The following is a 230,686-nucleotide window of genomic DNA, read 5'->3' on the forward strand; positions in this document are numbered from 1 at the left end:
GCTGGCGTGGGACGACGAGCCCTATCTGGTGCCGCTCTCCTTCGGCTACGACGGCCGGCGCCTCTACTTCCACACGGCCCTGAGCGGGCGCAAACTGGACTTCGTGGCGCACAATCCGCGGGTCTGCTTCGAGGTGGAGGAGGAGCCGCGCGTGGTGGAGCACCCCGAGCGTGGCTGCGCCTGGGGCGTCGCCTACGCCAGCGTGATCGGTTACGGCCGGCTGGTGGAGCTGCTGGACGAGGCGGGGCGCAAACAGGGTCTGGACGAGATCATGCGGCACTATTCCGGCCGCGCGGACTGGCCCTATGCCCCGGCCGTGCTGGCGCGCACCCGCGTCTGGGCGCTGGAGATCGAATCCCTGACGGGCAAGCGGGCGCCGGGCAAGCCGGAAGAGGACTGAAGCCTTGGCCGGGACGCAGCCCCTTCCTTAGCTTGCAACGCAATTCCAGCCAGGCTGTGTGGACCACTGCATGACCCTCGCCTCCGCCCCCTCCACCCCCGCTCCGCCGAACGCCGGCGGCCGCTGGCGCGCCGTGGTCCGCGCGCTGCACCACCGCAACTACCGGCTCTTCTTCATGGGACAGGGACTCTCGCTGGTGGGCACCTGGATGCAGCGCGTGGCGCTCTCCTGGCTGGTCTACCGGTTGACGGACTCGCCCTTCCTGCTGGGCTTGGTGGGCTTCGCCGGGCAGGTCCCCAGCTTCCTGCTGGCCCCGCTGGCCGGCGTGTTCGCCGACCGCGTGGACCGGCACCGGATCCTGGTGGTCACCCAGGCGCTCTCCATGCTGCAGGCCCTGCTGCTGGCCGTCCTGGTGCTGGGCGGCTGGATCCAGATCTGGCACGTGCTGGCCCTGAGCATGTTGCTGGGCGCCATCAACGGCTTCGACATGCCCGTGCGCCAGACCTTCCTGATCGAACTGCTCGACGACCGCCGCGACCTGGGCAACGCCATCGCGCTCAACTCCAGCATGTTCAACGGCGCGCGGCTGCTGGGGCCGCCGCTGGCTGGCCTGCTCATCGCCCTCACCGGCGAGGGCGTCTGCTTCCTGCTCAACGGGATCAGCTACGTGGCCGTGCTGGGCTCGCTCTTCGCCATGCGCCTCAAGCCGCGGCATGTGGCGGATCCGCGCCGGCCGGAGCGTCAGGGCCTGGCCGCCGGCTTGGCGGAGGGCTGGCGCTACGTGCGGGGCAATCCGCCCATCTGGGCCATCCTGATGCTGCTGACCGTGTTCAACTTCGTGGTGATGCCCTACACCGTGCTGTTGCCGGTCTTCGCGCGCGACGTGCTGCGGGGCGGCCCGGACACCCTGGGTCTGCTGATGGGCGGCGCGGGCCTGGGCGCACTGGGCGGCGCGCTCTACCTGGCCTCCCGGCGCAGCGTGCTGGGCACCGGGCGCCTGATCACCCTGGCGGCGGGCGTGTTCTGCCTGGCGCTGATCGCCTTCAGCCTGACCACCCGCCCGCTGCTGGCCATGGCGCTGATGGTGCCGGTGGGCTTCGGGCAGATGGTCCAGATGGCGGGCAGCAACACGCTGCTCCAGTCGCTGGTGGACGACCCCATGCGCGGCCGGGTGATGAGTTTCTACACCATGGCCTTCATGGGAACCTTCCCCCTGGGCAGCCTGATGCTGGGTTTCGTGGCCGAGCGCTGGGGCGCCGGCCTGGCGGTGGGCGGCGGCGCGCTGGCCTACCTGATCTGCGCGGCCATCGCCCTGCCGCGCCTGCCCCGGCTGCGCGCGCTGGCGCACGCCGTCTACCGGCAGCGGGGGATCCTGCCCCAGGAGTCCGCCGGCGTGGCCTGAGTCCGCGCCGCCGAATGCGTGCGGCGGTCCCGGGCGGCAGTGCGATATTCCAGCCAAAGGAACAGGAGATCACCCCATGTTGCACCGCGCCTTCCTGCCGCTTACGCTGTCGATTCTGCTGCTGATGGCGGCCTGCAGCACCGTGCCGCTGACGGGACGCCGCCAGCTCTCGCTGATGCCGGCCTCCCAGATGCAGGCCATGAGCTATCAGGAGTACGACGGCTTCCTCAAAGAGAACAAGCTGAGCACCGACGCCGCCAAATCGGCCATGGTCAAGCGCGTGGGTCAGCGCATCCAGCTCTCCGTCGAGCAGTACATGCGGGAGAAGGGTCTGGGCGCGCAGCTCGCCGGCTACGCCTGGGAATTCAACCTGGTGGAGAGCGACGAGGTGAACGCCTGGTGCATGCCCGGCGGCAAGGTGGTGGTCTACACGGGCCTGCTGCCCGTGGCCCAGGACGAGACCGGCCTGGCCGTGGTGATGGGGCACGAGATCGCCCACGCCATCGCCCGGCACGGCGACGAGCGCATGAGCCAGAACATGCTGCAGCAGTTCGGCGGCCTGGCGCTTTCCACCTACCTGGAGACGAAACCCGCCGAAACCCAGCAACTGTGGATGACCGCCTACGGCGTAGGCAGCACGGTGGGCGTGATGCTGCCCTACAGCCGCACCCACGAGAGCGAGGCCGACCACATGGGCCTGATCTTCATGGCCATGGCCGGCTACGATCCGGCGGCCTCGCTGACTTTTTGGGAGCGCATGGCCGCGGGCAAGTCGGGCGCGCCGCTGGAGCTGCTCAGCACGCACCCCTCCGACCAGACGCGCATTGCCAACCTGCGCAAGCTGCTGCCCGAGGCGCGCAAGCGCTACCATCCGCAGGGCTGAGGTCGACGGGAAACTCGAAAGGGCGCACCATGGACGGGATGGCGGAAGCCTTCTGGCTGGGTCTGCAGCGCAGCGACCGCTTCATCACGGTCTTCACCAGCCGGCTGGTGGAGGAGGACTGGCGGCGGGTGCCGCCGGGCTTTCCCAATTGCGCCCTCTGGACCCTCGGCCACCTGGCCTGGTACCGCGGCCTGTTCCTGGATCTGCTGACCGGCCGGCCGCGCCAGGGCGAGGACTGGAGCGCCTGGTTTGCCAAGGGCTGCACGCCACCCGCGCCGGATGATCTGCCGGATCTGGCCACCTGCCGGACGCGGTTGGAAGCGGGGTTGGAGGACTGGCGCATCTACCTGGAGCGCGCCACCGACGCGGAACTGCGCGCCCCGCTGCCCGAACCATCGGTCTTTTTCGCTTCGCGCGCCGAACTGCTGGCGCACTTGACGCACCACGAGGCCCATCACACCGGCTGTCTCTCCATGCTCAGCCGGGCTCTGGGCCGGGAGAAGGTGCTCTAGGAATCTGGCTGGGGTGACGAGAACCGCCAAGGATGCACGTCCGACGGACTCCGGGGGACCGGCGCGGACCTGACAGCCCAAGCGGGCCCAGCTTGAACCCAAGCCCGCGATTTCCTTCCTTCCAAAGGGTGAATTCGCATGGACACAGGTCGGGGGAACCGGGCGTGAAGCCGCACATCCTGTTGGTTGAAGATGAAGACGCGGTCCGCGAGATCAGCACGCAGATGCTGACCATGCTGGGCTATCAGGTGACTTCGGTCGTGGACGGACCCGAGGCCATCGGCGTGTTCACCCGCGAACCGGACCTGTTCGACCTGTTGATGCTGGACATGAACCTGCCCGGCATGTCGGGCCGCCAGCTGCTGCAGGAGCTGCGCAAGCTGCGCCCGAACGTGCGCGCCATCTACTGCAGCGGGGATCCCGAGCCCGACTCGTCACCCGGGGACCCGCCCCATCTCTACAAGCCCTACCGCTTGATGGAATTGAAGTCCTGCATCGAGTCCCAATTGTCCTCCTCCAGGTAGGACCGGAAGGGGCGAGGAGACCGTGTCGCATCCCGTCAGCCCGCCCACTCACCCTGCGGCTCCCGCCCGCCTCTCCCTGGCCGGCGACAGTCTCGAACAATTGCGCGCCCGGCTGATGACCGACGGCCAGGCCTCCTTCCGCGCCGACCAGGTCTTCAACTGGATCCATGCCCGGCGCACCTTCGACTTTGACGAAATGACCAACCTGGCCAAGAGCCTGCGCCTCCACTTGAACGAGCGCTACAGCGTGGTGGACCTGGATGTGCGGCGCCGCGTGCGCAGCCAGACCTCCAACTGCGAGAAGTTCCTCTTTGGCTTGGCGGACGGCGCCCGCATCGAGGCCGTCTGGATGGGCTTCGAGAAGCGCAGCACGCTCTGCGTCTCCACCCAGGTGGGCTGCGCCCTGGACTGCGCGTTCTGCGCCACGGCCACCATGGGCTTCCGCCGCCACCTGAGCGCCGCGGAGATCGTCCAGCAGGTGCTGTGGGTCACGGCCCAGCCGGGGCTTGAGCTCAGCAACGTGGTGTTCATGGGCATGGGCGAGCCGCTGCACAACTACGAGAACGTGGCCGCGGCCCTGCGGCTGCTGCACGACGACCGCGGGCTGGCCCTCAGCCGCCGCCGGATGACGGTCTCCACCGCCGGCCTGGTGCCCCAGATCCGCCGCCTGACCGAGGACGATCTGCCCTGCAAGCTGGCGGTCTCGCTCAACGCCGTCACCAACGAGAAGCGCTCGGCCCTGATGCCCATCAACCGCAAGTATCCGCTGGATCCGCTCTTCGCCGCCTGCAAGGAATGGACGGAGGCCACGGGTCAGCGGGTGACCTTCGAGTACATCCTGATGGAGGGTGTCAACGACGGCCCGGACGATATCCGCGGACTGCGCGCGCGCCTCTCGCGCCTGCCCTCCAAGCTCAACCTGATCTACTACAACCCCACCGAGCGCGGCTTCCAGAGCAGCGGGCAGCCGGTCTACCAGCGCTTCTTCGACGAATTGCAGAACGCGCCCTTCACCGTCACGCTGCGCCAGAACATGGGCACGGACATCGATGCCGCCTGCGGCCAGCTGCTGGTCAAGGAGGAGCGGGCGGAGGCGGCAGAATGACGCGCACTCCCACCCCCGAGCCCAGCGGACGCCCGCCGCGGCAGGTCGTGGAGCAGCCGGACCTCTCGGTGATCGTCGTGCACTACAACACCGAGGAGCTGACCCGCGCCTGCCTGAATTCCATCCGTGCGGAGGCCCGCGACCTGGCCTGCGAGGTCTTCCTGGTGGACAACGGCTCCAGCGACGGCTCCGGCGAGCGGCTGGCCGCGGCCAACGACTGGCTGCACTTCCTCCGGCTGGAGCGGGGCGTAGGCTTCGGCGCCGCCAATAACGTGGCCGCCCGGCTGGCCCGCGGCCGCCACGTGCTCTTCCTCAATTCCGACACGGAGGTGCAGAACGACGCGCTGCGGCGCGTGGTGGCCTTCCTGGACGAACATCCCCGCGCGGCCCTGGCCGGCTGCCGCCTGCTCAAGGGCGACGGCACCCTGGACAGCGCCTGCCGCCGCTCCTTCCCCACGCCCAGCGTGTCGCTCTGGAAGATGCTGGGCCTGAACCGGCTCTTTCCCCGCAGCCGGCGCTTCGCCGCCTACGACCTGCGCTATCTGCCCCAGGACGAGCGCTATCAGGTGGACAGCCTGGTGGGCGCCTTCCTGATGGCGCGCCGCGCGGACCTGCCCGCCGGTCCCTTCGACGAGGACTACTTCTTCTACGGGGAGGACATCGACCTCTGCTACCTGGTCAAGCAGCGGGGCCGCGAGGTCTGGTACCTGGGCGACATCAGCATGCTGCACCGCAAGGGCGGCACCACCAACAAGCGCGAGCCGTGGGTGATCTTCCACTTCCACGACTCCATGCGCATCTTCTACAACAAGCACTACCGCGGGCGCTACACGCTGCCGCTGACGATCCTGGTCTTCACCGGCATCTATCTGCGCATGGCCGTGTTCCTGCTGATGAACCTCTTCAAGACGCGCCGCAGCTGATGGCCCGCTACCTGCTCCGCGCCGGCCTGGTCCTGCTGGATCTCAGCTGCCTCTGCCTGGCCTTCTGGCTGGGCTGGTGGACGCGTTTCAACCTGCTGCCGCCGCTCCTGCCCGGGCTGGTGAGCGTGCAGCAGCCCTGGAGCCTCTACCTGGAGATCCTGCCGCCGACCTTTCTCCTGCTGGTGATCTTCGCCACGCGCTCGGGGCTCTACCGCTTCACCGACACGGACCGCCGCCGCCAGGTCTACGGCTCGCTGCAGGCCGCGGCCTGGTTGCTGCCCGTGGTGCTGGCCTACCTGGTGCTGTTCCGGCTGGACTACGAATTCAGCCGCTTGGGGACCCTGTTCGCCATGGGCTGGCTGCTGCTCCTGCTGCCCGCGGCGCGTTCGCTGGTATTCGCGCTCATCGAGGGTCTGGGCGTGCTGCGCGCCCCCACGCTGTTCATCGGAAGCCAGGAGCGCGTGGAGGCCTATCTGGAGGCCGTGGGCCGGCGGCGCTACCAGCGGCGCAACATCCTGCTGGGGCGCTTTTCGCCCAGCGAGCTCTTCGACGAGAGCGGCCAGGACTTCACGCCCGCGCGCAATGCGGAGGTGGAGCGCCTGCTGGGCGAGGGTCGGCTGCAGAAGGTGGTGGTGTTCCTGGAGGGCCTGCCGCGGCGGCGGGTGACCACCGTGCTGCGGAAATTCGAGATCCGCGTGAAGACCATCAAACTGGTGCCCGACGCGGCCAGCATGGCCTTCATGGGCGCGCGCATCGTCCGGCCCGACGCCCGGCCGCTGCTCAGCCTGCGGCAGAACCTCTGGCGGCCCGCCGTGCGGGCCCTGAAACGCACGCTGGACCTGGCCGTGGCCTTGGCGGCGCTGCCCGCCGTGCTGCTGGTCATCCTGCTGGCCGCGCCCTGCCTGGGCTTCCGGCCCCTGATGCGCATCCGGCGATACGATCTGGCCCGGCGGCCCATCCACCTGCTGCAGCTGCGCGTGGACTACGAGCAGGGCGGCTGGCTGTTCCAGTCCGGCCTCTATAAGCTGCCCGAACTGCTGGGTGTGCTGCTGGGCCGGCAGAGTCTGGTGGGGCCGGCGCCGCTCATCGAGCGCGAGTTCGATCTCTACGGCGGAAACGGCGCGGCCTTCGCCCACATCCGGCCTGGCCTGACCGGCCTCTGGCAGGTGACCGACTACGGCTACTTCGAGCCCGGCCAGCGCCTGGCTCTGGACATGTACTACACCATGAACTGGAGCCCGCAGCTGGATCTGCGCATCCTGCTGGAATCCGCCGGCAAGGCCCTGCGCAGCCTGCGGCGGCCGCGGGTGGGCGGGCTGCGCTCCTGACTCCACGTGCCGGAGAAATTCCCATGCGACGAGAAGCTTCCTTCGCCTGGCTCTGCGCGCTGCCCGGCGTGCGCCGCGCCCAGCTGGCCGCCGACGGCCGTGCGGGGCTGGAGGGCCTGTCCGGCGACGGCCCCTGCCTGCGCACCGACAGCCGGCACTGCCGGCCGGGCGACCTGTTCGTGGCGCTGCGCGGCACGGGCCGGGACGGCCACGACTTCGTGCCCGGGCTGCTGGGGCAGGGCGTGACCTGCGTGGTGGAGCGCGCCTGGCAGCTGGAGCAGCCGGAGGCGCTGCGCGCGCTGCCCGGACAAATCCTGGTGGAGGACACGCGCGACTGGCTGCCCCGCGCGGCGGCCCGCATCGCCGGGCTGGAAGGCGACGAGCTGCGCGTCCACGGCATCACGGGCACCAACGGCAAGACCAGCACGGCCTGGATCCTGCAGCAACTGCTGCGCCTGGAGGATCCGCGCGCCGGACTGGTGGGCACCATCTGCAGCCGGCTGGGGGACGACGAGCCGCGGCCTTCCGCGCTGACCACGCCGGACTCCCCCTGGCTGGCGGCCTTTGCCCGCGGCCTGTTGGACCAGGGCGGCCGGCATCTGGTGATGGAGGTCTCCAGCCACGCCATCCACCAGCGGCGCGAGGCCGTCTTCGGCTTCCAGAGCGCCGTGTTCCTCAACCTGAGCCCCGAGCACCTGGACTACCACGCAGGCATGGAGGACTACTTCCGCGTCAAGTCCTCCTTCCTGCGCCGCCCGGAACCCGCCCTGCGGCTGGTGAACGTGGACGACCCCTGGGGCGCGCGGCTGGCGGAGGGCCTGGACCCGCTGCCCGTCAGCACGCTGGGGCACGGGCCCGAGGCGGAGTGGCGGATCACGGATCCTTGTCTCACGCCGGAGGGCCAGACTTTCACGCTCAGCCGGGGCGGGGAGCGCCACGCGCTGGCGATTCCCATCCACGGCGACTTCCAGGTGGGCAACGCGGCGGCGGCCTGGATCACGGCCCGCTGCCTGGGTCTGCCCGCCCGCGAGCTGACGGAGGCCCTGGCGCGCATCGAACCCGTGCCCGGGCGGATGGAGCCCGTCCGGTTGCCCGGCGGGCCGCGCGTGCTCATCGACTACGCCCACTCGCCCGACGGCTACGAGAAGGCCCTGGCCGCCGTGGCGAAGTTGCCGCGCCGGCGCCTGCACGTGCTGTTCGGCTGCGGCGGCGAGCGCGACCGCGGCAAGCGGCCGGTCATGCTGGAGATCGTGCTGCGCCACGCGGAGCGGGTCTGGCTGAGCCTGGACAATCCGCGCCGGGAGGATCCGGAGCAGATCTTCGCCGACATCCTGGCCCGCCAGGGCGGGGATCCGCGCATCACGCGCATCGACGACCGCGCCGCGGCCATCCGCGCCATGCTGGCCGACGCCGGGCCGGAGGATCTGCTGCTGCTACTGGGCAAGGGCCATGAGCGCTACCAGCTGCTGGGAATGGACAAGCTGCCCTTCGACGAGCGCGCCGTGCTGCGCGGGGCCTGGGAGACGCGCGCATGACTCGATCCATCCACGAGGTGCCCCGCGGCGGACATCTGCTGATCATCGGCGCGGCCCGCAGCGGGCTGGCGGCGGCGCGCCTGGGCGTGGCCCGCGGCTATCGGGTCAGCCTGCGCGACGACCACCTGGCGCCGCAGGAACTGGCGGAGCGGCTGGACGGGTTGCCCGTGGAGATCGTGCGCGAATCCGGCCTGCCCGTCGGCGTGGACCTGCTGGTGCCCAGCCCGGTGATTCCGCCCCGCCATCCGCTGGTGGCCCGGGCCCTGGAGCTGGGGATCCCGGTCCACAGCGAGCCCGATTTCGCCCGGGCCTGGTTCCGCGGTTCCGTGCTGGCCGTGAGCGGCTCCAACGGCAAGACCACCACGACGCTGCTTGCCGAGGCCGTGCTGCGGGCCTGCGGACTCTCCGCCACGGCCTGCGGCAACGTGGGCCATCCCTTCAGCCTGGTGGCGCTGCGGGCGGATCAGCCCGCCTGGGCCGTGCTGGAGATCTCCAGCTACCAGCTGGAACTCAGCCGCTGCCTGCGGGCCCGTTGCGGCCTGCTGCTCAACATCAGCGAGGATCACCTGGCCCGCCACGGCGACATGGAGGGCTACCTGGAGGCCAAGTGGCGGCTCACGGCGCAGCTCACGCCGGACGGCTGCCTGGTTTACAACGGGGGCGATCCCCTGCTGGCGCCGCGGGCCCGCGGCCTGGGCTGCCGGGTGCGCGCCTTCCGCGCAGGGCCGGGTCCGGCGGAGGCCCGGGTGGACGGGGCCGGGCTCTGGCTGGCGGAGCAGGCCGGCGGACCCTTCATCCGGGCCGGCGAGCCGCGACTGATCGGCGCGCACAACCTGGAGAACCTGGCGGCCGTGCTGCTGGCGGCCCGGGACCTGGAGCTGGACCTGACCGCCGTGCGGCGTGCCATGTTGGACTTCGCCCCGGTGGAGCACCGCATCGAGACGGTGGCCGAGCGCGCCGGCGTGCGCTGGATCAACGACAGCAAGGCCACCAACGTGGACTCCACGGCCAAGGCTCTGGCGGGCTTCCCTCCCGGCGGCGTGATCCTGCTGGCTGGCGGCGAGGCCAAGACCGACGACTACCGCGCGGTGGAGGAGCTGGTGCTGCGCCACGTGCGCGAGCTGGTGGTTTACGGGCGCGACGGCGCTCTCATCGGCGACTGGTTCCAGGGCAAACTGCCCGTCCATCGCGTCGCAGGCCTGGAGGGCGCCGTGGCGCTGGCTGCCGGGCTGGCCCACCCGGGGGACGTGGTGCTGCTCAGTCCCATGTGCGCCTCCTTCGACCAGTTCGCCAACTTCGAGGAGCGCGGCCTGCGCTTCCGGGACTGGGTGCGCGCGCTGCCCGAGGGCGGCCCCGTCCAGCGTCCCTGACGGCCTCCCGCCCGGACCGAACTTGACTCCCCCCGCGCCATTGCGTAGCATGGAGTCCATGCTACTCTGGCGCCATGATTCTCACGTTTCATGACCAGGGCACCGAGGATGTCTTCTACGGGCGGGACAGCGTCCTCGCGCGGCGGGCCTGCCCACGTCAGCTGGTGGCGGCTGCCCGCAGGCGGCTGGAGCAGATTGACTCCGTCCGCTTCATCGAGGAATTGCGCATTCCGCCCGGCAATCGCCTTGAGCCGTTGGCGGGGAATCGCAGCGGCCAGCACAGCATCCGCATCAACCGGCGCTTCCGCATCTGTTTCACGTGGGGATCGTCCGGCCCGCTGGATGTGGAGATCGTCGACTACCACCGGTAGGAGAAGGGATCATGATTCGCATACCGACCCATCGGCCCCCGACCCATCCCGGCGAGATGCTGCTGCTGGAGTTCCTGCAACCGATGGGACTTTCGCAGAAGCGGCTGGCTGAGGGCATCCAGGTCCCTTATCAGCGCGTCAACGAGTTGATCCGCGGCAAACGGGGGCTAACTCCCAGCACGGCCCTGCGTTTGTCGAAGTTCTTCGGAAACACGCCCGACTTCTGGCTCAACCTGCAACTGCGGTGGGACCTGTTCCATGCCCTGCGGGCGGAGCAGGAGCAACTGCGGCAGATTCGGCGCTTTCGCTTCACCTCAAGCGCGGCCTGACCCATGCCTTCCACCAAACCCATCGGCATCTTCGATTCCGGCGTGGGCGGCCTGACCGTCGTGGCCCGCGTGCTGGAACTGCTACCCCGCGAGGACATCATTTATTTCGGCGACACGGCCCGCGTGCCCTACGGCATCCGCAGCCCGCGGGTGATCCGCGAATTCAGTCGCGAGATCGCCGCCTGGCTGGTGGCCCGCGGCGTGAAGGCGCTGGTGGTGGCCTGCAACACGGCCAGCGCCGTGGCCCTGCCCGCGCTGCGCGAACTGGTGGACATCCCGGTGATCGGCGTGGTGGAGGCCGGCGCCCGGCAGGCCATGGAAGCCACCCGCACGGGCGAGGTGGCCGTGATCGGCACCGCCTCCACGGTCAACAGCCGCGCCTATCCCGACGCCGTGTCCCGGCTGGACGCCCAGGTGCGCACCCTCTCCCGGGCCTGCCCGCTCTTCGTGCCCATGGTGGAGGACGGCATCGTGGAGGGTCCGGTGGCCGAGGCCGTCATCCGGCACTATCTGGCCGACATTCGCCAGTCGCGCATCGACACGCTGGTGCTGGGCTGCACGCACTATCCCCTGCTGCAGGGCGAGATGCGCCGCGCCCTGGGTCCCGAGCTGCGCATCGTGGACGCCGCCGAGGGCACGGCCGTGGAGTTGTCGGAAATCCTCACCCGGCTGGATCTGGCCACGCCCAACTTGGAGACGGGCCGCCGGCGCTACGTCTTCAGCGACCGCACCGACGCCTTCCAGGCCCTGGCCCGCCGCATCCTGCCCGGCTTCATGGGGGACATGGAGACCGTGGACGTGGAAGGGGGCGAGTTCCGCGACGCGCTGCGCCTGCTGGAGTCTCAAGCAGGCCAGGCGTAGCCAATTCCCTTCCCCCGCCCCCGGCGGGAGAAGGCGCCGCGCAGCGGCGGGGGATGGGGGCACTCGCTGCTTTCAAGCATGCCAGCGAGGCGGGGATTGACCATCAGGAGCTCTCATGACGGATGCCCAGCGCCTCAACTTCTCCTTCGTGCTGCCCGGCCGGCTGGCCGGACTGGCCTGGCCCTTTCCCCGGCGGGAGGCCCTGGACAGCGGCGCCTTCCTGCGCTCCCAGGGCATCGGCCTGCTGGTCAACCTGAGCGGGGAGGCCTACGACCCGCAGCAGCGCGCCAGCCTGGCTGGCATCGAGCTGCTGGACTTGCCCGTGGACGACTTTTGCCCGCCGGAGCCGGCGCAGGCTGATCACTTGTGGGCGCGGCTGGGCGCGCTGGCGCCCGGCCGAGCTCTGGCCCTGCACTGCGCGGCGGGGATGGGCAGGACGGGCACGCTGCTGGCCTGCCTGCTGGGTCGCGAACTGGGGCTGGACGGCCCCTCCGCCGTGGCCCGGGTGCGTCAGCTGCGGCCGGGCAGCGTGGAAACTGTCGCCCAGGAGGAGCTGGTGGAGCGCTGGCTCCAGCGCGGTACGGAATAACCCGACACCAACCCCTCGCCCCGACATTTTTCTGCCTCGTCCACGATCCTCTTCCAACGTGGACATTTCTGGCGGAGGCTCTCCGCCCGCTGCCACAGCGGCCTGCAACCCCGTCTACCTCCCTGGACCCGCTCTCGCGCTCGCTGGAGGCCCTGCCGGGCTCTCAAGCTTTTTTTGATTCTCCCGACAACACAACTGTCCAGCGACGCAGGGGGACGATGAGACCTCAGGCGCAACGGACGCCACGTGTATCCAGGAACGACAGACGGCAAAAGAGTGATCGCGGACTTTGTTCGTTAGCAGGTCGCAATCCAAGGGGGATTGACTGATGAGTCTGAGAATCAACCAAAACTCGTTGTCCATTGGCGTCCATCGCCAGTTGGGCATCACGCAGAACGCCCTTGATCAGGCGGTCACCCGGCTCTCATCCGGCCTGCGCGTCAACTATGCGTGGGACGATCCGGCGGGACTGGCTGTGTCGGAGCGGATGCGGGCACAGATCTCCAGCATGACGGAGGCGGAGCGCAATGCGAACTACGCCATCAACATGCTGGCCACCGCCGAAGGAGCCCTGGCGACCATCGACGAGAAGCTGATCCGCATGCGGTCCCTGGCCGTGGAAGCCTCGAACGGCACCATGAGCAGCCTGGACCGGAGCTACCTGGACACGGAGTTCCAGCAGCTCAAGAGCGAGATCACGCGCATCGCCGCGGTCACCAACTACAACGGCCTTCACCTGATCGACGGCACCTATTCCGAGGGAGCCTCGGGAACGGGCGCCCAGGGCATCAAGCTGCACATCGGCACCTACAACGTGTCCGGTGAGGACTATTACTACCTGCATCTGGCCGACATGACCGCCTCCGGTCTGGGCCTCATGCCGGTGAATCTGTTGAACACGGCTGCCGCCCAAAGCGCCATCGACACCATGGACACGGTCATCGACACCAAGGACACCGAACGCACACGCATCGGCTCCTATGTCTCCCGCTTGCAGGCCACGGTGCAAAACCTGCAGGTCTCCAAGGAGAACGCCACGGCATCGGAGAGCATGATCCGGGATGCGGACATGGCGGAGGAAATGTCGGCCTTCACCCGGGCCCAGATCCTCATGCAGTCCGGCATCTCCATGCAGGCGCAAGCCAACCAGATGCCCTCCATGGTGGCCCAGCTGCTGCAAGGCTGATCGATCAGTTTCGGCAGAACAAGGAGCCGGCGTTCCCTGGAACGCCGGTTTTCCTTTGTCAGACCGGTTGACGCGCCCGCTTCCGAGCGACCCGCTCCCCGCCGCCCCGCCCTGCCGATTCCGCCCGGATTTCCACTTATTGGAGCCCGCGGCGGGCCGTTTCCCCGGCACCGCCGCCCGATTCCCGCCCGGGCAGGCCCACACGAGCCGGGCCGCCCGGGAAGCCGCCGCGACTTGAGCAACGGAAGAATCCATGTGCCCTGATCCCACGACCCCCGACCGCTCCAATGACCCGCGCCCGCGTCCCGGCGGGGAATCCGGCGACCGTTCCGGTGACCGTTCGCGCACCCGCCGGCGCTCCAGCCGCGGCGGGCGGGGCCGCTCCGGCGCCCCGGGCGCCACGCCCGCACCAGCGCAGGGCGCTCCGGCCGGCACGCCCGGCGGCCCGCCAGCCGGATCCGCCGGCGGCGGAGGCGGACGCCCGCCCCAGGGCGGCGGCAAGCCCGGCGGTCAGGGAGCTCCGCGCAACCAACAATCCGGCTCGGGCGGTGGTGGCGGCGACAACCGCAACCGCTCCCAGGGCGGGCGGCGTCCCGGCGAGGGCGGCGAGCGTCCCGCGGGCGAGCGCCCGGGCGGCGGTCGCGCGCCGGGCCAGGGCGGGCGGGGCGGCCAACCGGCCGAGGGAGGCCGCGGCCAGGCTCCCTCCCAGGCCCAACAGCAAGAGGCGGCCCGCGCCCGGCGCCGCGAAACGGAGCGCGAAATCGAGGCGGCTCCCAGCCTGCAGGACTGGAGCATCGAGCACCTGGGCTACGTGGCCTGGATGGCTCACGCCCAGATCCTGCCCACGGCCACGCCCCAGCGCGCCGTGCGCAGCTACATCGTGGACATCCACGCCGGCGAGGACGCGGTGAACCCGCGCCTCTGGCCGGCCATCGCGCCTTTCCTCAAGCTGGAAGTGGTGGGCCCCACCGCCGAAGCCGGCGCCCGTGCCCTGGGGGAGGCCTTCCGCCAGTTGGCCACGGAGCTGGAGTTGGCGCCTGCCGCGGACTATCTGCGCGACAACCCGCCCCCCGAGGTCACGGTCTCCAGCCCTGTGCAGGCGGCCCTGGACACGGCCCTGCCCCTGGACCTGGACCATCCCCAGGAAGACATCGACATCATGAACGAGGGCCGCAAAGGCGCGCCGCTGCGGCGTCCCGAGTAGCGGCGGTTCCGCTGGCTGCCGAGGTTTACCACAGAGTCACAAACGCACAGAGGCCAGATTGGTCTTGGCCTGGCTTGTGCGTGACACATTCGAGGATCTGCTTGGGCACGAAGTCTCGAAGCGGATGCTGGGGTGGTCGAAGTGGCTCTTAAACACAGAGTCACAGAGTCACAGAGTCACAGGGGCCAGATAGGTCTTGACCTGGGTTGCGCGTGACACATCCCAGGATCTGCTTGGGCACGAAGACTCAAAGGCTCGAAGACGTGATGGTCACGCGAGGTGAAGCCCGCAGGGCTGAACCAGAAATTGGGTGAAGCGCGCAGCGCGAACCAACTACACGGTTGCAGGAAGCCCAAACGCCGGCTAGCGGAAGGCCACCGCGAGGTGGCCTGACTCTAGCCGTTGAGAAAGAGCGCCTCTTTGGCGCCTAACCGGCCGTTCCACCTTTCTGGCGCAAGCAGAAAGGTGGAAAACAAGGCTCCCGGCATGTTGCCGGGATGACCGGCGAGGTCATGGGATCCCCCGGTCAAGCCGGGGGATGACGGGCTGGGGGATGACGAACTGGCGCCGGGGCGACGACTGGCGCGCGGGATGACGGGCGCCACGCTTGTCCGTCTTTCACTTCGTGGCGAGAAGGGGCCGCCCGGTGCTGAACCCATTCACGGCTTGACAGGTGCAGGAGCCGGTTTTTCAACACTTGCTGACGTCTTTACTTGATCTGTCGCGGCGCTGACGCTTCCCGGCCCGGGTCCATCCAACCCCGACCAGCTTCCCAACAACCAGGTCCTCTGGCAACCAACTCCCTAGTGGAACAACGGCACACCCCTTGCATTGGCCGTCCTTCCGCCCGGCGAGTGACGACCGGCGCGGACGCGGCTGTTTGATCCTCAACACATGGAGTGCCTCATGTCCCCTCGATCCGCTCTTGTGGTGGCCCGCCTCTTCCTCTGCGCTCTGCTGCTGGCGGGCGCCGGCGCGGCGCGGGCGCAGGGGGCCTGCGCCGAGTTGCCGCTCCTGGGCTGCGACGCTTACGTCACGGGCAGCACCGTGGGCCAGCCCAACCAGCTGGGCGGGCCGGCCGGCGAGGTCCTCTACCGCGTGGAGACCACCGACGAGCGGTTCTATGGTTTCAGCCTGGCGGCGCAGATGAATCTGGCCCCGGGCCTGACTCTCTACGCAGGCTGCGCGCTGGAGCCCGGCGCCCAGATCGTGGCCACGGGCACGCCCTACTACGACACGCTTTCGGAGCTGACGGTCCTGCTGCCCGCCAATTCCACCTTCACGCTGCTGGTGGAGGGCGCGTCGGCCGAGGGCAACTTCGACCTCAGCGTTTGGTGCCTGACCTGCGATCCGGGACCCTGCGAAGGCGCCACGGAGAGCGAGCCCAACCCGGGTCCCCAGGGCGGCCTGTTTGACGACGTGAGTTGCGACGTGCCCATCTGCGGCAGCCTGGACGCGGTCGCCGGCCAGCCGGACGAGGACTGGTTCGTGCTGGAGCTGACGGAGGACGCGGCCATCTACGCCAGCCTGCTGCCCGGTGGCTTCGATCCCCTGCTGGAGCTCTTCAGCGGCCTGGGCGGTGAGCTGCTGCAGTCCAGCGATTTCTCGGGCATCTGCTACAGCGAGGGCGTCGAGACGGCCTGCCTGCCAGCGGGCACCTACACGCTGCGCGTGGCCGCCTCGGGCGGACTCCCGCTGGAGGGCGCGGCCTATCAGCTCTTCCTGGGCTGCAGTCCCTGCACCTGGGTGGATCCGCTCTCCAACTGCCATTCCTTCCAGTTCAGCGGGGAGCCGACCCAGTTCCCCGCCGCGGAGGACGCCTCCAACCAGGGCAGCTTCCTGTTGGCCGAGCACTTCGGCCACGGCGGCACGATCACGGGCCTGGACGTGGCGGGCATCCAGGCCAACTCCGCCAACCTGGCCTGCACGGATCCCCAGTTCCGCGTCACCTTCTACGCGGACGGCTGGGAACCCGGCGCGGAGCTGGGCTCCTGGCTGGTGACGGGCACGCCCACCCCGACGGGCGACACCTTCTTCTTCGGCATCCCGGTGGTCAGCTGGCACCTGCCCCTGCCGGCACCCCATTTCCAGGACAGCGGCTACTTCGCCGTGCAGGGCGCGGGCGACCCGGACTGCGTGTTCGGTTGGGGGCGCAGCCCGGGCGCGGATGGTTTCCACTGGGTCCAGGGCGAAGTCTGGGAGTGGAGCGAGCAGGACCTCAACTTCTGCCTGCAATTGGCCTCCCCGACTTGCGAGGCCCCCGGCGGGCTGGCCGTGCAGATGCAGGGCCTGGACACGCAGCTGAGCTGGAGCGCCGTGCCCGGTGCCAGCCAGTACCAGGTCTGGTTCTCCGACAGCGGTTACGGACCCTGGGCGCCGCTGGGCCAAAGCGCCGGCACCTCCTACCTGGACGCCGGAGCCGAGAGTGCGGGCCGCCGCTTTTACCAGGTGACCAGCCTCTGCGACTGAGCGGGCCAAGCGGGCCAGGCGGGCAGGATCGACTCAGAACCATGAGTCGCTGAAACGAAAAATCAACCCGTGCGGGAGCTCTCCCGCACGGGTTTTCCCATTCACTGATTCCGCCCGTGAACGTCGCGGCCGCCGTCGCCGGCTCCCCACCACAGAGTCACAGAGTCTCAGAGGCCAGATGGGTCTTGGCCTGGGTTGCGCGTGACGCGTCCGATGATCTGCTTGGGCACGAAGACTTGAAGGCTCGAAGCGGATGCTGGGGTGGTAGTCTTGGCTCTTCAACACAGAGTCACAGAGTCACAGAGGCACAGTGAGATCGTGAGAGAGTGAAGGTCAAGGGTTGCGAGAGGTGAAGCCCGCAGGGCTGAACCAGAACCAGGTGGTGACGGCGTCAGCCGGAACCAACTACATGGTTGCAGGAAGGCCGAGCTGCCGCCAGCGGAAGCCCGCCGGGAGGCGGGCTGACTCTGGCGGGTGAGAAAGAGCGCCTCTTTGGCGCCACCTTTCTGGCGCAAGCAGAAAGGTGGCAAACATGGGTCCCGGCCAAGTCGGGGTCGAGCGGTGCCAAGCCGGTGCCAGGCCGGTGCCAAGCCGGTGCCAGGCCGGTGCCAGGCCGGTGCCAGGTCGGTGCCAGGCCGGTGCCAGAGCAGTGTCCATTTCTGGCGCCAGCAGAAAGGTGAAAGACAAAGCTCCCGGCAAGAGATGGGGTTGCGGTGAACCCCCATCCTAACCTTCCCCCTTGCAGGGGGAAGGGATCAGGCAGCTACTGCGAAGTAGATTTCCAGTATCTCTTCGCGGGACTCGCGCAGGCGCAGCCAGCCGGAGACGCCGCGGTAGTAGGCTGTCGGGCCAGGCCGGCGCGCACTCTCCAGCGGGTCCTGGTTCCAGTGTTCGATGTTCCACCAGTCCGGATCACGCGGGTCTGTGGCCTGCTCCCACTTGCGGCGCATGAAGTCCAACTGTAGGGCCACCTGGCCGCAGAATTCCGCCCCGCCGCCCTCGTAGCCCAGGCGGCGCAGATCCACGCCACGAATCTGCCACAGGCCCCAGGCCCGGGACTGGAACTCCAGTTCGGCTCCGGTCACGCCCTGGGCGGCCAGGGCGGCGCGCAGGCGCGGATCCAGGCGGGAGGCGTGGGCCCGGCCGCTGGATTCCTGCATCATCAGCGCCCATTCCAGGCGCGACAGTCTGAGCTTCACTTCCGACACGCTGAACTCCCTTCCTTGCCCGATTTCCAATCCTGACCCGCGGGGCCGCGCGGCCTCCGGTCCTCCGACCGGGTCGCCGAGCCGCCCGCGAGCGGTTTCAGTCATCAATCTCGGGCCCTCATGTTATCGGCGGATTGGGACAGCCGGTGAATCGCGGTTTCTGCAGAACTCGCAGGCTGGAATTTTTGCCAAGAAATCATTGACACCAGCAAATATTTGCTTATATTGCTGTCCGGTTATATGATGAACTCAAGCCAAGTGGATGGAGGACAAATGCTTCGGTGGAAGGGAGCGAGCCCCGGACGGCTGCTTGCACTGCTGCTGGCAGGGTCCTGGGGATGGATGGCCGGCCCCGCGCTGGCCGCCGAAGGCAGCCTGAGTCTGGAACAGGCCCTGCGGTTGGGCCGCGAGCATTCACCGGCCGTGCAGGCCGCCGACGCCCGGGCGCGCGGCGCCGCCCAGCTGCGCTGGGAAGGGCTGGGCTATCTGCTGCCCAAAGTGGATCTGCAGGAAGTGGCCATCCGCAGCGAGCAGCCGGGCGAGGTCTTCGGCCTGATGATGAACCGGCGCGAGGCGGTGATGGACCTGATCGCCGCCAACAGCCTGATGTTCAGCCAGGGCCAGCCCTACGTCGCCGATCTGGTCAACCCGGATCCCATGAACACCTACATCACGCGTGTCACGGCGGAGATGCCGCTGTTCGCCGGCGGGCAGATCGTCAACCGCGTGCGCCAGGCCGACCTGATGGCCGACGCCCAGGAGTTGAAGAGCGAGCGCGAGCGCCGGCAGGTGGACTTCGACGTGGCCACGGCCTGGACCAACCTGGCCAAGGCCCGCGAGTACCGCGACCTGCTGGAACGCGCCCGCGCCACCACCAAGGCCCACGTGGAGATGGCCCGCGACTATCAGGACGTGGGCTTTCTGGTAGCCAGCGACGTGTTGCGCGCCGAGGTCCAGCTCTCCCAGATGAACGAACTGGTGCTGCGGGCGGAGAACGGCGCCGCGCTGGCCCAGGCGGCGCTCAACTTCCAGCTCGGGCTGGACCTGCGCACCATGCACAAGCTTGAAGCCACGCCCGCGCAGCCGGAAACCGGCGACGAACTGGGCGCCTGGACGGAGCAGGCGCTCGGCAGCCGGCCGGATCTGGCCGCAGCGCGCAAGCAGCTCAAGGCCGGCGAGCTGGAGGAGTGGGTGGCGGGCGCCGCCTTCCTGCCCACCCTGGGCGTGCAGGCCGGCTACGACTGGTACGACGACACGGCCTTCGGCACCGCCGAGGGCAGCTACTCGGTCAAGGCCGCCCTCACCTTCAACGTGTTCCGCGGCGGCAGCGACCGCGCCCGCTTCGCCCGCGCCCGGCAGGAGTACCGCGCCGGTAGTCAGGACGTGGCGCGCTTCCAGGAGGGCGTGCGGCTGGAACTGCAGCAGCACTGGGGCGACCTGCAGACCGCGCGGCTTAGCCAGCAGGCGGCGGCCCAGGCCCTGACGGCCGGGCGCGAGAATCTGCGCGTGGTGGAGGACCGCTTCCGCGAAGGTGTCTCACGCATGATCGACCTGCTGGATGCCGAGACCGCCCTGCGCGAGGCCGAAGTGCGCGAACTGGTGGCCCGCTACGACGGCCACATGGCGGGCTTCCGCCTGCGTCACGCCGCCGGCCAGGAAATCGTCAAGCTCGAAGAGGAGATGTCCAAATGAAGACGCTGCGGAATCTGTCCGTCGCCGCGCTGGCGGCCCTAACCGTGCTGCTGATCGGCTGCGGCAAGGAGCACGAAAAATCGGTGACGCCCGCCCTGGCGCCGGTCAAGGCCGGACTGGTCACGGTGGAGGCCTTAAGCGCGCCCCGGCCCATCGAGCTGCAGGGCGTGGTGATGCCCGAGCAGGAGACCTTCCTCTCCAGCCGCGCCATGGGTCCGGTGGTCAAGGTGCTGGCCTCCGCCGGCGACCGCGTGCGCAAGGGCGACCTGCTGCTGGACATCCAGCAGGACTTGAGCCACGGCCAGCTGGCCCAGGCCCAGGGCGCCCAGGCCCAGGCCCAGGCCGCGCTCTCGCTGGCGCAGCGCAACTTCGAGCGCTTCCAGAAACTTCACGAGAAGGCCTCCTGCTCCGAGCTGGAGCTGGACATGGCCCGTATGCAATACGAGCAAGCCAAAGGCGCCGTGGCCCAGGCCCAGGGCGCCGTGGCGGCCGCGGGCAGCGTGGCCGAGGAGAGCGCCGTGCGCGCCCCCTTCGACGCTGTGGTGGTGGAGCGGATGGTCAACCTGGGCGACCTCTGCGCCCCGGGCCGGCCGCTGCTGCGCCTGCAGTCCCAGTCCGGCCGCCGGCTGGTGCTCTCCGTCCGCGAGGCCGACGCGCCCCACGTGAAAGTGGGCATGGCCCTGCCCGTGACCCTGGACAGCCGGCCCGACCTGGGCGTGATCCAGGGCCGCGTGGTGGAGATCGTCCCCGCCGCCGACATGGCCACCCACACGCTCAGCGTCCGCGTCGAGCTGGCCTCCAGCCAGGTGATGAGCGGCCTGAGCGGCAAGGCCGTCCTGCCCGGCGCTGCCCGGCAGTCCCTGCTGGTGCCCGCCGCGGCGATCCTCCAGACCGGCGGCCTGAGCCTGGCCGTGGTGGTGGACGACCAGGGCCTGGCGCGCACCCGGGCAGTCACTGTGGGCGCGACCCAGGGCGAGCGGCTGGAAGTGCTGAGCGGACTGAACGCCGGCGACCGGCTGGTGAGCCCGCTGCGCGCGCCCATCACCGACGGCACGCCCATCCAGGCCAACTAAGGAGCGGGGCATGAGCGAGCACAATCCCAACCTGCCGGACGAGGAGCAGCGGGTGGCCGGTCCCGGAGCCGAGGGCTCCGCGCCAGAGGTCCCCTCCATGTCTGAGCTGCAGCGCGAGGCGCTGCGCGTGAAGATGAACCGGCGCAGCATCGGCATCTCCGGCCGGATCGCCGGCGCCTTCCTGGACTCGAAACTGACGCCCCTGCTGGTGGTGGCCGCCCTGCTGCTGGGCTTCTTCGCCGTGGCCGTGACGCCGCGCGAGGAGGAGCCGCAGATCAAGGTCCCGATGGTGGACGTGATGCTGGGCTTCCCGGGCGCCAGCGCCAAGGAAGTCGAGCAGCGGGTGATGACGCCCGCCGAGAAACTGATCTACGAGATCGAAAACGTGGAATACGTCTACTCCACGTCCATGCCCTCCGGCGGCATGGTGGTCGTGCGCTTCAAGGTGGGCACCGATCCCGACCAGGCCGTGCTGCGCGTGCACGCCAAGTTGATGGGCGCCATGGATCGCATGCCGGCGGGCACGCTGCCGCCGCTGGTCAAGCTGGTCACCATCGACGACGTGCCGGCCGCGGCCTACACGCTCTGGGGTCCGGGCAAATCCCCGGGCGAGCTGCGCAGCGTGGCCGACGAGCTCAGCGCCCTGCTGACCCGGCACGACCGCGTGGCCCAGACCACGGTGCTGGGTGGCCAGCAGCGCGTGGTCAGGATCACCTTCGACAAGAACCGGCTCAGCTCATTCAACGCCAGCCTCCTGCAGGCCTGGCAGGCGCTGCAGGGCGCCAACTGGAGCCTGCCCGCCGGCAACATGGCCAGCCTGGACCGCGAGCTGGAGGTGCAGGTGGGCGACTTCCTGCACACGGCCGACGAGGTCCGCGACGTGGTGGTGGGCGTCTACCAGGGCCGGCCGGTCTACGTGCGCGACGTGGCCGAGGTGACGGACGGTCCCGAGGATCCCGTCCAGTACGTCTGGATGGGCACCGGCCCGGCCGCCGGCGAGAAGGGCGTGCAGCCGGGGATGGACACGCCCGCGGTGACCATCGCCGTCTCCAAGAAGCCCGGCACCAACGCCGTGGCGCTGGTGGCCGACCTGGACCGCCTGATCGAGGGCCAGAAGGGCCGCGTGATCCCGGGCGACGTGATCATCACCAAGACCCGCGACTACGGCGCCACGGCCGGCGAGAAGTCCAACGAGCTGATCTTCCACGTCCTGCTGGCCACGATTTCCGTGGTGCTCCTGATGGGCCTGATGCTGGGCAGGAAAGAGGCCGTGGTGGTGCTGGTGGCCGTGCCGGTGACGCTGGCGCTGACGCTCGCGGCCAGCTATTTCTTCGGCTACACGCTGAACCGTGTCACGCTCTTCGCGCTGATCTTCTCCATCGGCATCCTGGTGGACGACGCCATCGTGGTGGTGGAGAACGTCCACCGGCACTACCAGCTCAAGTGGACGGGCGCGCGCCACGCGACGATCTTTGGGGTGGACGAGGTGGGCAACCCCACCATCCTGGCGACCTTCACGGTGATCGCCGCGCTGATGCCGCTGGCCTTCGTGAGCGGCCTGATGGGGCCCTACATGCGGCCCATCCCGGTCAACGCCTCGGCGGCCATGTTCTTCAGCCTGGTGGTGGCCTTCGTGGTCTCCCCCTGGCTGACCTACCGGCTGTTCAACCGCAACGCGGCCAAGGACGGCGCGGGCGTCCAGCATCAGCCGCACGACGAGACCGAGCAGGAGAGCCGCTTCCACCGGGCCTACGCCGACCTGATGCGGCCGCTGCTGCGCAAGCCCAAGGTGCGCTGGCTGGCCCTGGGCGGCGTGGTGACCCTGCTGCTGCTCTCCATGGCCCTGGTGCCCATGCGGGCCGTGCTGGTGAAGATGATGCCCTACGACAACAAGAGTGAGCTGCAGATCGTCATCGACGCCCCCGAGGGCTTCACGCTGGAGCGCACCAACGCCGCGGCGCGCGACATGGCCCAACTGTTGAACTCGCTGCCCGAAGTCACCGACTACCAGGTGTACGTGGGCACCAGCGCGCCCTTCAACTTCAACGGACTGGTCCGCCACTACTACCTGCGGCGGGCCGCCAACCAGGCGGACATCCAGGTCAACCTGGTGGACAAGCACCTGCGCGACCAGCCCAGCCACGAGTTCGCCAAGGCCGTGCGCGAGCTGCTCAAGCCCGTGGCCGAGCGCCACGGCGTGAACCTGAAGGTGGCCGAGGTGCCGCCCGGACCGCCCGTGCTCTCCACCATGGTGGCCGAGGTCTACGGACCCGACGACCGGCAGCGCGTGGAAGTGGCGCGCCAGGTGCGCGACATCATGCAGGCCACGGAGGGCATCGTCGACGTGGACTGGATGGTGGAGGAGAACGCCCCGCGGGCCGAGCTGGTCATCGACCGCGAGAAGGCCATGCGCAGCGGGGTCACGGCGGAGATGATCTCCCGCACTCTGCGCGTGGCCCTGGCCGGCGCGGACGCCGGGTTGCTGCACGTGGAGCGCGAGCGCGGCGCCGTGCCGCTGCGCCTGCAGCTGGACCGCGGCCAGCGCAGCCGCGTGGAGGACCTGCTGGACCTGACCATCCACGCCGCCGACGGGCGGATGGTGCCCCTGGCCGAGCTGGTGCGCGTGGAGGAGCGGCAGCGCGAGAGCTGGCTGTATCACAAGAACCTCCAGCCCGTCACCTACGTGCTGGGCGAGGTGGCCGGCAGCGCCGAGTCGCCGGTCTACGGCATCCTCAACATGAACTCCCGCGTGGAGGCCATCACGGCCCACGACGGCACGCCGCTGGAGGTGATGAGCACGCACATGCCGGAGAACAGCCAGCGCTACGCGCTCAAGTGGGACGGCGAGTGGCACATCACCTACGAGGTCTTCCGCGACATGGGCATCGCCTTCGCCGTTGTGATGGTGCTGATCTACGTGTTGGTGGTGGGGTGGTTCGGCTCCTTCATCACGCCGCTGATCATCATGGCGCCCATCCCGCTCACGCTGATCGGCATCCTGCCCGGCCACGCCGTGCTGGGCGTCTTCTTCACGGCCACCTCGATGATCGGCTTCATCGCGCTGGCGGGGATCATCGTGCGCAATTCCATCCTGCTGGTGGACTTCATCAACCTGGAGCTGCGCAGCGGCGAGGAGCTGGAGAACGCCGTGATGAAGGCGGGCGCCGTGCGCTTCCGGCCCATCCTGCTGACGGCCCTGGCGCTGGTGGTGGGCGCGGGCGTGATCTACCTCGACCCGATCTTCCAGGGCCTGGCGGTCTCGCTGATCGCCGGCGTGCTGGTGTCCACGGCGCTCACCCTCGTGGTGATCCCGCTGCTCTACTACATGTACCTGAAGGCGGCGGGCACCGCCGTCGTCATGGACCAGGAGTGAACCACACAGGCCTGGCCGCGCCGGCCGGGTCCCGCTGAAGGAGATGAACATGAACATGCACGCCGTACTACGCGGAATGGCCGGTTTCTTCACCCTGCTCTCGCTGGCACTGGCCCACTGGGTCCACCCGGGCTGGCTCTGGTTCACGGCCTTCGTGGGGCTGAACCAGCTGCAGAGCGCGTTCTCGGGCTGGTGCCCGGCCATGTGGATGCTGAAGAAGGCCGGAGTCAAGGAGTAGGAGCGCGCCATGAAGATGCTGATGGCCATCGTCGACAACCGACGCAAGGAAGAGTTCGAACTGGTGCTCCAAAAGGAGGGCGTCCAGGGCTGGACCGAGATCCCCCACGTGCGCGGGATGGGCAGCACGGGTCCGCGGCTGGAGTCCGCGGCCTGGCCGGAGAGCAGCGCGATCATCCAGGTGCTGGTGCCCGACGAGCGCATCGACGCGCTGGTCCAGATGCTGCAGCGCTACTGCAGCCAGTGCCGCGAGCACATCAAACTGCTCCACTGGGATGTTACTGTGGTGATGTAGGTCTCGCCAGGACCGGAAGGGAGCGTGACATGGAACGGGAGGAACGGGCCCAGTTCTTCACCCTCATCGCCGAGGTGTTGAAGGCCATGGCCGATCCGCTGCGCCTGCAGGTGCTGAGCCTGCTGATGGACGGGGAGCGCTGCGTGGGCGAGCTGGTGCGGGAGACGGCGGGCAGCCAGGCCAACGTCTCCAAGCACCTGGGCGTGCTGCGCCAGGCCGGCCTGGTCCGCTGCCGGCGCGAGGGGCACAGCATCATCTACGCCATCGACGATCCCGGCCTGTTCGAGATCTGCGGCGTGGTGGGGCGGACCATCGAACGGCGTCTCTCCGACGAGCAGCGGCTGCTCGCGCAGTCCCGGCGCCTGCTGGTCAACGAAACGGCGAATGGAGCGGCGTGAGATGGAATCTCGCCAGACGACAAGAAAGTGGAAGGGGCCGATGAAAGATCTCCTGCAGATCCTGGCCTTCGTGGGCGTGTGGATCCTTCTCCAGCGGGTCATCCTGCCCCGCCTGGGCATCGGGACGTGAATGTCCGGCCCGGCGGGCGGGTCCTGCCAAGTGAATCCCAAGGATGAGGCCAAGGACAAGTGAAACCGGCCCCCGCGACTACCAGCGGGGGCTTTTCTTTTGGGTGCGCCGTCAGGCGGGCTGACCGACGTCCACCCCGTCCCAGACAAGGGGCCGGCGAAAGCGTGGCCCGCTGCCTACCTTGTGTGGGAGTTCAGCTAGCGGCAAGGAACACAAGGCATGAAGCGTGGTGACTGGATTCTCGGAGTGGGCGCGGTGCTGCTGCTGCTCTGGCTGGCCGCGGGCGCCGGACGGCCCTGGTGCCTGGACGACGGCCTGCGGCTGCTGGCGGCCTCCGGCCCGGAGCTGGGTCGCGTGGCCGAGCTGGACGCGGTGCTGAACACGGGTGCCGTGCAGCCTTCCTCTCCGCTCAAGGCGCCGCTCTACCCCGTGCTGGAGCCCTTCGTCCAGTGGCGCGGGCAGGGGCCGCTGTTGGTCTTTCCGCCCCTCTACCTGGCCCTGCTCTGGCTGTTCAGCCGGCTGGGGGAGCTGGGTCCCGCCCTGCTGGCCTTGCTCTCGGCCCTGGGATTGGCCTGGGCCGCGCAGCGCCTCGCGCAGGCCACGGCGCCGGACGGGAGCGCCTCCGCCGGACGCAACCCGTGGCTGACGGCCCTGCTGGCCTCGCCCGTACTCTTCTATCTGGGCACTTCCTGGGAGTTCACCCTGGCCAGCCTGCTGGTCCTGCTGCTCCTGCGGGAACGGCGCCGGCCCTGGCCCCGCTGGGTCTCACTGGCCTACGGCCTGCTGCCCTGGCTGCGGCCGGAGCTGCTGCTGATCTGGGCCGGCGGGCTGTTCCTGCTCCGCGGCTGGACGCGCCGGCTGCTCTCCCTGGCGGGCTGCGCCGCGGGGCTGCTGATGCATCACGCCCTGACGGGCAGCTGGCTCTGGCTGCAAGTGCGCGCCAACTTCGCCGCTGGCGGCTGGCACCCGTTGCAGAACCTGGCCTCCTTCCTGCTGCCGCTCCCGGGCGGCGTCTGGGCCTGGCTGGGCGTGGGCCTGCTGCTCGGCCTGGCGGCCGCCCGGCGCTGGCCGCGCCTGGAGCTGCCCGCCCTGCTGGCCTGGCTGGGCGCGGGCCTCGCCTTCACCTTCCAGCAGGCCACGGCCGGCGACCAGCTCCTGCCCAGCTGGGGACTGCTGCTGGCCGCGCCGCTGGCCGTGGCCGCGCTGCTGCGGGCCCTCCGCCCGGACTGGCGCCGGGGCCTCGAGCCGGAGCTGGCGCTGCTGGCCGGCTTCCTGCTGGTCGTCGTCCTGCTCAGTCCGGTCAACCAGGGCTTCCACTGGGGACCACGCCTGCTCCTGCCGGCCGTGCTCCCGCTGGGGCTGTGGTTTCTGCAGCGCGAGCCCGTCGGCTGGCCGCGCCGCCTGCTGCTGGGACTGGGATTGGGCGCGCAGCTCGCGGCGCTGCTGCTGCTGGCCGGGCGGCGGGACCTGGTGCAGCGCCAGGACCAGCAGTTGATGGTGCTGCGGGCGCCCGTGCTGGCCACCACGGAGCCCTATCTGCTGGGCGACCACCCCTGGCTGGCCCGCGAGCGCACCCTCTACCGACCCTTCGGCGAGAAGGCGGCCCGGACCATGCTCCAGGAGCTGCGCGCCCAGGGCGTGCGCGAACTGGACCTGGCCGTGCGGCCCGGCCATCCGCTGCCCATTCTGCTGGTGCGCCATCTGGGACTGGTGCCGCGGGCGGCCCCGCTGGAGGTGGCGGGTTCCCGGCTGGGCTCGGCGCTGGTCCTGCACCAGTTGCGCCTGCCCTGAGGCCCCCGGGTTCGTGAGACAAAAGCCCCCCGCGGCCAGTCCGCGGGGGGCTTTCTCGTGTCCGATTCGCCGGGTCGCGACTTACTTCAGCAGGACCATCTTGCGGGTCTGGCTGCCGAACTCGCTCTGCAGCGTGTAGAGGTAGACGCCGCTGGCCAGGTTGGAGCCGTCGAAGGTGACGCTGTTCTGACCGCGGGGCGCCAGGCCCAGGTCGACACTCTGCACCAGCGCGCCGGTCAGGGTGTGGACCAGCAGCGTGGCCGCGCCCGTCTCAGGCATGCTGAAGGAGATGGTCGTGGCCGGGTTGAAGGGGTTGGGCGTGTTCTGCGCCAGGGCGAAGCCCGCCGGGGTCTCGTCCGCGCCCACGTCGCAACGCTCCCACAGCTTGGTGGCGCGGTTGCTCAGCTCCCACTCATTGGCGCTGTTGAGGAAGTTGCCGACGATGACGTCCGTGCCTTCGACACAGCTGGTGTAGGTCAGGGAAATCTGGCCCGCGCCGTCGGTCAGGCCCTGGTAGGAGGCGGGGGCGCCGGGACCGGACACCACCCAGATGGCCGCCGGCGTGTTCGCCACGGCCTCGCCGTTGTCGTTCTGGACGGTCAGGGTGACGGTGTGCGGCTCGCACAGGCAGTTGACGGCCTGGGCCGGCGTCAGCACGGCGCCTTCGTCCACCACCGCGGCGAAGTCCAGCAGCAGGTGGGAGACGAAGATGTTGTCCGTCAGGTCGGGGTTGACCGTGTTCACGATGACCTGCGTGTCGCCGTCAACCACGAAGCCGGCGATGTCGTAGAGCTCGTCGTCGTAGAAAGTGGCCTCGCCCACGCAGGCGAAGTTCGGATCGGCCGGATTGCTGCGGCTGTCGCCGATGCCGCCCACCGTCATCAGCGCGCCGTCGGCGTAGTCGCCGTCGTCGTTGCCGCCGGCGGAGGAGGTCAGGCGCAGGCCGTTGACGTCCACGAAGCTGGTCTGGCAGCTATTGGCCTGGTAGCTGTAGCTGATGGCCAGGCCCATCTCGATCACCGTGTTGGCGTCCACGTCCACGGGCTGGCCGAAGCCGATGTTGAACTGGTCGCCGCCGGAGGCCTGCGCACCGAAGGCGATCACGGCCGTGCGCGTGATGGCGGTGGCCGGATCGTCGAAGATCACGTAGAGGGCCACGCCGTCGATGGCGTAGGTGTCACACTCGCCCAGCTCCAGATCGATGATGCCCGCCGCCTCCGGATTCACCGACGCGGCGACGATGCCCGTGACGTCGCTCCAGAAATTCTGGAAGGGATAGGGCGTGGAGGCGTAGGCGCTCCAGTTGACGGCCGAGCCTTCCAGCGTGACACAGCCGTCGGGGATGATGTAACCCCAACCGCCCGTGCTGGCGGCCGCCAGATAGGCCCCGCGCACGGTGGCGCCGGCGCTGGGCTTGTCCACCTGGATCAGGCCGGAGGAGGCCATGGTGCCCAGTCCGTCGGAGGAGAGGGTGATCTGTCCGGTTTCGGTGATGACCACCGTGCTGAGATCGCGGTCCGCGCCGGCCTGGGCGGTGCCGCTGGTTCCGGGCACGGTGGCCTGGGCGACCAGGGTCGTCGTCAGGGCCAGAGCTAAAGTCAACGTCGTCCTCATGGAGAGGCTCCTTTCTTGGGTTGTCGGCCCGGGACGAAACAGGCACAGCCCGTCGTCCGGGGTTCGACCGCGCGTGACAAATGTGTGTTCGTGGTAAGCTGTGCCAGACGGCTGCTTCTCGACTGGGTCCGCACATGCACGGTTCGTGCCAAGAGGCGGACTAGGTCGGGATGATTAGCGAACCAATTACAAAACAAGGGGATCGCCCTGGACGACCCCCTTGACTGAACCTGTTTTATGCCCGGACCGTGTTCGCTCTGTTCAACTTTGGACAGTCCGACCGCAGGCTACGCCCGGGCGAACCAGGGCGCGCTGCGCTTGCAGACCTCCACCAGCAGGAGCATGACGGGCACCTCGATCAGCACGCCCACCACGGTGGCCAGCGCGGCGCCCGAGGAGAGGCCGAAGAGCATCACGGCGGTGGCGATGGCCACCTCGAAGTGGTTGCTGGCGCCGATGAGCGCCGCCGGGGCGGCGTCCGCGTAGGGCAGCCGCAGCCAGCGGGCCAGCCCATAGCCCAGCGCGAAGATCAGCACGGTCTGCAGGAACAGTGGCACGGCGATCCAGAGGATGGTGAGCGGGTGGGCGGCGATCACCTCGCCCTTGAAGGAAAACAACAGCACCAGCGTGGCCAGCAGGGCCGTGATGGTGACAGGGGTCAGGAAGGGCAGGAAGCGCTGCTGGAACCAGGCCTCGCCCTTGGCCGCCAGGATCCAGCGCCGCGAGAGCCAGCCCGCCGCCAGGGGCAGCGCCACGTAGACCAGAATGGAGAGCAGCAGGGCCTGCCAGGGCACGGGCAGCCGGCCCACGCCCAGCAGGAAGCCGCCCAGCGCGCCGTAGAGCACGAGCATGGTCAGCGAATTCACGGCCACCATCACCAGGGTCAGGCCGTCGTTGCCGCGGGCCAGGTAGCCCCAGACCAGCACCATGGCCGTGCAGGGCGCCACGCCCAGCAAAATGGCCCCGGCCAGGTAGCTGCGCCAGAGCGGGATCTCCAGCATCTTCAGCCCCTCGTGCAGCACCACGCGCCCGGCGCCGTGCAGGGCGCCCACAGGCAGATCCAGCCCCAGGGGCAGCTTGACCAGGTCGGTAGCCTCGGCGCCGATGTAGCCGCGGAACAGCACGCCCAGGAAGAGGCTGGCGATGGCCGTCATGGTGAAGGGCTTGACGGCCCAGTTGACGAACAGCGTGAGCAGGACGGGCTTGGTGCTGCGACCGGCCTTTAGCACGGCGCCGAAGTCGATCTTCACCATGATCGGGTACATCATCAGGAAGAGGCAGATGGCGATGGGCACCGAGATCACCGGCGCTCCGCCCACCGAGATGGACAGGCTGTCCAGGCTGCGCGCCAGGTCCGGTGCGGCCTTGCCCAACAGGATGCCCGCAGCGATGCAGAGCAGGACCCAGAGGGTCAGCCAGCGCTCGAACAGGCTGCTCATGTGGCGGGACTCCGTCGGGAGCACGGTCTTGGTCATGGTCGATTCTCCTGCGTGAGACAAGCGCTGCGGGACTACTGGCGCCGGGCCTCGATGGTGGCCGATGCGACGTAGGCCTCGGCCCCGCTGCCCGGGAACCACTCCTGGATGAAGGCACGGCTCTCCTCCTTCACCCGGACCTGCACGTCGCGGAAGCCCACCGCACGCAGCAACTCCTCCACTTCCCCCACCTGCGCCGCGCCCGCCACGCAGCCGCCGTAGGCGTCCAGGTCGTGCCGCAGGGCCTCGGGCAGGGCCTGCAGCGCCACCACGTCGGAGATCGCCAGCCGGCCGCCGGGCTTCAGCACGCGGTGGGCCTCGCGGAAGACCTGGCCCTTGTCCGGCGAGAGGTTGATCACGCAATTGGAGAGGATCACGTCCACACTGCCGTCGGCCACGGGCAGGTGCTCGATCTCGCCCAGGCGGAAGTCCACGTTGGCGTAGCCGCCCTCTTCCGCGTTGGCCCGCGCCCGGCTGAGCATGTCCGGTGTCATGTCCACGCCGATCACCCTGCCCTCCGCCCCCACTTGGCGCGCCGCCAGGAAGCAGTCGAAACCCGCGCCGCTGCCCAGGTCGAGCACGGTCTCGCCCGGCTGGAGCGCGGCGATGGCCTGCGGGTTGCCGCAGCCCAGCCCCAGGTTGGAGCCCGCGGGCACGGCCTCCAGCTCGGCGCTGGAGTAGCCCAAGTGGGCGCTGGTGGCGGCCATTTCGTCGACACTGCAACAGGAGCTGCCTCCGCCGCAGCAGGAGCCGCCCTGCAGCGTGGCGATCTTCGCGTAGCGCTCGCGCACGGCGCCGCGCACCTGGTCCTCGTTCATGTCCTTCATGCTTCCTCCGAAATGAGTTGACGGGCGCGTCCGGCGCCCCGATTTGGTTGTGTCACGGCCGGCCGCTCCGGCTCACTCTCCCAGCGAGCCCGGCAGCCCGGCCACGAACTCGCGGATCTCGTCCCGCACGCGGCGGTAGACCGCCAGCCGCGCTTCTTCGTCCGGTAGCTCGGCCGCCAGCCGGGGCGGATCGTCGAAGCCGCGGTGGACCACCCGGGCCGTGCCCGGAAAGAGCGGGCAACTCTCGTGGGCGTGACCGCAGACGGTCACCACGAGGTCGAAGTCCAGCCCGGGCAGCTGGTCCAGCCGCCGTGAGGGCTGGCCGCCGATGTTCACGCCGGCCTCGGCCATCACCCGGACGGCCAGGGGATTCAGCCCGTGGGCCTCGAGACCCGCGGAGCAGACCTCGAACTGATCGGACTTGAGCGCCCGGGCCCAGCCTTCAGCCATCTGGCTGCGGCAGGAGTTCCCGGTGCAGAGGAAGAGCAGGCGGGTTTTCGTCATGGAGTCTCCCGGTTGCGTTTTCATCAACAGCAGCGGACCTGACGCTGGCGGCTGGAGATCTCCTCCGGTCGGCAGCAGAGGATGGCCGTCAGGCTGGCGCGGTCCGCGGCCAACTCGGCGGATTCCGTCAGGCGGGCGCGCAGCCAGTCCGCCAGCGGCGAAGCTTCGCGCAGCAGCGCTCCGCGGCGGAAGTAGCTCCAGCGCCCCTGCTTGCGGCCCTCGATCAGGCCCGCTGCGGCCAGCTGGGCCAGGTGCCGGCTGGTGGTGGCCCCGCTGATCCCCAGCAGGTCGATGAGCTGGCAGGCGCAGAGTTCCTCCGTCTGGAGCAGAGCCGCCAGGATGCGCAGCCGGTTGCCGTCGGCCAGGGCTTTCAGGATGTCCAGGGTCTGGTTCATGGTTCGTTTCGTTGATTAGCTAAATGACGAAACGAAGAAGACGCTTGGAGGCGGGGTTGTCAAGGGCGGGTGGAAACTTCTTCATGATTTCGCTGGAGGCTCGGTCACAGAGCGAACAACACCTCTGGGCTCTCACCCCCATCCCAACCTTCCCCTGCAACGCGGGGGAAGGGGCCGCGCAGAGCGGGCTCCCTTTCGAAGGGGCGTCACCTTCCCCCGCAAGGCGGGGGAAGGACGGGATGGGGGTGTCTCTCTGGTCAGCGATCGAATACCCCGGCGGCCCCATGCAAGAGGCAACCCAGAGCACTTAGGCTTTCCTCGCTCAGAGCCAAATGCGGGTGACGGAGAACCACAGGCCGATCCCGATGAACAGGATGCCCGTGGCCCGGCGCGCCCAGAGTTCGAAGACCGTCACGCGCTGGAAGGCCTGGCCCAGCCGGTTGGCGCCCAGGGCGATGAGCGTGGCGAAGCCCAGCACGGGCAGGCCCGTGGCCAGTCCGTAGACGGCTGGGAGCAAAAGGCCGGATTCGTGGCGCAGGGCCAGGGGCAGCAGGCTGCCGAAGAAGAGCGCGGCCGAGGTGGGGCAGAACGAGAGGGCGAAGACCAGGCCCAGCAGGGCGGAGCCCCAGACGCCCATCCGCTGGACGCGCTGTTGCAGGCCGCTGCCCGCCCGGCCGCCGAAGGCGCCGAAGGTGATCCACTCCAGCAGGACCAGCCCCACCACGATCAGCAGCGGGCCCAGCAGCAGATTGAGCTGCTTCTGCAGCACCTGGGAGAGGCCCGGCGCGGCCAGCAGACCCTTCACCAGGACGATGCCTAGCGCGGCGTAGGCCACGGTCCGGCCTAGGGCGTAGAGCAGGCCGGCCAGGAAAGCCCGGCGCGGGTCGCCCAGGTGACGCGCCACGAAGGAGACGGCCGCGACGTTGGTGGCCAGCGGGCAGGGGCTGATGGACGTGAGCAGGCCCAGCCAGACGGCCGAGCCCAGGGCCAGGGTCAGCGACTCCATCAAGCCTTGCCCTCCAGCAATCCGCGCAGGTCCTTCTGGAACTGCAGCAGGAAGGCGTCGTGGTCCTTGACCAGCTCCCAGACCCAGTCCAGCCGGCGCCAGGCGGTCTCCTTGCCGTTCTCCAGCCGCGAGAGCACGATGCTGCGCGTGGTCAGCTGGTAGTCCTCGACGAAGTGCTCGTGCTTGGGATCGTCCACGTTCACCAGCCGCCATTCCACCTGGCCGCTGGCGGTCTCGCGCGCGAAGTGCTCGTCCAGGGCCTCCCGGGCCGTGTCCTCGATGGTGCGGCAGGTCTTGCAGCGCACGGCGCCGTGGAAGTAATAGACGATGACTCGGGCCGGATTCGCCGCGGTTGCGGGAGCCACGCTCGGCGGAGACTCCGGGCTCTGTGCCGGGGCCGACGGCGGGGCGACGGCCGGGTTCGGCTTCCCGGCGGGAGCCGTGGCGGGGATTGCGGTTGCCGGTGACACCGCCTCGCCAGGCGCCTCCGGAACCGCGGCAGCCGTCGCCATCGGTTGCTCAGGCTGGGTGTCCGCGAGCTGTTCGGTCGCGGTGGGGTTTTCCGCTGCGGCCTCAGTCCGGGGCAGCCAGTGGGTCACGGCCACCTTGCCCAGGCTGGCCAGCACGAAGCCCAGCAGGGCCAGTAGAATCCAGGTCTTGCGGGTCATGGGTCCTCCCCGAATCTCAGCCCAGCAGGGCCTTCAAGTCCGCCACGTCCGGCACTTTTCCCACCAGCCGAACCTGCCCGTCCACCACCAGGGCCGGCGTCATCATCACGCCAAAGGCCAGGATCTGGTTGATGTCGGTGACCTTCTCCAATTGGTAGTCCAGACCCAACTCCCGGGCCGCGCTCTCCGCGCGCTCGGCCAGTTGCTTGCACTTGGGGCAGCCCGTGCCCAGGATTTGCAGCAGCATCACGACTCCTTGCAACATTCGGGGCGCGCTCAGGCCGCCCATAGTCCGTAGAGCAGGCCGGTCAGCGTGGACATCACCACCACCAGCACGATGTAGACCAGGGCCTTCTTCCAGCCCAGCACGCTGCGGATGACCAGCATGCTCGGCAGGCTGAGGGCCGGACCCGCCAAGAGCAGCGCCAGCGCCGGCCCCTGACCCATTCCGCTGCCCAGCAGGCCCTGCAGGATGGGGATTTCTGTCAGCGTGGCGAAGTACATGAAGGCCCCGGCCACGGCGGAGAACAGGTTGGCGCCCAGGGAATTGCCCCCCACCGCGCCGGCCACCCAGGCGTTGGGAATCAGACCCTCGTGGCCCGGCCGCCCCAGCAGCAGGCCCGCCACGAACACGCCCCCCAGCAGCAGGGGCATGATCTGCTTGGCGAAACCCCACGAGGCCTCGAACCAGTCGGCGGCCTCACCCTTGCTGCTGGCCGTGGCCAGGGACAGGCCCAGCAGCCCGACGCTGAAGGGCAGGAGCGGCTGACCCGGCGCCGCCAGCGCGCTGCCGCCCACTGCTACGGCGGCCAGGAGGATCTTCCAGGGGCGGATCCCGAACCAGAGCGCCAGCTGGAGGCCCAGCCCGGCGGCGAACAGGCTGGTCAAGGTCCACCTGGCCCGTCCGATGGCCGACCAGAGTCCCACGCCCTCGGCTTGGCTCCAGGTGGCGAACACCAGGATGGCGGAGAGCGTGAAGAAGAAGAGCGCGTTCTGCCAGAGCGGACGGGACGGACTCTCTTGCGGCAGCTGCAGGGCGGCGGCCACGCGCTGCTCCTCGTCCTTGCGAAAGATGAGGTGCATGAGCAGGCCGATCACCAGGCTGAACACGATGGCCCCCACGGCCCGGGCGACGCCCAGCTGCAGGCCCAGCACGCGGGCCGTCATGACGATGGCCAGCACGTTGATGGCCGGTCCCGAGTAGAGGAAGGCCGTGGCCGGCCCCAGGCCCGCGCCCATCCGGTGGATGCCGGCGAAGAGCGGCAGCACGGTGCAGGAGCAGACCGCCAGCACGGTGCCCGAAACGGAGGCCACGCCGTAGGCCAGCCAGCGGTTGGCCTGCGGCCCCAGGTAGCGCATCACCGAGCCCTGGCTGACGAAGACCGAGATCGCCCCGGCGATGAAGAAGGCCGGCACCAGGCAGAGCAGCACGTGCTCCCGGGCGTACCACTTCACCAGTTCCAGCGCCTCCACCAGCGCGCCGTCGAAGCGCGCCTGACCCACGGGCAGGTAGAAGCAGCCCAGGAACAGCGCCGCCAGCAACAGCAGGTTCCGACCCTCAGCGCGCCAATTCACGGGAGCCTCCGTTCGGTGTGCCCGCGCGTAGAGCGTCCAGGGACACCAGACGCGTGCCGTGGGCCTGGACCACGTCCTCGATGCAGTGCAGGAAGCCCAACAGGCAGGGGGTCTGCAGGCGATAGAAGACCTGCTTGCCCTGGCGGCGGTCCGCCAGGATGCCGACGCTTTTGAGTTGACTCAGGTGCCGGGACATGCCCGGTACGTCGGTGTCCGCCGCGGCCGCCAGCTCGCAAACGCAGCGCTCGCCGCCGGCCAGCAGTTCCACCATCTGCAGGCGCGTGGGATGGGCCAGGGCCTTCAACACCCCGCTCATCGCCTGGCCGCGCAGCCGCGCCGTCTCGTCCATGGGAGCCTCACTTGTTCATTTGGCAAAAAATGAAAGTGTTGAATTCGTGACAAGCAAGCCGCTGGAGATGAACTTCCACCGCGTGCAGGGTCGTCAGGGGCTTGGTTCAGGAATTGCGCTGGATGCGAGTCGGCCCGTTGTGGACCGGGTGCTGCGCGGCGGGGAAGTGGGCCCAGAGGGACTTGAACCCCCGACCAAATGATTATGAGTCATCCGCTCTAACCGACTGAGCTATGGGCCCGGCGGCAGCGGAGCGGGCGTTCAGCCCGGCTGCCGCGGCGGGAAAAAGTACGCAGGAACGGGCGGCGGGGAAACCGGCCGGTCAAAAAATGCGCCCGGGCGGACAGGATCGGGGAGGGGTTCCGCCGGGCTTGCGGGCCTTCGACTTCACGGCCCAGCCCGTGCGGCGGAGACGGCCCATTCGGACTCCGTCGAGCCCGCGCGCCCGCAGCCTTCCGCGCGCCGGGGGGTGCCGGGCCCGACTTCAGACGAGGGCCGAGGCAGCTTTACGGTCTTAAGGAAATACTTGTCATACAACATGTTCGAGTATTGACGGCCTTGTCCAGCTTCCTTTGGACTTTCTCTCCAAACTGCCGTCCCACCCCTTGCGATGTCCAGGTTGACATGCTACTCTTGCGGCTCATTTTTCAAGCCAAGTTCGACCAACATGCGAGGTGCTGAATGACCTGCAAGTCCTGCGGACGGGAGATCAAGGAAAGCGATAACAAGTACAGGTCTGTGCAGCGTGGGTTGGAAGGCGATTATCATTGGACGTGCTTCATCAAGGTGTGCCGGGAAGTCAATCGAATCGGCAGTCAGATCCTGGAGAACAACATCCAGTCCACCGGCAACCTGCACGTAAACACACCCATCGAGATGTTCTGATTCCAAAGGGGGGCGCGGCCCCCCTTTTCATGTCCCCCATTCCATCATGAGCGCTGCGGCGACGAATCCCACCCTGCTTCACCCACTCGAGCCCGGCTGCGCCGGGGAGCCCGCGGCCCGGGCGGCCTGCGCGGCCCTGTGTTCCCACTACGAGAATTTCAGCCTGGCCTCCCTCTTCCTGCCCGGGCGGCTGCGGCCCGCGTTGCAGTCCATCTACGCCTTCGCCCGCTTCTCGGACGACATGGCCGACGAGCCGCTGGACAATCTGGCCGGCGCGGAGCTGCGCGCGGCCCGGCGCTCCCGGCTGACGCACTGGCTGGCCCTGCTGGACGGATTGCCGGGCACTGCCGTGCGCCACCCCATCCTGTTCGCCCTGAACCAGGACGCGGCGCGGCACGGCCTGCCGCTGGAGGAGTGCCGCCGCTTGCTGCTGGCCTTCCTGGCGGACCAGGAGCCGCCGGACTATCCCGACGATCAGGCGGTGCTGGACTACTGCCGCAACAGCGCGGCACCGGTGGGACGCCTGCTGCTGGCCCTGAACGGGCTGCGGCCGGAGGGACCGGACTATCGCCGGCTGGCGCCGCTGTCCGACGCGGTCTGCGCCGGCCTGCAGCTGGCCAACTTCTGGCAGGACCTCTCTCGCGATCTGCCGGCGGGCCGGCTCTTCGTGCCGCGCAGCCGCCTGGCGCGCCACGGTCTGCCCGCGGATCCCGCGCGTCTGCAGGCCACCGGAGCGGAGGCCGCCCCGCTGCTGGCCGAGCTGGCGGACTGGGCGCTGGAGCTGCTGGCGGCCGCCGGACCGCTCACCCGCGAGCTGCCCGGGCGCTTCGCCCTGGAAGTGCGCATGTTCGCCGGTGGCGGCGCCTGCGTGGCCTGGCGCAGCGCGGCCCTGGGCGCGCGCCTGCTCCACGTGCGTCCGCAGGTCGGCCGTGGCGCCAAACTGGCCATCGCCCTGGGCGCTCTCTGGCCGGGGTCGCCCTCCCGCCGGAGCCAAAGCGCCATCTTGCGTCCATGACGGAAACCCGACCTCCCCGCCAGCTCGAACTGCCCGCCGCGGACCTGCGTCAGGCCCACGCCTTTTGCACGCTGTTCGCCAAGGTCAACGCGCGGCACTTCTACTACGCCTTCCGCTTCATGCCCGGCCGCCAGCGGCGAGCCATCCACGCGGTCTACGCCTTTTGCCAGAAGGCCGACCAGTTGATGGACCTGGAGCCCGATCCGCACGAAAAGCGCCTGCGTCTGCAGGAGCGCCGCCAGGAACTGGACTGGCTGGAGGGCCTGCTGGCCGGCCGGAGCCAGAAGCTGCCTGCGGACCCGATCCTCTTGGCGCTGCTGGACACGCTGGGCCGCACGCCCATTCCGCTGGAGCTGTTCCGCGCCCTGTTGGACGGGCTGGAGATGGACCTGGAGCCGCGGCCCTACGCCACGCAGGAGGAGTTGGAGCGCTACTGCTGGCACGTGGCCTCCACCGTGGGGCGGATGGTCATCGTGATTCTCGGCAGCCGCGATCCCGCCGGCCCGGCCTTCGCCGACCGCCTGGGCGTGGCCATGCAACTGACCAACATGGCGCGCGACGTGCTGGAGGACAGCCGGGAGGGCCGCGTCTACCTGCCGCTGGACCTGCTGGCCCGCCACGGCCTGAGCGTGGCCGACGTCCATGCCCACCGCTTCACGCCCGCCCTGCAGGCCGCCCTGCGCGAATTCTGCGGCCTGGCCGAGCAGCGCTACGATGAGGCGCTGGCCCTGCTGCCCGCCGGCGAGCGCGGCCGGCTCAAGACGGCCCTGGTGATGGCCGGACTCTACCGGCCCATCCTGGCCGAGCTGCGCCAGCGCGACTACAACGTCTTCCTGGGCAAGGTGGGCTATCCCATCTGGCGCAAACTGCTCATCGCCGTGCGGATCCTGCTCTCGTGACCACTCTGCGCGCGGACGTGGCCATCGCCGGAGCCGGGCTGGCGGGACTGGGCCTGGCCCTGGATCTGGCCCAGCGGGGCCGCCGCGTGATCCTGCTCGAGCGGCGTCGACAGCCCGGCGGGGCGGTCTTCAGCCTGCCCGGCGCGGACGGCGCGGACAACTCCATCCACCTCTTCCTGGCCGCCTTCACGCGCTGCCGCGCCCGCCTGGCGCAGCTGGGCTCCCGTCCCCTCCGCGAGCTGGACGACACCTGCCACGTGGCGCTGGACGGACACCGGTTCCGACTGCCCCTGGGCGCGGGCCGCCTGCCCACGCTGGCCGGGCTGGTCCGCCTGCGGCATCCGCTGGGGAGCGGGCTGGAGCTGGCGACGGGCCTGGCGCGCCTGGGGATTTCGCGGCCCCGGCCCGGCGAGACGGCGGGCGCCTGGCTGGAGCGGCGCGGTCTGCCGCGCCGGCGGCTGGCCGGTCTGTTCTGGCGGGAATGGGGACTGTCGGTCTTCAACGCCCCGCTGGAGCTGGTGGACGCGGGCCTGTTCCGTCGCACCCTGCTGAGCTTGTTCCGCGATCCGCGAAGCCATCGGCCCCTGCTGGCGGACTGTCCACTGGTGGACTTGTGGGTCAAGCCCTTCGAGCAGGCGCTGGAGCGCGCAGGCGTCCGCCTGCTCACCGGCACGGCGCTGCACGGCGTGGCGCGGGACGCGGGCGGCATCCGGGCTCTGCTGGCGGAGGGCCTGCGGGTGGAAGCGCCGCAGGTGGTCTGGGCCGGTCCGCCGGAAGGCCTGGCGCAGGTGGAGGGTCTGGCAGACTGCCGGCCCGCGCTGCCGCCGCGCCGGGAGGGACGGCACATCGTCAACCTGCGGCTGCCCTGTGTCCCCGGCCTGCGCCTGGACCGGCTCACCGGCTGGTTCGGACAACCCTTCCAATGGGTCTTTGCCGGGGGCGACGGCTGGCTGACCCTGGTGGGCAGCGGCTGGACGGACGCGGACCTGGCGCAGCGCGCCGAGCTGCTGCCGCGGCTCCCGGGCTGGCTGGCCGCCCACGGGCTGACGGCCGGAGGACCGCCCCGCTGGATCGTCCAGCGCCACGCCACGGCCTTGCAGTCGCCGGACTTCGAGGCCGCCCGTCCGCCGGCTCGTCCGCTGGACCAAGCCGCGCCCGGCAACCTGTATTTCTGCGGTGCCTGGCTAGACACAGGCCTGCCCCTCAGCATGGAGTCCGCGCTGGCCAGCGCCGAGCTTACTTTGCAAGCCTTGCAGTTTGATTGAAACGCCAGCGACACCACCTTGTCAGTGGGGGATCCCGGAGGTACAACATGAAACGCCTACTCTTCTTGCTCGCGACCCTGCTGCTGGTGTTTTCGGTGCAGGCCGCGGATTACGCCTTTCTGGGAATCGTGCCGGAGAAGTCGGTGAAGGTCAAGGAAGCCGGGTTCTCCGGCACCGGTTTGCTGCTGCGGCAGGTGGTGGCCAAGGGTCCGGCGGCGGAAGCCGGCTTGCGGGCCGGCGACGTGCTGATCACCTTCAACGGCAAACCCGTCGAAGACGGCGACGACTTGACCTTTTTCCTGCGCCAAGCCCGGCCCGGCGAGAAAGCCACACTGGAATGGGTACGCAATCAGACGCGTCAGAAGGGCGTTGTGCGGCTGGGATCCCGCAACGAGCCCGACCTGAAGCGCAGCGTGACCGTGGACGTGGGCAGCGGACTGGCTAACACGGCCTTCCTGGGCATCGGGACCCTGGCCGTCAATGACAATCTGCTGCAGCACTTCGGCGTCAAGGACGGCCACGGCATCCTGATCGACGCCATCGTGAAAGGTTCGCCGGCGGAGAAGGCCGGGCTGCGGGTGGGCGACGTCCTGGTGGACCTGGACGGCCACGCGGTGGACAGCCCGGGTCGCCTGCGCCGCCTGATGGAGGACTACCGGCCCGGCACCAAGGTGCGGCTGCGGCTGGTGCGCGACCGGCAGATTCTGAGCGTGGACATCGTGTTTGGGGATCGGGACAGTTCGGAACTGGGCGAGCCCGACGAGGAGCTGCCCCGGATTCCCGAGTATCCGGGCATGCCGCACCTGCCGGGTCTGCCGCAAGTGCAGGAACTGAAGAACGTGGGCACCTTCCCGGGTCGTGCGGCCATCGATTCGACCCTGAACCTGATGCGGCGCCTGGTGGGGGCGCCCCTGGCCATGCTGGAGAGATGATGCGAGTTCGGTTGACCCTTTTCCCTGCGCCCGGAGCCTTGCTGCGGGCGTTTCTGTTGTCCCTGCTGACCGCCGCGGTGGGCGGCGCCCAGTCGGCCCCCAGCCTGGACGCCACGCGCACCTGGAGTTTCCAGGATCTTTACGAGCTGGGCCAGCAGCGCAACTCGGACCTGCTGCAGAGCCACCTGGCGGTGGACGGACTGCGCTGGGAACGACTGGCGGCCTACGGCGCCCTGCTGCCGAAAGTGACGGCCGGCCTGGATTTCGGCCGCTCGGAGCGCACGCTGACGACCTACGAGGATCCCAACGGCGAGATCCGCGAGCAGCCCGAGCAGACCATTCGCGCCACCAGCAGCAACCTCAGCGTGGGCCTCAGCCAGCGCCTGTTCGCTGGCTTCGCCAACACCGCGGGCCTGCGGCGCGCCCTGCTGGCGGAAGCGGACGTGACCGGCGCCGACCGGCAGCAGCTCAAGGTGCTCCGCCACGATCTGCGCAAGGCCGCCCACGCCGTGCTGGCCGCCCGCGGGCAGCTGGAGACGGAGCAGACCCTGCTGGAGGAGCGCGGCCGCCAGCTCGAGCTGGCGCGCGTGCGCCTGCAGGTGGGCAAGGGCACCGACCTGGACGTGCTGCAGATGGAGATCGACGTGGGTCGCCAGCAGGTCAGCGTGGAGGCCGCCAACCGCAGCCTGCACAGCGCCTGGGACAAGCTCGCCCTGCTGCTGGGCGCCGAACCGGGCCCGCCCGGCCAGCTGGACATGGAGTTCACGGTCTTCGAGCCCGCCTGGCAGGAAGAGGAACTGGTGACGCAGGCCCTGGCGAACCGCGAGGATCTGGCCAGCGGCCGGCGCGTCCAGGAACAGCGGCACCTGCAGACAGTGGAGGCCCGCGCGGGCTTCCTGCCCACGCTGGACCTGCGCCTGAGCCATTCGCGCAGCGAGCAGCGCTCGGGCTACGAGGCCTGGGAGCCCTATCCCGCCAACTACGGCAACAGCGCGTCCCTCTCGCTGGCGCTGCCCGTCTTCCAGGGCTTCTCCACCACCAACGCCTGGCAGAGCAGCCGCATCCAGGAGCGCCGTCAGGCCCTGGTCCTGGACCAACTGGAGCGCCAGGTGCGCGCCGAGATTCGCGAGGCCCTGGCCAGCGTGAAGTCCGCCTGGGCGCAGAGTCGCTACACCGAATCCAACCTGGAACTCTCCCGCCGCAGCCTGGGCCTGGAGCGCGAACGCTACCGGCTGGGCCTCTCCAGCCTGCTGCAGGTGCAGAGCGCCGAGGCCACCTGGCGCCAGGCGGAAAACGAGAACCTGACCCAGCGCCTGACCTTCCGCGACCGGCTGGCGGAACTCGAACTGGCCGTGGGCGCGACCCTCGGCACGCCGTGAGGGATTTCAGCCCGTGAAATCTTCCTGCCGGGGCCGCCTGCACACAGCCCCGGCAGGGCCTTTTTCCTACCTTCCGCGGCCACGGAATCAAGTCAGCGGTCCCGCCATGCCGGTTTGCCTGGCCATCGACACCAGTACGCGACACACCGGGCTTGCCCTGCAGGCCGGGGGTGCGCTGGAGCTGCGCCGTTTCGCCCCGCAGCGCAACGCCGGGGAATTGCTGCTGCCCGCCATCCACGAGCTGCTGGCCGGCTGCGGCCTGGCTGCTCAGGATTTGGACGTGATCGTGCTGGCCAACGGGCCGGGCTCCTTCACCGGCCTGCGCATCGGGTTGGCCACGGCCAAGGGTCTGGCCTTCGGCGGCCGGGCCGCGCTGGTGCCCGTCTCCACGCTGGAGGTCCTGGCCTGGCAGGCTCCCACGCGGCAGGGACACGTCTTTCCCCTGATGGACGCCCGGCGCGGCGAGGTGTTCAGCGCCTGCTGGCGCCGGCAGGGCGAGAGCCTGCTGCCTGTGGACGAGGTGCGACGCGTGCCCATCCCCGACCTGCTGGCCTCCCTGCCTGACGACGCCCTGCTGCTGGGTCCCAGCCTGCTGGAGCAGCGCGCGGCCTTCCTCGATGCGGAGCGGCATCCGCAACTGGCCGAGGATCCGGATTGCCAGCTGGCCCTGCCCTGGCTGCTGCGGCTGGGTGAGCGGCGCTGGGAACGCCAGGGCGGCGAGGATCCGGACAGCCTGGAGCCCGATTACCTGTTCGACTTTCAGCCCACTCCCGGAAAGGTCCGCGCATGAATGAGGTGCTGAGCATCGTGCTGCCCGGCTGGCGGGATCTGCTGGACATCGCCATCGTGGGCGTGCTGTTCTACCAGGTCTGGCGCCTGATGCGCGGCACGCGCGCCGTGCCCATGTTCCTGGGCCTGCTGCTGATCCTCTTCACCTATGTGGTGGTGCAGGTGATGGAGTTGGACCTGATCTCCCTGATCTTCAAGGAATTTGCCACGGTCTGGGCTGTGGCCATCGTCATTCTCTTCCAGCCCGAGCTGCGCCGCTTCCTGATCCACTTCGGCAACAGTCCGCTGCTCAGCCGCCTCTTTCCCATGCGCCCCACCCTGGTGGTGGAGGAAATCGCCAAGGCGGCGGGCGACCTGAGCCGCCGCCAGTACGGCGGCTTGTTCGTGATCACGCGGGAAGTGGGCATCCGGGCCGTGATGGAGACCGGCGTCCGCCTGCAGGCGGAGGTTTCCAAGGAGCTGCTGATCTCGATCTTCTTCCCGCGCACGCCCCTGCACGACGGGGCGGCGGTGATCACGGGCAGCCTGCTGCAGGCGGCCAAGTGCATTCTGCCCCTCAGCACCGCGCCCATGGAGGGCCTGGGCAACCTGGGCACCCGGCATCGCGCCGCCTTGGGGATTTCAGAGGAATCCGATGCGGTGGTGGTGGTGGTGTCGGAGGAGACCGGCCAGATCCGCTTGGCCATTGGCGGCAAGTTGACCCTGATCCGCGACGAGGTTCACCTGGCGGAGGCCCTGCGGCGCGCCTTCAGCAAGGATGCCCGCCCGAGCGACCTGCCGGAGGAGTCCGCCTCCGCCGCCTGAGTTCCGCCGGGTTCAGGTCCGGGCCGGGCGCGGCAGGGTGAAGGGCTCCTGCGCCCAATCACCCCGCACCATCAACCAGGACGGTCCGTCGTGTTCGAAGAGCCGGGGGACAGCTTGTGCCTGGGGGCAGATGCGGTCGGGGGCGAAGGCCAGCTCCACCTGGCGGCAGGTGCCGGGCAAACGGGGCCAGAGCTGCTCCCAATCCGGCAGCCGCGGGGCCACCACGTCGAAGAGGCGCAGCAGCTCGCCCTCCACTTCCAGACAGAGCAGACAATCCAACTCCTCGCAGTACCAGAGCGGGCGGCGTCCCTCGTTGAACAGGAAGACGGCCTGCTCCGGGCCCACGCCCACCACCTGCGAGACCGGCTCGCGCGTCTCCAATAGCCGGTGCAGGCGGGCCAGATCCGCCGCGTTGGCGAGGTCCAGCCGCCGCAGCGTGCCGGTGGGCGTTCGGGGCGGACAGGGCGGCAGGAAGGCGCACTCCTCCACGTGGCGAAAACCGAAGGGTGTGAAGTACTCGGGGTGCTCCGTGGTCAGCACCAGGGTGGGGTAGCGCGTGTCCGCGTACGCCAGCAGTTCCGCCATCAGCGTGCCGTAGAGCCCCTGGCGGCGCCGCGTCGGGTCGGTGGCCACGGCGTGGACGCTGCCCGCCCGGACGGGACGGCCCGCCAGCACCAGGGGCAGCTCGATCAGGCCCACGTGGGCGAGGATCCGGTCGTTCTCCCACTGCACGAATGGCGTCGAGGCGTCCTCCCAGGCCGCGCCCAGGGCGCGGATGGCGCGGGCCCCGCCGGCGATGCCGGGAAAGACCTGGTCCAACAGGGCGAACAGGGCCGGGGCGAGTTGCGGGTCGGAGGAGAAGTCGGCGCGCACGGGGCTCCTAGAAATTGAAGTGCAGGCCCAGGGCGAACACCCACTGGCTGTCGTCCAGACCTGTGCTTTTCAGATAGTAGCGGAACAGCGGGCAGAACGACAGGTTGGCGCGGGGCTGGATCAGGAGTCCCACCTCCGGCGTCAGGCCCGCGAACAAGTCGGTGATCCGCGAGCTCTCCTCCCCGTCCTCGTCCACGGCGCCGTCGTTGTCGTTGTCCACGTCGTCCTCCTCCGCCGGAAAACTCTCCCCGGCCGCCGCCAGCGTGACGCCCAGGCCGGCGAAGGGCACCAGCCACTGGCGGCGCATGGGGAACAGGTGCCGCCGCAGGCTGAGGAAGCCTTCCATCATCAGGTCCTCATGCAGCTCGGCGCCCAGCAGGCCCACGCCCAGGGTCAGCGAGCCCGTCTCCCCGGCCGCGTGCAGACCCAGCCGCAGCCCCAGGTAGCCGGGATCGTCGGCCACGGCCAATTCCGCCAAGAGGCCGGGCACGAACCCGGCCTCCGCCGGGGCCTCCTCCGGGAGGGTTGATTCAGGCGGCGTGCGGGTGGACGCGAGCGCGGGACTGGCCGGCCCGGACAGAAGAAAGAGCAGGAGCAGGCCCGACAGGCCGGCGGCTGGGGCGGCCCGCCGTATCACAACCAGTGCCGGAACCAGAACCCGACCAGCAGGGCGCAGCTGACGGAGAGCAGCGTGCCGATGAGCACGTACTCGGCGAAGTTGCGCTCGTCCAAGTCCTTGAAGCGGGCGAAGCCCTTGGCCGCCAGCAACAGGCCCAGCCCCTCCAACTGCCCGTGCAGGGCCAGCAGGCAGACGATCCCGCGCTCCAGCAGGCCGATCACCCGGCCCCGGGCCGGCTCGTGGGGGCTGGCATGTGGGGAGAGCGGCCCGGGAATCAGGGCGTAGCGCTTGAGAATCAACGTGATCAGGTTGTTCAGCTCCACGCTGGAAATCCAGAGCGCGGCCAGCCAGACCAGCAGCCGGTGGCCGAGGTCGGCGGGCAGGCGGGCCAGCAGCGTGTTGCCGGCCAGGAAGGCGTCCAGCGCCTTGGGCGGTTCCGGTCGCAGCTCCAGGCCGGGCAGGCCCAGCACGAGCAGCAGGGTGACCAGGGTCAGCAGCAGGGAGAGCAGGCGGGCCCGCTGGAGCGGCGGCCAGCGGCGCAGCAGCAGCAGGTGCAGACCCTGGAGCGCCAGGACGGCGGCCAGCGGCGCCAGCAGACTGGGGGGGCGCCAGAGCAGGCAGACCAGGATGATCGGAGCGAGCAGGGCGGGGAGCAGGGTCCGCCAGGCTGCAGCCTGGCGGTCCGCCCAGTTCCGGCTGATCAGCACGCCGCAGAGCACGAGCAGGAAGGGATCGGGGCTCATGTGGCTTCCCGCCCTTCTCCGGCCTCCCGGCCCAGCCGCCCGTCCAGTTCCTGGCCCGCCAGCTTGAGCAGCGTGCGCGCCTCCTGCAGGTGCCGGCCGGCGATGTGCTTGTAGACGCCGCGCGGCGTCATGCCCAGCAGGGCGGCCATCTCATCCACGGAGCGCCCGTCCAGCAGGTGGCGGAACAGGCGCAGGGTGACGGGTTTCCAGCCTTCCATCGTGCCGGCCAGCAGGCCCAGGGCGGCGTTGACCAGGCCCGGATCGGCGCCCTCCGCCCAGCCCACCTGGATCACGTTGCGCGATTGGGTCTTGAGTTCGCCCAGCAGCTCGCGGGCCCGCAGGAAGGCCGGGCCGTCCATTTCCAGCGCGGCCACAGGATTGATCTCCGTGCTGAGCGGGCCCGCCGCCAGCGCGAAGCGCGCCCGCACCGGGGCCAACTCCGCCAGGATCCGCAGGCAATCGGGGAGGATCCGCCGGAAGTCCGCGTGGACGGCCTGGAATTCGTCCCCCAGGGTGAGCGTGTAGGGCGAGAGCAGGCTCTCCGCGGACTGGACGGACAGTGCCTGCAAGGTTGCGGAGAGCCGCTTCTGGAACTGGGCCCGCTCCGGGATGTCGCGGGAGCGCACCAGATCGGCGATCAACACCACGGGATTCATGTCTGACTGTACCAAATCAGTTCATTGATGACAAGATGAACGCAAAACGTTCACAAGATCAAAAGTGAACCGGATCAGTTCTTTGGTGCATTGCGGAACAGGGCCATGGCCGTGCCGATCAGGCCCCCGACTTCCGTCATGTTGCCCGGCACGATCATGGTGTTGGTCTTCTGCGCCAGCTGGGCGTAGGCCTCCACCGCCTTCTCGGCCACCTTGAGCTGGACGGCCTGCTCGCCGCCCGGCTGCCGGATGGCCTCGGCGATCTTGCGGATGGCGTCCGCCGTGGCGTCGGCCACCGCCGTGATGGCGGCGGCTTCGCCCTGGGCCTTGTTGATCTCGGCCTGCTTCTCGCCCTCGGAACGGGCGATGAAGGCCTCGCGCTCACCCGTGGCGATGTTGATCTGCTCCTGCCGGCGGCCCTCGGAGGCGGCGATGAGCGCGCGCTTCTCACGTTCGGCCGTGATCTGGGCCTGCATGGAGCGCAGGATCGCCTCCGGCGGCTCGAGGTCCTTGATCTCATAGCGCAGCACTTTGACGCCCCAGTTGAGCGCCGCCTCGTCCAGCGCCTGCACCACCGAGGCGTTGATCAGGTCGCGCTCCTCGAAGGTCTTGTCCAGTTCCATCTTGCCGATGACGCTGCGCAGCGAGGTCTGGGCCAGCTGGGTGATGGCCATGACGTAGTTGCTGGCGCCGTAACTGGCGCGCATGGGATCGGTCACCTGGAAGTAGAGGATGCCGTCCACGCGCAGCTGGGTGTTGTCCCGCGTGATGCAGACCTGGCTGGGCACGTCCAGCGGAATCTCCTTGAGCGAGTGCCGGTAGGCCACGCGGTCCACGAAGGGCATCAGGAAGCTGAGCCCCGGCGACAGCACCTGATGGAACTTGCCCAGCCGTTCCACCACGAAGGCGTTCTGCTGGGGCACCACCTTGACGGCGCCGATGATGAAGAAGGCCGCGATGGCCAGGAGGAGCAGGGCGATGGTTTCCATGGCTTCCCCGGTTTAGCGATCCAGCAGCAGGCAGCTGCCGTCCACCTTGCGAACGACGTGGACGCCCGGCTCCGGCGCGCCCTGTCCCTGCCAGCGGGCGGCCCAGCTGGCTCCCCGGTACTGCACGCGGGCCGTGCCGTCGGCCTCCCACCGGTCCACCTGGATCCGGGCGCCGATGTCGAGGATCATGTTGCGGTTTTCCTGGGAGGGTGGCTCGACGGGCTGCTGGCGCCGCCAGATGTACCAGCCCGTGACGGCGCCGCCTCCCACCAGTGCGGCCGTGATCATTTGGGCCGACAAACCCAGGCCCGCGTGGGCGGCCAGGGCGCCGGCGGCCACCCCCAGGGCCAGCATGAGCAGAAAAAAGGTGCCGGTGGTCAGCTCCGCCGCCACCAGCAAGGCCGTGACAATCCACCAGGCCGTGGGTCCGCTCCAATTCATGCTTGCTCCCGGCGCTGTGTTGGGTGTGCGTTCGGGCCGCTCCCGCCGCGGGGAAGGCGATTCCCGGCGGGCGGGGCGGGGAACTCGCACCCAGCGTACACCTTCCGGAGTGGGATGTCAAGGGAGGGAGCGGCGGGGCGGCGTGGTGGGGATCCAGTCGATGACGCTCCCGCCCCCGTCCTCGATGAAGGGCGTGAACAGCCAGTTGCGGCCGGAGTGGCGGATGACCCGGAACTCGCGCACCTGGAATTTCCGCCCGGTGTGCAGATCCTCGCGCCAGGCGCTGAGCCGTGGCACGGGCACGAAGAGGTAGAGCTGGCGCAGCACGTCCTCCCGGCACTCGTCGGGGATGACGTACTCCTCGATGGCGTGGTCGCCCAGCAGCAGCGGCTTGGTGGGGTAGGGCAGGCGCTCCACGTGGGGATCGGATTTCATCGGGTCCTCCCGGGTTGATCCGCCCTCCAACGCCGGGACGGGCGCCGGGTGCCGGCTCCGGGGCGGAAAATCCGCCGCGCCGCCAAACCTGTCCAGTTTCACGGACAAGAGCGGGTTCCGGGACTTCCATTTGCTGGCGATCCTCAGGCGGGAAAAGCGGATCCGCCATTGCTCCGCGGCCCCGCCTTCCCGACCTTGGGTCATATCAACCGACAGGATCGCCCCTTCGTGAAGCGCGGCAAGCGAGCCATCTTCGGCTGGGTCATGTACGACTTCGCCAACAGCGCCTACGCCGTGGTCATCCTGGCGGTGATCTTCAATGCCTACTTCGCCCAGGAAGTGGCCGGCGGCGCGGCGGGCACCCACTTCGAACTGCTGGGCCTCGAGCTCACCATCCCGGGCGCCAGCCTGTTCAGCTTCGTCAACGCGCTGGCCATGGGCCTGGTGGGGCTGGCCTCCCCCGTGCTGGGCGCGCTGGCGGATTACTCCGGCCGCAAGCGGCGCTACCTGGCCTGGGCCTGGCTGACCGGCGTGGTCAGCACGGCGGCGCTGGCCTGGGTGGGGGCGGGGGATTTCTGGCTGGGCAGCACGCTGTTCGTGATCAGCAGCATGGGCTTCAGCGCCGGTTCGGTCTTCTACGACGCTTTTCTGCCGGAACTGGGCGCCGACAGCCAGGCCGGGCGAATCTCCGGGGCGGGCTACGCCGCGGGCTACCTGGGCGGCGGCCTGCTGCTGGTGGTGATCCTGCTGCTCAAGCGCCACCTGCCGGGTTTCGAATACACGCACAGCTTCCCGCTAACGGCGCTCTGGTGGCTGGTGTTCGCGCTGCCCACCATGCTCTGGCTGCGCGACCGGCCCGTGGACATCCCGGCCGGGCGGTTGGGCGGTTATTTGAAAATCGCCCTGCGGCGGGTGCGGCGCAGCCTTTCGCACTTCCGCGAGCTGTCCGTGCTGGAGCGCTTCCTGCTGGCGAACCTGATCTACTCCACCGGCATCGAGAGCGTGATCCGGCTGGCCTCGATCTTCGGGGCCCAGGAGCTGGGCATGCCCCAGGGCGAACTGGTGCTCTTCTTCCTGGTGATCCAGGGCACCGCGCTGGTGGGGGCCATGCTCTTCGGCTGGGCGGCCGACCGCTTCACCCAGCGCGGCGCTCTGCTGGCCACGCTGGGGATCTGGATCGTCACCCTGCTCTGGGCCTGGCAGCTGGGATTGTTCGGGGAGGCCCGGCGCGAATACTGGCTGATCGGCGTGCTGGCCGGCACGGCCATGGGCGGCAGCCAGGGCGTGAGCCGCGCGCTGCAGAGCCTGCTGCTGCCCACCGGGCTGGAGAGCGAGTTCTTCGGCTTCTTCACGTTGAGCGGCCGGCTGGCCAACATCCTGGGAATGCTGAGTTTCGGCGTGGTCACCTGGATCACCGGGGACATGCGGCTGGGGATCGTCAGCCTGCTCTTCTTCTTCGTGGCCGGGCTGATCCTGCTGCTGCGCGTGGACGTTCAGGAGGGCATCCGCCAGGCCGAGCGCTTCCGGCGCATGATGGCCAGTTCGGCGCCCCGGGGCGAGGAATGAGGCCGCCGGAACTGCTCACGCCCCGTCTGCGCCTGCGGGAGCTGGGCGCACAGGACGCGGACGGAATCTATCGGCTCTACTCCGAGCCGGAGACCATGCGCTATTGGTCCTGTCCGCCCTATCGCGCGCTTCGGCAGGCCGAGGAATTGCTGGCCTCCATCGCCCGGGGCCAGGCGGCGGGCGAGTTGCTGGAGTGGGGCGTGACGGGGCGGGCCGACGGCCGCCTGCTGGGCACCGTGACCCTGCACCAGCTGGACGCCGCCAACCGGCGGGCGGAACTGGGCTATCTGCTGGGGCGGGAGTCCTGGGGCCACGGCTTCATGGCGGAAGCGCTGGCGGCCGTGCTGGAGCTGGCCTTCGTGCCCCCGGAGCGGGCCGGCCTGAATCTGTGGCGCGTGGAGGCGGACACGGATCCGCGCAACGCGGCGTCGGTGCGGTTGCTGGAACGGCTGGGATTCCGCCGCGAGGGCCTGCTGCGCGAGCGCTGGTGCGTGGCGGGGGAATGGTCGGACAGCGCCATGTACGGCCTGCTGGCCAAGGAATGGACGGCAAGCCGGGCGGGGATCCAATCGGACCCACGCCGGAAAGCGGGTGACGAATGAGTGAGCAACCCACGGTTGCTGCCGTGCTGGCGGCGCTGGAAGCGCGGGGCATCCGCCTGCCGGCCGGTCCCGTGCGCCTGGACGGGTACGGGGACTCCGCCGCCCTCAGCCAGGAACTGCTGGCGCTGATCCGCCAGGGCGTCAAGCGGGCCGGCACGGGTCTGCTCTGGGCCATGGAGGCAGACGGTGAGACACCCTCCCGCGTCGGCGACATCGAGATCGTGCTGGATCACGAGCAGCAGCCCGCGCTGCTGACCCGGATCAGCTGGGTCCAAACCCTGCCCTTCTCGGAGGTGACGGCGGACTACGCCGCCCGCGAGGGCGAGGGCGACGGCTCGCTCGAATACTGGCGGCGGGCGCACTGGGCCTTCTTCTCCCGCGAGTGCGCGCGCATTGGTCGCGAGCCGGACGAGAGCATGCCCGTGGTCTGCTGCCTGTTCGAACTGCTGGAGGATCTGGCCGCGCCGGAAATGCCTGCCGCACCCACGGCCGACGGAGCGGGTGGCTGATGGCGCAGAACACCTGGACTACCCGCCGGCGTGACAAGCGCAAGCGCGACGAGCAGGACCGGCATGAGGAGCGCCGGGAGCAGCGCCGCGCCTCGCTGATGGAGCAGGGCCACGAACTGGGCCTGGAGGAATCCGAGGAGCAGAGCGACCAGGCCCTCCAGCGCACGGTCAAGGATCGCTCCCGCCGCACGGCGGGCGTCGCCGGCGCGCTGGTGGAGGGGCTGGTGGTCCACTACCGGCGCAACCAGTTCGACCTGGTGCTGGCCGACGGCTCGGCGCTGCGGGCCGCCAGTCGCTCCACCACCCGCACGCCCCACGGCGACGCCACGCTGATCACCGTGGGCGACCGCGTGCTGGTGAACCCCGGCCGGGGCGTGATCGAGGAGGTGCTGCAGCGCCGCAACCGCATCTCCCGGGCCTCCAAGATCCACCGCCAGGTGGAGCAGGTGCTGGTGGCCAACGTGGACCAGCTGCTGGTGGTGGCCTCCGTCCAGGACCCCTACCTGAAGCCCGGCCTCATCGACCGCTATCTGCTGGCCGCCCAGCGCTTCGACATCGAGGCCGTGGTCTGCCTGAACAAGGTGGACCTGGCGCCCCGCGAACTCTGGGAGGAGGTGGCGGACTCCTACCGCGACTCCGGCCTGCGCGTGCTGGAGTGCTCGGCGACCACGGGCCAGGGCCTGGACGAGCTGCGCGAGGCCCTGCGCGACCGGATCAGCGTGCTCTCCGGCCAGTCCGGCGTGGGCAAGAGTTCGCTGCTGAACGCGCTGGATCCCGACCTGAAGCTGCCCGTGGGCGAGATCATGCGCCAGGCCCGCAAGGGCCGCCACACCACCACGCATTCGCGCCTGATCCCCTTCCGCTTCGGCGGCTACGTGGCGGACACGCCGGGCATCAAGGAATTCACCCTCTGGCGGATGACTCCCCAGGAGGTGGCGGAATTGTACCCGGACCTTCGAGAATGGGCGGCGAAATGCCGATTCAATGACTGCACGCACACGCACGAGCCGGACTGCGCGGTGGCCGAGGCGGTGGAGGAGGGGCAGATCCCCCTGCTGCGCTACCGGACCTACCTGCAGATCCTGGAATCATTGCTTGAGGAGCAGGGATGAATCATCACGTGTACATCGTGGACGACGAGCGCGAGGTGCGCCTCACGCTGGGCGAGTTCCTGGGTGGCCTGGGGCTGGAGGTGCACACCTTCGCCACCGGTCGCGAGGCTGTGGAGGCGGCGCTGGCCGAGGCCCCGGACCTGGTGCTGCTGGACGTGAACCTGCCGGACATCTCCGGGCTGCAGGTGCTGGGTCAGCTGCACGCGGCGCATCCCGACCTGCCCTGCGTGATGATCACCGGGGAGTTCACCAGCAAGACCGTTGTGGAGGCCATGAAACTGGGGGCCTCGGAGTTCCTGATCAAGCCCATCAACCTGGAGCAGCTGCGCCTGGTGCTGGAGAAGGTCCAGCGCGAGACGCGGGAGCGCCTGCAGATGGAGGTCCTACAGCAGCAGCAGGGCAACGGCCGCTTCTCCACCATCATGAGCGAGTCCGTCGCCATGAAACGCGCGCTCTCGGCCACCAGCAAGGTGGCCGCCTCCAGCGCCAACACCGTGCTGATCCGCGGCGAGACCGGCACGGGCAAGGAACTCTTCGCCCGGGCCCTGCACTTCGAGTCGCCCCGGGCGGACCAGCCCTTCATCGAGGTCAACTGCTCGGCCATTCCGCCCCAGCTGCTGGAGAGCGAGCTCTTCGGCCACGAGAAGGGCTCGTTCACCGACGCCAAGGAGCGCAAGATCGGCCTGATCGAGCGCGCCCACGGCGGGACCTTCTTCCTGGACGAGATTGGCGACATGGACTTCAACCTCCAGGCCAAGATCCTGCGCGTGCTGGAGGAGCGGGCCGTGCGCCGGGTGGGCGGCGACCGGATGATCCCCGTGGACATCCGCTTCGTGGCGGCCACCCACAAGAACCTGGATGAGATGATCCAGCAGCACGTCTTCCGCGAGGACCTCTACTTCCGGCTGAGCGTGATCGTGCTGGACCTGCCGCCGCTGCGCGAGCGCGGCGAGGACGTGATCCTGCTGGCGAACTATTTCCTCAAGCGCTTCTGCCGCGAGCACGCCCACGTCATCAAGGGCTTCACGCCCAACGCGCTGGAGGCCATCCGCAGCTACGGCTGGCCCGGCAACGTGCGCGAGCTGCGCAACGCCGTGGAGCGCGCCGTGCTCATCGAGGCCGACGACTGGGTGGACGTGGACCACCTGGGTCTCTGGCGGCGGCGCGCCAACCGCGAGCAGGGCCAGGAGGGCCAGCGCCAGCGCATCGGCTACGACTTTGAGATCCCCGAGGACGGCTTCTCGCTGGAGGAGTTCGAGAAGGTGATTCTGGCCCGCGCCATGAAGAAGTCGCGCTACAACGTCTCCCGCGCCGCCCGCATGCTGGGCCTCTCCCGGGAGACCATGCGCTACCGCATCAAGAAACACGAGCTGCAACTGGACTGAGGAGCCCGCGCCCCATGCCCGCCCTGCTTGCCCGCCTCCTGCTGCTCTGCGCCGACCTGCTGCTGCTGGCCGGCTCGCTGAGCCTGGGCGCCCTGCTGGTCCAGGGCGGTGACCCGGGCGACCTGGCCCCGGGCTTGTTCGGCGGCGGCACCCTGCGGGTCTTCCTCTTCGCCTGTGTCCTGTGGGCGGTGCTGGCCTGGCAGGAGAGCTTGTTCCGGCTGGAGGTCCAGGATCCCTGGGACACATTCTTCGCCGCGCTGCGGGCCCTGGGACGGAGCGCCCTGCTGCTGGCCCTGCCGCTCTTCCTCCTCCGGCTGGAGTTTCCGCCGGGCGGAATGCTGGCGGGGCTGGGCCTGGCGCTCCTGCTGTTGCCGCTGTTCCGTGCCCTGGTGCAGGGCCTGCTCATCGGGCGGCTGGCGCGCCTGCGCCGCACGCTGCTGGTGGGCAGCCCCGCCGGTCTGCGGCTCTTTTTCAGCCTGCACCGCTGGGAGCGCACGGCCAACGCCCTGGGCACGCTGGGCGTGCTGCTGCACTCCCCCCGGCCGGATGAAGCGGCGTCCGACGGCGCGGACTTCCCGCTGCCCGTGCTGGGCGGCCTGGACGACCTGGCGCGGGTGGTGAAGGCCCAACAGGTGCAGCAGCTGCTGATCTGCGCGCCGCGGCTCTCCCGCGACGACTTGAGCGAGATCCTGCAGCGCGCCGTGGGCTGCGTGCCCCAGCTCTACATCCTGCCGGACATCGCGGTGCTGGACATCGCCGAGGTGGAGATCAGCCGGGTGGGCGGTCAGCCCGTCCTGCTCTTCAACCAGGGCCTGCGCAGCGCTTTCAGTGCGGCGCTCAAGCGCACGGTGGACATCGTGGGCGCGGCCGGCGGCCTGCTGGTGCTGAGCCCGCTGCTGCTGGGAGTCTGGCTGGCCGTCAAGCTCAGCAGCCCGGGTCCGGGCATCTATCGCCACCGGCGCTTCGGCGTCGGGAGGAAGTACATCTACCTCAACAAATTCCGCACCATGGTGACCAACGCCGACGAAGTGCTGGAGCACCTGCTGGCCACGGATCCCCAGGCCCGCGCGGAGTGGGCCGCCCAGTGCAAGCTCAAGAACGATCCACGGATCACGCGGGTGGGCCGGATCCTGCGCAAGTTCTCCCTGGACGAGCTGCCGCAGATCGCCAACGTGCTGATGGGCGACATGTCGCTGGTGGGGCCGCGGCCGATCAGCGAGGTGGAGTACGACAAGTACACGGTCTGGCAGGACAACCGGATGAGCGTGCGCCCGGGCCTGACGGGGCTCTGGCAGGTGAGCGGGCGCGCCGATCTGGACTTCGAGGAGCGCATCCAGCTGGACATGTATTACATCCGCAACTGGTCCATTTGGCTCGACTTCCGGATCATCCTCAAGACCCTGACCGTGCTGGTCTCCAAGGAAGGCGCCTACTGATCCGCTACCCGTCCAGGCGGATGGGCAGCACGAAGACCGGGATCCCCTGGTAGTACAGGCGCTTCTGGATGGCGAACACCGTGTAGTTGTGCAGCCAGCCCGAGAACACGGTTTCGTTGGGGAAGACGATCTGCCCGCCGAAGAAGATCGCGCCCGGATACTGGCGCGCCAGCCCCTCCGCCACCCGCGTGACCTCGCGCGTGATCTCCGTTCCGATCAGCGGCAGACCCTGGGCGAAGTGGCCCTGGCGGTTCATGTAGCGCACGTAGCGCTCCAGATCCGTCTGGATGCGCTGCTCCAGTTCGGCGATGTCCGCCTCGCTCTTGAAGACCGAGGTGTCGATGAGTCCGACTTCGATGAAGACGAAGTTGCGGAAGACGTGGCGGAAGGTGCGCAGGGCCGTGAACAGCGTGTGCAGGCCCAGGCCGTTGAACCCGCTGACCAGGAAGACGGCGGTCTTGCCGGCGGGATCATAGGCGGGCGCCACGGCGGGCGGCGGCGTGACGGGATCCAGCTCCACGGCCGAGACCAGCCCGTCCAGCCGGCCCAGCAGGGCCTCCACCTTGCGATAGTGCCGGCGGATCAGGGAGGCCAGCAGCACCAGGCTGCCCGTGATCAGCAGCGTGATCCAGCCGCCCTCGTGGAACTTCAGCACCGTCACGGCCACCAGGATCAGCGAGGTCAGCAGCAGGCCCGTGCCGCTGATCAACAGCTTGTCCAGCCAGCGCCGCCCGGCGCGCCGCTCGGCCAGCCAGTGCCGCACCATGCCCAGCTGCGACATGCTGAAGGTGATGAACACGTTGATGCTGTAGAGCACCACCAGGAAGCGCACGGAGCCGCGGGTGGCCAGCATGGTCAGAAGCGCCGCGCCGCCCATGATCAGCACGCCGTTCTGGGTGACGAAGCGGTCGCTCAGGCTGGCGAAGCGCGTGGGCAGCCAGCGCCCCGCGGCCATGTTGGCCAGCACGTTGGAGCCGTCCAGGAAGCCCGTCTGGGCCGCCACCAGCAGCAGCACGGCCTCCGAGAGCAGGGTGACCAGCACGAAGGCGTGGCCCGCCCCGCCCCAATCCGCGGTCATCCGCGAGAGCAGCGTGGCGTTGAGGGTCCGGCCCGGCTCGTGTCCCACCTGGAACAGCACGTAGGCCACCATCAGGCCCATGGCGGTCAGCGCCAGCGAGACGGCCATGTAGCGCATGGTGCGCTTGGCCGTCTGGACCTTGGGTTCGCGCAGGATGCGCATGCTGTTGGAGACGGCCTCGATGCCCGTGTAAGTGCCGGCGCCCAGGCTGTAGGCCCGCAGCAGCAGCAGCAGCAGTCCGAAGGTGCCGAGTTCCAGGTGCGAATTGCGGATTTCCGCCACGCTGGCCGTCGCCATTTCCGGCAGCAACCCGGCGTGGCTGGCGATGCCGTAGATGATGACGAAGGCGTGGGTGGCCAGGAAGAGCAGGAAGATCGGCACCAGCGGCAGGACGCTCTCCTTGATGCCGCGCAGGTTGAGCACCACCAGCAGCGTCACCATCAGGGCCGCGAAGGCCAGTTTCCAGTGCAGCAGAGCCGCCGGCAGGAAGCTGAAGAGCGCGTCGGCGCCGCTGGCGATGGAGATGGTGATGGTCAGCACGTAGTCGATGAGCAGGGCGCTGCCCGAGACCATGCCCGCGGTGGGCGAGAGCAGCTGGGTGGCCACGGTGTAGCCGCCGCCGCCGCTGGGGAAGAGTTCGACGATCTGCGAATAGCTGGCGGCGATCACGGTCACGGTCACGCCGATGGCCAGGGCGATGAGCAGGGCCAGGTGGTAGTGGCGACCCAGCGCCAGGAAGGCCTCCTCCGGGCCGTAGCACGAGGAGCTGAGTCCGTCGGCCCCCAGGCCTACCCAGGCGAAGAAGGCCACCAGACTCAGGTGGTGGAAGAGGTTCTGGGTGTGGGGATCCTTGGGCGCTCCGAGCACCCACTCGCGCAGGCGTCGGCCGGGGCTTGTCTCACTCATGGGAGTCCTGTTGTCTCATCCCGCGCTCCCGGTTGACCTCGACGGTTTCCGTCCGCCCAAACGGGGCACAACCTAACCGGAGCCCCGGCCGGGCACAAGCCGCGGGCCGGCGAATTGCGCCAACCTGATGGAATCCTGATGCCGCCGGCCCCATTCCTGATGCAATTCTGAGATCGCGCTCGCCGCCGTCCTGACACCTTCCTGATGCCCGGCGCCGCAATGCTGGCAGCATCCTGAGCTCCGGGCCTCCATCTTGCGCCCCGCTTGCGACCCATCGCAGGCAAGGGAGGCGAAATGAACGACCTGTGGATGCTGCTTTTCCTGCTGGCCTGCCTGCTGGGCGCCGCGGGGCTGGTGTGGTTGATCCGGCACCTCGAGCGCGAGGAGGCCGGGGCATGAACGCGCTCAGCTGGCTTGGACTGATCCTGGCGCTGGGCCTGTTGCTCTACCTGGCGGCGGCCCTGCTCAAACCCGGCTGGTTCGAATGAACGGCGCGGCGCTGGAACTGGCCCTGCTGCTGGCCGTGCTGACCCTGCTGGCCCTGCCGCTGGGGCGCTGGATCGCCCGCGTGCTGGAGGGCGACCTGGGTCGGGTCGGGCGCTGGCTGGGACCGCTGGAGCGGGGCCTGTACCGGGTCTGCGGCGTGCGGGCCGACGAGGAAATGTCCTGGTCCCGCTACGCCGGGGCGCTGCTGCTCTTCCACGGCGCCGGCCTGCTGCTGCTCTATCTGTTGCAGCGGGCCCAGGGACTGCTGCCGCTCAATCCGGCGGGACTGCCGGGCGTGGCGCCGGACCTGGCGCTCAACACGGCCATGAGTTTTGTCACCAACACCAACTGGCAGTCCTACGGCGGCGAGACCACCCTCGGCCACCTCGTGCAGGCCGGCGGCCTGACGGTGCAGAACTTCCTCTCGGCCGCCGCCGGGCTGGCGGTGGCGGCGGCCCTGGCCCGCGGGTTCACCCGGGCCGGCGTGCGCGCGTTGGGCAACGTCTGGGTGGACCTGACGCGCGCCACGCTCTACATCCTGTTGCCGCTCTCCCTGCTGCTGTCCGGCTTGCTGCTCGGCCAGGGCGTGGCCCAGCGCTGGTCGGCGGCGCTGGAGATCTCCCCGCTGCAGTTCGTGGCGGAGGGGAGCGGGCCGGAGCTGCAGCGCGTGGCGCAGGGCCCCGTCGCCTCGCAGGTCGCCATCAAGCAACTGGGCAGCAACGGCGGGGGCTTCTTCAACACCAACTCGGCCCACCCGCTGGAGAACCCCTCGCCGCTCAGCAACTCGCTGGAGTGGCTGGCCATCCTGCTGCTGCCCGTGGCCTGCCTCTTCGCCTTCGGACACTGGCTCAGGCAGCGGGCCCACGCCTGGACCCTCTACGCCGCCGTCCTGCTGGTCTTCCTGCCGCTGCTCGGACTGATCGCGAGCCAGGAGACGGCCCCCAATCCGGCCTTCGCCGGCCTGGGCCTGGACGAGCGCGCCGGCCTTCTGGAGGGCAAGGAACTGCGGTTCGGGGCGCTGGAATCCGCGCTCTGGGCCGGTGCCACCACGGCCACCAGCAACGGCTCGGTCAACTCCATGCACGACAGTTTCTCGCCGCTGGGCGGTCTGTCCCTGCTAGTGCTGATGCAGGTGGGCGAAGTGGCTCCTGGCGGGGCGGGCTCCGGCCTCTACGGCCTGCTGGCCTTCGCCGTGGTGGCGGTCTTCCTGGCCGGGTTGATGGTGGGCCGCACGCCCGAGTTGCTGGGCAAGCGTCTCGGCGCCTTCGAGATTCGCATGGCCGCGCTGATGATCCTGCTGCCCTCGCTGGCCCTGCTGGCTGGCACGGCCCTGGCCTGTCTCTTGCCCGCCGCCCGCGGCGCGGTGGCGAATCCCGGTCCCCACGGCTTCAGCGAGATCCTCTACGCCTTCAGTTCGGCGGCCAACAACAACGGCTCGGCCTTCGCCGGACTGGCGGCCAACCAGCTGTTCTACAACCTGGCCCTGGCAGCCTGCATGGCTGTGGGCCGATTTGGCGTGATGATTCCGGCCCTGGCCCTGGCCGGTTCGCTGGCCGCGCGCTCCCGCACGCCGGAGACAGAGGGTACCCTGCCCGCCAGCGGCCCGCTCTTCGCCCTGCTCCTGGCGGGCACCATCCTGCTGGTGGGCGCCCTGACCTTCCTGCCCGCCCTGACGCTGGGCCCCATTGTGGAGCACATCCAATGGCTCGCCTGACATCCGCCGCGCCGGCGTCCCGGGGCCTGCTGGGCGACCGGGCGCTGCTCAACCGCGCCCTGTGGGACGCGGTCCTGCGGCTCTCCCCGCTGCGCGTGTGGCGCAATCCGGTCATGTTCACCGTCTGGATCTGCGCGGTCTACACCACCCTGCTGGGCCTGCACGGCCTGGCAGTTGGAGGGGCGGATCCACCTGCGTTCACGCTGTCCATCGCGCTCTGGCTCTGGTTCACCGTGCTCTTCGCCAATTTCGCCGAAGCGCTGGCCGAGGGTCGGGGCAAGGCCCAGGCCGAGGCCCTGCGCCGCACGCGGCAGGACACCCAGGCGATTCGGTTGGCTGAGGCGCGCCGGGATGCCGAGCGCCAGGAGTTGTCCTCCGCCCAGCTGCGGCGCGGCGACTTCGTCTGGGTCGAGGCCGGCCAGCTCATCCCGGGCGACGGGGACGTGGTGGAAGGCATCGCCTCCGTGGACGAAAGCGCCGTCACCGGCGAGAGCGCGCCCGTCATCCGCGAGAGCGGCGGCGACCGCACGGCCGTCACCGGCGGCACGCGCGTCCTCTCGGATTGGCTGATCGTGCGGATCACCTCCGAGGCCGGCGAGACCTTTCTGGACCGGATGATCGCCCTGGTGGAGGGCGCCAAGCGCCGCCGCACGCCCAACGAGATCGCGCTGGGCATCCTGCTGGCGGCCCTCTCCATCATCTTCCTATTGGCCGTGTGCACGCTGCCCGCCTTGACGGCCTTCGCCGCGGGCGGATCCCCGGCCGGCGTGAGCCCCGTGCTGCTCACGGCCCTGCTGGTCTGCCTGATTCCCACCACCATCGGCGGCCTGCTCTCCGCCATCGGGATCGCCGGGATGGACCGCATGTTCCAGGCCCGCGTGCTGGCCACCTCGGGTCGCGCGGTGGAGGCCGCCGGCGACGTCAGCGTGCTCCTCCTGGACAAGACCGGCACCATCACCGTCGGCAACCGCCAGGCGGTGGCCTTCCGGCCGGCCTATGGAGTCTGGGAGGAGGAATTGGCCGAGGCGGCCCAACTGGCTTCGCTCTCCGACGAGACCCCGGAGGGCCGCAGCATTGTCATCCTGGCCAAGGAGCGCTGCGAGCTGCGCGGTCGCAGCCTGGGCGAGCCGGGGCTGCGCTTCATTCCCTTCACGGCCCAGACCCGCATGAGCGGCGTGGACCTGGGCGAGCGGCGCATCCGCAAAGGTGCCGTGGAGGCCGTGAGCGAGTATCTGCGCGAACTGGGAGCCGAGGTGCCGGCCGAGCTGCTGCGCCAGGGCGGCGAGATCGCCGCCGCGGGCGGGACGCCCCTGCTGGTCTGCGACGGGGTTCGCGCGCTGGGCCTGGTGGAATTGAAGGACGTGCTCAAGGGCGGCATCCGCGAACGCTTCGCCGAGTTGCGCCGGATGGGCATCCGCACGGTGATGGTGACGGGCGACAATCCGCGCACCGCAGCGGCCATCGCCGCCGAGGCCGGGGTGGACGACTACCTGGCGGAGGCCACGCCGGAGCGCAAACTGGCGCTGATCCGCGAACACCAGGCCGGCGGCCGGCTGGTGGCCATGACCGGCGACGGCAGCAACGATGCGCCGGCCCTGGCCCAGGCCGACGTGGCCGTGGCCATGAACACGGGCACCCAGGCCGCCCGGGAGGCCGGCAACATGGTGGACCTGGACTCGGACCCCACCAAGCTGCTGGAGGTGGTGACCATCGGCAAGCAGCTGCTGATGACCCGCGGCGCGCTGACCACCTTCAGCGTGGCCAACGACGTCTCCAAGTACTTCGCCATCCTGCCGGCCCTCTTCGTGGGCATCCATCCGCAGCTGGCCCTGCTCAACGTGATGGGGTTGTCCTCGCCACGCTCGGCCGTCCTCTCCGCCGTGATTTTCAACGCGCTGATCGTCGTGGCCCTCATCCCGCTGGCGCTGAGAGGCGTGACCGTGCGTCCGGCGCCGGCGCGCGTGCTGCTGCGGCGCAACCTGCTGGTGTACGGGCTGGGCGGCGTGCTGCTGCCCTTCCCGGCCATCAAGCTCATCGACTGGGCGCTGGCGGCCCTGGGAGTTGCCTGATGAAGCGCGATCTGCGGGCGACCCTGGCCCTGCTGGGGCTGCTGAGCGTGCTGTGCGGCGTGGTCTATCCGTTGCTGGTCTCCGGCGGCGCCTGGCTGCTGAAGGCCTGGCAGCCGGACCAAAAGGCCGTGATCTGGCAGGGCCGGAGCGTGGGCCTGGCGGCCGTGGGGCAGGAGTTCAGCGGCCCCGGCTGGTTCTGGGGCCGACCCTCCGCCACGGCGGCGACGCCCTACGACGCCTCCGCCTCGTCCGGCAGCAACCTGGGACCCGCCAATCCCGGCTTGCGGGAGCGCGTCGCGGAGCGCTGCGCGGCCCTGCGCGCCCTGGACCCGGACAACCGCGAACCCATCCCCGTGGATCTGGTGACCGCCTCGGGCAGCGGACTGGATCCCCACATTTCACCGGAAGGCGCCCGCTGGCAGGCGGCCCGCGTGGCGCGGGCGCGCGGCCTGCCCGTGGCCGTGGTGGATTCGCTCGTGGCCGCCGGCACCGAGACGCCGGTCCTGGGCCTCCTGGGCCGGCCGCGCGTGAACGTGCTGCGTTTGAACGCGTCCGTGCACGACATTGCAGCCAGAATCCCCTCCAGCCAGTGAGGCTCCGATGGTCGACCACCGTCCGGATCCCGACGCCCTGTTGGGCTGGGTGCAGAGCCAGCAGGAGCGCAGCGGTCCCCGCCTGAAGATTTTCTTTGGCTACGCCCCGGGCGTGGGCAAGACCTACGCCATGCTGGAGAGCGCCCGGCGCCTGCGCCGGGACGGCCGGGACGTGGTGGCCGGCTGCGTGGTCACCCACGGCCGCGCGGAGACCGCCGAGTTGCTGGAGGGCCTGGAGAGCCTGCCCGCGCGCCAACTGGAGCATCGCGGCACGCGGTTGGAGGAGTTCGACCTGGACGCGGCGCTGGCCCGCCGGCCGGAGATCCTGCTGCTGGACGAGCTGGCCCACACCAACGCCCCGGGCAGCGCGCACCCCAAACGCTGGCACGACGTGCTGGACCTGCTGGATGCGGGGATCGAGGTCCACACCACGCTCAACGTCCAGCACGTGGACAGCCTCAACCACGTCATCGCCCAGATCACCGGCGTGCGGGTGCGCGAGACCGTGCCCGACGCGCTGCTGGAGCGCGCCGACGAGCTGGAGCTGGTGGACCTCTCCCCGGACGAGCTGCTGGTGCGGCTGCGCGAGGGCCGCGTCTACGTTCCGGAGCAGGCGCAACGGGCCCTGGAGCAGTTCTTCCGTCGGGGCAATCTGCTGGCCCTGCGCGAGCTGACGCTGCGGCGGGCGGCCGAGCGCGTGGACCAGGACATGGAGGCCTGGCGCCGGGAGCGGAACATCCAGGCCACCTGGCCCGCCACCGAGCGGGTGCTGGCCTGCGTGGGCCCGGCGCCCTCGTCGGCCCAGGTCGTGCGGGCGGCCCGGCGCCTGGCCTCGCGGCTGGGCGCCCCGTGGTACGCCGTCTACGCCGGCGAGACGGACTCGCTGTCGCCCGGCGACCTGTCCCGCACCCGGCTGGAAGATCACCTGGCGCTGGCCGAATCCCTGGGGGCCGAGGTGTCGCGCCTGTCGGGCGTGCACAGCGGCGCGGAGATCCTGCGCTTCGCCCGGAGCCGCAACGTCACGCGCATCGTGCTCGGGCGGCCGGGTGGCTCGCGGATCCTGCGCTCCCCCCTGCGCGAGTTGATCCGCGGGGCGGGGGAGATCGAGTTGCACCTGATACCGGCGGAAAGCGCCCGGACCGGAAACGTCGGTTGGCAGCGGGCGCAGCAGGGCGCGCGGCGGCTGCTGAGACTGGTCCTGTTCGCGCTGCCGCTGGTGCATCCGGAGAAGATCGACCTGCGGGGCGTCGGGCGCACGCTGCTGATCCTGGCCGCGGCCACTCTGCTGGGTCTGGCGGGCGGCAGCTGGCTGGCCCTGCCCGACGTGGCCCTGATCTACCTGTTCGCCGTGGTCCTCTGCGCCATCCTGTTCGGACGCGGAGCCTCGCTGGCGGCCTCGCTGCTGGCCGTGGCCGGCTACAATTACTTCTTCATCCCGCCGGTCCACACCTTTCACATCGACAGCTCGCGCCACCTGCTCACTTTCAGCGTGCTGTTCGCCACCGGAATTCTCGGCAGCCTGCTCGTCGAGCGCCTCCGCCGGCGGGAACAGGACGCCGTGGCGCGCGAAGAGCGCACGGCCGCGTTCTACGCCCTGTCGCGGGACCTGGCGGGCGTGACGGAGGTGGGACGCTGCGCCCAGGTGATGGCGCGCCACGCCGCGGAGTGCTTCGGCGGGCAGGCGGTCGTGTTGATGGCCAACGCGGCCGGCCAGCTGGAACCGCTGGGCCGCAGCGCGGAGGATCTCAGCCTGAGCGAGCAGGAGGAGGGCTTGGCCGACTGGACGCACCAGCACGGTCGGCCCGCCGGCTCGGGCACGGATACGCTGCCGGGCCTGCCCTGTCTCTGCCACCCCTTGCGCCGCGGGGAGCGGGTGTTCGCCGTGTTGCTGCTCCGGCAGGGCGCCTGGGACAGCCTGGACCGGGAGGGCCGGCGCTTCCTCGCGGCCTGGGTTCGGCAGGCCGGCCTGCTGCTGGAGCGCGCCCTGCTGGCCCAGGAGGCTCGCGAGGCCGGTGTGCGCGCGCAGACGGAGGAGCTGCGCAGCTCGCTGCTCAGCGCCGTGTCACACGATCTGCGCACGCCGCTGGCGGTCATCACCGCGGCCGCCACCACGCTGCGCGAGAACGGTGGGCGGCTGGAGCCCGCCACGGGGCGGGAGCTGCTGGAGACGATCTGCGGCGAATCCCTGCGGATGGAGCGGTTGGTGGGGAACCTGCTGGACATGATGCGACTGGAGTCCGGCGGGCTGGTGCCCAAGCGGGAGTGGGCGGCGCTGGAGGAGATCCTGGGCAGCGTGCTGGACCGGCTGGACGCGCGCCTGGCCGGCCGGCAGCTGGACCGGCAGGTGCCGGAGGATCTGCCCCTGATCCAGGTGGATCCGGTCCTCGTGGAGCAGGTGTTGTGGAATCTGCTGGACAACGCCTGCCGCTACACGCCGGCGGGCTCCCCGCTGGAGATCCAGGCCCGCAGTCGCGGTGACGCGCTGGAAATCAGCGTGCTGGACCGCGGGCCCGGGTTGCCGACGGATCAGCCCGCCCGGGTGTTTGACAAGTTCTGGCGCGGCGTGAGCCAACCCGGCGGGACCGGGCTCGGCCTGTCCATCTGCCGGGGCATCGTCCAGGCCCACGGCGGCACGCTGCGCGCGGCCAATCGGCCGGGTGGCGGGGCGGAGTTCACGCTGACGTTGCCCGTGGGGGAGCCGCCGGCCGGCGCCGCGCAGGACGAACAGGAGGAGGAATCCGCATGAGCCCTGGAGCCGCCCTGATCCTCGTGGTCGAGGACGATCCGCAGATGCAGCGCCTGCTGGGCACGGCCCTGGAAGTGCAGGACTTCCGCGTGGTCGCCGCCGGCAACGTGCGCGACGCCCTGGTGGCGGCCACCACGCACAATCCGGAGCTGATCCTGCTGGACCTGGGCCTGCCCGACGGCGACGGCCTGGACCTGATCGGGCGGATCCGCGAATGGAGCCAGGTGCCCATCCTGGTGATTTCGGCCCGGGGCCGGGAGGCCGACAAGGTGCTGGCCCTGGACGGGGGCGCGGACGACTACCTCACCAAACCCTTCGGCGTGGGCGAACTGCTGGCCCGCATGCGCGTGGCCCTGCGCCGGCACGCCCGGGTGGAGGAGAGCGGCGCTTCCGTGCTCGAAGTCGAGCATCTGCGCCTGGATCTGGCCCGGCGCGAAGTGCGCGTGAACGGGCAAGCAGTCCACTTGACGCCGCTGGAATACAAACTGCTGACGCTGCTGGCGCGCTTTCCGGGCCGCGTGCTGACCCATCGCCAGATTCTCAAGGACGTCTGGGGCGCCGCGTACATGGACCAGACCCAGTATCTCCGCGTCCTGATGGCGCAGTTGCGGCGCAAGGTGGAGGCCGATCCGGCCCGGCCCCGCTTGCTGCTGACGGAGACGGGAGTGGGCTATCGCTTCCGGGACATGGAGGAGTCAGCCGAGCCCACCGGATAGAGCCGCCACTGTGTTGCTGCTTGGTAGCGGGGGGATGGGTCTCACGGGAAGACACGAAGAAATCAGATGGTATTTAACCACAAAAACACAAAATCACAAAAGAAGAATTCATCAAACCGCAAGATGGAGGCGCAATTTTACGAGATCTAATTATTGATTTTAATTGACAGCGAATTGAAATCAGATAACAGGAATTGGCCGTTATACTCAACTTTTACTTCTTGTATGTAAACTGGTTAAAGTTTCATATTATTTAATTAGAATCAAATACAATCTTCCTGAAATTCAGACTGGATGATAAACTGCCTGTAGTGTGTGCATTGAATCGTTTGCAATCAGAAACTATTTGTGTCATTTGTGTTTTTGTGGATAAAATCCTCTTCATGCAAGCTCCGCCGGCAGAGAGGCCACGGCGCGGTAGCTCTCGTGGATCTCGCCCGAGAAACTGATCTCGCCGTCCTGCCGGGAAACGATCAGGTCGCCGCCCAGCATGCGAACGGTGACGGGGAATTGCAGCGGCGCGCTCTCTTCGAGAGTCAGGCAGCAGGCCACGGCGCCCGTGCCGCAACCCCAGGTCTCGTCCTCCACGCCCTTCTCCCAGGCCCGCAGGTGCAGGTGCTGGTTCGTCAGCCGCTGCACGAACATCACGTTGGTGCCCTCAGGGGCGTAGGCGGCGTGATAGCGCAACCAGGGACCCACCGTTTCGATGGGATAACTGGCCAGCTCCGTCTCCACTTCAACCACCAAATGGGGCACGCCCACCCGCAAGAAGCCGGCGATGTGGGCGCCGCGCAGTTCATCCACCAGCCGGGGATCAGCGGCCAGCTCCGGCTCGCCCAGCCCGCGGGCTTCCGGCGGACTCAGCCACAGGCGGCTCTGCCGGCCCGACTCCAGCCGCGCGCGCTGGAGACCGGCCCGCGTGCTGAAGCGCAGCTCCTCGCCGCCGATGCCCAGCCCCGCGGCGAAGAAGGCGCAGGCCCGCGCGCCGTTGCCGCACATCCGCGCCTCGCTGCCGTCCGGGTTGAAGATCCGCATGCGGAAGTCGGCGGCGGGATCCTCCTCCACCAGCAGCAGGCCGTCCGCCCCGGCGCCGCGGCGACGGTCGCACAGGTAGCGGATCAACTCCGTCTCGCCACCTGACAGGCGGCGATCGCGGTTGTCCAACGCCACGAAATCGTTGCCGCAGGCGCTCAGCTTGTTGAAGGACAGGTTCATTTGATCCTCGTCATGGACTTGAGCCTGTCATCCCAGCGCAAGCTGGGATCCCAGGCGGAAAGGAACTCTCCAGGCGCCTCACGGCGCCTGGTCCCTTCCTGTGCGGTCGCCACGTCGCAAGGGTGCTGCCTGGGGACGGCCGGACAGGATCCCAGCGTTCGCTGGGATGACCGGTGGAAATGAACCCTGCTGGCGCCTCACGGCGCCTGGTCCCTTTATGTGCGGTCGCCACGTCGCAAGAGTACTGCCCGTGGACGGCCGGACAGGATCCCAGCGTTCGCTGGGATGACAGGCTTGGCTCCCATTCAATTCCGCCTTGCGCCGGGGTGACAAGCTCCCCCAATGTCGACGCGTGCCCCTGCTGACACCTCAGCGCGCCAAGATTCGCGCCAGCTCCCCGTGCAGCTTGTACAAATCCCCCGCGCCCACCGTGGCCACGATCTCGTCCGGGGCCAGCGAGCGCTCCAGCTCGGCGAACAACTCGGCCGGCGTGTCCAGCGCCAGGCTGCGCGGCGCCGTCAGCCAGGGCAGGATGCTGCGGTGGCTGATCCCGTCCTCGGGAAGCTCGCGCGCGGCGAACACCGGCCAGAGGATCGCGCGGTCCGCGGCGCTCAGCGCTTCCCCCGTGGCCTGGGCGAAGGCTCGCACCCGGCTGAAGGTGTGCGGTTGGTGGATCAGCGTGACGGGTCCGCGGCTGATCTCGCGCAGGCCCTTCAGGAAGGCCGCGATCTCGCTGGGGTGGTGGGCGTAGTCGTCGTAGAGGCGGCGCGAGCCGCTCACGGCCACCAGCTGGAAGCGGCGCTGCAGGCCGCTGAAATCCGCCAGCGCGGCGGCGGCGGCCGCGGGATCGACGTGGCCGCCCCACTCGCCGAAGAGCAGCCAACCCAGCGCCGTGGCCGCGTTGAGCCGGTTGTGCGCGCCGGGCAGACCCAGCCGCACGGGCAGGCGCAGACCCTGGGAGCCGCCATCCGGGGCCGTGCGGGAGACCAGATCAAAACAATTGCCCGCCCCGCCCCGGGGAATCACCCGCAGGTCGCAGTCGCGTTCCTCGCCCACGGTCAGCCGGCGCCGCCGGCCCTTAAGCACGCAGGCCGGCACCCAGGGCTCGCCGCCCAGCGCGCTGCCGCCCAGCTGCTGGATCACCGGAGCGTCGCCGCGGATCTGCTCCGCCAGCTGGTCGAAGGCCTCCTCCATCAGGGCGCGGGTGAGATAGATGTCCGCGTGGTCCCAGTCCACGGCGCCCAGCAGGAGGTGGGTGGGATGCAGTTCCAGGAAGGAGCGGTCAAACTCGTCGGCCTCGCAGACCCGCACCTGTCCCGCGCCCAGCCGGGCGGAGGGCAGCGAGTCGTGCTGGCCGCCGATGAACCAGCCGGCCCCGGGCACGCAGGCCTCCAGCAGGCGGGCGGTCATGGCCGTGATGGTGGTCTTGCCGTGGGTGCCGGCCACGGCCACGGAGACCGGGGTCTCGCAGAGCCGCCCCAGCAGCTCGGCGCGCCGCAGGATGGGAATGCCCCGCCGCGTGGCCTCTGCCAGTTCGGGGTGGGCGAGCGGGATGGCCGCGGTGCGGATCACCAGATCCGTCTCCTCGGGCAGCCCCCCCTGCTGGGCGCGGACGGGAATGCCCAGGGCGCGCAGCTCGGCCACCAGCGGCGTCTCGTCGCGGTCGCTGCCGCTGACCTGATGACCAGCCTCGTGCAGCACGCGGGCCAGGCCGCTCATTCCCGCTCCGCCGATGCCGGAGAAGTGGATGCGTCGGGGAAGGGCGGGCAGCAGACTCACGGGCCTCTCCTTGGATTGCGGTGACCGTCACGGCGGGCGGAAGATAGGGCTTCGGGCCAAGAGGGCGGACCGGACCCGTCCGGCGGGCTGGACGAGCCGGGCACGGGCGGGCGGAATGGCCCGGGAAGCGGGAAACCCGGCGCCCCATTCGGGCGTGTGGCGCGCTTTGGAGGGCCCGCCATGGCGACGGAACTGGATTGGCTGCGCGACACGCCCCCGCTTCTGCTGGAATGGCTCTTCCTGCGACAGGGGCCCGGCCTGCTGCAGTGCGGCCTGTGGCAGCCGTTGGACCGCCTGCGGCGGGCGGAGGAGGAGGACGGCCCGGAATTCCTGCCGCCGGATTCCGAGGAGATCCTGCTGCTCCAGGTCCTGCGCGCGCTCTGCGCCGGGCGGCCGGAGGCGCTGGAACGCTACGTGGACAGCCTGGAGGGCGAGCCCGCGGACTCCTTGCACTGGCTGGCCCGGGAGCTGGCCCGCTGGCGCGCCCTGGCCCGGCGGCCGCCCGGGGAAGCCCTGCAGGAGCTGCTGGCGGAGCTGCCCGTCAGCCGGGACGACCTGCTGCTGCGCGGCGCCGTGCAGGCCTGGAACCTGCTGGGGGCGGGCCGGTCGCGCGAGGCCGGGGAGCGCTTGGGCGGCTTGCTGCGGGAAGCCCGGCGGCGGGGCGCGGCGCGGCTGGAGGAGCTGCTGGGCCGCTGGCTGGCCCGGCTGGAGGAGTCCCGCCCGGAGGGCCGGCGCGGGGGAGCCCGGGCGCCAGGATTGCGGGAGGCCCGCCGCGAGGCCTGCTTCCTGGCCTGTCACCGCTACGGCCGGATGGTGGGCCGCTCCGCGGCGTTCCAGGAGCTGCGGCGTCAGCTGGAACAAGCCGCCGGCGACGGGCTGCCCCTGCTGCTGGTGGGCGAGACGGGCACGGGCAAGGAACTGGCGGTGGACTATCTGCACCAACTGGCCTTTCCGGCCGGTGCGCCGCTGGTGGCCGTGAACTGCGCGGGGCTGAGCGACAACCTGGCCGAGGCCGAGCTGTTCGGTTCCGTGCGCGGGGCTTTCACCGGGGCCGTGGATCGCGAGGGCCTGGCGGTCCGGGCCGACGGCGGCCTGCTCTTCCTGGACGAGTTCGGCGCCCTGCCCACGCCGGTCCAGGCCCGCCTGTTGCGCTTCCTGGAGAGCGGCGTCTTCCGGCCCGTGGGCGAGGCCCGGGAGCGCCAGGTGCGCGTGCGGGTGGCGGCCGCCACCTGCGAGATCGGCCGCTTGGGGGGCGCCTTTCGGCAGGATCTGCTGCATCGCGTGGCCGGCCGGGTGATCGAGGTGCCGCCCTTGTCCCGCCGCCTGGACGACCTGCCCCTGCTCTGTCGGGCCTTCCTGCTGGAGGCCGGGGTGCCCCAACCCGCCCGCCACCCGCTCTGCTCACCGGCCTCCCAGACCCGCCTGCGCCGGGCGGCCTGGCCGGGCAACCTGCGCCAGCTCCGGCACCTGATTCAGCGGCTGGCGCCGTTGACGGCCAAACAGATCCTGGCGGAGCTGGCCGTGCTGCCGGAGGACGCCCCGCCCGCCCCGCCGCCCGTCGTCGCCGGGGGAGACGCGGCGCCCGAGCTGCCCCTGCGCGAGGCCGTGGCCTGCTTCGAGTGGACGCGCATCCAGGCGGCGCTGGCGGGTTGCGGACAGGACAAACGCCTGGCCGCCCAGCGCTTGGGGATCAGCCTGCCCACGCTCTACGCCCGGCTCAAACGCGGGCCCGGACCGGTCGCCGCGCGAGCGGGCGCGGCGCTCGCCAGCCCGGACGCTCCGGATCCGCCCCATCCGCGGGACGAGCCCGTGGCGCCTTCGATCAGTTCGAATTACTGAACAGACTCAAGGAATCCCTTGCTCCCCAAGCGCTTCAATTCTACCTTGCAGCCCGTCGGACAGGGCCCCGCGACAGCCGCGCGACCTTGCCCGGACGGTCTGCCGGGCCCCGCAGCGCCTGCAACGAAAAAGGGTCGAATTCCATCGTGCACACCCCTGCCACCGCTCCATCCCCCTTGCTGCGCTTTCTGCTGCTCATGGCGGCCCGCAAGCGACTCGTCATCTCGATGGTCCTGATCACGGCGGTGCTCACGGCCGTGTACAGCCTGCTCATGAACAAGACCTACGAGTCCCGCGCTGTGATTTCGCCGCCCTCGGGCGGCACGGGCATGCTGGCCGGCCTGTTGGGCGGCCTGCCCATGGGCGACATGCTGGGGGACTTGACCGGCCAGGGCCTGGAAGGCGCCGGCGGCGAGTACTTCGTGGCCCTGCTGGGCAGCCGCCAGGTCCACGAGGAGCTGATCCGCACCTTCGACCTGCGTGCGCACTATAAAATGAAGCGCGCCAAGATCGAGGACATCCTCAAGGTGGTGGGGCGCAAGGTCATGGCGGAGCTGGACTTCGAGAGCGGCATGATCGTGCTGACGGTCCACGACAAGGACCCTGTCCTGGCCTTCAAGATGGCCCAATGGCTGATCCAGCGGCTGGAGTCGCTGAACCTGGAGCTGAAAACCCGCAAGGCGCGCAACAATCGCAGCTTCGCGGAGATGGAAGTGCGGCTGATCCGCGCCGAGGTGGATTCGCTGGAGCGGGCCATGCTGGTCTTCCAGAAGTCCAGCCGCGTGCTGGAGCCCGAAGTCCAGGGCCAGGCCATTTTGGGCAAGTACGCCGAGATCAAGGCCCGCGAAGCCATCCTGGAGCTGGAGCTGCGGATGGCCCGCCAGAATTATGGCCCCGCCCATCCCGAGGTGCAGCAGGCCGAGCAGGCCCTCTCCACCATCCGTTCCCAGTTGAAGGAATCCTGGGAGCGCGGCGACAGCGACCTCTTCCTGGCCATCAACGAACTGCCCAGCGCCACGATGGAGTTTCTGCGCTTCAAGCGCGAGCTGGAGATTGCCAACAAGAAGCTGCTCTTCATGCTGCCCCAGCTGGAGCAGGCCAAGCTGGACGAGGTGAACGACAACCCCGTGCTGGAGGTGCTGGATCCGCCCGTGCTGGCGGAGAAGAAGCTCAAGCCGCGGCGCTCGATCATGGTGCTGGCCGCCGCCCTGGTGGCGTTGTTGCTGTCCGGCGTGCTGGTGCTGTTCCTGGACCGCCGCGAGCAGGATCCGGAGTTCGCCGCCCACCTGGATGAACTGGCCCGCAGCCTCTGGTCCCGCAGGAAGGGCGCATGAAAATCGTGCTGTTGTTCGTTCCCCTGCTGGCCGCCCTGCTGGCCGGCTGTCGTCCCGAGGCCCAACTGGCGCGTTTGGAGCGGCGCTACCTGCCCGAAACCGAGTACCGGATCCAGGTGCTGATGAGCAGCCGGCGTTCGCTGTTCCGCGGACCCACGGGCGGGGAGCTGAGCCCCGCCATGGAGGACTATTTCCAGGAATTGAACACCACCCAGCGCCTGCGGCTGGGGCCGGTGTCGGACGGCGTCGCCCGGCTGGAAATGGACATGCTGGACTACCGGATCAAGGAACCCGGGCTGGCGCTGAAGCTGGATCTGGAAGGTTGCGTGGCCCGGGCGGACTACGACACCAGCTCGCTGGCTCTGCGCTGGCTGGGGCTGGCGGACACCACCTGGCAGGGCGGCCGGGCGCCGGCCGACTCAGGCTGGGCCTTGGAAGTGCTGGGGCGCGACGACGCGGCGGCTTACCTGGCGTCCTCCATGGAGCTGCTGGCAGCCTCGCTGGCGGACAGCACGCGGGAACTGCTTCCCGGTCAAGGATATCAGGAGAGCCAGCACCAGAGCACCACCATCGGCGCGCACGACGTGGCCTGGACCGAGATTCGCCGCGTGACCCTGCGCTCGCTGGAGCAGGACGTGGCCAAACTCGACGTTGTGGTGGAACTGGTGCCCGATCCCCAGGCCGACGGCTTGCGGATCATGCTGGAGGGCGGCGGGCGGGGCCGGATGGAGTTCGATCTGCGGCGCCGCTGCACGCTCCTGCACCAGCTTGACACCCAGATGAGCATCGAGATCGACGACGGCGCAGTCACCTGGCTGGCCCGCTCCGAGACCGGCCTGGACATCCGCACGACCATCCAGCCCTGGAGCGCCGGTAAAGAATGAATTCGCCCGGCCGATAGGAGTGAACCAGATTTCAAGAGGTCGGGCATGGATTGGCAGCAGATCCAGCAGAGTTTTCGTGGCTCCTTCGAGGGCGCGCTCTGGGCCTTCGTCCTGCTGATCCTGCTGGGCATCAGCCTGCCCATCCTTTCCCACATCTGGACCGAACGCTTCCAGCGCTTCCGCAAACTGCGGCGCATCCAGCGCCAGCTCAGCGCCAAGGGCATCAATCCCCAGGAGTGGCGCCTGCTGGAGAGCGCCATCCGCAGCACCTGCCCGGACAACCCCGACCGTCTGCTGGACAGCGTCAGCTTGTTCCACACCTGGGTGGACGGCCTGCCCGACATCGACTCCGCCGAGCCCGAGCTGCTGCAAACCCTGCAGCGCATCAAAGAGATGGCCTACCCGGAGAGTGGCCACGTCTTCGTGCCGCACAGCACGCGCGACCTGAGCCCGGGCGTCAGCCTGAACCTGGTCTTCCACAAGGGTGGCCAGGAGGTGATTCCCTGCATCGTGGTGGAAGTGGGCATGGATGGCCTGCGGCTCAGCCCGCGGGGCTCCCACAGCAGCAAGGGCGCGCCGGGCGAGCAGCTCTCGCTCTTCTATCCGCGCCCGGAGGCCATGTATCACGCCGTCGTCCGCCTCAAGGAGTCCCCGGGCGGCGAACTGCGGGTCACCCACGCCCAGCAGGGGCAGTTCCGCGTCCGCCAGCTGCGCGAGTTCTGGCGAGTGGACGTGGACATGGAAGTGGCCTTCATCGTCATGCAGGAGCCGGGCAAGGTCTACGAGAGCGAGGCCGGCTGGCGGCCGGATCAGCGCCCCGGGCACCTGATCAACCTGTCCGGCAACGGCGCGGCCCTGATCACGCACAACCCGCCGCCCCGGGGTTCGCACATCGCCTTCACGCTCAACCTGCCCTCCAAGACCCTGCACGACCTGCAGGCGGAGGTCCTGCACATCACGGTCAACCGCGAGATCTCGCGCCTGCACCTGGTGTTCCGCAACCTGGACCCGGGCGACCAGGAATTGATCATCCGCAATCTCTTCCTGCTCTACCGCGAGCAGGCCGGCTTCGAGCCGGTGGCCGACAGCGGTCCCGTGCTCTTCCAGACGCGGAGCTGAGCGGCTGTTCGTTGCGCCCGCCGCCCTCGTCGCCGGGCCGCCCGGCGGTCCCGCTCCGGTTTCTGACTCCCTTCCTTAACTCAGTGTCAAGTCGCGGCCCGCGCTCGCTCCGGCAGCCCGGTTCTCGACCGGGTTCCCGCCCGCCGGCCAAATAAGCTCGCTTCCTGATATCATCAGTAATTAGAATAAAACAGAATCAAGTTTCTCTTTTTTGCATCCGTGTTATCGTGTTTGCGCTTGGCACGCTTTTGGCTGGAGCCTGGCCCGACGGACGGAAGTCGGTTAAGTCGTTGAAATTCAACGTCTTTGACTTGGTTTCGCCCTGAGCCCCATTCTTGCTTTCACTTGGGGCTTTTGGTAGGTTGGGCCTTGCTTGTCACTCATCTCACAACCCAAGCCTCTGGAGTGCAGAATGAAGGGTTGGTCCCACATTCATCTCCGCCCGCCGAAATGGCTGGCAGTCATGCTGTTTTCCATCCTCGCCGCTCAGCTGGTCTTTGCCGGCAACACGGGCAAGATCAAGGGCCGGGTGGTGGACTCCGAATCCGGCGAAGGTCTCGCCGGCGCCAACGTGACGGTGTTGGATTCCCAACCCAAGCGCGGCGCCGCCACGGACATCGACGGCAACTTCCTGATTCCCCAGGTGGCCATCGGCCGCTACACCGTGGAGATCAGCTACGCCGGCTACCACACCATCAAGGTCACCGAGGCCGGGGTCAGCAATGACCTGACGACGGACCTCAAGACCATCAAGCTGACGCCAGCCAACATCAAGTTGGAAGACGTGGTGGTGAAGGCGGACCGGAAGCGCATCGACACGGGCAAGGCCGGCCAGACCCTGACGAAGACGTCGGAGGACATCGAGAAAACCTCCGTCACCAACGCCACGGATCTGGTTGCCACCATGCCGGGCTTCAAGGTCGACGACGAGGGCGCCCTGCACGCCCGCGGCGGCCGGGCCGACGAGACCAAATTCGTCATCAACGGCATCGACGCGCGCGATCCGCTGGTGGGCGGCCAGAGCTTCGTCAACCTGGACGTGGCCAACATCGAGAACCTGGACGTGCTCTCCGGCGGCTTCGGCCCCGAATACGGGCAGGCCCAGGCCGCGGTGATCAAGGTCAGCACCCGGGAAGGCGACAAGGACGAATACCACGGCAAGGTGGAATGGCTGACCGACCAGCCCTTCGACAAGTTCTCCTTCAATTCCGACCAGTTCTCCATGAACTGGGGCGGGCCGCTGCCCTTCCAGAGCGCGTTGGAGAAGAACAAGCGCTCCACCTTCTTCTTCAGCGGCCGGGCCTACCTGACCGACACCTACCTGCCCTTCCAGGTGGACCGTGGCAGCTGGGATTACACCAATCTGGGCCTGGACCTGCCGGAACGCCAGAAGAACGAGTACCAGGCCAGCCTGAACCTGGCCTTCCCGCTCTCGGGCGCCAGCAAGCTGAAGCTATTTGGCGAGCGCTACTACCGCCGCTGGGACCTCTACCCCGAAGGCGAAGGCGCGGCCAGCGGCAACTACGGCTACGGCTACCTCTACAACGTGCGCAACCGGCCCCGGGCGGAGACCAACAAGAACGCCCTCTCGCTGACCTACACCAACGCCCTGGGCACCAATTCCAGCATCGAGGCCGTGCTCTACCGCAGCGAGACCCGCACACTGATCACCCCCGGCGAGCGCGAGCCCGACGACTTCATGCTCGAGTTCTCGGCCCAGGAGCGCGCCCAGGAGGACGACAAGTCGGCCTTCCTCGGCTACCAGGACCTGGACGGCAACGGCTACTTCGACGGCTACGTGGACGCCAACAACAACGGCGCCTACGACGGCTTCACCTATGACTCCAACGGCAACCCGATTTTCTCGGAGGGTTACGAGGACGTCAACCGCAACGGTCGCTGGGACCGCGGCGAGGACTGGGTGGACCTGAACAGCAACGGCCAGTACGATTCCGCCGAGCCCTACGTCAACATTCCGGACCCGGCCTCGGGCGTGAACAATCCCAACTACGATCCCTGGGATCCCTTCACCGACATGAACGGCAACGGCCGTTGGGACGACGCCGAGCCCCAGACCCCCGAGCAGGACATCAACCACAACGGCCGCTGGGACGGCGAGCGCTTCCAGGACGTCAACAACGACGGCTATTGGAACGGCTGGCGCGAGACCTTCACGGACGGCAACGGCAACAACGCCTACGATGACGGCGAAACCTTCGTCGACTCCAACGGCAACGGCCTGTTCGACAGCGCCGAAGGCTACGACGACATCAACGCCGACGGCCGCATGAACTTCAAGGACGTGCGGGACGACGACGAGGACCTGGGCGAGCCCTTCGTGGACGGCGACTTCTTCTTCGACACGGGCGAGCCCTTCATCGACGAACCCGATCCGGTCACCGGCGCCTACAACGGCGAGTGGGACTCGGGCGAGATCTATTTCGACCTGCCCAGCACCGTGGGCAACAACGGCAGCGGCTATCTCAACTGGCTGGCCAACGGCGCCCAGGGCCCCCCGCCCCAGCCCACGTTGAACGGCCACTACGACGGGCCCAACTGGCTCTTCGACGAGTACGAGCTGTTCACGCGCTTCGCGGACTTCATGACCGATCCCTTCGCGGGCTACCACAGCCAGTTCGGCAACATCCGCGACATCGCGGAGACCCCGGCCGAGCTGATCGAGAACGCCCACTTCCAGGGCAGCGTGGTGGACGTGAGCCGGCCCGTGATCTACAGCGGTTACGACCTGGCCCAGCACGGCTCCGACTGGCCCATCGACAAGGCCCTCTACCTGATCGGCGCCGCCGGCCGGACCTGGACCGAGCGCTCCTCGGCGCCGGAGCTGGAAGTGGCCATGACCGACACCTACTTCGATCCTCCCAACCGCCGCTGGGACGAGTGGGAGCCCTTCACCGACTACAACGCCAACGGCCAGCAGGACGGCGGCACCCAGCGCAACTCCAACCTGCTCTCGGACTGGGGCTACGCCTACAACCAGCCCGGCTACTTCGACTTCTTCCTGAACCCGGAGACCTACGACACCCAGGCCCTCTGGCAGGAACGCAAGTCCATCACCTACTCGCTGAAGACCGAGTACCAGGTCCAGCTGAACCAGTATCACGACGCCCTGGCGGGCATCGAGATGATGTACCGCGACATGGAGATGCAGTCCATCGAGGAACCGCAGATCCCCTACGACGGCCTGATCGCGCTGCCCGACGGTTCGCCTTATCCGGACCGCGGCAACTTCCGCGACTTCTATCACCGCAAACCGCTGGAAGGCGCCGTCTACCTGCGCGACAAAATGGAGTTCGAGGGACTGAACGTGCTGATCGGGCTGCGCTACGACTTCCTGGTCCATGAGGAGAGTTTCGTCAGCGAGAGCCGCGACAACGCCAACGCGGGCAACCCGGGCGCCATCGAGGCCAACCCCTCCACCAGCCGCTTCAGCCCGCGCCTGGGCATCAGCCATCCCATCACCGACCAGGCCAAGCTCTATTTCAACTACGGGCACTTCTACCAGGCGCCCAGCTACCAGTACTACTACCGGGAAGCCACCGGCGCGCGCGCCAACAGCATCATCGTGGGCAACCCGAACCTGAAGTACGAGAAGACGGTGGAGTACCAGTTCGGCGTGGAGGCCCGCTTCGCGGAAATCGGCACCACGATCAACGTGCAGGGCTACTACCGCGACATCTTCGACCAGGTGACCTCCACCAGCGTGGAAGTGGCCCCGGGCTACACCATCGACATGTTCACCAACGGCGACTACGGCCGCAGCCGGGGCGTCAACCTGAGCGTGGAGAAGGCCGCGGCGCACAGTTCGGTGAGTTTCAACTACGAACTCTCCTTCGCCTACGGCAAGGCCAGCGCGGCCCGCGAGGCGGCGGAAGCCCGCGTGGCCGGCGTGCCGGTCAACCGGGAAGAGCATCCGCTGGACTGGGACCAGACCCACTCGGTGAACACCTACTGGTCGCTCTACTACGACGACGGCGACCATCCGGTGCTGTTCGGCTTCACGCTGCCCGACGACTGGCTGCTGACCATCAGCAACACCTACGGCTCGGGCCAGCCCTACACGCCCAGCCGCTACACCCAGCACGTGGACAACGACGCCAAGATCAACATCAACTCCGAGCGCATGCCCTGGACGGAAGACACGGACCTGAAGTTCGAGAAGTACTTCCGGCTGGGCGGCCAGAAGCGTCACCAGGTCGTCACCGGCTTCGAGATCCGCAACGTGTTCAACAAGCGGAACCAGCGGAGCATCTACTCGGCCACCGGCACGACCTATCTGGCCATGCACCCGTCGAATCCGGACTACTCGATTTACTACCCGAACAAGGCCATGTACGACGCCAACCCGCGCATGTACAGCGAGGGTCGCAACGTGCTGCTGCGTTTCGGTTACAAGTTCTAGCGAGCCGAACATGAAAAAACTACTGCCTTGGCTGCTGGCGGCACTGACCCTGCTTCTGACGGCCTGCGACAGCGACGACGGGTCGGGCACCCAGGAAGAGCAGCGCCTGACGCGCGCCTTCACCACCCAGATCCCCGCCGGACCGGTGAGCGGAACCTGGACCACCGCGGGCTCGCCCTACTACGTGGCCGGCGATGTGACCGTCGCGGCGGGCCAGACCCTGACCATCGAACCGGGCGTGGACGTGTGGATGCACGACCGCAGCAGCCTCTATGTGGAAGGAACCCTGACGGCGCGCGGCCAGCTGGGTCAGCCCATCCGCTTCCTGGGCTACGTGGCCGACGAGGACTTCGGCCTCTGGCAGGGCATCGTCTTCCGGCCGGGCTCGGACGCCTCGCAGCTGAGCTACTGCATGGTGGCCTTCGGCGCCAAGTTCAACAACACGGATCCCGAGAAGAACGCGGGCATCGTCTGCAACAACGCCAGCCCCACCATCGAGCACTGCCTGGTCTGGATGAACCAGTACAACGGCATCACGCTGATGGGCTCGTCTCTGCCGCGTCTGCGTTCCAACATCGTCTACGAGAACGACGGCTCGGGCATCGCCTTCGACACCAGCCACGTGGGCAACACCACGCGCGTCACCAACTGGATGACGGACAGCCTGATCGCCCGCAACAACATCTCGGCCAACAGCTCGCTGCCCATCCGCTTCACGCGGGAGTTCGCCTTCATCCAGTGGTTTGACGGCGACAGCGCCCAGGTGGACCTGAACTCGCCGGGCGTGGACGTGATCGCCCTGGACGAGAACGGCGACGATATCTACCGGGTCAACGAGAACAACGACCGGGTGGACATCTACGGCAACACCATCCAGGACGCCATGTTCGACGAGCTGTCGGCGGACTTCCAGGCCTTCAACCCCTGCAGCCCCTGCATCCAGTCGGGTTACGAAGCCTACGACGCGCTGGGTCTGGACCGCTCGGACATGGGCCTGATCGTCTACGCCGAGGCGGCGAACGAAATCCGCAAGCGGCTGAAGAACCCCAACCTCAGCGCCGCCACCTACACGGTCACCTGCGACGCCTTCAGCCACGACCCCGTGACGATGACGGGCTCGCACATCCAGTTCGCCGGCTACTACGGCATCCGGCTGGACGGCGGCGTCAACGCCACCAACGCGGTCTTCGAGCCCACGCCGGAACGCGCCGGGACGGGTGCGGCCTGGAAGAGTCTGGTGATCAACGGCAACGCCGGCGGCACGGCCCTGATTGAGGGCTGCCAGTTCACCAACGGCTCGGAGAGCAGCTTCAGCGGGCAGGACTGGATCACGGCCGGCGGCATGTTGGAACTGCGCAACGGCGCGGTGGCCGAAGTCAAGAATTCGGGCTTCAGCGGAGCCACCAACTACGGCGTCTCGGCCCACGGGGCCGGCTCCATGGCCTGGGTGGACGACTGCGACTTCACGGGCACGGGCCTCTCCGCCGTCTACTTCGCCAACCAGGCCCGCGGCCGCGTCTCCAACTGCGACATCCGCGGCTGCCAGTCCTACGGCGTGTTCATCTACAACACGACCTACGACTGCCAGATCGAGAACAGCCTGATCGCCGCCGGGTCGCTCTACGGCATCAAGTTGCATGCGGCCCCCCACGTGCAGATCCTGCAGAACACCATCGTGGACAACGCCTACGGCGGCATCAAGCTGGACACCAACAGCGATCCGCTGATCCGCTACAACCTGATCGCGGGCAACGACTACAGCGTCAGCCCCGTGGCCACGGGCATCGTGGGCACCCAGATCAACCCGGATCCCAGCCTGCCCTACCAGGACACCAACAACCCGGACGTGAACGTCAACTGGTTCAGCGACAACGGCGGCGACGACGAAGCCGCCATGCCCGACAACTGGACCGTGGGCGCCTGCAACAACTTCACCCAGGTGAACCTGCCCGCCGACTGGACCTTCAGCCAGACCATCGCGAACTGCGAGGCCGGCGGCACGGCCCAGGCCATCGGCTGGGGTCAGGGTCAGGTGAGCAACCCTGGTCCCTACCTCAACAGCGTGGGCGACCTGGTCATGAACGAGGATGAGAGCATCGAGCTCTACCTGGGCGCGATCAGTTTCGGCGGGGACAACGACTTCACCTACGAAGCGCTGGTGGACACCACGGCCATCACCCTGACCTTGACGGGCGGCCATCTGGTGATCCACCCGACGGCCAACTGGTTCAACGTGAACGCCGAGACGGGCGACAGCGGACCGGCCACGCTGACGGTGCGCGCCACCAATTCCGAGGGCAGCGACAGCGAGACCGTCAGCCTGTCCGTGCGCGCCGTCAACGACGCACCGGTGCTGGCGCCCATCGCGACGCAGACCCTGGCCGTGGGCGGCACCCTGGTGCTGACCCTCGCCGCCACGGACGTGGAAGACGACGACCTGACCTACACCGCCGAACTGGTGGTCGTGACGGGTGAGGATTCCGGCCACAGCCTGACGCTGTCCGGCACCACCCTGACCCTCGAGCCCGAAGCAACCTTCACGGGTGAGCTGGCGGTGAACATCACGGTGGTGGACGGCGGCGACCTGCGCGAACTGCGCCGGGAGACGCGCGGCAGTTTCCGGGTTCTGGTCCAGTAGCAGATGAGTAGCGGGCTCGGGCGGCTGGCTGCCCCCGGGACTCCTTCGGAGGATGCACAATGATGAAACGAGCGCTGCTCCTGGGGTTGGTGGTCACGGCGGGCCTGAGTTCCCTCCTGCTGGCCAAGACGCTGGACCCCGGGCCGCAAGCCGTGCGCAAGGATGATGCGCAGCGCACGGCGGACTTCTGCCTGCCCCTGCTGGACAACCGTGTCCACCGCTTCGGCAAGGTCTGGGTCAACATGACCAACCAGGGCTGGTTCGGCAACGACGCCCAGGACGCCACCGGCACCCTGGACGATCCCTGCCTGCCGGGTGTCTGGGCCCCGCAGCTGGAGTACCCGGGCGGCTCGGGCCAGCAGTACCTCTACCAGGGCTCCATCTGGATCGGCGCTCTGATCGTGGACGACACGGGGCTCGAGACGGCGCGCGTCTCCTTCGGCAGCGAAGGCTGGCAGCCCAACTGCAACGAGCTCTATCCCACCTGCGGAGTCGAGGCGCGCATCGAGGAGAAATCCACGCGCAAGAACGGCTTCAACTGCACGGACATGAGCGAGATCTACGACAGTCTGTCCGTCTCCGAGCAGGACTTCATCAGCTTCTACGCGGACACCCTGGAGAACTACCCCACGGTGGTGGGCAGCAGCCAGGGCTACGACGAAGAGGATCGCAACCACATCAGCCTGGGCATTGAAGTCGAGCAGATGAGCCACTCCTGGTCCTACTCCTACGCCCAGGACTTCGTGATCGTGGACTTCAAGTTCACCAACGTGGGCTCCAAGTTCCTCAAGAACCTCTACGTCGGCCTCTACATGGACGCGGACATCGGCCACAAGGACGAGGCCCAGCACCATCAGGACGACTTCTGCGGCTTCCGGCCCTTCGCCGTCGACAGCGTCACCGGCCAGGCCGTGCAGATCAACGCGGCCTACATCGCCGACAACGACGGCCGCGACCGCACGGACATCGTGGGCACGAACTTCACCTGCCCGCACGTGGTGGGAACGCGCGTGCTGCGGGCGCCGAACCCCATGCTGCAGACCACCTTCAACTGGTGGAACAGCAACAGCACGGCCAGCCAGGACTACGGTCCGGCCTGGGAGTACTGGGGCGAGCACCCGGAGTGCCTGATCGCCGGCGAGAGCATGACCTGGTGCTCCACCTTCGGCACGCCGCTGGCGGACGTCAACAAGTACCAGGTGATGGCCAACGGCGAGTTCGACCCGGACATGTATTCCATCAATCCGGCCGACGAGCCGGACGGTCAGCAGAACCCCCACGCCAACGTCTGCGTCACGGGTGACACGCTGAGCTGGCTGATGCCCGGTCCCAACGAGACCGTCCACGTGGCGGGCGACGACACGCGCTACCTGCTCTCCTGGGGTCCGCTGGGCGTCTACGACTACACGGACGGCAACGGCGTCAACGTCTACCGCCTGAATCCGGGCGAGAGTTTTGTGATGACCGTGGCCTTCGTGGCCGGCGAGAACCTGCACAACCGCAGCAATCCCCAGACCGGGATCACGGGCCTGGATTCGGACGGCTTCCCGATGGGCTCGCTGGACGCCACCAAGTTCGACTGGACCGACTTCGACTTCAACGCCATCTGGGCCCAGCGCGTCTACGACAACGAGATGTACGACACGCCCATCTACGACACCAACGGCGACGGCTACCTGGACCTGGGCGACGGCTACGGCGGCGAGGACGTGGGCGTGGACGGCCTCTGGGCCCCGGCCGTGGGCGACACCGTGCGCTACTTCGGCACCACGGTGCGGAACCCGCTGACCAACGAACCCATCATCTACATGGGCCCCGACGCCGACGGCACCGAGGGCAACGGGCTGGTGGATTCCACCGCCACCCAGGCCCTGTTCGGCGGCGAATTCCACGAGAACCGCTTCCTCTGGGACTTCCTCTCCAAGGTCGGCTGCCAGGAGATGCGCGAAGACTCCTTCCTGGTCTACGCCGGACCCAAGTTCTCCACCCACGGCAGCGGCGTGGACGACTGGTACCTGGGCCACATGAACGCCAACGTGGTGCGCGCCGGCGACCAGTCCCTGCCCGTGCTGGACCTGGGCGACGGCATCCCCGACTTCCAGGGCCCGCCGCCTCCCCCCTGTCCGGACATGCGCATCGAGACCGGCGCCGACTTCGTCGAGCTGATCTGGTCCCGCGCCGCCATGGACGATTCCTACCAGGATCCCTTCAGCCACGTGCAGGACTTCGAGGGCTTCCGGATCTGGGCGAACAACACCAGCATGGACAACGACTTCTCCCTGCTGGACGAGTTCGACAACGTCAACTTCGCCTACTACGACGCGGACAACTCCCTGCGCACGCTGCCCGACGTCGGCCCGCTGCAGAGCCTGCCCATGCGCGAGACCAACCGCGGCTGGGAACGCCAGCAGGTGGGGCGCAACTCGGGCTTCCGCGAGATCGCCGTTCCCGTGGGCGAGCTGCAGGAGAGCATCCTGCTGGACATCAACGAGGACCTCTGGGTCAGCATGGGCACGGGCTTCAACGACATCATCGGCGCCTACACCACGGCCGTGGCCGTGCGCAGCGTCGACGGCCTCCATCGCTACTACCTGCTGGACGGCACGGAAGTCTTCAACAATCTGGGTAGCGCCGTTGACCCGGCCACGGGCCTGATCTTCACCGGCGAGGCCGGCGCGGGCGTCCCCGTGTTGGGCGAGCGCTTCGAAGACCTGGCCGACAACCAGGGCGCGTACAACAACACTTGGGACCACGCCGGCTACGACGTGGAATTCCACTACAACATCCCCCAGGTCCACAGCCTCTTCCCGCGCTACTACAGCGTGACGGCCTTCGACTTCGGCGACTACCAGACCGGCACGGAACCCCTGGAGACCGCGCAGAGCTGCAACAGCCTGCGGCAGGCTCCCAGCGGAGTGTCCGGCCAGGGCGTGCGCGTGGTGCCCAATCCCTATCGCGCGGACGTGGACTACACCAAGGCCTACCAGTTCGGCAATTCCGAGCAGGGTTTGCAGTGGGAAAACCAGGACGACGGCACCCTGCAGTGGTATCCGCAGAGCGACCGCCGGATCGAGTTCATGAATCTGCCGGAAATCTGCGTCATCCGCATCTACACGGTGGCCGGTGACCTGGTGCAGATGCTGCCCCACAACCTGGATGGCGACGGTTCCCGCTGGGACTCCCAGTTCAGCGAGTCCTGGGACCTGAACACGCGCAACTTCCAGCAGGTGGCCAGCGGTCTGTACTACTTCAGCGTGGAAGACAAGACCCCGGCCGGCGACGGTGAGATCTCCACCGGCAAGTTTGTGATCATCAAGTAGAGCGCACAAGGAGACCAACCATGAGGTATTGGAAGCTTGTCCTGGCCCTGGTCCTGGCCCTGGCGCTGCAACAGACGGCCCTGGCCCAGGTGAAGGCCGGAACCGCGGGCGCCCAGTTCCTGAAACTGAGCCCCTCGGCCCGCGGCCTGTCCATGGCGGACGCCCTGCTGCCCCTGGCCGACGACGTGAGTGCCCTGTATTACAACCCGGGTGGACTGGTGCAATTGAGCGAGGGCTGGCACTACAGCGCCACGCACTACGCCCTGCCCGTCGACGTGTCGCAGAACTGGATTGGCGGCGCCTATTCCTCCCCTGAGACGGGGACGGCCTTCGGCGTCGCCCTGACCTGGCTGCGCTCCGGCATGATGGACGTCAACACCCCCGAGCTGCCCAACGGCACGGGCCAGCAGTTCGATTGGCAGGATCTGGCCCTGGGCGCCTCCTACGCCAAGCGCCTGACCAACAAGTTCTCCGTCGGCGTGACGGGCAAGTTCGTGCGGGAAAGCACCTACGAATACAGCGCCAACGGCTGGGCGGCCGACCTGGGCACTTATTACGACACCGGCTGGCGAAGCATGAAGATGGCCATGAGCATCACGAACTTCGGGCCGGACATGACCTTCATCGACAAACCCTACCCCCTGCCCATCATGTTCAAGTTCGGCGTGTCCATGGACCTGATGGGCAAGAAGGACGCCGAGCACTTCCTGCACGGGGCCTTTGAATTCGGCCATCCCAGCGACAACGTGGAACAGATCGACGTGGGCCTCGAATACGCCTACAAGAATCAGTTCTTCCTGCGACTGGGCAAGAAGATGAACGGCGTGAAGCAGACGGAGTGGGAAGAGTACGATCCGGAGGTGGGCTACGAGTATCCGCTGCTCTCCACGGACGGCCTCTGCCTGGGTGCGGGCTTCAAGTGGCAGAAGGAGAACTGGGGCAACTGGACGCTGGATTACGCCTTCGCCCCGTCCCGCTACCTGGAAACCCGCAACATGATCACCCTTTCCTGGACGCGATAGGAGACCCGACAGATGAAGTTTTCTCGTCCCACCACCCTGTCGGCCTTGGCCTTGCTGCTGATCCTGGCGATCGGCTGCAGCAAGATCGACGGCAGCCTCTCGGGAAACCAGGCGCCCAGCGTGTCCTTCGTGAACAACCAGCAGGATGCGGACAGCGCCCGCACCACCTATGAGATCCCGAACTACACCTTCATTTTCCCCGATTCCCTCCAGGGCTTCCAGGAAGCCGAGGGCGCCCAGCTGCCGAGCGAGCTGGACGTGGAGGCCAAGTTCGAGCTGATCCGCTACCAGTACTTCTTTGTGCGCGAAATCCGCTCCATCAAGGAAGTCAACCCGCTGGACCCCGACGATTGGCGCTGGGTGCCGGCCTCCTGCTACCGCATCGACCCGAACATCGCGCGCTACGTCTGGATCCAGCACACGACGGAGTTCCAGTGGAAGCTGGGCTACAACTACGTCATCGACGGCAGCTTCGAGTACTATCCGGTCTACAGCTTCGCCCCGCTCATCTTCTGGCGCGGCTCCGACCCGGACGGCTTCGTCACGGCCTACCGCTATCTGGATTATCCCTACGAGACCGATGACGCGCTGGCGGCCTTCATCACCCGCGTGAACAACAACGACGCCGCGCTGGAAGACACCACCGAGGCCATCCACTGGGTGACCACCACCAACACCCAGGCCGTGGTCAACCTGACCACCGGGCTGGGGCGGATCCAGAAGCACGTAGTCTTCCTGCAGGCCATCGACAACGACGGCGAAGTCTCCGAGCCGGCCATGCGGGTCTTCAACCGCAGCAACCGCGCCCCCAACACGCCCACGCTGGCCTACTACAAGGACGGCTACACGCTGGTCAGCCAGCCGGGCGAGCACGAGCGCCACGTCATCAACTGGACCGACATCGAGACCGACCCGGTGACCATCCAGTACCTGCAGGAGCACGTCAGCCCCTACTACGAAATCCCCATCGCCACGGAACAGCTGGAGAACTGGAAGGGCCTGCGCTTCCTGGTGTCCGGCGACGACCCGGACGACCAGGCCCTGGTCACCATCCCGCTGCAGTTCCGCTTCCTGCTGCACCGCATTCCCGACTCCCTGGTGCCGGGCTACATGAACGCGGGCTCCACGGCCACCGACGACGGGCTGGAGCTGGTGAACGCCGACAGCACGCGCGTGGAACTGACCGAGGACAACACGGGCAGCTTCGAGCTGCACGCTTTCGACGAGGACGGCTGGTCGCTGCACAACGAAGTCGAGCTGTTCAACCTGCCCACAGGTTACTACCAGTTGACCGTGTTCAGCCGGGACGACGGCTACGAGAGCTGCACGGAGCCGGCCTGGATGCGCTTCAAGGTGCAGGAGCTGACCCTGGCCAAGGACGTCCTGGTGCTGGACTTCACGCCTCCGGACGCCGCCAACCCGCTGGCCACCCTGGGCTTCGCCAGCAACGAAGAATACATGGCCTACTATCAGGATCTGATCGCCGGCGCCCTGCCCGACGTGAAGGCCGCCACCCAGGGCGTGGCGGGCTATCAAGTGGTCTGGCGGCACGAAGTGGGCGACGGTCAGGACTTCAACTGTCGCTACTGGAAGATGGGCCTGGATGCGGAGTATCCCGTCCAGCTGCCCTTCGCCGTGATCAGCCAGTACAAGACCATCATCTGCCTGGACGACAAGTGGGCCACCAGTGAGGGCCAGGGCAACCCGGGCGAGCGCGGTTCGTGGATCAGTAAGACGGCCAAGGGCTTCCTCATGGACTATCTGGACATGGGCGGCTCGCTGTTCTGGACCGGCTGGTCCAGCCTCTTCGGCACATTCAGCTACGCGCGCAACGACGCCTCCACCACCACGGAGGCGGCCATCGCCGACCAGGCCGGCGACTTCCTCTCCGGCTACCTGGGCATCCTGGGTGTCTACGGGGACGACAACAACACCTTCTCCACGGACGGCCGCCTGGACGGCTGCCTCTCCGGCCTGCCCGAAGGCGACGGCCTGCAGCCCTTGTACATGGACAAGGACCGGATCGACATCATCCGCGCCAACAGCGGCGGAGCGACCGGGTACAACGCCTTCTACATCCCCGGCCCAGCCTACCGGCCCTATCTGCCGGACAGCGCCCTGGCCTACGTGGAAGCTTACGCCCTGAACGAGGGGCTGGGCACGGTGGCGGCCTACACCTACGACTCCTTCACCGCCGGGCTGCCCGAGCGCCAGGAGTTCAACATCTTCCGCGTGGCGCGGCAGTCCGACCTGCCGGCGATCTTCTACCAGGACAACGAGAGCACGGGCGAGAACGCCCGCTATCCGGCCTACTCCACGGATCCCGACGCCACGGGTTGCTGGCTCTACATTCCCAACGTGGCCCGCTACTACTGGAGCATGTCCATCACCGCCGCCCTGGACGCCTGGAACATGAGCCGGCCGGACCACATGTGGGCCAATCCGATCATCACCACCACGGGCGTGGTCAACAGCCGCGAGATGGTCTTCATCCGCGTGGACCATCAACGCATCGACAACCCGGCGGACTACTGGGTGCGTGGCGACACGGTCAACGTCGACCTGACCTGGCAGCCCACGTTGATCAAGCACCGCAAGCCGGTTCTCCTCTACACCGAGAACACCACCTTCAGCGGCGGCGCGGGCTTCGGAACCGGCACGGGCTACACCAACTTCCGCACCGCCTTCAACTCCCTGCCCCTCCACATGCTGGAGCAAGGCGAGTATCCCAGCTACGCGCTGGGTGCCCCGACCACGGGTAGCGGCGCGCGCTCGGTCATGAGCGGGATCCTCTACCAGTTCTATGCGCCCAAGCTGCAGGATCTGGAGTGATCCTCCTTCCCTGACGAATCGCAGCCCCTCGCCGCACCGCGGCGGGGGGCTTTTTCATGAACCGGGCCACCCGGCCCGCAGATTGTCCAACCCGCCGGGCAGGGTCGTGGCGACCGTGCCGTGAGGCCGGTGCGCGGATTGACTGCGAGCGGGCCGATCCTTACCTTGGGTGCGCAAATCCATGATAATCAAGCGAATCACGTGAGCGCCGACACTCCCAACGATTCCCCTGGACCCTCCCGCCGCCCGCGCCCGCCCCGGCGCCGGCCCCGCCGAAGTGCCAAGGATGGCGGCCATCGGCCGGAGGGCAACGGCACGCCCACCCCGGCTCCCGGCGCGCGGGCGGACAACCTGCGCCCGGGCGATTCCCGTCGCGGTTCGTCTGAAGGCGCTCCGCGCTCTCCGCGTGGGGAAGGTGGCGACACGCGCCACGACCGCCGCCCGGGTCCGCGCAAGCGCGAAGGCAAGGCGCTGGAGGGCGGGCGGACCCATCCCCAGCCCCAGGATCGCCCGGACAGCCGGCCCACGGCCCAGGCCCACAGTCGGCAAGAGCGCCTGGACGCCGAACTGCGCACCGTGCCCGACCTAGGTCCCGTCCTGCCGGCGCCGGCGGAACAGCCCACGCAGCTCCCGCACGCCCCGCTGCGCTTCCGTCGCCCGATCTTCTGGGTCGCGCTGGCCTTGGCCCTGCTGCTGCTGGGCCTGGGCAAGGGCTGGGCCTGGCTGGCCCGGGATCCGGGCTGGGCGGGCGAGCGCGTGGTGGCCAAGCTGCTGGTCCGGCCGGGCATGACCCTGCGTCAGGTGGCCGACGAACTGCACGGCCTGCACCTGTTGGACAAACCCGTCCGCCTGCTGTTCGCGGCCCGCCTGCTGGGGGGGGATCGCGCCATCCAGGTGGGCGCCTTCATCCTGGACAGCGGGATGTCGCCCAAGGCCATGCTCCGTCAGCTGCTGGTCTTCTCCGTGCCCATGCTCAAGGTGCGCATCCCCGAAGGCGGCCGCACCGCCGACGTGGTGGGCCTGTTGGCCCGGGAGGCCGGGCGCGACAGCCTGCTGATGATGCAGCTGGTGCGTGACACGAGTTTCGTGCGCCTGCTGGGTCTCAAGGTGCCGGACCTGGACGGCCTGCTCTTCCCCGACACCTACTTCCTGAGCCCGGCGGACGACGAGCGCGCCATCCTCTTCAAGGCCGTCGCGCGTTTCCAGAAAGTGCTGGACGACCTAGCGGGTCCGGGCGCCCAGGACAGCCTGGATCTGCGGCGCATCGCCACGCTAGCCTCCATCGTCCAGGCGGAGTATCAACTCTCGGGCGAGGCCGACACCATCGCGGCCGTCTACCTCAACCGCCTGAAGGTGGACATGAAGCTGCAGGCCGACCCCACGGTGCAGTACCTGCTGCCCAAGAGCCGGCGCCTGTACCTGAAGGACCTGACCATCGACTCGCCCTACAACACCTACCGCTACACGGGCCTGCCGCCCGGACCCATCGGCAGTCCGGGCAAGGTGGCCCTGGCGGCCGTGCTGAATCCCGCGCGCTGCGACTACCTCTACTTTGTCTCACGCGGCGACGGCAGCCACGATTTCTCCGTCAGTTACGGCGAGCACCTGCGCGCCCGACAGGCCCTGGACGCCCTGCGCGCGCGGCTGGACGCCGGCGAACTGGCCGACAGCGCCAGCCAGCTGGAATCGGCGGCCCGGCTGGAACAGGCGGCCGCGGCGCGGGACAGCGGTCTGGGACGGCGCACTCCCTGAGGGCGGGCGGTCCGGCGAACACGAACATGGTGGGCGACCCGCGGGTCGCCCGTTTCATCCAACAGGAACGTGAACCCCATGGATTTGAGCGGACTGAACCCGGCCCAGCAGGCGGCCGTCCAAGCCACGGACGGCCCGGTGTTGATCCTGGCGGGAGCGGGCAGCGGCAAGACGCGCGTCCTCACCAGCCGCATTGCCTGGCTGCTGGACAAGCGCCTGGCCCGGCCCTGGGAGATCCTGGCCCTCACCTTCACCAACAAGGCCGCCAAGGAGATGTCCGAGCGCATCGCCCACCTGGTGGACGGCTCGGTGCGCGACATGTGGGTGGGCACTTTCCACTCGATCTTCGCCCGCATCCTGCGGCGCGAAGCCGAGGCGCTGGGCTACGGGCGCAACTTCACCATCTATGATTCCGACGACCAGCTCAAGGTGGTGCAGGACTGCATGGAGCGCCTCTCGCTGAAGAACGGGCAGCTGAACCCCAAGCGCGTGCGCGGCGCCATCTCCAACGCCAAGAACGCCATGCTGGACCCCGAGACCTTCGCCACCAGCGACAGTGGCTTCATCCACGAGAAGCTGAGCGACATCTACCGCGACTACGCCATCCAGCTCAAGCAGTCCAACGCGATGGACTTCGACGACCTGCTGCTCAAGCCCATCGACCTGTTCCGGGCCCACCCGGAGCGGCTCAAGGTCTACCAGGAGCGCTTCCGCTTCCTGCTCATCGACGAGTACCAGGACACCAACCAGGCCCAGTTCGAAGTGGCGCGCCTGCTGGCCCAGGAGCACGCCAACATCTGCGTGGTGGGCGACGACGACCAATCCATCTACGGCTGGCGCGGGGCGGACCTGCGCAACATCCTCGACTTCGAGCGCACCTGGCCGGGCACGCGGATCTTCAAGCTCGAGCAGAACTACCGCTCCACCGAGGTCATCCTCGAGGCCGCCCACGCAGTGGTCTCGCGCAACCAGTCGCGCCATCCCAAGCAGCTCTGGACCCAGAACGGCCGCGGCGAATTGATTCCCCTGCTGGTGGGCGAGGACGAGTCGCTGGAGGCCGCGCTGATCTGCCGGCGCATCCTCGAGCATCGCGAGCAGGGCGGCTCCCTGCGCGACGTGGCCCTGCTCTACCGCACCAACGCCCAGTCCCGGGCGCTGGAAGAGGCCTTCATGCGCCACGGCCTGCGCTACCAGATCGTGGGCGGCACGCGCTTCTACGAGCGCCGCGAGATCAAGGACCTGCTGGCCTATCTGCGCCTGCTGGTCAACTCCCAGGACACGGTGAGCCTGCTGCGGGTGATCAACACGCCCCGCCGCGGCATCGGCGACGCCACCATCGCCCAGGCCCGCGCCATCTTCCAGCGCGAGGGGCTCTCCTTCCTGGACGGCGTGGAGCGCTTCGAGCTGATCGCCGAACTGGGGCGCGGCGCACCCGGGCGGCTGGTGGAGTTCGGCAAGCTGATCCACGACCTGCGCTCGCTGATGGATTCCGGCAAGCCCACCGAGGTGCTGGAACTGCTGCTGGAGCAGACGCGCTACATCGAACACCTGGAGGCCGAAGGTCCCGAGGGCAAGGCCCGGGTGGAGAACGTGCGCGAGTTGCAGGCGGCCCTGCAGCATTACGAGGAGAACAGCGAGTTGGGCCTGGCGGGCTTCCTGGAGGAGGTGGCGCTGGTCGCCGACGTGGACGGCTGGGACGACAAGGAGGACCACGTAACGCTGATGACCGTGCACAGCGCCAAGGGCCTGGAGTTTCCCGTGGTCTTCGTGACTGGTCTGGAAGAGGGGCTCTTCCCGCTGGCCGGCGCGCTGGATGATCCGCTGCAGCTGGAGGAGGAGCGCCGCCTGTTCTACGTGGCGGCCACGCGCGCCATGCGCCGGCTCTTCCTCTGCTTCGCGCGGATGCGGCGCCGCTACGGACAGGCTGGCGGCGCCATGCCCAGCACCTTCCTGGACATGATTCCCGAGGAGCTGCTGGACCGCTCCCAGGCTGGCCGCCTGCTGGGTTCCGGCCTGCGCGGCAGTTGGCGTGACGCCCAGGCGAGCTGGCAGAGCGATCCGCACACCAAGCCCGGTGAACCCGTCCGCGGCGGCACGCCCAGCTGGAAGCCCGCGCCGCGCGTGACCCCGCCGCCCCCGCCCGCCCGACCGGGCTTCGCCGGCGGCGAGCTGGAACTGGATCCCGGCGAGCTGCCGGCGCCCGCCCGCAAGCCGGCCCGGGCGGACGGCAAACTGGGCGCCGACCGCGAGCGCGCGGCCCTGCTCAACCAGTACAGCCCCTTCCGCAAGGCCGAACCCGTGCGCGATCCGTCCTCGCAGCTGGCCGAGATCGCGGACCCCGCGGACCTCTTCCCGGGCGCCAAGGTGCTGCACGAAACCCTGGGCAAGGGCGTGATCATCCACCTGACTGGCTTCGGCGGCGAGACCCGGGTCAGCGTGCGCTTCGAGTCCGTGGGCGTGAAAAAGTTGGTGGCCCGGCTGGCGAAGTTGCGGCTCATCGGCTAGGCAGGTCGAGAGGTGCTCTGGCACCGACCTGGCACAGCCCTGCGGGCTTCACCTCACGCAACCTTTTCGTCATCCCCCGGCTTGACCGGGGGATCCCAGCACAGGGCTGTCATTCCGGCGGCGGATGCGCAGACGTAAATCCTGCTTGACAGTGCTCTGGCACCGGTCTGGCACCGGCCTGGCACCGGCCTGGCACCGTTCTGGCACCGACCTGGCACCGGCCTGGCACCGGTCTGGCACCGGCCTGGCACCGGCCTGGCACCGTTCTGACACCCCGATACTCCCCTTTCCTTGCCACATTCTGGGCGCAATCAGAACTGGAATCCCATGACCCGCATGAACCGGATCCTCATCCTGCTTTTTGCCGCGCTGGCCGGGCTGCGCCCCGCGACAGGCGCCAGTTGGGCCGAGGAACGCGAAGCCGTGCACGCCCGCCAGTTCGCCGCTGAGGGTCGTCACGAACTGGTGGTGGCCCAGTGCCGGCAGTTCCGCGAACGCTTTCCCTCCTCCCAGGCCGGCGACCTGATCCTCGAACTCGAGGGCCGGGCCTGGCTGGCTCTGCAACGGCCGGCCGAGGCCCTGGGCGCCTTCCAGTCGCTGGTGCAGCGCCACTCCTCCTCGCCGCTGGCGCCCGGCGCCCAATTGGCCGCAGGCGAGTGTTTGGCCCGGCTGGGACGCACGGGCGAGGCGGTCAAGCAGTGGCGCCGGCTGGCCCAGCAGCACCCGGGCAGCCCGGAGGCCGTGCAGGGCCTGCTCGAGGCCGAAGCGAACACCCCGCGCAGCGAGCTGGCCACGCGGGAGGAACTGCTGCGCCTGGCGGCCGAACTGGATTCCGAGAGCGATCAGGGGCTGGAGGCGCGGCGCCGTTGGGCCCTGCTGCTGGTGGAACAGGGCCACGCCGCCGAAGCCCGGCAACTGCTGGACCGCGTGCTGCGGGAGTCCGCGCCGGGGGCCGGCCAGCTGCGCGCCCTGCTGGAACTGGACCGTCTGCTGGTGGAGAACCAGCAGGGCGAGGACGCGCTGGCGCTGCTGGTGCGGGCCGAGGCCCAGTACGAGGACGATCCCCTGCGCGGCCGGCTCTGGCTGGCCCTGGCCGCGCGCCGGCTGGAGCTGGGTCGCCTGCTGGAGGCCGAGCGCGGACTGCGCTACGAGCTGGAGCAGGAGGACGCGGCCTTCGACTCGCCTGCCGTGCGCGACAGTCTGCGCCTGCTGCTGGGCGACGCGCTGGTGCTGCAGGGCGCGGATCTGGAGGCGGAAGGGGCCTGGGCCACCTGCGCGCGGCAGACGCCCGTCGTGCGGCTGCGGCGCGCCCTGGCGCTGGCGCGGGCCGGTGCGGGCGCCCAGGCCGCGGAGCACTTCGCCGCGGCGCTGGATTCCCTGTCCGCCACCCCGAATCTGACTCCCGACTCCGCCCGGTTGCTGGCCGTGGGCCTGCTGGGTCTGGCCCGCGAACAGGACCAGAGCGGCCTGCCCAGCGTGTCCTGGGAGCGCGTGGGCGAACTGAGTCGGCACGTGGAGCCGGACCACCCGGAAGCCACCGGGCTGGCGGAGATCCTGCTGCGGCAGGGCCTGCTGCCCGAAGCGACCCGCCTGTTGGAGGCCCAGCGCGGCGATCCGCTGCAGGCGGATCGCCGGGGCCTGTTGCGCGTGCGGCTGGCCGTGGCCGGCTCCGACTGGAGCCGCGCGGTGGAGTTGGCGCGCATCTTCCAGGAACGCTGGCCCGTCTCGCCGCTGCGCGCGGAGGTGGACAGCCTGGATCAGCAGCGGGCCCGGCCCCGGGCGCGCAAGACGGAACTGGAGCGCTGGCTCAAGGATCTGCGCCAGACAGGCGCGGAGCGCAATCCGCGGGCCGCGCTGGAGATCGGCTGGCTGCAGCTGCGCGAACTGCAGTCGCCCCAGGAGGCGCTGCGGACCTTTCAGTCGCTGCCTGACAAGGCGGACGGCAACCTGCAGGCCGAGGCCCGGATGGGCCGGCTGGCCGCGTTGGTGGAACTGAAGCGTGTGGACGAGGCCCGCGAGGAGTGGGAGGCCGAGGACCGCCAGCTGGCTCGTTCGCCTTGGGGACTGCAGGCCCTGCGCGCCCTCTGGTCCTCCGAGCCCGCGCCCAGCCCGGAGGAGCGCCGGGAGCGCATCGCGCTGCTGGAGGGCCTGCGCCGCGCCGGGCAGTGCGATCCCGCAGCGCTGGCGGGCGAGCTGCTGGACCAGTGGAACGGGCTGCGCGAAGCCATCGGCGCCGAGGGCGGCAGCGCCCAGTCCCAGGCGGACTGCGCGCGCAAGGCCCTGCAGTGGGCGGACAGTCTGCGCGAACCCGATCCCGGCCGCGTGCTGGCCCGCTCGCTCTGCCGTGAGACACTGGGCGACCAGGAGTCCGCGCGCCAGGACTGGCTGCGCATCCTGCGGGAGTCCGTCGAGGATCCCGCCGCGCTGGTGGCCGCGCGCAACCTGGCCCTGGACGAACGCGCCGACAGCCTCGTGCGGGATCTCGTGTTGTCTCACGCCACGGAGGACTGGGCCTGGCATCCGGTCTCCGCCGGCCTGCAACGGGAGATCGCCGTACTGGAGCGCCGGGCCGGCCGTCCGGAGGTCTCGCTGGCCATCTGCCGGAGACTGCTGGCCGAGGACGAAGCCCGGCGCGTGCCGCTGCCCGGCGCGCCGCCGGCAGATCCGCGCCTGCTGGACGAACTGGGCCAGGGACTGGAGCAACTGGGCGAACGCGCCGAGGCCCGCCGCAGCTGGTTCCGCGCGCTGGGCGGCCCGGTGCTGGCGGACACGGCGCTGGCCTCGCGCCTGTTGCTGCGCGTGGCGCGCAGTTTCCACAGCGACGGACGGGACGAAGACGCCCGGCGCGCCTGCCGCACCCTGACCACCGTCTTTCCCGGCACGCCCGCCGCCGGGAGCGCCGTGCGCCTGCTGGCCGCGCTGGAGAGCGGCGCCGGCCGCAACGCGGAGGCGCTGGTGTTGCTGGAGAGCCTGCGCCCGGCCAAGTCCGCCGACCTGGCCCTGCGCACCCAGTGGATCAAGTCCCTGGCCCGTGCGGGCCGGGAGAAGTCCAGCCGCCAGGAATTGCAGCGGCTGCTGAAGGAGAACAACGGCCGGGTCAGCGAGGACACGGTGAAGGCCGCGGTGGGTCTGGCCCAGGGACTGGGACTGCTGGAGCGCGGTCAGCCTGCCGAGGCGGAGAAGGCCTTTGGCCAGGTGGCGGGCAAGCTGGACAAGACGCCCCAGGCACCCGCGGCCCAGCTGGGCCTCGCCCGGGCCCTGCAGGCCCAGGGCAAGGACGCCGCCGGCCTGAAGGCGCTGGGCGTGCTGGAGAAGCGCTGGCCCCGCGCCCCGGAGCGGGCGGACGCGGCCACCCTGCGCGCCGAACTGGCGGAGGCTGCGGGTGACACGGCCCAGGCGCTGGCCAATCTGGAACGGGCGGTGGAGCTGAGCGCGCCGCTCCGGCGCGAGGCGGCCCTGGGTCGCTGGATCGACGGCGCGGACCGCCTGCGGCGGCCGCAGGTCCGGCGCCAGGCGCTGGAACGCTACGTGGCCGAGCATCCCCAGGCCCGCGACGTGCTGACCCGGCGGCTGGAACTGGGCGAATTGCTGGCCCGGGCGGGGGAGACGGCCACGGCACGGGCCGCGCTGCGCTCCCTGCAGGCCGAGGCCGACGAGACCTGCGCGGCGGAGATCCAGTACCGGCTGGGCGAAGTGGCGGAGGGCGAGGGCGACCTGCCGGGCGCCATCCTGGAGTACCAGAAGGTGCCGCACCTCAAGGACTCCTCGAGCCTGGACTGGGACGCCAGCGCCATGTTCGCCGCGGCGCGCTGCTGGGAGGCGCTGGGACGGCCGGCGGAGGCCCGTGAGACTCTGCGGCAGATCGCCCTGCGCCACGGCGCCAGTTCGGGCCACGGGCTGCGGGCCGCCGTGGAACTGGAGCGGCTGGGCGCCGGGCAGCCCTGAGGACGGGCGGAGCGGTGGAGCAAGGAGGGGCGGCGGCATGACGACCACGAATCCCTGGCTGGCGGCGGCGGAAGCGCTGATCCCCCTGGCCCTGGAGGAGGATCTGGGGCGCGGCGGGCCGCCCTGGCTGCCCGGCGATGTCACGGGCAGCGCCTGCGTGCCCGCCGGCCGGACCGGCTCCGCCTGGATCGAGGCGCGCCAGGCCGGCGTGGTCTGCGGCCTGCCCATCGTCCGGGAGGTGTTCGGACGCGTGGCCGAGGATGCTCCGCTGGAGGTCCGCTGCCTGGTGGACGACGGCGCGACGGTGGCGGCCGGCCAGCGGCTGGTGGAGCTGGACGGCTCCCTGCGGGCTATCCTGGCCGGGGAACGCACGGCGCTCAACTTCCTGCAACGCCTCTCCGGCGTGGCCACCTCCGCGGCCGCCCTGGTGGCCCTGGCGGGACCGCGCCTGCAGGTGCTGGACACGCGCAAGACCACGCCGGGCTGGCGCCAGCTGGAGAAGCTGGCCGTGCGGGCCGGCGGCGCGGGCAACCACCGGCTGGGTCTGCATGACATGTACCTGATCAAAGAGAACCACATTCGCGCGGCTGGCGGGCTGGCCCGGGCGGTAGAGGCCGCGCGCGCCCAGCGTGCCGCCGCCGGCCGGCCGGAGATGGCCCTGGAACTGGAAGTGGAGACGCTGGACGAGCTGCGACAGGCCCTGGAACTGGGAGTGGACTGGATCATGCTGGACAACTTCAGCGCGGAGCAGATCGCCCCCGCGGTGGCCCTGGCCGCCGGCCGGGCCCGCCTGGAGGTCAGCGGCGGCATCCAGGGGGACCGCCTGGCCGCGCTGGCGCGTGCCGGCGTGGATCTGGTCTCGGTGGGCGCCCTGACCCACAGCGCCCGGGCCTTCGACTGCTCGCTGCTCGTTCGGGAGAACGGCGCATGAGGCGTGTCACGGGATGGGCGGGTCTGGTCCTGCTGCTGCTGCTGGCCTGGCTGGGAGCCCGGGCGGCCGTGGTGGACAAGGGCGCCGGCCGGGACGTGGACGTCCTGCTCAGCGAGGGCTTCGAGTCCGAGTCCTGGCGCATCGCCTGGACCGTGGTGGACCGCGACGGCTCCGGCGACTCCTGGGGCCGGCTGGGCACGGCGCAGTACTACGCGCCCCACGCGGGGGACTGGGCGCTGGGCAGCCGCTACCGGGACGACGGCGAGCCCAACGACGACTGGCTGATCTCGCCGCCCATGGAACCGGATTCGGCGCGGCGCTTCTTCAAGATCTGGTACCGCAGCCAGGACCCGAACTATCCGGAGACGGTGGAGTTCCTCGCCCTGCAGCGGGATGCCGCCCTGGCGCCCGGGGAGCTGGCCGCCCACCTGGACGAGTTTCAGCTGCTCGAACGCTTCAGCGAGGTTTCCGTCACCTGGCAGGAATTCACCGAGGAGCTGCCCGTGGGCAGCGGGGGCGTGTGGTACTTCGCCGTGCGCAACGTGTCACAGGACCGCTTCGTGCTGCTGGTGGACGACGCCACGGGTTTCTCCACGGTGACGCTGCCGGGACAACGCTGGCAGCTGGAGGACGCCTACCGGCGCTTCGACTTCGGGCTGATGCAGCGCGACTCCATCGCCCAGAAGCCCTTCCGCATCTGGAACCTGGACGCGGCCGACAGCCTGGCCCTGGTGATCCACCGGCGGCCCCAGCCCCCCTTCCTGCGTTCCAAGGCCCGCCGGGTCGGGGCGGCGGAACTCCGCTGGGACGTGGACAGCACGCTCTACCTCTGGAAGGCGGACCCCGACAGCGTGGGCAGCCAAGACAGCCTGCGCATCGACTTCGGAGTCCGCTCCTTCTACGTGGACACCCTGGATTCGGGTGAGCTGGACACGCTGCGCTACCACGGCACCTACCTGGACACCCTGGAGTTCGACCTGTTCCACGCCTCGGACGGCGAACTGCTCACGGTCAGCATTCCCTTCAGCGTCTCCTTCTGGTCGCCGGACTCGGCCGCCCGGCTGGACCTGCATCAGGACTTCGAGAGCGAGCTGTCGGCGGACTGGAGCGCCCAGGCGGGCAGCACGGACACGCTCTCCTGGCAGCGCGCGCAGACCAGCAGTTCGGCCAACTTCACCGTGCCGGCCCACAGCTGGTTCGCCTGCGTCAACAGCGACGCCCGCGGCCGCTTCACGGCGGACGGGCTTCCGCTGGTCCAGGACGCCTGGCTGCTCAGCCCGTGGCTGGATGTATCACACACCCGGGAGGGCGAGACGGCCCGGGGCCTGCTGCTGGCCTGGGACCAGTACTACCAGTCCGGCGCCGGCGACACGCTGGAGATCCTGGCGGACAGCGCCGGCACCGGTTGGCGCACCCTGGCCCGGCCCGTCGACGGCGAACACTGGGAGACGCGCAGTCTGGACTTGTCGGGCCTGGCGGGCACGGACAGCCTGCGCCTGGCCTTCCGCTACCAGGGCAACTGGTCCTACGGAGCGGCGCTGGACAACCTGGTCCTGCTGACGGTGGCCGACGCCCTGCCGGGCACGCCCGCGCCCCCCGCGCCGCCGCGTGCGCACGCCGACGAGGTGCTGCTGGCGCCCAATCCCTTCAATCCGTTGACCCAGATCCGCTGGCAGGCCGCCGCCGCAGGACGCCTGGAAGTGACCGTCTACAACCTGCTGGGCCAGCGCGTGCTCAGCGCCGGGCCCTGGCTGCTGCACCCGGGCGCCAACGCCTTCCCGCTGGACTTCAGCCGGCTGGCCTCGGGCGTCTACCTGGTGCGGATGGTCAACACCGGGGCGGACGGCCGCGCGGCGCAGCAGCTGCGGCGCGTGACCTTCCTGAAGTAGACGGCGGCAGTTCCGCGGGAGGCCTTGGTGGACGTGCCCGAACTCCCTGCTTGTCGCCCGCTGCGTGGGTGGCCTCCCGTTGGGTGGGTGCGGCGCGTGTTGCCCATCCTGCCGGTCCTGCTGGCCGCCTCCGCCAATGCCGCCTGCCTGCTCTCCACGCCGCCCGACAAGGGCGCGCGCATCGACGAGGCCTTCCAGCACGTCACGCCCGGCTCCGACGGCTACTTCGAGCTGCACTGGAACTCCAGCGGCGACTCGGCCCTGGCCGCCGAGCACGTGCCGCGGATCCTGGCCGCGCTGCAGGCGGCGCGCGCCCACTATCTCTCGCTGCCCGGCGCCTGGGACGCCCCGCTGGGCCTGCGCGAGCGCTACCCCGTGCTGGTGGTGCGGCAGGACATGCCCGGCGCCACCACGCTGCCCTTCGAGGAGGACGGCACTGGCGGCCTGAGCTGGATCCAGCTCGACCACCAGCCGGAGCGCTGGGGCGGCGACCCCGGCGAGTTGCTGGACGTGACCTGCGCCCACGAGTTCTTCCACGCCCTGCAGTTCGCCCGGGGCGCGGACCTGCGCAACCTGGCCTTCTACGAGTCCAGCGCGGTCTGGGCCGAGGACCAGGTCTTCCCCGACCACGACGACTGGGCGGTGCGCTACCTGCCGGCGCTGCTCACCGACCTGCGGCGACCGCTCACCTTCACGGGCGGGCTGCGCGAGTACGGCGCCGGCGCCGTGCTGAAGTTCCTGCTGGCGGCTGAAGCGGATTGGTCGCCCTGCCGCGCGGCCCTGGAGTACGGGGCGCTGACGGGCGATTGCTGGCCGCGGCTGCTGGACAGCCTGCAGGCCCCGCCGGCGAATGAACTGGCGGCCTGTCTCACGGAACTGCTACGCGCGGGGGATACCGACCGCGACTGGCGCGTGCCCGAGTTGGCCGGCCAGCCGGCGCCCCTGCGCGCCACCTTTCCCGGCCTGACCCACGCGGGCGGAATTCCGGCGGAGGCGCAGGAATTGGAGGGACTCGCCTGGGAGGCCCTGGCGCTAAGCGACGCGGGCGGTCTGCGGGCCGCCGGCCAGGGTTTGTATCACTTGGCGGAACGTGCGGAACAGCCCGTCGCCTGGGCGGATTCCGCACGGATGGCCGTGTCCAATCGGGACTGGTTGCTGCTGGTGAACGCGGGCACCCCGCCGCGGGCCGGACTGGGCTGGCTGGAGTGGACGGCCGCCGCCGCGCCGCTGCGCGTCTGGCCCAACCCGGGCGGTTTCCGGCGCCAGGTGCAGTTCGCCGGCGCCTCGCACCCGCTGGAGATCCGCAACCTGTTGGGCCAGCGCCTGGCGCTCTGGACGCCTCCCGGTCCGGGTCCCGGCCCCTGGGAGCTCGTGCTGCCGCCCGCGGCCAACGGTCCGCTGCTGCTCGGGGACCCCGACCGCGGCGCCGCCGTCCGGCTCAGCGTGCTGCGCTGAGCCCTCAGCGGCAGGCGGCCAACAGCTCCACGGCCTGTTCCAACTCCTCATCCGTGGTCAACAGGTCCGGGCAGAACCGCACGCCGGCGGAGCGCGCGTCCGTGTTCACCCCGGCGCGCTTGAGCCGCCCCACCAGTTCTTGCGGATCGGGACAGGGCAGAGTGAGGAAGGCGCCGAACTCCGGCCCTCGCCCCAGGTGGGGGATGTCCCGGGCCGCCAGCAGGTCGGAGAGCAGGGCCTTCTGCCGCAGGTTCCAGGCGCGCAAGCGCTCCACGCCCACGGCGGCCGTGAAGGCCAGGCCCGCCCGGGACTGGTGGAAGACCAGCGGCGGGAAGGTGGACTCCAGCCAACCGTCGCCGTTCTCCGCTAGCACCAGTTTGTCGCCGCGCGTGAAGGCGAAGGGATCCCGGCGGGCGAACCAGCCCGTGTCCAGCGTGCCCGCGCCGCTGCGCAGGGCCTGGGGCGAGACGTAGAGCCAGCAGGAGCCGGGCCCGCCGCGCAGGTACTTGTAGCTGCCGGCCACGGCGTAGTCCACGTCCAGGGCGGCCAGGTCCAGCGGCAGGATGCCGTAGCCGTGATACACGTCCAGCAGGATGCGCGCGCCCGTGGCGTGGGCGGCGGCCACCAGCTCGGGCAGGTCCGCCAGCACGTGGCCGTTGGCGAAGAAGACCTGGGAGATCACCACCAGGTCCACCTCGCAGAGCACGGGGATCAGGTCCTCCACGTGGAGGAAGCCGTCCGGCCGCGCGTCCACCCAGTGCAGCTCGGCGCGTCCCAGGGCCTCGTACTGCTTGAGGATGCTGTCCAGGCTGTCGAATTCCGCGCGGCTGGCCAGCACGCGCGGCACGCCCGGCAGGGAGTTCAGCACGGCGCGCAGACCCTGGCCCGCGCTGGCCTTGGGCACGATGCAGTCCACGCGCGGGGCGCCGGCCAGCGCGGCCGTAGCGGCACGGAAGGATTGCATTTCCATCCACCACGGGCCCCAGGCCTCGTCCAGCTCGTCGTACCACAAGCTGAGGCCCTCGGCCAGGTCCTGCGCCGTCTGGTCCAGCGGGCGGCCCAGCGAGTGGTTGGCCAGGTAGATCTCGCGCGAGTTCCGCGCCAGAATGCGGGAAAACAACGGCCGGACGTGGGTTGCGATCCCCGCGGCCGTGAGCGGACCGTCGCCCAGCGCGGCCCCCAGGTCCGATAGGCAAGTCATGATGCGTCCTCCATCCGTGTGCGCACCTCGATCAGCTCCGGGAAGAAACAGAGCTCCAGCGCCTTCTTCAGGAAGCCCACGCCGCTGGATCCCCCCGTGCCCGGCCGGTGGCCGATCACACGCTCCACGGTCTTCATGTGGCGGAAGCGCCAGAGTTGGAAGGCCTCCTCCACGTCCAGCAACTTCTCGGCCATTTCGTAGGCGTCCCAGTGCTCGGTGGGCTCCCGGTAGATCAGGCGCAGCGCCTCCAGCACGGCGGAATGGGCCACGTAAGGCTGTCGCAGGTCGCGCTCCAGATGCTCGGCCGGGATGGCGAACCCGCGCCGGGCCAGGTGCCGCTGGAACTCGTCCCACAGGCTGGGGGCCGCCAGGTCCGCCAGGATCTGCCGGTGTTGCTCCGGGTCGTGGCGGAAGATCTCCGCCTGCCCGGCGTGCTTGTTGCCCAGCAGGAATTCCAGCGTGCGGTATTGGAAGGACTGGAAGCCCGACGACTGCCCCAGCGCCGGCCGGAACTGCGCGTACTCGCTGGGGGTCAGGGTCTCCAGCACGGCCCACATGTTGAAGAGTTGCTGCTGGATCAGTTTCACGCGGGCCAGGATCTTGAAGCAGGGCTCCAGCTCGTCGCGCCGCACGTTCGCCAGGGCTGCGCGCAGTTCGTGGATCAGCAGTTTTAGCCACAGCTCGCTGACCTGGTGCTGCACGATGAACAGCAGCTCGTCATGCTGGCCGGAGAGCGGCTGCTGCGCCGCCAGCAGCGTATCCAGCTGCAGGTAGCCGCCGTAGCTCATGCGCTCGCGGAAGTCCGTGGCGATGCCCGCCTCCAGGTCGCGGTAGTTTCCCAACCCAGTCCTCCATTCTGTCACCTGACCTTCGATCGGCCCCAACACGGCCAGCACGGCGCATTGGGAGGGGTTGCGTCAGACACCTTCCCCCGCCCAGCGGGGGAAGGACGGGATGGGGGCGTACCCCAACCCCACTTGCATCATGAGGCGCAAAAGCCGACGGCGACCTAGAGATTCCATTGGCAATCAGCGCACACTCAACGGAGATTGCGTGCTGCTGTCTGTCACCGATGTGCCGCGATTCGTCCGTCTAAACCTGCGCGCCAACCGGCGGACAGGGCCAATGCTCGCGCTGCGTCAATTCCTCGCAGAGCCGCCAGAGCCGCTCCTCGGCTGCGGGGTCGGCGAACTCGCAGGGCCGCTCCTGGCGCTGGCTGTGGAAGCCGCCGCTGCGGCCCTCAACTGCCGGATCCGCCGCCAGCCAGACGGCCGTGTCCGCGCCCTGCTCCACGCTCTTGCCGCGCAGCAGGCCCGCGACGCCGATCATCAGCCGTGTGAGCGGATTTGTATCACGGAACAGCCGGGTCTGCACCAGCCCGGGGGCCATGGAATTCACCGTCACGCCGCGCGCCGCCAGCCGCCGGGCCAGCGCCCGGGTCAACATGCGGTCGCCGGCCTTGCTCTCCTGATAGGCCCGCTGGCCGTTGTAGGGCCGGCGCAGGAACTGCGGGTCGTCCAGCTCGGGCGCCGCAGCAAAGGTGGAGGCCACGTTGACGATGCGGCCTGCCCGTCCGCCCCGCTCCGCCGCGCCCGCCTCCAGCAGCGGCAGCAGCTCCAGCGCGGTCAAAAATGTGCCCAGCACGTTGGTGGCGAAGGTCAGCTCCAGGCCCTCCGGACTGGGCCGCCGCGCGGGCAAATGCACGCCGGCGTTGTTCACCAGCACGTCAAGTTTTCGTCCGTCCCGGGTCAGCCGATGGGCGAAGGCGCGGATGCTGGGCGGGCTGGAGACGTCCACCTGCCGCACCTCCAGCTGCGCGTCCGGCAATTCTTCGCGCAGTTCGTCGATGGTGCGCGCGCCGGCCTCGGCGTCGCGGCAGGCCAAGATCAGCTGGGCGCCCTGGGCCGCCAGTTGCCGGACAATCTCCCGGCCGATGCCGGAATTGGCGCCGGTGACCAGGATGCGGGGCTGTGCTTGTGTCACGTGGACTCCTCTGCTGCGCGTGGGCGGGGACCCGTTCCAACATGCGGATCGCGGCGCGAAGACACCAGCACTCCGCCGCCGCACGAAGTCCCGCCAACTCCGCCCGGCGGCCGGAGGATCCGCGCCGGGCTTCCGGCCGCGGGTTTTCCCAAGCGCAGCGTTTCGGCTTGCCCAACGCCATCCGGAAGATGATCTTGTAGACGAATCTGCATGTGACGACGGCGCCTCCCCCCGACGACCGCCGCCCCGCGCCGGGCTGGCCCGCGCGACACCCTGCCTGGAGGCCTCATGAAGTCCGCTTTGCGCACCGGCACGCTGGCCCTGCTGGGCCTGCTGCTTGTATTTGGCTGCACCGACGACAGCGATGAGGGTGGTGATCCCGGGCCCGCGGCGCCCCTGGTGAGCCAAACCGACTGGGCCCCCGGCGCCGATCCCGGCCTGAACGACCAGCCCCGCGGGCGGCTGAACTGGTTCCCGCGCACGACCACGCTGACCCAGCAGCAGATCCACCCCGGCTGGCCGCACAACGACGAGGTCACGCTGCTGGAGCTCGTGCACCAGCCCTTCGCCTTTCTGGCGGGCAGCACGACGCACTACGTACCCGACAGCTGGACCAGCCTGAGCAGCCGGGTGACCCTGGACACCCTCGCGACGGTGCTGGAGTGGAAGCTGCTCTTCGCGTCGCTGCCCGACGCCGGCGTGCTGGTGATCGACATCGGCGAGTTCAGCGAGGATGTGAACGGCAACGGCGTGCTGGACAGCGAGGACGCCAACGGCGACGACGTCCTGCAAGCCGCCGAAGAAGACCTGGGCCTGGATGGCCGGAGCGGCCCGGATGTGCCGTGGCCCCTGCCCGTGGACTTGATGGGCTGGACGGGCACGCCCACCGAGCAGCTGGCGCAGTTCGGGATGGTCCACGACTGGAACGACGCGGACGGCAACAACCTGCGGGACGCCAGCGAAGCCTGGTCCTGGGACGACTGGTCCGCCGCCGACGAGGCCGACCCGTTGAGCGCCAACCCCTGTGGCACGGAAGGCAACGGCCAGGACGCCGACTACGACCAGCCGGACAGCGAGGACCTGGACGGCGACGGCGTGCTGGACACGGCGGACAACTACCGCCGCTACACGCTGCCGCTGGACCCCGCCGCCCCCACGCAGGATGCCGCCATCACCCAGCTGAACAATTCCGACTGGCTGCAACTGAGCCTGCAACTGGAGCGCGCCCACACCACGGTGGGCACGCCCAACCCCGCCGGCCCCCAGCGCGTCCGCCTAAGCCTGACCGGCTTTGATTACCCGGCAATTCTCTACCTGACCTGGTTCGATTGGAGGTAGGGCGCCGGGCACCATGGATTGCATCGCGCCGTGCCTCACTGGGCAGCCCCGGTAGACTGTCACCCCAGCGAAAGCTGGGGTCCCGTGGGGTAAGCGTTGGTCGAATTGGATTTTAGCCATACATGGAGAAGTCGCAGCGGGTGTACTTAGAAAGTACCTCTGTGCATTTCTCAACTCAGGAGATAATCATGTTTCGTTTGTTTTTACACGCCTTCATTCTCGCCGCGACTATTGGCATCGCACATTCCCAGGATGCACTGAATTGCACAATGCTGGGTGCCACGGAAGGTGCTTGTCGGGCCGTCGCTCAGCTGGGTAATCTCGTGTTCTTGGGGTCCGGTGCGACAGTGATCACACTGGATATTCATGACCCTGGGCCGGCGATAAAACTGAGTGCATGTCCTATGCCTGATGAGGTAACTGACATCGCCATTCAGGGCGACATTGCATATGTAGCTGCTACACATTTCATTTGCTTGGTAGATATTCATGATGTGGTTCATCCGCGACAAATTGGACAATGGTATACGCCAGGATATATACATGAATTAAATGCAATCGGAAGTTTGGTATATCTGTCAGACGGGCTTAGCTTTAAAATCCTTGACTGTGATGATCATGAAAATCTCCAAGTGGTGGGGGAATTTGATCCACAAGACAGCATATGGTACTTTGATGTTCAAGATGATCTAGTGGCAATAAATCATTCTAATGAGTTTACGCTGTTAGATGTAAGTAATCCAGAAGAGCCTCTGGTTCTCGGTAGTTATGTTGGATTGTCATATACCCCACGAATAGCTCTGCATGACAGCTTACTCTATTCGGCCGATCCGATTAATGGAATCCACGTTTATGACATAAGTATTGCAGATCAAATTGAGGAAGTTGGATCATATCAATTGAGCGGCAGTGTGTTGAATTTTAAGTATTATAGTGGAAAATTGTTGTGGGGTGATTTCAACGCTCTTCATGTATTTGACGTATCCAATCCAATACAACCGATATTGGCAGGACAGATTCAATGCCCGTCCTCCGCTTGGGGATTCTGCGCCCTGAATCAGAGGATTTGCATTGCAGATTATCGTGAAGGATTGATTGCCGCTGAAATCGATGATCCGACCAACCCTGTAGTTTGGGGCACCTATGAAATCGATGGACTCGCCTATGCATCCATCCCTAGCGATGGGATTGCCTGTGTTGCCGGAGTAACAGGAATAGATGTCTATAATACAACTGTAAACGGCTGTTACGAAAAGCTGGATTACTTACGAACAACAGGACTCCCGATAGGTATTGCAGTTCAAGACAGTTATGCTTATCTTCCTGTGCTAAATGAAGGTCTATGGGTCGTGGACATCCACGATCCGGAGCAACTTCAGGAGGTAGGATTCATCGAAACAGAGGGAAACTTTCTGGCAGTGACAACCGCCGGTAATCTCGCTTACACTTCCACCTATCCTCCAGGAATCGAGATTTACGATATCAGCAATCCCGTCCTGCCACAGTTGCTGGGTCGTGTAGAAAGTGCGGCTCAAGTTCGTGACATCGCAGTGGATGGGAACTGGGCATATCTAGCCGAAAGCGATTCTGCTCTGATCACCATCAATGTCAGCGATCCAGCGCACCCCATTGCGGTCGGCCGTCTTGATCTGCCGGGGCAGGCCAAATCCGTGGCTGTTGACGGAGGACGTGCTTTGGTTGCCGCCGACCAAAACGGTCTACATTTCATTGATATCGCGGATCCGGCCCACCCTCACGAACAATATATTTACACAGCAAATCCTTACAACGAAGCGGTCGCCATTCAAGGCGATTTAGCCTTTGTTGCAGCAAACAGTAATGGCCTGCGGGTATTGGATATCAGCGACCCACTGAATGTTAATGAAGTAGGATTCTTCGAGACTCCAGGAAATGCCACCGATGTGCAGGTCGTCGACAGGGTTGCATATGTGGCTACGCACTCTGGGGGAGTGGTTGCTATTGAATTCGATCCTGATGCAGATTTATATCCCGGTAATCCTTCCATTCCCATCTCGACTGCGCTGATGACGAATTTTCCCAATCCTTTCAATCCAGCGACAAGGATTAGTTATAGGGTGCCAACAACTGGGCATGTCACAATTGAGATTTTCAATTTGGCCGGTGAGCTGGTGCAAACGCTTGTTAACAAATCGCTTGCAGCAGGTGAGCATCACATTGTTTTCGATGGTAGTTCATCGGCGAGCGGCATCTACATAGCACACTTGACAACAGATCAAAACAGTATTGTAAACAAAATGCTTCTACTTAAATGATGCTGAAGAGTCTCGATAAGTGTCGAATTATAGATGGTTAACATTGCTAGCAGCCGACTTTGCGCCTGTCACGGCGCTTGCAATCGGAAGGGATAAGAAACGTCGGTAGGAGAAAGGCAAGCGCCGCGCCAGGCGCGCCATGGCTGAAGCCGACGTTATGCGAGTTGTTAAGGAGTAGCGAGTTTGAAACTCAAGAACAATGAGTATTGCCAAATATTATGCAAACTACTGATATGCTGCATTTTGATAGTCTTAGAAGGTAAAGCACAAGAGCAACCTAAAGTGACCTTCATCTGGGTGGCGGCCGCGGGCGGAATGAGTTTCATTCCGTTGGGTGGGACATCTGTTGGTTTTAGCGTTAATATGAAAACGAAGCAAAAGTATGCAGCTCAGCTTGCGTACAATAAAAACGAGAATGTTGCCTTCTTCAACGAATCCATAATCACGAACACGATCCACCTTGGCGTTGGAATGGAAGGTGATTGGTTTGGCAAGTCGATCTTCTTTGTCGGGCCAGCCTATGTTTGGGGAAAACGCGGGGCTGTTGACTATTATTCAGAACCGCTCTTTTTTGCCCCGGGTTTGGCTGTGAATCTGCAGTGGCTGATCAATTCCGCGGTTGGAATTGACATGGTTGGGAATTTCAATAGCGAGCAAATTTTGTGCGGAGCGCGACTTGTGCTTTTTGTAGGCAAGAAGCGTGCGGCTGATTAGATAACGGGTCACGCTGCTTTCCGCCGCGGGAAGGCCCATCGCCGTCGAACCAGCCCGGGCGGTCGCCATCGAAAGCCCGAAAACCCACCCACAGGAGATCCCATGAAATTCGGTGCCCGCAACAACCTGAAGGCCACCGTGACCTCGGTGACCAAGGGCGACGTCATGTCGCTGGTCAAGTTCGAGATCCAGGTCCCGGCGGGAATGGCCTCCGTGCTGACCACGGAGTCCGTCGACGAGCTGGACCTGAAGGTCGGTGATCCTGTCAGCCTGGTGGTCAAGGCCATTCACGTGCTGCCCGTCAAGGAATAGTTGTCGCCCGCGCTTGCGAACTTCCTCCCGGATCGCGGCCGTTGCCGTATCCACTGACTGACAAATTCCGCCGGGAGGCCCGCCTAAGATGGACCAACGCATCACCGGATATGTCCGCCTGGCCGGCATCGCGCTGCTGGTGCTGGGCGCGCTGGCCGTGCTGCGGATCTTCCTGCCCGCCATCCTGTTGGCCGGGGTGGTCTGCCTGGCCACCTGGCCGCTGTTTCTGCGGCTGCGGCGCCTGCTGGGCGGACGGGTCAGCCTGGCCGCGCTGATCATGGTCCTGGGGATGATCGCGCTGGTGGTGGGCCCCACAGCGCTGCTGGCCGTCAATCTGGCGGGCAAGGTAAGCGCCGGGGTGGATACCGTCCGCACGCTGCTGGGCCAGGGGCCGCTGACACCGCCCGCCTGGCTGGGCCGTCTGCCCGTGGTGGGCGGGCAGCTGGTGGCCTACTGGCAGGCGCTGGCCAGCGGCGGCGACGAGGCCGTGGCGCTGCTCAAGAGTCTGCTGGAGCCCGCCCGCGCGCTGCTGCTGGGCACGGCCGCGGCGTTGGGGCGCAGCCTGCTGCAGATGATCTTCGCCGCCTTCATCGGCTTCTTCCTCTACCGCGACGGCGAACAGCTCCACCAGCATCTGCGCAGTCTGGCGACCCGGCTGGCCGGCGGGCTGGGCGACGAACTGCTGGACACCGTCCACGGCACCGTCTCCAGCGTGGTGCACGGACTGTTCGGCGCCGCGCTGGCCCAGGCCTTCGTGGCCTTCGTGGGTTTCCTGATCGCCGGCGTGCCCGGCGCGCCGCTGCTGGCCTCCGCCACCTTCTTCCTCTCGCTGATTCCCGTCGGGCCGCCGCTGCTCTGGGGCGGCGCCAGTTTCTGGCTGCTCTCCCAGGGCGCCTACGGCCGGGCCATCTTCCTGATCCTCTGGGGCCTGCTGGTGATCAGCAGCATCGACAACCTGGTGCGGCCCTACCTGATCAGCCGCGGCAGCCGCCTCTCCATCCTGATGATCGTGCTGGGCGTGGTGGGCGGGATCGCGGCCTTCGGCTTCATCGGCATCTTCATCGGTCCGCCCATCCTGGCGGTGGGCCTGGCCCTGCTGCGCCAGTGGACGGATCAGCAGGCGGTGTGAGACAGCGATCAGCCGGCCCAGCGACCATCCACGAGTCCGCCACAGACAGGCAGGAGTGCTGAGTACATGACCCCTGACTACTCGAAGTACACGCTGGAAGACTTGATTGATTCCCTGCGTCATGTGAATGGGAAGGCCTACCCGGAAGCCCTGCAGGCCCTGTTGCATGAAGCGAGCGCGCGGCTGATCCAGCTTGGCTTGGTGGAAGACCGGACGGGAGCTTTCACGTCGAGTTTCAGCCGCAAGCCAAGCTCCGAGCTTTCCTCGTCCTCGGTGGGGTGGGAATTGCGCGAGCTGGTGTTGAAGCACCAAACCACATCTGTCACACCCGATCAATTTGCCCAAACAGCCAAGGCGGACCCAGGAAAACCGCGTGAATCCGTGTCTCACGAAGCTCCGACAATCCTCCAGGCGACGGCTCCCCAGGCGCGGGTCTGTCACCTGCAGGAGCGCGTCTCCCGCGCGCATCCCTGGACCTGGTTCCTGCGAAAGCTCTGGCCCAGCTTGGTCCTGACGGCTGTTCTCGGCACGGTTGTGATCACCCTTGGATTGTGGTCGCAGGAGAATTCCGGCCTTTATATCCTGCTTGGATTGGGGGCGGGGATTCTGGGATCCATTGTCTCCGTCTGGTCGAGGAGACGAGAATCCGCCGGTGCTTATCTCCAAGTCAATGGCAGCCAAATCGAATGGCAGTGGAACGGGAAGAAGGTCGTGCGCGAGGTCGGTCAGCTGGAACGGCTGGAACTGCGCGCCGCAAATCGTAGCTGGATCAGTCCACGGAGCTCAACTCCGGAAACAGTGATCCTGTGCATCGGGGGTGAGCGCCTTTTACTAGTGGATGGGGAGCCGGGTTACACGGAGATGCGGGATCTGTTGCTGCTCTGGATTGGCTCTTCGCTGGAGAATCCGGAGGCCTTCATCGTTCGGCTGCCGGGATTGGAGAACCTCTAGGAAAACGGCTGTCCCGGAACAATCCACAACTTTCCGCCCAGGCCCAGCTACTGGGTTGATCCGCCACCCACCTCCGCGAACTCCTGCAGCAGGCGGGCCTGTTCGGCGGTCTGGCAGCTGGGACAGTAGCTGTGGGAGAAGTCCACGTCCCAGTAATTCTTGAAGTAGCTCTCCAGCGGCAGCCAGCGGTCCTTCTCGGGGCGGATTTTCTTGCAGACGCTGCAAATGGGCAGGAAGGACTGGATGTCCGTCAGGTCGCTGATGTTGTCGATCACCAGCAGCACGCGGGGCTGGCCGTCGTAGGTGATGGGCGTGGCCGTCACCAGGGCGAAGATCTCGCGGATCCCATCCGTCGTCTTCAGCTCCATCCGGGCGCGGCGCCGGGCCACGTGGGTGCCGTGCCGGGCCTCCTGCACCGAAGTGCGCACCACGCAGCGCTGGCAGTGGACCGAGTGACCGCAGCCCGCGGGCGTCTCCAGCGAGTGCAGGCAGTGCATGGCGTCGCCGCTGCGCTTCAGGCGGAATGTCTCGGGTCCGCCGTCCAGCACGGCGGCCGCGGCCTGGTTGCAGTCCAGGATTCGCACGTCGTCGTCCACCACCATCAGCATGGCGGGCATGGCATCCAGCACGGCGCGCAGGCTGCCCACATCCACTGAGTTGATCATTGCGTCCTCCCCGCCCCCTGGCCGCTGACAGCTTGCTCTGAACTGCAGATCAGGCACGGAGTTACTTGCCTGACCTGCCCATTTCCCATCATCGGCTGCCCAGCCCGCTGGCTGAAGGGCTGGGACCATTACTGAACCGAATTCTGGAATGATCTTCAGCTGGTTCGCGAAGCGGGCTGTCTGGCGGAGACCGAGTCTCCAAGTTGATGACGAGGAAAGAGCGGATGAATGGTCAATATGCTGGCCATTGTCGGTGATAATGGTTAATCTATTGGCCATGGCACCCAAATCCACCACTCCCCTGCCGGCCCAGCGCCGTGCGCTTCAAGCCCTTGGCGGGCGCCTGCGCCAAGCCCGGCTGCGCCGTCGTCTCACCGCCCAGCAGGTGGCGGAGCGCGCCGGCATGTCGCGCACCACCCTGCGGGCCCTGGAGCGGGGCGAAACCAGCGTCAGCCTGGGCGCGTGCTTGAACGTCCTGCACGTGTTGGGGCTGGACGGCGATTTGGCCCGCGTGGCCCTGGACGAGGAACTGGGACGCCGCCTGCAGGACGCGGAGCTGCGTCAGCGGGCGCGGCAGGTTTCCTCGTCTGGCGGAGTCCGCCCGGGTGAGGATAGACCATGAGCACGCTGCGAACCGTGGAAGTCTGGGCGGACTGGGCGGACTTGGGTGGCGCCCGTCGCCTGGGCGTGCTGCATGTGGAGCCGGTTCGCGGCCGTGAATTGCATTCCTTCGAATACGACAGCGCTTGGTTGGCAGGCCGGACAGCCCAGGCCTTCGATCCGGGCCTGGTGCTGGATCCGCGGCTGGGGCAGTTCGCTGGCCGACAATTCCCGCCGGCGGACACCGGAAACTTTGGCGCCTTGCTTGATTCCGCCCCCGATCGCTGGGGCCGCGTCTTGATGGACCGTCGGGAAGCGCTGCGGGCATGTTCCGAGGGTCGGCCCGTCCGGGCATTGCGGGAGATTGACTACCTGTTGGGTGTCCATGATGCCCAGCGACTGGGCGGTCTGCGCTTCAAGCTGCCCGAGTCGCAGGCCTTCCTGGCTGATGATCCGCGCATGGCGGCCCCGCCCTGGACCCGCCTGCGTGAGCTGGAACAGGCCAGCCTCCGCTTCGAGGATGCGCAGGCCCCAGGCAACGCCGCGACAGGGGATTTCGCGGAGGCCTGGCTGGCTCAACTGCTGGGTCCCGGCAGTTCGCTGGGCGGGGCGCGACCCAAGGCCGGGGTGGTGGATGAACAAGGTGCTCTGTGGATCGCCAAGTTCCCTTCCCGTTCGGACCGCCGGGAGCACGGCGCTTGGGAATTCCTCGTGCATCAGTTGGCCCGCCAGGCTGGGTTGAACATCTCACCGGCCCGCCTGGAACCCTTCGGCGACCGGGGTCGGACCTTTCTGACCCGGCGCTTCGACCGAACAGGCACAGGAGAGCGGCTCCATTATGCATCGGCCATGACCCTGCTGGACCATCGCGACGGCGAGTCCGGCGCCCAAGGGGCTTCCTACCTGGAGCTGGCCGAGCTGCTCATCCGCCAAGGGGCGGCCACCCGACCGGATTTGGAAGAGCTGTGGCGGCGCATCGTTTTCTCCATCTGTGTTTCCAACGTCGACGACCACCTGCGCAACCACGGCTTTCTGCTGGAAGCGAAGGGCTGGCGTCTGGCGCCGGCCTTCGACCTCAACCCGGAGCCCGACGGGGATGGCCTGCAGCTGAACATCAACGAAGTCGACAATCGGCTGGATCTCGATTTGGCCATGGGCAGCGCAAAGGAGTTCCGCATCGAGTTGCCGCGGGCCCGGGAAATCATGCTGCAGGTGCGGTCCGCCGTCTGCGAATGGAGGCGCGTGGCCCGGTCCCTGCATCTTCCCGAGACGGAGGTGGAAGGGATGTCGCCGGCCTTCCAACGTGCCGGTCCCGCCAGCTGACCCATCGATCTGCCCATCTTGAGTCTCGACCCCACTCCCCCCTCGCCCCTTCAATTCCTACACTGAGGGCCCCTTTCAAGCGGGTGCGGCGTCAGGCTGGATGAGGAAGGAAGGATTCCCTTGGCCCTCAAGGTGTACATCGAGACCTACGGCTGTCAGATGAACGTCTCCGACAGCGAGCTGGTGGCCCGGCTGCTGGAGGACGACGCCCACCGCGTGCAGGAGTCCATCGAGGGCGCCGACGTGGTGCTGGTGAACACCTGCGCCGTGCGCGAGGGCGCCGAGCAGCGCGTGCTGGGGCAGCTGGCCAGCTGGAAGCGGTTGAAGACCGAGCGCCCGGAGCTGATCCTGGGCGTGCTGGGCTGCATGAGCGCGCACCTGTCCTCGAAGATCACGGAGAGCCTGCCCCACGTGGACTTGGTGATGGGCCCCGACCAGTACCGCAAGCTGCCCGGCGTGATCCGCGACCTGGTGGTGGGGCGCGAGGCGCAGGTCATCCTGACCCGGCGCGACAAGACCGAGAACTACGACGAGATCTATCCCAGCCGCAAGGCCGGCGTCAACGCCTGGGTGACGGTGATGCGCGGCTGCGACAACATGTGCACGTTTTGCATCGTGCCCTTCACGCGCGGCCGGGAACGCAGCCGCAGCGTGGCCAGCGTGCTGGAGGAGTGCCGCCGGCTGGCGGCCGAAGGCTTCCGCGAGGTGACCCTGCTGGGCCAGAACGTCAACAGCTACCGCGACCCCAGCTGGTGGCCGATTGCGCCGGTGGGCGGGGCGGCGGTGGCGGCGGGCGAATCGGACGGCGCACGCTTCGCCGAGTTGCTGGCCGCGGTGGGCGAGGTGCCGGGTCTGGAGCGCGTGCGCTTCACCAGCCCGCATCCCAAGGACTTCAGCCCGGCCATGATCCGCGAAATGGCGACGAACCCCAAGATCTGCAAGCACATGCACCTACCCATGCAGGCGGGCAACGACCGCGTGCTGGCCCTGATGCGCCGGGACTACACGGGGGCCGAGTTCCTGGACCTGGTGGATGAGGCCCGCGCCCAGCTGCCGGAGATTGGCTTCAGCACGGACATCATCGTGGGCTTCCCCACGGAGACCGCTGCCGAGTTCGAGGACACCTTGCGCCTGGTGGAGCGCGTGCGCTTCGATTCCGCCTTTACCTTCGAGTACAGCCCGCGGGAAGGCGCACCCTCGGCCAGCTGGACGGACGACGTGCCGGCGGCGGAGAAAAACCGGCGGCTGCGCCTGCTGGTGGACCTCCAGCACCGCATCACGGAAGAGAAGGCGGCCGCCTGCCGGGGCCGCTCGTACGAGGTCCTGATTGAATCCCCAAGCAAAAAGAGTGACCTTGAACTCATGGGCCGCACCACCTGCAACCGCGTGGTCGTGGTGCCCGCGGACCCGCGCTGGCGCATCGGCAGCCTGGTCACGGCGCGGGTGGACGAGGTGAGTTCCTTCACCCTGCGCGGCGTGGTGACCCAGCTGGAAGGACGGCCGCTCGCCTGACCGCGGCCCGTCGCATGGGCCTCCGCCGGCCCCACACACAGCCCCGACAACAGAAGAGGTCGCCCATGTGGTTCATCCGCTGGCTCTTCACCCTGCTGCTGCTGATCTATGCGGTGATCTTCGCCGCGCTGAACCTGGATCCCATCACCCTGCGCATTCCCTACCTGCCGCTCATCGACACCCAGCCCATGAGCAAGGCCGTGGTCGTGCTGCTGGCCGTGGCGCTGGGCATCTTGATCTGGGCCGTGGTGTCCTTCCTGGGCTCCATGCAGTTCCGGTTGCGCATCCGCCAGCTGGAGCGGCAGAACCGCGACCTGCGCCTGGAACTGGCCAACCTGCGCAACAAATCCATCCTGGAAGACCACAGCCTGGAGGGCACCGACGCGCCGGTGACGAAGAGCGACGATTCGGGCGCGCTCGATCTGGACCTGCCGGACGAAGACGGCGACGACGACGTGTTCGGTGACGTCACCCATGTGAGGAACTCCGAGCGATGATGGACATCCTCTTTCTGCTGGCCGCCCTGCTCATCGGGCTGCTGATCGCCTACCGCTGGGTGCGCCGCAAGGAATCCGGCGAGGGCGGCGACCCCTTCGTGGACGGCCTGGAAGCCATGGTGCGGCGGGATTGGCGCGAGGCCGGGCGCTGCTTCAAGCGCGCCGTGGAGCAAGACAGCGAGAACATCCGCGCCTACGAGCAGCTGGGCCGCGTCTTCCGCGAGCTGGGCGAACTGCCCAAGGCCGTCAAGATCCACAGCGACCTCACGGTGCGCGAGGGCCTCTCCGGCGTGGACCGCTCGCGCATCCACCTGGAACTCGCCAAGGACCTGCGCAAGATGGGCCGGCTGCGCGAGGCGCAGGAGGCCGCCGCCAAGGCCGTGGAGGCCGACCGCCGCAACGTCGCGGCCCTGGTCGTGCAGCTGGAGTTGCACGAGCAGGAGCGGCGCTGGGACGACGCGCTCTCCGTGCTCAAGCGGATCGAATCGGTGAGCGGCCGCGAGCAGAACAACCGGCGCAGCCAGATCCTCGTCGAACAGGGCCGGCAGAAGATGGCCGACGGCCAGGGCCGGCCCGGGCGGATCCTGGTCAAGGAGGCGCTCAAGCTCAACCCCAAGTCGGCGGCGGGCTACATCCTGATGGGCGACAGCTACCTGACGGAGTCGCGGATCGACGAGGCCATCCAATACTGGGAGAAGCTGCCCTTCGAAGTGCCCGAGCGGGCCAGCCTGGTCTTCGAGCGGCTGGAGGCGGTCTACTTCGATCACGGCCGTTTCGGCGAGATGGAGAAGTTCTACACGCGCGTGATCCAGCAGCGTCCGGACAATCCGGACGCCTACCTGGCGCTGGCGGGCTTCTACGAGCGCAAGGGTGATTTCGCCCTGGCCATCAGCATCCTGGAGAACGGCCTGGCCAAGATCCCGGGCAGCCTGGATCTCTCGCGCATGCTGATCCGCCTGCTGGCGCGCTCCGGCCAGACCCAGCGGCTGGTGACCTACACCGTGGAGCTGGCGGACCGCCTGCTGCGCAAGTCGCGGCTCTACCGCTGCCGCAGCTGCGGGCACGAGTCGGACGAGTTCCACTTCCGCTGCCCCGGCTGCCAGGGCTGGGAAACCCTGGAACGGCCCAAACTCAATTGACGCGAGCGGACCCGCGGAGACGGTTGTGACCCTCCGGCGCGCAGCCCGTGAATGCCTCGACACCCTGCTTCGGCGGGGTGTTCGGCATGGGGCGGGTGTGACACGCGGCGCGCTGCTCCTCGGGGCCCTGCTGGCCGCTGCGCCCGCGGCCCGGGGGGCGCTGACCCCGGAACTGTGGGCCACGCGGGATTCGCTGGCCCTGGCGCGCGCCGCGGAGACCGAGGCCGAGCGCCTGCTGCTGGCCACCGTGCGCCAGCGCGATCCCCGGCAGGTGGCGGGGGTCATGCGCCGGCTGGCCCGGCTGGACGTGCCGCGCTGGCAGCGCCGGGAGGCGCTGGTCACGCTCTGCGAGTACTTCTGTGTCACGGGCGCGGCGGACTCCCTGGCCCGGCGGGCGGGCGAGCTGCGCGAATTGACGGGCGAGGACTGGCGCTGTCCCCTGCAGGCGGCGAGCGCGCCGGTTGCGGCGGCCGCCCCGGGAGCGTGGTGGGTGCAGGTGGGGGCCTTCTCCAGCGAGTCGGCGGCCAAGGCGGCGCTCAAGGGGCTGGGTTCCGCGGCGCAGCGGCGCGTGCTGCGCGAGAGTGCGCTCTGGAAGGCCCGGCTGGGACCCTTCGCCAGCCGCGGGGAGGCCGAGCGCGCCGCCCGCGATTGGCAGCAGGCCGGCCGGTTGAAGGAGTTCCGCCTGCTGGAGGCCGCCGCGAAGTAGCGCGACCCGACAGACCGCCGCAACACAGATGGAATCCATGGACCAGCTGGACAACCCCGCACCCGCCGATCCCACTCCCCAGGCCCGCCCGGCCGACGGCACGCCCATGCTGCGCCAGTATCACGAGATCAAGCAGCGCCATCCCGGCCACGTGCTGTTCTACCGCATGGGCGACTTCTACGAGATGTTCTTCGAGGACGCCCGCATCGCCCACGAGGTGCTGGGGCTGACCCTGACCAGCCGCGGCCAGCAGGGCGGGCTGGACGTGCCGCTGGCGGGCTTCCCTTACCACGCCCTGGAACCCCACCTGGCCAAGATGGTCAAGGCCGGCTATCGCGTGGCCGTCTGCGAGCAGGTGGAGGATCCCAAAAAAGCCAAGGGCCTGGTACGCCGGGATGTGGTGGAGGTGATCACCGCCGGCACGAGTTTCAACGACGGCGTGCTGGGGATGGCCCGCAACAACTACCTGGCCGCGCTGGCGGAGGCCGGTCCGGGCTGGGCGCTGGCCTGGGCCGACGTGACCACCGGCGAGTTCCGCGCCGGGCAGTTCAGCCCGGAGAACCTGCGCCTGCTGCTGGCGGGCCTGGAGCCGGCGGAGATCCTGCTGCCGCGCTCGTTGGCCCGGGACGAGCCCGCCGGACGCGGGCGCGAGCTGGCCGCGCTGGCCGGCAGCGCCGTGCTGACCAAACTCGAGGACTGGTTCTTCGACCCAAACGTCGCCCAGCGCGACCTGAAGGAACACTACGGCACGGCCAGCCTGAAGGGCTTCGGGCTGGACGACCTGCCCGTGGCCGCGGCCTGCGCCGCCGCCCTGCTGGGCTACGCGCGGGAGAACCTGCGCTCGCCGCTTGAACACTTCAGCCTGCCTGCGCGGCACGAGCTGGGCGGCAGCCTGCTGCTGGACCCGGCCACCCGCCGCAACCTGGAACTAGTGCGCAGCCTGTCCGGAGACGAGCAGGGCCCCACCCTGCTCTCCGTGCTGGACCACAACGTCACCGTGCTGGGCCGGCGCCTGCTGCGCTCCTGGCTCTGGTCCGTGCCCGGCGAGCTGGCGGAGATCCACTCGCGCCAAGAGGCCGTCGGCGCCCTGCGCACGGAGCGCCGCAGCGAACGCGTGCGCGCGCAGCTGAGCGGCGTGGGTGATCTGGAGCGTCTGGTGGGGCGCCTCTCGGCAGGCAAGGCCAACGGCCGCGACCTGCGCGCGCTGGCGGGCGGTCTGGCCGTGGTGCCCGGGCTGCAGGGCGTGCTGGCCGACGCCCCCGCGCCGCGTCTGCTGCGGCTGGCGGGCGAACTGCAACCGCTGCCCGACGTGCTCAGCCGCATCCACCAGACCTTGGTGGACAGCCCGCCGCTCTCCGTCAGCCAGGGCCGGCTGATCCGCGAGGGCGTCAGCGCCGAACTCGACGAGCTGCGCGAGATCCTCACCCACGGCCGCGACTGGCTCAAGTCCTTCGAGCAGCGCGAGCGCGAGGCTACGGGGATCGGCTCGCTCAAGGTCCGCTACAACAAGGTCTTTGGCTACCACATCGAGATCTCGCGCTCCAACCTGGACCGCGTGCCCGACCGCTACCAGCGCCGCCAGACCCTGGTGGGCGCCGAGCGCTACATCACGGACGACCTGAAGACCTACGAGGACAAGGTCCTGCACGCCGAGGAGCGCGCGCTGGAGCTGGAGGAGCGGCTGTTCCGCGAGTTGGCGGACTGGCTGCGGCCTTTCTTCGCGCCCCTGCAGCAGAATGCCCGCGCCCTGGCCGAGCTGGATCTGCTGGCCTGCCTGGCCGAGCTGGCCAACCGGCACGACTGGCACCGCCCGGAGGTCGTGGCCGCGGGCGAGCTGCACCTGCGCCAGGCGCGCCATCCGGTGATCGAGGCCGTGCTGCCGCCCGGCGAGCGCTTCGTGCCCAACGACGTCACCCTGTCCACGGAGCGCGAGCAGATCCTGCTGCTCACCGGCCCCAACATGGCGGGCAAGAGCACGTACTTGCGCATGGTGGGGCTGATCACGCTGCTGGCCCACATGGGCTCCCACGTGCCGGCGGAACAGGCCACCGTGCCGCTGCGCGACCAGATCTTCACCCGGGTGGGGGCCAGCGACAACCTGGCTCGCGGCGAATCCACCTTCCTGGTGGAGATGCAGGAGACCGCCTTCATCCTCAACCACGCCACGGACCGCAGCCTGGTGTTGCTGGACGAGGTGGGCCGCGGCACCTCCACCTTCGACGGGCTGAGCCTGGCCTGGGCGATCACCGAGCACCTGCACGAGGCGCCCGGGCGCCGGCCGCTGACGCTGTTCGCCACGCACTACCACGAGCTGGTGGATCTGGAGCAGAGCCTGCCGCGCCTGCGCAACGCCAACATCGAAGTGCGGCAGTTCGGCGAGCGCATCGTGTTCACGCGGCGCATCCAGCCCGGCGGCTGCAGCCACAGCTACGGCATCGACGTGGCCCGGATGGCCGGCCTGCCCCGGGACGTGCTGCGCCGCGCCCGGGAGGTGCTGGCCCAGCTGGAGAGCCACGAGTACGCGGCGGACCTGACGCCCACGCTGCAGCGCCTGCCCAGAGTCGCCGAGGTGCCGCCCCGGGCCGCCCAGCTGGCGCTGTTCGCGGCGCCGGACCAGGACCTGCGCGAGCGCCTGCGCGCCGCGGACCTGGAGCGCATGACCCCGCTGGACGCCATGCGTCTGCTGTTGGAGCTGCGCGACCTGCTGGATTGACGAACCCGGCCGGGCCGGCCCCGGCAGAAAGGAATCCGATGAAATTCTCGCCCCGCCTGATCCTCGCCCTGCTGGGCGGCGCGCTGGTCGCCATGGTGCTGACCGTGGCCGGCGAGTTGCTGGGCCACGCGCTGTTCCCCCCGACGGGCGCGCTGCCCGCCGCACCCACCACGGCCATGCTCCTGGCCGTGCTGCTGGCCCACCTGGCGGGCGCCGGCGGCGGCGCCTGGACGGCGGTGCGGCTGGGGCCGGAGCGACCCCTCTGGCTGGGCCTGGTGGTGGGGCTGGTCATGTTGAGCGGGGCGGTCTCCAATCTGCGCCTGCTGCCGCATCCGCTCTGGTTCGCCGTGGCGGATCTGGCGGGCATCGCCACGGCGGCCTGGCTGGGGGCGCGCTGCGCGGCGCGCGGGGCGGGCCGGGCAGAGTCGGACACGGGCAACTGAGCGGGAGGAGCGGATGCGCTTCACGGTTGGGAGGTGGTTCGCGCCGCTGCTGCTGGCGCTGACGCTGGCCTGCCCGGGCAGTCTGCCCGCGCAGCTGCAGGTCTATCCCTGCAGACAGCGGATCGATTCGCTGGTGGTGAACCGTCCGGACGTGGAGGTGCGCATCCTCTTCCACGGCTTCGATTCCCCCACGGGCTGGAGTGGTCCGCTCACCACGCTGCTGCAGGAGAACGCCCAGTCCCGCCTGGCGGGCGCGCTCAGCGTGGCGGCGGAGACGGACCCCGTGGTGGCGGGTTCGGCCGGGCCGGTCTTCGTCGAGGAAGGGCGGATGTTCCTGGTCTGGGGCTCGCCCGAGCTGGTCGTGCTGCGTGACACGTACTACACCTACAGCGCGGGCGCCGCCCACGGCGACGAGAACACGCACTTCCGCATCCTGGCCTGGCACAAGGGCAAGCTCAAGCCCGTCACCCTGGCGGATCTGCTGAAGTGGAACCGCGAGCTGCGCAACGAGCTGAACCGGCAGATCGAGGGCCAGCTGCGCCTGCTGGGCGCCTCCGCCGTGCTGGAGGGCCGCTGGGAAGCCCTGGATGCCCGTCGCCTGCAGGACGCGGCGCCCACCGCACTGGGTCTGCTCTACGTGCTGAACCTCTACGAGGCCGGCAGCCGCGCCGAAGGCGCCTTCGAGATCCTGATCCCCTGGCGCGCGCTGGCCGCCTGGATTCCCGCCGGCGAGAGTCTGGACCGCATGCTGCAGGAGTGACCATGCCTGTCGATCCGCTGGCCCCGACCCGCCTGCTCTTCGTCTGCTCGGGGAACATCTGCCGCAGCCCGGCCGCCATGGAGCTGGCGCGGCTCTGGCTGACCGCCCGGGGCCGCACGGACGTACTCTGCGAGAGCTGCGGCACGCTGCGGATCACGGGCGAGCCGGCGGCGCCCTTTACGCGCCAGCTGCTGGCCGAGCGCGGCGGCGATCTGGAATCTTATCGCAGCCGGCCGCTGAGCTACTTCCTTCTGCGCGAAGCGCAACTGGTCGTGTGCATGGAGCAGGCGCATCGCGAGATCGTGCGGCTGGAGCTGGGCGGCGACACGGACCTGGTCAGCCACGGCATCCACGTGGTGACGGAGTGGCACCCCGAGGAGCGCTACCGCGACGACGCCGGGCTCTACGACTTCGTCAAGGCGCCCCTGGAGGAATACCGGGCGGGGATTGAGGAATTGGAGCGTTGTGTCACGGGAATGCTGGAGGAGTTCTTCCCCCAGACCCCCTGATTCAATCGTCTTCCGGAGCCGTCCCTTCCCCCTGCGAGAGAATGCCCGAGTCCCTTCCCCCTGCAAGGGGGAAGGTTAGGATGGGGGTTCTTCGCGCCCCAGTCATCTCTGCGGTTCTGTGTTTTCCACCTTTCTGCTGGCGCCAGAAAGGTGGAGCCAAAGAGGCGCTTTTTCTCTGCGGCCGTAACTAGGCGGCCTCGCGGCCGCCGTCAGACAGACGGCCGAGCGGTGCAAGTCCTGATTCCGTGTAGGTGGTTCGCCTGACGGCTTCACCCATTTCCTTGTTCAGCACTGCGCGCTTCACCTCACTCAATCGCTGACTCTCGCTGTCTCAGGTCTTACGGACTTACTGTGCCTCTGTGCCTCTGTGCCTCTGTGTTGAAGATCCACCCCAACCCGCCCGGCATCCGCTTCGGGCCTTCGAGTCTTCGTGTTCACGGGCTCCATGGAACAGGCACTCCGTCTTCCACGGCAGGCCAGCTTCGGCGCAGCACACGCCGGGGAGCGGTGTGCAGATTCCGGCTCCCTGAACATGATTCGTTCACATTTGGTCCCGCACCCCAAGCCAAATCCAATGAAAACAAAGCCAAACCGGCCCGGCTGCGCACGCCTGGGCGAGGCACGCCGTTTGCTTGTCAAAACTCTCACACATGGCATGCAATTGGACGGAGGCATCATGCGCAGCGTAGCGGCGGGTTTCGCCCTGTTCCTGGGTTGTCTGGCGGCGACCCCCACCCTGGCCTACACCACCAAGACCGGCGCCGTGGGCGGCCAGACCTGGAGCGCCGGCACCTACTACGTCAGCGGCAATCTGACCGTGGCCGCGGGCACCACCCTTACGCTGGAGCCCGGCGTGATCGTCAAGGTGCTGGCCTCCCGCGTGGTGGACATCGACGGCGCGCTGGTGGCAGTGGGCACAGAGAGCCAGCCCATCATCTGGACCAGCCGCGACGACGACAGCGTGGGCGAGGCGATCAGCGGCTCCGACGGCGTGCCCGCGCCGGGCGACTGGCGCGGGATGGAGATCAACGGCTACAGCACGGCCACGGGCTCGGCCCTGCTGGAGCACTGCATCTTCCGCTACGGCGGGCAGGTGGCCAGCGGCAACCCCAACTCCAACCTATTCCTCAATTACCCGGACAGCGCGGAGTTGCGGAATTGCCGCTTCTCCCAGAGTCTCAAAAACGGCCTGCGCCTCGCCGCCGCCAGCCCGCTGCTGGAAGCCTGCGCCTTCCAGTCCAATCTGGAGCACGGCCTCTCGGGCACCACGGGCGGCACGCCGACCATCCGCGCCTGCACCTTCACGGACAACGGGCTCTACGCAGCCTACTTGTCCGGCATCAACATGGGCAGCGGCGGCGGGAACAGCGGCAGCGGCAACGGCACCAACCTGCTGGCCTTCAGCGGCGACGTGGCCGACGGCCACAGGCTGTCCGCCAACGAGCCCGGCCTGCCCTGGGGCCTGCTGGCCGGCACGGAGGTGGCGAACGGCCGCACGTACACCCTGGGGGCCGGCGTGCGGATCAAGGTGCTGGCCGCCGCCGAGCTGACCGTGACCGGGACGCTGCTCGTGCAGGGCGCGCCGGACAGCCTGGTGGTGCTCACCTCCGTCCACGATGACAGCGTGGACGGGGACAGCAACAGCAACGGCGCCGCCACCAGCCCCGCCCCCGGCGACTGGCGCGGCATCTTCGTGAACGGCTACAGCGGCAACGCCGGCGTGCTGGCGATGGACCACGCCCGCGTCTGCTACGGCGGGAACTCCACCGGCCAGGCCGACGCCTGCCTGGCCCTCAGCTACGCAGACTCCACCCACGTCTCCCACTGCTCCCTGGAGTCCAGCGCTCAGTCCGGCGCGAGGGTGTTCGTCTGCGCGCCGGAGTTCCGTTCCTGCTCCTTCCTCGGCAACACGAGCCATGGCCTGCTGGGCGCCAGCGGACTCAGCGGCCCCATCCACGACTGCGTGTTCACGGGCAACGGCGGCAGCGCGGCCTATGTGGACGCCGACGCCGCCTCGTACGGCGGCAACAGCGGCAGCGGAAACGCCGTCAACGCCATCCATTTCAACACGGCGGATGTGAACGCACCGGTGCGCTGGGAGGCCAACGCCGACGGGTTCGCCTACGTCGTCTCCGGCCAATTGATGGTGGCCAACGGGGCCAGCCTGACCCTGGGGCCTGGCGCCGTGGTCAAGGGACAGTCCGCCTCCAGCCTGGAGGTGCAGGGCAGCCTGATCGGGCTGGGCACACCGGACAGCCTGGTGGTGTTCACCTCCATCCACGACGACGGCCACGGCGGCGACGCCAACAACAACGGCACCGCCACCGGTCCGGCGCCCGGCGACTGGTACGAGATCAGGTGCAACGGCTACAGCGGGGCCCAGGGCATCGTCCACCTGGACCACGCCTGGCTGGGCTACGGCGGCAGCTCGGCATCTGCGGACGACTGCATCCTGAACTTCAGCTACTGCGACGAGGCCCGGGTCGACCACAGCACCTTCCACGGGAGCGCCGTGGACGGCATCCGTACCACGACCTGCCGGCCCGTGCTGGAGTCCTGCGCCTTCACCGGCAACTTGCGCAACGGCGCCTATGCCACGGGAACCCAGGCCGCCGACCTGCTGGACTGCTCCTTCACGGGGAACGGCGCCGCCGCGGCTCACTTCATCAACTCCACGCTGGGCGAGATGCGCGGCTGCACGGGCTCCGGCAACGGTCTCAACGGACTGAAACTGCAAGGGTGCCAGACCGCCGCCAACCTGACCCTGGGACCCACCCACGATCTGCCCTTGGTGCTGTCCGGCGACCTCTCTGTCAGCACCGGGGACACGCTGGTCCTGGTGCCCGGATCCGTCCTCAAGGGCGAACCCGCCTCCACTTTCGAGGTGCTGGGCTACCTGATCGCGACGGGCGCGGAGGCGGATCCCATCGTGCTCAGCTCGCTGCGAGACGACAGCTGCGGCGGGGACACCAACGCCGACGGCGTTGCCACGTCCCCAGCCCCCGGCGACTGGAACGGGGTGCTCCTGAGCGGCTACGGTGGGAACGACGCCCGCGCCTGGCTGGACCACGTGGAGGTGTACTACGGCGGCTCGCTGGGCGGCAACATCCGCAGTTGGTATGCCACGGAGGCCGTCCTGCGTGATTGCCGCAGCGAGTTCTCCTCCACGGCCGGGCTGGAGGTCACGTGGAGCGCGCCCCTGGTGGAGGACTGCGTGTTCACCAACAACACCACCGAAGGGGTGCGCATCGTCGACGGCGGCCAGCCCATGCTGGGGGACTTGCTGGACACCATGGGCGGTGGCAACACCATCGCGGGCAACCTGGGGCCTTACCAGCTCTACAACAGCTCCAACAACGTCATCCAGGCGTGTTACAACGACTGGGGCGTCTACACGCAGGCGGGCATCGACGCTGTGATCCGCGATAACGAAGAGGGCAACCCGAATGACGAGGTGATCTTCGCGCCGTACCTGCGGCAGGACGCGCCGCCGGAGATCAGCTACATCCACGGGGATGCAGACGTAGTGCGGATCTATTGGACTCCCGTGCTGGGTGTGGCGGGCTACGTTCTGGAGAGCAGCCAGGAACCCTACGCCGGATTCACGCCGGACGGGAGCGGCGCCTTCGTGAGACAGCACTGGGAGGGCGTGCGCGCGGACGCCGAGCGCTACTATCGAGTGCGGGCCATCCTGCCCGAGTAGTTCGGCCGACTCTTCACCACAGAGGCACAGGGTCACAGTGAAGACATGAGATGGTGGAAGTCCGTGGTTGAGTGAGGTGAAGCGCGCAGCGCTGAACCAGAACCTGGGTGAAGCGCAAAGCGCGAACCAACTACACGGTTGCAGGAAGCCCAAACTGCGGCCAGCGGAAGGCCACCGCGAGGTGGCCTGACTCTGGCCGTTGAGAAAAAGCGCCTCTTTGGCTCCACCTTTCTGGCGCCAGCAGAAAGGTGGAAATCAAGGCGTCCGACAGATGAGCAAGACGCGGTGAACCCCCATCCTAACCTTCCCCCTTGCAGGGGGAAGGGAGTCGGGCTTCCCCTTAGGGGGAAGGGATCCCCCGGTCAAGCCGGGGGATGACGGGCGTGGGCCCGCCCTCACTCCGCCAGCCGGAACGTCTGTCCCGGATTGCCGGCCAGCAGATCGGACAGGCGCGTGTCACGGAAGCTGGTTTCGAAGAGGCCGATGGCCTCATCCAGCCGGTGGTGGAGGGCGCAGAGCCGCTCCGTGTGATGCGCCAGGCCCAGCGGGCAACAGGTGATGCGCTGGATGGGCGACACGCTGTTCACCACGTCCAGCAGGCTGATTTCCGCCACGGTGCGGCTGAGCCGGAAACCGCCGCCCAGCCCGCGCTGGGAGCTCACCAACCCGGCGCGCGCCAGCGCCTGCAACACCTTGGACAGATAGCCCGCCGGCACCTGGGTGTGCTCGGCGATGCGCGGCACGGGATGGGCCGCATCCGGGTTCTCGGCCAGGAAAACCATGGCCCTCAACGCATATTCCGCTGTCTGGGAGATCATTCATCCTCCGCTTTGGGCCTGCCTGACGCCGCCAAATTATCCTTCCGGACCTTGATATCCTAAATCAGTCCTCCTATCTTGCCCTTGAATCGGATATGAATGTCCTGATATCTTATAAAGAGCGGAGGAGTGGGCATGCTGTCCAAAAGCCAAGCCAAGCTCTTCTTCCTGGGCGGCACCGCCCTGTTCAGTCTGGTCTTCCTGGGGTTGACGGTGGACACCATCCGCCAGACGCCGACCCGCACCGTGGAAGCCTCGCTGGACGCCAGCGTGCTGCGCGGGAGGATGATCTGGGACAAGAAGAATTGCATGGGCTGCCACACCATCCTGGGCGAGGGCGCCTACTACGCCCCGGAGCTGACCCAGGTGCTGGAGCGCCGCGACGAGAACTGGGTGCGCGGGTTCCTGCGCAATCCGCAGGCCTTCTACCCGGGCCGGCGCAAGATGGTCCAGTACGACTTCAGCGAGGAGGAGATCACGGATCTCATCGCCTACCTGCGCTGGATGGGCCAGGTGGACACCAACGGCTTCCCCTTCGCCCCGCCCTTGCGCGAGGCGGCGGCGCGGGCCACGCGCAGCAGTGAAGGAGTCGCCCAGTGAAGTACAAATCGCAACAGGTGGCCTACCTCTTCTTCGCCACCAGCATGGCCCTGCTGGCGCTGCAGCTGGTCTACGGCTTCATCATGGGCTTCGCCCACATGGGGCTGGACGGGCTGCACGACCTCATCCCCTTCAACACGGCGCGCGCCGTGCACACCAACCTGCTGGTGGTCTGGCTGCTGACGGGCTTCATGGGCGCCGCGTACTACATCCTGCCGGAAGAGGCGGAGCGCGAGTTGTGGAGCGTCAAGCTGGCCGTGATCCAGTGGGCCGCGCTGGTGATCGTCGGGCTGGTGGCCATCGCCGGCTTCCACGTGGGCTGGTGGGAGGGCCGCAAGTTCCTGGAAATCCCGCGGCCGCTGGACTACCTGGTGGTGGCGGACGTGCTGCTGTTCCTCTTCGTGATCGGCATGACGGTGTGGAAGGGACGGCGCTTCACCACCACCGGCCTGGTGCTGTTCGGCGGCCTGCTCTCGGCGGCCCTGCTCTACCTGCCCGGAATGTGGACCTTCCAGAACCACGTCCTCGACAGCTACTTCCGCTGGTGGGTCGTGCACCTGTGGGTGGAAGGCGTCTGGGAGCTGATCATGGGCTCCATCCTCGCCTACCTGCTGATCAAGCTCACCGGCGTGGACCGCGAAGTGGTGGAGAAGTGGCTCTACATCATCGTCGGGCTCACCTTCCTCTCCGGCATCCTGGGCACGGGCCACCACTACTATTGGATGGGCGCGCCCAAATACTGGCTCATCGTCGGCGGCGTGTTCTCCGCGCTGGAACCGCTGGCCTTCCTGGGCATGGCCCTCTGGACCGTGGCCCTCAGCCGGCGCGGCGGGCGCAAGCATCCCAACCGCATCGCGCTGTTCTGGAGCGTGGGCACGGGCATCATGAGTTTCGTGGGCGCGGGCTTTCTGGGCTTCGCCCACACGCTGCCCCAGGTCAACGCCTACACCCACGGCACGCTGGTGGTGGCCATGCACGGGCACCTGGCTTTCTGGGGCGCCTACGCCATGCTGGTGCTGGGGATGATCACCTACGCCATGCCGCAGCTGACCGGACGCCGACTCTTCGACGGCTGGATCCCCGACTGGGCCTTCTGGACGAGCAACATCGGCATGATCGGGATGACCGGCGCCTTCGGCGTGGCCGGCGTGGCCCAGGTCTATCTGGAGCGCCTCGTGGGCATGGACTTTCTCGAGGTGCAGGAGGCGCTGCACGTGCACTTCCTCGGTCTGGTGCTGGCGGCCACGCTGTTCAGCGTGGGCATCGGCCTCTTCATCTGGAACTTCATCCGCTACGGGTTGCCCAAGGACGAGCAGGTGGGCGCCCCCGAGTTGGACTCCAACTCCTGAGTGCGCGGGAGGCCGGCGTCGCCTGCGGGCGGCGCCGCTCCCGGCGCGTCGCTTGAAGCGCTTCGGCCGCTGCCGGAGGGAAAGGAAGCACCATGTTGCCCCTGGCTGTCCATGAGTCGCTGCCCTGGTATCACCCCACCGGGCGCGAGTGCGAGGTCTTCGAGATCGCCTTCCAGAACCGTCTGCCCCTGATGTTGAAGGGCCCCACCGGTTGCGGCAAGACCCGGCTGGTGGAGCACATGGCCGCCCGTCTGGGCCGCCCGCTGGTCACGGTCTGCTGCCACGACGACACCAGCGTGACGGATCTGCTGGGTCGCTGGCTGATTCGCGGCGGCGAGACGGTCTGGCAGGACGGCCCGGCCACCCGCGCGCTGCGCCAGGGGGCCATCCTCTACCTGGATGAATTGATCGAAGCCCGCCCGGACGTGATCACCGCCCTGCATCCGCTCAGCGACCACCGCCGCCGCCTGTTCGTGGAGCGCCACGACGAGGAGGTGGAGGCGGAGGACGGCTTCATGCTGGTGGTCAGTTTCAACCCCGGCTACACGCGCGGCCTGAAGGAACTGAAACCCAGCACGCGGCAGCGTTTCCTGGGCATCAGTTTCGACTACCCCGACGCCGAGGCCGAGGCGCGCATCCTGGCGGGCGAGACGGGGATCGAGGCCGCCCAGGCCAAGCGCCTGGCCGTACTGGGCGGCAAACTGCGCGGACTGAAGGAGCTGGGTTTCGCCGAGCCGGCCTCCACCCGGCTGCTGGTGAACGCCGCGCGGCTGATCCAGGCGGGCATGCCGCCGCGATTGGCTTGTGACACGGCGCTGGTGGAGCCCCTCAGCGACGACCCCGACTTGTTGCGCTCCCTGCGCGACCTGGTGCGCCTGGCCTTCTGAGATGAACGCGCCCCCCCGCGCATCCCGCCCTCCCAGCCTCGAGCTGGACTGGGAGGAGCGGCTCTTCACGGGCCTGCGCGCCCTCTGGCGCCGTTGGCGATCCGCGCCGGTCAGGCCGGATCCCGGCTACGACACGAGCCTGCTGCTGCCCCGCCTGCTTCTACCAGTCCAACTGCTGGCCGGCTGGCCCTGCCGGTTGGCCACGGCGCAGGGCTGCGGCGGTTTGCAGCCGGAAGGCCTCGTGCTGCCCGCTTTTCTGCCCCAGGTGGAAGACGCGGACGCGGCGCTGGACTCGCTGCTCGCCTTCAGCCTGCTGGGCGCCCAGATGCTGGCCCGGGAGGATCTGCCCGACTCCCAGGCGCCCGGACTCCTGCTGCTGGACAGCCTGCGGCGGGCCGCCGAGGCCCGGCGGGAGCTGCTGGACGAGTGGCCGGGCGCGCGTCCGCTGCTGGAGCGGAGCGAGGCGCGGGCGCGGGCCACCCGGCCGGAATTGGACCGGCTGCCGGAGGCTGCCCGGGTGGTGGAAGAATTGCGGCAACTGGCCCTGGCCGGCGGTCAGCCCTGGCTGCAGGACAAATGGCGTCGGCGGCTGGGCGGTCTGACCGTGCTTCCGGCAGAGTCGCCGCCCCTCTCCTGCTGGCCGGAATGGCTGGCGGTGGCCGCCGTGGCGGGAGGACTGGGCATCCCGGCGGACCTGCAGCAGCCGGAGAGTTCCACCGGCACCGAGGTCGAAATGCCGGCGCGGACCGACATCGAACAGGTCCGGCTCTCCGGCAAGGATCTGCAGGAGCAGGTGCTTCAGCACATCTTCGAGAAGGTCCAGACCGCCGACGAGTACCGCGGCGGCACGCGCCAGACCGATGGCGAGGACGAGTTGCAGGACCAACTGGAGGCGCTGCAGGAGGTGGATCTGCGCCACGTGATCCGCGGCGGCGAGGCGGCCCAGAGCATCCTGCGCGCCGACCTGCGGCTGGATCCGGGCATCCCCGACGTGGCGGACGAGGAGGCAGAGGGCGGTCTGCCCTACCCGGAGTGGGACCAGCGGAGCGGGCGCCACCGCGAGGCCTGGTGTCGCGTTTTCCCGGCGCAGCCCCGCGCCACGGACGCCGGCTGGGCGGCGGGCCGCCTCCCGGAACTGGAACCCCAGATCCGCCGGCTGCAGCGCGTGCTGGAGCGCGAACGCGAGCGCCCGGAGCCCGTGCCGCGGCAGGAGGACGGCGAGCAGTTGGACACGGACGCCTACGCCGAGGACGCCGGCTCCCTGCGCGCCGGGCACGACGCGGCGGGGCGCTGGTACGTGCAGGACCGGCGCAAGCGGCCGGATCTGGCCTTGACCCTGCTGCTGGACGTCTCCCTTTCCAGCGACGCCTGGGTGGGCGAGCGGCGCGTGCTGGACCTCTGCAAGGACGCCGCGCTCGTGCTGGGCGAGGTGATGCGCCGGCTGGGGGAGGAGCTGGAGATTCTGGCCTTCCACTCCCGCACGCGCCACCACTGCCGCGTCTGGCGCGTGCACGAGCGGGGCGGGGACTGGAGCCTGGGCCGTGCGCGGCTGGGGGGCCTGCAGCCGGAGGGCTACACGCGCATGGGGCCGGCCCTGCGCTATGCGACGGACCGTCTGGCCGCGGTGGCCTCGCGGCGGCGCCTGCTGCTGGTGATCACCGACGGGCGTCCGACGGATTTCGACCGCTACGAAGGCCGCCACGGCATGGCCGACGTGCGCCACGCCCTGCGCGAGGCCCGCAGCCGCGGCGTGCACACCCACGCCCTGGCGCTGGATCCGCGCGCCCGCGCGGCCCTGCCCAGCATGCTGGGGGACGGACACTGGCAGCTGCTGCGCCGGCCCGCCGAGTTGCCGGACCTGCTCACCACCATCTACGGGCGACTCTCCGTATGAGCCGGCCCTCCGCCCGGATGGTGACACACGACCACGACGTGCCCGGCGACAAGGCCATGTGGGTGTTCATCTTCGCCGAGCTGGTCACCTTTCTGCTGTTCTTCCTGGTGTTCGCCTGGTTGGAGCGCGGCGATCCCGCGGGATTCGCCGCCGGGCGGTCGGACCTGCACCCGGGACTGGGCCTGCTCAACACGCTGGTCCTGCTCACGGGCGGGGCGCTGGCCCTGGCGGGCGTGCGTCGGCTGGAGGCGGATGGTGCGCAAAACGGACGAGCCGCGGGGCAGTGGTTTTCTGCCGCCGCGATCACGGGCCTGGCCTTCAGCGCCGTCAAGCTGACGGAGTTCGCCGGCCTGTTCGCCCAGGGACGGCACCTGTCCAGCTCCACCTTCCACTTCTTCTACTTCTTCCTCTGCTTTATCCATCTGGCCCACGTCTGGCTGGGGATGGCCCTGCTGCTCTGGGCCCGCCGCCGCGCCGGGCGGGAGCGGCCCGCGGCGGAGCGCCTCTCCGCCTGGCAGGCCGCCGCCGCGTACTGGCACATGGTGGATCTGGTCTGGCTCGTGCTCTTTCCCCTGGTCTACCTGGGCGGAGGCCGCCCGTGAAGGCCCTGCGCGACTTCCCGCTCGGGCTCTGGCTGCTGCTGGGCCTGCTGGTGCTGGCTGGCATGGCGGCGGGCGCGGCCGGCCGGCCGGAGCTGTTGTGGACGCTGGCCGCCCTCAAAGGCCTGATCATCTCCGAGCGCTACATGGAGCTGCACCAGGCCCCCCTGGCCTGGCGCCTGTCCGTGCCGGTCTGGATCCTGCTGGCCATGGGCGGCCTGCTCCTGCTGCTCCCTTGAAGCCCCCTTGCCGTGCGACGAGAAAACGGCCCGCGTCGTGTGACACGGGCCGTTTGGTTGGTTGGTGGAAGGTGTGTCCGGCTACCGGCCGACTTCCGCAGGGGCGATGATCAGCGGTTGCGCGCCGTTGGGAAAGACCAACGCGCGGGTCATCGGCGTCGCGGTTCCGCTCATGGGTACCTGGATGGGACCGCTGCTGCCCAGCAGCATGCCGTTCTCGTCAGTGGCGGTCACCTTGAAGGTGAAGACCGGGTAGTCCGAGACCAGCGGGTAGAAGTCGATGGTTTCGCTGACGGCGGTTTGGAAGAAGTGGGTCCACCCGTCGTAGCCACCCAGATTGTAGTAGCAGTTGTAGGAATCCACGACCAGCGGATTGCCGTTCGTGTCCGTGGTCACATCGTCCCAGTCCAGGTGGCAGGTGATGCGGCCGTCGTCCTCGGTGTTGGTGTCGGTCACCACGACGCTCAGGTTGGTGACGGGCGCCGGTCCCCACGTGCCCACCACGAGGCGGTAGTCCGCGGCCGGACCCAGGTCCGAGTAGCGGGTCCGGTAGACGGCCAATCCGTGCCAGCCCGTCGTGGCCGCGGTGAACACCCCTTCCTCGTCGACGGTCGAACCGCCCGAGTTGTACACGGCGCCGGCGCCGGGCAGCGAGGCGTAGCTCAGCGAGGCCGGGAAAATGGCCACACCCAGATCCACGGAGGAGTTGTTGAACAGGTGGACGGGGTAACTCTGCCCGGCGAACAGTTGGATGTCGCGCATGTGCACGAGCTGCCCGCCCCCCGCTCCGGCGTCCAAGGTGCCGGCGTATACGACCCCATGAGTCATGTCGCCTGAGTTGACGGCCTCCTGCACCGTGTAGGGCTCGCTGCTGAAGGAGGGATAGGCCCAGCCGTTGGTCACGCTCGTGTTCCGCAGCTGGCCGTTGCCGATGCTGTTGCCGTTGGCGGCCACCAGGCTGATCTCGCCGTAAGCAGGATAGTGGGACACCATCGGATACAGGTACGAGGTGGTGGGATCGGTGTCGGCGTTGTCAAACAGGAAGCTGACCAGATAGCCCTCCGCATGGGTGGGCATGGCCGCCACGGCGCTCCAGTAGCTGGTGGTCAGGCGATAGCCGTCCTGGTTCCAGGCGGGCAGGCTCCAGTAGTCCGGGTTCTGGGGGTTGACGAAGTTGGGCGCTGCCGTTCGCGACTCCTGGGTGCCCGCCACCAGGACGTGGGGCGCCCAGGCGTACTGCGCGTAGGTGCGGTTGTTGTCCTCGCCCCCCGGCAGTTCCTCGGCCAGCTCGCTGTTCGCGTCTTCGATGGAACCCACCTCGTGGCGGCCGCCCTTCACCGTGCCCAGGGATCGGCTGGACAGATAGCCGCTCCAGCCGCTGGGCAGGGTGCCGTAATCGCTGCTGGTCGCGACGGTGACGCCGTCCAGGGTCATGGAGTTGTTGGGGCCGGCGGGGGTGGCTCCGCTGCCGATGTTGGCCACGCCGGCGTCACACAAGGTCGTGCCCTCGGTCAGGACCGCGGGCAACACGCCGATGGTCCCGCTGTTGCGCACCACCACGGGGGCCGTCCAACCGGCCGGCAGCGCCGATGTGAGGTCGCCCGTGGGCGGTCCCCAGTAGAGGTTGTAGGTGGCGCTTTCCGCCAACTGGTTGGCCAGGTTCTTGCACACCACCAGGCCGTGCCAGCCCGTGGCCGTGGGCGTGAAGGTGCCGGCCTCGTCGCCGCCGTCGCCCGCCGCGTTCAGGGTCCACAGCGCACCGGAGCGGGAGAAACTGGTGGCGCTGGGGCCGAAGACGAACAGGGCCACGTCGGCGTCGCCCGCCGTGATGTCCAGGACGAAGCGCACGGGGTTCAGGTTGAGAAGGTTGAGCTCGAACACGTCGAGGATCTCGCCGGCAGCGAGGGCATTGGCGGAGAGCAGCGCCTGGACGGCGGGAGGATTGCCCACGCCCGTGGAGGCTTCGCGTTCCACCGTGTAGTCCTCCGCGCTGTCGGCGTAGTTCACCACGCCCACGAAGTTGGCCGTGGTGCCGCCGTTGCGGTTGTGGCCCACGAAGTCCGTGGTGGACACGCCGGCCGAGGAAGCCACCGTGGCCGTCCAGCCGGAGGTGGGGGTGGGATCCGTGTTGTAGAGGCGGATGTCGTAATCTCCGGTGCCGGACGGCATCACGCCGGTCACGTCCCACCAGCCCGGCGCCCCGCCGTTTCCGTAGCCGTCCAGGGCGTTGAAGGAGTAGCCTTCCGGGCTCTTGAGCGGCCCCCGGCTGAAGGTCTGCGGCGTATTGGAGGCCAGCGCCGTGGGCTCCCAGCGGTAGCCGATGACCGTCGTGTTGTTGCTCTCCACGCTCTCGTCCACCAGAGAGGTGGCGTCCAGCGTGTTGCGCAGGTAGTGCAAGCCGCCGCGGACCGTGGTCTGGTGGTCGCTGATGTTGCTGGTCGTCCAGGGGTTCAACGTGCCGTTCACGCCGTAAGCCACCATGACGTCGTCCCGGTAGAGGTAGGCGCGGGCGGGGGTCGCGGCGCCGTACCGGCCGGCATTGATCCAGGCCCAGTCGAGGTAGGTGGTGGCCGGCGCCGGCGGCAGGGCGGCCGGCAAGGTGTTGGTGCCGCTCACATCGGAAGGCACGATGATGTCCGCCCAGCCCGGATTGTAGGGTTGCAGATCCGGGGCCAGGATGCCCTTCAGGTTGGGCAGGACATTGATCTCCTTCCAGGTGTCCGTGGGACCCTGGGGCGTGCCGTTGGTGGTCAGGCGGCTGCGCAGGTCCCAGGGGCTCAGGTAGGCGCCATGCTGGTAGCGGTGGATGAGCGCCAGGCTGATGGCCGCGCCCGTGACGATGGGACTGGCGCTGGAGGTGCCGCTGAAGCCCGCCGTGTAGTCCTGGTCGCCGCCGGTCTGGTTGAAGAGATCGCCGTAGCCCGCGGCGTAGACGCCGTCGCCCCAGCCCTGGGCGCTGATGCGCGTGCCGTGGTTGGTCCAGCACTCGGGGTTGTGCACGCTGCCCGAGGTGCCGGCGCCCACGACGATCGCCCCGCTGTCGCGCACGCCCAGATCGAAGGCGCCGCCGTAGCCGGCCCAGTCCAGGTCCATGCTGCCGTTACCCGCCGCCTCGATGCAGGTGCGACCGTTGGTCGAGTTGGCCAGGATGGCGTTGAACTCCGCCGTCCAATACTCAATGGCGATGTAGGTGAACTGGCCGCAGTTGCACACGCAGGTCCAGCCGGGATTGGGGCCGCCGGCGTGCATCTCGATCAAGTAGGTCTCGCCGGTCATCAGTTGGCTGCCGATGGCGATGAGCGCGTCCGCCGTGCTGGCGTGACCCGACACCACGCGGGCCGTAAGGTGCGTCAAGGGGACCAGGCCGGTGACGCCCTTGCTGTCTTCGCAGGCGCCCACGATGGAGACCACCGCCGTGCCGTGGTTGTAGAAGTCCGGATTCGTGCTGTCCGGGCCGCTGTTGATGGTCAGGGAGCTGTAATCCTCATGGGTCTCCGTCCAGCCCCACTCCAGATCCTGGAACCAGTAGCTGGGCAGACCCCTGCCGTTGACAGGGTCATAGGTCCAGGCATAGTTGATGTCCACGCCTGTGGGGGCCGCCTCGCGGTAGTCCTGGCTGGCGGTCCAGTTGGGCGTGGTCGGGGTGGGATCCGTCCCGCACACGGCCGGGGAGGGAATGGCCTCGTAGTAGGCCGTCTGGACGACGGACTGCTTGAGCAGCTCCATCAGCAGGCCCTTGGCGTCGCGGTTGCCGCCCTTCAGCGTGAACAGGTAGAAGTTGTTGAGGTCAGCCACGTCGATGCCGGAGAGGCGCTCGCCGCGCTCCACGTAGGCGTCCAGCTCCTCCACAGACATGCTCTGGAAGACGCGGGAGAGCTCGATCTCGGGATGTGTCTTGAGGAAGCTCTCCACGCCGGCCATGCTCCGGCCTTCCAGCGAGACCAGCCGCCCGCCCTGCAGGCGCACGCGCGTGTCCTCGCTGAACTGGACGATGAGCTTGTCGGTGCGGTAGAGGTCCGGGTCGATCAGGTCCACGAACTGGTCGCGGGGCAGCTCGCCCATTTGTCGCAGGGAGAGATTGCGCAGGGCGTGGGCCGTGGGGGCCAGCAGGCCTGTGAGACACAGGCCCGTCAGGGAAAGGGTCAGGAGCTTGTTCATCGGGCGCCTCCTTCCGTGCCGTCCAGGGCGCGGCCGGTGGCCGGATCACGGGGCACGAAGGTGGTGGGCGCGGGTGCGGGCCTGGGCGTCAGGTTGCCCAGGGCCTCGTCCAGGCGGGCGGCGTAGGCCGCGTCACCCCGGCTCAGTGCGTCCTGGCGCAGGAACTCCAACTCTTCGCGGGAGTGGCGGAGCTTCAGGTCGCGCAGCCGATCCTCCAGCGCCTCGCGGGCTTGGTTGTCGGCAGCGCCAAGCGAGGCGGCCAGGGACTGGAACTCCGCCAGCTGGCGGGCCCGCAGCTCGGCCAGGGGACCGGTCGGGGCCGGGGCCAGCCCGTACTCAGCCGCGCTCCCGGGCAGAGCGACGACGGCGCCCCCCGTGGCGGGCTGGGACGTCCTCAGGATCTCGTAAGTCTCCGTGTCCACGCGGCGCTCCGTGGTCTCACTTTCCGCGGCGAAGGCCGCGCCGGTCAGGGCCAGCGCCAGAACGATTGTGAGTCGCTTGTTCATCGGGTCGCCTCCGGGCTCGGGGCCACCGGCTGGGGCAGGCGCTCGGTGACGATCTCGGGCTGGGCGGAGGCGGGCTGCAGCCGCTTGGCCAGGGCCTCCTCCGTGCGGGCCAACAGGTCCGTCTGGCCGCTGGCCGCGTACCAGTCGCGCTTCAGCTCCAGTTCGCGCAGGTCGAAGCGCGCCAGGGCCGCGTTGAACTCGCGCCGCAGGGCCTGGCTCTCGCCGGCCTGCCAGTCGAAGGCCTGGACAAAGGCCTGGCGCTCGGCGTGGAGGGTGGTGATGGCCTGCCGATGGGGCGCGGCCAGCGACGTTGCCTCCAGCGCCACGACGGGCGTGTCGGAGGAAGGGGCTGGGACGAGCTGCGCGTCCACGGTCGCGCGGGTCGCGGCGTGCGCGACCCCCGTGGACAGAACCAGCAGGCCCGCCAGCCAAGTGGCGTGCTTCATGATCTCTCCTGTGGTTGGCCCCACGACCAGGTGGCGTGCGGCAATGGGCGTTCTGGTGTTGTGCTGTGTTGTCCGGCGGAGGGACCGGGTCCCGGCTCCAAGCGTGCCTGCCAGGCAGACGGGCGAACCTACGCGAAGCTGGCCTAATATCAAAACATAAACTTAGTTCGCTTTAGGGGCGCATAAATATGAATACCAAACCCGAACTATGAGAAAGCGGCCCGTGTCGGGTGACACGGGCCGCTTGGCGGTCAGAAATGCGAGTGGCGACTAGCGGTCAGTCCCCACGGCCGGCTGGCTGATGCCGGACGGCAGACCGAGAATACGCGAGGTGGGAGTCTCCACCGGGCCGCCCAGCGGTCCCTGGAAGGGCCGGGAGCTGGCCAGCAACATGCCGTTCTCGTCCACGGCCGTCACCATGAAGTAGAAGTCGGGGTCGCCGCCGATCCAGATGCCCCAGGGGCCGGTCTGGCTGGTGTACTCGACGGCGAACTGCATCCAGCCCGCGTAGGGGCTCGACGAGTAGTAGCAGTTGTAGTGGTCCACGGCCAGCGGATAGAAGTTCGTGTCGTACACGACGTCGCTCCAATCCAGCGCGAACCCGAGGACGTCATCCGTGCCGTCCGTGTCCGTCATGATGATGGACAGATCGAGGATCGGCTGCGGCGCCCAGCTGCCCACCACGATGCCGTAGGGAGCATCGGGACCCAGGTCGGTGGAACGCGTGCGGTAGACCGCCACGCCGTGCCAACCCGTGGCGCTGGCCGTGAAGGTGCCGCTCTCGGAGCCCGTGGGGCCGTTGACGTTGAACAGGCCTTCGGCGCTGCTCAGGGGCGCGTAGTTGTCCCCGGCCGTGAAGATCGCCACGCCCAGGTCAACGCTGGAATTGTTGAAGAGCTGGATCGGATAGCTCTGGCCGCCCTGCAGGTAGACGTCATAGGTGTGCAGGATCTGCCCACCGCCCGCGCCGGAAGTCAGGGTGTTGTGGAACATCGTGCCCTGCTGCAGGTCGCCCTGCCACTGGCTCTGCTGCACCGTGTAGGGCGCCGCGGGGATCACGTAGGGATAGGCCAGGTTGTTGGTCACGCCCACGTTGTGCGTGCTGCCGTAACCCAGCACGTTGCCGTTGGCCAGGGTGAAGCTGATCTCGCCGGGGGCCGTGTAGTTGGACTCCACGGGATAGAGGAGCGCCGTGTTGGAGTTGTTGTCCGCGTTGTCGTAGGCGTGGACATTCAGCTGCTCCGCGGGGTCCGTGGGCATGGCCGCCACGCCGCTCCAGTACACGGCCGTGAGCACGTAGCCGTCCTGGTTGAAGCCGGGCAGGGACCAGTAGGCGGGGTTGTTGAAGTTGGCCCAGTTGGGAGCCGCCGAGCGCGACTCGGGAGTCAGGCCGGCCAGCGCGTGGGGGGCCCAGGCGTACTGCGCATACGTGACGTTGTTGGACTCGCCGCCGGGCAGCTCCTCGGCCACCTCGTAGTACGCGTCCTCGATGGAGCCCACTTCGTGGCGTCCGCCCTTCACCGTGCCAATGGGCCACTCGGAGAGGTAACCGGCGAAGCCGGGCCACAGGCTGCCGTAGGGACCGGCGGTGGCGGCGACGATGCCGTCCACGGTCATGTTGTTGTCGGGGCCGGCCGGCGTGTCGCCGCTGCCTACGTTCGCCACGCCGGCGTCCAGCACCGAGCTGCCTTCATTCAACACAGTGGGCAACACACCGACGGGGCCCACGCCGCTGTTGCGGGCCACCACGGGTCCGGTCCAGCCGGCCGGGGTGTAGGAGGTCAGGTCACCCGCGGGCGGACCCCAGTAGAAGTCGTAGTAGGCTTCCTCATTCAGCTGCGTGACCAGGTTCTTGCAGATCACGATACCGTGCCAGCCCGTTGCCGGAGGCGTGAAGAGGCCCACTTCATCGCCGCCGTTGCCGGCTGCGTTGAGCGTCCACAGGGCGGAGCCGCGCCCGAAGTAGGTGGAGGAAGGACCGAACACGAAGACGGCCACGTCGGCGTTGCCGTAGGTGAGGTCCAGTGCGAAGCGGATGGGCTCCAGATCGTCCACGTACATCTCGAAGACGTCGAGGATCTCCCCGCTAAGAAGCTGGTTGGTGGAGATCAGCGTGGGAACGGCCGGCGGCGAACCGATGCCCGTGGAGGCTTCGTGCTCAACGGTGTAGTTCTCGCCGGTGTCGGAGTAGTTGATTATGCCGTAGAAGTCCGCGTCGCCCACCGCGTTGTTGTTGGAACCGACGAAGTCCACGGTGCTCACGCCCGCGGAGCCGGCCAAGGCGCCGGTCCAGCCCGTGGTGGGCGTGGGGTCGGTGTTGAACAGCTGGATGTCATAGTCGGCGCCCACGGAGGGCATCACGCCGGTGATGTCCCACCAGCCGCCCCAGCCACCGTTGCCATAGCCGTCCAGGGCCGCGTAGCTGTAGCCCTGCGGATTGCGTTTCGGGCCGCGGCTGTAGGTCTGGGGCACATCGGAGGCCAGCACCATCGGATCCCAGCGATAGGCGATGGTGCTGTTGTTGTTGGTCTCGATGCTCTCATCCACCACGCCGGATTGGTCGTTGTACAAGCGCAGGTAGTGCAAGCCGCCGCGGACGGCCATCCCGAAGTCGCCCGTGGTGTAGTACCAGAACTTGGGGTGGCTGCCGATACCATTGACGGCCACCACGGCGTCGTCCTGGAGCAGGTAGTTCTCATAAGCGCCGATGGTGGCGTAGTGGCTCCAGTTCACCCAGGCCCAGTCGAAGTAGGTGGTGGCGGGGGCCGGCGGCAGGTTGGCCGGCAAGACCGTGGTGCCACCCACGTCGGAAGGCACGATGACGGCGTCCCAACCGGGATTGTAAGCGGTCAGGTCCGGGGCCAGGATGCCCTTCATGTTGGGCAGGGCGTTGATTTCCTTCCAGGTGTCGGTGGGACCCTGGGGCGTGCCGTTGATGGTCAGCCGGCTGCGCACATCCCACGGGCTCATGTAGCTGCCGTTCTGATAGCGATGGATCAACGCCAGCGAGATGGCCGCGCCGGTCACGATGGGGCTGGCGCTGGAGGTCCCACTGAACGAGGCCGTGTAATCCTGGTCAATGCCGGCCGGATTGAAGACGTCGCCATAGCCGGCGGCGTAGACGCCGTCACCCCAGCCCTGGGCACTGACGCGGCTGCCGTGGTTGGTCCAGCACTCGGGGTTGTGCACGCTGCCCGAGGTGCCGGCACCCACCACGATGGCGCCGCTGTCGCGCACGCCCAGATCGAAGGCGCCGCCGTAGCCGGCCCAGTCGAGGTCCATGCTGCCGTTGCCGGCGGCCTCGATGCAGGTCTTGCCGTTGGTGGAGTTGGCCAGGATGGCGTTGAAGTTGGCCACCCAGTACTCCATCGCGATGTAGGTGAACTGGCTGCAATTGCACACGCAGGCCCAACCGGGGTTGGGGCCGCCGGCGTGCATCTCGATCAGGTAGGTCTCGCCCGTGAGGAGCTGGCTGCCGATGGCGATCAGCGCGTCCGCCGTGGTGGCGTGGTTGCTCACCACGCGGGCCGTGAGGCGCGTGTTGGGCACCAGGCCGCTGACGCCCTTGCCGTCGTCGCAGGCGCCCACGATGGACATCACCGCCGTGCCGTGGTTGTAGAAGTCCGGCGTGGCGCTGTCCGGTCCGTTGGTGATCAGAACGTTGCCGAAGTCCTCGTGGGTCTCCGTCCAGCCCCACTCCAGATCCTGGAACCAATAGGAGCCCAGACCCTTGCCGTAGGTGGGGTCAAAGGCCCAGGCGTAATCGATGTCCACGCCCGTGGGCGCGGCCTCGCGGTAGTCCTGGCTGGGCACGTAGTTGGGCGTGGCCGGCGCCGGATCGCTGCCGCAGATCGCCGGGGTGGCGATGGGCTCGTAGTAGGCGGTCTGGACGAGGGGCTGCTTGAGCAGCTCCGTCAGCAGGCCCTTGGCGTCGCGGTTGCCGCCCTTCAACGTGAACAGGTAGAAGTTGTTCAGGTCGGCCACGTCGATGCCGGAGAGGCGCTCGCCGCGCTCCACGTAGGCATCCAGCTCATCCACGCTCATGCTTTCGAAGACGCGGGAGACGACGATGTCCGGGTGCGCCTTCAGGAAGGCCTCCACACCGCCGAGGTTCCGACCCTCCAGCGAGACCAGTCGCTCGCCCTGCAGGCGCACGCGCGTGTCTTCGCTGAATTGCACCACCAGCTTGTCCAGGTAGACCATGTCGGGGTCGATCAGTTCGACGAACTGGTCGCGGGGCAGTTCACCCATCTGCCGCAGGGAGAGATTGCGCAGCGCGTGGGCGTTGCCGGCCAGCAGGCCGATGGTCGCGGCGGCCAGCAGGCCGCTGAGAAGAAGCTTCCTCATTTCGCACCCCCCGTCCGGCCGTCCAGCGCGACGCCCGTGACCGTGTCACGGGGCACGAAGCTCGTGGCCACCGGGGCGGTCTTGGGCTGCAGGTCCAGCAGGGCCGCGTCCAGGCGGTCCACCGCGGAGGTGTTGCCCTTCAGCACGGCCTCCGAGCGCAGCCACTCCAGCTCCTCGCGAGCCTGGCGGGCCTTCAACTGGCTGGCCTGCAACTCCAGCGCGTCCCGCTCCGCGTTGTCGCGGGCGCCGGCGAGCGTCTGCAGCAGGGCCGCGTACTCGCTCTGGTGGCGGCTGCGCAGCTCGGCCAGGGGGCCGTCGGCCTGCGCCTGCTGGGCACGCCCGGCGACGGCCTGGGCATCCACCGATCCGCCCGATGCGGGCTGGGTGGGCGCCAGCATCTGATAGGTCTCGGTGTCCACGCGACGCTCGGGGGATTCGTCCCCGGCGGCCAGGACGGTGCCCGACCACGAGGCCAGCACCAGGCTCAATAGGATCAACTTGCTCATTTCGACTCCTCCGGGGTCAGGGGCTGCACGGCGGTCCGGCGCTCGCCGCCGATCTCGGGCAGCGCGCGGGCGGGCTGCAGGCGCTTCTCCAGGCTGGACTGGGTGCGGGCGAGCAGGTCGGTCTGGCCCGTGGCCTGGTACCAGTCGCGGCGCAGCTCCAGCTCGCGGATCTCGAAGCGCTCCATGGCGGCCTGGAAGGCTCCGCGCAGGGACTCGCGCTCGCCCGCGCTCCAGTCAAAGGACTGGACGAAAGCCTGGCGCTCCTGCTGCAGGGCCGTGATGGCCTGACGGTGGGGGGCATCCGCCGGCCGTTCGGCGACGGCGGCGACCACGGGTGTGGCCTTTGCGTCCAAGACGCGGGTTCCGGGGGCGGTGGGGTCCAACGTGGCCGCGCTCTCAGCCGCCCAGGCGGCTCCGCTGACGGCCAGGACCACAACGCCCACCATCCAAGGTGCGTGCTTCATGGGGTCTCCTGAAGTTGACCGCAGGCGCCACGCGGGGCCCACGGCAGGTTGCTGTGTGATTCAATTGCTGTGTTGGGTCGGCTGGGGGACCGACGCTTCCGGACCATTCCATCCCCACGGATGTAGGACGGGAACGGTCGAAGAAGTGGGGCACAACCTACGGGGCCGCAAGCAGGGATCAAACAGGAAAACGCCGAAACACGCCCGTTTGAACTTGTTTTTCTGTTGCCAGGCGGGCCGGATCCCCGGCGTGATCGGTCGTGATACAACGGTCCGCTGTCGGACCATTGCGTCGCGCTATGAATGGCGAAGCGCCGGCCCGCATGCACGGACCGGCGCTCTTCAGGACGCCGCCCCCCGGCAAGGCGCCCTGCGCATCATGGCTCGCTTCCTCGCAGTCGGCCGCAGGATCAGCGGCCCGCCTCCGGCGGCGCGGCGCCCACGCGCCAGAGTCCCGGAGTCCCCTCTCCATTGAGGAAGAGCGGCGTCGAAGGGGTGGTGACGGTGGAAATCTCCAACTGGTGGCTGCTGCCCAGCAGGATGCCGTCCACGTCCAGGGCCGTGACCATGAAGAAACACTGCGGCCGGATGGTCAGGCCCGCGCCCCAGATGTCGGTCTGGCTGAGAACGGGCGAATCGAACTGGGTCCAGGGCTCGTCGATGTCCCGTCGGTAGTAGCAGTTGTACACGTCCACGCCCAGCGGATTGCCGTTGCCGTCGGTGCTCACGTCGTCCCAGTCCAGATAGAACGTGACGTAGTCGTCCGTGCCGTCGACGTCCACCATGTGCAGCTCCAGGCCGGTGACGGCGGCGGGTTGGCGGCTGCCGATGGTTAGCTGGAAGGACGCGCTGGGGCCCAGGTCGGCGCTGCCGCTGCGGTAGACGGCCACGCCGTGCCGCCCGGCGCTCGTTGTGGTGAAAAAGTCGATCTCGTCGTCGCCTGCGCCGCCGCTGTTGAATTCCACCAGCGCCTGATTCAACGCCGTGAAGTCCACGCCGGCGGAGAAGATCGCCACCCCAAGATTCACGCTCGAGTTATTGATCAGGCGGAGCGGATAGCTCACGCCGGCCTCCAGCTCGATGTCGTAGCAGCGCAGGATCTGCGTGGCCGTGAGCGAGGTGTTGCGAACCACTCCAGGGGTCAGCGTGGCGGCCCGGCTGGCGGCCTGCACCACGTAACTGCCCGTGGGCGTGACGTAGGGCCAGGCCCAGTTGTTCATCACGCCGGCATTCAGCGGCACGCCGTTGCCCACCACGTTGCCGTTGGCCATCACCAGCGTGATGCCGCCGGGTTCGGCGTACTCGGACAGCACAGGTTGGGACATGGCCGTCAGGGGATCGGTGGAGGCGCTGTCGTAGCCCTGCATGTCGTGCTGCATCGCCGGGTCGGTGGGAATGCTGGCGACGCCCGTCCAGCCGTTCGTGGAGTAGAGATAGCCGTCCTGGCTCCAGTTGAGGAAGCTGCCCTGGCCCGGCTCTCCGGATTGGCTGAAGTTGGGAGCCGCCGAGCGCGTGACCGAGACGTTGTTGGTCAGGGCGTAGGGCGCCCAGACATACTGGTCGTAGCGGAGGTTGTTGCTCTCGCCGTAGGGCAGCTCCTCCTGGACTTCGCCCAGGTAGTCCAGTTGGGAAGTCAACGTGTGGCGCCCGCCTTTGACCGTGCCGATGGAGCGGCCGGAGATGTTGCCCGTTGCGCCCGACACCAGCGCGTTGAAATCGCCGCTCGTGTGGACCAGCGGGCCGTCCAGGGACAAGGTCAGGTTGCTGCCGCCGGCCATGGTGCCGGAGCCGGCGTTGAGCAGGCCGGCGTCGCCCAGGCTGGCGCCCTCGTTCAGGATGGCGGGCAGCACGCCCACGGCACCGCCGCTGTTGCGCGCCACCACGGGCGCGCTCCAGCCGGGCAGCGTATGATGCGTCAGGTCGCCCGTGGGCGGTCCCCAGGAGATCGCGTAGTACGCGTAGTTGTCCAGGTCCGTGCGCAGGTTCTTGCAGATCACCAGCGCGTGGAATCCCGTGGCCGTGGGGGTGAAGACCCCGTGCTCGTTTTCGCCGGGTCCGACGGAGTTGAGCGACCAGGCGGCGTTGCTGCGGCTGAAATAGGTCGTCGCCGGACCGTAGACATAGGCCGCCAGGTCCGCCGACCCGCCGTACCCTTCCACGCCCAGCGCGATGTGGAAAGGTGTCAGGCTGGTGACGTTGAATTCGTAGACATCGAGGATCTCGCCAAACCAGAGCGATCCGTTGGCGGCGACGGTGGGGACGGAAGGCGGCGCGCCCAGATAGCTCGAGTGGTCGCCCTCCACCGTGTAGCCCTGGCTCGAGTCGCTGTAGTTCACGACACCGGCGTAGTCGCCGTTGCTGAGGACGTTGTTGTTGCAGCCCACGAAGTCCACCGTGGTGATGCCGCTGGACATGGCCACCGGGCTTGTCCAGCCGCTGGTGGGGGTGGGGTCCGCGTTAAAGAGCCAGATGTCGTAGTCCGCGTCCGTCTCCGGCATCACGCCGAACACCTCCCAGTAGCCCGAGTAGTCGCCCCCGTTGCTGAACCCGTCCAGGGCGGCCGCGCCGGCGCCTTCCGGATACATCCTCGGGCCGCGCGTGAAGTCCATGGGCGTGTTCGCGGCCAGCATCACGGGTTCCCAGCAGTAGGGGATCGCGTCGAAGTTGTTGCCTTCCACGCTTTCATCCGTCCCGCCCAGCGGGTCGCACCGTTGCGCCAGGTAGTGCAAACCGCCACGGACATCCAGGGAGTAGTCCGGAGAGAATGTGGCGCTGAATGGCCCCAGGTCGATGGACGCCGACGCCACGGGGACATCGTCCAGATAGAGATGGGTGAGGGCGGGTTCGGCGCTGCCGTAGCGGCTCCAGTTCACCCAGGACCAGTCGACATAGGTGTTGGCTGGGGCCGGCATCAGGCTTGCCGGCAGCGTGTTGGTCCCCGTCACCGAGGAGGGCACGATGGTGTCGGCCCAGCCGCCGGGTGCGTAAGGCGCCAGGTCCGGGGCCAAGACGCCCTTGAGATTGGGCTGGAGGCCGATTTCATGCGTCGGGTTCGTGGCCTGAGGTGTGCCGTTGGTCTGCAGGCGGGAGCGCAGCGTCAGCGGCGACGCGTAGGTTCCTTCCTGTTGGTGGTGGATCAGGTTGAGGCTGATCGCCGTTCCCGCCGCGATGGCCACCGCGCTGGACGTGCCGCTGAAGGCATTCGTGTAATCCTGCTCGCAGCCCGCCGGGTTGACGGCCCAGCCGTAGCCGGCGGCGTAGACGTTGCTTCCCCAGCTGTAGAGGTCCACGCGGCTGCCGTGGTTGGTCCAGCACTCCGGGTCGTGGGTCGCGTCGGAGGACGCGGCACCCACCAGAATCGCCTGACTGTCGCGCACGGAGCGGTTGAAGGCGCCGCCGTAGCCGGCCCAGTCCAGGTCCATGCTGCCATTGGCCGAGCCTGCCAGACAGATGCGGCCGTTGGTGCTGTTGGCCAGGATCGCGTCGAAGTTTCCGCTCCAGTACTCCATCGGAATCGTCTCGAATTGCCCGCAGTTGCAGACACAGGTCGTGCCCTGACTGGGGCCCCAGGCGGCGAACTCGATCATGTAGGTTTCGCCGGTGACCAGGTAATCGCCGGTGGCCAGGATCGCGGCCTCCACCGAGCTGTGGTTGTTGCAGACGCGACCCGTCAGGCGGACCTCGGGCACCAGGCCGGTGACTCCCTTGTTGTCGTCACAGGCGCCCACGATGGAACAGGCGGCCGTGCCGTGGTCGTACCAGGACGGATCCGTGGAATCAGCGCCGTTGCAGATGGTGAACGTGTCGAAGTCCTCGTGGTCCTCGCACCAGCCTTCCTCCAGGTCCTGGAACCAGTAGCTCTCGACGCCGTCGCCGGCGCTGGAATGGGCCCACGCATAGTTGATGTCAACACCATTCGGCGCCGCGTCGCGGTAGCCCTGGCTGGCTTCATAGTTCGGTGTCGCGGGTGCGGGATCGCTGCCGCAGACGGTGGGCAGGGTGATGGGCTCGAAGTAGCCCGTCTGCACCAGATCGAGTTTGAGCACCTCTTCGAGCAGGCCCTTGGGATCGTCATTGCGCCCCGCGATGGTCAGCAGATACCAGTTGTTCAGGTCGGCCACGTCCCAGCCGCTGAGCGCCTCGCCCCGAGCCACGTAGGCGTCCAGCGCCGGCTCGTCCAGCACGTCGAAGAGGCGCGCCACCTGCACTTCCGGGTGCGCCTTCAGGAAGGCGTCCACGGCCGTCAAGCTGCGACCCTCCAGCGAGACCAGCTGCTCGCCGCGCAGACGCACGCGCGTGTCCTCCACGAACTTGACCAGCAGCTGATCCAGCCGGACGCGGTTGGGATCGACGAGGTTCAGGTACTGGTCGCGGGGCAACTCGCCCTGCTGCTTCAGCGCGAGGTTGCGCAGCGCGTGCGCGTTGGGGACCAGGAGTCCCGTCAGGACGGCCGTCAACAGGCCGCCCAGGCTGAGCTTGTTCACTGGGCGCCTCCTTCCGTGCGGCCGACCAGGGCCTGGCCGCTGAGTGGATCACGCGGCACACAGGTGGTGGCGGCGGGCAGCGGCCTGGGCTCCAGTTCGCGCAGGGCTTCGTCGAGCCGGGCGACGGTCGCGGCAGCGCCACGCGCCAGGGCGTCGGAGCGGCGCCACTCCAGCTCCTCGCGGCGCTGGGTCAGTTTGAGGGCGGCGGCTTGCCGCTCCAGAGCGGCGCGCTCGTCCTGGTCGTCGGTCGCCAGCAAGGCGCGCTCCAGGGCCGCGGTGTCGGCCTGGTGCCGGGAGCGGAGCTCGGCCAGGGCGGTCGGGGTCGTGACACGGGCAGCTGGTGACTGTCGAAGCACTTCCACAGGGACAGACAGCAGGGTCGGCGTGTCGGGCTCGCTGACGCGATAGGTGGCCGTGTCCTCCCGGCGCTCCTCGGCAGTGCCAACGACCGGGACGAGGAGGCCGAACAGGCAGAGCGTGAGCAGGGCGTGCTTCATTGGATCACCTCCGGTTCCAGATCCGGGGACACCGGCGGGGCGGACTCGCTTGCCTCCAGCTCCGGCAGCGCGGGGCGGGGTTGGGTGAGGCGTTCGATGCGGGCCTGGATGCGGGCCAGCAGCTCACTCTGCCCCAGGGCCTGGTACCAGTCACGCCTCAGCTCCAGCTCCCGCAGATCGAAGGCCCGCATCTGCGCGCCGAACTGGCGCTTCAGGGCGACGCGATCGCCGGAGGCGTTCCAGTCAAAGCCCGCGCTGTAGGCCTGGCGCTCGCCCAAGAGGGTCGCCATGGCCAGTCGGTGGGCCTGGGTGGCGGCGTCCGGCGGGGCGGGCGGCGCGGCCTGTGTCACAAGGCCGGGCGTCGGAACGTTGCCGGCGCCGGGTTGGTCCGCGTCTGCCGCCGCGACCCGGAACAAGCCGAGGAGCAACAGCAGGGACAGGCAAAGGGTGCGGATCATGACTCCTCCTGGGTTGTGGGCGAAGCAGGGGGCGCCAGCCACGTGATTCGACCGACGCCCCTCCTCCCCCGTAATCATCGATGCTCGTCTTCCACGGCCTGGCTGCCGGTGTGCGGAACCACCCACCCGGTGGGGGCGGCGCTGGCCTGGGCGGGAAGCGGCAGCTCCGGCCGGCTGTCCGCCAGCACGACGCCATTCTCGTCCACGGCGGTGACCCGCAGGAAGGCCCGGGTGGGCATGCCGATGTTGTGGAAGTAGAGGTCCATGCTGGTGGTCGTCATGGTGGCCACCTGGGGCGAGCCCAGCCACGGGTCGTCGTCCACGTAGAGCTTGTAGGCGTCCACGACGAGGGGATTGCCGTTCACATCCACAATGACGGGGGTGATTTCCAGGTGCATGACGGCGTGGCCGTTCTCGAAGTCCACGGGCGTGAACTGGGCGATGAGCGGCTGGGCGGGCTCGCGCTGGCCGCGCATCAGGGTGTAGGCGGCCGCCGGACCCAGGTCGTCCCACTCGCAGCGGTAGACGGCCACGCCGTAGCGGCCGGCCAGCGATGCGACGAAGCTCCCGCTCGCATCCGCGCCGGCCTGGCCAGGGTTGGCGGTGAGCAGCGCGTCGTCGTTGTCCAGGCAGGCCGCGCCGGGAGGAAAGACCGCCAGGCCCAGCCGCACGCCGCTCTGGTTGTCCAGGCTCAGGGAGCAGCGTTCGCGCGCCGCCAGGTCCAGTTCGTAGACGTGGAGGATCTGGCCCCCCGTACTCGTGCTGCCGGCCAGCGTGCCGGAGAGGGGGACCAGCTCCTCCAGCAGTCCCTGTGCGGGCGCGGCCTGGATGGTGTAGGTCCCGCTGGGTGGTTGAACGGGCCAGGGTTGGGAATTGGCCACGCCCACGTTGCGGCCCTGATTCTCGCCGCTCTGGTGGCCGTTGAACATCACCAGGCAGAGACTTCCCTCCGGACTCAGCGAGCTGACTGCCGGGTTGAGGAAGCCCGTGGTGGAGTTGTTGCTGGCGTAGGTGTAGCCGTAAACACAGGTGCCGGCGTTGGCGACGGCGGGCAGCGCGGCCACGCCCGTCCAGCCGTTCACGGTGAAGCGGTAACCGTCCTGGTTGGCACCGGGCTGACTTGAGTAGAACGGGTTGTCGCGGTTCTCGAAGTTGGGCGCCGAGCTGTGCGACTGGGGCGTGTGGGCTGCCAGCGACGTCGCGCTCCACACATGCTGGACGTAGGCGCGGTTGTTGGTCTCGCCGCCAGGCGGGGACTCTGCCTTCTCGTTGTTGCAGTCCAGCAGGGAGCCGATCTCGTGGCGGCCGCCCTTTAGCGTTCCCGGTGAGACGGCCGTGCGCTGGGCGGAGGCCCCGGCGGCCAGGGCGGCAAGATCCGCGCTGGTCTCCACGGTCACGCCGTCCACAGTGAAGCGCTGGTTGAAGCCCGCGGAGACGGTGCCGGGGCCGAGGTTGGCGTAGCCCACGTCCAGCACGGTGGTGCCGGGCAGAAGGAGGGACGGCAGCTGGCCCACGGTGCCGCTAGAGACGCGGGGGACCAGGGAGCCGCTCCAGCCGGCGGGGGTGGCGTGGGTCAGGTCGCCCCGGGCGGGGCCCCAGGTCAGGGTGTACGTGGCGGAGTGGAGTCCTTCCGAGCGCAGGTTCTTGCACACCACCAGGGCGTGATACCCGGGTGTCGCGGGAGTGAACACGCCGCCCACCCCTCCGTTCCCCCCTGAGGGCAGCAGACTCAGGGCCGCCGTGGCACGGGAGAAAAGCGTCGTGGAGGCAGGATAGACAAAGAGGGCCGGCGTGGCCATGCCATCCGTCACGGTCAGTTCGAAGGTGATGGAATTGGTGTTGACGGCCTGGAACTCGAAGATGTCCAGCACCTCGCCCACCGCCAGCTCACCGCTGGCCATGGTGGAGGTGGTGGAGGGTGGCACGCCCACATAGCTCGACCCCTGCCCTTCCAGCGTGTAGGCATCGGAGCCGTCGCTCTGGTTGATCACCCCCACCCAGTCGGCGTCGGCGCCCGTGTTGTTGTTGCAGCCTACGAAGTCCGTGTACAGGGACTGCTGGGAGCTGGCCACGGGATCCGTCCAGCCGCTGGTGGACGTGGGCGCTTCGTCGAAGAGCTGCAGGTCGTAGTCCGTGTTCACGCTGGAGACGACTCCGAACGCCTCCCACCAGCCGGTGAAGTTGCCGCCGTTGCTGTACCCATCCAGGGCCTGCTCCACGGATCCCTGCGGATTGGGGCGCGGCCCCCGAGAAAAGGTGGCGGGCACGCCGTCGGCCAGCGGGACCGCGTCCCAGCAGAAGGACTCCGTGTAGCTGTTGTCGCCTTCCCAGACTTCCTCCACCACGTCGTACACGTCCAGCGCCATGCGCAGATAGTGGCGGCCGCCCCGCACATCCGTGTGGCTGACATTGCGGTCACCGAATTGTCCGGCCTCCGTATCGGGGGTGCTGACCACCATCTGCTCGGCATCGTCCCGCCACAAGCGGGCGTGGGCGCCGCCCGTGCTTCCGGCCAGGGCGTCATAAAACCAGTTGAGGCGCAGGGCGTTGTAGGTTGGGGATGGCAGCAGGTTCGCCGGGAGGTGGGCGCCGATGCTGTTGGCCGGCACCAAGGGCCCGTGCCAGCCCGCTGGGGTGGCGGGAAGCAGGTTGTTGCCGTCGATTCCACCCAGGTTGGGCATCACGCCGATCTCCTTGTGGGAATCCACCGGCCCTTGCGGGGTGCCATACCCTTGCAGCATGGAGCGCAGCGCGAGGGGAGTGGGAAACTCGCCGGACTGATTGCGCAGGATGAGAGCCAGGCTCGCCGCCGCCCCCGCCACGATGGGCGTGGCGCTGGAGGTGCCGCTGAAGAATTGGGTGTAGTCCTGGGTGCAGCCATCCTGGTCGAAGGATGCGCCATACCCGGCGGCGCAGACACCATCACCCCAGCCAAAGAAGTCCACCCGGCTGCCGTGGTTGGTCCAGCAGGAGGCGTTGTGCGGCAGGGGGCTGTCGGCGGCCCCCACCAGCAGGGCGCCGGAGTCGCGCAGGGAGCGGTTGAAGGCGCCGTTGTAGCTGATCCCATCCAGGTCCATGCTGCCGTTGCCCGCCGCTTCCACGCAGATGCGCCCGTTGGCCGTGTTGGCCTGGATCACGTCGAAGTTGTCCTGCCAGTACTCCATGGCGACGTATTCGAACTGGTCGCAGTTGCAGGTGCAGGTGGTGCCTTGGCCCGGGCCGTGGGCGTGGATCTCGATCAGGTACATCTCGCCCGGGTCCAGCCACTGGCCGGTGCTCAGCAGGGTGTTGGAGACATCCGGGAAGCTGCCGCTGTCGGATTGCCAACTGCGGCCGGAGAAGCGGGCCTCGGGAACCAACCCGGTGATGCCGAAGCCGTTGTCGCAGGCGCCCATGATGGAGACCACCGCCAGGCCGTGGTTCCCTTCGGTGGCCTGGGTGTCGTAGACCGTGAAGTCGCTGTCGATGTCCTCGTGGCCCACGCACCAGGATTGCTCCACGTCCTGGATGTCGTAGCTGGGGATGCCGTTGCCGTAGGCGGGATCCAGACTCCAGGCATGGTCGATGCCCACGCCCACGGGCGCAGGATCCCGGTAGCCCTGCAGGCTGCTGTAGTCGGGCGTGGGCGGCGCCACGTCCGGCCCGCAGGTGGCCTCCGCCGGGCGCGGATGGTAATGGCAGGTTTCCACCAGCTCCAGGGCCAGCAGCTCCTTGAGCAGGCCCTGGGGGTCGCGGTTGTCCCCCTTCAGCTCCAGCGAGTACCAGTTGTTGAGGTCCGCCAGATCCAGGCCGGAGCGCTCCTCGCCCCGGGCCACATAAGCATCCACCACCTCCTCGGAGAGGGTCCAGCGCCGCAGCAGACGCAGTTCCGGGTGGCGGGCCAGAAAGGCCTTGACGGGGGAGAGATCCTCGCCCTCCAGCGAGACCGGCGCACCGTCGCGCAACCGCACCCGGGACGTCTCACGGAACTTCACGCGCACGTGGTCCACGTAGACGTCGGCCGGGTTCGTCAGCTCCAGGAACTGGCCCCGGGGCAACTGGAAACGCGGCTTGAGGGACCGGTTGTCCAGGGCGTTCGCCGCCGTGGCCAGCAGAGCCAGTCCCGCCACCAGCAACACATGCTGTTTCATTGTTCCACTCCTGGCTTCGGTTGCTCCAAGGGCGGGATGTCGGTGTCACGGGTCACGAATGTCGTGGCCGGGGGGGCCGGAGGCGGTGTCACATGCTCCAGCTCCAGGCGCAGGCGGGCCACCTTGTCCAAGTCGCCCCGGGCGATCTCCTGCTCCAGCCGCAGGGTCAGCCACTCCCGGCGTTGGGTCTGTTTGAGCGTTCCGACGCTTCGCTCCAGTTCCGCTCGTTCGGCGGGGGCGGCGGCGCGGATGGCGGATTCGAGCGTGCGAAGGGCGAGTCCATGCCGGCTGCGCAGCTCGGCCAGGGCGGCGGGCTCGGCTGCTGGGACGGGCTCAGCGGCCTGGAGCAGGCCCCCGAGGGCGCAGACCAGGCAGAGCAACAACAAGAGCTTGTTCACGGCGGATCCTCCAGTGCTGGGTGTGTGATCATTTCCTCGGGGCTCCAGGGCGGCCAACCCCTGCTCCAGGCGCGTCGCGTCCTCCAGCTCGCCCCGGGAGAGGGCGTCGGCGCGCAACCACTCCAGCTCCTCGCGCTGCTGGCGCAGTTTCAGCTCGAGCATCTCCTGCTGCAGATGCTGGATCTCCAGCAGGTCCCGCGCGGCCTGCAGGCGGTCCCGCAGGCTCAGGTAGGCCTGCCAGTGTCCCTGGCGCAGGGCCTCCAGTGTGCCCGTGCCGACGGCGACGGCCGGGCTAGAATCCGGCGGGATCCGCTCGGGCCCGTGTCCGCCGGGTTCGGGAGCCTGGGTCTGGACTTCCATGACGTCCTCCTTCTGATGCGGCGCAGCGACGGGAGCCTGAGCTCCCGGCTCCGCCGCCGGCCCGGGCTCCCGGGCCTGAATCAAGGATCAGATTCAGCGCTTTCAGTTCTCGATAGCTCCACTTTCATTCGCTGGAAATTTCAGCGCTTTCTCCGGCAGGGTATCGAATGCCGGCCCGGACCGGCCCCGGCGGGCCCCGTGACGGGCAGCGGCGGTGGATCACCCCGCCCGGCAATGCTATCTACCAGCATGAGTCTGATCGATTCCACCCGCGTGGAGCGGGCCCTCCAGCGCCTCGCCGCCCTGAACGAAGACAGCCGCCCGCGCTGGGGGCGGTTCACGGCGCTGCGCATGCTGGAGCACTTGGGCAACTCGCTGGAGATCGCCCTGGGTCTGCGCCAGGCCCGGGCTCGCGTGCCCGCCTTCGTCTTTCCCCTGGCTCGGCTGTTGGGCGGCCTGCCCCTGCCCATCCCCCACGGCCTGCCCTCCACGGCTGAGTTCCTGGAACCCGGCGGCCGCAGCTTCGCCGAGACCAAAGCGCACGTGGAGGGTCTGTTGCGCCGCTTTCACCGGGACGTGCTGGGCAATCCGCTGGCCCGGCACACGCACCCGCTCTTCGGTCCGTTGACGCGCCTGCAGTGGGCGGCGCTCCAGGACCGCCACCTGGAGCACCATTTCGGGCAGTTTGGGCTATGAGCCCGGAATCCCCCACCAACGAGGTGCGCCGGCCCGGCCGCCGCCCCTTCCGCAGCCGCTCCCGCCGGGAGGGCGTGCGGCCTGCGGCGGAATTGATCCCCGCGGCCACGCGGCAGGTGCTGGAACTCGACCGCCTGCTCGAGTGGGTGGCCGAGGGCGCGGTGACCACGGAGGCCGCCAGCCGGCTGCGCGAGGGCCGGCCGCACGAGGACGAGGAGGCCCTGCGCGAGGATCTGGCCTGTCTGGCCGAGATGCTGGACCTGCTGGAACGGGGCACGGCCCCCGCGCTGGGCGCCCTGGCCGAGGGCGAGGCGCCGCTGCGCCGGCTGCAGGAAAGCCCGGATTGGCTGGAAGGGGAGGAGCTGCGCGCGCTGTCCGGGTTGCTGGAGCTGTCTGGCGAGCTGGCGGGCGCCGCGGCGGACCCCCACGCGCCGCGGCTCTCCCTGTGGCGCGGCGGGCTGGCGGAGTTTCGCCGCGAGCTGGCGGACATCCTGCGCGCCATCGGCGAGGACGGCAGCCTGCTGGACGGCGCCTCGCCGGAACTGCGCCGCCTGCGCCGGCTCTACGGCTCCGAAGAACAGCGCATGCGCAAGGAGCTGGAGCGCGTGGAGCAGGACTGGCGCGCTCGCGGCCTGCTGGGCGACACGGGGCTGGGCTGGCGCGAGGGCCGGCCCGTGCTGCCCGTCAACTCGGGCGCTCTGGGCCGCGTGCAGGGCCTGGTGGTGGACCAGAGCCAGAGCGGCCGCACCTTCTTCGTGGAGCCCGCCGCCTGCCTGGAGATCCGCACCCGGCTGAGCCGCACGGAGGTGGAGATCCGCCAGGAGGAGGTGCGCATCCTGCGCGGCCTCTCCGAGGCTTTGCGCGCCCGGGGCGAGGAACTGTCCGCCAGTTGGGAGATCCTGCTCGAGCTGGATCATCTGAAGGCCCGGGCCCGCTGGGGACGCGGGCTGGAGGCGCGGGTGCCGGAGATCTCGGCCGGTGTGGAGCTGGTCATCGTCCAGGGCCGGCATCCGCTGTTGGCCCGGCATCTGGCCGTGGTGCCGCTGGACCTCCGGCTGGGCGAGGCGGGCGGCGACCGCGTGCTGCTGATCTCAGGCCCCAACGCCGGCGGCAAGACCGTGGCCATGAAGACCGCCGGGCTGTTCGCGCTGCTGCCCCGGCTGGGGCTGCCCCTGCCTTGCGGCGAGGGGACGAAGATTCCGCTGCTGGCCACGGTGTTGACCGACATCGGCGACCAGCAGTCCATCGAGAACGACCTCTCCACCTATTCCAGCCACCTGGCCCGGATGAAAGTGATCCTCGAGCATGGGCCGCTGCCTGGCCTTTTCCTGGTGGACGAGCTGGGCTCGGGCACGGACCCGGAGGAGGGCAGCGCCGTGGCCGTGTCCTTCCTGGAGCGCATGCTGCTCAGTCCCGGCCTGACCGTGGTGAGCACGCACCTGGGCCAGCTCAAGGCCTTCGCCCACGACCGACCCGGCCTCCAGAACGCCTGCATGAGTTTCGACGAGGAGCGCATCGTGCCGACCTTCCGGCTGGTGCAGGGCGTGCCGGGCTCCAGTTACGCGCTGGAGATCCTGCAGCGGATGGGCATGCCGCGCGTCCTCCTGGATCGGGCCCGCCACCACATGGGCAGCGAACAGAAGAACCTTGCTCGGCTGATCGGCGACCTGCAGTCGCGCGTGGCCACGGCCGAGCGCGAGCGCCAGGCCGCGGAGGCGGGCCGGATCAAGCTGGACTCGCTGGTGGCGCGCTACGAGGAGAAGCTCAAGGCCGCCCAGAAGGAGGCCCGGGAGCTGAAGCACCAGGCCGTCTCGGAGGCCGCGCAGATCGTCAAGGGCGCCAGCCGGCTGGTGGAGAACACGGTGCGCGAGATCCGCCAGGGCGTGGCCGCCAAGGAGACGGTCCAGGCCGGCCGACACCGCATCGCCGAGCGGTTGGAGGTTCTGCAGAAGAGCGAGCAGCAGCTGGCTCCGCGTCCCGTGGCCCCGCAGGAGCTGGGCGTGTTGAAGGTGGGGGACCGGGTGCGGCTGCGCGACCTGGAGTCGCCGGCCATCGTGCGGCGCGTGGAGAAGGGCGGCGAGCGCCTGCAGGTGGAGGCCGGGATCCTCAAGCTCTCCGTGGAGCGCGGGCGCGTGCTGGAGGTGCTGCCCCCCGAGGACCGCCGGGAGCGCGAGCGCCGGGGCGGCGTGAGCATCCACACCAGCGACCCCGGGCTGCGGCTGGACCTGCGCGGCCGCAGCGCCGACGAGGCGCTGGTGGAGCTGGACGCCTACGTGGACGACTGCCTGGTGAGCGGCCTGCCCTTCGCCACCATCCTGCACGGCAAGGGCACGGGTGTGCTGCGGCAGGTGGTGCAGGATCATCTGCGCGGCAATCCGCGCGTGCTCAGCTACCGCGACGGCCAGCCCGAGGAGGGCGGCGACGGCGTCACCATCCTCAAACTCGACGTCTGACATGGGCAAAAGAACTCACCACGAAGAACACGATGAAGGAAGAAGCGCACGAAGTTTGAGCTGAGATGAGAGAACTCAAACCATCCATGCCGGTTGAACTCAACACGTCCAGAGAGCCAATCCTGCCCTTCGTCCTTCTTCCTGTGCTTCTCCGAGCTTCGTGTCCTTTGTGGTGAACGTTTTGATCTGGTGAAGTGGAGTGCCGCCGTGGGACGCATCCCCGAAAGCGTGATCCAGCAGGTGCTGGACGCCGTCGACATCGTCGATCTGGTCTCCGAGTACCTGACGCTGAAGCGCGCCGGCGCCCACTTCAAGGGTCTCTGTCCCTTCCATCAGGAGAAGACCCCCTCCTTCACGGTCAATCCCTCCCTGCGCCTCTACAAGTGCTTCGGCTGCGGCAAGGGCGGCAACGCCATCGGCTTCCTGATGGAGAGCGAGGGCCTGTCCTTTCCCCAGGCCGCCCGGCGGCTGGCGGAGCGGGCAGGTATTTACGTGCCGGACCAGGATGAGCGCGAGCCCGAGGCCCGGACGCTGGAAGACCGCCTGCAGACCGTCAATCGGACGGCGCTGGAGTGGTTCCGGCGCAACCTGCAGCTCCAGGTGCGGCAGCCCGGACCCCTGGCCGCCTACCTGGCCAAACGCGGGCTGGGCGGCGAGGCTCAGGAACGCTTTCAGCTGGGCTGGGCCCCGGACGAGTGGCGCGCCCTGCTGGAATATCTGGGCACGCTGGGGCTGGGCGAGGAGCTGGCCGTGCAGTCCGGCGTCAGCCTGCGCGCAGAGACCGGCCGCGTCTACGACCGCTACCGGGGCCGACTGATCTTTCCCATCCGCAACGTCAGCGGCACGGTGATCGGGTTTGGCGGTCGGGTGATCGACGCGGCGCCCGACCAGCCCAAGTACATCAACAGCCCCGAGACCCTGTTGTATCACAAGGGGCGCACGCTCTACGGACTTTACGAGAACAAGAACGAGATCCGCCGGGAGCGCACGGCCGTCCTGGTGGAGGGGTATCTGGACCTGATCGGGCTCTGGGAGGGCGGGATCCGCAACGCCGCGGCCACGCTGGGCACGGCGCTCACCGGCGAGCAGGCTCTCCTGCTCAAGCGCTTCGCCGACCGCGTGATCTTCCTCTACGACGGCGATTCCGCCGGCCAGGAGGCCATGGCTCGCGGCGCGGCCAGCCTGATCGGCGCGGGGCTGGACCTGCGGGTCTGCCGTCTGCCCGCCGGACAGGATCCCGACGACTTCGTGCGCGGTGCCGGCGCACCCGCCATGAAGGAGCTCCTGGCCGAGGCGCAGGATTACTTCCGCTACCGCATCGAGCACTTCCGTCAGCGCCAGGACCAGGCCACACCGACGGAGTTCCGCGAGTTCGTGCAGAACCTGGCCGGCGCCGCCGGGCTGGTGGAGGACCTGCTGCACAAGTCCCAGCTCTTCCAGCGCATCGCCCGGGCCAGCGGCATTCCAGTCCACGAGGTGGAGCGCCTGGCCGCCGAGCAGACCCGCCGCGCCACCCAGACCTGCGAGAGCCCGGTGGAGGAGGACGGCGCGGCCCTGCGCCTGGAACGCGGCAGCCTGAGTCGCGACCAGCGGCGCGAGCTGCTGCTTTTTGAACTTTTCATGCGCTCCCGGGAGTCGCGCGAACTCATCGCGGAGAGCCTGGACCTGGACGAGTTGCATCATCCGCTGCTGCGCGAGGCCTTCCGCCAGGCTCTGGCCGCCTTCACGGACGAGGAGGGCGGGCTGGACAGCTGGGCGCACTCCAGCAGCAACCGGCACATCCGCGAATTGGCTCTGGCGGCCTTGACCGAAGCGCCGCGCGCCGGGGACGTGGAGGAGGCGGGGGACCTGTTGCGCCGGCTGGAGGAGGCCCGGGTGCAGGGGCGGATGGAGGAGATCCGGCGCCAGCTGCGGGCGGGGAATCTGGCGGAGGATCTGATGGAGGATCTGAAGCGGGAATTCGCGGATCTGCTGCAGCGCAAGCACGAGGCCTGAGGCGGACGTGGTGGGGATTCGCGCGACTCGGTGAGTCCTGAAAATTGTACTGACGCGCCCTCCCACTTACCCCCCGCCCACCCCTAGAAGGGAGGTTCCGGGGGCGCCGCGGCCAAACGGAAGAGCTCGTGAGCGGGTTCCCGGCTTTTCTGCGGAATGTCGGTGCTTCCAGCGCGCCGTGGTCGCGAATCCCGACAGCTGCAGCCGCCCAACTTCCAGCCGCGCCGTGCTGTCCACATCCCAGACGCCCCGGCTCGTCACCTCCAGGCCGCTCAGCCGCCGCCCTCGTCCCCCAGCCGCTCCGCCTGGATGGCCGCCAGCGCGCCCAGCACGTGGGTGTGCAACTCTTCCAGCTCAAAGGGCTTGCGCAGCACGCCCAGCACCACGGCCGGATCCACCTGGCCGGAGACGAGGTCATCGGCCCAGGCCGTCATGATCAGCGCCCGCAGCCGCGGATCCCGCCGCCGCAGCTCCTGCAGCAGCTCCCAGCCGTTCATGCGCGGCATGCGCAGGTCCAACAGGGCCAGGTCCAGGTGCGGGGACTGCGCGTCCACCCAGGCCAGCGCCTCCGGCGCGCCGGAGAACGAGGTCACCTGACAGCCCAGCGAACGCAGGATGCTCTGCACCACGCCGCGCACCACCTCGTCGTCGTCCACCACCAGCACGTGCCCGCCCAGCCCCTCGGCCCCGGACTCGGCGTGGGTCTCCCCGTGGCTTAGGGGCAGCAGGATGCGGATCTGGCTGCCGCTGCCCGGTCGGCTCTCGGCGTCGATGCTGCCGCGATGCCCGCGGATGCAGCTCCACGCGCTGGAGAGCCCCAGTCCGGCGCCGCCCTCCTTCTTGCGCGTGGTGAAGAAGGGGTCGAAGATCCGCTCCAGCACCTCCTCGCTCATCCCCGCCCCGGTGTCGCGCACCAGCAGCTGCAGGTGCGTGGGCGGCAGCCCGGTGCGATCCCGCGTGCTGCCCTCGGGAATCAGGTTGCTGGTGATGAGCTGCATGGTGCCGCCGCGCGGCATGGCCTCGCAGGCGTTGAGGCAGATGTTGTGCAGCGCGTCCTCCAGGCGGCCGGCGTCGCCCCAGATGCGGTAGGTGCGGGCCTCCAGCCGCAGGCGGAAGTGGACCAGCGGATGCTCGGGCCGCAGGCGTTCCGCCACCTGGCCCACCAGCGCGTGGAAGTCCAGCGCGCTGAACTGGCCGCCCCGGCCGCGCGTGAAACTGATCAGCCGGCGGATGTGCTGACTGACGCCCTCGGCGGCCTTGCGGATGGACTGCGTCCACTGGCTGGCGGAGGCGTCCTCGGCCAGCCGCTCGCGCAGCATGTCCGAGTAGCCCATGATCACCAGGAGTTGGTTGCTGATGTCGTGGGCCAGGTGGCTGGCCAGCTCGTTCAAGCTGTCGAGTTTCTGGGCCAGCAGCCGGCGATTCTCCAACCGGCGGCGGCGCTGCTCCTCGCGCTGATGCGGCCCCTTCTCCAGCGCCAGGCAGACGGCCAGCCGGCCCTGCAGCGTCCAGTGGGCCTCGTAGAGCAGGCCGTTCAACTCCTGCTCGCGGCGCACGGTCAGTCCCGTCCGCAGCAGCGTGGCGGGCGGCCGCCAATCCCCCACCCCCGCCTCCGGCCCGGGCAGCAGCCGTCCGGGCTGCAGGCCGCAGCGCCGGGCCGCCTCGTTGCAGCCCGCCACCGCGCCTTCCGCGTCCACCAGCAGCAGCAATCCGGCCACGCCGTCCAGCATCAGGTCGCGCTGCAGCTGCGCCTCCCGGCGCTGCCGCCGCCCCGCCTGCAACTGTTGCTGGCTGTCGCCCAGAGTCAGCAGACGCTCCACGTCGTCGGGCAGCGTGTGCATCCAGTGACCCGTCCGGGGCAGCACGTCCAGGGCGCCGCGCCGCACCCAAGCCGCGGCCAGGCGCTCGTCGCCGCCCGGGCAGAGAACGGCCCACGGCGGCAGACAGCCGGCCTCCTCCAGTTGGCGGAGCAGTTCGGCCGTGCTCATGTCGGCGGGATCGGGATCCAGCAGCAGCAGGTCGACAGGTTGCTCGCGCAGGCGGGCGACGGTCTCCGCACCGCCCAGGCTGCTCTCCACCAGGTGGCCGGTCATGATCAGATCCCCGGCCTGGCGCAGCACGGCGGGGTCACGGCTGACGAGGAACACGCGGCGCACCGGTTCTCCTCCTAACGATCGACCCTCAGGTAGAGCAGCAGCGCCGCCGTGAGGAAGGCGGCGTTGGGAATCCACGCGGCGGCGATGGGCGGCAGCAGGCCCTTGTAACCCAGGTTCTGACAGACCACCTGCACGCCGTAATAGGCGAACGCGCTGAGCAGGCTCAGCCCGAAGCCCAGCATGGTGCTGGAGCGGTTGCGGCGCAGCGCCAGCGGCACGCCGAACAGCGCGATCACGAGGTTGGCCAGCGGGGAGGCCAATTTGGTCTGGGCGTTGACCTCCCAGCGCCGGGTGAAGGAGCCCGCGGCCTGCTGACGCTCGATGAAGGCCGTCAGTTCGCGCAGGTTCATCTCCTCGGGCACGGCCTGCAGCGTCTCCACGTCCTCGGGCCGCAGCTTGAGCTCCTTGAGCACGTAGACCTGGAAGGGCCGGCTGACCAGCAGCGGGCTGAGGTGGCGCTCCTCGCCGGCAAGCAGGATCCAGCCGATGTCCGTGTGACGCAGGGTGTCGGCGTCCAGGCGCGAGACCAGCCGCCCGTCGACGATGCGCAGGAAGCTGGCGCGCCGGCCCCAGCCTTCCTTCACGTGGTAGTTCTCCAGCGTCAGGAAACTGCGCGAGTCGTTCTGGAAGAAGATCCGCCCGCTCTGCTCGCCCAGCGAGGCGGGCTTCTTGCGGATGTTGGTGCGGTAGATTTCCATCCGCTCGCGCGAGGTGTCCGTCACCAGCGTCTCGCTCATGTAGAAGGCCAGCCCGCTGGCCAGCAGCGCCCAGAGGGCGATGAGCCGCTGCAGGCGCCCCGGGCTGATCCCGCCGGCCTTCATGGCCGTGATCTCCATCCGCCGGTGCAGACCGCCCAGCGTGAAAATCACCGTGAGCAGCAGGATCACGGGCATGATCAGGACCAGGATCTGCGGCGTGTAGAGCAGGTAGTAGCGGACGATGACCGGCGTGGAGGTCTGGGTGTCGATGAACTTGTCCAGGTTCTCCATCAGGTCCACGGTGATGTACATCATCAGGCTGGCCAGCGCCGTGAAGACGGCGATGCCCAGAAAGCGCTTGAGCAGATAGCGGGTCAGAATGCTCACGCGGCGTCCTCCGGGCTGTCCTGCTCCAGCTTGCGCGCCAGCTCGGCCATTTTCACGGCCTCCGTGTCCACGCCCTCGGACCGGGGCTCGGCGCGCTTGAAGCGGGCCAGCCAGGCCGGCAGCTGCACGGGAGTGCCTTCGCGCACGGCGCTGCGCATGAACCACAGCCCCACGCCCAGCATCACCACGTTGGGCGCCCACATGGCCACCGCCGGCGAGAGGAAGCCGCGGTCCGCCAGATCCTCCCCGCCGATGAGGAAGATCCAGTAGATCAGGAAGAACAGCACGCTCAGCGAGCCTGAGACCCCCAGTCCGCCGCGGCCGGAGCGTACGCCCAGCGGCACGCCCAGCAGCACGAAGGTCAGGATGGCCGCGGGCAGGGCGAACTTCTTGTGCACCTCCACCAGGTAGCTGCGGATCTTGCGCGCGTTGCGCACCGGATCCTGCTCGCGCCAGCGCTTGACGCGCTGCAGCATCTGGCTCGTGGTCTGCTCGCGGTCGTTGCGGTACTTGGTCTCCTGGCGCTGCAGCAGGGCGTTGCGCGCGTCGATGCGCAGCTCGCTCTGGCGGAAGTCCAGCAGGCCGTAACGGCCCGGTTCGCGCCAGTCCCGGCGGTGGATCTGGCCCGAGTAGAGCGTCAGCAGGAACTCGCCCTGTTCCTCGTCCAGCTGCAGCAGCGCGCTGTCCGCCAGGATGGTCTGGTGGATCCCGCGCTCGTCCTCCTCGAAGATCGTCACGCCCTGCATGCGGCGCGTGGCGTGGTCCACCGTGCGGCTGTGCACCACCAGCCCGGGCACGTCGAAGAGGAACAGCCCGTCCTCCATCTGCATGGTCGGCGCCTTGCGGAAGATGGTCCGTCGGAGCAGGTTGCTCTTGTAGTTGAAGTCGGGCAGGACCCAGTTGTTGTAGGCCATCAGCCCCGCCGTGAGCACGGCGCCGGCCACCAGCAGCGGGATCGTCAACCGCCAGAGGCCCACGCCGCCGGCCTTCATGGCCGTGATCTCGTGGTCGCCGGCCAGCCGCCCGAAGGCCATCAGCGTGGCGATCAGCGCGGCCATGGGCACGGCCATGGCCAGGATCCAGGCGATGTTGTAGACGAAGAACTCGAGGATCAGCCGGGTGGGCAGTCCCTTGCCCAGGATCTTGCCCAGCATCTGGAAGGCGAAGTTGAGCACGAACAGGAAGACGATCAGCGACAGGCTGTAGATGAAGGGCGCGATGTGCTCGCGCAGGACGTAGCGGGTCAGGCGACTCACGGACGGACCCCGCCCGCCGCGTGTGTCACGACCGTGCGTCGCCTCCAAGCCGCGCTGCGCGGCTGTCCTGCGCCTGATTGCATCAATCGCGATCCAGGACGCGCAGCCAGGCCAGGAACAGGTTGAAGATGTCCAGGAAGAGCATCAGCGCCGCCGCGGTGGGCGGGATGCTCCGCGCGTTGTTGAGGATGCGGCTCAGGTCGTAGAGGATGAAGCCGTTGAACAACAGAATCAGAATCATCGGCACCACGCTCTCCAGCAGCGGGCTGTGCAGCCAGAAGGCGTTGAGCAGCTGGGCCACGATCATGGTGATCAGGCCGGTGATCAGGAAGCCGCCCATGAAGCTGAAATCGCGCTTGCTGATCCAGGCGTAGGCGCTCAGCGCCAGGGTGTTGACGACGGTGATGCCGCCGGCCATGGCCAGGGTCTGCAGGCCGTTGAAGCGCGAGAGGGTCACGAAGATGATGGGCGCCATGAGCAGACCCATGGCGAAAGTGAAGACATAGTAGGCCGTGCCGGCGCGCGGTCCCGTGGAGGCGGTGGTGGCCCACATGATCAGGCCGATCATCCCGAACATCCCGATGAAGGGGTGGCCGGCCACCAGAGCCAGCACGGGCGGCATCATCCCCACCTGAGTGCCGGCGGCCGCCACCAGCAGGCCGATCAACAGGTAGCCCAGCACCTTGCGCAGGTAGGCGACCTGAGCGGGATTGTCCACGATGCTCAGGGGCACCGCAGTCAGTTGAAAGCGTCCGCGTTGCATGCTATTCCCTTCCAATTCGAATTCGACTTTCCCGGTGTCGCGGTCATCCCGGCAGAAGCTGGGGCGCCTTGTTTTCCACCTTTCTGCTTGCGCCAGAAAGGTGGAGCCAAAGAGGCGCTTTTTCTCACCGGCCGTAACTAGCCCGCCTCACGGCGGGCGTCAAACAGACGGCCGAGCGAACTACTTCCTGCCATCGTGTAGTTGGTTCGCGCTGCGCGCTTCACCCAGTTTCTGGTTCAGCGCTGCGCGCTTCACCTCACGTGACACAATTCGGCTTCGAGCCTTCGTGCTCAAACCGACAGTTGGAAGAGCCTCGCCCAACCAAGGTCAATACCACTTCGACAGCCAAGGCCAAATCCAGCAAAATCTCTGTGCCTCTGTGCCTCTGTGCCTCTGTGTTGAGGAGGCCAGTCGACGCTAGAGATCCCCGCCGGCCGGCCGGAGGACCAGTTCCTCCACCAGGGCGCGACTGGAGGCGTCGGCACAGGCCTGCACGGCGGCAGCCACGGCGTCGGCGTCCATCATCTTCGAGTAGTCCAGCTCCCGGTCGCCCCAGATCGGCGTCTCCGTGGCCCCGGGATAGACGTTGCTGATCCCCACGCCCTTGTCGCGCAGTTCCGCGCGCGCCGTATCCATCAGGCTGGCCAGCGCGGCCTTGGTGGCGCCGTAGAAGCCGCAGGCGGCGTAGGCTTTCAACGCGGTCACGCTGATCACGTTGATCACGCGCAGCGGACGGCCCTGGCGCAGCGCCGGGTCCGCGCAGATCTTGAGCAGGCGCCAGGGACCCAGCACCTGGGTCTCCCACATGGCCTGCGCCTGTTCCTCCTCGGCCTTGAGCAGCGACCCCGCCACGAACAGGCCGGCGTTGTTCACCAGCACGTCGATGGGCAGCGCCTCGGCGCGCAGCCACTGGCCCAGCGCCGCGACGTCGGCGGCGCGGCTCACGTCGCAGACCCGGGCCGTCACCTGGCCGGGGTACTCGGCTTCCAGCCCCCGCAGGGCCGCTTCCAGCCGTTCGCGATTGCGCCCGCAGAACAGCACGCGCTCCCCGGCGGCCAAAAGGCGGCGCGCGCAGGCCAGCCCGATGCCGCTCCCCCCGCCGCTGATCAATACCTGTCGCATGCCTGCTCCTCCGAAAAGTTGAACCCAAGTCTCACCACAGAGAACACAGAGGCACAGAGGGGAACGAAGAACGGGAAGAGAGGATTCAGGCTCGGTGTAGAGCGGGACGCGTGCTCTGCGCCACCAACCATCTCCGGTCTCTGCTCTCGTCTCGCTGTCTCAATTGAAAGCGTCTCCGTGTCTTCGTGTCTACTGTGGTGAGATCAAACCCGACGCGGATTACTCCCGCCGCAGCGAGACGATGTTGCGGCCGGTTTCCTCCAGCCGGATCTCCCACAGCTCGCCCACCGGCAGGCGGGACTCCAGCTGGTCCCAGAAGGCCTGGCAGAGATTCTCGGCCGTGGGGATGACTCCCTGCAGGAAGTCCACGTCGAGGTTCAGGTTGTAGTGGTCCACGCGCTCCGTCACGGCGTCGCGGATCAGGCCGGCCAGCTGGTTCAGTTCGATCAGCATGCCCGTTTTGGGGTCCACCTCGCCGCGGACCGTCACCAGCAGCTTGTAGTTGTGGCCGTGGCCGTTGGCGTTGTTGCACTTGCCGTAGAGCGCGCGGTTCTCATCGTCGCTCAAATGCGGGCTGTGCAGGCGGTGGGAGGCGCAGAAGTCCTCCACCCGGGTGATGTAGCAGACAGGCATGATGCTCCGATTTGTCAGGGGCCCCGCAGGGCCGTTCCAATCCACCGCTCCAAACATAGGCTCTGGCGCCCGGCTTTGCACGGGGAGGCCCCTGGCTGGCGGCTCCGACCAGCCGGACGGCGCGGGATCGCGGCGCGGGAATCGCCACATTCTCCGGCCGCCGACAAGCTGGAGGGCGCGTGACGAAGGAACTGCTGTTGGATCAGCCGCTGGCAGCGGCCCTGGGCGCCGCCCGCGCGGCCGCCGCGCTGCTCGAGCGCGCCTGGCTGGAGCGCGAACCCCTGCAGGTGGATCGCAAGGGCTGCCACGACTATGTCACCCAGGTGGACCGGCGCTCCGAGGCCCTGCTGGTGGAGCAGCTGCGGACGGCCTGTCCAGAAATCGGCCTGCTGGGGGAGGAGGGTTCTCACCTGGATCTGGACGCCGAGTCCTTCTGGGTGGTGGACCCGCTGGACGGCACCAGCAACTTCGTCCATGGCTACCCGGCCTTCGCCGTCTCCATCGGCCTGCTCAGGCGTGTGGCGCCGGTGGATCCCGTCCGGGCCGCCACGGTGCGCTTTCCTCAGGTGCTGGGCTGCGAGTCCGTGCTGGGGGTGATCGCCGACGTCTGCCGGCGCCAGCTCTACTTCGCCCACCGGGGCGGCGGAGCCTGGCGCTGCGACCTGCCCGGCGGGCTGGACGAGCCGCTGCCGGCGGCGGAACGCCTGCGCGTGGGCCTGGCCCCGCGGCTGGACGAGGCCTTCGTGGCCACGGGCTTTCCCATCCGCAACAAGGATCTGGCCCGCCTCTATCTGAACCTCTTCGACGCGCTGATGCCGCCGTCGGCGGGCATCCGGCGGGGCGGCAGCGCGGCCCTGGACCTGGCCTACACGGCGGCCGGAATCTTCGACGCCTTCGTGGAGCTGCAGCTGGCGCCCTGGGACATGGCCGCCGGCGTCTGCCTGGTGGAGGAGGCCGGCGGACGCCTGGCCGGCCTGGCCGCCGCCGGCGTGCCGGAACCCGAGCCCCTGGTCAACGGCCACGTGCTGGCGGGCAATCCGGCCCTGGTGGAGGACCTGCAGGCCCGGTTGGCCGGCCGCTTGTGAGAAGTCGGTGAGCATTCCGTCCGGAAGGTTGCCACTCCAGCGGAGCTTCCCTACCTTGGTCAGCCATCAGTGCGAGGGAGACGTGCGACAAAGGTTATCAGCCTCAATTCCACACATGGTTCTCGACGCACCACTCTGAGAAGTCCAGATGCACCTTGAGGGTGCATTTTTTGTGTTTGACCGGGAGGCCAGTCTTGAAGAAGGAACTGCTGCTGCTGATCGAGCTTCAGAAGATTGACAATCAGTTCCGTGAGGTGGAGATCTCCAAGGGGACTCTGCCACAGGAGTTGGAGCGGTTGCAGAATGAGGAGCGGGACCTGACGGTCATGCGCGAGCAATCCCAGATCCGACTCAAGGAGTTGGAGCTGGACCTGCGCAAGCGCGAGAAGCGCCACGACGAGTTCAAGCTCAAGGTGGGGGATCTGCAGAAGCGCCTGTTCTCCACCCAGACCAACCAGGAATACGAGGCCGTCACGCGCGAGATCGAATTCCACCAGGACGCCCTGCTGGAGAACGAACAGGCCATGCAGACCGGCATGGAGCAGCAGCAGGAGCTGGAGCAGCGCCTGGAGGAGAGCGCCGAGCGGGCCACCAAGCTGGCGGATTCGCTGGAGCGCATGCGCGGCCAGTACGCCGAGCACAACCAGTCCTCCGCCGCCCGCATCCAGGACCTGGACGGCCGGCGCGCCGAACTGTGCGAGAGCATTCCCAAGCCGCTGCTGAGCCACTACGACCGCATCCGCAAGGCCAAGGACGGCCGCGGCGTGGTCTCGGTCTATCGCAACAGCAGCTGCGGCGGCTGCTATCAGGCCCTGCCCCCGCAGAAAATCAACAAGGTGCGCATGATGGACGACCTGGTCCTCTGCGAGATCTGCGGGCGCATCCTGATCACGGACACGCTGGACACCAAACTCTGATCGTGGCAGGGGGCCGGAGCAGGCCTGATGGTCGCCGTCCGGGATCCGTAAGGATGGACGGGCGGAGGAAAGTCCGGACTTCACAGGGCAGGATGCCGATGGCGGGCACCGTGAGGTGACGGAAAGTGCCACAGAAAACAAACCGCCCGACCACGGGCAACCGTGCGCCGGGCAAGGGTGAAAAGGTGCGGCCTGGGATCAACCGGGCTTAATGCAAGAGCGCACCGCGCGGCGGGCAACCGTCGCGGCAGGGCAAACCCCATCCGAAGCAAGACCAAGCAGGTTCCAGGGGTGGCCCGCCCGCTCAGCCGGTTTCGGCCGGCGGAACAGGAACCGGGTCGGTCGCGCAGATCAATGACCATCCCCCGTGATCAGCGGGGACAGAATCCGGCTTATGACCTGCTCCGGCCTCCTCTCATGACGGACCGCTTCCCGCCGCGTCTCGCGCGGGACCACACTCGAAGGCAAGAACAATGAAATATCGGACGGAGCTGTCATGGATCTTCTGTGGGAACACCCGGGAGATCTGCAGCAGGACCCACGAGTTGCCCATGTCGCCAGGACACTGAGCCTTCCCCCCGCCATCGCCGCCGTTCTGGTGGGCAATGGCGTGTCGTCGCCCGAGGCGGCGGAAGCCTTTTTCAACCCGGATGCCGACCAGTTGCTGGATCCGGCGCGCTTCCGGGACATGGAAAAGGCGGTGGATTGCCTGACGGAGGCCCTCATCTCCCGTCGACGCATCGCGGTCTACGGAGACTACGACGTGGACGGGGTGACTTCGGTCGCGCTGCTTTATCTCTTTCTCAAGGACGTGGGCGGGGACGTGTTCACGCACATCCCGGTCCGCAACAGTGAAGGCTACGGGCTCTCGGTGGAGGGCGTGGAAAGCATCCGCGCCCGGGGCGCCTCCGTGCTGGTCACCGTGGACACGGGGATCACGGCGCTGGAGGAGATCGCCTATGCCCGGGACGCCGGGCTGGAGGTGGTGATCTGCGATCACCACCAGCCCGGGAGCATGCTGCCCGCGGCCACGGCCATCCTCAACCCCAAACTGCCCGACGAGCCCTATCCCTTCAAGGAACTGGCCGCAGTGGGCGTCACCTACAAGCTCTGCCAGGCGCTGGTGAACCGCCTGGGCGTGGGCGACAGCCTGCTGGAGCGCTACCTGGACCTGGTGGCCATCGGCTCGGCGGCGGACATCGTGCCGCTGGTGGGTGAGAATCGTGTGCTGGTCAGCCGCGGCCTGCGCAAAATCAACCGCGACCCCATGGTGGGCGTGGGCGCGCTGCTCCACGTGGCCGGCCTGCTGCGCCGCGACGTGGACGTCTCGAGCATCGTGTTCGGGCTGGCGCCGCGCATCAACGCCGTGGGCCGGCTGGGCAGCGCCGACCGGGCCGTCAACCTGCTCTGCACGCGCAACCGCGAGAACGCCATCCGCATCGCCCAGGTGCTGGAGGACGAGAACTGCCAGCGCAAGACCATCGACCACGACACCCTGGAGGAGGCCATGGCCGAGGTGCCCCGGGTCTGCGACCTGGAGCACGACCGCGTCATCGTGCTGGCCCGCGAGGGCTGGCACAGCGGCGTGATCGGCATCGTCGCCAGCCGGATCATCGAGCGCTACCACCGCCCCACCGTGATGATCACCATCGACGAGGACGGGATGGGCAAGGGCAGCGCGCGCAGCATCCCGGGCTTCGACATCTACTCGGCCCTGCACAGCTCGGCCGATCTGCTGGTGCAGTTCGGCGGGCACAAGTACGCCGCCGGCCTGACCATCCGCGCCGAGAAAGTGCCCGAGCTGCGTGAGCGCCTGCGCCATTGGTGCAGCTCGCGGCTGGAGTCCGACGACCTGCGGCCGCGCCTGCGCATCGACGCCGAGATTCCCCTGCGCGCCGTCAACCGGGGCTTCCTGGAGCACGTGCAGCGCTTCGCGCCCTTCGGTCCCCGCAACCAGCAGCCGCACTTCCTCAGCCGCGACGTCCACCTGGCGGTCAGTCCGCGCGTGGTGGGCAGCGGCCACCTGATGCTGCGTGTGGAGCAGGAGGGCATCGAGTTCGACGCCATCGGCTACGGGCTGGGGCACCTGCTGCCCAGCCTGGAGCCCGCCGGGCGCGGCGTGGACCTGGTCTACGCCGTGATGGAGAATTCCTGGCGCGGCACCTGCTGCATCCAGCTCCAGATCAAGGATGTCAGCCACGCCGGCCGCCGCCGCCTGGTGGCCCGGGATCCCGGCCGCGAGAACGATTAGCCATAATCTGCCTGGTCATGGTTCTTGAAGTGTGATATCAATAGTGGTATCATCGAATGCCCTCGATAGATGACATTCTGCGCGAGATGCGCGAACATCCCGGAGGGCAGCGATTTGCCGATCTCTGCCGGGTCTGCGATCACTATTTCGGGCCGGCTCGCCAGCAAGGCGGCAGCCATCGAGTCTATCGCACTCCGTGGGCGGGCGACCCGCGCGTGAACATTCAGGCAGAACATGGGACGGCCAAAGCCTACCAAGTCCGGCAGGTGCTGAAGGCACTGGACCGACTGGCCAAGGAGGCAGGCAATGAAAGTTGACAAGTACACCTACCGGGTCAGCTGGTCCGAGGAGGACGAACGGCACGTGGGCCTGTGCGTGGAGTTTCCCAGCCTGTCCTGGCTGGCGACCACGCCAGAAGCCGCGCTGAAGGGAATTCGCAAGCTGGTGGCCGACGTGGTGCTCGATCTTGGACAGGAGGGCGAACCGGTGCCTGAACCCTTGTCCGCCAAGATCTACAGCGGCAAATTCATGGTGCGTGTCCCGCCGGAAGTGCACCGGCAATTGGCCTTGGAGGCGGCTCTCCAGGGAGTCAGCTTGAATCGGCTGGCCAGCGCCAAGCTGGGCAGAATGTAAACGGCAACAGACTGACGATTGGGAAACCGGCCAGCAGGAGGCGTCATGGAGCTCACCCCCGTTCAGCAGGCATTCCTGGAAAAAGTGCGGAGCTTCGCCCAGGGCGAGGTGAAGGCGCGGGCCGCCGCCGTGGACGCCGCCGAGGCGTTTCCCGAGGACCTGGTGGGACGGTTGCGTGAGCTGGGTCTGCTGGGCATTCCCTACCCGCAGGCCGTGGGCGGCGCCGGGCTGGACACGGTCTGCTACGCCCTGGCGGTGGAGGAGATCAGCCGGGCCTGCGGTTCCACGGGCATCACCCTGGCCGCGCACACCAGCCTGGGCACCAACCCCATCTACCTGTTCGGCAGCGCGGAGCAGAAGGCCCACTGGCTGCCGCGCCTCTGCTCCGGCCAGACCCTGGGCGCCTTCGGCCTGACGGAGCCCGGCGCGGGCAGCGACGCCGGCGGCACGCGCACCCGGGCCGCGCGCACTCCGGGCGGCTGGGTCGTCAACGGCAGCAAGATGTGGATCACCAACGCGGCCTACGCCGACGTGCTGGTCTTCACCGCGCTGACGGACCGCGACAAGCGCGAGATCAGCTGCTTCCTGGTGGAGAAGGGCACGCCCGGCTACTCCATCGGCGCCTGCGAGAAGAAGCTGGGCCTGCGCGGCAGCGACACCCACGCGCTGGCCTTTGAGAATCTGCACCTGCCTGAGGACGCCCTGCTGGGCGAACTGGGCCAGGGCTTCCAGCAGATGTTGAAGACCCTGAACGGCGGCCGGATCTCCATCGGCGCCATGGCGCTGGGCCTGGCCCAGGGCGCGCTGGACGAGATCCTCGAGGTCTTCAAGGGCGTGACCCTGCGCCAGAGCCACGCCTTCTACGTGGCGGACATGGCCACGCGCATCCAGGCCGCCCGCCACCTGGTCTACGACGCCGCGCGCGCCAAGGACGCCGGCCGCGACTACGTCACCCTCTCCGCCATGGCCAAGCTCTTCGCCAGCGAAACCGCCAGCTGGTGCGCCGATCGCGCCATCCAAATCCTCGGCGCCGAAGGCTACACGCGCGCCCACGCCGCCGAGCGCATCTGGCGCGACGCCAAGCTCTGCGAAATCGGCGAGGGCACCAGCGAGATCCAGCGCCTGGTGATCAGTCGCAGGCTGCTGGAAGCGCGATAAGAATCGTAAAGAGAGTGAATGGTTAGAGCATATGATAGACTCTTGAAGATTAAGCTGATTAATCTGAAAGCAAATTCATGGGTGATGACTGGACAAGACTGGAAGTCGAAGCCGTCGTGGCTGACTACTTTTCCATGTTTGTTAAGGAACTCAAATTGGAGCCCTACAGCAAGTCGGCCCATCGACATGCTCTTGCCAAATTGTTGAAATCCAGATCAGATGGATCTATAGAGTTTAAACACCAGAATATTAGCGCGGTGTTGATAGATTTAGGATATCCATATATTGCAGGATACAAGCCGAAATTTAATTATCAACAATTACTGTTGGAAACAATCAAATCGTTGATCGCGTCTAACAAGTTGATTAATAAGACAGTAAGCCAATCTGTTGAAGCTCCCGCAATAAAATCTCAAACCACTGACATTCTTACTAGACTTGTTCTTGCGCCTGATCCACAAACTGTGAAATCTCGGCAATTAGTTGCGGAATTAAAACACAATTACGGCATAGCGACGAATTATCTTGAACGCGAGACGCGGAATTCTTCTCTCGGTTTAGCGGGTGAGGAGTTTGTGCTAGAGTTTGAGCGTGCTAGGCTTGTTGAATCAGGTCGTCTAAGTCTGGCGGATAAAATAGAGCACACATCTGTGACTGAAGGAGATGGGGTTGGATTCGATATTAGATCGTTTGAAATTAACGGAGCTGATAGGTTAATTGAGGTGAAAACAACAGCATACGGCAAGCAAACGCCATTCTTTGTTTCAAGAAATGAACTTAATGTGTCAAAAATCATGAAACCGCACTACCATGTGTTTAGAGTGTTTGAGTTTAGAAACGATCCGAAATTGTTTATTCTATCTGGATCAATTGAAGAGAGCTGCAAATTAGAAGCAGTTAGTTATGTGGCACGAATTGGATAAGTGATATTGAAACTTCTTGTTATGATTTGATGCAAGATGAATCTTAACACTTGCATGTAATATGAATAGTGAAAATGGGCAAGTGCAAAGCAACTTATCGACTGTATAGTTCGTCAAGTGTTAAGTAACGGCCTAAATAACTCCACTGGCACTCATCTTGGCTCCATTCATATTTTCGGAACTCGCGATCTCTTGAAATTTCGCAACGCACTGCGTAAATTTACGCAGTGAATTGGGAAAAGTGCCATGCTGATTGAGCGTCAACAACTTCCCCAGCTGGTAGAGCGCCTGCGCGAACCACGCCGCTTCATCCAGGTGGTGGCGGGACCGCGCCAAGTGGGCAAAACCACTCTGGCCCGCCAGGCGGCGGAAGCCTGCGGCCTGCCTTGGCGCTACGCCAGCGCCGACGAACCCACTCTGCGCGGTCCGGATTGGTTGGCCCAGCAATGGGAAGCCGCGCGGTTGGAGTGCGACGGCGCGGGCGCCCTGCTGGTGCTGGACGAAGTGCAGAAAATCAGCGGTTGGTCCGAGGCGGTGAAAGCCCTCTGGGACGAGGACAGCCGGCGTGCTTTGCCGCTGCGGGTGGTCATCCTGGGCTCCGCGCCCTTGCTGGTCCGGCACAGCTTGACGGAGAGCCTTGCCGGGCGCTTCGAGATCCTGCGCCTGCCCCATTGGTCGGCGTATGAAATGCGTCAGGCCTTTGGCTGGAGCATCGAACAGTCGATTTTCTACGGCGGCTATCCGGGCTCGGCGGCCCTGGTGGACGACTTTCCGCGCTGGGCGCGCTACATCCTCGATTCGCTGGTGGAGACCACCATCTCTCGCGACGTCCTGCTGCTCACCCGCGTGGACAAGCCGGCCCTGCTGCGCCGACTCTTCGAGCTGGGCTGCCGGCACTCCGGCCAGGAGCTTTCCTTCAACAGGATCTTGGGGCAGCTCCAGGATGCCGGCAATACCGGCACGCTGGCCCACTACTTGGATCTCCTGCGCGGCGCCGGCGTGTTGACCGGGCTGCCCAAGTACGCCGGGGCGGAACATCGGCGTCGTGCCGCCAGCCCCAAATTCCTGGTGTACAACACGGCCCTGCTCACGGCTCCTGCCGGCCGCCCCCTGGAAAACACCCGCGCGGACGGGCAAGCCTGGGGCCGGCTCGTGGAATCCGCCGTGGGTGCGTACCTGGCCAATGCAGAAGCCGTGGGCGACTGCGAACTGTTCTACTGGCGCGACGGGCATCACGAGGTGGATTTCGTGGTCCGCAGCCCAGCCGGGCTGAGCGCCATTGAAGTGAAAAGCAGCCGGCGCCGGGATCGCCTGCCGGGCATGGCGGCGTTTGCTGCGGCCTTTCCGTCCGCCCGTCGCTTGTTGGTCGGGGCCGACGGCATTCCAATTGAGGATTTCCTGTTGCAGCCAGTGTCCCATTGGCTGGGCCGTTAAAGCTGGCGCACCCGGCTCGGTGAGCCGGGGAATAAAATCTCCTTTGATGGTGCGAAAAGGAATTTGCTACCCTACATTAGAGCGTAGAGGGAATGTGTCCCGCAGCTCATCGGCCCGGCCGGTGGCCGCGCGGCGGCCCGGACCCTGGACTCGCGTTTTGCGGGTGCCCTTCGGGAGCCAATCGGGTTCCTGAGCCACCCATCATCTGTTTGGATTGGAGATCGAAATGAAGTTGTATGTGGGCAACATGGCCTTCTCGGTGACGGACTCCCAGCTCCGCACCGCGTTCGAGGCCTATGGTACCGTCGAAGAAGTGGCCGTCATCAGCGACCGTGACACGGGTCGCCCGAAGGGCTTCGCCTTCGTCACGATGCCCAACGCCCAGGAGGCCAACGCGGCCATCCAGGGCTTGAACGAGAAGGACCTCGACGGCCGCAATCTGCGCGTCAACGAGGCCAAGCCCAAGGCTGAAATGGGCAGCGGCGGGCGTTACTAGGCTCTGCCTGGCACCGGACCTGTTCCGGCGCATCAACGCTTCAGGGCCGTCGCGACTCGCTCGCGGCGGCCTTCTTCTTTGTGCCCTGGGCGGAATCGCGCGGCGGGAAAAAATTCCACGATTTTTCAGCCAGTGGTACAAACACGAGAAAAATTGTCCTACACTCATCCCCGGACTGCCTGTGGACCCAGCGATCGCGCCCGCCAGATTGGCTCTCGCACCTCCCTGGATCAACTGGACGGCACCTCCCGAGGATCTTCCCGGGATTGTTTTGCTGTGGGGTAGTTCACCGCCAACGGGCGATTCACACGCGTTTTTGGGTGCCTTGCGGGAGCCACGAGGGGTCCCGGGTCACCTTCACTGTTTGATTGGAGTGGACATGAAGATCTATGTGGGCAACATGGCCTTTTCGGTGACGGAGCCTCAGCTGCGCGCCGCCTTCGAGGCCTACGGCGTCGTTGAAGACGTGGCGGTCATCAACGACCGGGACACCGGCCGCCCGAAGGGCTTCGCCTTTGTCACCATGCCCAACGCGGCGGAGGCCACTGCGGCCATCAACGCGCTGAACGAGACGGACCTCGGCGGCCGCAATCTGCGCGTCAACGAAGCCCGTCCGCGCGAAGAGGGTCGTGGCGGCGGCAGCGGCGGCGGCGGCGGTGGCCGCAATCGCTGGTAGCACCGGCACACACGTTCGTCCGCTGATTCAGCGGGCGGGCAGGCTGGATTGGCGCCGCCGGGATTCGTTCCCGGCGGCGTTTTTCGTTCCCGGCCGGGCGGCGGCGGGTTCCCTCGCCCCCCAAGCAATGCCAACTTGCGCCTGACAGCCGGCCGCCTCCCCGCGGCTGGAGTAAATCGCCCAGCACAGCAACGGAGCCTCGCATGAAAGGCGAATTGACCGCCATCATCGAACCGTCGGTCGATGGTGGTTTTTGGGCCTTGTGTCCTGAAGTCCCCGGCGCCAACGGGCAGGGCGAAACCGTGGCTGAGGCAAAGGAAAGTCTGCGCCTGGCCGTGGCGCTGATCCTGGAGGACCGCCTGGAGGATTTCCTGCGCGGCCTGCCGGCGGAAGCCATTCGGGAACCGTTGGTGATCCGGTGAAGAGACTCGATCTGGAGCGTCGACTGCGCCAGGCGGGCTGCATCCTCAAGCGACAGGGTGCCCAACACGCATTGTGGGTCAATCCGCACAACGGCACAATGGAAGCGGTTCCCCGTCACTCTGAGATCAAGGAAGAACTGGCGCGCAAGATTCTAAGAAGTCTGGGCGCCGCTTGACTCCCGCTGACCATTCCCGGCTTGCGGGTCGCGTGTTTCCCTTCGGCGAAGCCCACGAACTGGATTTCGGCCGCCTGCTCATCCAGCGCGCCAACGGCGGCCGCCTGCTGCTGCCGGTGGCGCCCTGCCTGTTGCGCCTGACGCAGCGGGTGGTGCTGGTGGACGCCGGTCTCGATCCCGGCCTGGCCGACCGGGTGGAGGGCGTGGAGTGGCAGCGGCCCGCCCGGGACCTGGCGGCCCAGCTGGAAACGCTGGGACTGACCCTGGACGACGTGGGCGACGTGGTGTTGACGCACCTGCACGACGACCACGGCGGCGGGGTCTTCGACCGGCGGCGCGAGGCGCCCGTCTTTCCCAACGCCCGTCTGCACGTGCAGGAGCTGGCGCTCTGGCAGGGTCTGGACCGCGCGGCCCGGGGCGGCGAGCGCTTCGTCTCCCCCGTGCTGCTGGACTGGCTGCTGCAGACGCCCCTGGCGGTGCATCACCACGGGGATTGGCGGCTCTGCGAGGAACTGGCCGTGACCCACACGGGCGGCCACACGCCGGGCCACCAGATCGCGCTGGCGGGCGAGGGCCTGCTGCGCCGGGTGGAGGATCCCGCCGGCGGCGAGGAGCGCCTGCATTGGCAGCCCGCCGGGGACGGCCACGGCGACCTGCTGCTGGGCGGCGACCTGCTCTCGCTCAAGGCCTGCTTCCACCCCGACTTCCGCACCTCGTCCGACGTGGAGCCGGAGCGGGCGCGGGCGCGGCGGGCGGATCTGGGCGCGGCGGCGGTGCGCGGCCTGGTCTGCTACTTGTATCACGGAACCCCGGGACGGCGCTTTTGGCGGCCGGAATCCCGTTCCCCGGACCCGCAATCGTGAATCTGGCGCCGGCCCGGAGGCCGGCGGCGAGCAGCAATCGGAGGGCAGATGAAGCAAGTGGTGATCGTGGCCGCGGCGCGCACGCCGATCGGCTCCTTCAACGGGGCGCTGGCCTCCGTTCCGGCCCCGCGCCTGGGCGCCGTGGTGGTGGCGGAAGTGCTGAAGCGCGCCGGCGTCCGGCCGGAACTGGTGGACGAGGTGATCCTGGGCAACGTGCTGCCCGCTGGCGAAGGCCAGGCCCCCGCGCGCCAGGCGGCGATTTTCGCTGGCCTGCCCGAGCACGTGGCCTGCACCACGGTCAACAAGGTCTGTGGCAGCGGGCTGAAAAGCGTGATGCTGGCCGTCCAGGCCATCCAGTCCGGCGACGCCGAAGTGGTGGTGGCCGGCGGGATGGAGAACATGAGCCAGGTGCCCTACTACCTGCCCGAGGCCCGCAACGGCCTGCGCCTGGGCCACGGCAAGGTGCTGGACGGCCTGGTGCACGACGGACTCTGGGACGTCTACAACAACTTCCACATGGGCAACGCGGCGGAGATCTGCGCCCGGGAGATGAGCATCAGTCGCGAAGACCAGGACGCCTTCGCCGCCGAGAGCTACCGGCGCAGCCAGGCGGCCATCGCGGCCGGCGCCTTCAAGCGCGAGATCGTGCCCGTGCCCGTGCCGCAGCGCAAGGGCGATCCGCTCTTGGTGGACACGGACGAGGAGCCCGGCAAGGGCCGGATCGACAAGCTGGCGGGGCTGAATCCGGCCTTCGAGAAGACCGGCACGGTGACCGCGGGCAACGCCAGCAGCATCAATGACGGCGCCGCCGCCGTGCTGCTGATGAGCGCCGACAAGGCCCGCGAATTGGGACTGAAGCCCCTGGCGCGCGTCGTGGCCCACGCGGGCGCGGCCCAGAAGCCGGAGTGGTTCACCACCGCGCCGGCGGCCAGCATCCGCAAGGCCCTGGACAAGGCCGGCCTGGCCCTCTCCGACATCGACCTCTTCGAGATCAACGAGGCCTTCAGCGTGGTGAGTTTGGCCAACGAGCGCCTGCTGGAGCTGGATCCGGCCAAGGTGAACCCGCGCGGCGGGGCCGTCAGCCTGGGGCATCCCATCGGCGCCAGCGGCGCGCGCGTGCTGGTGACCCTGCTCCACGAGCTGGAGGATCTGGGCCAGCGGCGCGGGCTGGCCAGCCTGTGCATCGGCGGCGGCGAGGCGGTGGCGTTGATCGTGGAACGGGAGATCTAGAGATGAAGAGCGATTGTATCACGGTGGTCGGCGCGGGGACCATGGGCAACGGCATCGCCCACGTGGCGGCCAAAGCCGGTTTCCAGGTGTGGCTGGTGGACGTGAGCGAGGTCGCCCTGCAGAAGGGCCTGGCCGCCATCCAGGGCAACCTGTCCCGCGAGGTGAAGAAGGAAAAGATCAGCCAGGCCGACGCGGACGCGGCCTTGGCGTGCATCCAGGGCAGCACGGAGCTGGCCCGGGCGGCGGACTCCTTCCTGGTGGTGGAGGCCGCCACGGAGAACAAGGCCGTCAAGCTCGAGATCTTCCGCCAGTTGGCCGCCGTGACAGCGCCGGAGGCCGTGCTGGCCAGCAACACCAGCAGCATCTCCATCACGGAGATCGCCACGGCCACGGGCCGCCCGGCCCAGGTCATCGGCATGCACTTCATGAACCCCGTGCCCATGATGAAACTGGTGGAGGTGATCCGCGGGCACGACACCAGCGAGGCCACTCTGGCGCTCGTGCTGGATGTCTGCGCCAAGCTGGACAAGACGCCGCTGGCCAGCGAGGACTACCCGGGCTTCGTGGCCAACCGCATCCTGATGCCCATGATCAACGAGGCCGTCCAGACCTTGATGGAGGGTGTGGCCACGCGCGAGGCCATCGACGGGATCATGAAACTGGGCATGGCCCATCCCATGGGGCCGCTGACCCTGGCTGACTTCATCGGCCTGGACGTCTGCCTGGCCATCCTGGAGGTGCTGCACCAGGGTCTGGGAGATCCCAAGTACCGGCCCTGCCCGCTGCTGCGCAAAATGGTGGCCGCCGGCCACCTGGGCCGCAAGACGGGGCGTGGCTTCTACGAGTATTGATATCCCTCACGCAGCTGATGCGCACAGGGGAGAGCCGTCGCAACGGAACCAGTCACGCAGGAGACGCCATGGAATTCGCGCTCAATGAACAGCAACAGTCCGTGCGGGAATTGGCCCGGCGCTACGCCCAGGACCGGCTGCTGCCCGGCATGCAGACCCGCGAGGAGGCCGCGGCCGTGGACGGCGACTGGCCCGACCTGAGCCGGGAGCGGGCCGGCCTGTTCGAGCAGGGCTTCGGCGGCATGCTGCTGCCCGAGGACGAGGGCGGACTGGGGCTGGATCACCTGAGCTTCTCTCTGGCGCTGGAGGAGTTGTCCCGGGTGGATCCCTCCATGGGCCAGCTGCTTTCCAACCACAACGCGCTGGGCGTGGGCTGGATGCGCCACGCCGCGCCGCGCCTGCGCGAGGCCTGGCTGCCCCGGCTGGCCGCGGGCCAGGCTCTGGCGGCCTGGACGCGGATGGACGACCTGCAGCAGCCGCTGCTGGCCGTGGAGCAGGACCCCTTTCTCGTGCTGAACGGCGTCAAGCGCATGGTGACCGCGGGCGCCATCGGCGACCTGCTGCTGGTGAGCGCCCAGTTGGACGGCCGGCGCGTGCTGATGGCCCTCCAGGCCGCCACGGAGGGCGTGAGCCGCGCCCGCGAGCCCAAGAGCCTGGGCCTGCGCGGGGCGGGTATCGGGCGGGTGGAGTTCCGCGACGTGCGTGTGGACGAGGAGGCCCGGCTGGACACGCGGACCAGCGGCAAGGGCCTCATGCTGATCCGCGCCACGGCCTCGCTGGGCTGGGCCTCGGTGGCGCTGGGGATCATGGAGGGCAGCGCCCGGCTGGCCCAGGACTACGCGGGCCAGCGCGAGCAGTTCAACCGCACCATCGACCAGTTCGAGGCCGTGCGCTTCAAACTGGTGGACATGCAGGTCAAGCTGGAGGCCACCCGCAGCCTGGTCTGGCGCGCCGCCGCCGCCGCCGACGCGGGCCAGCCCACCGAGTTCGCCCGCCTGGCGGATCTGGCGCGGCTGATGGGGGCCGAGGGCGCGGGCTTCTGCGGTCGGGAATGCGTGCAGATCCACGGCGGCTACGGCTACTCGCGCGAGTATCACGCGGAGCGCTTCATGCGCGACGCCCGGGGAATGGAACTGGTGGGCGGCGGCGTGGAGAACCTGCGCGAAGCCGTGGCCGGCCAGTGGCTGGGCCTCGGCCAGACCAGTCTGAGCTGAGCAGCCAGAGCCGAAAGCACCTTCAGGCCAAGGGGTGCCCGAGACGCCTGCTCGGGGATCCCCTTGGCATTCCCTACGTTTTCGGCCATCAATTGTCAGACGGTGCGCGGAGGTGATCTGTGATATCCCGGCGAGCGGCGCGAGAAACGGCGGTGCTCATTCTTTACGCCCAGCAGTCCAGTGGGCTCCCCTTAAGTGAAGTGATGGACCGGGTGCGCATCCTGCAGCGCAAGGTGGAACTGGACCTGGAGGTGGGCGACGCGCTGCCCGCCAACGAGCTGGACCGGGATTCCGTCTACGCGATCTTCCTGCGCAACATCGTGTTGAAGACCATCCGGGACACGGAGGTCATCGACGACATCATCGCCCAGCGCGCCCACAAGTGGGATCTGGAGCGCATCGCCCGCCTGGATCGGATCATCCTGCGCATCGGCATCGCCGAGATGCTGCACTTCCCCGACATCCCGGAAAAGGTCTCCATCAACGAGGCCATCGAGATCGCCAAGAAGTACTCCACCGAGAACAGCGGGAAGTTCGTCAACGGCATCCTCGACTCCGTCAAGAGCGACATGGCCGAGCTGCGCCAGAAGTACGCCGACGAGGCATGAGTCCCGCTTCCTCCACGACGCCCTGCCTGATGATCGTGGCCGGTGAGGCCTCGGGGGACCAGATCGCCGCCCGGGCGGTGACCTGCCTGCGGACGCTAAGTCCGCGCACGCGCGTGCTGGCGGTGGGCGGACCTGCCCTGACCGCCGCAGGCGCCGAGCTGGTCGCGCCGATGGAGTCCCTGGCCGTGATGGGCCTCAAGGACGTGCTGCTGCGCCTGCCCGTCATCTGGTGGACCTGGCGCAAACTGCGCCGCGCCATCCGCCGGGAACGGCCCCAGCTGCTGGTGCTGGTGGACGCGCCGGGCTTCAACCTGCGGCTGGCCCGCGCCGTGCGCGCCGAGGTGCCGCGCCTCGTCTACTACATCAGCCCCAAGTACTGGGCCTGGAAGGCCGGCCGGCTGGAGAGCGTGGCCCGCCAGACGGATCGCCAGGCCCTGATCTTCCCCTTCGAGGAGGCGGACTACCGGCGCGTGGGCGGGCATCCGCTCTTCGTCGGACATCCCGTGCTGGATCTGGTGGACCACGCGCCCGAGCGCGAGGCCGCCCGGGCGGCGCTGGGACTGACCCCCGGCGAGACCGTGCTGGGCCTGTTCGCCGGCAGCCGGCCCGGCGAGCTGCGCCGCCACCTGCCCCTCCTGCGCGACTGCGCTTCCGTGCTGGCCGACCAGCCCCTGCGCCTCGTCCTGCAGATCCCCGAGCGCATCCAGGCCCGCGAGCTGGTGCGATCGGCGGGTTTCCCGGGCAACGTGCGCGTGGTGGAGGGTCGCTTCCACGAGATGCTGCGCGCCGCCGACCTGGGCCTGGTGGCCAGCGGCACGGCCAGCCTGGAGGCCGCCGTGCTGGGTCTGCCGCACCTGGTGTATTACAAACTCGACGAGCTGGCCGCCTGGCTGGCCGAGCGGATCGTCAAGGCGCCCTACGCCTCCCCCGTCAACCTGGCCGCGGGCCGCGAGCTGGTGCCCGAGCTGCTCAACCGGCGGGCCAGCGGCGTGCTGATGGCGGACTGGGTGGTGCGCAGCCTGCGCCAGGGCGGGTTGGCCGCGGCCGGCGACGAGCTGGCCCGTGTGACACGGGAGAATCTGGGCGGGCCCGGCGCCTCCCAGCGGGTGGCCGAGCTGCTGCTGGAGGAGCTGCGGACGGCGGGAGTCCAGCCGTGAACCTCAAGACCCTGCGGCGCCGGGCGGTGGCCTGGCTGGCCGTGCAGGCCGGCTGGCTGCTGCTGCGGTTCCTGCACGCGCTGGTGCGGGTCACGCCCGTGGGGCGCGAGCATTTGGAGCAGGCCCGGCGCGCGGGGCGCAGCGTGCTCATCGCGCTCTGGCACGGACGCATCCTGCTGCCCATCCTGGAACACCGCCACCAGGGCATCATCCCGATGATCTCCCTCTCCCGGGACGGCGAGATGATCGCCCGCACGGTGGAGAAACTGGGCTACGGCACCGTCCGCGGCTCCAGCTCCCGCGGGGGCCGGGACGCCATGCTGGCCATGGCCGCCCAGCTGCGGCAGCCGGGGACGGTCTGCGCCATCATGCCCGACGGGCCGCGCGGGCCGCGCCACGAACTGAAACCCGGCGTGGTGCTCATTGCCCGCGAGAGCGGCGCGCTGATCATCCCCATGTCCTGGGGCTGCCCCAAGCCCATCCGCTTCAACAGCTGGGACCGCTTCCAGCTCTGGCGACCCTTCGGCCGGGCTGTGGTGCTCTACGGCGAGCCCATCGCCTGCCCGCCGGAGGGCGAGGTGGACGAGCAGTGCGCGCTTGTGCGCGAGGCCCTGCTGCGCCTGGAGGCCGAGGCCGACGCCTGGGTGCCGGACGGGGCGCGGAGCCATGCGTAGTCCCCTGGCCCGGGGACTCTCCCTGCCCTGGGGAGGCCTGATGGCCCTGCGGCGGCGGGCCAGCCACGCCGGCTGGCTGGCCTCGGCCGGCGTCGCCATTCCCGTGGTCAGCGTCGGCAACCTGAGCCTGGGCGGCACGGGCAAAAGTCCGCTGATCCGCTCGCTGGCCCGCGCGCTGCTGCAGGGCGTTCCCCACGAACTCAGCCCGCTGCTGCCCGCGCTGGGACTCCCCGTGGCGATCCTTTCCCGCGGCTACGGCCGGGCCAGCCGCGGCTGGCGCCTGGTCTCCCGGGGCGAGGGCCCGCTGCTGGAGGTGGAGGAGGCCGGTGACGAGCCCCTGATGCTGGCCCGCCAGCTGCCCGGGGCCTGGGTGGCGGTCTGCGAGGATCGCCGGGCGGGAGCCCGGCGGCTGGTGGAACTGGGTGCGGGCGGCATCCTCTTGGACGACGGCTATCAGCACCTGGCCCTGCGCCGGGATCTCGATCTGCTGCTCTGGGACTGCCAGGTGGATCCGGCCCGGGAGTGCGTGCTGCCTTTCGGGCGTCTGCGCGAGAATCCCGCCGCCGCGCTGGACGCCGGCGTGCTGCTCTTCGGTCGACCCTCGCCGCGCCTGCTGGCCGCGCGGCTGGACTGGTTTCGCGGGCTGTTCCGGCAGGCCGGGCGCCCCTTCCCCCCCGCCTTCGCCGTGGAGAGTTCGCTGGCCGGCCTGACGGATCCCGCCACGGGCCGCCCCCACAGCCCCGCCGGGCTGGGCCGCCACGGCCTGTTCTGCGGCATCGCGGCGCCCGAGCGCTTCCTGGAGCAGGCCGAACGCCTGCTGGGCGCGCCGGCCTGGTCGCGCTGCTGGGGCGACCACCACGACTTCACCGAAGCAGATTTGGAAACTCTGCGCCGGGCCGTGCGCGAGCAGCGGCTGGGTCGGCTGGTCACCACCTGGAAGGACGCCGTGCGCCTGCCTGCGCAGCACGGGCTGCCCCTGCTGGTGGCCGAGCAGGAGCTTCGCATCCAAGCGGCCGACCTGTATCTTCAGCGCCATGAGTGACACGTCCCCAGCCCGGCCGCCGGAGCGGACCGACTTCCTCGTCATCGGCAGCGGCATCGCCGGGCTCAGTTTCGCCCTCAGCGCGGCCGGGCACGGCCAGGTGCTGCTGCTCACCAAATCGGAACTACTCAACACCAGCACCAACCGCGCCCAGGGCGGGATCGCCAGCGCGCTGGGCGACGAGGACAGTTTCGTCCAGCACGAGCGCGACACCCACGCTGCCGGCGACGGGCTGTGTCACGCGGACGCCGTCTCGCTGATCGTCCGCGAAGGACCCGAGAGCATCCGCTGGCTGATGTCCCACGGCACGCGCTTCACGGTTGGGGACGACGGCAGCCTGCACCTGGGCCGCGAGGGCGGCCACGCACACCACCGGATCGTCCACGCCCGCGACCTGACGGGCGCCGAGATCGAGCGCGCGCTGCTGGAGGCCGCCCGCGAGCATCCGCGCATCACCCTGATGCCGCATTGGATGGTGGTGGACCTGATCACGCGCCACCAGTACCTGGACGAGGGCCGCGGCGACGGCGGTCCGTGTCACGGCGCCTACGTCATGCCCGTCCGCGATCCGGCGGAGCGCTTTCCCGTGCGGCGCGTGCTGGCGCGGGCCACGGTGCTGGCCACCGGGGGCAGCGGGCAGATCTACCGCCACACCACCAACCCGGAAGTGGCCACCGGCGACGGAACCGCGCTGGCCTGGCGGGCCGGCGCGCGGCTGGCGAACCTGGAGTTCTTCCAGTTCCATCCCACCAGCCTGGCCTTGCCCGAGGCGCAGAACTGGCTGATCTCCGAGGCCCTGCGCGGCCACGGGGCGCGGCTGGTGGACGCCGCCGGCCGGCGGGTGATGGAGGGCAAGCATCCCATGCTCGAGCTGGCGCCGCGGGACGTGGTGGCGCGCGGCATCGACCAGGTGATGAAGGCCCAGGGCACGGACCACGTCTTCCTGGACGCCACGCACCTGCCCGCCGCCGAGCTGCGCGCGCAGTTCCCCAACATCCACCAGCACTGCCTGGCACTGGGGCTGGACATCACGCGGGATCCCATTCCCGTGGTGCCCGCGGCGCACTACCAGTGCGGCGGCGTCTGGACGGACCTGGACGGCCGCACCAGCCTGCCCGGGCTCTACGCCGTGGGCGAGGCGGCCTTCACGGGCGTGCACGGCGCCAACCGGCTGGCCTCCAACAGCCTGCTGGAGGCCGTGGTCTACGCCCGGCGCGCCGCCGCCGCCGTGGGCCGGGACGAGCTGCCCGAACCGCCCGCGGAGCGCGTCGCCCCCTGGGACAAGTCCGGCACCTACGATCCGGAGGAGTGGGTGGTGGTGCAGCACGACCGCGACGAGATCCGCGGCCTGATGTGGGACTACGTGGGCATCGTGCGCAGCCGCCCGCGGCTGGAGCGGGCCCAGTCGCGCCTGGCGCTCATCTCCCGCGAGATCGAGCAGTACTACCGCCGCACCAGTCTGCGCCCCGGGCTGATCGAACTGCGCAACATGGTGGCCGCCGCGCGCCTCTCCGTAGGCTGCGCGCTCTTCCGCGAGGAATCCCGCGGCCTGCATTTCCGGCTGGACTTCCCCGACCGCGACGACGCCACCTGGGCCGTCGACACGCTGCTGGAGCGTGACGGGGAAGGCAAGCCCCGGCTCTGGCGGGGCTGAAACGCTTCCCTGACCCACGTGGCGCCGTCGCCGCCGGACCGTCGTCCGCTAGTTGGACTTCTCCTGCGCCGCCTTCTTCAGTTTCTCATTGGCCATGATCGCCACTTCCACCCGCCGGTTCGCCTGCTTGCCGCCGGCCGTGCTGTTGTCGGCCACCGCCTGGGATTCGCCGTAGCCGATGGTGCTCATCCGCGCTCCCGTGACGCCGTTCTGCGCCAGCATGTGCGAGACAGCCCCGGCGCGCCGCTCGGAGAGCGACTGGTTGTGCGACTCCGAACCGTCGGAGTCCGTGTGCCCCTCGATCAGGATGTTCGTGTCGGGGTACTTGTTGAGGATCTCGGCCAGCTGCCTCAGGTTGGCCTGGGCCACCGGCTGGAGGTCGGACTTGTCCACCGCGAACAGGATGCCCGAGGCGAAGGTGATCTTGATCCCCTCGCCGACTCGCTCGACGGTGGCCCCCTCCAGATCGCGCTCGATCTCCGCCGCCTGCTTGTCCATGTAGTTGCCGATCACCGCGCCGGCGGCCCCGCCCACGGCCGCCCCGATGATCGCGCCCATGGCCGTGTTGCCGGACTGCTTGCCGATCACGGCGCCTGCCGCTGCTCCGCCACCCGCCCCGAAAATGGCGCCCTTCTGCGCGCGGGTCAGCCCGCACCCGGCAAAGACGCCGGCCACCACGACGGCGGCCAGCACGGACATCATCAACCTTCTCATGACTTCATCCCCTTGTTGGACCTGTGTGCAACCCGATTAGCGGTTGATGGAAAGTAAGCATTTTTATTGAGCATAAATCATAGAACCTCTATATACGTGAGATTTGAGAGGCCAGGCCGGCCCAATCGGTGCCCGGCGGCTGTTCCGCCTCCACCCGGGCCTTGTTGATTTCGCGTTGTCACAAAGTCGGCACCCTGCGCCCCCCGTTCCTGCTTATCCTGCTTCCGAAGGCCACGACCCACCAGACCCCGGAGGTGACCCATGAACCAGCTGACCTGCGTGTCCCGCCTGCTGCTCCCCGCGCTCGTGCTGGCTGCCCTGCCGGCGCTGGCCCAGGAGCCGCTCCCCGTGGCCGAAGGCGTGCTGATGTCGGGCAGCGGCAACTGCGCGCTGTGTCACACGGGGGCGGCGGGCGTGATGATGGAGGGCGGGCTGGACGTCTCGCCGCCCACCCTCTGGCGCTCCAGCATGATGGCCAACTCGACGCGCGATCCGCTCTGGCAGGCCAAGGTGCGCTCGGAGTGTCTCCACAATCCCGCGCTGGCGGAGCTGATCCAGACCAAGTGCACGCGCTGCCACGCGCCCCAGGGCAGCACGGAGGCCTTCCACTCCGGGGCCACGGCCTACTCCCTGGACGAAGCGCTGGCTGATCCGCTGGCCCGCGATGGAGTCAGTTGCACCGTTTGCCATCAGGTGGCGACGGACAACCTGGGCCAGCCCGCCAGCTTCTCCGGCGGCTTCCTCGTGGGCGACCAGCACCTGATCTACGGCCCCTACTCCAATCCGCTGGTCGGCCCCATGCAGTTCAACAGCGGCTACACGCCCGTGCTGGGACCCCAGCTGGGCCAGTCCGAGCTGTGCGCCACCTGTCACACGCTGTTCACGCCCTGGCTGGACAACGCGGGCCAGATCGGCGGCACCTTCCCCGAGCAGGTACCCTACCTGGAATGGCGCAACAGCCGCTATCCCGGCGAAGACATCAGCTGCCAGAGCTGCCATCTGCCCACCAGCGCCGCAGCCATGGACATCGCCACCCTGCCGCCCTGGAACCAGACCCTGCGCGCCCCCTTCTTCAAACACGAGCTGGTGGGCGGCAACGCCTGGATGAGCGGCCTGCTGCGCGACCATGCGGACAGCCTGGGGCTCAGCGCCAGCGCCGCCCAGCTGGAGCGCACGCGGACGCTGGCGACGCAGATGCTGGAGCGCGCCGCGCGGCTGGAGCTCAGCGGCCGGGAGGACGGCGACAGCCTGGAGCTGGCCGTGCGCGTGGTCAACCTGAGCGGCCACAAGCTGCCCACGGGCATTCCCCTGCGTCGGATGTGGCTGCGGCTGGTGGTTCGGGACCTGGCAGGCGCGCCGCTCTTCTCGTCCGGCGAGTGGGATTCCCTCGGGCGGCCGCCCGCTCCCGCCGGGCTTTTTGAGCCCCACCACCAACTCATCCGCGACCCGGCCCGGACCCAGATCTGGGAAGGCGTGATGGGAGACGCGGACGAGCTGCCCACCTGGATCCTGCTGCGCGCCTCGCACTTCCTGAAGGACAATCGCCTGCCCCCCGCCGGCTTCAGCAGCGCCGCCGCGGGCTACGACAGCGTGGCCGTGGTGGGCGAGGCTGCCACAGATCCGGACTTCAATCGGGACGAGAGCGGGGAAGGCAGCGGGGCGGACTGGATCCGCTATCGCCTGCCCATGCCCGCCGACAGCGTGACCGTGCAGGCGGAGCTGGTCTACCAGAGCGTGCCCCCCGGCCTGCAGGACTCTTTCGCCGACCAGGAGGCGGCGGAGATCACCCGCTGGCTGGAGTTGTCCGCCGCCACCGATCCGGCGCCCCTGACCCTGGCCCGAGCCAGCTGGCAGGGCCCGGGCCGCCTGCCCGCGCCCCGGCTGGGCCTGCAGATCACGGGCGGGGAAGTCCGCCTGAGCTGGCTGCCGGTGCCCGGCGCGCTCTCGTACCGGGTCTGGCGGCAGTCGGAACCCGGCACCAACTGGCCCCGCCCCGTGGAGGCCGCTCTGGTGGGCGAGACGACGGAGTTGGAGTTCCAGCAGGCCGCCACGCCGGCCCGGGTCTTTTACCAAGTGACCGCCCTGCGCTGAGCCCCCGTGTGGGACAGGACCCCGGCGGATTAGCGGCACTGCGGAGAGAGACTCCCGCTCAGGCCGGCTTGCCGCAGACCAGCAGCGCCAGCATGGGCCAGCCGATGTAGCGCTCCGCCCGCGGCCAGCACCGGGCGAAGACCGCGTCGGGCGAGGCCTCCAGCAGTTCCAGCACTTCCAGGCCACCGGCCTCTGCAGCTTGGCGGAAGTCCGCCAGGGAATGCCGCAGGCTGCCCGGCGCCACAATTTCACCCGTGGCCGGATCGGTGAAGCGGGCGTGGGCGCCGCGCTCGAACATGGCCGGATGCATGGCGCTCGCCAGCACGCGCCCCGCCGGACGCAGCACGCGGGCCACCTCGCGGAACACGGCGGGCAGGTCCTCCAGGTGTTCCAGCACCAAGCCGCTCACCACCTGGTCGAAACTGTCGTCGGCCAGCGGCAGCGCCAGGCGCAGGTCGTGGCAAAGGAAACGCACGGCCCCGGCGCCGGGTTTGGCGCGCGCCTGCTCCAGCATGCCGGGCGAGAAGTCCAGCGCCGTGACCTGCGCGCCCTGGGCGGCCAGCCAGAGCGCGTGCCGGCCGGTGCCGCAGCCCAGATCCAGCACCGCCTGTCCGCGAACGTCGCCCAGGCGGACCCGCAGGGCGGGCTCCTCCAAGGCCTGGAGCGGATTGCCGTCGTGGTCGTAAACGGCGGCCCAGCGGTCGTAGCCGCTGCGGACGGCGGCGGCGAAGTCCGGTTCATTCTTCATGTGGATACCCCGATGGATCCCGCCTTCCCTGCGGCGGACGGATCCAATATGCGGAAGGCCCACGGACGGCCCTGCAGGCGGCTGTCCGCGGGCCCGTCGTCTTGCGCAATCCCGTGAAAACCAACTGATTAACACCCCGCCAGTCGCAGACCATCCGATGACCTGCCCGGCGGTATCCAGTATCAGACAGGACCGCCCATGGCGCATCCCCGAATCGGCAGCTCCAGCCCGCGTCCCGATGCCTGGGACAAGCTCACCGGCCGGGCGCAGTACGTGGACGACCTGCGCGTGGACGGCCTGCTGCACGGCATCACCATCCGCAGCCCCCTGCCACGGGCGCGCGTGCTCGGCGTGACGCTGGATCCGGCCTTTCGGGAGCCCGGACTGGTGGTGGTGGGGCCGCGCGACCTGCCCGGCCGCAACCTCATTCCCCTGCTGGTGGACGATCAGCCCGCCCTGGCGGACGCGTTCGTGAATCACGCCGAAGAGCCCCTGCTGCTGCTGGCCCACGCGGATCCCGCCGTGCTGGAGCGCGCCCGGCGCGCCGTGCGTATCGAGCTGGAGCCCCTGCCCGCCGTGCTGGATCTGTGTCAGGCCATGGCCGAGGAGCGCGCCGACATCCATCCGCTGGGGCCGGTGGTGAAGGAGATCCGCATCGCCAAGGGGGATCCGGAGTCCGTCTGGAGCGGCGCCGCGCACGTCGTGGAGGACGAGGTGGAGAGCGGCGCCCAGGAGCAGCTCTACCTCGAGCCCCAGGGAATGATCGCCTGGGCCGGCCCGGATTTCGTCACGGTGACGGGCTCGCTGCAGTGCCCGTACTACGTACAGCACGGCCTCTGCGCCGTGTTCGGGCTGCCGGCCGAGAAGGTGCGCGTGATCCAGGCCGTCACGGGCGGCGGCTTCGGCGGCAAGGAGGAGTATCCCACCGTGCTGGCCGTGCACGCCGCGCTGCTGGCCCTGAAGGCCGGCCGGCCGGTGAAGATGGTCTACGACCGCGCCGAGGATCTGGCCGCCACCACCAAGCGCCATCCCTCCCGCTCCTTGAGCCGCGCCGCCTTCGACCCGGGCGGCCGGCTGCTGGCCCTGGACGTGGACTTCAACCTGGACGCCGGCGCCTACGTGACGCTGACGCCCGTGGTGCTCTCGCGCGGCGCCCTGCACGCCGCCGGTCCCTACCGCTGCGACCACATCCGGGTGCGGGCCCGCGCCTGGGCCACCAACACGCCGCCCCACGGCGCCTTCCGCGGTTTCGGCGCGCCCCAGAGCTGCCTGGCCATCGAGCGGCTGCTGGACAAGGCCGCCGCGCAACTGGGGTTGGACCCCGCCGAGCTGCGGCTGCGCAACCTGCTCCGCCCGGGCGACACCACGGCCACCGGACAGGTGATGCGCGAGGAGATCGATCTGACCGGGCTGGTGGAGACGGCCCTGGAACAGTCGGACTACCGCCGCCTGCGGACGGAGTTCGCCCGGGCCAATGCCGGGGCAGGCCCTGAGGATCCGCGGCGCGGCGTGGGGCTGGCGGTCTTCCTGCACGGGGCGGGCTTTACGGGCTCCGGCGAGAAGCGGCTGGCCTCCCGGGCCGGCCTGGAGCTGGACGAACAGGGCGTTGTGCAGGTCCTGGCGGCCTCCACGGAGATCGGCCAGGGCGCGGCCACGGTTTTCCAACAGATTGTCTGCGGTGCTTTGGGCGTGACACAGGAACAGGTGCGGGTGGCCCAGCCCGACACGGCCCACGTGCCGGACTCCGGCCCCACGGTGGCCTCGCGGACCACCATGGTGGTGGGCGGACTGGTGGAGCGCGCGGCCCTGGCCCTGCGCGCGGCCCTGGCGGCGGACGGACTGGCCGCGGACGCGGATCCCGCCGCGGTGGCCCGGGCCCTGCGGCAGCGCGCGCGGAGTCACGGCGGCGAGCGCTGGATCGAGAGCTACCAGCAGCCGGACTGGGTGGTCTGGGACGAGGAGACCTACCGGGGCGACGCCTATCCCACCTTCGCCTGGGCGGCCTACGTGGCCCAGGTGGCCGTGGATCCCTTGACGGGCGAGGCCTGCGTGGAGGAGTTCACTGCCGTGCAGGACATCGGCCGGGTGGTGAATCCGCTCTTGGCCGCCGGCCAGATCGAGGGCGGCGTGGCCCAGGGGATCGGCTTCGCCCTGCTGGAGGACGTGCGCTGGCGAGCCGGCCGGATGGCCAACAACCGCCTTAGCACCTACATCATCCCCACGGCCCTGGACCTGCCGCGCATCCGTGTCCACTTCCGTGAGACACCGGCGGGCTACGGCCCGGCGGGCGCCAAGGGGGTGGGCGAACTGCCGCTGGACGGCACGGCCCCCGCCGTGCTGGCCGCCCTGGACCAGGCGCTGGGCGCGCGGTTGGCGCGCGTGCCGGCCCTGCCCGAGCAGATCCTTCCCCTGCTGACGCCGGAGGCGACCCATGCCTGAGCCCGTGGTGCTGCGTGTCACATTAAACGGGGAAGCCCGCGAGCTGCGCTGTCTGCCGGGCGAGCGGCTGCTGGACCTGCTGCGCGGGCTGGGCCTGACGGGCGTCAAGGAGGGCTGCGGCGAGGGCGAGTGCGGGGCCTGCGCCGTGCTCCTGGACGGGAGGCTGGTGAACTCCTGCCTGGTGCCGGCCCTCCAAGTCGACGGCGCGACGCTCTTGACCATCGAGGGAGCCGCAACGGACCGGGAGCTGGCGGCGGTCCAGGCGGCGTTCGCCGAGCGGGGCGGCGTGCAGTGCGGCATCTGCACACCCGGCATGGTGCTGGCCGCGGGCGCGCTGCTCAAGCGCTCGGCGCGGCCCGTCGAGGAGGAGATCCGCCGCGCGCTGGCGGGCAACCTCTGCCGCTGCACGGGCTACGTGCGCGTCGTGGACAGCGTGCTGGCGGCGGCGGAGCGGCTGGGTCCCCCGGACCCGCCCGCCCAGGGATGAGGAGCCACGCGTGAGAGGCATCGCCGCGGATCTGGAACTGCGCCGGCCCGCCAGCCTGGCCGAGGCGCTGGACCTGCTGGCGCAGGACCCGAAGCTGAAAGTCCTGGCCGGGGGCACGGATCTGCTGGTCCGGCACGAGGACGGCAGCCTGGGTCCCGCCCGCCTGCTGGACCTCTCGGCCCTGCCGGAGCTAAGGCAGATCCGGCGCGTGGGCGACGAGTTGGAGATCGGCGCCGGCGTGTGTTACGCCGACATCCAGGCCCATCCCGACGTGATCGCCCACCTGCCCTTGCTGGTCCAGGCCGCGGAGCAGACGGGGGCCCGGGCCATCCAGGAGCGTGGGACCCTGGGCGGCAACGTGGCCAACGCCTCGCCGGCGGCGGACAGCGTGCCCGTCCTGCTGGCGCTGGGCGCCGGGTTGCTGCTGCGCTCCCGAACGGCGGAGCGTCGCCTGCCCCTGGAGGACTTCTTTCTGGACTACCGGCGCACGGCCCTGCGGCCGGATGAGCTGATCACGGCCCTGCGCCTGCCGCTGGCGTCACCGCCGCTCCAGTACTTCCGCAAGGTGGGCACCCGGCGCGCCCAGGCCATCTCCAAGGTGGCGCTGGCGGCCGCGGGCCGCTGGACCGCCGGGGGACTGGAGTGTCGCGTGGCCCTGGCCAGCGTGGCGCCCGTGCCTCTGCGCTGTCACGAGCTGGAGGCTTTCCTGGCCGCCGAGGCCGGCCGGGGCGACTGGATGGAGCGCGCGGCGCGGCTGCTGATGGACGGCCTGCGGCCCATCGACGACATTCGCTCCACGGCCGCTTACCGCCGCCAGGTGGCGGGCAATCTGCTGCTGGCCTTTCTGCGTCGCGCCGAGGCGGCCCGTCCCGGCCCGGACGGTCGCTGATGTGGGCCTGGCCCGCGCGGTTGGCGGAACTCGCCCAAGCCGGCACGCCCTGCGTGCTGGTCACCCTCTGCCAGGGCAGCGGCTCCGCCCCGGCCCCTGCCGGCGCCAAGCTCGTGCTGGCGGCGGACGGCCGGCGCTGGGGCACGGTGGGCGGCGGCGCGCTGGAGGCGGCCGTGCTCGAAAAGGCGCACGAGCTGCTGGGCAGCGGCAGCACGGAACGGCTGCGGATCCCGCTGGCGGCCCAGGGTCAGTGCTGCGGCGGGATGGTGGAACTGCTGCTGGAGGCGCTGTTCGACGGACCGGCTCTGCACGTACTGGGCGCCGGCCACGTGGGGCAGGAGCTGGCCAAGGTCCTCGAGGGGACGCGCCTGACCCTGCACCTGGTGGACGAGCGCGCGGAGTGGATCCGGCGCGCCGACCTGCCCGCGGGCCTCCACCGGCACGAGCAGTCGCCGCTCGAATACGTGGACGCGCTGGACGGAGCGGCGGGGCGCGACCTGCTGCTGATTCTGACCCATTCCCACGAGCTGGATCTGGAGCTGCTGCGCCACCTGGCCCGCCGACCGCCGGCCTGGGTGGGCCTGATCGGCAGCCGCAACAAGTGGCGCTCCTTTCGCGAGCGCCTGGAGTCGGAGGGCGTGGATTCCGCCTGGCTCGACACCGTCTGCTGCCCCGTGGGGGATTCCCGCACCGGCAAGGCGCCGCGGGAGGTGGCCATCGCCCTGGCCCGGGAGCTGCTGCTCGCGGAGGCCCGGCTGCGTCCCGCCGCCGAATCCGCCGGCGCCTGTCCGGGGGAAGCGTGAACGGCGGCTTGCCGCCGCTCCTGCTGGGGGCGGGCGGCCGCTCCAGCCGGATGGGCCGGCCCAAGCACGCGCTGGCGTATCACGGCGCGAGCTGGCTGGATTGGCAGTTGACGCGCTTCCGGGCGGCGGGTGGAACTCGGGTCCACGTGGTGCTGCCCGACGGGACCGCCCCGCCGGCCGTCGTGCCGCCGGGCCTGCAGGTGGACTGGCTCTTCCAACCGGATCCCGCGGCGCCCATGAGCGCCAGCCTGGGATTGGCCGCGGCCGCGGTCCTGGCGGAGGGCTGGGCGGCAGCCTGGTGGTTGCCCGTGGACGTGCCGGCGCCGGGTCCCGATTTGTGGCGCGACCTCTGGGTCAACTGGCAGGCTGACGTGCATCAGGCAGCCGTGCCTGCGGCGGGCGGGCATCCCGTGCTGCTGGGACAGGGTCTGCTGGAACAGTTGGCGCACGCAGCGCCCGAGAGCGGCCTGCGCCTGGATCAGCTGCTGCGCGGGCTGGATCCGCCGGAGGTCCTGCTGCGCGGATCCGTGCGGGACGCCAACTGTCGGCTGAATCTCAACACTCCTGCGGCCTGGGAGGACTGGTTGCGGGGGGAAGCGGAACGGGAGCGCGAGTGAGCATGGCTAGCGTGGACTTCAGCCTCAACGGTCGCGACCTGCGCGTGGAGTACGAGCCGGGCATGAGCCTGCTGGACCTGCTGCGCGATTCCTGCGGCCTGCACTCGCTGAAGAACGGCTGCGCGCCCCAGGGCGTCTGCGGCTGCTGCACGGTGTTGGTGGACGATCGGCCCCAGCTGGCGTGCCTGAAGCAGCCCGAGGCCGTGGCGGGCCGGCGCGTCCGCACGCTGGAAGGCCTGAGCGACGCGGAGCGCCAGCTGCTGGCCCGCGCCTTCACCGGCGAGCACGCGGTCCAGTGCGGCTTCTGCACGCCGGGCATCGCCATGCGGCTGCACGCGCTGCTGGAGCGCAATCCGGATCCCGGCCTGCCCGAGATCCGCCGCGCGCTGGCCGGACACCTCTGCCGCTGCACGGGCTACAAGAGCATCGAGCGCGCGGCGCAGCGGCTGGCCCGGCTCAAGCAGGATCCCTCTATCTGTTGTGACGACGCGGCGGCAGGGGGCATCGGGAGCGACGCCCCGCGCTACCGCGGCCGCGAGCTGGTCCTGGGACAGAAGCCCTTCGTCGCCGATCTGGAGCGCCCTGGACTGCTGCACGGCGCGCTGGTCTTCGCCACCCATCCGCGGGCGCGTCTGCTGGCCGTCGACACCGAGGAGGCCTGCGGACTGCCGGGCGTGGTGGGCGTGCTGCAGGCCGGGGACATCCCGGGCGAGCGTCACACGGGCCTGCTCGTGGCGGACTGGCCCCTGCTGCTCGAGGTGGGGGAGGAGAGCCGCTACGTGGGCGACGTGGTGGCCGTGGTGGTGGCCGAGACCGCTCTGCAGGCACGCAGGGCGGCGACCCGCGTGCTCTGCCGCTGGGAGACGCTGCCTCCGGTCACCGACCCGGAGGAGGCCCTGAAACCGGAAGCCCCGCAGCTCCACCCGGGCGGCAATCTGTTGGAGACCTGCGCCTTCCGACGCGGCGACGTGGACGCGGCCCTGGCCGGCGCCGCCACGGTGGTGCGGATGGACTTCCAGACCCAGCGCATCGAGCACGCCTTCCTGGAGCCCGAGGCCTGCCTGGCCGAGCCGCTGGGCGACGGGCTCAAGGTCTGGAGCCCGGGCCAGGGCGTGCACGACGACCAGCGCCAGATCGCCTCGCTGCTGGACCTGCCCCTGGAACGGGTCCACGTGGAGCTGGTGAGCAACGGCGGCGCCTTCGGCGGCAAGGAGGATCTCTCGGTCCAGGGCCACGCGGCGCTGGCGGCCTGGCTGCTGCAGCGCCCCGTCCTGCTGGTGCTGGACCGGGCGGAGTCGTTGCGCATGCATCCCAAGCGCCACCCGCTGCGCCTGGGCTACGAAGTGGGCGCGGCGGCCGACGGCCGGTTGCTGGCTGCGCGCATCCGCATCCTGGGGGACACGGGCGCCTACGCCTCCGTCGGCGGCAAGGTGCTGGAGCGCGCCGCAGGCCACAGCTGCGGCCCCTACCGCGTGCCCAACGTGGACGTGGAAGCCCACGCCGTCTACACGCACAATCCGCCCTGCGGCGCCATGCGCGGGTTCGGGGCCAACCAGGCCGCCTTCGCCATCGAGGGCGTGCTGGACGAGTTGGCGCAGCGCTTGGGGCTGGACCGGCTGGAGATCCGCCGGCGCAACCTCCTGCAGCCGGGGGACCGCTTCGCCACGGGTCAGAAGATGCGCGACAGCGTGCGCGGGCTGGAACGTTGCCTGGAGGCCGTCCGCGAAGCCTACGAGCGTTCGCCGTTGACCGGCATCGCCCTGGGAATCAAGAACACGGGCATCGGCAACGGGCTGGTGGACACGGGCCGCGTGCGCCTGCGCGTGCTGCCGGGCGGCCGCCTGCAAGTGCACACGGGCTACACCGAGATGGGCCAGGGCCTGTTCACCATCCTGCGCCAGATCGTCCACGAGGAGACCGGCCTGTCTCACGACCTGATGGAGGTGGGCACCCTCAGCGACCTGGCCGTGCTCTGTGGCATGACCACGGCCTCCCGGGCCACGGCCCTGGCGGGGGCGGCGGCGGGCGAAGCCGCGCGCAAGCTGCGCCAGGCCCTCATCGGCGCCACGCTGGCCGAGCTGGCAGGGCAGGAATTCCTGGGCGAGTTCTTCTGCACCCTCACCACCGCGCCCGGCGCCCCGGTGGCGGAGCCCGTCACGCACATGACCTTCTCCTACGCCGCCCAGGTGGTGGAGCTTGATGGCGACGGACGCATCCTGCGCGTCACGGCCGCCCACGACGTGGGCCGGGCGATCAACCCCGCCAGTTGCCGCGGCCAGATCGAGGGCTCGCTGCACATGGGGCTGGGCTACGCGCTCAGCGAGGATTTCCCCTGCACGGACGGCGTGCCCGACAGCCTGAAACTCAAGGACTGCGGCGTGCTGCGTGCCCACGAGACGCCGGAGTTGGAGGTGATCCTGGTGGAGGAGCCCGACGAGGTGGGCGGCTACGGCGTGCGCGGCGTGGGCGAGATCGGCCTGGTGCCCACGGCCGCGGCGGTGGCCTCGGCCCTGCGCGCGCTGGACGGCCGGGCGCGCACGCGCCTGCCCATGCGCGAGGACCGGGAGCGCTGCCTGCGGGCCCCGGCGGCGGCCGGAGCCGAGAGATCGTGAGCGAGTTGCGCCCCTTCCCCTTCGCCGCGCTGCTCCGGCGCCTGCGCCACGAACTCGCGGCCGGCGGGCCGGTCTTCGAACTGCCCCGCAAGGCCTGGCACCTGCCAGATCCTGAGCTGGACCTCTCCTTCTCCCACGCCGGACGACGGGCGGCCAACCCCTTCGGGCCGGCGGCGGGACCCCACACCCAGCTGGCGCCCAACCTGGTGCAGGGCTGGCTGGCCGGAGCCCGGGTCTTCGAGCTGAAGACCCTGCAGGTGCTGGACCGGCTGCAGATCGCCCGGCCCTGCATCCACGCGCCGCACTACGCGCTCAACGTGGAGTGGAGCCAGGAGCTGAGCCTGCCCGAGAGCGTGTGCGAATACCAGAAGGCGGCCTGGCTGCTGGAGATCCTGCAACGCACGCGGGCCGGCGGCGCCCTCTCCAATGCGGCGGATCTCGCCACCGTGCTGGACCTGAGCGTCGGCTATTCGCTGGACGGCATCCGTTCGGCGGCCATGAGCCAGGCCTTGGCCGGGCTGCGGGATCCCGCCACCGGCCTGGCCGAACTGGCGGCCGAGCTGCCCGCCGAGCTGCGGGACTGGGCGGGAACTCCGCCGGCCGGCGCGCTGGCGGACTGTGTCACGCTCTCCACCTTCCACGGGTGTCCGCCGGATGAGATCGAGTCCATCGCCGCCCACCTGCTGGATCAGGGCTGGTCGGTGATCATCAAGTTCAACCCCACCCTCTGCGGGTTGGAGGACGTGCGCCGGATCCTCCACGACCAACTGGGGTACACGCGGCTGGAGCCGGATCCCGCGGCCTTCGCGCAGGACCTGGAACTAGACGGCGCCGTGGCCCTGATGGGCCGGCTGCTGGGCCGGGCCCGCCGCCTGGGTCTGAGCCTGGGCGCCAAGTTCTCCAACACGTTCGTGCTGCAGCGGGACGCCGATCTCTTTCCCCCCGAGGCTGGGGCGTACATGTACCTGAGCGGCGCGCCGCTCCACCCGCTGGCCCTGCGGGCCGCCGCCCGGTATGCCGGGGCCTTTCCGGATCCCCTGCCCCTCTCCTTCTCGGCCGGGCTGGAGCGCGGCAACGCCGTGGAGACTCTGCGCTGCGGCTTCGCGCCCTTGACCCTCTGCACGGACCTGCTGCGGCGGGGCGGCCAGGGCCGGCTGTCCGGGCTGTTGGCCGATGTCCAGGCCCGCCTGCGCGCCGACGGCGCCCGCAGCCTGCAGGAGTGGCTGGGCCCCCTGGGCCGGCCGGAGACTCCCGGCGCCTGGGCCGAGACCCGCCGGCGACTGGAGCGGGCGGCGGACGCCGCGGCCGGGGACGCGCGCTACCACGCCCGCAGCGTGATGAAGCCGCCCCGGCAGCGCGAGACCGTGCTCGAGCGGCTGGACTGCATCAACTGCGACCTCTGCCTGCCGGCCTGTCCCAACGGCGCGCTCTTCGGCTGGAACCTGATGCCGGCCCCCGGCGAGGCGCCGCGCCGGCAGATCGGCGTGCTGGCCGACGCCTGCAACGCCTGTTCCAACTGTGAGACCTGGTGTCCCGAGCAGGGCGCGCCCTGGCGGGTCAAGGAACGCTGGCACCAGGATCTGGCCTCGCTGCGGGCCGCGCCTGTCGAACTGGACGGGTTTTGCGTGGCGGAAGGGGTGCTGACGGGACGAATCTCCGGCTGCTGGCTGACCCTGACGACCGCCCCGGCCGGAGACTGCCTGGCCTGGGAGGGGGAGCTGCCCGACGCGCCGGAAACCCTGCTGGAGCGCTTTCTCCAGGTCAGAGACTCCTTTTTGAAAGGGGACAACCCGGCGGCCCTGTTGAGCGGGGAGGGCCTGTGAGTCCGCGACTCTTCCGCAACGCCCGCGTTCCGGCCGGCGGCGACGCCACGCGCGTGCTGGACTTCCTGGTGGAAGACGGGCGCTTCGCCTGGTTCGACGAGCCGGGGCGCAACCGCTGTCCGGAAGCCTGCGAAATCGACCTGCAGGGACGGTTGGTGCTGCCCGGGGTGATCGACGGCCACGTGCACTTCGACGATCCCGGCTACACCTGGCGCGAGACCTTCGCCAGCGGCACGCGGGCCGCGGCGGCGGGCGGCGTCACCTGCGTGGCGGACATGCCTTGCACGTCCACGCCGCCGGTGGTGTCGCTGGCGAACCTGCGCGCCAAGCACGCGGCCGTGCGCGACCAGGCCCTGGTGGACTACATCTTCTGGGGCGGCATGTGCGCCAACCTGATGGAGGGCGGGACGGACTGGCGGCGGGACCTGCGCTCACTGGCCGCCGCGGGGATCGGCGCGCTCAAGTGCTACCTGCACTCCGGGATGGACGGTTTCCGGGCCGTGTCACACGCGCAACTGGGGGAGCTGGCCGGACTCTGTGCCGAGCTGGGGCTGCCGCTGGGCGTGCACGCCGAGGACCAGGAACTTGTGCTGGGGCGTGAGGCCGCCCTGCGTGCGGCCGGACGCGCCGACGCGGAGGCCTTCGTGGAGTCGCGGCCGGGCGAGGCGGAGCGGCGCGCGGTGCGGGCGGTGATCCAGGCCGCGCGCGAGTCGGGCGCCCACCTGCACGTGGTGCATCTGGGGAGCGGAGCCGCGCTGGAGGAGATCGCCGCCGCCCGGCGTGCGGGGCTGCGGGTCAGCGCCGAGACCTGCCCGCACTACCTGGCCTTCACGAGCGCGGATTTCGCGCGGCTGGGCTCCCGGCTGAAGACCGCCCCGCCCGTGAAGGAGGAGTCCGACCGTCAGCGCCTCTGGCAGGGCGTGCGCGAGGGAGACATCGCCTTTCTGACCACGGATCACGCCGCCGGCGAGTGGCCGCGCGAGAAGCAGACCGGCTCCTTCTGGACGGATTACGGCGGGATCCCGGGCGTGGAGTTGCTGCTGCCCTGGGCCTGGACGGCGGGCATGGCCACGGGCCGGCTCAGCCTGGAGCGGCTGGTGGACCTGCTCTGCGGCGGCCCGGCCCGCTTCTTCGGCCTGGAGGACCGCAAGGGCGCGCTACGGCCCGGCCTGGATGCGGACTTCGTGCTGCTGGGCAAGGAGACCTGGACCGTGCGCGCGGAGGAGCTGCACAATCTCAACCGCTACACGCCCTTCGAGGGACGGGAGCTGGCGCTGCGCGTGGAGCAGACCTGGCTGCGCGGCGAGCAGGTCTGGGACCGGCGCGGGGCGGAGTTTCCGGCCGCCCCGGGATTCGGTCGTCTGACAAGCCGCGGGAGGCGGACCCATGCCTGAGATCCACCTGCTGAGCGGCGGCACGCTGCTGCCCGATTGGAGTGGAGCCGCCTGCGTGGAGGACGGCGCTGTCGCCTGGAGCGGCGGGACGATCCTGGCGGCCGGTGCGCGCGGGGAGCTGGAACGGCTCTATCCTGAGGCCGTCCGGCTCGACGCCCGGGCCGGCTGGATCGCCCCCGGTCTGGTCAACGCCCACCACCACATCTATTCTGCGCTGGCCACGGGACTGGACCCCGGCCTGCCCATCGACGGGTTCGGCCAGCGCCTGGATCGTCTCTGGTGGCGGCTGGATCGCGCCCTCGACGAGGCCAGCATCCGCCAGAGCGCCCGACTGACGGCCCTGCGCTGCGCCCTGGCCGGCTGCACGACCCTGGTGGACCACCACGCCTCGCCGGCCTGCGTCGACGGCTCGCTGGATTGGCTGGCCGAGGAACTCGAGGTCGCCGGCCTCTCCGCCCTGCTGTGTTACGAGGCCACGGACCGCAACGGGCACGCCGGGGCCCTGGCCGGGCTGCGCGAGAGCCGGCGCTTCCGGGACTCGGTCCGGAGGCACGAGCGCTTCCGGGGTCTGATCGGCCTGCACGCGGCCTTCACGCTGGGCGACGACACGCTGGCCGCGGCGGCGCAGCTGGCGGAGGACGGGGACGTCCACGTGCACGTGGCCGAAGATCGCCTGGACGGCGAGATCTGCCGGGGCCGGGATGGCCTAAGTCCGCTGGAGCGCCTGGATTCCGCCGGCCTGCTGGGGGCGGCCGCCTGGATCGCCCACGGCACGCACCTGGACGAGGCGGGCCTGGACCTGCTGGCGCGGCGCGGCGCCCTGCTGGTCCACAACCCCGAATCCAACGCCAACAACCAAGTGGGACGGCTGGACCTGCGCGCCGTGCGCCGGGCCGGGGTGGACGTGGCGCTGGGCACCGACGGCATGAGTTCCTGCCTGCTCAGCGCGCTGCGCTGCGCGTTCCTGCTGCACCGCCAGGGCGCGGGCGATCCGGCGGGCGGCTGGCAGGACTGCGCCGGGCTGCTGGATGGAGCCCGGGCGCGGTTGGCCCGGCTTTTCGGACAACCTGCCTACGGCCAATTGGTCGCCGGAGCCCCGGCGGACCTGATCGTGCTGGACGTGCCGGCTGCCCTGCCGCCCACGGCCGCCAACCTGACCGCGCAACTCGTCTTCGGCCAGGTGCCGCCCCGCGTGCGGCACACCGTGGCCCGGGGACGCCGGCTGGTCGACAATTTCGAGGCCTGCGGCCTGGATCCGCACCGCCTGGCGGCGGAGATCCGCCCGGTGCGGGAGGCGCTCTGGCGGCGCTTCCACCAGCTGGGGGCCGGAACACCTTATCTTGGCGCCGAACCCGGAGCCGCTGGAGGAAGACCCGAATGACTCATCGTGAAGACGTCCGCGCCCGCGCCCTGGAACGTTGCCGGGAGCGGGGCATCGTGATTCCCACGCTGGCCCAGCAGCAGCACCCGGAGCAGGTACCCGCCGAGATCCGCGCGGCGCTGCGGCCGCTGGACATGCAGGCCCTGGATCCCCTCAACCTCTTTCGCATCACCTGGAAGAACGACGTGGAGAGCGGCGGCTTCGGCGGCGTCAACCAGCTGGAGATCCCGCCGGAGATCTCGGGCGTCCGGGCCCGCATCGTGGGCCTGGTGGGACGCCACTTCCCCACCGGCGCGCACAAGGTGGGCGCGGCCTTCGGCTGCCTGGTGCCGCGGCTCGTGCGCGGCGAGTTCGATCCCACCACCCAGCTGGCGGTCTGGCCCAGCACGGGGAACTACTGCCGCGGCGGCGCTTTCGACAGCGCGCTGCTGGGCTGCCGGCCACTGGCCATCCTGCCCGAGGAGATGAGCCGCGAGCGCTTCCGCTGGCTGGAGGAGATCGGGGCCGAGATCATGGCCACGCCGGGCTGCGAGAGCAACGTCAAGGAGATCTTCGACGCCTGCTGGCGGATCCGCGCCGAGCGCAGCGACGCCGTCATCTTCAACCAGTTCGAGGAATTCGGCAACTACCTCTGGCACTACGCCGTGACAGGCTCCGCCGTGCTGGAGTTGGCCCGCGAGCGCGGACTGGCTGCGGGTCAGGTCCACTGGGTGGGCGCCACCGGTTCCGGCGGCACGCTGGCCGCGGGCGATCGCGTGAAGGACGAGTTTCCCGGCGCGCGGCTGGTGGCCTCGGAGGCCCTGCAGTGCCCCACCCTGCTGCGGAACGGCTTCGGCGGCCACCGCATCGAGGGCATCGGCGACAAGCACATCCCCTGGATCCACAACGCGCGCAACACGGACGCCGTGGCGGCCATCGACGACGAGGACACCCTGCGCCTGCTGCGCCTCTTCAACGAGCCCGCCGGGCACGCGCAGCTGCGCGCGCTGGGAGTGGACGAGTCGCTGCTGGCGCGGCTGCCCTGGCTGGGCATCTCCAGCATCTGCAACCTGCTCACCGCCGTGAAGGCCGCCCGCTGGTTCGAGCTGGACGAGTCCCACGTCATCTTCACCTGCTTCACGGACAGCGCCGAGATGTACCTCTCGCGGCTGGACGAGATGAACGGCACGCTGGGGGTCTACGGCGCGGCGGACGCCCGCGTGGACCATGAACGGCGTCTGCTGGGCCAGGGCACGGACAACTTCCGCGAGCTCACCTACCCGGATCGCAGGGCCCTGCACAACCTCAAGTACTTCACCTGGGTGGAGCAGCAGGGCCGCACGGTGGAGGAACTCAACGCCCTCTGGGATCCCGGCTTCTGGAGCGCCCTCAAGGACGAGCTGCCGGCCTGGGACGAGGAGATCACGCGCTTCAACCGGGACAGCGGCGCGAAATTCGCGACCCGTTCCTAGGACATCCACCCCCTGACTTCGGAAGACGACATGCGTGACACTGACAACCTGATGGAACTGGCGGACGCGTCCCGGGAGGCCATCGTGGGCTTCCTGCGGGAGATGATCGCCATCCCGGCGGAGAGCTGCCGGGAGGAGGCCCGCTGCCGGCGGGTCAAGGCGGAGTACGAGGCGCTGGGCTTCGACGAGGTCCATTTCGACGGCCTGGGCAGCGTCATCGCGCGGGTGGGCAACGGACCCCTGCACTTGCTCTTCGACGGCCACATCGACTGCGTGGGCGTGGGCGACGCGGCCAGCTGGAGCCACGACCCCTTCCAGGGCAAACGGGAGGACGGCAAGGTCTGGGGCCGCGGCGCCGTGGACGAGCTGCCCGCCATCGCCTGCATGGCCCACGGCATGGCGGCGCTCAAGCGGGCCGGCTGGCCCGAGGGCGTCACGGTCTGGCTCTGCGCCAGCGTGATGGAGGAGGACTGCGACGGCCTGCCCCTGCAGCACCTGATCGAACAGGAGGGCCTGAAGCCCCACGCCGTGATCCTGGGTGAACCCACGGACATGGCCATCTATCGCGGCCACCGCGGCCGGATGGAGATCAGCGTGACCACCCGCGGCGTGGCCGCCCACGGCGCACATTGCGAGCGCGGCGTCAACGCCATTTACAAGATGGCCCCGATCCTGCAGGACATCGAGGTGCTGAACGCCACGCTGGCCGCGGACGACTTCCTGGGCAAGGGCACGGTGACCGTGTCCTACATCGACTGCCGGACGCCCAGCCTGTGCGCCGTGCCCGACCAGGCCCGGATCTGGATCGACCGGCGCCTCACCAAGGGCGAGACCGTGGAAGGCGCCCTGGAGCAGATCCGCACCCTGCCGCACATCGGGGACGCGGCGGTGGAACTGCCGACCTATGATGCCGTCAGCTGGCGCGGCCTGGCGGTCAAGCAGCCCAAGAGCTTCCCCACTTGGGTGCTGGAGGAATCCCATCCGCTGGTGCAGGGGGCCGTGGAGGCCGTGCAGGCCGAGCTGGGTGCCGTCCCCCGTGTGTCACGCTGGACTTTCTCCACCAACGGCGTGGCCAGCATGGGCCGGCTGGGCATTCCCACCATCGGATTCGCCCCGGGCAAAGAGGAACTCTCCCACTCCACCGGCGAGTGGGTGTCGGAGGACGACCTGGTGAAGGCCGCCGCCGTGTACGCGCGCCTGGCCGTCGTGTTGGCGGCGCGCAAGAACGAACTCATGTGAGGAGCCCTATGGAACACAAGTACAGAGGCAGGGATTTCATCACCACCCAGGACTGGAGTACCAGCGAGCTGGAGGAGATCATCGAGCTGGCCCGCCAGTTGAAACTGGGACGCAAGATGGGCGTGGGCAACCGCGTGCTGGACGGCAAGACGCTCTACATGATCTTCTTCGACTCGTCCACGCGCACGCGCAACTCCTTCGAGACGGGCATGACCCAGCTGGGCGGCCACGCCATCTTCCTCTCGCCGGACAAGATGCAGATCAGCCACGGCGAGAACGCCAAGGACACGGCCAACGTGCTCTCGCGCTACGGCGAGGGCATCGCCATCCGGCACTGCGCCTTCCGCGAGGGCAATCAGTACCTGCGCGAGGTGGCCGAGCACGCCAGCGTGCCCGTGATCAACATGCAGTGCGACGTGTATCACCCGTGCCAGATCCTGGCCGACTACCTCACCATGCGGGAGCGCTTCGGCTACAAGCGCAAGCTCAAGCTGGGCGTGGCCTGGACCAGTGCGCCCAACTACGTCCGGCCGCTCTCCGTGCCCCAGAGCCTGATCCTGATGATGCCGCGCTTCGGCATCGACGTGACCCTGGCCTACCCGGAGGAGTTCCGCCTGATGCCCGAGATTGAGGAGCAGGCGCGCCTCAACGCCGCGGCGGGCGGCGCGAAGTTCGAGATCAGCCACAAGTTCGAGGACGCCTTCGCCGACGCGGACGTGGTCATCCCCAAGTCCTGGGGCCCGCTGATGCACACCACGGAGAAGGCCGAGGGCCTGCGCCTGATCGAGCAGTACCCCACCTGGCGCTGCGACAAGCGGCACATGGAGCTGGGCAAGGAGGACATGATCTACATGCACCCGCTGCCCGCCGACCGTGGCCGCGAGGTGACCGACGAGGTGATCGACGGCCCGCAGTCCGTGGTCTACGACGAGGCGGAGAACCGCCTGCACGTGCAGAAGGCGCTGATGGCGATGGTCATGTAGCCCCGGCGTCAGCCGCCCGGATTTTCCACCTTCCCCCGTCGCCCGGCGGGGGAAGGCTGTTTTTGGAGGAACCATGTCACACGTGGAGCTCGGCTGCGTGGAGTGCGGATCCCGCTATCCCGAGGATCCCGCCCTGCTGGTCTGTCCCGCCTGCGCCGCGCGGCAGGAGGCCGGCGGCCACACCCGGGGCGTGCTGCTGGTGCGGCACGCGGAGCTCCCGGACTACTGGCCCCAGGCGCACGGCGAGTGGCGCGGCTGGCTGCCGCTGCCCGACGGGCTGGAGCTGCCGCGCTTCCCTGTCGGTGACACACCCCTGCTCCACGGCGCGGCTCTGGGGGCGCGGCTGGGCATCCCGCACCTCTGGCTGAAGGACGACACGCGCAATCCCAGCGGATCCACCAAGGACCGCGCCTCCTGGCTGGTGTGCGCCAAGGCGCTCCAGTTCGAGCTGGAGACCGTGGCCACGGCCTCCACGGGCAACGCGGCCACGGCCCTGGCCTGCTGCGCGGCGGCCTTCGGCCTGCAGGCCGTGGTCTTCGTGCCGGTGACGGCGCCGGCCGCCAAGCTGCTGCACATCCGTGCCTGCGGCGCCACGCTGCTGGCCGTGGAGGGCAGCTACGACCAGGCCTTCGAACTCTCCAGCGCGGCCTGCCTGGCGCGCGGCTGGTACAACCGCAACACGGCGCTCAACCCCTACACCATCGAGGGCAAGAAGACGGCCCTGCTGGAGATGCTCGCCCAGGCGCCTGGCCACGCGTTGGACGCGATCTTCGTGGGCACGGGGGACGGCGTGATCTTGGGCGGCCTTGGCAAAGGGATCGCCGACCTGCAGCAGGCGGGACTGTTGGGCGAGGCGCCGCGCCTCTACGCGGTCCAGGCGGGTTCGTCCGACGCCCTGGCCCGGGGATGGGAGGCCTGCGACGCCGCCGCCGCCCGGGTGCCGCGGGCCGACAGCGTGGCCGACAGCCTCAACGTGGAGGCGCCGCGCAACGCGCAGCACGCGCTGCAGGTGCTGGCGGCCACCCGGGGCGGCTGCGTGCGGGTGAGCGACGAGGAGCTGCGCTCCGCCATCGCCCTGTTGGGCGCTGCGACGGGCATCTTCGCCGAGCCCGCCGGCGCCGCGGCCCTGGCCGGGCTGCGCAAGGCCCTGGAGCTGGGCCTGGTGGACACCCATGAGCGCGTGGCCCTGCTGATCACGGGCAACGGCCTGAAGGACCCCGCCGCCGCGGGCAGCCAGCTGCCGGACGCTCTGCGGGTGGCTCCGCGCCTGGAGGCCCTGCCCAGATACATCTGATGCGGGCCGATTGTGGTCCTACCCGGCCCCCGCCAATCGAGCTCTCGGCCGGCGTGGCCCTGGGCAAGGATTTCCCGCCCCCGGCAGCCTGATCCCCCTCAACCCCAAGCAGATCCGCCCCCTTCACAACTCCTGAAGTTGGAAGCTCCTGAAACTCAGGAGTTTGCGCCCTTCCCAGCTCTTGGCACTGCTCTTGCCAACGGAGTCTGCGACACAAGTCGAAAGGAAGGCGGCCATGGCCGAGCTGCAGGAAAGCGAGCGGCTGCGGGGCAAGAAAGCGCTCTTCGTGTTGGGGGTCGGCCTGGGCTACCAGGTGACCGCCATTCGCGAGCGCAAGGACCCGCGGGCCCGCGTGTACGCCATCGAGCGCTACGAGGAGGTCTTCAACCGGGCTGCGGAGACGCAGAACTGGGACCTCCAGGCCACGCCCGACGTGGAGTTCTGGGTGGGAGTGGACATTGACTCCGTGCTGCAACACCTGGACGAAATCACGGCGGACATGGAGGAGTCCGATTGGGACATCATCACCAATCGCCCCTCCATCCGGCTGGACCCGGAATACTACAAGCGCCTGATCCGTGAGCGGCGGCCCTCGGCGCGGCGGCGGCGCGAACCGCAGAGCTGAGCATGTCTCCAGCGGACGACCCACGCCGGCGGCTTCTGCTGCTGGGCGACGGTCTCTGGGCGGCGGCCGCGCTGCGCCATCTGGCCGTCCGCCACGTGCTGCCGGCCGTGGTGGAGCGGAGCTGCCCGACGGATGACAGCCTGGCCCGGGCCGCCCGGGAGGCCGGTCTTCCGCTGGTCCGGCTGGCCGACGTGAATGCCCCCGACGCACGGGAGTGGATCCGCTCCCTGGCTCCCGACCTGCTCCTCTCCGTCTCCTACGACCAGATCTTCCAGCGCCCGCTGCTCAGCCCACCCCACCCGCCCGTGCTCAACCTGCACGCCGGCCATCCGGACCGCCAGCGGGGCCGCGCCGTGCTCTGCTGGCAGCTGCTGGAAGGGGTCCGCGAGCTGGAGTTGACGGTGATGCGCGTGACCCGCGGCATCGATCGCGGTCCCGTGCTGGGCGTGTCACACGTCGCGCTGGGGGAGGATGACGAGTACGGCCAGGCTCTGGAGCGGGTCTGCGCTGCCGTGCCCGCCGTGCTGGACCAGGCGCTGGCCGCCCTGGCGGGGGAGCGCGCGCTCCCCGGGGATGCGGCCGCGCAGCCGGTCTACTATCCCCGCCGCCGGGCCGGCGACGAGTGGCTGGACTGGAATCGGGACTCCGCCGACCTGCTGAGGCTGATTCGTGCCCTGGCGCCGCCCAACTGCCTGGCCGCCACGCGGCTGGGAGAGCGCGAGCTGCGCGTGCGGCGTGCGGCGGCCTGCCCTGACTTTCCGGCGGGTGTCGCCGGCGTGCCCGGCGCGGTGATCGGCCGGGACCCCGTGCGCGGCCTGCTGGTGAAGACCGGCGACGGCGCGCTCTGGCTGGGCGAGCTCTGGACCCCCGAGGGCGAACGGGTCCCGCAGCAGGAGTTCCACCTCTCCGACCGCTTCGGCAACGGGACCCTGGCCGAACTGGAATCGCTGCGACGGCGGGTGGGCCGGCTCGAGGAACGCCTGGCCGCTCTGGAAGGAGTCGCGCATGCGGGTTGACGCGCTGATCCCCGCGCGGGCGGGCTCCCGGCGCCTGCCGGGCAAACACCTGCTGCCGCTGGGCGGCCGGCCCCTGCTGGACTGGACGCTGCTGGCGGCCCGGGCGGCCGGGATTTTTCGGCGGATCACGCTCTCCACCGACGACCCCGCCCTGCGGGAGCGCGGGCTGGAGCTGGGCCTGGATCCCTTCCCCCTGCGTCCGGCCCGCCTGGCCACCGACGTCAGCCGCAGCGCCGACGTGCTGGCGCACTACCTGGAGTGGCTGCCCTCCGCCGGACTGGAGCTGCCGGACTGGGTCATGCTGCTGCAGCCCACCTCGCCCTTCCGCGGCGCGGAGCGGATCCGCGAGGCCTGCGGGCTGGCCGAAGAGCGGGGCGGCGACGTGGTCTCGCTGGGCCCCGTGGGCAAGCCACTGGAGTGGTGCCGCGAGCTGCGGGACGGCCGGGCCCGGGCCTGGAGCTGTCCGGAACCCGCGCCCGCGTGGCGGCTCAACGGCGCCATCTACCTCACGCGCGTGGAGCGCTTCCGGGCGGACGGCTGCCTGCTGCCCGCCGAGCCCCTGGCGCTGCTGATGGAGGACTGGGAGTCCGTGGACATCGACACGCCCCTGGACTGGCTGCAGGCCATGGGCGTGGCCAACGGCCGCAACCCCGCGTCGGAGGCGGCATGAGCGACGTGCGCGGACTGCTGGGTGCCGGCCGCCCCTGGGTGATCGCCGAGATCGGCGTGAATCACAACGGCCGGCTGGACGAGGCCCTGGAGTTGGTGGAGGTGGCCGCCCGCTGCGGCGTGCAGGCTGTCAAGTTCCAGGCCTTCCGGGCGGAGCGTTTGGTGCGCCGCAACACGCCGCTGGCCGCCTACCAGGCCCGCAATCTGGGAGCGGATCCGGGCGGGCAGTTCGCCCTGCTCAAGGGCCTGGAGATCGACCTGGACTCACTGGAGGCCTGTGCCCGACTGGCCCGCCGGAGCGGTCTGGCCTTCGGTGTCACACCCTTCGACGAGATCTCCCTGCAGGAGATCATCGGCCTGGAACCCGACTTCGTCAAGCTGGGCTCCGGCGACGCGGACAACCAGCCCCTGCTCGAAGCGGCGCGGGACTGCGGCCGGCCCGTGCTGGTCTCCACCGGGATGTGCAGCCTGGCGGAGGCCGCCCGCGTGGTCCGCTGGTTTGACGGCGCCCACGAGCGGCTGGCCCTGCTGCACTGCGTCTCCGCCTATCCGGCGCCGGAGGATTCCTGCAACCTGGCCGTGTTGCCGCACTTGCGCGAACTCGGCTGCGTCATCGGTTTCAGCGACCACACCACGGGCACGCGCGCCGCGCCTCTGGCCGTCGCCCTGGGCGCCGAGATCCTCGAGCGGCACGTCACGCTGGATCGCTCCGCCCCCGGTCCCGACCACGCCTGCTCCAGCGACGAGCGGGGCCTGCGGGACTGGCTGGCCGAACTGGCGGCCGTGCGCGCGCTGCTGGGCGACGGGATCAAGCGCACCATGCCCTGCGAGGAGGATGTGCGCCGGGCCGCGCGCAAGTCGCTGCTGCTGGCGCGCCCCCTGGCGGCGGGCGAGATCCTGACGCGGGAGGACGTGCGCTGTCTGCGGCCCGCCGACGGCCTGCCGCCGTGGTGGCTGCCGCACTTCGTCGGACGCCGGGCCGCCCGGGACCTGGAGGCGGGCCGCCTGCTGCATCCCCTGGACTGGCTGGAGGCGACATGAAAGTGCTGGCCGTGACCGGTAGCCGCTCGGACTACGATCTGCTGGAGCCCGTGCTGCGGCAGATCGAGGCGCATCCGGGCCTGGAGCTGACGCTGGTGGTGACCTGTGCGCATCTGGCCAAGGCCTGGGGCGGCACGGGCGCGCGCATCCACGGGTTCAGCCGCACGCTGCTGCGGCCCACGCTCATCGATTGGGACAGCCCGGAGGCCCGGTTGAAGAGCATGGGCCTGGAGCTCATCGCGCTGGCCCAGGATCTGGCGGAGGAGCGCCCGGATCTGGTGCTCGTGCTGGGGGACCGCGAGGACGCGCTGCTGGCGGCCACCGCGGCTTCCTACAGCTGGATTCCGGTGGCCCACATCTTCGGCGGCGACCTGGGGCACGCCACCGTGGACGACAGCGTGAGACACGCCGTCAGCAAACTCGCCCATCTGCATTTCGTCGCCTCGGAGGGCAGCCGGGACGTGCTGTTGCGGCTGGGTGAGGATCCGGGCCGGATCCACGTCTGCGGCAATCCCGCCCTGGACCGCATTCGGCGGCTGCCCGCCTGGCCGGCGGAGCGTCTGCTGGAGAGTTTCGGCATCGTGCCCGCCCGGCCGCTGATCCTGGTCTGCCAGCATCCCGTGGGGCCCAATCCCCAGGCCGCGGCCGCGGAGCTGGAGCTGATCCTCGCGGTCTGCCGCCGGGTGGACGCCCAGGTGGTGGTCAACACTCCCAACAGCGATCCCGGCTCCTCCGGGCCGCTGCGGGTCTGGGAGGAGGCGGACCAGGTGATCCGGGTCCGCAATCTGGAGCAGGAGGCCTGGGTGGCGCTGCTCAAGCGCTGCAACCTGATGCTCGGCAACTCGTCCGCCGGACTGCTGGAGACGCCCTTCCTGGGCATTCCCGCCGTGAACGTGGGAGCCCGGCAGCGCGGGCGCAGCCACGCGGGCAACGTCCAGTTCGTGGAGGCGGAGGCCGAGGGCCTGCAGGCGGCCATCCACCGGGCGCTGGACGACGCGGACTACCGCGCGCAAGTGCGCGGGCTGGCCTGCCCCTTCGGCGACGGGCACGCCGCCGAGCGCGTGGTGGGCGACCTGGCCGGGCTGGAGTGCCGCAGCCTGCTGCCCAAGCGCCACATCCTGGCTCGGAGTCCCGCGTGAAGCCGCCCAGCCGCGTGTTCCACCCCGACCAGGTGGTGGAGATCGCCCTGCCGCTGCAGGAGGCCGTGGCCCGCATCGACCGCAACCGCTGCGGCGCGGTCTGCGTCATCGACGCGCGCCAGCGGCTGCTGGGCATGCTCACCGACGGCGACATCCGCCGCCAGGTGCTGCGGGGAACGGACCTGCGCCAGACGCCGGTGGGCGAAGCCATGCAGCGCCGTCCCGTCACGGCCACGCCGGACTTCAGCCGCAACCAGCTCCGGCACCTGATGCGCGCCCGCTCCATCTCGCAGATCCCCATCGTCGACGCGGACAACCGCCTGCTCTGGCTGGCCCTGGCCGCCGAGCTGCTGGAGGCGCCGGTCAGCGGGCGTCCGGCCCTGATCATGGCGGGCGGGCAGGGCACGCGACTGCGCCCGCTCACGCTCTCCCGCCCCAAGCCCCTGCTGCCCGTGGCCGGCCGGCCCATCCTGGAGCACGTCATCGAGCGTCTGGTGGAGTGCGGCTTCAGCCAGGTGCTGGTCTCCACGGGCTACCACTCACAGATGATCGAGGACCAGCTGCAGGACGGGCGCCAGTTCGGGGCCTCCATCCGCTACCTGCGCGAGGAGACTCCCCAGGGCACCGCGGGTGCGCTGGCCCGGCTGCCGGAGGACGTCGGCGGCGAATTGCTGGTCATGAACGGGGATATCCTCACCACCGTGGATTTCTCGGTCCTGCTGGAGAGCCATGTGGCCAGCGGTGCGGACATGACCGTGGCCGTGCGCGAGATGGTGGAGCAGGTGGAGTACGGCGTGGTGCGGGTGGAGGGCGAGTGGGTCCAGGCCATCGAGGAGAAGCCGCGCCGCAGCCTGCTGGTGAACGCGGGCATCTACGTGGTGGGGCCGCGCCTGCGCGCTCTGGTGCCCGCCGACGAGTCCTTTGACATGACCGACCTGATTCGCTGGGGTATCGGCGAGCGGCGCCGGGTGCGCAGTTATCCGCTGCGCGAGTTCTGGCTGGACATCGGCCGGATGGCCGACTACGAGCGGGCCAACCGGCTGGCCCAGCGGCTCGGAACGGACGGCGGCGGGGGCTGGCTGGGGCACCTGTCGCGGGAAACGCGCGAAACCGTCGAGGAGTGCCTGACATGATTCCGCTCAGCGAACCCAGCCTGGGACCCCGCGAGGCCGCCCGGGTCCAGGAGTGTCTGGCCGAGGGATGGGTGTCCGCGGAGGGTCCGTGGACGGGACGCTTTGAGTCCGCCGTGGCCGCCCTGCACGGGCCGCACATGCACGCGGCAGCCTGCTCCAGCGGTACGGCGGCCCTCCAGCTGGCGCTCATCGCACTTGGCCTGCGCCCCGGCGAGCTGGTGATCGTGCCCGCCCTCAGTTTCGCGGCCACCGTGAACCCGATCATCCACCTGGGCGCCGAGCCCGTCATCCTGGACGTGGAGGAGGACTCGCTGGGCCTGAGTCCCGAGGCCGTCAAGAACTGGCTGGAGCGCGAGACCCTGCGCCGGCAGGGCGCCGTGTTCGAGCGCCGCAGCGGCCGGCGGGTCTTTGGACTGCTCCCCGTGCATCTTTACGGCCTGCCCTGCCGCATCCATGACCTCGCCCAGCTCGCCCTCGAGTTTGGGCTGACGCTGCTCGAGGACAACGCCGAGGCCCTGGGGGCCAGGGCGCGCGGACGACTGACGGGGACCTTCGGACACGCCTCGATCCTCTCCTTCAACGGGAACAAGACCATCACGGCCGGCGGCGGCGGCATGGTGCTCTCGGCGGACGAGGGCGTGACGGCCCGGGCAGCCTACTGGGCCAACCAGGCGCGCCGTCCCGGTCAGCCGGACCCGGACGACTACGGCTTCAACTTCCGGCTCAGCAGCCTGCAGGCCGCGCTGGGTCTGGCCCAGCTGGAACGCCTGGACGAGTTGCTGGCCGGCCGCCGCGCGCAGCACGAGGCCTATCGCGCGGGTCTGGCCTCGCTGGGTCTGGGCCTGCTGGAGGGGCAGGCGGGGGACGACCCCAGCTGGTGGCTGAATATCGCGCAGGGCCTTGGCCGCCGTGAAATGGAGGGGCTGGTGGCGGATCTGGCCGCCCGGGGCGTGCAGGTCCGCCGGGTGTTCCGGCCCTTCGACTGCTGGCCGCTCTACTCGGCCTATGCGCGGATGGAATGCCGCACGGCCCGCCAGTCCTACGAGAACTGCCTGGCCCTGCCTTCCTCGTCCCAGCTGGACGCAGCCGGCCGCGCGGCCGTGCTGGACGCCCTGGCCTCCCACCTGGCGGCCCCGCTGCCGGTGGAGGCGGCGTCATGAGAATCCTGATCCCCGGGCTCAAGGCCTGGCCCTACCACCACGAGGTGGAGCACTTCCTGGGCGAGGCGCTGCGCGCCGCCGGCCACGAGGTGCTGTTCCTGGGCTGCTCGCGCGCGGGGATGAGTGCCTGCGAGTGCGTGGACCGCGCCGTGCGCGAGGTCGCCGGCAGCCACGCGGCCTTCTGCGCGGGTTGTCACACGCGCCAGGGCGGGGTCCACCAGCGGGCGGGATTCCCGGAGCTGCCGGTTCCCTCCGACGAGACTCTGCAGCGCGAACTCGACCGCCTGCTGGCCAGCCTGGATCACCGGCAGCTGCTGGAACTGCCGGTGGCCGGACACACCCTGCGCGAGCTGGCGGGACCCTCCCTGCGCCGCTGGGCCCGCTCCGGCCGCGAGTTGGAGAGCCGGATTCCGCTGGACGTGCTGCGCGAGCACGCGGCCCAGGCCCTGCGCCTGGACGCCCTGCTGCCGGAGCTGCTGCGCCGCGAGCGCATCGACATGCTGCTCCTGCTCAACGGGCTCTTCCTCTCGGAGCGCGTGATCGCGGAGCTGGCGCGGAGCGCCGGCCTGCGCGTGGTGAACTACGAGCGCGGCCATGCCCGCAACACCTTCGCGTTCTCCGACGGTCAGCCCGCCTGCTACCTGGAGCTGGACGAGTCCGTGCCCTTCCACGCGGAGCCGGATCCGCTGGCCGGGCGTTACCTGCAGGGCCGGGCGCTCAACCGCGACGCCTCCACGCGCTTCGGCACGGGCGCGGAGTCCGGCGCCGCCGCGCAGCGCGAGCGGCCGCTGGTGCTGGTGCTCACCAATGTCTGCTGGGATTCCGCCGTCTGCTCCCGGGGCGACGGCTTCGGCGGCTACCTGAACTGGCTGGGCGCCGTGCTGGACGAGGCGCGCCGCCGGCCGGAGACGGACTTCGTGCTGCGCGTCCATCCCGGCGAGGCCCGCCTGCAGTTCGATCCAACCCTGGACCGGACGGAGGACTGGCTGGCGGAGCAGGCGCCGCCCCCCAACCTGCGCGTGGTGGGTGCGGACGATCCGGAGTCGAGCTACGAGTTGATGGCCGCGGCCACGGCGGGCCTGGTCTACGTGACCTCCGCCGGGCTGGAGATGGCCGGCTTGGGCAAGCCCGTGATCACCTGCGGGCGCGTGCACTACGCCGGCCGGGGCTTCACGCTGGACGCGGCCGACGCGCCGGACCTGACGCGCCGGCTGGACCAGGCCCTGGGCGCCCCGTGTCCCGCGGACTGGGGCCAGCGGGCCCGCGCCCACGCCGGGCGCCTCTTCCTGGATGGCCCCACGCCCTTTCCCTGGGTGGACGAGGTGGAGTACGGCCGGCCCCAGCGGGTGGCCGCTCCGGTCACGGCCGCTACCCTGCGGGCGGACGCGCTGCTGGCCCGCCTGGTGGACTACCTGGTCGGCGCGGTGGCCCGGCCTTGCAGCCTGCGCGAATTGCTCGAGCAGCCGCAGCTCTGTCCCCTGCCCTTCCACTTCGGCAGCCGGCTGGTGGCGGATCCCGTCCGGCTGGCCGTGCTGATCCCGGCCCACCAGCGGCCCGACTCGCTGCGGAGCTGCCTGCGGGCCTGGCTGGCGCAGGAGGATCCCGCCGCGCTGCTGCGCATCCTGGTGGTGGACGACGGCAGCACCCCGCCGCTGGAGCCCGTCATCCAGGCCTTGCAGGCGGAGGCCGCGGAATCCGGGTCGCGGGCCCAGCTCGAAATTCTGCGGCTGGAGGTCAACGGCGGACCGGCCAAAGCACGCAACGCCGGGCTGCGGCAGTTGCTCCACAGCGGGGCGGCCGTGGACCGCATCCTGATCACGGGCGATGACATGCGGCCCGAACCGGGCTACCTGGCCCGCCTGGCCGCCGAACACGTGGCCTGGTCCGATCCGCGCGTGGCCATCCTGGGGCGCGTGGAGTGGGACGACAGCCGCGGTGTCACACGCGTGATGCGCCTGGTGGAGCGCAACGGCATGCAGTTCGGGTTCCAGTCCCTGCCCGCCCGGGCCTGGCTGCCCGCGCAGTTTTTCTACACCTGCGCCGTGGCCCTGACTCCCGCCTTTCTGCTGGCCAGCGGCCTCGAGTTCGCCGAGGACTTCCCCCACGCGGCCTGGGAGGACGTGGAGTTCGGCGTGCGGGCCATGGAGCGCGGGCTGATCCTGGTCCACGACGCCGCGCAGCGGCTCCGGCACGACCACCCCACGGATTACGCCGGGTTCGCCCGCCGCCAGCGCAAGGCCGGGGCCTGCGCCCGCGTCTTCCAGGCCCGGCGGCCGCGCGAATACGCGGCCATCTGCGGCCAGCCGCCCACGGATCCCCCCGACCGCCTCTCCATGCGCCAGCTGGAGGCGGCACTGGGCGAACTGGCCAAGCTGGACCTCGCGCCCCTGCGCATCCTGCCGGGGGCGGAGCGCGCCGGCGACCTGGCCGGCCAACTGGACCGCGAGCAGGACCGTCTGCTGGAGACCCTGTTCCGTCTGCACTCGGACGCGGGCTGGTTCGGCGCCCCGCCCATTCCCCAGGGTCCGGGCACGCCCGGCCTGCTCTCCGTGCTGATCCCCGTCTTCAACCAGCTCGAGCTGACCCGGGCTTGTCTCACGGCCCTGGAGCGCCACAGCGGCGGACCGCTGGAGATCATCGTCGTGGACAACGCCTCCAGCGACGGCACGGCGGAGTTTCTGGCCGTGACGCCGCACGTCCACCTGCGCAACGAGCGCAACCTGGGTTTCGCCCGGGCCACCAACCAGGCGGCCGCCGTGGCGCGGGGCGAGTGGCTGGTCCTGCTCAACAACGACACGGAAGTCCTGCCGGGTTGGGACGCGGCCCTGCGCCAGGAGTTGGCCAACCCGGCCACCGGCGCCGTGGGCCTGCGCCTGCTCTACCCGGACCGGACCATTCAGCACGCGGGGCTGGTCTTCGGCCCCGACCACCTGCCCTGGCACGTGTTCCGCGGCTTCCCGGCGGAGGCGCCGGAAGTGATGAAGCGCCGCAACCTCTGGGCGCTCACGGGCGCCTGCCTGGGCCTGCGGCGCGCGACCTGGCAGGCGCTGGGCGGCCTGGACGAGAACTTCATCAACTGTTACGAGGACGTGGATCTCTGCCTGCGCGTGCGCGCGCTGGGGCTGGACTGCGTCTACCAGCCCGACGGCGTGGTGTTGCACCACGAGGGCCGCAGCGCCGGGCGCAACGAGCGGGTGGGCCACAGCTGGCTGGTCCTTCAGGAGAAGTGGGCCGGACGGCTGCCGCACGACGAGGATGAGGTGCTGGGCCCCGAGGGTTGGCGCGCCCAGCGCAGCCCCGGCAGCCTCAGCCTGAAGCGCCTCCCGCCGCCCGTGACGGCGCGGGCGCCCGAGCTGCGCCGCCAGGCCGAGGACCTGCTGCAGCTGGGGCGCGTGGAACAGGCCCGGGAGCTGCTCGCGCGCGCCCTGCAGGACGCCGGTCCCGCCGCCCGCACCGGCGAGTTGCGGCGCGCGCTGCTGGAGCTGGAACTGCGCGTGGGCAACCTCGCGGCGGCGAAGAACTGGGCCACCGGCCTGCGCCCCACCCCGCGTCAGGCCCGGGAGCTGGAGCGCCAGCACGGCGAACTGGCGCGGCGGCAGCAGGAACTGGGTTTGCAGGTGGAGCCGTGACACGCTGCCGGATCATCCAGCTCGCCCGGCTGGGCGACCTGCTGCAGAGCCTGCCGCTCTGCCGGGCGCTGCGCGAACGGGGCGAGGTGGAGCTGGTGCTGGCCTTTGATCCGGGCCAGCGCCTGCGGCGGGAGGCCGACCGTTTGCGGATCGTGGAACCCTGGAGTCTGGCCCGGGCGGCCCGGCGGCCCGCGCTCTTTCTGCATCGCCTGCGCGACGCCCTGGGCGGAGACGAGGGGTTGGACGCGCCCGTGGATCTGCAGATCTGCCTGAACGAGGATCCGGCGGCCACGGCCCTGACGCGCCTGCTGCCCGCCCGCCGGAAGCTGGGGGCGGGCGTGCCCGGCGACCCCTACCCGAGCTGGCTGCGGCTGGCCGTGGAACACCGGCGGGAGAACCGCCTGCAGCTGGCAGAGGCCATGCTGGCCTGCTTGCCCGGCGTGGCGACCCCCGCCCCCCGCGCCGCCGAACCCGGTCCGGGCGATCTGGTCATGCACGCGGGCAGCGGGAGTCCCGCGCGGCGCCTGTCCGCGGAGTTCTGGACCCGGTTGGCCCGGGAGCTGCTGGAGCGGATTCCCCACCGTCGATTGCTGCTCACCGGCGGGCTGCTGGAGCAGACGGACTGCGCCGAGCTGGAGCGGCAGATCCAGCGGCCGGACCGCGTGCTCAACGTCAGCGGCAGCCTGGATCTGGACGAACTCCAGGATCTGCTGGACGACGCCGCCCTGGTGCTGGCCCAGGACACGGGCGTGCTGCACCTGGCGGCCCACCTGCGCCGGCCGCTCATCGGGCTCTACCATGGCTCGGCCTCGGCCCGTGAGACGGCGCCCTGGCTGGATGGCGCGCACGTGCTGCAGATCCGGGCGGACTGCGCGCCCTGCGTGGAGGGGCAGCCCAGCTGCGCGGACTACTTCTGCCGCAGCCGCATCCGTCCCGACGAGGTGGCCCGCCTGGGCGCGGCATTGGTGGGCGTGGGAGGGATCCCCGACCTGAATGGCGAAGAATGCTCGCACTGGATTTGCCGCGCGGATGCCGGCGGCGTCCGGCTAGTTCCGGCCCAGGGGGTGGAGGATCCGGCGTCGACGGCCGAGCGCGAGCGCCAGCTCTTCCTATTGCGCGGGCTGGGCTCCGCGGCCCTGCCTCGGGATCTGGCGCTGTCACACGGACGGGACTGGGCCCGCCAGGCCGGCCTGACGCCCGCCGCCTGGCGCGATCGGGAGTGGTTCCATCCGCCTCGCGACCTGGCCGGTCAGTGGCACTGGCTGCAGGGCGACTCTCGGCAGGGGGAGTCGGCGTGAAGCTCGCCTGGTCCGAGGCCGCCCGGCGTTGCGGCGCTCAGCCGGCCTATCCGCTGGAGGCCGCGCCCGACGGGGACTGGAGTTTCCGGCTGCCCGACGGCCGGCTGGGCTGCTCGGCCCGGGCGCCCCTGCGCGAGGCCCGGCTGCGTGTGGCTGATTTGTTGGATTCGCCCAGCGTGCTGCTGCTGGGGCTGGGCGCCGGGCACGAACTGGATCTGCTGCTGCGGGACGGAAGCGGCCAGATCCTGGTGGTGGAGGCGGACCTGCGCTCCCTGGCCACCACCCTGGAGCGCTGGCGCCGGTTGGGCCGGGATCTGCCAGCTGACTCCCGCTGCAGCCTGCTGCTGGCCCCGTCCGATGGGGAGCTCTGCGCCGGTCTGGCCGCGCTGCTGGAGAACGAACACGCGGAACGGCCCGTGCTGGTGCGCGCCGCCTGCGCGGACCTCTGGCGGACCGGGACTCCCGGCGCCGCCGGACTGGTGGAGGATCTGCTCTGCCGCCGGGCCAGCGCCCGTGCCCAGGAGGAGCTGCTGCGCGAGAACGCCGGGCTGAATCACGCCCGTCTGCTGCAGGCCGCCGACGTGGCGGAGCAGCGCGGCGGCTGGGGGGCGGATCCGGTGGTGGTCCTGGGGGCTGGACCGAGTCTGGGGGACGACCTGCAGCGCCTGGCGGAGTGCCGGGCGGAAGGCGTGCGGCTGCTGGCCGTGAACACGGCGCTGCCGGTGCTGGAAGGGCGGGGACTGCTGCCCGACGCCGCCGTGGCCACGGATCCCAGCCCGCTGCTGGGCGCGGACTTGCCGCGGGGCGCCGCCTGGTCCCATGTGCCGCTGGCCGTGTTTCCCGGCACCTGCCCCGCGCTGGTGCGGGGCTGGCCCGGTCCCCTGTGGCTGGCCCTGCCCGAGGGTCCCGGGCTCTTCGAGCAGGAGTGGCACGGGCGGCGACCGGGAACCCTGCGGGCCGGCTGCGGGACGGTGGCCGGTCCGGCCCTGGCTCTGGCCGCCTGGCTGAGCGCCGGTCCGCTGCTGCTGAGCGGCGTGGACCTGGCTGCGGATGGCCGGGGTCACGTGGCTGGCGTGCGGCGCCCGGCGGACACGCCGCGGCCGGACTTTGGATTTGCCCGGCGTCGAATGGGGGAATGGGTGCGCGAGTTGCGTCGGGCGGGCCGGCAGGTGCGGGGCCTGTCTCACGCCCCGGACTGGCTGCCGCGGGAGGAGAACGAATGAACGCGCTGGAGATCGTCCGTGCCCGCTGGCCCTGGCTGGCGGATTCCCTGGCCGCCATCCGGCCCGACGAGGGCGGGCAGTGCCTGCAGCAGGGCGGCCGGCGCCGCCTCGTGGTCCACGGGCAGAGCCTGGTCTCACCGGTGGATCCCCGCCGGGAGGCCGAACGCTGGGCCCAGTCGGTGCTGGCCGACGGCGCCGACCGCCGCGTGCACGTCATCGGCCACGGCACGGGCTGGGAGGTGGAGGCCCTGCTGCAGCGTGGCGTGCGGGCCCTCTGGCTGCACACGGACGAACTGGCGCTGCTGCGCTTCGCGCTGGAGCACTGGGACCGGCCGGAGGCGCTGGCGGATCCGCGGGTGGAGTTCGCCGAGCTGGAGGCTTGCGCCAGCCTGGCCGAGCCCGCCGACCTTGTGCTGGAGACACCGTTCTGGAAGCGGAGTTTTCCCGAGGCCTGCGCCGTGCGCCGCGTCGCGCTGGGCCACCTGCGCTCCGCCGCGTGGCGCTTGCGCATCCTGGTGGTGGAGCCCATCTACGGCGGCTCGCTGCCCATGGCCCGCAGCGCCGCCGCCGCCCTGCGCGAACTGGGGCACGAGGTGCGCAGCGTGGACTTCTCGGCCATGGCATCGGCCCGCCAGTCCCTGCACGACTTCGCCGACCGCCATCCTGGCTCGGGCGCGCTGGCCGGCGACTTCACGCGCATGCTGGGCCGCATGCTGCTGGTGGAGGCGCGGGCCTTCCGGCCGGATCTCGTGCTGGGCCTGGCCCAGAGCCCCTTCACGCCTGAGTGCGCCACCGCCCTGCGCGAGGCGGGAGTGCGCAGCGCCTTCTGGTTCGTGGAGGACTTCGAGACCCTGGATTACTGGAAGGGCCTGCACGGCGCCTTCGACCTCTTTCTCACGATCCAGCGGGGCCGCTTTCACCAGGAACTGGCCGCGCTCTCCTCAGCGCCCGTGGCCTACCTGCCCACCTGCGCGGATCCCGCGCTCTGCCACCCCGAACCCTGGCTGGAGGGCGCTCCGCCGGAGCTGAGCTTCGTCGGGGCCGGCTACTTCAACCGCGAGCGGCTGTTTCTGGAGCTGCTGGACCTGCCGCTGCGCATCTGGGGCTCGGACTGGCGCGCCCACGGACCCCTGCGGCCCCTGCTGCAGGACGGCGGCCGCCGCACCACGCCGGAGCTCAACCGCCGGATCTTCTCCAACAGCCGGATCAACCTGAACCTGCACTCCTCCAGCTACCACGCGGGGATCCACCCCCAGGGCGACTTCGTCAACCCGCGCACCTTCGAGATCCTGGCCTGCGGCGGCTTTCAATTGGTGGACCGGCGCAGCCTGTTGCCGGGACTGCTGGAGCCCGGCCGCGATCTGCTGTGTTACGAATCCGTCGCCGAGTTGCGCCAACTCATCCGGCACTATTCCCAACACGAGGAGGAGCGCCGCGCCATCGCCGAGACCGGCCGCCGCACCGTGCTGGCCCGCCACACCTACCAGCGGCGGATGGCCGAACTGCTGGAGCTGCTGTTGCTCCAGGGCGAGATCTTCCCCGCCGCCGCCCGGCGCCAATCGCTGGAAGATCCGGGCGCGGACCACGAGCTGGCCGCCTGGCTCGAGGCCCTGCCGGCGGAGCTGCCGCGGGACTTGGACGCCGTGGCGGACTGGCTGCGCGGTCGGCAGGCTCCGCTGGACGAGACCGGCGCCGCCCTGCTATACATGCAGGAGCTGCGCGACTGGGCCCGCGACCGCGGCGTGGAGCGGATGCTGGAGCAGGTCCGTCATGGATAGGATCCTGGTGCTCAACCTGACCCGGATGGGCGACATCATCCAGACCGGGCCGCTGATCCTCGGGCTGCGCGCGCGCCATCCCCAGGCCTGGCTGGGCCTGCTTACGTTGAAGACCTTCGCGGGGGCGGCGCGCCTGCTGCCCGGCGTGGACGAGTGCCTTGAATTGGATCAGGACCTGGCGGTGGGCCTCCTGCTCGAACCCGGGCGCGGCCTGGCCGAGAAGTCCGCCTGGTTTCTGGCGCGCCTGCGCGAACTGCGCGGCGCCGGCTGGGACCTGGTCATCAACGTCACCCACAGCCGGGACAGCGCCGTGCTGGCGGACTTCCTCTCCCGCGGCGAGACCCGCGGCATCACCATCCACCCCGACGGGCGCATCAAGGTCGAGCACGACTGGGCGCGCTACTTCTTTTGTGTCACGGGCAATCGAGCGGTCAACCACTTCAACCTGGTGGACATGTACCGGCTGGCGGGCGGACTGGGGCCGCACGAGGGCGAGCGGCTGGCTCTGCACCTGGGCCCGGCGGCCCATTCCCGTGCGGGCGAGCTGCTGGCGGGCTTGGAGTGCCGGCCCCTGGTGCTGATCCAGCCCGGCGCCAGCAAGGAGAACCGCCGCTGGCCGCCCGAGCGCCTGGCGGAGGTGATGCAGTCCCTGCACGCCGCCTGCGGTGCATCCTTCCTGGTGGTGGGCTCCGGCTCCGAGCGCGCGCTCGGCCTGGAGCTGGCCGCCCGGGTGCCGCAGTTGCCCCTGCGCGTGCTGGCCGGGCAGACCAGCCTGGCGGAGCTGGGCGCGCTCTGCGGCCGCGCCGACCTGCTGATCACCAACGACACGGGCACGCTGCACGTGGCCGCCGCTGCCGGTCTGCCCAGCGTCAGCCTGTTCATCGCCACCGCCCTGCCCTGGGAGACCGGCCCCTGGCTGCCCGGCTGTCTCGTGCTCCAGGTGGACATGGAGTGCGCGCCCTGCAGCCACCAGGTGCTGTGCCCGCACGTCATGTGCCGGGAGCGGATCCCCGCGACCACCGTGCGCGACGCCGCCTTGAGCCTGCTGCACGCCCGGGGCCTGGCGCCCGCGCCGCCGAGGCAGTGGGCCGACGGCCCGGAGACCCTGGTCTGGGAGACTCGCCGGGACGCCCAGGGCCTGCAGGACCTGCGCCTGCTGAGCACGCGCCGGGCGGGTGTGGCCGAACTGGTGGCCCGCTGCTACCGGCGATTGTGGACCGAATTGCTGGGCGCGGGCGCGCCCGTCGCCCTCCCTTTTACCGCCGAGCTGGAGCCGTGGCTGCGCGACTGGGAATTGCCGGCCGCCGGCTTCCCGCGGGAACTGGCCGAGCTGCGGCAGGATCTGGACCACTTGCTGGAACTGGCCGCCGGCGGGCTGGAGCTGGCCCGCGACGCGCGCCGCGAGCTGGACGGCCCGGCACCCAGCACCCAGCGGCTGGAGGAGATTGTCGCCGCGCTGCCCCGGGTGGACGACCAGCTCTTCACCCACGAACTCAGCCGCCCGCTGCTGCGTCCGCTGGGCGTGCTGTTCCGCTTCGAGAAGGAGCAGTTGGACGCCTGGCAGTCCCTGGACGACCTGGGGCGGGCCACCGAGGAGACCTACGGGCGCCTGTTGGAGCGTGGCCGCCGGTTGGCGGCACTGGTCTGTGAGACACAGGCTGTGCTGGAATCCCGCAACCGGGAGGCCGCCGCATGAATCCGCCGGCCTTCGTGGCAGCCCCGGCCCGCTCCGGCGAGCCCAGCCTGCGCCTCGTGGGCCCGGCGGGCGAGTGCTGGGTGCACAGCGCCGTGGATCCCCGCCGCGAGGCCCAGGGCCAGCTGGAGCGGCTGGCGGCGGACGGCCGCTGCCTGGTGGTGGCGGCGGGCGGCGGACTGGGCTGGCTGGCCCGTGTCCCGGCGGCCGGGCCCCTGGCGGGCGTGCTGCTGCTGGAGCCGCCGGAGAGTCCGGCGGGCCTGGCCGGGGATTGTGGCGCCCAGGTCCTGCGCGGCTCGGCGCCCGAGCTGGTGGCCGAGGTCACCCGGCGCCAGCTGGCCCTGGGTTGGCCGGACCTGTTGGTGGTCCACAACCCGGCCTACGGACGCTTCTTTCCGGACTGGCTGACGGGCCTCGGCCAGTTCCTGCCGCCGGGCCGGCTGCCGTCGCGGGTGGGGGCGGACAGCGGCCGCGCCGCCCGCAGCTGGCCGCCCCGCACCGTGCTCATGCCCGACTCGGGCTACTTCCTGTTGCGGGAGATCCGCGAGGCCCTGGAGGAGCTGGGCACGCGCGTGGTGCTGGTGCCGCTGCGCCAGGGCCGGGCCGCGGCCCCGCCCGGCGCGCGTCCGGGCACGGAGGCCGACGTGGACTACGCCGACCGCCTGCTGCAGGCCGTGCTGGCCCACCGGCCAGACCTGCTGCTCACGGTCAACCACCTGGGCCTGGACCGCGAAGGCCGCATCCAGGACCTGCTGGCCAGCCTGGACGTGCCGCTGGCGGTCTGGTACGTGGACAGCCCGGAGTACATCCTCGAGGACGCCCCCTGCGCGCTGGGCGAGGAGAGCTTCCTGTTCTGCTGGGAGCGGGCCTGGTTGCCGCGTCTGGCGCAGCTTGGGCGCGCGCGGGCTTGGCACCTGCCGCTGGCCGGCAGTCCAGGTTTCGCCCGGGCGGGTACGCCGCGCCGGGACTTCAGCCTGGTCTGCGGGAGCAACCAGAGCGCCCTGCGCAAGTGGCGCGAGCGCCTGGACTGTCCGGCCCGCCTGGAGGGGGAGCTGGATTCCCTGCTGGAGCAGGCCGTGGACTTCTCCAGCGCCGCGCTGCCCGACGACGAACTGCGCGGCCGGCTGGAGGGCGGGGGCTATCCCGGTTTAGCTGCCTGGGCCGATTCCGCGGCCCGGCGCCGGCTGGCCAGCCTGGTGGTGCTGCGGGCCACCCGCGACGACCGTCAGCGGCTGGCGCGCCGCTTCCTGGATCAGGATTTCTGCCTGCACGGCGATGCGGGCTGGCGCGCCCTGCTGCCCGCGAGCCGGGTCGCGCCGCCCCTGGATTATTACCGTGAGCTGGCAGACCACTACAGCACGGTCCGGGTCAGCCTCAACACCACCAGCCGCCAGATGCCGGGCACGGTCAACCAGCGGCTCTTCGACGCACCCCTGGCGGGCAGCGCCGTGCTGACGGACTGGCGCCGGGACCTGGACGAGCTGTTCGAGCCCGGCCGCGAGGTGCTGGTCTACCACGAGCCCGCCGAGGCGCTGGAACTGGGCCTGGAGCTGGCGCGCGACGAGCCGGCCCGCCGGCAATTGGTGGAACGGGCCCGGGCGCGCATCCGCGGGCAGCACCTCTACACCCACCGGCTGCGCAGCCTGTTGGATTGCATGGGAACGATCCTGGGCCGCGAACGGCCTGGGCACAGCCTCCGCCCGGCGGCGGAAAAGGAGCGGGAATGCACATCCTGGTGAACGGAACCCGGCGGGAGGATCTGGAGACCCGCCATGCCGGACGGCTGCCCGGCGACCTGCTGGAAATCCTTGGCACCGAGTTCTTCCGCGCCGGCCAGCTGGTGGTGGGCGTGCAGGTGGACGGCACGGACGTCACCGGCGCGGACCGCTCCGAATGGGGCCAGCGCGCAGGCGTGCAGGAGCTGGCCCTGCTGATCCAGTCCCCCGGCCAGCTGCTGGCGGGCTCGCTCAAGGTCAGCCTGGAGTGGCTGCCCCTGCTGCGCACGGAGCTGTCCGCCTGCGCCGACCGCTTCCGGCTGGGCGAGGACGCCCAGGCCATCGACGCGCTGATCCGCGTGGTGGAGGGCCTGCGCCTGCTCTTCCTCGGCATCGGGCAGATCCAGCGCCTGCTGCTCAACCAGGAGCTGGCCTCCAGCGCCCTGGTGGAGGGCTTCCAGGCCGAGATCCCCCGCCTGCTGGACGAGATCATCGTCGCCCAGGAGGGGCGGGACTGGATCCTGCTGGCCGACCTGCTGGAGTACGACGTGATGGACCAGTTGTCGCGCTGGGAGGAGACGGCCGCCGCCCTGCTGGAGGAGCTGGCGTGAGCGCCGTGGACCCGGACCGCCTGGCCGCCCTGGAGGAGTGGCTCGGACTGGTGCGGGAGTTCCTCACGGCCCATCCCCACGGCTCCGAACTGGATCCCGGGACGCTGTCCACGCTGCTGGAGCGCCGCGAGCTGCTGCTGCCCCGCCTGCAGGCCGGGGGCAAGTTCGAGCGACCCGAGGCCGAGGCGGCGCTGCGGCTGCAGATCCTCGAGGAGGAGCTGCAGCGGCGCGTGCTGCACGACCTGGAGCGCCGGCGCAAGGAAATGGCCGACCTGGACCGCACGCGCCACGCCCTGAAGGGCTACGGCGAGGAGCTGGGCAAGTCGGAGCCCCGGCCCCCGCGCTTCGTCGACACCCGCAGCTGAGCGCCCGGGGCCGCGCCGGTCCGCCTGGACCCGCCCGGCCCGGCAAAGCTCAACTGAGGCCTTTCTCTATATTGATCAGCGGTCGCCGCGCGGTGCGCGGCTTTTTCATGCCCGCCAGGCGGGTCGGCGCAAGCGAACAATACCAGGCATCGTGATAGCAGGAGGATTCCGGCCGTGAGTGGAATGACCGATCAGGAACGCGCCCAGAAGTGGTTTGATGAGACTCGTCGCCTGCACATGAGTCCCAATCCGGACCTCCACAAGATCGTCGCCGGCTACCGCAAGAGCCTGGACTTCGTGCCCAACAACCCGCAGGTGATCTACTTCCTGGGCGTGGCCCTGATGGGCCGCCGGGAGTGGACCAACGCCGAAGAGCACTTCCGCCGGGCCCTCAGCCTGCAACCCGGCATGTCCGAAGCCTGGTTCCACCTGGGGCAGACCCTGCTCCAGGAGCGGCGCCCGGAAGAGGCGGAACAGGCCATCCGCAAGTCCATCGAGACGGCGGCCAAGGAGACCCGCGGCCCGCTGTACTTCATGCTGGCCGGCGCCCTGCAGGCCCAGTACGACCTGCTGGCCCCGCGCGACCGGCAGCAGGCCGAGGCCAAGCTCAAGCAGGCCGAGGAGTGCTACCGCCTGGGCTTGGAGACGCGCCCGGACGATCCCCAGGGCTGTTTCCAGTTCGCGCTCTTCCTGCAGAACCTCAGCCAGCTGCCGGGCCATGAAGGCGCCCTGGCGGAGGCCGAGGCCCTGCTGGACGGCGTGCTGGCCGGCCAGCCCGGCCTGCGCGACGTGCTGAACCTGCGGGCCCTGCTGCACTCCCGCCGCGGCGAGTTCGACCAGGCCACCGCGCGGCTGGAGGCCGCCCTGGCCGAGAGTCCGGAGGACGCGGGCCTGCTCTTCAACCTGGCCCAGATCCGCGAGCAGGCCGGCGATCCGACGCGCGCCCGCGAGCTGCTGGAGCGCACCCTGGCCGTGCAGCCGCGCCAACCCGGCGCCCTCTCCCGCCTGGCGGGCCTGATCGCCCAGCACGAGCGCGATTGGGACCGCGCCCTGGAGCTCATCGCCAAGGGCATGGAACTGGCGCCCCGCGACCCCGTGCTGGTGTACCAGAAGGCGCTGATCTTCCTCGAACGCGCTCTGGAGCTGCCGGAGGAGGAGCGCGAACCCGGCCTGAAGGAGGCCCGCGCCCTGGCCGAGTTGGCGCTGGAGATCCAGCCCGGCTTCCAGCCCGCGCTGGGACTGCTGGGCCGCCTGGGCGCGCAGCCCGACGCCGCCGCCGCGCCGACCGTCGACGTGGCCGCGCTGCAGGCGCAGCTGGCCGACAAGCCCGACGATCCCGAACTGCAGACCCAGCTGGTTCAGGGCCTGCTGGCGGCCCGGCGCTTCGAGGAGGCCCTGCCGCTGCTGGAGTCGCTGCTGGCCCGCAACCCCGAGGATCCCCCCACGCTGGTCAACCATGGTCTGGTGCTCTCCTACCTGGCGGGCCAGGACGCGGGCCGGATCCAGGCCGCCCGGGCCTCGCTGCGCAAGGGCATCGCGGGTTCCGAGACGCCGGATTCGCCCATCCTGCTGCGCCTGGCCCAGCTGAACCTCATGCTGCGCGAGCCCGAGGAGGCCTTCGACCACCTGGCCGTGCTGCGCGAGCGCGTGGGCACGGACCCGCGCCTGGACGAGGCCCAGGTCAACCAGCTCTCCGGCGTGGCCGCCCAGCAGAAGGGTCTGCTGGAGGTGGCCTGCGGCTTCTACCGGCGTTCCATGGACGTACTGGACGCGCGCCGGCAGGACGGCAGCGGCGGCACCCTGCTGGAGACCGCGCTGCGCGAGGCCTCCGGCAGCCTGGCCCAGATCCTCGACCTGCTGCACCGGGACGACGAGGCCGTGGCGGCCTACGAGCGCTGGAGCCAGGCGGCGCCCACGGACGGCACGCCGCTCTTCCGGCTGGCCGGGGTCCTCAACCGCGGCCGGCGCTTCGAGGAGGGACTGGAGGTCCTGCACCGGCTGGAGCAGCTGGCTCCCGACAACCCGGTGACCCAGTACTACCTGGCCCTGACCCTCACCGACCTGGAGCGCCACGCCGAGGCCGAGGCCTGCCTGCAGAAGGCGCTGGAGCTGCGGCCGGACTTCCCCGAGGCCCAGCAGCGCCTGGCCTACCTGCAGCAAAACCGGCCCCTGGTGGCCGCCTCGCTGGAGGAGCTGGAAGCCAGCGTGGCCGCCGACCCGGAGGATCTGGACGACCGCCTGCTGCTGGGTCAGGCCTATCTGGCCACCAAGCAGTGGAGCCAGGCCGCCGAGCAGCTGGAGGTGGTGGTCAAGGGCGACGCCAAGAACCACAAGGCGCTCTTCGACCTCTCCCAGGCCTGGCTGGCCGCGGGCGACCGCGAGCGCGCCATCGACTGCCTCGTGCATCTGGAGGAACGGCTGCCCACCGATCCGGGCGTGCGCTTCCGGCTGGCCGAGCTGCTGCTGGAGAACGAGGAGGAGGAGCTGGCGGTCAAGGAGTTCCGCAACGCCGTGGACATGCAGCCCAACAATCCGGTCTTCCAGTTCCGCTACGGCGTGGCCCTCAAGGCCGCCGACCACGAGGACAAGGCGGAGAAGGCCATCCGGCGCGCGCTGGAGCTGCAGCAGACCTTCCCCGCCGCGCACTTCGAGCTGGGCCTGCTGGAATTCACCAGCGAGCGCTGGGAAGCCGCCCTGAAGAGCTTCATCACCAGCTACCAGCAGGACAACCGCAACTTCATGGCGCTCTACTACTGCGGGCTGGTCCAGGCCAAGGTCCAGCAGGACCGCCGCGAGGCCGTCAAGTTCTTCCAGTCGGCGCTGGGCATCAGCCCGGGCCACGCCGACAGCCACTTCCAGCTGGGCAACCTGTTCCTGGCCGAAGGCCGCCGCTCGGACGCCGGCTGGCACCTGGAGAAGGCCCTGGAGCTCTGGCCCGCGGATGCCTTCAACCGCGACCTGGCGGAGGAACTGCTGGAGAAGACCCGTCAGGCTTGATTCTTGATAGTGGGAAAATCGTCTGGCGTCCAGAGCTGTCCAGAAACATCGATTACAAACTCAATCCCCGCTTTCGAGCGGGGATTTTTTGTATTGAAAAGTGCGTGAAGTTCCAGCAGCATCCGCTAGATTTGTGTCCAAGTGTGTGACCAAGTAGACGGCAAGCCAGGGTCAAACCAGTTGTGGGCACAGGAGGCGGACATGCCACTAACCGACGCGGCACTCAAGGCAATGAAGCCCAAGCCCAAGCCCTACACCGTAAGTGATGGGCGCGGCTTGTACGTCGAAGTATTTCCGACGGGCGGGGTTGTCTGGCGCTTTCGCTACCGGCTGGATGGCAGGCTGGAGAAATTGACGCTGGGCAAGTACCCGGAGCTGTCGCTCAAGCTGGCCCGGGCCTGGCGGGATGAGGCGGCCCACAAGGTGCTGCTGGGCGAGTCGCCGGCCCGCCAGAAGCAGCTTGCCAAGGTTGCCGCAGATGAGACGGCCACGGTGGCAGAGTTCACCGAGCGCTTCCTGCGAGAGGTGCTGGCGAAGGACATCAAGAACGTGCGCGTCCCCCGCCGCTACTTCGACAAGGATATCCTTCCCTTCATCGGTGAGCGGCCTATGAGTACCATTTCCACGGAGGATGTGCGCGCTATAGTTTGGCGTGCCAAGGACAAGGGAATCGATGCGACAGCGGGCAAGCTGAGGGGCATGCTGTTTCGATTGTGCGACTTCGCAATCACCTGTGGTGTGATGCAAGCGAATCCGGTGACCGCCTTACCCATGCGACACGTATTCAAAAAGAAGTCGCGTGAGCGGGCCTTGTCGCGGGACGAGATTCGCACTTTCCTGAATGCCATTGGCGAGTCCACCATGCGCCGGCAACTCCAGATTGCCTTGCGCCTGCTTCTATTGACCATGACGCGCAAATCCGAGCTGATGCTGGCCAATTGGGCCAATGTGGATCTGGCGGCGGCGGAGTGGCACATTCCCGCCGAGCAGTCCAAGACCGGCAAGCCCCACATCGTCTACCTGTCTCGGCAGGCGTTGGAGTTGTTCCAGGAGCTGCGGGGATTGGCAGACAGCAGCGAGCTTGTGCTGCCTGGTTGCGGGAGCCTGAACAAGCCCTTTGCTCCCACGACGCTTAACATGGCGCTTGAACGGGCCTTGCATGGTTACGGGATGGCGGGCTTCACGATCCATGACCTGCGCCGGACCTCATCCACCCTGCTGCATGAAAACGGTTGGCCTTCGGATGTGGTGGAGAAGGCGCTCAATCACACCATCGGTGGAATGCGGGGAGTCTACAACCGGGCTGAGTACGCTGATCAGCGCCGCGAAATGCTGCAATTCTGGGCGGATTTCGTTGAGAAGGCATGAGTGGAAGGAAGTTCACGATGAGCGATGTGCAACCCAATTGTGAAGGCTCACTGCGAGGGCCGCTGAGGTTCTACACTTTGACTCAGGCCGCAGTTCGATGGGCTGGACTAACGGGCGAAGAACCTCAAATGAGCGTCTCAGTGTGGCTCCCAGGTGCTCCATTCGTGAAGACTGACCCGCAGAGAGAGCATCCTGAGCTACGAATCAGGTACGGATGGCTTATCGCTGCGACCGAAAACGGCGAACTCCCATACGTCGGGGTTACCGACTGCTATCTGCCCGAAACAGAAAGGTCCGGGCATGTTGATTATCCTCTTCGGTGTGTTAGCCGCACTGATCTGAAGGCATGGATGCTGAAAGAGCATCCTGACGAAAAGCCCTCTTTCCTGTTCAATAGGGCCGAGAGAAGCAAAGGCAACAATGGAGAGGTTGACGAGAGATCCAAGGGGAGTTTTCTGAACATCATTGGAGCACTGTTGGCTTATATCGAAGGCGATCATGGCTTCAGCAGGCATCCTAAGTACAAGAGCAAGGGGATTCTTGAAGATGAGCTGACCGAAAAGTTCGATGCTTACGGCTTGTCGAAGAAAACCCTTCAGAAGAAATTCTATGAGGCCCGAAAAACATTGAAAACCGCAATAGGTGAGCGAAACCCGAGCGACTGAAAATGTCCTTCGACCCGCTACCAGAGCGGATTTTGAGCCCTAATAGGAATCTCTCTCCCCCAATTGCTGGGTGATCCCCCGTAGCGCAATGCCCTCTTATGGCACCAAAGCCAAAGAGGTGCCCACATGTTCAGTACAATCCTTCGCCTTCCAACTGTCTTGGCCGAAACCGGCTATTCCCGTTCAACCATTTACCAACTGATCGCGCAAGGGCTTTGGCCCAAACAAGTCAGTCTTGGGGCGCGGGCTATCGGCTGGCCTGCCAGGGAGGTCCAGGCCATGAATGCGGCCCGAATCTCCGGCAAGTCGGATGAGGCCATCCGTGCGCTTGTGCTCAGGCTTGAGGAGGCGCGCAGAGATGCAGCCTGAAACATCGCTGAAGGCCAGGCTTAGATCCATCGGCAAGACCTGCATCGTGGGCCTGGCAATGCGTTGCGGGGGCTTGCTTCCAGGTCGGTTTTTCGAATAGTTGCTATCGCGGGGAGGGCTCGCCGATGCTTGACACGGAACGCCAGTTCACAGAAGCGATTCAGGCGGCTGGCCTGACCCCTCCTGAAGTGGTTGTCGCAAACGGGCGGCTGGCCCGCTTCCGGGGAAGTGGAAAGCAGGCGGATTGCTGGTATGTCTTGCACAGCGACGGCATTCCGGCCGGGTGCTTCGGCGATTGGCGCACAGGTCTGGTTCAATCCTGGCGGGCTGAGATCGGGCGCCCGCTGACCCATGCCGAGGAGGCCTTGCACCGGCAACAGGTCCAGGCGATGCGTCAAGAGCGCAAAACCGAGGAGGTGAAGCGGCATGCCGAGGCCCGCGAAAGGGCAAAGGAGATTTGGGAACGTGCCCTTCCCTGCAGGGAGCATCCCTACCTGGCCCGAAAGCAGATTCAGCCACACGGAGCGCGAGTGCATGAGGGCCGGCTGGTTGTTCCTTTGCGGTTGGGCGGTGAGTTGCACTCCCTCCAGTTCATCGGAGAGGACGGCAGCAAGCGCTTTCTGACCGGCGGGCGGGTGGCGGGCTGCTACTGCAGCTTGGGCAAGATGAAGGACGCAAGAGCGCTCTGTATCACCGAGGGCTTTGCAACCGGGGCGAGCATCCACGAGGCAACCGGCCATCCGGTTGCCGCCGCCGCCAATGCCGGAAATCTTCTCGAAGTGGCGAAGGAGCTGCGGCAGAAGTACCCCGACCTGCCATTGATCCTGTGCGCCGATGATGATTGCAACACGGCCGGCAATCCCGGCCTGACCAAGGCGACCGAGGCGGCGCGGGCTGTCGGCGGCTTGCTGGCAGTGCCCGACTTCGCTGAGCCCCGTCCCGACGGAGCGACGGATTTCAACGACATGGCGGCTCAATGCGGCGCGGAGGCTGTGAGACAGGCCGTGTGCAACGCAAGGACAACGGATGAACGCGAATGCCAACCGGCGGATGCGGGGTCGTTAGCGGGCGAATTCGGCGACTGGCCGGAGCCGCAATCGCTTTGCGTCAAGATGGACCCTGAGCCCTATCCAATTGATGCGCTTCCTTACACCATCCGGGCAGCAGTTGAAGAGGTGGCGGCATTCGTCAAGGCTCCCTTGCCTCTGATTGCCGCAAGCGCTCTCTCAGCGCTGTCACTGGCAATTCAACCTCATGCGGACGCCAAACGGGCGGAACGGCTGCAAGGGCCATCCAGCCTGTTCCTGTTGACGATTGCGGATAGCGGCGAGCGAAAATCGACCTGTGACGGCTTCTTTACAAAGGCCATTCAAAACTACCAAGAGGCGCAAGCTGAGGCCGCCAAACCGATCCTGATAACGTACCGGGCTGCGGTTGAGGCTTGGGATGCCGAGTGCAACGGCATCAAAGACAAGATCCGGCAACTTGCGAAGAGCGGACAGCCAACGGACGAAAGGAAAGGAGCTTTGCGCGAGCTGCAAGTCAGGAAGCCAAGACCGCCTCAGATCCCTCGCTTGCTCTACTCCGACGCGACTCCCGAAGCGCTGGCCTTCGGTCTGGCGACGCATTGGCCATCAGGTGGTGTGGTATCCGCCGAGGCGGGCATCGTTTTGGGGGCGCATGGAATGGGCAAGGATTCCATCATGCGAAATCTCACGATGCTCAATCAGCTCTGGGATGGGAACAGCTTGACCATTGACCGGCGCACGTCGGAATCCTTCACCGTTCACGGGGCACGGCTGACAATTGCCCTGCAAGTGCAGGAGCCGACCTTGCGCGAGTTCCTCAGT

General features: G+C 69.1%; 185 protein-coding genes, 1 tRNA gene and 1 other RNA gene (2 of these 187 only partly in view). 141 read left to right on the plus strand and 46 right to left on the minus strand.

Annotation, left to right across the window (positions count from 1 at the left end):
- From WC326_04020 to WC326_04100, 17 genes are all read left to right on the plus strand, one after another.
- Positions 1 to 400, plus strand: partial view of a pyridoxamine 5'-phosphate oxidase family protein gene (locus WC326_04020; GenBank protein MFA7330221.1) — the 3' portion only. Its footprint begins 101 nt before the window's first position; 400 of the gene's 501 nt are visible here — the last part of the coding sequence; the start codon falls outside the window, past its left edge; its stop codon occupies positions 398 to 400.
- Positions 401 to 470: 70 nt separating this feature from the next.
- Complete coding sequence (locus WC326_04025) at positions 471 to 1,802, plus strand: MFS transporter (protein MFA7330222.1); 1,332 nt, start codon at positions 471 to 473, stop codon at positions 1,800 to 1,802.
- Between the two features lie 76 nt (positions 1,803 to 1,878).
- Positions 1,879 to 2,685 (plus strand): M48 family metallopeptidase, encoded by an 807-nt coding sequence (locus WC326_04030; GenBank protein MFA7330223.1) that lies wholly within the window; start codon positions 1,879 to 1,881, stop codon positions 2,683 to 2,685.
- A 29-nt stretch (positions 2,686 to 2,714) separates the two neighbouring features.
- The gene (locus tag WC326_04035; GenBank protein MFA7330224.1) at positions 2,715 to 3,197 is read left to right on the plus strand and encodes a DinB family protein; all 483 of its coding nucleotides are present in this window, start codon (positions 2,715 to 2,717) and stop codon (positions 3,195 to 3,197) included.
- A 164-nt stretch (positions 3,198 to 3,361) separates the two neighbouring features.
- Positions 3,362 to 3,721: a response regulator gene (locus tag WC326_04040; GenBank protein MFA7330225.1), complete on the plus strand. Its 360-nt coding sequence runs from the start codon at positions 3,362 to 3,364 to the stop codon at positions 3,719 to 3,721.
- Between the two features lie 22 nt (positions 3,722 to 3,743).
- Entirely contained in the window at positions 3,744 to 4,826 is a 1,083-nt protein-coding gene (gene rlmN, locus WC326_04045) for a 23S rRNA (adenine(2503)-C(2))-methyltransferase RlmN (protein ID MFA7330226.1), read from the plus strand.
- Positions 4,823 to 5,749 carry a glycosyltransferase family 2 protein gene (locus WC326_04050; protein ID MFA7330227.1) on the plus strand — a complete coding sequence of 309 codons (927 nt, stop codon included), beginning with the start codon at positions 4,823 to 4,825 and terminating at the stop codon, positions 5,747 to 5,749. Before rlmN ends, WC326_04050 begins: the two co-directional genes overlap by 4 nt.
- Positions 5,749 to 7,077 (plus strand): sugar transferase, encoded by a 1,329-nt coding sequence (locus WC326_04055; GenBank protein MFA7330228.1) that lies wholly within the window; start codon positions 5,749 to 5,751, stop codon positions 7,075 to 7,077. Before WC326_04050 ends, WC326_04055 begins: the two co-directional genes overlap by 1 nt.
- Before the next feature lie 23 nt (positions 7,078 to 7,100).
- Entirely contained in the window at positions 7,101 to 8,612 is a 1,512-nt protein-coding gene (locus WC326_04060) for a UDP-N-acetylmuramoyl-L-alanyl-D-glutamate--2,6-diaminopimelate ligase (protein ID MFA7330229.1), read from the plus strand.
- The gene (murD, locus tag WC326_04065) at positions 8,609 to 9,982 is read left to right on the plus strand and encodes a UDP-N-acetylmuramoyl-L-alanine--D-glutamate ligase (GenBank protein ID MFA7330230.1); all 1,374 of its coding nucleotides are present in this window, start codon (positions 8,609 to 8,611) and stop codon (positions 9,980 to 9,982) included. The genes WC326_04060 and murD overlap by 4 nt, the downstream gene beginning before the upstream one ends.
- A gap of 74 nt (positions 9,983 to 10,056) precedes the next feature.
- A complete protein-coding gene (locus tag WC326_04070) occupies positions 10,057 to 10,353 on the plus strand; it encodes a type II toxin-antitoxin system RelE/ParE family toxin (GenBank protein MFA7330231.1) in 297 nt (98 codons plus the stop codon).
- Between the two features lie 11 nt (positions 10,354 to 10,364).
- On the plus strand, positions 10,365 to 10,682 hold the full coding sequence (locus WC326_04075; GenBank protein ID MFA7330232.1) for a HigA family addiction module antitoxin: 318 nt from the start codon (positions 10,365 to 10,367) through the stop codon (positions 10,680 to 10,682).
- A 3-nt stretch (positions 10,683 to 10,685) separates the two neighbouring features.
- A complete protein-coding gene (gene murI / locus WC326_04080) occupies positions 10,686 to 11,543 on the plus strand; it encodes a glutamate racemase (GenBank protein ID MFA7330233.1) in 858 nt (285 codons plus the stop codon).
- 115 nt (positions 11,544 to 11,658) lie between these two features.
- A complete protein-coding gene (locus WC326_04085; protein MFA7330234.1) occupies positions 11,659 to 12,132 on the plus strand; it encodes a protein-tyrosine phosphatase family protein in 474 nt (157 codons plus the stop codon).
- 328 nt (positions 12,133 to 12,460) lie between these two features.
- On the plus strand, positions 12,461 to 13,318 hold the full coding sequence (locus tag WC326_04090) for a flagellin (GenBank protein ID MFA7330235.1): 858 nt from the start codon (positions 12,461 to 12,463) through the stop codon (positions 13,316 to 13,318).
- A 253-nt stretch (positions 13,319 to 13,571) separates the two neighbouring features.
- Positions 13,572 to 14,522 (plus strand): hypothetical protein, encoded by a 951-nt coding sequence (locus WC326_04095; GenBank protein ID MFA7330236.1) that lies wholly within the window; start codon positions 13,572 to 13,574, stop codon positions 14,520 to 14,522.
- 906 nt (positions 14,523 to 15,428) lie between these two features.
- Positions 15,429 to 16,991: a hypothetical protein gene (locus WC326_04100; GenBank protein ID MFA7330237.1), complete on the plus strand. Its 1,563-nt coding sequence runs from the start codon at positions 15,429 to 15,431 to the stop codon at positions 16,989 to 16,991.
- Positions 16,992 to 17,746: 755 nt separating this feature from the next.
- Here WC326_04100 and WC326_04105 read toward each other — a convergent pair.
- Complete coding sequence (locus WC326_04105) at positions 17,747 to 18,199, minus strand: hypothetical protein (GenBank protein MFA7330238.1); 453 nt, start codon at positions 18,197 to 18,199, stop codon at positions 17,747 to 17,749.
- 273 nt (positions 18,200 to 18,472) lie between these two features.
- Here WC326_04105 and WC326_04110 point away from each other — a divergent pair, with 273 nt between their 5' ends.
- The 7 genes from WC326_04110 (at position 18,473) to WC326_04140 (ending at position 27,188) form a co-directional block, all read left to right on the plus strand.
- Positions 18,473 to 19,891, plus strand: coding sequence for a TolC family protein (locus WC326_04110; protein MFA7330239.1), 1,419 nt, complete (start codon positions 18,473 to 18,475; stop codon positions 19,889 to 19,891).
- The gene (locus WC326_04115; protein MFA7330240.1) at positions 19,888 to 20,964 is read left to right on the plus strand and encodes an efflux RND transporter periplasmic adaptor subunit; all 1,077 of its coding nucleotides are present in this window, start codon (positions 19,888 to 19,890) and stop codon (positions 20,962 to 20,964) included. Before WC326_04110 ends, WC326_04115 begins: the two co-directional genes overlap by 4 nt.
- A 10-nt stretch (positions 20,965 to 20,974) precedes the next feature.
- The gene (locus WC326_04120) at positions 20,975 to 24,337 is read left to right on the plus strand and encodes an efflux RND transporter permease subunit (GenBank protein ID MFA7330241.1); all 3,363 of its coding nucleotides are present in this window, start codon (positions 20,975 to 20,977) and stop codon (positions 24,335 to 24,337) included.
- A 49-nt stretch (positions 24,338 to 24,386) separates the two neighbouring features.
- A complete protein-coding gene (locus WC326_04125; GenBank protein MFA7330242.1) occupies positions 24,387 to 24,575 on the plus strand; it encodes a DUF2892 domain-containing protein in 189 nt (62 codons plus the stop codon).
- A gap of 9 nt (positions 24,576 to 24,584) precedes the next feature.
- Positions 24,585 to 24,869: a PG0541 family transporter-associated protein gene (locus WC326_04130; protein MFA7330243.1), complete on the plus strand. Its 285-nt coding sequence runs from the start codon at positions 24,585 to 24,587 to the stop codon at positions 24,867 to 24,869.
- Between the two features lie 29 nt (positions 24,870 to 24,898).
- Positions 24,899 to 25,267 (plus strand): metalloregulator ArsR/SmtB family transcription factor, encoded by a 369-nt coding sequence (locus WC326_04135; GenBank protein MFA7330244.1) that lies wholly within the window; start codon positions 24,899 to 24,901, stop codon positions 25,265 to 25,267.
- Between the two features lie 349 nt (positions 25,268 to 25,616).
- Entirely contained in the window at positions 25,617 to 27,188 is a 1,572-nt protein-coding gene (locus WC326_04140) for a hypothetical protein (protein MFA7330245.1), read from the plus strand.
- Positions 27,189 to 27,269: 81 nt separating this feature from the next.
- Here WC326_04140 and WC326_04145 read toward each other — a convergent pair whose 3' ends face one another.
- The 11 genes from WC326_04145 to WC326_04195 all read right to left on the minus strand — a co-directional run bounded on the left by WC326_04145 (position 27,270) and on the right by WC326_04195 (position 35,842).
- Positions 27,270 to 28,802, minus strand: coding sequence for a T9SS type A sorting domain-containing protein (locus tag WC326_04145; protein MFA7330246.1), 1,533 nt, complete (start codon positions 28,800 to 28,802; stop codon positions 27,270 to 27,272).
- 287 nt (positions 28,803 to 29,089) lie between these two features.
- On the minus strand, positions 29,090 to 30,277 hold the full coding sequence (arsB, locus tag WC326_04150; GenBank protein ID MFA7330247.1) for an ACR3 family arsenite efflux transporter: 1,188 nt from the start codon (positions 30,275 to 30,277) through the stop codon (positions 29,090 to 29,092).
- A 35-nt stretch (positions 30,278 to 30,312) separates the two neighbouring features.
- Positions 30,313 to 31,104, minus strand: a complete 792-nt coding sequence (locus WC326_04155; protein ID MFA7330248.1) for an arsenite methyltransferase — start codon at positions 31,102 to 31,104, stop codon at positions 30,313 to 30,315.
- Positions 31,105 to 31,176: 72 nt separating this feature from the next.
- Positions 31,177 to 31,608 carry an arsenate reductase ArsC gene (locus tag WC326_04160; protein MFA7330249.1) on the minus strand — a complete coding sequence of 144 codons (432 nt, stop codon included), beginning with the start codon at positions 31,606 to 31,608 and terminating at the stop codon, positions 31,177 to 31,179.
- A gap of 23 nt (positions 31,609 to 31,631) precedes the next feature.
- The gene (locus WC326_04165; protein MFA7330250.1) at positions 31,632 to 32,003 is read right to left on the minus strand and encodes a metalloregulator ArsR/SmtB family transcription factor; all 372 of its coding nucleotides are present in this window, start codon (positions 32,001 to 32,003) and stop codon (positions 31,632 to 31,634) included.
- A 322-nt stretch (positions 32,004 to 32,325) separates the two neighbouring features.
- The gene (locus WC326_04170) at positions 32,326 to 33,009 is read right to left on the minus strand and encodes an aromatic aminobenezylarsenical efflux permease ArsG family transporter (GenBank protein MFA7330251.1); all 684 of its coding nucleotides are present in this window, start codon (positions 33,007 to 33,009) and stop codon (positions 32,326 to 32,328) included.
- Positions 33,009 to 33,677 (minus strand): nitrophenyl compound nitroreductase subunit ArsF family protein, encoded by a 669-nt coding sequence (locus tag WC326_04175; GenBank protein MFA7330252.1) that lies wholly within the window; start codon positions 33,675 to 33,677, stop codon positions 33,009 to 33,011. Before WC326_04175 ends, WC326_04170 begins: the two co-directional genes overlap by 1 nt.
- Before the next feature lie 16 nt (positions 33,678 to 33,693).
- Complete coding sequence (locus WC326_04180) at positions 33,694 to 33,924, minus strand: thioredoxin family protein (GenBank protein MFA7330253.1); 231 nt, start codon at positions 33,922 to 33,924, stop codon at positions 33,694 to 33,696.
- 29 nt (positions 33,925 to 33,953) lie between these two features.
- Positions 33,954 to 35,252, minus strand: a complete 1,299-nt coding sequence (locus tag WC326_04185) for a permease (GenBank protein ID MFA7330254.1) — start codon at positions 35,250 to 35,252, stop codon at positions 33,954 to 33,956.
- A complete protein-coding gene (locus WC326_04190; GenBank protein MFA7330255.1) occupies positions 35,236 to 35,601 on the minus strand; it encodes a metalloregulator ArsR/SmtB family transcription factor in 366 nt (121 codons plus the stop codon). Before WC326_04190 ends, WC326_04185 begins: the two co-directional genes overlap by 17 nt.
- A gap of 167 nt (positions 35,602 to 35,768) precedes the next feature.
- A tRNA-Ile gene (locus WC326_04195) sits at positions 35,769 to 35,842 on the minus strand.
- A gap of 440 nt (positions 35,843 to 36,282) precedes the next feature.
- Between WC326_04195 and WC326_04200 the strand changes: the two genes are divergently transcribed.
- The 8 genes from WC326_04200 to cdaA all read left to right on the plus strand — a co-directional run bounded on the left by WC326_04200 (position 36,283) and on the right by cdaA (position 43,569).
- The gene (locus tag WC326_04200; protein MFA7330256.1) at positions 36,283 to 36,486 is read left to right on the plus strand and encodes a hypothetical protein; all 204 of its coding nucleotides are present in this window, start codon (positions 36,283 to 36,285) and stop codon (positions 36,484 to 36,486) included.
- Positions 36,487 to 36,532: 46 nt separating this feature from the next.
- On the plus strand, positions 36,533 to 37,501 hold the full coding sequence (locus WC326_04205; GenBank protein MFA7330257.1) for a squalene/phytoene synthase family protein: 969 nt from the start codon (positions 36,533 to 36,535) through the stop codon (positions 37,499 to 37,501).
- The gene (locus tag WC326_04210) at positions 37,498 to 38,400 is read left to right on the plus strand and encodes a phytoene/squalene synthase family protein (GenBank protein ID MFA7330258.1); all 903 of its coding nucleotides are present in this window, start codon (positions 37,498 to 37,500) and stop codon (positions 38,398 to 38,400) included. Before WC326_04205 ends, WC326_04210 begins: the two co-directional genes overlap by 4 nt.
- Entirely contained in the window at positions 38,397 to 39,665 is a 1,269-nt protein-coding gene (locus tag WC326_04215) for an FAD-dependent oxidoreductase (protein ID MFA7330259.1), read from the plus strand. Before WC326_04210 ends, WC326_04215 begins: the two co-directional genes overlap by 4 nt.
- Positions 39,666 to 39,712: 47 nt before the next feature.
- Entirely contained in the window at positions 39,713 to 40,597 is an 885-nt protein-coding gene (locus tag WC326_04220) for a PDZ domain-containing protein (GenBank protein ID MFA7330260.1), read from the plus strand.
- Positions 40,597 to 41,976, plus strand: a complete 1,380-nt coding sequence (locus tag WC326_04225; GenBank protein MFA7330261.1) for a TolC family protein — start codon at positions 40,597 to 40,599, stop codon at positions 41,974 to 41,976. Before WC326_04220 ends, WC326_04225 begins: the two co-directional genes overlap by 1 nt.
- A gap of 106 nt (positions 41,977 to 42,082) precedes the next feature.
- The gene (gene tsaB, locus WC326_04230; protein ID MFA7330262.1) at positions 42,083 to 42,766 is read left to right on the plus strand and encodes a tRNA (adenosine(37)-N6)-threonylcarbamoyltransferase complex dimerization subunit type 1 TsaB; all 684 of its coding nucleotides are present in this window, start codon (positions 42,083 to 42,085) and stop codon (positions 42,764 to 42,766) included.
- A complete protein-coding gene (gene cdaA, locus WC326_04235) occupies positions 42,763 to 43,569 on the plus strand; it encodes a diadenylate cyclase CdaA (GenBank protein ID MFA7330263.1) in 807 nt (268 codons plus the stop codon). The genes tsaB and cdaA overlap by 4 nt, the downstream gene beginning before the upstream one ends.
- Before the next feature lie 12 nt (positions 43,570 to 43,581).
- On the opposite strand, the gene WC326_04240 is transcribed toward cdaA, so the two are convergent.
- The 7 genes from WC326_04240 to WC326_04270 all read right to left on the minus strand — a co-directional run bounded on the left by WC326_04240 (position 43,582) and on the right by WC326_04270 (position 48,325).
- On the minus strand, positions 43,582 to 44,442 hold the full coding sequence (locus tag WC326_04240) for a GNAT family N-acetyltransferase (protein MFA7330264.1): 861 nt from the start codon (positions 44,440 to 44,442) through the stop codon (positions 43,582 to 43,584).
- A 7-nt stretch (positions 44,443 to 44,449) separates the two neighbouring features.
- Positions 44,450 to 44,932 carry a hypothetical protein gene (locus tag WC326_04245; protein ID MFA7330265.1) on the minus strand — a complete coding sequence of 161 codons (483 nt, stop codon included), beginning with the start codon at positions 44,930 to 44,932 and terminating at the stop codon, positions 44,450 to 44,452.
- Positions 44,933 to 45,075: 143 nt separating this feature from the next.
- Entirely contained in the window at positions 45,076 to 45,804 is a 729-nt protein-coding gene (locus WC326_04250; protein MFA7330266.1) for a hypothetical protein, read from the minus strand.
- The gene (locus tag WC326_04255) at positions 45,801 to 46,460 is read right to left on the minus strand and encodes a SatD family protein (protein MFA7330267.1); all 660 of its coding nucleotides are present in this window, start codon (positions 46,458 to 46,460) and stop codon (positions 45,801 to 45,803) included. The genes WC326_04250 and WC326_04255 overlap by 4 nt, the downstream gene beginning before the upstream one ends.
- Positions 46,461 to 46,534: 74 nt before the next feature.
- Positions 46,535 to 47,449: a stomatin-like protein gene (locus tag WC326_04260; GenBank protein ID MFA7330268.1), complete on the minus strand. Its 915-nt coding sequence runs from the start codon at positions 47,447 to 47,449 to the stop codon at positions 46,535 to 46,537.
- 12 nt (positions 47,450 to 47,461) lie between these two features.
- Positions 47,462 to 47,890, minus strand: coding sequence for an NfeD family protein (locus WC326_04265; GenBank protein ID MFA7330269.1), 429 nt, complete (start codon positions 47,888 to 47,890; stop codon positions 47,462 to 47,464).
- A gap of 117 nt (positions 47,891 to 48,007) precedes the next feature.
- Entirely contained in the window at positions 48,008 to 48,325 is a 318-nt protein-coding gene (locus tag WC326_04270) for a hypothetical protein (GenBank protein MFA7330270.1), read from the minus strand.
- A 228-nt stretch (positions 48,326 to 48,553) separates the two neighbouring features.
- Between WC326_04270 and WC326_04275 the strand changes: the two genes are divergently transcribed.
- From WC326_04275 to WC326_04300, 6 genes are read left to right on the plus strand one after another with little or no spacing between them, the layout of a single operon-like run.
- Positions 48,554 to 49,891: an MFS transporter gene (locus WC326_04275; protein ID MFA7330271.1), complete on the plus strand. Its 1,338-nt coding sequence runs from the start codon at positions 48,554 to 48,556 to the stop codon at positions 49,889 to 49,891.
- On the plus strand, positions 49,888 to 50,493 hold the full coding sequence (locus WC326_04280; protein MFA7330272.1) for a GNAT family N-acetyltransferase: 606 nt from the start codon (positions 49,888 to 49,890) through the stop codon (positions 50,491 to 50,493). Before WC326_04275 ends, WC326_04280 begins: the two co-directional genes overlap by 4 nt.
- Entirely contained in the window at positions 50,490 to 51,002 is a 513-nt protein-coding gene (locus tag WC326_04285) for an ASCH domain-containing protein (GenBank protein ID MFA7330273.1), read from the plus strand. Before WC326_04280 ends, WC326_04285 begins: the two co-directional genes overlap by 4 nt.
- The gene (gene rsgA / locus WC326_04290; protein ID MFA7330274.1) at positions 51,002 to 52,114 is read left to right on the plus strand and encodes a ribosome small subunit-dependent GTPase A; all 1,113 of its coding nucleotides are present in this window, start codon (positions 51,002 to 51,004) and stop codon (positions 52,112 to 52,114) included. Before WC326_04285 ends, rsgA begins: the two co-directional genes overlap by 1 nt.
- Positions 52,111 to 53,499 (plus strand): sigma-54 dependent transcriptional regulator, encoded by a 1,389-nt coding sequence (locus WC326_04295; GenBank protein MFA7330275.1) that lies wholly within the window; start codon positions 52,111 to 52,113, stop codon positions 53,497 to 53,499. The genes rsgA and WC326_04295 overlap by 4 nt, the downstream gene beginning before the upstream one ends.
- Positions 53,500 to 53,513: 14 nt before the next feature.
- Positions 53,514 to 54,935 carry an exopolysaccharide biosynthesis polyprenyl glycosylphosphotransferase gene (locus WC326_04300; protein ID MFA7330276.1) on the plus strand — a complete coding sequence of 474 codons (1,422 nt, stop codon included), beginning with the start codon at positions 53,514 to 53,516 and terminating at the stop codon, positions 54,933 to 54,935.
- Positions 54,936 to 54,939: 4 nt separating this feature from the next.
- Here WC326_04300 and WC326_04305 read toward each other — a convergent pair whose 3' ends face one another.
- Entirely contained in the window at positions 54,940 to 56,919 is a 1,980-nt protein-coding gene (locus WC326_04305; GenBank protein ID MFA7330277.1) for an APC family permease, read from the minus strand.
- Positions 56,920 to 57,314: 395 nt separating this feature from the next.
- On the opposite strand from WC326_04305, the gene WC326_04310 reads away from it, so the two are divergent.
- Genes WC326_04310 through WC326_04335 form a run of 6 tightly spaced genes read left to right on the plus strand, consistent with a single transcriptional unit; the run spans position 57,315 to position 65,243 of the window.
- A complete protein-coding gene (locus tag WC326_04310) occupies positions 57,315 to 57,407 on the plus strand; it encodes a potassium-transporting ATPase subunit F (protein ID MFA7330278.1) in 93 nt (30 codons plus the stop codon).
- Complete coding sequence (gene kdpA, locus WC326_04315; GenBank protein ID MFA7330279.1) at positions 57,404 to 59,119, plus strand: potassium-transporting ATPase subunit KdpA; 1,716 nt, start codon at positions 57,404 to 57,406, stop codon at positions 59,117 to 59,119. Before WC326_04310 ends, kdpA begins: the two co-directional genes overlap by 4 nt.
- Positions 59,107 to 61,188: a potassium-transporting ATPase subunit KdpB gene (gene kdpB, locus WC326_04320; GenBank protein MFA7330280.1), complete on the plus strand. Its 2,082-nt coding sequence runs from the start codon at positions 59,107 to 59,109 to the stop codon at positions 61,186 to 61,188. The genes kdpA and kdpB overlap by 13 nt, the downstream gene beginning before the upstream one ends.
- Positions 61,188 to 61,781 (plus strand): potassium-transporting ATPase subunit KdpC, encoded by a 594-nt coding sequence (gene kdpC / locus WC326_04325; GenBank protein MFA7330281.1) that lies wholly within the window; start codon positions 61,188 to 61,190, stop codon positions 61,779 to 61,781. Before kdpB ends, kdpC begins: the two co-directional genes overlap by 1 nt.
- Before the next feature lie 7 nt (positions 61,782 to 61,788).
- A complete protein-coding gene (locus WC326_04330; GenBank protein MFA7330282.1) occupies positions 61,789 to 64,527 on the plus strand; it encodes a sensor histidine kinase KdpD in 2,739 nt (912 codons plus the stop codon).
- Positions 64,524 to 65,243, plus strand: a complete 720-nt coding sequence (locus WC326_04335) for a response regulator (protein ID MFA7330283.1) — start codon at positions 64,524 to 64,526, stop codon at positions 65,241 to 65,243. The genes WC326_04330 and WC326_04335 overlap by 4 nt, the downstream gene beginning before the upstream one ends.
- A 381-nt stretch (positions 65,244 to 65,624) precedes the next feature.
- Here WC326_04335 and dapF read toward each other — a convergent pair whose 3' ends face one another.
- Together dapF and WC326_04345 are read right to left on the minus strand one after the other, a co-directional pair.
- Positions 65,625 to 66,458 carry a diaminopimelate epimerase gene (gene dapF, locus WC326_04340; protein MFA7330284.1) on the minus strand — a complete coding sequence of 278 codons (834 nt, stop codon included), beginning with the start codon at positions 66,456 to 66,458 and terminating at the stop codon, positions 65,625 to 65,627.
- A 369-nt stretch (positions 66,459 to 66,827) separates the two neighbouring features.
- On the minus strand, positions 66,828 to 68,237 hold the full coding sequence (locus tag WC326_04345) for a Mur ligase domain-containing protein (GenBank protein MFA7330285.1): 1,410 nt from the start codon (positions 68,235 to 68,237) through the stop codon (positions 66,828 to 66,830).
- 180 nt (positions 68,238 to 68,417) lie between these two features.
- Between WC326_04345 and WC326_04350 the strand changes: the two genes are divergently transcribed.
- From WC326_04350 to WC326_04420, 15 genes are all read left to right on the plus strand, one after another.
- Positions 68,418 to 70,076, plus strand: a complete 1,659-nt coding sequence (locus WC326_04350) for a sigma 54-interacting transcriptional regulator (protein MFA7330286.1) — start codon at positions 68,418 to 68,420, stop codon at positions 70,074 to 70,076.
- A 146-nt stretch (positions 70,077 to 70,222) separates the two neighbouring features.
- Positions 70,223 to 71,410 carry a Wzz/FepE/Etk N-terminal domain-containing protein gene (locus WC326_04355; GenBank protein ID MFA7330287.1) on the plus strand — a complete coding sequence of 396 codons (1,188 nt, stop codon included), beginning with the start codon at positions 70,223 to 70,225 and terminating at the stop codon, positions 71,408 to 71,410.
- Positions 71,407 to 72,294, plus strand: coding sequence for a hypothetical protein (locus tag WC326_04360; protein MFA7330288.1), 888 nt, complete (start codon positions 71,407 to 71,409; stop codon positions 72,292 to 72,294). The genes WC326_04355 and WC326_04360 overlap by 4 nt, the downstream gene beginning before the upstream one ends.
- Before the next feature lie 45 nt (positions 72,295 to 72,339).
- Entirely contained in the window at positions 72,340 to 73,413 is a 1,074-nt protein-coding gene (locus tag WC326_04365; GenBank protein MFA7330289.1) for a PilZ domain-containing protein, read from the plus strand.
- A 463-nt stretch (positions 73,414 to 73,876) separates the two neighbouring features.
- On the plus strand, positions 73,877 to 77,833 hold the full coding sequence (locus tag WC326_04370; GenBank protein ID MFA7330290.1) for a TonB-dependent receptor: 3,957 nt from the start codon (positions 73,877 to 73,879) through the stop codon (positions 77,831 to 77,833).
- Positions 77,834 to 77,843: 10 nt separating this feature from the next.
- Positions 77,844 to 80,471, plus strand: a complete 2,628-nt coding sequence (locus WC326_04375) for a right-handed parallel beta-helix repeat-containing protein (GenBank protein MFA7330291.1) — start codon at positions 77,844 to 77,846, stop codon at positions 80,469 to 80,471.
- 59 nt (positions 80,472 to 80,530) lie between these two features.
- Positions 80,531 to 83,791 (plus strand): hypothetical protein, encoded by a 3,261-nt coding sequence (locus WC326_04380; GenBank protein MFA7330292.1) that lies wholly within the window; start codon positions 80,531 to 80,533, stop codon positions 83,789 to 83,791.
- Positions 83,792 to 83,811: 20 nt separating this feature from the next.
- Positions 83,812 to 84,813 (plus strand): PorV/PorQ family protein, encoded by a 1,002-nt coding sequence (locus tag WC326_04385; protein MFA7330293.1) that lies wholly within the window; start codon positions 83,812 to 83,814, stop codon positions 84,811 to 84,813.
- 12 nt (positions 84,814 to 84,825) lie between these two features.
- Positions 84,826 to 87,645 carry a hypothetical protein gene (locus WC326_04390; protein ID MFA7330294.1) on the plus strand — a complete coding sequence of 940 codons (2,820 nt, stop codon included), beginning with the start codon at positions 84,826 to 84,828 and terminating at the stop codon, positions 87,643 to 87,645.
- A gap of 201 nt (positions 87,646 to 87,846) precedes the next feature.
- The gene (gene mltG / locus WC326_04395) at positions 87,847 to 89,397 is read left to right on the plus strand and encodes an endolytic transglycosylase MltG (protein ID MFA7330295.1); all 1,551 of its coding nucleotides are present in this window, start codon (positions 87,847 to 87,849) and stop codon (positions 89,395 to 89,397) included.
- 78 nt (positions 89,398 to 89,475) lie between these two features.
- Entirely contained in the window at positions 89,476 to 91,902 is a 2,427-nt protein-coding gene (locus tag WC326_04400) for a UvrD-helicase domain-containing protein (protein ID MFA7330296.1), read from the plus strand.
- 327 nt (positions 91,903 to 92,229) lie between these two features.
- Positions 92,230 to 95,847: a tetratricopeptide repeat protein gene (locus WC326_04405; protein ID MFA7330297.1), complete on the plus strand. Its 3,618-nt coding sequence runs from the start codon at positions 92,230 to 92,232 to the stop codon at positions 95,845 to 95,847.
- Between the two features lie 37 nt (positions 95,848 to 95,884).
- The gene (nadC, locus tag WC326_04410) at positions 95,885 to 96,778 is read left to right on the plus strand and encodes a carboxylating nicotinate-nucleotide diphosphorylase (protein ID MFA7330298.1); all 894 of its coding nucleotides are present in this window, start codon (positions 95,885 to 95,887) and stop codon (positions 96,776 to 96,778) included.
- Positions 96,775 to 98,667 carry a choice-of-anchor J domain-containing protein gene (locus WC326_04415; GenBank protein ID MFA7330299.1) on the plus strand — a complete coding sequence of 631 codons (1,893 nt, stop codon included), beginning with the start codon at positions 96,775 to 96,777 and terminating at the stop codon, positions 98,665 to 98,667. Before nadC ends, WC326_04415 begins: the two co-directional genes overlap by 4 nt.
- Positions 98,668 to 98,763: 96 nt before the next feature.
- Complete coding sequence (locus WC326_04420; protein MFA7330300.1) at positions 98,764 to 100,122, plus strand: hypothetical protein; 1,359 nt, start codon at positions 98,764 to 98,766, stop codon at positions 100,120 to 100,122.
- Between the two features lie 4 nt (positions 100,123 to 100,126).
- On the opposite strand, the gene WC326_04425 is transcribed toward WC326_04420, so the two are convergent.
- The 3 genes from WC326_04425 to WC326_04435 form a co-directional block, all read right to left on the minus strand.
- Positions 100,127 to 101,323, minus strand: a complete 1,197-nt coding sequence (locus WC326_04425) for an aminotransferase class V-fold PLP-dependent enzyme (GenBank protein ID MFA7330301.1) — start codon at positions 101,321 to 101,323, stop codon at positions 100,127 to 100,129.
- Entirely contained in the window at positions 101,320 to 102,111 is a 792-nt protein-coding gene (locus WC326_04430) for a tryptophan 2,3-dioxygenase family protein (protein ID MFA7330302.1), read from the minus strand. The genes WC326_04425 and WC326_04430 overlap by 4 nt, the downstream gene beginning before the upstream one ends.
- A gap of 304 nt (positions 102,112 to 102,415) precedes the next feature.
- On the minus strand, positions 102,416 to 103,306 hold the full coding sequence (locus WC326_04435; GenBank protein MFA7330303.1) for an SDR family NAD(P)-dependent oxidoreductase: 891 nt from the start codon (positions 103,304 to 103,306) through the stop codon (positions 102,416 to 102,418).
- 288 nt (positions 103,307 to 103,594) lie between these two features.
- Here WC326_04435 and WC326_04440 point away from each other — a divergent pair, with 288 nt between their 5' ends.
- The 6 genes from WC326_04440 to WC326_04465 all read left to right on the plus strand — a co-directional run bounded on the left by WC326_04440 (position 103,595) and on the right by WC326_04465 (position 110,044).
- Positions 103,595 to 104,644: a hypothetical protein gene (locus tag WC326_04440; protein MFA7330304.1), complete on the plus strand. Its 1,050-nt coding sequence runs from the start codon at positions 103,595 to 103,597 to the stop codon at positions 104,642 to 104,644.
- A gap of 188 nt (positions 104,645 to 104,832) precedes the next feature.
- The gene (locus WC326_04445) at positions 104,833 to 106,938 is read left to right on the plus strand and encodes a T9SS type A sorting domain-containing protein (protein ID MFA7330305.1); all 2,106 of its coding nucleotides are present in this window, start codon (positions 104,833 to 104,835) and stop codon (positions 106,936 to 106,938) included.
- A 183-nt stretch (positions 106,939 to 107,121) separates the two neighbouring features.
- Positions 107,122 to 107,652, plus strand: a complete 531-nt coding sequence (locus WC326_04450) for a hypothetical protein (protein MFA7330306.1) — start codon at positions 107,122 to 107,124, stop codon at positions 107,650 to 107,652.
- Between the two features lie 102 nt (positions 107,653 to 107,754).
- Positions 107,755 to 107,964, plus strand: a complete 210-nt coding sequence (locus tag WC326_04455; GenBank protein MFA7330307.1) for a TOBE domain-containing protein — start codon at positions 107,755 to 107,757, stop codon at positions 107,962 to 107,964.
- Between the two features lie 88 nt (positions 107,965 to 108,052).
- Positions 108,053 to 109,093, plus strand: coding sequence for an AI-2E family transporter (locus WC326_04460; GenBank protein ID MFA7330308.1), 1,041 nt, complete (start codon positions 108,053 to 108,055; stop codon positions 109,091 to 109,093).
- A gap of 66 nt (positions 109,094 to 109,159) precedes the next feature.
- On the plus strand, positions 109,160 to 110,044 hold the full coding sequence (locus tag WC326_04465; GenBank protein ID MFA7330309.1) for a hypothetical protein: 885 nt from the start codon (positions 109,160 to 109,162) through the stop codon (positions 110,042 to 110,044).
- 47 nt (positions 110,045 to 110,091) lie between these two features.
- Here the strand turns inward: WC326_04465 and WC326_04470 are convergent, their stop codons facing one another.
- Complete coding sequence (locus WC326_04470) at positions 110,092 to 110,709, minus strand: PAS domain-containing protein (protein ID MFA7330310.1); 618 nt, start codon at positions 110,707 to 110,709, stop codon at positions 110,092 to 110,094.
- A gap of 277 nt (positions 110,710 to 110,986) precedes the next feature.
- Here WC326_04470 and WC326_04475 point away from each other — a divergent pair, with 277 nt between their 5' ends.
- The 11 genes from WC326_04475 (at position 110,987) to WC326_04525 (ending at position 124,614) form a co-directional block, all read left to right on the plus strand.
- A complete protein-coding gene (locus WC326_04475; protein ID MFA7330311.1) occupies positions 110,987 to 111,331 on the plus strand; it encodes a helix-turn-helix transcriptional regulator in 345 nt (114 codons plus the stop codon).
- Entirely contained in the window at positions 111,328 to 112,632 is a 1,305-nt protein-coding gene (locus tag WC326_04480) for a HipA domain-containing protein (GenBank protein ID MFA7330312.1), read from the plus strand. Before WC326_04475 ends, WC326_04480 begins: the two co-directional genes overlap by 4 nt.
- Before the next feature lie 120 nt (positions 112,633 to 112,752).
- Complete coding sequence (miaB, locus tag WC326_04485; GenBank protein MFA7330313.1) at positions 112,753 to 114,144, plus strand: tRNA (N6-isopentenyl adenosine(37)-C2)-methylthiotransferase MiaB; 1,392 nt, start codon at positions 112,753 to 112,755, stop codon at positions 114,142 to 114,144.
- A gap of 65 nt (positions 114,145 to 114,209) precedes the next feature.
- Positions 114,210 to 114,641 (plus strand): lipopolysaccharide assembly protein LapA domain-containing protein, encoded by a 432-nt coding sequence (locus tag WC326_04490; GenBank protein MFA7330314.1) that lies wholly within the window; start codon positions 114,210 to 114,212, stop codon positions 114,639 to 114,641.
- Positions 114,641 to 115,780 carry a tetratricopeptide repeat protein gene (locus tag WC326_04495; GenBank protein ID MFA7330315.1) on the plus strand — a complete coding sequence of 380 codons (1,140 nt, stop codon included), beginning with the start codon at positions 114,641 to 114,643 and terminating at the stop codon, positions 115,778 to 115,780. Before WC326_04490 ends, WC326_04495 begins: the two co-directional genes overlap by 1 nt.
- 97 nt (positions 115,781 to 115,877) lie before the next feature.
- Complete coding sequence (locus WC326_04500) at positions 115,878 to 116,486, plus strand: SPOR domain-containing protein (GenBank protein ID MFA7330316.1); 609 nt, start codon at positions 115,878 to 115,880, stop codon at positions 116,484 to 116,486.
- A gap of 37 nt (positions 116,487 to 116,523) precedes the next feature.
- Positions 116,524 to 119,199 carry a DNA mismatch repair protein MutS gene (gene mutS / locus WC326_04505; protein ID MFA7330317.1) on the plus strand — a complete coding sequence of 892 codons (2,676 nt, stop codon included), beginning with the start codon at positions 116,524 to 116,526 and terminating at the stop codon, positions 119,197 to 119,199.
- Between the two features lie 38 nt (positions 119,200 to 119,237).
- On the plus strand, positions 119,238 to 119,642 hold the full coding sequence (locus WC326_04510; GenBank protein MFA7330318.1) for a hypothetical protein: 405 nt from the start codon (positions 119,238 to 119,240) through the stop codon (positions 119,640 to 119,642).
- Between the two features lie 13 nt (positions 119,643 to 119,655).
- Positions 119,656 to 120,402 carry an RsiV family protein gene (locus WC326_04515; GenBank protein MFA7330319.1) on the plus strand — a complete coding sequence of 249 codons (747 nt, stop codon included), beginning with the start codon at positions 119,656 to 119,658 and terminating at the stop codon, positions 120,400 to 120,402.
- A 2-nt stretch (positions 120,403 to 120,404) separates the two neighbouring features.
- Positions 120,405 to 120,911 carry a hypothetical protein gene (locus WC326_04520; GenBank protein MFA7330320.1) on the plus strand — a complete coding sequence of 169 codons (507 nt, stop codon included), beginning with the start codon at positions 120,405 to 120,407 and terminating at the stop codon, positions 120,909 to 120,911.
- Positions 120,912 to 121,587: 676 nt separating this feature from the next.
- A complete protein-coding gene (locus WC326_04525) occupies positions 121,588 to 124,614 on the plus strand; it encodes a right-handed parallel beta-helix repeat-containing protein (GenBank protein ID MFA7330321.1) in 3,027 nt (1,008 codons plus the stop codon).
- Positions 124,615 to 125,009: 395 nt separating this feature from the next.
- On the opposite strand, the gene WC326_04530 is transcribed toward WC326_04525, so the two are convergent.
- Complete coding sequence (locus WC326_04530; GenBank protein MFA7330322.1) at positions 125,010 to 125,432, minus strand: Rrf2 family transcriptional regulator; 423 nt, start codon at positions 125,430 to 125,432, stop codon at positions 125,010 to 125,012.
- Between the two features lie 135 nt (positions 125,433 to 125,567).
- On the opposite strand from WC326_04530, the gene WC326_04535 reads away from it, so the two are divergent.
- The 6 genes from WC326_04535 to WC326_04560 all read left to right on the plus strand — a co-directional run bounded on the left by WC326_04535 (position 125,568) and on the right by WC326_04560 (position 131,000).
- Entirely contained in the window at positions 125,568 to 126,032 is a 465-nt protein-coding gene (locus WC326_04535) for a cytochrome c (protein ID MFA7330323.1), read from the plus strand.
- Positions 126,029 to 127,381, plus strand: coding sequence for a cbb3-type cytochrome c oxidase subunit I (locus WC326_04540; protein MFA7330324.1), 1,353 nt, complete (start codon positions 126,029 to 126,031; stop codon positions 127,379 to 127,381). Before WC326_04535 ends, WC326_04540 begins: the two co-directional genes overlap by 4 nt.
- A 92-nt stretch (positions 127,382 to 127,473) precedes the next feature.
- The gene (locus WC326_04545; GenBank protein MFA7330325.1) at positions 127,474 to 128,268 is read left to right on the plus strand and encodes a CbbQ/NirQ/NorQ/GpvN family protein; all 795 of its coding nucleotides are present in this window, start codon (positions 127,474 to 127,476) and stop codon (positions 128,266 to 128,268) included.
- Position 128,269: 1 nt separating this feature from the next.
- Complete coding sequence (locus WC326_04550) at positions 128,270 to 130,162, plus strand: VWA domain-containing protein (protein MFA7330326.1); 1,893 nt, start codon at positions 128,270 to 128,272, stop codon at positions 130,160 to 130,162.
- The gene (locus WC326_04555; GenBank protein MFA7330327.1) at positions 130,159 to 130,764 is read left to right on the plus strand and encodes a cytochrome c oxidase subunit 3; all 606 of its coding nucleotides are present in this window, start codon (positions 130,159 to 130,161) and stop codon (positions 130,762 to 130,764) included. The genes WC326_04550 and WC326_04555 overlap by 4 nt, the downstream gene beginning before the upstream one ends.
- The gene (locus tag WC326_04560; protein MFA7330328.1) at positions 130,761 to 131,000 is read left to right on the plus strand and encodes a hypothetical protein; all 240 of its coding nucleotides are present in this window, start codon (positions 130,761 to 130,763) and stop codon (positions 130,998 to 131,000) included. The genes WC326_04555 and WC326_04560 overlap by 4 nt, the downstream gene beginning before the upstream one ends.
- A gap of 81 nt (positions 131,001 to 131,081) precedes the next feature.
- Here the strand turns inward: WC326_04560 and WC326_04565 are convergent, their stop codons facing one another.
- The 11 genes from WC326_04565 to WC326_04615 all read right to left on the minus strand — a co-directional run bounded on the left by WC326_04565 (position 131,082) and on the right by WC326_04615 (position 151,754).
- The gene (locus WC326_04565) at positions 131,082 to 135,158 is read right to left on the minus strand and encodes a S8 family serine peptidase (GenBank protein MFA7330329.1); all 4,077 of its coding nucleotides are present in this window, start codon (positions 135,156 to 135,158) and stop codon (positions 131,082 to 131,084) included.
- On the minus strand, positions 135,155 to 135,664 hold the full coding sequence (locus tag WC326_04570; protein ID MFA7330330.1) for a hypothetical protein: 510 nt from the start codon (positions 135,662 to 135,664) through the stop codon (positions 135,155 to 135,157). The genes WC326_04565 and WC326_04570 overlap by 4 nt, the downstream gene beginning before the upstream one ends.
- Complete coding sequence (locus tag WC326_04575) at positions 135,661 to 136,110, minus strand: hypothetical protein (protein ID MFA7330331.1); 450 nt, start codon at positions 136,108 to 136,110, stop codon at positions 135,661 to 135,663. Before WC326_04575 ends, WC326_04570 begins: the two co-directional genes overlap by 4 nt.
- Before the next feature lie 270 nt (positions 136,111 to 136,380).
- A complete protein-coding gene (locus tag WC326_04580; GenBank protein ID MFA7330332.1) occupies positions 136,381 to 140,457 on the minus strand; it encodes a S8 family serine peptidase in 4,077 nt (1,358 codons plus the stop codon).
- Positions 140,454 to 140,963, minus strand: a complete 510-nt coding sequence (locus WC326_04585; GenBank protein MFA7330333.1) for a hypothetical protein — start codon at positions 140,961 to 140,963, stop codon at positions 140,454 to 140,456. The genes WC326_04580 and WC326_04585 overlap by 4 nt, the downstream gene beginning before the upstream one ends.
- Positions 140,960 to 141,427: a hypothetical protein gene (locus WC326_04590; GenBank protein MFA7330334.1), complete on the minus strand. Its 468-nt coding sequence runs from the start codon at positions 141,425 to 141,427 to the stop codon at positions 140,960 to 140,962. Before WC326_04590 ends, WC326_04585 begins: the two co-directional genes overlap by 4 nt.
- A gap of 410 nt (positions 141,428 to 141,837) precedes the next feature.
- A complete protein-coding gene (locus WC326_04595; GenBank protein MFA7330335.1) occupies positions 141,838 to 145,911 on the minus strand; it encodes a hypothetical protein in 4,074 nt (1,357 codons plus the stop codon).
- Positions 145,908 to 146,408 carry a hypothetical protein gene (locus WC326_04600; protein ID MFA7330336.1) on the minus strand — a complete coding sequence of 167 codons (501 nt, stop codon included), beginning with the start codon at positions 146,406 to 146,408 and terminating at the stop codon, positions 145,908 to 145,910. Before WC326_04600 ends, WC326_04595 begins: the two co-directional genes overlap by 4 nt.
- Positions 146,405 to 146,866: a hypothetical protein gene (locus tag WC326_04605; protein MFA7330337.1), complete on the minus strand. Its 462-nt coding sequence runs from the start codon at positions 146,864 to 146,866 to the stop codon at positions 146,405 to 146,407. The genes WC326_04600 and WC326_04605 overlap by 4 nt, the downstream gene beginning before the upstream one ends.
- Positions 146,867 to 146,940: 74 nt before the next feature.
- Positions 146,941 to 150,996, minus strand: a complete 4,056-nt coding sequence (locus WC326_04610; GenBank protein ID MFA7330338.1) for a S8 family serine peptidase — start codon at positions 150,994 to 150,996, stop codon at positions 146,941 to 146,943.
- Positions 150,993 to 151,754: a hypothetical protein gene (locus WC326_04615; protein ID MFA7330339.1), complete on the minus strand. Its 762-nt coding sequence runs from the start codon at positions 151,752 to 151,754 to the stop codon at positions 150,993 to 150,995. The genes WC326_04610 and WC326_04615 overlap by 4 nt, the downstream gene beginning before the upstream one ends.
- 249 nt (positions 151,755 to 152,003) lie before the next feature.
- Between WC326_04615 and WC326_04620 the strand changes: the two genes are divergently transcribed.
- The 3 genes from WC326_04620 to dnaG all read left to right on the plus strand — a co-directional run bounded on the left by WC326_04620 (position 152,004) and on the right by dnaG (position 156,898).
- Positions 152,004 to 152,450 (plus strand): hypothetical protein, encoded by a 447-nt coding sequence (locus WC326_04620; protein MFA7330340.1) that lies wholly within the window; start codon positions 152,004 to 152,006, stop codon positions 152,448 to 152,450.
- The gene (locus WC326_04625) at positions 152,447 to 154,903 is read left to right on the plus strand and encodes a Smr/MutS family protein (GenBank protein MFA7330341.1); all 2,457 of its coding nucleotides are present in this window, start codon (positions 152,447 to 152,449) and stop codon (positions 154,901 to 154,903) included. Before WC326_04620 ends, WC326_04625 begins: the two co-directional genes overlap by 4 nt.
- Positions 154,904 to 155,110: 207 nt before the next feature.
- Positions 155,111 to 156,898 (plus strand): DNA primase, encoded by a 1,788-nt coding sequence (dnaG, locus tag WC326_04630; protein MFA7330342.1) that lies wholly within the window; start codon positions 155,111 to 155,113, stop codon positions 156,896 to 156,898.
- A 272-nt stretch (positions 156,899 to 157,170) separates the two neighbouring features.
- Here dnaG and WC326_04635 read toward each other — a convergent pair whose 3' ends face one another.
- From WC326_04635 to WC326_04660, 6 genes are all read right to left on the minus strand, one after another.
- Positions 157,171 to 159,054 carry a response regulator gene (locus tag WC326_04635; protein ID MFA7330343.1) on the minus strand — a complete coding sequence of 628 codons (1,884 nt, stop codon included), beginning with the start codon at positions 159,052 to 159,054 and terminating at the stop codon, positions 157,171 to 157,173.
- A gap of 11 nt (positions 159,055 to 159,065) precedes the next feature.
- Complete coding sequence (locus WC326_04640; GenBank protein ID MFA7330344.1) at positions 159,066 to 160,139, minus strand: LptF/LptG family permease; 1,074 nt, start codon at positions 160,137 to 160,139, stop codon at positions 159,066 to 159,068.
- Positions 160,136 to 161,395 (minus strand): LptF/LptG family permease, encoded by a 1,260-nt coding sequence (locus WC326_04645; GenBank protein ID MFA7330345.1) that lies wholly within the window; start codon positions 161,393 to 161,395, stop codon positions 160,136 to 160,138. Before WC326_04645 ends, WC326_04640 begins: the two co-directional genes overlap by 4 nt.
- A gap of 82 nt (positions 161,396 to 161,477) precedes the next feature.
- Positions 161,478 to 162,158, minus strand: a complete 681-nt coding sequence (locus WC326_04650; protein ID MFA7330346.1) for a Bax inhibitor-1/YccA family protein — start codon at positions 162,156 to 162,158, stop codon at positions 161,478 to 161,480.
- Positions 162,159 to 162,575: 417 nt separating this feature from the next.
- Positions 162,576 to 163,280, minus strand: coding sequence for an SDR family oxidoreductase (locus WC326_04655; GenBank protein ID MFA7330347.1), 705 nt, complete (start codon positions 163,278 to 163,280; stop codon positions 162,576 to 162,578).
- Between the two features lie 219 nt (positions 163,281 to 163,499).
- A complete protein-coding gene (locus tag WC326_04660; GenBank protein ID MFA7330348.1) occupies positions 163,500 to 163,913 on the minus strand; it encodes a 6-carboxytetrahydropterin synthase in 414 nt (137 codons plus the stop codon).
- 179 nt (positions 163,914 to 164,092) lie between these two features.
- On the opposite strand from WC326_04660, the gene WC326_04665 reads away from it, so the two are divergent.
- The 22 genes from WC326_04665 to nadB all read left to right on the plus strand — a co-directional run bounded on the left by WC326_04665 (position 164,093) and on the right by nadB (position 183,377).
- Positions 164,093 to 164,998, plus strand: coding sequence for an inositol monophosphatase family protein (locus WC326_04665; GenBank protein ID MFA7330349.1), 906 nt, complete (start codon positions 164,093 to 164,095; stop codon positions 164,996 to 164,998).
- Between the two features lie 194 nt (positions 164,999 to 165,192).
- Positions 165,193 to 165,915 carry a C4-type zinc ribbon domain-containing protein gene (locus WC326_04670; GenBank protein MFA7330350.1) on the plus strand — a complete coding sequence of 241 codons (723 nt, stop codon included), beginning with the start codon at positions 165,193 to 165,195 and terminating at the stop codon, positions 165,913 to 165,915.
- A gap of 15 nt (positions 165,916 to 165,930) precedes the next feature.
- Positions 165,931 to 166,325, plus strand: an RNA gene (gene rnpB, locus WC326_04675) — RNase P RNA component class A.
- Between the two features lie 86 nt (positions 166,326 to 166,411).
- A complete protein-coding gene (gene recJ, locus WC326_04680) occupies positions 166,412 to 168,166 on the plus strand; it encodes a single-stranded-DNA-specific exonuclease RecJ (protein MFA7330351.1) in 1,755 nt (584 codons plus the stop codon).
- A gap of 86 nt (positions 168,167 to 168,252) precedes the next feature.
- The gene (locus WC326_04685; protein MFA7330352.1) at positions 168,253 to 168,483 is read left to right on the plus strand and encodes a toxin HicA; all 231 of its coding nucleotides are present in this window, start codon (positions 168,253 to 168,255) and stop codon (positions 168,481 to 168,483) included.
- Positions 168,473 to 168,799, plus strand: a complete 327-nt coding sequence (locus WC326_04690) for a toxin-antitoxin system HicB family antitoxin (protein ID MFA7330353.1) — start codon at positions 168,473 to 168,475, stop codon at positions 168,797 to 168,799. Before WC326_04685 ends, WC326_04690 begins: the two co-directional genes overlap by 11 nt.
- Positions 168,800 to 168,844: 45 nt before the next feature.
- Entirely contained in the window at positions 168,845 to 169,957 is a 1,113-nt protein-coding gene (locus WC326_04695) for an acyl-CoA dehydrogenase family protein (GenBank protein ID MFA7330354.1), read from the plus strand.
- 77 nt (positions 169,958 to 170,034) lie between these two features.
- Positions 170,035 to 170,880 (plus strand): DUF3883 domain-containing protein, encoded by an 846-nt coding sequence (locus WC326_04700; GenBank protein MFA7330355.1) that lies wholly within the window; start codon positions 170,035 to 170,037, stop codon positions 170,878 to 170,880.
- 246 nt (positions 170,881 to 171,126) lie between these two features.
- Positions 171,127 to 172,314: an ATP-binding protein gene (locus WC326_04705; GenBank protein ID MFA7330356.1), complete on the plus strand. Its 1,188-nt coding sequence runs from the start codon at positions 171,127 to 171,129 to the stop codon at positions 172,312 to 172,314.
- Between the two features lie 226 nt (positions 172,315 to 172,540).
- Positions 172,541 to 172,810 (plus strand): RNA-binding protein, encoded by a 270-nt coding sequence (locus WC326_04710; protein MFA7330357.1) that lies wholly within the window; start codon positions 172,541 to 172,543, stop codon positions 172,808 to 172,810.
- A 379-nt stretch (positions 172,811 to 173,189) separates the two neighbouring features.
- Positions 173,190 to 173,486: an RNA-binding protein gene (locus WC326_04715; GenBank protein MFA7330358.1), complete on the plus strand. Its 297-nt coding sequence runs from the start codon at positions 173,190 to 173,192 to the stop codon at positions 173,484 to 173,486.
- Positions 173,487 to 173,689: 203 nt separating this feature from the next.
- The gene (locus WC326_04720) at positions 173,690 to 173,908 is read left to right on the plus strand and encodes a type II toxin-antitoxin system HicB family antitoxin (protein ID MFA7330359.1); all 219 of its coding nucleotides are present in this window, start codon (positions 173,690 to 173,692) and stop codon (positions 173,906 to 173,908) included.
- Positions 173,905 to 174,084: a type II toxin-antitoxin system HicA family toxin gene (locus WC326_04725; protein MFA7330360.1), complete on the plus strand. Its 180-nt coding sequence runs from the start codon at positions 173,905 to 173,907 to the stop codon at positions 174,082 to 174,084. The genes WC326_04720 and WC326_04725 overlap by 4 nt, the downstream gene beginning before the upstream one ends.
- A 32-nt stretch (positions 174,085 to 174,116) precedes the next feature.
- Positions 174,117 to 174,947: an MBL fold metallo-hydrolase gene (locus WC326_04730; protein ID MFA7330361.1), complete on the plus strand. Its 831-nt coding sequence runs from the start codon at positions 174,117 to 174,119 to the stop codon at positions 174,945 to 174,947.
- A 48-nt stretch (positions 174,948 to 174,995) separates the two neighbouring features.
- Positions 174,996 to 176,177 (plus strand): acetyl-CoA C-acetyltransferase, encoded by a 1,182-nt coding sequence (locus WC326_04735; GenBank protein MFA7330362.1) that lies wholly within the window; start codon positions 174,996 to 174,998, stop codon positions 176,175 to 176,177.
- Between the two features lie 2 nt (positions 176,178 to 176,179).
- Complete coding sequence (locus WC326_04740; protein MFA7330363.1) at positions 176,180 to 177,028, plus strand: 3-hydroxybutyryl-CoA dehydrogenase; 849 nt, start codon at positions 176,180 to 176,182, stop codon at positions 177,026 to 177,028.
- Between the two features lie 68 nt (positions 177,029 to 177,096).
- Positions 177,097 to 178,242, plus strand: coding sequence for an acyl-CoA dehydrogenase family protein (locus tag WC326_04745; GenBank protein MFA7330364.1), 1,146 nt, complete (start codon positions 177,097 to 177,099; stop codon positions 178,240 to 178,242).
- Between the two features lie 119 nt (positions 178,243 to 178,361).
- Entirely contained in the window at positions 178,362 to 178,850 is a 489-nt protein-coding gene (nusB, locus tag WC326_04750) for a transcription antitermination factor NusB (protein ID MFA7330365.1), read from the plus strand.
- A complete protein-coding gene (gene lpxB / locus WC326_04755; protein MFA7330366.1) occupies positions 178,847 to 180,007 on the plus strand; it encodes a lipid-A-disaccharide synthase in 1,161 nt (386 codons plus the stop codon). The genes nusB and lpxB overlap by 4 nt, the downstream gene beginning before the upstream one ends.
- Positions 180,004 to 180,681, plus strand: a complete 678-nt coding sequence (locus WC326_04760) for a lysophospholipid acyltransferase family protein (protein ID MFA7330367.1) — start codon at positions 180,004 to 180,006, stop codon at positions 180,679 to 180,681. The genes lpxB and WC326_04760 overlap by 4 nt, the downstream gene beginning before the upstream one ends.
- The gene (gene lpxK / locus WC326_04765; protein MFA7330368.1) at positions 180,674 to 181,723 is read left to right on the plus strand and encodes a tetraacyldisaccharide 4'-kinase; all 1,050 of its coding nucleotides are present in this window, start codon (positions 180,674 to 180,676) and stop codon (positions 181,721 to 181,723) included. Before WC326_04760 ends, lpxK begins: the two co-directional genes overlap by 8 nt.
- Positions 181,716 to 183,377 (plus strand): L-aspartate oxidase, encoded by a 1,662-nt coding sequence (gene nadB, locus WC326_04770; protein ID MFA7330369.1) that lies wholly within the window; start codon positions 181,716 to 181,718, stop codon positions 183,375 to 183,377. The genes lpxK and nadB overlap by 8 nt, the downstream gene beginning before the upstream one ends.
- 48 nt (positions 183,378 to 183,425) lie before the next feature.
- Here nadB and WC326_04775 read toward each other — a convergent pair whose 3' ends face one another.
- On the minus strand, positions 183,426 to 184,091 hold the full coding sequence (locus WC326_04775; GenBank protein ID MFA7330370.1) for an OmpA family protein: 666 nt from the start codon (positions 184,089 to 184,091) through the stop codon (positions 183,426 to 183,428).
- A gap of 261 nt (positions 184,092 to 184,352) precedes the next feature.
- Here WC326_04775 and WC326_04780 point away from each other — a divergent pair, with 261 nt between their 5' ends.
- On the plus strand, positions 184,353 to 186,182 hold the full coding sequence (locus WC326_04780; GenBank protein ID MFA7330371.1) for a hypothetical protein: 1,830 nt from the start codon (positions 184,353 to 184,355) through the stop codon (positions 186,180 to 186,182).
- A gap of 58 nt (positions 186,183 to 186,240) precedes the next feature.
- On the opposite strand, the gene WC326_04785 is transcribed toward WC326_04780, so the two are convergent.
- Positions 186,241 to 186,930 carry a class I SAM-dependent methyltransferase gene (locus WC326_04785; GenBank protein MFA7330372.1) on the minus strand — a complete coding sequence of 230 codons (690 nt, stop codon included), beginning with the start codon at positions 186,928 to 186,930 and terminating at the stop codon, positions 186,241 to 186,243.
- Between the two features lie 198 nt (positions 186,931 to 187,128).
- Between WC326_04785 and WC326_04790 the strand changes: the two genes are divergently transcribed.
- The 33 genes from WC326_04790 to WC326_04950 all read left to right on the plus strand — a co-directional run.
- Complete coding sequence (locus tag WC326_04790; protein MFA7330373.1) at positions 187,129 to 189,369, plus strand: xanthine dehydrogenase family protein molybdopterin-binding subunit; 2,241 nt, start codon at positions 187,129 to 187,131, stop codon at positions 189,367 to 189,369.
- Positions 189,362 to 189,856 carry a (2Fe-2S)-binding protein gene (locus WC326_04795; protein ID MFA7330374.1) on the plus strand — a complete coding sequence of 165 codons (495 nt, stop codon included), beginning with the start codon at positions 189,362 to 189,364 and terminating at the stop codon, positions 189,854 to 189,856. The genes WC326_04790 and WC326_04795 overlap by 8 nt, the downstream gene beginning before the upstream one ends.
- A gap of 10 nt (positions 189,857 to 189,866) precedes the next feature.
- Positions 189,867 to 190,745 carry an FAD binding domain-containing protein gene (locus WC326_04800; GenBank protein MFA7330375.1) on the plus strand — a complete coding sequence of 293 codons (879 nt, stop codon included), beginning with the start codon at positions 189,867 to 189,869 and terminating at the stop codon, positions 190,743 to 190,745.
- Positions 190,745 to 191,548, plus strand: a complete 804-nt coding sequence (xdhC, locus tag WC326_04805) for a xanthine dehydrogenase accessory protein XdhC (protein ID MFA7330376.1) — start codon at positions 190,745 to 190,747, stop codon at positions 191,546 to 191,548. Before WC326_04800 ends, xdhC begins: the two co-directional genes overlap by 1 nt.
- Entirely contained in the window at positions 191,545 to 192,165 is a 621-nt protein-coding gene (locus tag WC326_04810) for a nucleotidyltransferase family protein (protein MFA7330377.1), read from the plus strand. The genes xdhC and WC326_04810 overlap by 4 nt, the downstream gene beginning before the upstream one ends.
- A 2-nt stretch (positions 192,166 to 192,167) precedes the next feature.
- Positions 192,168 to 194,777, plus strand: a complete 2,610-nt coding sequence (xdh, locus tag WC326_04815; GenBank protein MFA7330378.1) for a selenium-dependent xanthine dehydrogenase — start codon at positions 192,168 to 192,170, stop codon at positions 194,775 to 194,777.
- On the plus strand, positions 194,774 to 196,600 hold the full coding sequence (locus WC326_04820) for a 4Fe-4S dicluster domain-containing protein (protein ID MFA7330379.1): 1,827 nt from the start codon (positions 194,774 to 194,776) through the stop codon (positions 196,598 to 196,600). Before xdh ends, WC326_04820 begins: the two co-directional genes overlap by 4 nt.
- On the plus strand, positions 196,597 to 197,994 hold the full coding sequence (gene allB, locus WC326_04825) for an allantoinase AllB (protein ID MFA7330380.1): 1,398 nt from the start codon (positions 196,597 to 196,599) through the stop codon (positions 197,992 to 197,994). The genes WC326_04820 and allB overlap by 4 nt, the downstream gene beginning before the upstream one ends.
- Positions 197,987 to 199,375, plus strand: a complete 1,389-nt coding sequence (locus WC326_04830; GenBank protein MFA7330381.1) for an amidohydrolase family protein — start codon at positions 197,987 to 197,989, stop codon at positions 199,373 to 199,375. The genes allB and WC326_04830 overlap by 8 nt, the downstream gene beginning before the upstream one ends.
- Entirely contained in the window at positions 199,372 to 200,826 is a 1,455-nt protein-coding gene (locus tag WC326_04835; GenBank protein MFA7330382.1) for a pyridoxal-phosphate dependent enzyme, read from the plus strand. Before WC326_04830 ends, WC326_04835 begins: the two co-directional genes overlap by 4 nt.
- A 30-nt stretch (positions 200,827 to 200,856) precedes the next feature.
- Positions 200,857 to 202,065, plus strand: a complete 1,209-nt coding sequence (locus WC326_04840; protein ID MFA7330383.1) for a YgeY family selenium metabolism-linked hydrolase — start codon at positions 200,857 to 200,859, stop codon at positions 202,063 to 202,065.
- A gap of 8 nt (positions 202,066 to 202,073) precedes the next feature.
- Positions 202,074 to 203,048, plus strand: coding sequence for an ornithine carbamoyltransferase (locus WC326_04845; GenBank protein ID MFA7330384.1), 975 nt, complete (start codon positions 202,074 to 202,076; stop codon positions 203,046 to 203,048).
- A gap of 73 nt (positions 203,049 to 203,121) precedes the next feature.
- On the plus strand, positions 203,122 to 204,342 hold the full coding sequence (locus tag WC326_04850; GenBank protein MFA7330385.1) for a pyridoxal-phosphate dependent enzyme: 1,221 nt from the start codon (positions 203,122 to 203,124) through the stop codon (positions 204,340 to 204,342).
- A 235-nt stretch (positions 204,343 to 204,577) separates the two neighbouring features.
- Positions 204,578 to 204,967: a hypothetical protein gene (locus WC326_04855; protein ID MFA7330386.1), complete on the plus strand. Its 390-nt coding sequence runs from the start codon at positions 204,578 to 204,580 to the stop codon at positions 204,965 to 204,967.
- A gap of 2 nt (positions 204,968 to 204,969) precedes the next feature.
- Positions 204,970 to 205,983, plus strand: a complete 1,014-nt coding sequence (locus WC326_04860; GenBank protein MFA7330387.1) for a formyltransferase family protein — start codon at positions 204,970 to 204,972, stop codon at positions 205,981 to 205,983.
- Positions 205,973 to 206,653, plus strand: a complete 681-nt coding sequence (locus tag WC326_04865) for an acylneuraminate cytidylyltransferase family protein (GenBank protein MFA7330388.1) — start codon at positions 205,973 to 205,975, stop codon at positions 206,651 to 206,653. The genes WC326_04860 and WC326_04865 overlap by 11 nt, the downstream gene beginning before the upstream one ends.
- Positions 206,650 to 207,693 (plus strand): N-acetylneuraminate synthase family protein, encoded by a 1,044-nt coding sequence (locus tag WC326_04870; GenBank protein MFA7330389.1) that lies wholly within the window; start codon positions 206,650 to 206,652, stop codon positions 207,691 to 207,693. The genes WC326_04865 and WC326_04870 overlap by 4 nt, the downstream gene beginning before the upstream one ends.
- A complete protein-coding gene (gene neuC / locus WC326_04875) occupies positions 207,690 to 208,832 on the plus strand; it encodes a UDP-N-acetylglucosamine 2-epimerase (GenBank protein MFA7330390.1) in 1,143 nt (380 codons plus the stop codon). Before WC326_04870 ends, neuC begins: the two co-directional genes overlap by 4 nt.
- Positions 208,829 to 209,965, plus strand: a complete 1,137-nt coding sequence (locus tag WC326_04880) for a nucleotidyltransferase family protein (protein MFA7330391.1) — start codon at positions 208,829 to 208,831, stop codon at positions 209,963 to 209,965. Before neuC ends, WC326_04880 begins: the two co-directional genes overlap by 4 nt.
- Positions 209,962 to 211,125, plus strand: a complete 1,164-nt coding sequence (locus WC326_04885) for an aminotransferase class I/II-fold pyridoxal phosphate-dependent enzyme (protein MFA7330392.1) — start codon at positions 209,962 to 209,964, stop codon at positions 211,123 to 211,125. Before WC326_04880 ends, WC326_04885 begins: the two co-directional genes overlap by 4 nt.
- On the plus strand, positions 211,122 to 214,754 hold the full coding sequence (locus tag WC326_04890) for a glycosyltransferase (protein ID MFA7330393.1): 3,633 nt from the start codon (positions 211,122 to 211,124) through the stop codon (positions 214,752 to 214,754). The genes WC326_04885 and WC326_04890 overlap by 4 nt, the downstream gene beginning before the upstream one ends.
- A complete protein-coding gene (locus WC326_04895; protein ID MFA7330394.1) occupies positions 214,751 to 216,052 on the plus strand; it encodes a glycosyltransferase family 9 protein in 1,302 nt (433 codons plus the stop codon). The genes WC326_04890 and WC326_04895 overlap by 4 nt, the downstream gene beginning before the upstream one ends.
- Positions 216,049 to 217,275 carry a 6-hydroxymethylpterin diphosphokinase MptE-like protein gene (locus tag WC326_04900; protein ID MFA7330395.1) on the plus strand — a complete coding sequence of 409 codons (1,227 nt, stop codon included), beginning with the start codon at positions 216,049 to 216,051 and terminating at the stop codon, positions 217,273 to 217,275. Before WC326_04895 ends, WC326_04900 begins: the two co-directional genes overlap by 4 nt.
- A complete protein-coding gene (locus WC326_04905; GenBank protein ID MFA7330396.1) occupies positions 217,272 to 219,053 on the plus strand; it encodes a glycosyltransferase in 1,782 nt (593 codons plus the stop codon). Before WC326_04900 ends, WC326_04905 begins: the two co-directional genes overlap by 4 nt.
- Positions 219,046 to 220,749 carry a glycosyltransferase family 9 protein gene (locus WC326_04910; GenBank protein ID MFA7330397.1) on the plus strand — a complete coding sequence of 568 codons (1,704 nt, stop codon included), beginning with the start codon at positions 219,046 to 219,048 and terminating at the stop codon, positions 220,747 to 220,749. The genes WC326_04905 and WC326_04910 overlap by 8 nt, the downstream gene beginning before the upstream one ends.
- Positions 220,746 to 222,485: a glycosyltransferase gene (locus WC326_04915; protein MFA7330398.1), complete on the plus strand. Its 1,740-nt coding sequence runs from the start codon at positions 220,746 to 220,748 to the stop codon at positions 222,483 to 222,485. Before WC326_04910 ends, WC326_04915 begins: the two co-directional genes overlap by 4 nt.
- Positions 222,470 to 223,072: a hypothetical protein gene (locus WC326_04920; GenBank protein ID MFA7330399.1), complete on the plus strand. Its 603-nt coding sequence runs from the start codon at positions 222,470 to 222,472 to the stop codon at positions 223,070 to 223,072. The genes WC326_04915 and WC326_04920 overlap by 16 nt, the downstream gene beginning before the upstream one ends.
- Complete coding sequence (locus WC326_04925; protein MFA7330400.1) at positions 223,069 to 223,437, plus strand: hypothetical protein; 369 nt, start codon at positions 223,069 to 223,071, stop codon at positions 223,435 to 223,437. Before WC326_04920 ends, WC326_04925 begins: the two co-directional genes overlap by 4 nt.
- A gap of 183 nt (positions 223,438 to 223,620) precedes the next feature.
- Positions 223,621 to 226,434, plus strand: coding sequence for a tetratricopeptide repeat protein (locus tag WC326_04930; GenBank protein MFA7330401.1), 2,814 nt, complete (start codon positions 223,621 to 223,623; stop codon positions 226,432 to 226,434).
- Between the two features lie 201 nt (positions 226,435 to 226,635).
- Positions 226,636 to 227,802 (plus strand): tyrosine-type recombinase/integrase, encoded by a 1,167-nt coding sequence (locus WC326_04935; protein MFA7330402.1) that lies wholly within the window; start codon positions 226,636 to 226,638, stop codon positions 227,800 to 227,802.
- Between the two features lie 164 nt (positions 227,803 to 227,966).
- Complete coding sequence (locus tag WC326_04940) at positions 227,967 to 228,467, plus strand: hypothetical protein (protein ID MFA7330403.1); 501 nt, start codon at positions 227,967 to 227,969, stop codon at positions 228,465 to 228,467.
- 126 nt (positions 228,468 to 228,593) lie between these two features.
- On the plus strand, positions 228,594 to 228,836 hold the full coding sequence (locus WC326_04945; GenBank protein ID MFA7330404.1) for an AlpA family phage regulatory protein: 243 nt from the start codon (positions 228,594 to 228,596) through the stop codon (positions 228,834 to 228,836).
- 125 nt (positions 228,837 to 228,961) lie between these two features.
- Positions 228,962 to 230,686 carry the 5' portion of a DUF3987 domain-containing protein gene (locus WC326_04950; protein MFA7330405.1) on the plus strand. The gene runs 705 nt beyond the window's last position, so the window shows 1,725 of its 2,430 coding nt (coding positions 1-1,725); its start codon is at positions 228,962 to 228,964; the stop codon falls past the right edge of the window.

This window comes from Candidatus Delongbacteria bacterium, assembly GCA_041675285.1.
Lineage (GTDB): Bacteria > CAIWAD01 > CAIWAD01 > CAIWAD01 > CAIWAD01 > CAIWAD01.

Bases quoted from the DNA above. Each gene is read 5' to 3' on its own strand.
- WC326_04025 (MFA7330222.1), top strand. From the start codon at position 471: ATGACCCTCGCCTCCGCCCCCTCCACCCCCGCTCCGCCGAACGCCGGC.
- WC326_04030 (MFA7330223.1), top strand. From the start codon at position 1,879: ATGTTGCACCGCGCCTTCCTGCCGCTTACGCTGTCGATTCTGCTGCTG.
- WC326_04035 (MFA7330224.1), top strand. From the start codon at position 2,715: ATGGACGGGATGGCGGAAGCCTTCTGGCTGGGTCTGCAGCGCAGCGAC.
- WC326_04050 (MFA7330227.1), top strand. From the start codon at position 4,823: ATGACGCGCACTCCCACCCCCGAGCCCAGCGGACGCCCGCCGCGGCAG.
- WC326_04055 (MFA7330228.1), top strand. From the start codon at position 5,749: ATGGCCCGCTACCTGCTCCGCGCCGGCCTGGTCCTGCTGGATCTCAGC.
- WC326_04060 (MFA7330229.1), top strand. From the start codon at position 7,101: ATGCGACGAGAAGCTTCCTTCGCCTGGCTCTGCGCGCTGCCCGGCGTG.
- murD (MFA7330230.1), top strand. From the start codon at position 8,609: ATGACTCGATCCATCCACGAGGTGCCCCGCGGCGGACATCTGCTGATC.
- WC326_04070 (MFA7330231.1), top strand. From the start codon at position 10,057: ATGATTCTCACGTTTCATGACCAGGGCACCGAGGATGTCTTCTACGGG.
- WC326_04075 (MFA7330232.1), top strand. From the start codon at position 10,365: ATGATTCGCATACCGACCCATCGGCCCCCGACCCATCCCGGCGAGATG.
- murI (MFA7330233.1), top strand. From the start codon at position 10,686: ATGCCTTCCACCAAACCCATCGGCATCTTCGATTCCGGCGTGGGCGGC.
- WC326_04085 (MFA7330234.1), top strand. From the start codon at position 11,659: ATGACGGATGCCCAGCGCCTCAACTTCTCCTTCGTGCTGCCCGGCCGG.
- WC326_04090 (MFA7330235.1), top strand. From the start codon at position 12,461: ATGAGTCTGAGAATCAACCAAAACTCGTTGTCCATTGGCGTCCATCGC.
- WC326_04095 (MFA7330236.1), top strand. From the start codon at position 13,572: ATGTGCCCTGATCCCACGACCCCCGACCGCTCCAATGACCCGCGCCCG.
- WC326_04100 (MFA7330237.1), top strand. From the start codon at position 15,429: ATGTCCCCTCGATCCGCTCTTGTGGTGGCCCGCCTCTTCCTCTGCGCT.
- WC326_04110 (MFA7330239.1), top strand. From the start codon at position 18,473: ATGCTTCGGTGGAAGGGAGCGAGCCCCGGACGGCTGCTTGCACTGCTG.
- WC326_04115 (MFA7330240.1), top strand. From the start codon at position 19,888: ATGAAGACGCTGCGGAATCTGTCCGTCGCCGCGCTGGCGGCCCTAACC.
- WC326_04120 (MFA7330241.1), top strand. From the start codon at position 20,975: ATGAGCGAGCACAATCCCAACCTGCCGGACGAGGAGCAGCGGGTGGCC.
- WC326_04125 (MFA7330242.1), top strand. From the start codon at position 24,387: ATGAACATGCACGCCGTACTACGCGGAATGGCCGGTTTCTTCACCCTG.
- WC326_04130 (MFA7330243.1), top strand. From the start codon at position 24,585: ATGAAGATGCTGATGGCCATCGTCGACAACCGACGCAAGGAAGAGTTC.
- WC326_04135 (MFA7330244.1), top strand. From the start codon at position 24,899: ATGGAACGGGAGGAACGGGCCCAGTTCTTCACCCTCATCGCCGAGGTG.
- WC326_04140 (MFA7330245.1), top strand. From the start codon at position 25,617: ATGAAGCGTGGTGACTGGATTCTCGGAGTGGGCGCGGTGCTGCTGCTG.
- WC326_04145 (MFA7330246.1), bottom strand. From the start codon at position 28,802: ATGAGGACGACGTTGACTTTAGCTCTGGCCCTGACGACGACCCTGGTC.
- arsB (MFA7330247.1), bottom strand. From the start codon at position 30,277: ATGACCAAGACCGTGCTCCCGACGGAGTCCCGCCACATGAGCAGCCTG.
- WC326_04155 (MFA7330248.1), bottom strand. From the start codon at position 31,104: ATGAAGGACATGAACGAGGACCAGGTGCGCGGCGCCGTGCGCGAGCGC.
- WC326_04160 (MFA7330249.1), bottom strand. From the start codon at position 31,608: ATGACGAAAACCCGCCTGCTCTTCCTCTGCACCGGGAACTCCTGCCGC.
- WC326_04165 (MFA7330250.1), bottom strand. From the start codon at position 32,003: ATGAACCAGACCCTGGACATCCTGAAAGCCCTGGCCGACGGCAACCGG.
- WC326_04170 (MFA7330251.1), bottom strand. From the start codon at position 33,009: ATGGAGTCGCTGACCCTGGCCCTGGGCTCGGCCGTCTGGCTGGGCCTG.
- WC326_04175 (MFA7330252.1), bottom strand. From the start codon at position 33,677: ATGACCCGCAAGACCTGGATTCTACTGGCCCTGCTGGGCTTCGTGCTG.
- WC326_04180 (MFA7330253.1), bottom strand. From the start codon at position 33,924: ATGCTGCTGCAAATCCTGGGCACGGGCTGCCCCAAGTGCAAGCAACTG.
- WC326_04190 (MFA7330255.1), bottom strand. From the start codon at position 35,601: ATGGACGAGACGGCGCGGCTGCGCGGCCAGGCGATGAGCGGGGTGTTG.
- WC326_04200 (MFA7330256.1), top strand. From the start codon at position 36,283: ATGACCTGCAAGTCCTGCGGACGGGAGATCAAGGAAAGCGATAACAAG.
- WC326_04205 (MFA7330257.1), top strand. From the start codon at position 36,533: ATGAGCGCTGCGGCGACGAATCCCACCCTGCTTCACCCACTCGAGCCC.
- WC326_04210 (MFA7330258.1), top strand. From the start codon at position 37,498: ATGACGGAAACCCGACCTCCCCGCCAGCTCGAACTGCCCGCCGCGGAC.
- WC326_04220 (MFA7330260.1), top strand. From the start codon at position 39,713: ATGAAACGCCTACTCTTCTTGCTCGCGACCCTGCTGCTGGTGTTTTCG.
- WC326_04225 (MFA7330261.1), top strand. From the start codon at position 40,597: ATGCGAGTTCGGTTGACCCTTTTCCCTGCGCCCGGAGCCTTGCTGCGG.
- tsaB (MFA7330262.1), top strand. From the start codon at position 42,083: ATGCCGGTTTGCCTGGCCATCGACACCAGTACGCGACACACCGGGCTT.
- cdaA (MFA7330263.1), top strand. From the start codon at position 42,763: ATGAATGAGGTGCTGAGCATCGTGCTGCCCGGCTGGCGGGATCTGCTG.
- WC326_04250 (MFA7330266.1), bottom strand. From the start codon at position 45,804: ATGAGCCCCGATCCCTTCCTGCTCGTGCTCTGCGGCGTGCTGATCAGC.
- WC326_04255 (MFA7330267.1), bottom strand. From the start codon at position 46,460: ATGAATCCCGTGGTGTTGATCGCCGATCTGGTGCGCTCCCGCGACATC.
- WC326_04260 (MFA7330268.1), bottom strand. From the start codon at position 47,449: ATGGAAACCATCGCCCTGCTCCTCCTGGCCATCGCGGCCTTCTTCATC.
- WC326_04265 (MFA7330269.1), bottom strand. From the start codon at position 47,890: ATGAATTGGAGCGGACCCACGGCCTGGTGGATTGTCACGGCCTTGCTG.
- WC326_04270 (MFA7330270.1), bottom strand. From the start codon at position 48,325: ATGAAATCCGATCCCCACGTGGAGCGCCTGCCCTACCCCACCAAGCCG.
- WC326_04280 (MFA7330272.1), top strand. From the start codon at position 49,888: ATGAGGCCGCCGGAACTGCTCACGCCCCGTCTGCGCCTGCGGGAGCTG.
- WC326_04285 (MFA7330273.1), top strand. From the start codon at position 50,490: ATGAGTGAGCAACCCACGGTTGCTGCCGTGCTGGCGGCGCTGGAAGCG.
- rsgA (MFA7330274.1), top strand. From the start codon at position 51,002: ATGGCGCAGAACACCTGGACTACCCGCCGGCGTGACAAGCGCAAGCGC.
- WC326_04295 (MFA7330275.1), top strand. From the start codon at position 52,111: ATGAATCATCACGTGTACATCGTGGACGACGAGCGCGAGGTGCGCCTC.
- WC326_04300 (MFA7330276.1), top strand. From the start codon at position 53,514: ATGCCCGCCCTGCTTGCCCGCCTCCTGCTGCTCTGCGCCGACCTGCTG.
- WC326_04305 (MFA7330277.1), bottom strand. From the start codon at position 56,919: ATGAGTGAGACAAGCCCCGGCCGACGCCTGCGCGAGTGGGTGCTCGGA.
- WC326_04310 (MFA7330278.1), top strand. From the start codon at position 57,315: ATGAACGCGCTCAGCTGGCTTGGACTGATCCTGGCGCTGGGCCTGTTG.
- kdpA (MFA7330279.1), top strand. From the start codon at position 57,404: ATGAACGGCGCGGCGCTGGAACTGGCCCTGCTGCTGGCCGTGCTGACC.
- kdpB (MFA7330280.1), top strand. From the start codon at position 59,107: ATGGCTCGCCTGACATCCGCCGCGCCGGCGTCCCGGGGCCTGCTGGGC.
- kdpC (MFA7330281.1), top strand. From the start codon at position 61,188: ATGAAGCGCGATCTGCGGGCGACCCTGGCCCTGCTGGGGCTGCTGAGC.
- WC326_04330 (MFA7330282.1), top strand. From the start codon at position 61,789: ATGGTCGACCACCGTCCGGATCCCGACGCCCTGTTGGGCTGGGTGCAG.
- WC326_04335 (MFA7330283.1), top strand. From the start codon at position 64,524: ATGAGCCCTGGAGCCGCCCTGATCCTCGTGGTCGAGGACGATCCGCAG.
- dapF (MFA7330284.1), bottom strand. From the start codon at position 66,458: ATGAACCTGTCCTTCAACAAGCTGAGCGCCTGCGGCAACGATTTCGTG.
- WC326_04350 (MFA7330286.1), top strand. From the start codon at position 68,418: ATGGCGACGGAACTGGATTGGCTGCGCGACACGCCCCCGCTTCTGCTG.
- WC326_04360 (MFA7330288.1), top strand. From the start codon at position 71,407: ATGAAAATCGTGCTGTTGTTCGTTCCCCTGCTGGCCGCCCTGCTGGCC.
- WC326_04365 (MFA7330289.1), top strand. From the start codon at position 72,340: ATGGATTGGCAGCAGATCCAGCAGAGTTTTCGTGGCTCCTTCGAGGGC.
- WC326_04370 (MFA7330290.1), top strand. From the start codon at position 73,877: ATGCTGTTTTCCATCCTCGCCGCTCAGCTGGTCTTTGCCGGCAACACG.
- WC326_04375 (MFA7330291.1), top strand. From the start codon at position 77,844: ATGAAAAAACTACTGCCTTGGCTGCTGGCGGCACTGACCCTGCTTCTG.
- WC326_04380 (MFA7330292.1), top strand. From the start codon at position 80,531: ATGATGAAACGAGCGCTGCTCCTGGGGTTGGTGGTCACGGCGGGCCTG.
- WC326_04385 (MFA7330293.1), top strand. From the start codon at position 83,812: ATGAGGTATTGGAAGCTTGTCCTGGCCCTGGTCCTGGCCCTGGCGCTG.
- WC326_04390 (MFA7330294.1), top strand. From the start codon at position 84,826: ATGAAGTTTTCTCGTCCCACCACCCTGTCGGCCTTGGCCTTGCTGCTG.
- WC326_04400 (MFA7330296.1), top strand. From the start codon at position 89,476: ATGGATTTGAGCGGACTGAACCCGGCCCAGCAGGCGGCCGTCCAAGCC.
- WC326_04405 (MFA7330297.1), top strand. From the start codon at position 92,230: ATGACCCGCATGAACCGGATCCTCATCCTGCTTTTTGCCGCGCTGGCC.
- nadC (MFA7330298.1), top strand. From the start codon at position 95,885: ATGACGACCACGAATCCCTGGCTGGCGGCGGCGGAAGCGCTGATCCCC.
- WC326_04415 (MFA7330299.1), top strand. From the start codon at position 96,775: ATGAGGCGTGTCACGGGATGGGCGGGTCTGGTCCTGCTGCTGCTGCTG.
- WC326_04425 (MFA7330301.1), bottom strand. From the start codon at position 101,323: ATGACTTGCCTATCGGACCTGGGGGCCGCGCTGGGCGACGGTCCGCTC.
- WC326_04430 (MFA7330302.1), bottom strand. From the start codon at position 102,111: ATGAGCTACGGCGGCTACCTGCAGCTGGATACGCTGCTGGCGGCGCAG.
- WC326_04440 (MFA7330304.1), top strand. From the start codon at position 103,595: ATGAAGTCCGCTTTGCGCACCGGCACGCTGGCCCTGCTGGGCCTGCTG.
- WC326_04445 (MFA7330305.1), top strand. From the start codon at position 104,833: ATGTTTCGTTTGTTTTTACACGCCTTCATTCTCGCCGCGACTATTGGC.
- WC326_04455 (MFA7330307.1), top strand. From the start codon at position 107,755: ATGAAATTCGGTGCCCGCAACAACCTGAAGGCCACCGTGACCTCGGTG.
- WC326_04460 (MFA7330308.1), top strand. From the start codon at position 108,053: ATGGACCAACGCATCACCGGATATGTCCGCCTGGCCGGCATCGCGCTG.
- WC326_04465 (MFA7330309.1), top strand. From the start codon at position 109,160: ATGACCCCTGACTACTCGAAGTACACGCTGGAAGACTTGATTGATTCC.
- WC326_04470 (MFA7330310.1), bottom strand. From the start codon at position 110,709: ATGATCAACTCAGTGGATGTGGGCAGCCTGCGCGCCGTGCTGGATGCC.
- WC326_04475 (MFA7330311.1), top strand. From the start codon at position 110,987: ATGGCACCCAAATCCACCACTCCCCTGCCGGCCCAGCGCCGTGCGCTT.
- WC326_04480 (MFA7330312.1), top strand. From the start codon at position 111,328: ATGAGCACGCTGCGAACCGTGGAAGTCTGGGCGGACTGGGCGGACTTG.
- WC326_04490 (MFA7330314.1), top strand. From the start codon at position 114,210: ATGTGGTTCATCCGCTGGCTCTTCACCCTGCTGCTGCTGATCTATGCG.
- WC326_04495 (MFA7330315.1), top strand. From the start codon at position 114,641: ATGGACATCCTCTTTCTGCTGGCCGCCCTGCTCATCGGGCTGCTGATC.
- mutS (MFA7330317.1), top strand. From the start codon at position 116,524: ATGGACCAGCTGGACAACCCCGCACCCGCCGATCCCACTCCCCAGGCC.
- WC326_04510 (MFA7330318.1), top strand. From the start codon at position 119,238: ATGAAATTCTCGCCCCGCCTGATCCTCGCCCTGCTGGGCGGCGCGCTG.
- WC326_04515 (MFA7330319.1), top strand. From the start codon at position 119,656: ATGCGCTTCACGGTTGGGAGGTGGTTCGCGCCGCTGCTGCTGGCGCTG.
- WC326_04520 (MFA7330320.1), top strand. From the start codon at position 120,405: ATGCCTGTCGATCCGCTGGCCCCGACCCGCCTGCTCTTCGTCTGCTCG.
- WC326_04525 (MFA7330321.1), top strand. From the start codon at position 121,588: ATGCGCAGCGTAGCGGCGGGTTTCGCCCTGTTCCTGGGTTGTCTGGCG.
- WC326_04530 (MFA7330322.1), bottom strand. From the start codon at position 125,432: ATGATCTCCCAGACAGCGGAATATGCGTTGAGGGCCATGGTTTTCCTG.
- WC326_04535 (MFA7330323.1), top strand. From the start codon at position 125,568: ATGCTGTCCAAAAGCCAAGCCAAGCTCTTCTTCCTGGGCGGCACCGCC.
- WC326_04545 (MFA7330325.1), top strand. From the start codon at position 127,474: ATGTTGCCCCTGGCTGTCCATGAGTCGCTGCCCTGGTATCACCCCACC.
- WC326_04550 (MFA7330326.1), top strand. From the start codon at position 128,270: ATGAACGCGCCCCCCCGCGCATCCCGCCCTCCCAGCCTCGAGCTGGAC.
- WC326_04555 (MFA7330327.1), top strand. From the start codon at position 130,159: ATGAGCCGGCCCTCCGCCCGGATGGTGACACACGACCACGACGTGCCC.
- WC326_04565 (MFA7330329.1), bottom strand. From the start codon at position 135,158: ATGAACAAGCTCCTGACCCTTTCCCTGACGGGCCTGTGTCTCACAGGC.
- WC326_04570 (MFA7330330.1), bottom strand. From the start codon at position 135,664: ATGAACAAGCGACTCACAATCGTTCTGGCGCTGGCCCTGACCGGCGCG.
- WC326_04575 (MFA7330331.1), bottom strand. From the start codon at position 136,110: ATGAAGCACGCCACTTGGCTGGCGGGCCTGCTGGTTCTGTCCACGGGG.
- WC326_04580 (MFA7330332.1), bottom strand. From the start codon at position 140,457: ATGAGGAAGCTTCTTCTCAGCGGCCTGCTGGCCGCCGCGACCATCGGC.
- WC326_04585 (MFA7330333.1), bottom strand. From the start codon at position 140,963: ATGAGCAAGTTGATCCTATTGAGCCTGGTGCTGGCCTCGTGGTCGGGC.
- WC326_04590 (MFA7330334.1), bottom strand. From the start codon at position 141,427: ATGAAGCACGCACCTTGGATGGTGGGCGTTGTGGTCCTGGCCGTCAGC.
- WC326_04600 (MFA7330336.1), bottom strand. From the start codon at position 146,408: ATGAAGCACGCCCTGCTCACGCTCTGCCTGTTCGGCCTCCTCGTCCCG.
- WC326_04605 (MFA7330337.1), bottom strand. From the start codon at position 146,866: ATGATCCGCACCCTTTGCCTGTCCCTGCTGTTGCTCCTCGGCTTGTTC.
- WC326_04610 (MFA7330338.1), bottom strand. From the start codon at position 150,996: ATGAAACAGCATGTGTTGCTGGTGGCGGGACTGGCTCTGCTGGCCACG.
- WC326_04615 (MFA7330339.1), bottom strand. From the start codon at position 151,754: ATGGAAGTCCAGACCCAGGCTCCCGAACCCGGCGGACACGGGCCCGAG.
- WC326_04620 (MFA7330340.1), top strand. From the start codon at position 152,004: ATGAGTCTGATCGATTCCACCCGCGTGGAGCGGGCCCTCCAGCGCCTC.
- WC326_04625 (MFA7330341.1), top strand. From the start codon at position 152,447: ATGAGCCCGGAATCCCCCACCAACGAGGTGCGCCGGCCCGGCCGCCGC.
- WC326_04650 (MFA7330346.1), bottom strand. From the start codon at position 162,158: ATGCAACGCGGACGCTTTCAACTGACTGCGGTGCCCCTGAGCATCGTG.
- WC326_04655 (MFA7330347.1), bottom strand. From the start codon at position 163,280: ATGCGACAGGTATTGATCAGCGGCGGGGGGAGCGGCATCGGGCTGGCC.
- WC326_04660 (MFA7330348.1), bottom strand. From the start codon at position 163,913: ATGCCTGTCTGCTACATCACCCGGGTGGAGGACTTCTGCGCCTCCCAC.
- recJ (MFA7330351.1), top strand. From the start codon at position 166,412: ATGGATCTTCTGTGGGAACACCCGGGAGATCTGCAGCAGGACCCACGA.
- WC326_04685 (MFA7330352.1), top strand. From the start codon at position 168,253: ATGCGCGAACATCCCGGAGGGCAGCGATTTGCCGATCTCTGCCGGGTC.
- WC326_04690 (MFA7330353.1), top strand. From the start codon at position 168,473: ATGAAAGTTGACAAGTACACCTACCGGGTCAGCTGGTCCGAGGAGGAC.
- WC326_04695 (MFA7330354.1), top strand. From the start codon at position 168,845: ATGGAGCTCACCCCCGTTCAGCAGGCATTCCTGGAAAAAGTGCGGAGC.
- WC326_04700 (MFA7330355.1), top strand. From the start codon at position 170,035: ATGGGTGATGACTGGACAAGACTGGAAGTCGAAGCCGTCGTGGCTGAC.
- WC326_04705 (MFA7330356.1), top strand. From the start codon at position 171,127: ATGCTGATTGAGCGTCAACAACTTCCCCAGCTGGTAGAGCGCCTGCGC.
- WC326_04710 (MFA7330357.1), top strand. From the start codon at position 172,541: ATGAAGTTGTATGTGGGCAACATGGCCTTCTCGGTGACGGACTCCCAG.
- WC326_04715 (MFA7330358.1), top strand. From the start codon at position 173,190: ATGAAGATCTATGTGGGCAACATGGCCTTTTCGGTGACGGAGCCTCAG.
- WC326_04720 (MFA7330359.1), top strand. From the start codon at position 173,690: ATGAAAGGCGAATTGACCGCCATCATCGAACCGTCGGTCGATGGTGGT.
- WC326_04735 (MFA7330362.1), top strand. From the start codon at position 174,996: ATGAAGCAAGTGGTGATCGTGGCCGCGGCGCGCACGCCGATCGGCTCC.
- WC326_04740 (MFA7330363.1), top strand. From the start codon at position 176,180: ATGAAGAGCGATTGTATCACGGTGGTCGGCGCGGGGACCATGGGCAAC.
- WC326_04745 (MFA7330364.1), top strand. From the start codon at position 177,097: ATGGAATTCGCGCTCAATGAACAGCAACAGTCCGTGCGGGAATTGGCC.
- lpxB (MFA7330366.1), top strand. From the start codon at position 178,847: ATGAGTCCCGCTTCCTCCACGACGCCCTGCCTGATGATCGTGGCCGGT.
- lpxK (MFA7330368.1), top strand. From the start codon at position 180,674: ATGCGTAGTCCCCTGGCCCGGGGACTCTCCCTGCCCTGGGGAGGCCTG.
- nadB (MFA7330369.1), top strand. From the start codon at position 181,716: ATGAGTGACACGTCCCCAGCCCGGCCGCCGGAGCGGACCGACTTCCTC.
- WC326_04775 (MFA7330370.1), bottom strand. From the start codon at position 184,091: ATGAGAAGGTTGATGATGTCCGTGCTGGCCGCCGTCGTGGTGGCCGGC.
- WC326_04780 (MFA7330371.1), top strand. From the start codon at position 184,353: ATGAACCAGCTGACCTGCGTGTCCCGCCTGCTGCTCCCCGCGCTCGTG.
- WC326_04785 (MFA7330372.1), bottom strand. From the start codon at position 186,930: ATGAAGAATGAACCGGACTTCGCCGCCGCCGTCCGCAGCGGCTACGAC.
- WC326_04790 (MFA7330373.1), top strand. From the start codon at position 187,129: ATGGCGCATCCCCGAATCGGCAGCTCCAGCCCGCGTCCCGATGCCTGG.
- WC326_04795 (MFA7330374.1), top strand. From the start codon at position 189,362: ATGCCTGAGCCCGTGGTGCTGCGTGTCACATTAAACGGGGAAGCCCGC.
- xdhC (MFA7330376.1), top strand. From the start codon at position 190,745: ATGTGGGCCTGGCCCGCGCGGTTGGCGGAACTCGCCCAAGCCGGCACG.
- xdh (MFA7330378.1), top strand. From the start codon at position 192,168: ATGGCTAGCGTGGACTTCAGCCTCAACGGTCGCGACCTGCGCGTGGAG.
- WC326_04830 (MFA7330381.1), top strand. From the start codon at position 197,987: ATGCCTGAGATCCACCTGCTGAGCGGCGGCACGCTGCTGCCCGATTGG.
- WC326_04835 (MFA7330382.1), top strand. From the start codon at position 199,372: ATGACTCATCGTGAAGACGTCCGCGCCCGCGCCCTGGAACGTTGCCGG.
- WC326_04840 (MFA7330383.1), top strand. From the start codon at position 200,857: ATGCGTGACACTGACAACCTGATGGAACTGGCGGACGCGTCCCGGGAG.
- WC326_04845 (MFA7330384.1), top strand. From the start codon at position 202,074: ATGGAACACAAGTACAGAGGCAGGGATTTCATCACCACCCAGGACTGG.
- WC326_04850 (MFA7330385.1), top strand. From the start codon at position 203,122: ATGTCACACGTGGAGCTCGGCTGCGTGGAGTGCGGATCCCGCTATCCC.
- WC326_04855 (MFA7330386.1), top strand. From the start codon at position 204,578: ATGGCCGAGCTGCAGGAAAGCGAGCGGCTGCGGGGCAAGAAAGCGCTC.
- WC326_04860 (MFA7330387.1), top strand. From the start codon at position 204,970: ATGTCTCCAGCGGACGACCCACGCCGGCGGCTTCTGCTGCTGGGCGAC.
- WC326_04865 (MFA7330388.1), top strand. From the start codon at position 205,973: ATGCGGGTTGACGCGCTGATCCCCGCGCGGGCGGGCTCCCGGCGCCTG.
- WC326_04870 (MFA7330389.1), top strand. From the start codon at position 206,650: ATGAGCGACGTGCGCGGACTGCTGGGTGCCGGCCGCCCCTGGGTGATC.
- neuC (MFA7330390.1), top strand. From the start codon at position 207,690: ATGAAAGTGCTGGCCGTGACCGGTAGCCGCTCGGACTACGATCTGCTG.
- WC326_04885 (MFA7330392.1), top strand. From the start codon at position 209,962: ATGATTCCGCTCAGCGAACCCAGCCTGGGACCCCGCGAGGCCGCCCGG.
- WC326_04890 (MFA7330393.1), top strand. From the start codon at position 211,122: ATGAGAATCCTGATCCCCGGGCTCAAGGCCTGGCCCTACCACCACGAG.
- WC326_04905 (MFA7330396.1), top strand. From the start codon at position 217,272: ATGAACGCGCTGGAGATCGTCCGTGCCCGCTGGCCCTGGCTGGCGGAT.
- WC326_04910 (MFA7330397.1), top strand. From the start codon at position 219,046: ATGGATAGGATCCTGGTGCTCAACCTGACCCGGATGGGCGACATCATC.
- WC326_04915 (MFA7330398.1), top strand. From the start codon at position 220,746: ATGAATCCGCCGGCCTTCGTGGCAGCCCCGGCCCGCTCCGGCGAGCCC.
- WC326_04920 (MFA7330399.1), top strand. From the start codon at position 222,470: ATGCACATCCTGGTGAACGGAACCCGGCGGGAGGATCTGGAGACCCGC.
- WC326_04930 (MFA7330401.1), top strand. From the start codon at position 223,621: ATGACCGATCAGGAACGCGCCCAGAAGTGGTTTGATGAGACTCGTCGC.
- WC326_04935 (MFA7330402.1), top strand. From the start codon at position 226,636: ATGCCACTAACCGACGCGGCACTCAAGGCAATGAAGCCCAAGCCCAAG.
- WC326_04945 (MFA7330404.1), top strand. From the start codon at position 228,594: ATGTTCAGTACAATCCTTCGCCTTCCAACTGTCTTGGCCGAAACCGGC.